A 198,620-nucleotide genomic window follows, 5' to 3' on the forward strand; every position below is an offset into this window, starting at 1 on the left:
CAAATTCACGATTGGCGACGGTCAGTCCGCACACGACCGCCAATCCGATGAGCGTATATCTGAGCATCAGGTCTCCAATTGCCAAGCTTCAGTCACATCACGTCGAAACCCAAGAGGCGGATGCGATGGAGCATAATTCTTACTTGCAACTAAATCTCATTTGCATATTGTGCAAGCCAAATACTGATACATTTTCAACCTAGGGGCCTTTCATGAACGGACTGAAAACCTGCGCGTCCGCGCTCACTGCCATTATTGCCTTCAGCGGGGCCGCACATGCCCACACATCATACGTCGTGCCGAACGTCTTTGTGACAAGCGAAGGCCAATACGTGACGGCTCAATCCGCTTTCACCGAAGACCCATTCGTTCCCGAAATCGCTGTGGCGTCGGACGATTTCCACGTCGTCTTGCCCGATGGCGTAAGAGACGATTTCGACGTTATCACGCCTCTGCACCAAGTAGTGATTCTTGAAGAGTCTCTTCGCGATGAAGGCACATACCGACTCACAACTGGTGTACGTTATGGTCGGAAAAGCCAAAAAGCGCTTGTTGATGGAAAATGGGTCCCGGTATTCGGACCCGATGCACAAGTCCCTGAGAATGCCACTGAAGTCATCAGTAGCCAGACTGTAACCGTCGCAGATGCATATGTCACAAAGGGGGCCTCAACGTGGGAACCTGTCAACTTGGCGCTTGGCCGCCTGGTTCTGAAACCGTTGTCTCACCCCAACGAAATCTATTTGGAAGATGGTGCTGAATTCGAAATCTTGTTCGACGGCAAACCATTGGCGAACCAGTCTGTCGAAGTCAAACGCGAAGGCGGGGCATATGAGGATGCCAAGTTTGAGCAACACATTGAAACCGACGAAAACGGAATTCTGTCGCTCTCTTTCGATCGAGCGGGAAAATACCTGATCATGACTCGCCATGCCTCGCCTGCTCCGGAAGGCGCTGAAGTCGACGAGCATAGTCACACCACTTCTCTAACATTCGAAGTCGCAAAATAACATTCTGATCTAATACGGATACACAATATGAAATACGCCATGCCCGCCCTAGCCATCCTAGCTTTGGGTCCGCTCACCGCTTGCACAACTCAAGAAGCCATCACGACTACTGAATCGGAAATTGCCACCACAACATCTGAAACCGCAGAGCAGACAGACCGGCCGATAAGCAGCGCACGCGGCCATAGCAAGGCGGCCTTCTTCGATAAATATGACATCAACGGAGATGGCAAGGTTTCAGAAGTCGAGTTCATGGGCGAACGCGAGGATGGCTATCGTCGCAGGGACGCAAATGGCGACGGGCAGGTCCATGCAGAAGAATATGTATCCGAGTATGAAGTCCGTCTTTTGAAGCAAATGGAAGACCAACGCACGCGCCAGATCGACCAAGCCGACTTCAGGTTTACCGTATTGGACAAGAATGAAGACGGAAATCTGTCACTGGATGAATTCCACGCATCCGGCTCTCGTATGTTCTCCGCTCTGGACACGAATGAAGACGGGATCGTTGATGAACTAGACGACGCAGAGAATTACTGAATCAGAACCAATCGTCTCTTATTGAACGAAACAAGCTGCGGCTCCTCCGAGGGGCCGCAGCTTTTCCTTTTCCTCGTACCACGTGGATGCTGCCCAACTACCCCACCGACAACAGCTCGCGTTCGCTTTGTTCCCGCACGCGCGCCTCATCGGCGGGCAATGCACGGAATGCAATTATGCCAAACAACAAGCCTCCGACTGGTAAGGCCAGGCACCATATCATCGCCAACCGAAGTGCCTCAGCGGGCGATGCTCCGCCTGCAGTGTAAACATCACTGACCTGACCTATGAGGTAAGGGCCAATCGCGGTTCCGATCAGCGTCGTAACCATGGTAAAGAACGCGTAGGACGTCGCCCTGCCGCGTGGAACATTCAGATCGTTGATCGTGGCCATCGCTGGCCCAGTTGCCATCGCCGTAAAGAAGAACAAGACAGCAAGACAGGCATAGGCTGAAATCAGCGTCGTCGAGAAGAGAAAGGCCGAGGACATGATTATCGCCCCAACTGTAGCGGCGAGATAAACTACCAATTTCCCATGTACAAATTTCTGGCGAAGCCGATCAGCAAGAATCCCCCCAAAAGTAATTCCGCAAAACCCGGATACTGCGCTCGACAGCCCCACGACCATTCCTACCTGACTATTGGCGACTTCATAGGTTCTCTGAATAAGAGGAACACTCCAGAATGCGAATGCTACACCGACGAAAACCACGCCCGCGGCCGATATAGTCAAGCAAATCATCGCACGTGACCTGAACAACAAATGAAACACGTCCGGGTCTCTCAACAGAAATGACTGGCTCCATGAAAACGCTGCAAAGACGCCAATTGCAAGCGCTACCCATTGGGTAACATCTCCAGTAAGCAGAATGAGCCCCCAAGCCAAGACCGCCAGCAAAGCAATGGTCACAACGTTCACGACGATGAGTGACGGTTTCGCGCCGCCGCGCGCCAACATGAAAAGGTTGAGGACAGGAACCATACTGCCAAGCGACACGGCTACTTCCTTCAAAGGCGAGCCGGCAATAGGCTTGGCGCCGCCATCGTAACGACCTCGTTCAGGCTCGCGAATCTTGGCGACAACAAGCGACAACAGCAGCCCAGGCAATCCAACGGCCATGAACGCCACTTGCCACCCTTTCAAACCAAACGGAGCGAGTGACGTATCAGGGTACGTCGCGGCCCAGGCATCAAGAATTGACCCGCCCAAGAACAATCCACAGCCAAGGCCGATATACACACCGCCCGCATACAAAGCGACGACCGTAGTCCTCAAATGGGGAGGGTAGTAGTCGTACAACAGCGACAAGGCAGCTGGCGACGCGCTCGACTCTCCAATTCCGACGCCGAACCTGTAGGTTGCCAGAGAAGCAAACCCCTTTGCGGTGCCAGACAAGGCCGTCATCAAACTCCAGAAACCCAATCCTAGGGAGATCAAATGAGTTCGATTCCAAGCATCGGCCAATCGACCAAGCGGAATGCCAAAAGTCGCGTAAAATACAGCGAATGCTGTTCCGTACAGAAACCCTAAATCGGCATCCGATATTTGGAGATCCGCTTTGATGTCTTCGGCCAGTATCGCCAATATCTGGCGATCCAGAAAGTTCAGAACGTAAACGAGAAAAAGGATTACCAGTACACCATTGGCGTATCCTCGGCTTTCCTTCACGGGGGCGGCGACTGACTGATCCACAATAATGCTAGCGTAGTGCAGCCAGAGGGGTTGGATCGAGATACTCTTCAATCCGAGCAATCTTTCCGTCTTCTACAAGCACAACTGCGATCGCATCAGCTTCTATGGTTTTGTCATCTAGCGTCACAACTCGCAGAATATGCTGCTGAAGCCAACCACCCGGAATCTCGACCATCCTCTGGATGTCATACGTGCGCGATTTGGTCTTCGAAATGATGTTCTTGAACGTTGCCATGTTTTGGTCAACGGTTTGCGTCTTGCGGTCATAATTGTGCCAGATACCGGCGTCTGGTTTGAAGCATGCGCGAGCGCCTGGCTCGTCACCCGCTTCCAGGCGGCTCTTGAATTTTTCGGCTAGGTCCAATGCACTCATGGGAAAAGTCCTGATGTAGTTTGAATGGAGCGCCCCATTGAGATGGGGCGCGGCAATAAAGGTTCCTTATTCGTCCAGCAGCGCCTGCACGTGGTCCGGCACCGGCTCTCCTTTGCGGGTCAAGTCTCCGATTGCGGGATTGAAGTAGTCCCTCCACAAACGGATCTTTCCGTTCTCGAACTCGAACATACCCATATATGGGATCTGAATCCGATTGCCTTTTGCATCAACAAAATCGTCTGCACCCTCAACCATCAAAATATCTCCATCTTGCGCGTGACGATTGATACGCCACTGGATATTACTCATCCCGGCGCCAAACTTTTCAAGGAATGCACGAATTTCATCAGGACCCTTCAATGGCTCTGACCCAACGCGATAGTAATAGGTTACATCAGGCGCGACATGCGCCAAGACGCCATCGATGTTTCCAGCTTTCCAGGAATCCATAATCTGGTTGACGGTAGCGAGATGATCCGGCTCAGGCTGAATGACGCCCATTTCTGTGAAGAGCTCGTTTCGGTCATAGTATTCGCGCCATTCTGTGACCTTGCCCTCTTCAATAACCAGCACACCAGTAACTGGAACAGCCCCATGCTTGCCGTTGACGTCGAAGTCATCAACGCGCTCCAGGAATACAGTGTTGCCAGTCGCGGAAACTGTCTTGAGTTGCAGCTCCAAGCGAGTAGCATTCTTCAGCAATGCGCCGAGGTGCTCCCGCAAGGTTTCGCGACCATGAATTGGCTCAATCATCATTGAATGCAAAACGGCATCCTCAGAAAACAAGTTTGCAATTCTATCGACGTCCAGATCATTCCAGGCGGCAACCATGTCTTTTGCAACGGCAATGCTTTCTGCTTCCAATGTGCTTTCCACGGCCAATTCAGTCTCCATATTTTGAGGGGCAGTCTGACAGGCGGTCACGAGCATCGCGCTCGCTACAGCCAGTTTTGAAATGAGTTTCATCGATTCATTCCTGATGGGTTGAGAGATAGGAGGCCGGCCCGCTCCTGTTAGGTGCGGGCCGGTCTTGCTCGAGCAAAAGGGGCACTCGAACAAGTGCGCTAAAATTGATAACCGAATGAAATTCCATATGTGCGCGGCGCGCCGAGCGTAGAAACTTCATCCCCCAAAAAGGCAATGATATTTGTTCGATAGAGCTCATCAGCGAGATTTTTGCCCCAGAGCGAAACGGACCAATCAGCGTCTTGCGGTGCGTACGTGACACGCCCATCTATCAGTCCGTATGCCTCTTCTTTTTGAAAATTGTCAGGTAGCCAGTAAAGCTCACCCTGCGCCGCATAACTCAATCGAAGCGTGAGCGCGTCAGGATTTCCAAGGAAATCTGCCGTGTACTCTCCTCCGATGTTGAACTGGTAATTCGGTGTGCGCTGCAATTCGTTCCCCGAATTATCCAGACCATTCGAGTCTACGAAGTCTTCATATTCTGTGTCGAGCAATGTCACCGCCCCGAACAGGAACAAGTCGTCGTTCACGACCCATTGCATCTCCGTCTCAATGCCCATGATGTTCGCATCAGCCGCATTGTCAGTAATGTTGCACAGACATCCATCGTCAGTTTGAGTGACCTGAAGATCCTTATACTTCATAGAGAATAGAGCAGTGTTCAGACGAGCCCGGCCATCAAGCAGGTCAAGTTTCAGCCCCAACTCAATGTTCTCAACGGTTTCTGGATTGTATGGGGTTGTTGCAGCTGCTGGGTTCGCTGGCGTATCTTCAAATCCACCGCCCTTGTAGCCGTGTGAATACGTCAGGTACGTCAGGATAGAATCATTCGGCTCCCACTCAAGTGTGGCCTGAGGTGTTACTTCTTCCGTTGTTTGTGAATAAGCCACATCGGTAAACGGCGTGATGAGTGGAGACAACGGAACTGTGTCCGTTGGATTGTATCTGTCGCCGGTCTGAATCTGGAGCCCAGAAACCGTTCCGGTCTTTTCATCCTGCGACCAACGCACACCAACGGTACCACGCAGCTGGTCCGCAAACTCATATCCAACCTGCCCAAATACTGCGCGACTGCTCGTCTCGCCGTTATTGATCCAGTGGGATTCTCCTGACAGCGTTCCAAGAACAGTCAATGGAACTTCAGCGAGATACTTGTCGAACTTGTCAACGTCATCTTCCTGAATATACGCTCCAACGAGCCAATTCAGAGGACCATCACCATTCGATAGAAGACGAAACTCCTGGGTAATCTGCGTAATCTCTTCGTCTTCCAAAACGGGGAACGAAAATGCCAACGGTGTAGGAGTTACTCCAAAACCGTTTCGGTAGCCGATGCCCGTTTGGTCATACATGCTATAGGCTTCGGCAGTTCGATATCCTGTGATCGACCGGAACGTGGCAATATCTCCAAATCCCTTTTCAATATCCAGCGTGACGCCGATCGCTTCGCGACGAAGGACTTGGGATTGATCTGAATTATCACCCGTATACCGATAACTTTGTGGAAGGCTCTCGCGAATGTCGAGACCGCCGGGCAACAGCGCGGAGATGGCATCCCGGGTCGTGCTCCATGGCCCCTGACCCGCCGCATTCGGATCGTCAATTGCTACACGATGAATTCCGTTCGACGAATCATCTGAATAATCAACAATGCCGCGGATAGTCAGGTCAGCCCCGTCGGGCTCCCACATCAATTGCGCTCGCGCCTGAAAGGAATCTAGATTGTCGAGGTCACGTTTGAGCGTGAGGTCTTTGTTGTATCCGTCATGCTTGCGGGATTGAAACGAAAGACGGCCGGTTAAATTCTCCGCAATCGTTCCGGTCACATGACCGTTGAACAACTGACTGTCATAATTTCCGAACTCCGCTGTGAACGCTCCCCCGAAGTCTTCTTCCGGTTTGGCCGTATAAATGGAGATCGCTCCACCAACAACGTTTCGTCCCAACAGCACGCCCTGTGGGCCACGAACTACTTCAACTCGCTCGACATCAAAAAAGTCCGAGTTCAGAAGGCCCGAACGACCGACATATACATCATCGATGAAGATACCGATTGATTGGTCGGCGGAAGGTGAATCCAGTCTCGTATTCGTGATACCCCGAATATTGAATTCCTGGTCCAAGGGTGAGTTTTCAGTGTAACTCAACGAGCTAATGTTACGCGCCAAATCTGAATAACTCAGCACCCGATCCTTTTGAAGCGACTCGCCGGTAACCGCGGATACAGCTACCGCAGCATCTTGCAAAGTCGACTCTCGCCTTTGTGACGTGATCACTACCGTATCAAGAGTACGAGACCCCGCTGAGCCCGCTTCTTCGACACTATCTACATCAGCATCCTGAGCATAAGCTGTGTTACTGAAAGCAACTATCGCAAGCGCCATCGCGCTTGTTCGCATCAATCCAAAGCGACGCATCGCTCTTCCTCCCATTGTAAGTCTTCTAAACGAGACCGTTCAGTTCTGGTTTGACCGGTGTCTAGGTGACCGGTTCTAGCCATACGAAATTGCTAAACAGCACCAGTGGGTTTGTCAATGCAAGTTACTAGTTTTTTCGATATCGCAAGTATATTCGCTTAATTATGTCAGAAGCGAACGGCTCGCTTAAATTGCTAAACGAAACCTAAAAGCAGAATTTTGATGATAATCAGTCGCGGGATGCTATTTCAGATAGATCCCGGCGCAGAACTTTTCCTAGTGGGTTGCGCGGCAAACTCGGAACAACAATCAGCTTCTCTGGTAACTTGTACACGGAGATTTCTTTTGACTTCAAAAAATCCACCAGGATCTCCAAGTCGATATCCGCATCTGGCTGGGTAACCACCACAGCGCAGACGCGCTCCCCCAGCCGATCGTCCGGATAAGCTGCGCAGGCAGCTTCCTTCACGGCGGGGTGGCTCTCGATAAGACTATCCAGTTCAGCCGGAGAAATGTTCACCCCGCCCCGGATGATGATTTCCTTGGACCTGCCAACGAATTGATAGAAACGGCCACCCTCTGCTGTCGAAATTTCGAACAAATCGCCAGTCTTGAAATAGCCCTGATCATCGAATGCTTGCGCTGTCAGCTCAGCATTGTTCCAGTATCCATCAAACACCATCGCCCCATCAATACGCAACTCTCCAGGCATGCCGGGCCCGCTGATGTCTTCTCCGGTCTCCAAGTCTACCAAGCGTGTTCTTATGCGTTTTGGAAAGCCCATCTCCCACTCCAGCCCGGGCACGCCAAACCTTGGAAACAGAGCCGCGCGCATCTCAGGATCACCCACAACAACGGGCGTTGAAATAAGAGAACATCCCTCGTTCGATCCGAATACGTTCATGATAGACACGCTGTACTGCTCCTGCCACGCTTTCACCATGAAGGGAGGTAGCGGCGCTGATCCGGAGGCAATACATTTGACTTGTCCGAAATCAATGCCGTTCAGCAATTCCGGTTTCTTCAACAACATCGTCAAAATCGCAGGGGGCGCGACCGTGTAGTTAATCCCTTCCGCTTGAAACTGTTGCAGAAAGATCGCCAAATCGAATGGATGGTGTTGCACCAGACAACCACGGCAAAGCAACCAAGGGACAACCATTCCTCCAAACGCCGCGATGTTGATAAGCGGAAAGGGGTTTAGAATTCGATCCCCCTCGCCCAACATGGCTGCTTCAACCATGCACTCACCATTAAATACCCAATGCGCATGATGCCGCGGCACGCCCTTTGGGTCCGCTTCTGTCCCGGACGTCCAGCAAATCGTCGCAACTTCTCCCGAATGCAATTCTGGATCCGCCAGCTGAACATTTACAGCCGCCGATTGTGCACTTTCCAGGGACTGAAAAATCTCGCCTTCCCCAACACAAATAACAGGGCCGTCATATACTCCTTGATCTGAAAGCTCTTTCATCTGTTTGGCGTGATCGCATCCGTGAAAGTCTCTCACGGTCAAAACCAAAGATGGCTCCAGTTGCTTGATCACCGACGTCAATTCATGTTTTCGAAATGCCATCGCAACCGGACTGAGTATTGCACCAATTCGCGCACATGCGAGAAAAGCGAGAACACCCTCAACAATGTTGGGCAATTGGGTGAGCACGACATCATCACGACCAACACCAGCGGACACAAAAGCCTTGGCCATCGCATCAACACTCTGATCCACTTCGTGAAATGTTAAACGCTGTGGCTCGTCTCCCAGCAAAAGGACCCTATTGGAAGGGTCTACCAACGCCAACTGATCGCCGCAGCTAGATACCGCTTCCTTTAACAGATCGTCGATTGTCCGCTTACCCCACCATCCTCTTGATCTGTATTCATCCAGACGCGCCTGTGGTGTGATTTGCATATTTTCTTCTCCCCGATAGCTCGCACAACTGCCGTGTACGTTTATAAATAGATGGGCTCAGCGCGTGTTTTTCGCACCTCGAGAGTTCCTTTCAACCAAGCACCTCAAATGGCGTCGCTAAAGGCAATGACACGAGACCAGCAGGTGCCTCTATGAGCGTTGGAATAGCGTTGACCACAGTACCCGCAACGGCCATCTGTTCCGCGCTTGTGCGGCCCGGGATACCTTCAGGGCGCTCGACCCCAAATGAAATCGCTACGTTGGGGATTCCCTTAACCTCGAGCTTCCACAAGTCTTTGTCACCACCGTTGACATGCTCATCATTCATCGCCCACGCAATGGACAACAAGACTTTCTCTTCTCCGCCAATCATGCCTCTCCAGCGCCAATCTATATGACTGGCAGTCCCCTTGCGGATTTTACCAGCACGAACTTCGAGATCACGACCAGAAGGCAGCATACGATGTTTTCTCTTTATCTCGTCCAGTTGCCAGCCCAAGGAGTGTGCAACCGACGCGACAACATCCTCGAACATTGCATTCAGTGTTTGCGCCGGCGCCCATTCGTCGCTGTTCATGTCCACCGAACCGACTTCTTTTCCGAAACCCAGCAAATCAAAAACGTATTCAGGGCTCGCGATTTCGTCGGTTAGAACCACTTCGCTGAGGGACACCGACGATACGGCGGAGCAAACGCTCGTTGCGGTAACGAGTAAGCGCTCAGCTGCGAAGCCTGGATTCAATCCTGTTCCTGCAAAACTGACGCCACCCTCCTCGCAAGCTGCTTGGAGTTTGTCTCGCCGCGCTTTCGACCAATTCGGATAGAACGTGTTTCCATTGATACTAAGTACATTTTTTCCTGACTTTAGCAGTCTCACAATGTCATCATCGTGACTGTCATGCGTAGCACCTAGACGCGCAGCGTGAACCACAAGATCCGCATCCAGCGCGACAATATCCTCAATGTCATTTGAAGCCAGAATTCCAGTTTCAGGACGATTTGCAATCTTGCCGGCATCGGAACCGGACTTCTTCGGACTGTACACATACAAACCGACCAGATGCAGATCGGGCCGGTCAATGATGGCACGCAGGCACGACTTTCCCATCGCGCCCGTAGCCCATTGAATGACTTTGTACTGCCTGGACCCACCATTCATAATCCGTCACCCTTCTCTTGATCCGATCTGGATACTTCAGAGCCACAATGGTGGGTTTTGTTATGAAAGTCTATAGTACGATTTACTCAGGAATTGTTTTTCTCGACCAATTCATACGTCACCTCATGAGGCAACATCGGCTCCAGACAGTCTGAACAACCGACATAGGCATCAAGAGGATTACCGCAGAGTTTGTGGCGAAGAATAACCGGAGCCCCTTCAGGAGAGGCATAATACGTATCGCCCCACTTCTGCAGCATCACCAGCACAGGGTAATAATCCAAGCCCTTCTCGGTGAGAAGGTATTCAAAACGTTCAGGATTATCCTGGTACTTATGAGGAATGATGATGCCGGTTTCCTCCAACCAGCTCAACCGATCAGATAGTATGTTTGACGCAATCGCCGTGTCTTTCAGGATCTCATCGAACTTTCGAAGGTGCGTGAAGATAGACCGGAGGATGAGCCCAGCCCACCTGTCTCCCATCAATTCGGCCGATGCTGTAAAAAGTAGCGACTCTCTCGCGGGTTGATCGGCATCGCGGCGTTGCCGGCGACGACTGTAGATTGGCGCCATAAGCCCCACGCCCGGCCCCTGCTCCCAGTTCACATCACGCGCATTGATAACCTGCTGGCAATGCCCGCAAAGAGGCTCAGGCGTGGTGACATGCCCACATTTGCTATGTGTTAGTTTCGGAACGACCGCCTTTTCCTGCGTCGCCCAGCGTTGCTCCCAGCGCAGGAGCATCAAAGAGGTCCAGTAGAGCGCCAACCCCTTGTCGGTAAGTACGTAGTTAAACCTCGGCGGCGAATCCGTGTAGGCCTGCTTTCGTAGTAGGTTTGCCTCAGTCAATTTCTTCAACCGGTTCGAAATTAGTGCCTTCTGCAGGCCGGAATTTTTCCGAATGGCGTCAAAACGCCTCTGACCGAACCAGATCGCCTCAAGAATAAGCAGTGTCGGAGTATCCCCAACGACTTCCAAAGCCCGCCAGATCGAGCAGGTCCGGATCATGGGCCTCGAGTTATCAGACTTGGAACCTTCAGCAATCATGCCTCAGTCGCTGGCGCCTTTCCGGCCGGAACAGACCGGCCCAAGAGTAAACTTAGTGCCCAGAACGCGAACAATTACGAACAATAACGAGCGGACAACAAGTCAGACCTAGGCGCTAGTGACTATCATATCAATACCTTAATCACTGATGAGTTTTCGCTGCTGCTGCTTGCATGAATTGCTCAAAAGCGTGCTCGGCATGTTTGGTGCGGGGAGACGATGCATCGAGTTCATCCAACTTTTCCCGGTTTTCCAAGTACCAAGACTTAATATCTCCGTCGCTTGGCAGCATTGCTCCTACGGTTTCCAGAGTGCGCACCTGTCTCACCAGTCCAGCACCGGCGGTCCAAACGGTTCCATTCAAATGGCAATCTTCGCTCGCCAGCCAGCTGACAAAAGGCGCAACCTTGTCTGCACTCAACGCATGATCACCCTCTGACGCCTCGGTCCCTCGGGTCATTTGTGTCAGCGCATAAGGCAATACGATGTTGGTTCGACAACCGTTGCGCGCCTCTTCTATCGCCATGTTCAAAGCAAAGGCCTGCAAAGCCCCCTTGGATGATGCATACGGCGAACGACCTCGAACACCGTACAGGCCTGCACTCGAAGAAACATAAACGAGCCGAGCCGAAGGAGATTTTCTGAGGGTCGGAAGCGCGTGCCGGGTCAACCGAACCACGGACGCGAAGTTGGTCGCCATCACCAGGTCAAAATTCGCCGCGTCCATATCCACGAAACGTTTAGCGTCACCTGTGATGCCCGCGTTGAAGATAATACCATCAAGACGCCCATAGGTTTGCAGCGCGCGCTCCACCATGCGTTCGGCAGCACCATCATCCGTCACGTCGCTAGTCTCGACGATCCCATTGCCCCCGGCTGCCGCAATCTCTTGCACGACGTGCGCGGCAGAATCCGGCTGCCCCTCGCGAACACGATTGTTCACTACGACCCTTGCACCACGCTTCGCCAGATCCAACGCAAAAGCTCTTCCCAATCCTTTGCCGCCGCCGGTTATCAAGACAACACGTTTTTCGGCCACGTTTTCCTCCAGTGGAACGAGTTCAGATCAATGCAGGATCACACGCGCTCAATGATCAGCGCACTTCCGATTCCACCGCCGGCAAGGGCGACAACCATTCCAAGTTCATCATCACGACGAACTAATTCATGTAACAGATTTGCTGTTAGGATGGCGCCTGTTGCTCCCATCGGGTGGCCCATCGCGAGATGTCCCCCATTAACATTCACCTTGTCCATGTCCGGATTGTACTCGCGCTCAAATGCCAAAGGCGGCGCAGCAAAAGCCTCCATGTACTCAATCAGATCCAGGTCGTTGAGTTGGAGGCCAGCATTCGCCAAGGCTTTTTCCATAGCCATTGGACCGGCATCGAATTGATCAATCGGATGACAAGTCACTTCTGCAAAGGACAGAATGCGGGCTTTAGGGGTCAGGCCACTCTTTTGCTTTGCCTCAGTCCCGCCCATCAGCGCGAGCGCCGCTCCGTCAGAGAGTCCCGGCGTATTCGCGACCGAGTGCACATAGCTGATTTCAGAGAGTTCCGGATGCTGTTTCAGCATCATCGTCTGCGCCAAACCCCTACCGAGCGAGGCGAACGCTGGCTTGCGTTGCTCCAAATGCTCCATAGTCAGTTCGCCATTTATCCACTCGTCACGAGCACAAAGAACTTCGCCATTTGAGCCTCTGACCGGAACCACGCTTTTGTTATAGCGCCCACTGTCCCATGCGGCTGCCGCGCGATTGTGAGACCGTAAAGTGACTTCGTCCAATTCTCTTTTCGAATACCCCTTTTGACTTGCAAGTAACTCCGCACCAAGGATCGGAGCCAGCCACCCCAGCGCCTCAGATCGCGCAGCATCGGCATACACAGGGGCATTATCGGCTAGAAATGGCACCTTTGAGAGCATTTCCACACCTCCAGCCAACATGAGACCATTTTCGCCAGCCCTGGCCGCAAGAAACGTATCCCCAATGGCGGACAATCCTGATACGCAGTAATTGTTCACGGTTCGGGTAACAACATTCCCCAGAAGCCCAGACTCGGCTTTTGCAAGATGCGCGATATGCCCACCTTGCGCGCCAACCTGCCCCACACAACCCAAGACCAATCTGGACACACTTGCACGCATGTCTGGGGAGGTACGGCTCACAAGTTCGTCGACCAATACCGCGATTAACGCTTCCGGAGTGACAGAGTGCAAACCTCCATCTGGGCGACCTCGACCGCGCGGCGTACGAAGCGCTTCGAATATGTAGACGTCTTCCATGTATCCCTCCGGGAAGAAATTCTCACCTCCCCTCAGCATTGACTTGCGTATCCATACCGTTAGCGCAATTCAACGGCCTACTTCAACTGCTTCCTTAGCGTCACCAGCAGTGAACATGAGAGAACCAATACCACCACCAAGAATAGGTTTTATATTGCAAGCTTCTTTTCACTCACATAGAAATGGGTGAAAATGCGGATAACGAACAGAACAAATTATTCGGAGGGGGAACGTCCTTGCTACAGATCATTCTAGTCAATTTTGGCATATCACTCACAGCATTCGTTGCGCTTTGGGCCATCAGTGTAAAAATTAAAAATGCAAGCATTGTTGACATTTTCTGGGGGCCCGCCTGCGCGCTTCCTGCTGCCACAACATGGCTGCAAACCGAATCGCACTCATTGCGCGCCACTTTGATCACGACACTTGTATTGATCTGGGGACTTCGACTGGGACTGTACCTCGGCATCCGCAATGTCGGCCACGGAGAAGACTTCAGATACGTCAGGATGCGCGAGAAAGCCGGCGGTGACGGCCCCTTCGTCATGCGCAGCCTAACGCACGTTTTCGTTTTGCAGTGCTGCATCTCATTCTTTGTGTCCCTCCCCGTACAGATAGGTCAGTTTGGATTCTCCGAGTGGCTACTGTTCCCGGAGGGCGAGCTCGGCATCATTGCCTATCTCGGAATTACGATCTTCGTCATCGGCCTGTTGTTTGAAGCTGTAGGCGACCATCAACTCAGACAGTTCAAAAAGAATCCAGAGAACAAAGGCAAGCTGATGGATCGCGGCTTGTGGTCATGGACCCGCCACCCGAATTACTTTGGAGATGCCGCAGTCTGGACTGGTCTGACGTTAGTCGCTCTTGAAAGCCAGTGGGGCTTCCTGACAATACTAAGCCCACTGCTGATGATCCATTTTCTGTACAATTTGTCGGGAAAAGCCCTGCTGGAACGATCGATGTCTCGGCGCTATCCAGATTACGAAGATTACCGCCGCAGAGTCAGCGGCTTTCTACCTCGACCGCCTGCACGATAACTCAGCGGAGGCGGCGGCATTCTGAGCCGCCGCCTCTGGATGTCTTAAAAGCTCAACACGTCGGAAGGAACAGGGTCAGAATACAACCACTCAACCGTTTCCTTTCTCCGACGTATCGCCAGCGCCTGATTGATTGATCCCTTATCTGACACTTCTCCAGCTCCCATGTCCGGCGGCTCGCTCAAGAAAGCAAATCGGCAAACACGTTCACTTGACCCCTTCGCCGACTTGTTGAACCGCTCAATCGCCTCAACGAGATCTTGCTGAGTGGCCGAAAGGCCTGCCGGCGTTGGCCAGGCAAGAATTCCGATCCGATCATATCCCTCACCGCACACCAATGCATCCGCAACGTATGGCGCGAGATCACGAACCAGAGCGGCACGCAGAGATCCACCCGTGACCCACGTTCCGGTACTCAATTTGAAATCCTCTGACAATCGGCCACCGAACAACAAACCTCGCGTAGGGTCGTTTGGGTCAGCAAACTCGGCAGCATCTCCGATGCTATAAAATCCCTCTTCGTCAAATGACCTCGCCGCGGCATCCGGTTGCCGCAAGTAGCCAGACATCACGCAAGGGCCTTTCATCCGCAGCTCATAGCGATCACCCATCGGAACAAGTTTCAATGTCACGCCTGACAATGGCAGGCCTATACCGACTTGGTCCGTCTCGAAGTAAATAAACATACACCCGGACGTAGTCTCCGTTGCACCGTATCCTGATGAGATGAGAATACGATGACCCGTTGCTTCTACAGCGAGCGCCTGAAGCCGGTCATGGACGGGCTGGGGCAACCCCGCGCCCCCGAAGACCAAAACCTGCATCTTCGAAAAGAAGTGGTCGCGAAGGTCGGAATCGTTCTCCAACTCTTCCACGAGCATCGCGTAGCCAACTGGCACGCTTGTAAACGTGGTGAGCTCCAGGTCGCGGATGTTCCGAAGCGTTGCCTCAAACCGCCCCGGCATTGGGCGCCCTTCGTCAACATAATAGGATCCGCCGACAAGCGCCGAGGCGATTGACACATAAAGACCGGACACATGGCTCCAGGGCAACCATTCAAGAATGGTGCGGTCCCAGGTGCCCGTATCTTTCATTGCCCACCAACTCTGCGACACGCACACCATCATCATTTCATGAGTCTGAACCACGGCCTTTGGCATCCCAGTGGATCCGGACGTCAGCATGTACGCGGCATGCGTTTCAGGCGTGATTTTCTCAATCGCTTCATCAACTGCATGCGTGGACTGTCCTGCGCACAATTCCGCGAAATCTACTGCGCCGTCCTCAATAGCTGCCGGATCGCAAGTAACAATCTGAGCGTTCGGCAGACACGCACGCGCGGCCGCGACATGTGGTGATCCCTCCGCAAACACAAACTCTGGCTGTACGATGTTTGCCGCATGCCTCATGCGTGCAAAATCAGTACTGGCGCCAAGCAGGGCATAGTTCTCGCTGACAGGCGCAATTGGTATTCCCGCGAACAGCGCGGCAAATCTCATGGTTGCATGCGCCACTGAGTTTCCAGAAACAATCATGAGCGGCGTTTCCGCCGTCGCTCCGGAATCCAGCAACCATTGAGCGCAGGATCGGACGTTACCAACAAACTCTGCGTAAGTCTTGGTAGCCCACTCACCGGACGAATCGCGCTCAGCCATCGCAATTCGGTCTGACCATTTCTGTGCAGACGCCATCAACCCGACAGCCACATTCGGCGCAATCAGCTCCAATTCGTCCTTTGTCGACATGAGCATCGTTCCGTCGGCGCGGGTCTCGATGTCTAGATCGACCGCAGGAAACTTCACTTTTCTGAACGCCGGCTTAGCCGGTTTACTCTTGGTCAACATGGGTCCTCCGCTTGAATATCTATACTGGGTATGTTTTTACAATTGACTACAACAGGACGGTCTGATCCAATCAAAGTCAACAGGGAACAAGGCCGCTCTTCACCAGAAGTGTCAGGCACTCGTTAATGCAGAGCATCAAAAGGGCCGCATTGACGAGACAGGAAAGGAAACACAATGAAAGTCGAAGGCTGCACGGCATTGGTCACCGGCGGAAACCGCGGCATCGGGCAAGGGTTCGTCGAAGAACTCATCGATGCGGGCGCAAGAAAGGTATATGTCGGTTCGCGAAATCCGGCCGATATTCCAGAGTCGTATGCCGATTACGGCGACAAGGTCGAGATCATCCAACTTGACATAAGCGATCCAGAACACGTTGCGGCGGCCGCTGAGAAGGCTCAGGACGTGACATTACTTGTGAACAATGCCGGTGTGTTTCACATGACCACACTCATGACCGCCCCGACCATGGATGACATGCGCTCCGAAATGGAAGTGAATTTCTTTGGTACGATGTCCATGTGCAGAGCATTCGCTCCAATCATTGAGAGCAATGGTGGTGGTGCGATTGTAAACGTTCTATCCGCGGGCGGCATTGTCGCAGTGCCGAATATGGGAGGATACAGTCCGTCCAAGTTCGCCATGCGGGCTGCTTCGGACTGCATGCGCGCAGAACTTCGCTCAAAAAACATCCACGTAGCCGCTTTGATTGTTGGCTCCGTAAAAACGCGCATGGCTGCTCATATCAAGAATATGAAACAGGCTCTGCCGCGAGATATTGGCAAGGCTGGGATTATAGCCGTCGAGAACAACATCAACGAGCATGACACCGATCCACACGCGGTATCTGTACGCGCATTTCTTGCCCGTGACCCTCACGGACTCGCGGAGTCCATGGCGCAGCGCGTAGCTCAATAAGCCCAATAGCGGACATCAACGATGACTATTCTTTACAAAAACAATATTGAATTCAAAATTTCACCGAACGAGCATCCTTACCTCAACGGCGCATGGTCCCCCTGCCGCGAGGAAGTGGATGCGGTGGACATGGAAGTCATCGGAGAAATTCCAAAAGATATTTCCGGGATCTATGTCCGCAACACGGAGAACCCTGTCCGTGATGCCATCGGCATTTACCATCCGTTTGACGGCGATGGCATGATCCATGCCATGTCTTTCCATAATGGACAGGCCAAGTACTCGAACAGGCTCGTGCAGACCAAAGGTCTAAAGGCTGAACAGGAAGCTGGCCATGCCCTATGGACAGGAATCGCGGGCAATCCTGCGAAATCCGAACGCGAAGGATGGGGCGCTCGGGGGCGAATGAAAGACTCATCATCCACTGATGTTGTGGTTCATGGTGGGAACATATTGTCGACATTCTATATGTGCGGCGATGGCTACATTCTGGATCCGGAAACGCTAGAAACGACAGGCACCGCCGACTGGGTTCCCGAGGGAGGAATTTCAGCCCACCCAAAAGTCGACCTCGCAACTGGGGACCTGCTCTTTTTCAACTACGGAAAAGAGGCACCTTACATGCATTACGGCGTGGTCGGAGCAGACCAGAAGCTAAAGCACTATATTCCCATCGAGTTGCCCGGCGCGCGCCTTCCGCACGATATGGCCTTCACCCAGAATTATTCGATCCTGGTGGATCTGCCGCTCTTTTGGAACCCCGACCTGCTAAAGAAAGGCATTCACGCCAATCAGTATTATCCTGATTTACCGACCCGATTTGCCATTGTACCTCGGTTTGGAAATCCCAGCGAGATTCGGTGGTTCGAAGCCGCTCCCACTTATGTGCTTCACTGGATGAATGCGTGGGAAGAGGGAAATGAGATTGTGCTGGACGGATACTTCCAGGATGATCCAGACCCCGCCCCTCTGGACGTTCCGGGTCTGGACAAGAAATTCGGTAAATTGCTCGCAAACATAGACGAGCACTCTTTCAAACCGAAACTTCACCGTTGGCGATTTAATCTCGATACGGGCAAGACGACTGAAGAACGTCTCGATGATCGCATTCTGGAGTTCGGCTCGTTCAACCAGAACTATGCGGGCATCAAATCGCGCTATCTCTATTCCACCACGACAAAGCCAGGCTGGTTCCTTTTCAATGGATTGGTGAAACATGACATGGAAACGGGAGATTCCGACGCCTACATGCTGGAAGACGGACGCTACGCAAGCGAGTCTCCGTTTGTACCGCGCATCAACGCAAAGTCTGAAGATGACGGCTATCTGATCTCGTTCATCATCGATACGGTCAATGACAGGTCGGAGTGCATTCTTGTGGATGCGCAGAACGTATCAGCAGGACCCGTCTGTCGCATTATACTACCGCACCGCATCTCAAGCGGCACGCATGCGACGTGGGCAAATCGCGACGAACTCGTTACAGTATAAAACGTAATTATAAGGGACAGGTCAGCCTTTCACTGACACGACACCAAAGGAAACGCACCATGACGGCACCAGTCTACATTCTCGGCGGCACTCAAAGCGACTTCTCGCTAAATTGGACCCGCGACAACAAGAGCCTGTTCGATCTGTTTTCTGATACAGTACTGAAAGCTCTCGAGAAAACAGGACTGGACCCAAAAGACGTGGATGTTGGACATGTCGGGAACTTCGTAGCCGAACTGTTTACCGGCCAAGGCATGCTGGGCGGGTATTTCGGCCACGTACATCCCGATTTCTCGGGCATGCCTGCCTCACGTCATGAAGGGGCTTGCGCATCGGGATCGCTCGCAATTCTTGCGGCCATGTCAGACATTCAAAGCGGCCGCTACGGTCTCGCTTGTGTTGCCGGTATTGAGATGATGCGAAACGTTCATGGTGATCAAGCTGCGAAGAATTTGGGCGCGGCTGCCTGGGTCGGCCGTGAGGCACAAGGCCGCAAATATGTGTGGCCAGCGATGTTCTCTGACCTTTGCGACGAATATGAGCGTCGCTACGGACTGAACTATGACCACTTGATGGGCATTTCGAAAATCAATTTCGAGAACGGCCGTCGCAATCCAAACTCGCAAGCACGGAACTGGAAGTTCACGGACAAAAGCTTCACAGCTGACGATGAGGCCAATCCAGTTATTGACGGCTGGATGCGCCGGCAGGACTGCGGTCAGGTCACAGACGGCGCCGCAGTCGTTTTCCTCGCTTCGGAAGAACGCGCTCAACAGTACGCAAAAGAACGCGATATTGATATTGAGGAGCTTGCCGTAATACGAGGATGGGGTCATACGACCGCGCCGCTCATGATGGAAACGAAACTCGAAGAAAGCCGCGATCAGGACTACGTTCTACCTTGGACACGAAAAGCAATTACCGACGCTTACGCACGAGCTGGCATTTCCGGGGTTGAAGAAGTCGACGCAATTGAAACGCATGATTGCTTCTCGATCACCGAGTACATGGCTATCGAACATTTTGGAATTACAGCGCCCGGCGAAGCCTGGAAAGCCATTGAAGATGGCCGAATTGCCATGGACGGGTCGATCCCCGTCAATCCATCCGGCGGCCTCATCGGGCTCGGCCACCCCGTGGGAGCGACAGGTGTACGGATGATGCTGGATTCATACCGCCAGGTAACAGATCAAGCGGGCGACAATCAGGTTGAGGGAGCACGGACAATGGCAACCTTCAACGTGGGTGGTTCAGGAACCACGAACTGCTCCTTTGTCATCGGTACCGCCGAATAACTCCGCTCTACTTTCGGCAGCACAAAAGAGGTGAAAGTGATGGTGCGACCAGCATCGGAGACCCTTGCGGGCATAACCAGCAAGCTGACTATTCCCGCGATTTCGGCACCCATGTTTTTGGTGTCCGGTCCTGACCTAGTCAAGGAAACCTGCAACAATGGCGTTATCGGGGCGTTTCCGTTTCCCAATGCGCGCACGATCGCAACACTTGACGAGTGGCTGGATAATCTTGGACGCACACTGGGAGAGGAAGCGGCGCCATATGCCGTCAACCTGACAACCCACCGGTCATATGATCGTCTCGCCGACGAAATTGACCTGATCCGAAACCATAAACCCAAGATCGTCATCACCGCCTTGGGGGGACCAGACCCTGTTTTGGATGTGGTCCATGAATATGGCGGACTTGTCATCGCCGACGTCAACAGCCTCGACCATGCCCGCAAAGCCGCCGAGAAAGGCGTGGATGGCATGGCATTGGTTTCCGCGGGTGCTGGCGGGCACACCGGGGCAATGGCCGGTTTTGCCTTTGTGCCAGCCGTCCGTGAGTTCTTCGACGGCATCGTCATACTGGCCGGTTCAATCGGGACCGGGCGCGCAATCCGAGCAGCAGAAGTTCTGGGAGTTGACCTTTGCTACATTGGCACGAGCTTCATTGCGGCCGAGGAAAGTCTAGCTACACCAGAATACCGGGAAATGCTCGTCGCTGCGACCTACAATGATCTGGTATTGAGCAATTCACTGACCGGCGCGTATGCGAACTATTTAAAGCAAAGCCTGGATAAGATGGGCGTGAACTACGGTGGTCCCGCCAAAGCGGCATCAATGGATTTGTCGAACTCAGACAGCAAGATCAAGGCTTGGCGCGATGTTTGGTCAGCGGGCCATGGTGTTGGCAGCGTCCGTCAAATTGAACCTGCTGCAAAGATCATTGCCCGATTGAAATCAGAATACGAAGCGGCCGGTTCTGTCTGATCAGGCAGATGCTTCGAAAACCGGCCATCGCTCGACAATTTTACCATTCGAATAGACCGCGATATCTCCAAACTGCAAAAATACCGCCTCGCTCTGATGAGGCCTGAAAAACACAAATTCGTCCGGTGAAATTTCCAAATCTGATCCACCATTCAACATTTCCTGATTAGAGGATCGGCCGAAAGTCGAATTATATTCCAGTCCCGGCGGGTCGACCGGATCAGCCAACCAGTGGCCGCCATAAATGAACACTGTTTTGGCACTATTCGGGTTCCACGAACGCTGGATACCTTCAGCAAACTCCAGACCCGGCAGCACAGTCCGATCGAGTGATTTCACAACGGGTGTCGCAATAAAACTTGCCGGCAAATGCGGCTCAAGCAAATCCGTGTCAAAGTGCGTTGGCTTCACCAAACACGACCCTGCAGACACTTCATTCGCCAGGGACGTGTCCTGATAATAGCGGTAGGTAGGGCTGCCAGCGGCGTTTCGAGTAATCGCTGCCAACTCATCACCCGAAAATACTTCAGCCGCCAAGCTGAGACAGTTGCTATATGTCTCCCATGCGGCTCGCTTAGCACGATCTCGCCAGCCCAAAGTAGTGGGCAAAGACGGTAGATGCGGTTCGTAGCCCATGAATCCTGAGAAACTCAAACTTGGATCGGCCTTTAGCACCTCCAAAGTTCGGCGTAACTCCTCGCCTGGCGTAAAGCCGCCTCTGTGCAACCCGACATCTATTTCCAGATTGATCCGAAAGGTACGATCTAGTCCGCTTGCAAGCTCGCGATACTGCTCCAGACGAACTGGAGTATCTATAAGCCATTGCACCTGATCAGCTGCAGCCCCATTCTCCGGCGGGAGTTCGGAGAAATATGTCCTAACCGCCGCTATGGGCAGCGGCTTACCGAGCAGCTGATCCGCATCCGGCATATGTGCACTCAAAGCGTTCAGCATTGGCTGATTAAATGTCATCAGCCGGTCAGTCCCAGTTCGATTGCAAATGTGCGATAACAGATCAAGTGATGGCAGTGACTTTGCGACTATTCGGTATCCCATCCCATTGGGGAGATGAGTCAGCAACGTATCGATATTCGCATCAAGCCGCTCCAGATCTATGACCAGTGTGGGCGTGCCAATGCCTTCCCTTGCCAAAGCATCCTGCATATCGAGGAAGTATTTTTCTCGGCGCCCACTCTTGTCCCTTGGTCGCTGTGTCATACCTGCCACCCCTACTACACCCACACCTGCAATTATCAGCTGACGTCTGCTGACAGAGAAACGTCTTTCACCTTCAGGCATCAAACTGTTCCCCAAAGATATTCGCTAGATGCGGGTTCAAGAACTTTCCATTGGGATCGAGCTCTCTTCTCAAGGCTCTGAACTGTTCAAAGGCCGGATACAGGCTCGCAAAATCTTCATATCCCAGGGAATGATGCTTGCCCCAATGCGGCCGCCCGCCACGGGCCAGATACAAGGGTTGAAAGTCTTTGAAAAAATAGCCGTAGCGTTCGTCCGCAGCAGCATGAATGGCAATCGACGCCCGGGGACCTCCTTGAAAAGGGCTGAGCCATGCGCTGTCGGAGGCGATGTGACGATACTCAACCGGCCAATAAGCCTCGCCTTTTCGATCCAGCATTCGAACGACGTCCTTTACAGTACGGGGGCCTTCCTGACGCGGAAGATGGAACTCCATTTCGTTGAACCGGATCGGCCGAGTGGTCGCCAACAATTCGTGTGACCATCCAACATAATCCTCAATGAGTCCTGTGGGCAGGTTTGCTTGGGCAATCCGCTTCCTGAGCCAAGGCGCCCAACCCAGTTGGTCCCTCAATTGTTTCAACGCGTCCATCGTCTCGTCATCATCGCTCTCCGCAGCTTCCGTCACCGGCTTGTCGGTTTCGTCGTGCGTGATCGACAGCGCCAAACCGGTACCAGGCAGATAGAAGAACTCGAAATTCCGATGGCGTGCTGCGCGTTCCTCAATAGTGTCGAGCAGATCATCAATTTTTTCGACAATTGCCTGGCGACGCAACTTGAAAGCCGGGACAGTTCGCAGCTTGTACTCGGTGATCACGCCGAGTGCGCCGAGGGACACCTTCCCCGCTTCAAAAAGCTCAGGGGTGATTTCTCTTGAAACATTCAGAACGTCGCCATTCGGCGACACAATGCGAAATGCGGTGATGTTGTCATGGAGCGCCGGCAAGTTTTCGCCGGTTCCGTGCGTCGCCGTTGAAAATGCGCCTGCAAGCGTCTGCACATCCACATCTGGCAGATTGTCGAAAGCCCGGCCTCTCTCGGCCAAAGCTTGGCAAGCCTCAAAGATAAGCGTGCCAGAGCCAAACGTCGCCTCCCCTGTCTGATCGTCGAATGCCTTGAGGCCACTCAGATAATTGGTCTGCAGGATGTAGCCATCCGTTGGAGCCAAAGCCGTGAAAGAATGCCCGCTGCCTGCGGGTCTGACGCGGTGCGGGCTGTCGCGGACAAACGCGGCAAGCTCGTTTTCGTTTACAGGCAACACCAGGTCGCGCGGTGTCGCTTTTTGTGCGCCCGACCAATTCATCCAGCCAACGCGCCCATCCGGCGCGACAGGTAGCGACGGATCATACCCCTCTTGTGCGAAGTTCTTCCCATTCCAATGCAGCTTTTGCGCTGCTGGTACGCCAACAGCTGCCGCTGCCACACCGCCGCCGACCAGCAGGGATCTTCTTGATAATCTCATGACGCTCCTCCAAACGGTAGCCTATGCTACTCTTATTCTGAGTCAATTTGGCTGCTTGTAACGACCTGCTTAAATCCTTGCTTCAAAGGCGCATCGAGGCGCTAGAATGCGATATCCTCTTGAAAATTCGCCGAACCCCCAGAAGAGTCTAAGTAACTCCGAAGTTATCACCAAGAGTAGATTGTTCCGTGCCAACAAATTCCGACAAGCCTGTTCCAAAGCAAGCGCGCTCAAAAGAAACTTACGAGAAGATTCTGGCGGCCTCCCAGGAATTGCTGACTGAATCCGGAATTGAGGGATTCAATTCAAACGCAATTGTCGAACGAGCTGGCATGACACCGCCCGCATTTTATCGATGGTTTCCAAACAAGTACGCAATTCTGGAGGAATTGGCGTCTCGTTTCATGCACGCGCAGAATGTGGTTACGCAACAACATCTGAAAGCGTTTGACATGGGCAATACAACCATTGCCGAAACTATTCGGCGCTCACTAGACGAATCTGTCGAGGTGAGCGCGTCATTTGTGGGCAGTCATGCGATAATGGTGTGTATGCGTGCCATCCCTTCGCTTAGCGAAATTCGGCTAAAGTCCCACGAAGCGATCACGAATGCCCTGGCCACACGTATGGTGGAAGTCGGTCTCGCTCCATCCAAAGAGGCGGTCGAAACCAGGTGCCGGCTTGTTGTGGAACTCGGCTATGCAGCAATCGAGTTGGTTTTCGAAACCGGTTTGGAAAATCGCAAGGAAATCGTGGAGCGCACAACCGCTGCATGCACTGCCGCGCTTGGACTGTAATTACACTCGCTGATTGGCTTGAATCATAAAGCCATCGCCGGTTGGAGATATCCGCAAAAACTGACCGCCCTGGCCACATCTCACGATCGGTCAGCAAGTCTAGGGTTGTTGAGATCACCCACTCGGAGAATGTGAGGCATGACGACTCTCGGCAACATTTGATTAACCTTGATCTTCAAGATGCACACTTCGAATTGGTGTTCAGACATCATGCGCTTCCCCGAATTTCGAACTCTGCAAAGGCCGAACATTTATGCCAGCTGCCAAGCAATCAGTCTCCTTCGTCACGTTCCCGCTGGCCCAAATCATTGCGCGTGATCTCGGCGTGCGAGAGGCGCAGGTTGAGTCAACAATTACCCTGATCGAAGAAGGCGCGACTATCCCGTTCATTGCGAGATATCGCAAGGAGCGCACCGGTGGTCTCGACGATACGCAATTGCGGAAACTCGCTGAACGCTATGAGTACCTCACAGAGCTACAAGCGCGCCGGGAAACGATCCTCACGTCAATCTCGGATCAAGGTAAACTGACGCCCGCGCTTGAGCGAGCGCTTTTGTCCGCGGAAACCAAAGTGGAGTTGGAAGACCTCTACCGTCCCTACAAACCGAAACGGCGAACCAAAGCAACAATCGCCCGTGAACAAGGGCTCGAGCCACTCGCTGAAAAACTCCTGGCCGGCGCGGGAAATCCAGAGCGCCTCGCTGCGTCGTTTGTAGATCCAGCAAAAGAGGTCATCTCAAGCGCTGCAGCACTGGAAGGCGCGCGTGACATTCTGATTGAACGCATGGCGGAAACACCGAACCTCGCGCGACACGCTCGAGAATCGGTTTGGAAAGCAGGCGAACTGAGCTCCCGATTGGTGAAAGGCAAAGAAGCGGACAAGTTTCGAGACTATGCCGACTTTGCTGAGCCGCTTGAAAAAATGCCATCCCATCGCGCGCTCGCCATGCTGCGCGGCGAAAAGGAAGGTATTCTCAAAGTTGGTGTCGGTATCCAGTCGCGAAAAGCAGAAACGCCTCGCGAAGTTATCACCCGAATCTGCAAGGAGTTCGGGATTAATGCGTCCGGCAGCGCTGGCGCCAAATGGTTGCAGGAGACAGCTGAAAAAGCCTGGTCAACCAAACTCGCAAAATCGGGCGCGTCAGACTCCCTCGCCCGTTTGAAATCCAGAGCTGAAGCCGAAGCTATTCAAGTTTTTTCCAGCAATCTCAGAGACCTGCTTCTCGCGGCACCCGCTGGCAAGAAAACCGTTATGGGCATTGACCCGGGCATTCGAACAGGGTGCAAGATCGCCGTTATCGATGCGACGGGCAAACTGCTCGAAACTGCCACGATCTACCCTCATGCCCCACGAAATGATCGCGAAGGCGCACTCAAGACTCTCAGGGAGTTGGCGGCTCGCCACCGCGTAGACCTGGTTGGAGTTGGAAATGGCACGGCGGGGCGCGAGACCGACGCCTTGGTCAGTGATCTCGCAAAGTCTACACCAGACCTAAAACTTGCGAGCCTGATGGTTTCGGAAGCCGGCGCATCAGTCTACTCCGCGTCCCAGCTCGCGGCAGACGAGTTCCCCGAGCTTGATGTCAGCTTGCGCGGAGCAGTCTCCATCGCCCGCCGCCTACAGGATCCACTCGCAGAATTGGTCAAGATCGAGCCAAAGGCCATTGGTGTGGGTCAATACCAGCATGATGTCGATCAGAGCGCGCTCACCCGCTCACTGGGGGCTGTCGTGGAGGATTGCGTGAATGCGGTCGGCGTTGACGTGAACACCGCCTCAGCACCCCTGCTCACCCATGTATCAGGACTCAATGCAACGCTTGCTGGAAACATTGTGGCATTTCGCAACGAGAACGGTCCGTTCAAGACGCGGAAACAATTGAAAAAGGTTCCGCGGATGGGCGCCAAGAGCTTTGAGCAATCGGCTGGCTTTCTTCGGATTGTCGGCGGCACGGACCCGCTTGATGGTTCTGCGGTCCACCCCGAATCCTATCCGCTTGTGGAGCGTATCGCGAAAGCAACTGGCAACTCGATCAAGTCACTGATCGGCAACACATCCGTCCTCTCACAAATAAACCCGGCAGATTTTGCAGACGAAACTTTCGGAGTTCCCACAGTCCGAGACGTCATCGCCGAACTCGAAAAGCCAGGACGCGACCCACGTCCGGATTTTCAAACGGCAACTTTCAAAGACGGCGTCAATGAAATCAAGGATCTGTCCCAGGGAATGCAGCTCGAAGGTGTGGTTACCAATGTGACAGCCTTTGGCGCCTTCGTGGATATCGGCGTCCACCAAGATGGTCTCGTCCACATATCTCAGCTTTCGGATTCTTTCGTCGAAAACCCTCGAGACGTGGTGAAAGCTGGCGACATTGTTCGCGTGCGAGTTCTGGACATCGATATCGACCAGAAGCGCATTAGCCTGAGCATGAAGTCATCGACAGAGGCGGCTCGAAAAGCGCCCAGCCGTCCAAAGGAACGCACACGCAATAAAGTCGAACCACATGCCAAGAAGTCGCGTGAGGCCAGCAGTCCATTCGATGTGCTGAATTCGCTGAAGCGCTGAGGCTCGAAACGCTTGAGACGGGCCTGTTCTATGCCTCATTCGACCGTTGTCTCGAAGAATTTGACCGCTCAACCGAACTCAGGGGCTTGCGATCATGTTGGGGTTTCTCTAGACCCCGTATTCCGCGCTGGAGAGGTGGCCGAGTGGCTGAAGGCGCGCCCCTGCTAAGGGCGTATACGTTAACGCGTATCGAGGGTTCGAATCCCTTCCTCTCCGCCACCCGTCTTGCTCAACCCATAAAGCAGACCGTCGAATTGAACCCATCTCTCGGCTGAAACCTTCTGATTTCGTGGAGGATTGTTGGCACTGTTTCTGAGTTCCGAGCCTTAGCGCGAGTGCACTTCGGTCGGCTCCAGGTGTCGATACCTATGGCGAGCATCTTGAGGTGTGGTAGTCTGCGCTGCCAAGTTCCAGCAAGTGCCTGATCCAATGACCGAATATTTCAAACCCATTCCGTTCGAGCTATTCAAGACCGATAAAAAGGCCTTCGGCGATGCGCTTTGCCAGTCTTTCCGCGAGACAGGGTTTGCCGTCGTGTCCGGCCATACTGTGGACCAAGGCATTATCGACCGTAATCTGGACGCCACCAAGGCGTTCTTTGCCCTGCCAGACGCCACCAAACTGGCCTATGATGGCCGCGCAGGCGGTGGCCAGCGTGGATACACCGCTTTCGGAACTGAGAACGCCAAGGGCAATGCTCACGCGGACCTGAAGGAATTCTGGCATACAGGGCGCGACCTGCCGGATGACAGCCCTTATCGCGACACGATGGCCGACACGCCGAGCGTATCTGAAATTCCAGAATTCGACGACGCGACCCGCGCACTCTTTGCAGCACTGGACGAGATGGGGCGGGAGATTCTGGAGGGTGTTGCGCTGCACCTTGGCCTCGCGGAGAACTGGTTCGACGACAAGGTCAATTTTGGTAACTCAATCCTGCGCCTGCTCCACTATCCACCACAGCAGACCCCACCACCAGAAGGCACGGTCCGCGCAGGGGCTCACGAAGACATCAACGTCATCACATTGTTACTGGGTGCTGAGGAGGCCGGACTTCAGGCACTACACCGGTCTGGCGAATGGCTCGACGTGAACCCACCCGCTGGAGCTCTGGTTATCAATTGCGGAGACATGCTGCAAAGACTAACGGGCGGCGTCTTGCCATCCACGACCCATCGCGTGCTGAATCCCTCACCCGAGCGCGCGAGATTCCCGCGATACTCCACCCCCTTCTTCCTTCATTTCAATCAGGACTATTTAATTGAAGCTCTGCCTGGGTGCGTCGCAGAAGGTGGCAAGGCTCAGCCCGCGATCACAGCGCAGGATTACCTTATGGAACGTCTTCGCGAGATCGGACTGGTCAAAGCATAGTGATCGACTGCTCCTGAGCTCTTTGGCGTTACTCGCGCTCAACCAGCTCACCACGCAAATGTTAACGTTGACATCGCTCGCGCCTACCCCAATGATTGCGCTAACTTAATCGCGACAAACGCGAAGATTCTGGGGAGGAATATATGACCGAGGCGTCAGCGGGCTCGCGCCCAAAGCTATTGTTTGCTCTACTCTCAGGCACTCTTGTTGCGTCAGCTTGCGCTTCATCTTCGATCGCGCCGTCGCGGGCCGCGTCCACTTCGATCGAGGAGGAATCTCAGTCCAAGTGCGCGCCAAACCCAAGTCTGACGAATGCGTCTCAGAGGGTGCAATCGCTCGTGTCGCAGATGACATTGGACGAGAAACTGGGTCAGCTGAACCAGGCTGCCGGTGGGCGCAGCAAATCTCTCAATTCAAAACTTACGTCGGACGAACTCGAAAAGGTGCGCCGGGGTGAAATTGGGTCCTATCTCCATGTCGCTGGCGCCGAGCCTCTTGGAGAGCTTCAAAAAGTCGCTGTCGAAGAGAGCCGGCTCGGCATCCCGTTGCTGTTCGCGATGGATGTCGTCCACGGCTATCGCACGATATTCCCGGTCCCCTTGGCTATGGCAGCAAGCTGGGAGCCGGAGCTCTGGGAAAAAGCCGCCCGAATTTCAGCGGATGAAGCATCAGCCTCTGGTCTTCATTGGACGTTTGCACCGATGATCGACATCTCCAGAGACCCGCGTTGGGGGCGCATCGTGGAAGGTGCAGGCGCCGACCCATATCTGGGATCCCGAATGGCAGTTGCTCAGGTCCAAGGATATCAAGGGGAAGACCTTTCCAACTCAACGACCATTCTTGCCGCAACGAAACATTTCGGCGCCTACGGTGCCCCAACTGGTGGACGGGACTACGGATCGGCTGACATAAGCGAACAGAGCCTGATGGAGGTCTATCTTCCCCCTTTCTATGCCGCGACGAAAGCTGGCACTGGCTCAATGATGACCGCATTCAACGACATCGCCGGCGTCCCATCCACGGCGAATGAATACCTGATTGATGACGTGTTGCGCGCAGAGTGGGGTTTCGATGGGATGATCGTGTCCGACTGGAATGCTGTAGCAGAATTGATCAATCATGGAGTTGCCGAAACAGAGGAGCAGGCTGGCACGCTTGCACTTCAGGCAGGCGTAGACATGGACATGACCAGCATGGTCCTGCCAACGAAAATCAAAGCTGCGGTTCAGTCTGATGCGTGTCTGGCGCATGATCTTGATGCCGCCGTGGCGCGCATCCTTACCACAAAAGAGCGGCTTGGCCTTTTTGATACGCCGATGGCCTATCACAACCCGGAACGTGAAAAGACGACTCTGTTGAAAGACGAATTCCGGCGTGCCGCCCGCCATGCTGCCGTCAAATCCATGGTGCTCCTGAAGAATGAGAAGCAGACCCTGCCCCTCTCCAGCTCACCTCAAACTATCGCTGTGATTGGCGGGTTGGCCGAAGACAAATTGACTCAGCTCGGTTCATGGCGTGCGCAAGGCAAGACGGATGACGTGGTTTCATTGCTGGAAGGCCTGCAACGAAATGCGCCGAGCGGCACGACTGTCACCTATGCGGCCGGCACGCATCCTTCGTCCGAAAGCCCTGGAGCGATCCAACAAGCAGTCGATACGGCGATGGATGCTGATCAGGTACTCTTGGTCATTGGGGAAGACTTTGATCTTTCTGGCGAAGCGCGCAGTCGGTCCGATATTGCGCTTCCACCCAGTCAGTCGGAATTGGCTCAGGCCATATTCGCAACAGGAAAGCCCGTGACAGTCATCCTGGTGACGGGGCGTCCATTGGCCCTTGAAGATGAAGTGGCAGCTGCAGACGCCGTTCTGAACACATGGATGCTGGGCGTCGAAGCTGGCAATGCGTTGGCTGATGTTGTCTGGGGCAACACTTCACCCGCAGGAAGGTTGCCGATCGAGTTCCCGCGCAGAACCGGTGCAGTGCCTCACACATATTCGGAGTATCCAGGTGGACGGCCAGCGGACCCTGATCTGTCGAAAGACACCAACCGATTCATGGATATTCCAATCACACCACTATTCCCGTTTGGTCACGGTCTCAGCTATTCCAGTTTCGACTATAGCGATCTCCAGAGTTCCGTTTTCGAGGATGGACAGATCGAGTTAAGCACTACGATCACGAACATCGGCGATGTCGACGCAGACGAAGTTGTACAACTCTACATGCGTGACCCATTGGCAACCATCGCGAGACCCAAACACGAACTGCGAGGATTCACGCGCGTCTCCATTCCTGCTGGCGAGAGCCGCCAGGTCTCCTTCACAGTCTCACCAGATCAAACCGCGCTCTATCGTGTTGGCTCAGGCTGGGTGGTCGAACCCGGCCAGATTGATTTCATGATTGGTGCATCCGCGGAAGATATCCGTAGCAAGACCAGCGTCACGCTCACACATGATCGCTCGACTGGAATTCCAGCGAGCGCCATCGAAACAGGAATCCGCATCAAATGACCCAGTCACGTCGCACCTTTTTAGGGACTGCAGCAGCCACCGCTCTTCTCTCTGCCTGCGGAACAATGTCGAACCGAGTCGTGCGCACATCTGAGCATATCGAAGTTTTTGACCCGGCCGCACTGGACCTCATTGACGCAAACGCACCTTTGGAGTCGCTTGCATCAGGATATGGCTGGAGCGAAGGCCCCGTCTGGGACCGCCAACGCGACTGCCTTTATTTTACGGACGTCCCCGGCAATATTGCATGGCGATGGTCCGAAGCGGACGGTGCAACCAAACTCCTAGATCCGTCTGGTGTTGCTCGCGATGCGGCCACTGGATTCCGGGAACCAGGTGCAAATGGATTGGCAATGTCAAAAGATGGCAGCCTGCTGATCTGCAATCATGGCAAGCGTGCCATCGAGAAAATGAATCTGGAAACAGGTCACCGCACAATCCTCGCCCGAACGTACAACAACAAAGCCTTTAACAGCCCCAATGATATTGTAGAAGCGGATGATGGAAGCTTGTACTTTACAGATCCGCCCTATGGCCTTGAAGGCCTCGACGCCTCCCCCCTAAAGGAGCAAAATTTCAATGGGGTATACCATCTGCAACCGGATGGACGTGTTACGCGTCTGATCGAAACACTGACCTTTCCCAACGGAATCGCGCTGTCTCCAGATGGTAGTACGCTTTACGTGAGCCAGTCTGACCCAGACGCTCCAATCTTGATGCGCATGTCGCCTGACGGATCAAATGCTGCCGTATTATTTGACGCCAGTCCCTACATGTCAGACACGGCTCCTGGCTTGCCCGATGGTATGGCCGTGACGAAGACCGGCCACATTTTTACCACCGGCCCCGGTGGAGTGTTTGTGCTATCCCCAGAGGGAAAGCCGCTCGCACGGATAAAGACCGGTAAGGCAACAGCGAACTGCTGCTTCGGTGGCCGCGATGGGCAGACACTGTATATGACAGCGCACGACACTTTGATGCGGATCAGAACAAAATCAGTCGGCCTTCCATGGAGCTGACAGAAGCCCTTTTCGCCTACCGGCCAGTACTTGCCACCGGGTTCGGAATCGCCGCCCTGCTCGCGCTGATTTTGCGGGCCAGAATGAACGCTTTCGCAGCCCTCCTGCTCGTCAGCATTTTCAGCGCGCTTGCGGCTGGCATGGCCCCGAACGATGCGTTTGAGACCTTGTCCAAGGGTATGGGAGGCACGCTTGGCTTCATCGCAACCGTAATCGGGCTCGGGGCCCTGTTCGGCGCAATTCTCCAAGCCTCTGGCGCACTTGACGCGCTGGCGTCAAAACTCTCAAGCCAATCCAGTTTCAAGTCCAATCAATGGAAGATCGCAGGCATCGGCTTGCTTGCATCTACGCCTGTCTTCTTTGATGTTGCCCTGATCATCCTTGCACCACTCATTCTGACCATGGCGCACGACCGACTTAAGCCGGCCATGTCATTGGGCTTGCCCCTGATGGCAGGACTTGCCGTCGGACACGCCTTCCTACCCCCGACACCAGGCCCAATCGCAATTGCGGAACTCATCGGCGCTGAATTGGGTTGGGTGATCCTTTTCGGTGCGATTGTCGGCGGAATAGCGCTGGCGGTATCAGGCCCGCTCTTCACTGCTTATCTCGACCGGCGCAGCCGGATACCGATAGGTGCCCCAGCTTTTGATTTCGAGACAAATACAGATCATTCTGAAGAAGAAAAGCCGAAGCCTGGCAGAGCTATCATACTGATAACTCTTCCCTTGGTCCTGATCCTGCTGGGCACACTCGCGAACGTACTCCAAGATGGTCTATTGAAATATCTACTCGAAATTATCGGGCATCCATTCAGCGCACTCCTGATCGCCTGCGGAGCATCCTGGTGGTTGCTTCACCCAAGAACACCGCAAGGCCGAAAACTTTTGTCCGACGCTTTGGCGCGCTCTTTTGAGCCAACTGGAGCCGTCATTCTGGTGACGGGTGCTGGCGGAGCTTTCAAACAAGTTCTTGTTGACACTGGCGCTGGTGAACAAATCGCAAATGCAGCCCTCGGTGTTGGATTTGGACCGCTACTTGCGGGTTACGTTCTGGCTGTCATCCTGAGGCTCGCTCAAGGCAGCTCAACCGTTGCGATGATCACATCTGCTGGCCTCACTGCGCCGATTGTTGCAATGGCAGACCTCACGGCCCCGCAATTGGGGCTCGTAGCCATCGCGATCGCCGCAGGCGCTACAACTGGGAGCCATGTCAACGATAGCGGCTTTTGGCTCGTGGGTCGTGTTTTTGGTATCACGCCTGGCGAAACGCTCCGCACATGGACGGTCTCCACCACATTGATAAGCGTGGTGGGATTTCTCATGTGCGTATTACTATATGCGAGCTTATCGCTCTTTTGATCAGATCAACCCAGCAAGTGGTGAACTGGGATCAGCGTACATCTTCTTCGGCATGCGGCCGGCTAGATACGCATCACGGCCTGCGATCACCGCATGCTTCATCGCGTTTGCCATGCGGATAGGATCCTTGGCAGCCGCGATAGCAGTGTTCATCAGAACGCCATCGCAGCCCAGTTCCATTGCAAATGCTGCGTCAGATGCGGTGCCGACTCCTGCATCAACGATCACCGGCACACGTGTTTGTTCGACGATCAGTCGGATATTGACTGGGTTCATGATTCCCAGTCCGGACCCAATCAGACTGCCAAGCGGCATGATCGCGCAGCATCCTGCATCTTCCAGCATCTTGGCATAAACAGGATCGTCCGAGCAGTAGACCATTACTTCAAAGCCATCGGCAATGAGCGCCTTTGCGGCCTCAAGCGTCTCCGGCATGTTGGGATAGAGTGTTTTCTGATCCGCCAGCACTTCCAGCTTCACGAGATTCCATCCGCCCGCCTCGCGCGCCAGGCGCAGCGTGCGCACTGCTTCATCCGCTGTATAGCAGCCAGCTGTGTTCGGCAGATACGTGAACTCATCCGGCTTCACGAAGTCCGTTAAGCGCTCTTCATTCGGGTTCGACAAATTCACCCGCCGCAGAGCAACGGTAACGATCTCTGCGCCAGCAGCTCGCGCGGCATCGGCATTCTGCTGATAGGACGCATACTTGCCCGTGCCGACAATCAGGCGGGAATTGTAGGTCTTGCCGGCAATCGTGAGTGAATCTGTCAAAGGTCTGGCCTTGTTTGAGAAGTTACTGAAGCGGTGAGCATAGCCGAAGCGAGTTGATGCCTCAGCCGCCGCCAACGAATTGTACAACTTCTATACGGTCACCAGCTTCGATGACAGTTGTGGCGTGCTCCGATTTAGGGACGATTTCAAGATTGCGCTCAATCGCAATCCCGCGCGGATCGCGCCCTGACTCGCCTGACAGTTGAAGTACCAACATCGCCAGAGTTGTCCCAGCCTCGACTTCTCGTGACTCGCCATTGACTGTAATGAGCATTCGCGTTTTCTCCGTTCATCGCCCCCCTTGCCTTGCTAGGCATTCCAGCGCAAGACGGAAGACTATGTCGAAGCCCGTATATGTCCTCGGAGGTCCCAACCTCAACCTGCTCGGTTCACGAGAGCCGGAAATCTACGGGCGTGATACGCTCGCGGACATCCATGCGCGGCTGGAAGCGCAAGCTGAAGGTACGGCATTGATTCTACGCCAGACGAATCACGAAGGCGAACTGGTGGACTGGATTCAGGAAGGTTCCGAAAAAGGATCGGCTATTATTCTGAATGCAGCGGCATATACGCATACCTCTATTGCGCTTCACGACGCGCTCAAGGCATGCAAAGTCCCTGTAATTGAAGTCCATTTGTCAAATCCTGCCGCGCGAGAAGCGTTTCGGCAGGTGAATTATGTTTCCCCCGCCGTGAAGGCCACGATTGCAGGCCTCGGTGCCTATGGTTATGAGCTGGCGCTTAAGGCGGCAAAGACCCTTACGGGCCAATAAGAGACCTGACATCCCATGAGCACTACGAAGAACAAGCTGGATACCGGCCTCGTCCGGGAACTCGCGGCCATTTTGCGGGAAGCAGACCTTGGCGAAGTTGAAGTCGAACACGAAGGCCTTCGCATTCGTGTCAGCAAGCCAGCAGCCCCGGTAGTTCAGGCCGCCGTTGCCGCACCTGCACCGGTTGCTGCACCTGCACCGGCGGCGGCTCCCGCAGCCGCCGATGCACCAGCTGCTGCACCTGCCGCTTCGGACAACGCAATCAAATCACCAATGGTCGGCACGGTATACCTGTCGCCAGAACCTGGCGCGAAACAGTTCGTCGCCGTTGGCGACAAAGTCAAAAAGGGCGACACGCTGCTGCTCGTCGAAGCGATGAAGACCTTCAACCCGGTCGAAGCCGACAAGGCTGGCACTGTGAAGGAAATTTACGTTAGCGATGCCCAGCCTGTCGAATATGGCGAAGCTCTTATTCTGATTGAGTAATATGGCCGACCAACCTGCTATCAATAAGGTTCTCATCGCCAATCGCGGTGAGATTGCGCTGCGGATTCACCGCGCTTGCAAGGAAATGGGACTGTCCACAGTGGTGGTCCATTCCGAAGCAGACAGTGACGCGATGGCTGTTCGCCTCGCTGATGAAAGTGTTTGTATCGGTCCCGCCCCATCATCCGAAAGCTATTTGAAGAAATCTCAGATTCTGGCGGCGGCGGAGATTACCGGCGCTGATGCGATTCACCCGGGCTATGGCTTCCTGTCTGAGAACGCGCAATTCGCGGAAATGGTCGAAGCACATGGGCTCGCCTTCATCGGCCCGACTGCCGAACACATTCGTATCATGGGCGACAAGATTGCCGCCAAACAGGCGATGATTGACGCTGGCGTTCCATGCGTGCCCGGCTCGGATGGCGCGGTTTCTTCGATTGCCGAAGCCAAAAAGGCGGCCAAGAAGATCGGCTTCCCGGTTCTCGTCAAAGCTTCTGCTGGTGGCGGCGGACGCGGCATGAAGCTCGCGAAGACCGAAGCAGATCTGGAAAACGCTGTCCGTACGGCGAAAACAGAGGCGAAGGCGGCCTTTGGCGACGACGCAGTGTATCTGGAAAAGTATCTTCAAGGGCCGCGCCACATCGAAGTGCAGATCATTGCTGACACACACGGGAATGTCGCACATCTATGGGAACGCGACTGCTCCCTGCAGCGTCGCAACCAGAAAGTCTTTGAAGAAGCCCCTTCTCCGGAACTGAACCAGGCTCAGCGTGAAGAAATTGGCGGTATCTGCGCTCGGGCGATGGAAAAGCTGGGCTATCGTGGCGCGGGGACGATCGAGTTCTTGTACGAAGATGGCAAATTCTATTTCATCGAAATGAATACGCGGCTTCAGGTCGAACATCCGGTCACCGAGATGATCACGGGAATCGACTTGGTGCGCGAACAGATCCGAATTGCTGAAGGCAAGAAACTTTCTTTCAGCCAGGAAGACGTGATGCTCGTCGGGCACGCCATCGAGTGCCGCATCAATGCTGAACATCCGGAAACCTTCATCCCGTCACCCGGACTGATCACAGACTTTCATGCCCCAGGTGGTCCAGATGTTCGTTTGGATAGTGCAGCTTATTCCGGCTACCGGATTCCGCCGCATTACGACTCGCTTATCGGCAAGCTAATCGTCCACGGTCGGACCCGCCGCGAGTGCATCATGCGTCTTCGTCGCGCCCTTCAGGAAATGGTTGTCGGAGGCGTGTTCACGACGTTGGATCTGCATCGGAAACTGGTCGAAAATGAAGATGTTCTGGCAGGTGAGTACAACATCCACTGGCTTGAGAAGTTTCTGGAAAATCAGAAAACGTAACGAACACTAGCATTTTTCTCTTTTGACGTTTCGGAAGTCTCGTCAGTGGGTAGACATCGCTGTTCGTGCAGGCTCATATTGCGAACATGTCTCAACGATTCAGCACCACGGACCTGCTAGCCTGCTATCGCCGGGGAATTTTCCCAATGGGCGATGCACGTAACGATCCGAATCTGTTCCTTGTTGATCCGGACATGCGTGGGATCATTCCCCTGGATGAGTTCCACATCCCAAAGCGGTTGCTCAGAACGGTAAAGAAGCAGCCTTTCAAAGTCACAGTCGACCAAGCTTTTACACGCGTTATGGAAATGTGCGCTGAAAGCGCCAAGGGCCGGGAGAGCACCTGGATCAACTCTCCTATCCTGAACCTCTACAGCTCCCTCCATCACGAAGGGCACGCTCATTCCATTGAGTGCTGGGATGGAGAGGACCTAGTAGGCGGGCTGTACGGCGTGGCGCTCGGCGGCGCTTTCTTCGGTGAGAGCATGTTTTCGCGCGCGACTGACGCGTCGAAAATCGCACTCGTGCATCTCGTCGCCCACCTCCTTGAAGATGGTTTCGTGCTGCTCGACGCGCAGTTTCACAATCCCCACCTGGAACAATTCGGATTGGTCGAAATCCCGAGACAGGAGTTCAAGAAACTGCTGAAGGAAGCCCTGACAATTGACGCGACATTCTATTCGAAGTCTGCCTCATCCTCAGCGGAGCGCGGCTCGAGCTTTACCGGCTCAGGTGCAGCACAGCGGATCACCCAAACATCGTAAACCGGGTGCTCCAACGCGCTGAGGCCGGGAGAAGACGCGTACATCCAGCCCGAGAACAGCTCTGGGTTCTCTTCGCTGACTGTCTCCACATCTTCAGCGTCAACTGCAGCTTCCATGGTTTCGACCGCAACAGGCTGTGTAGACGCAATCTTCAGGAATGCAGCACTCTCCGGCGCCTCTTCTGGCGGCGTCTGATAGCAAACCTGCAGCTCGACCTTGAGAGATCCGAATACGACCGGTTCGCCAACTTTCACGTCAATGTCTGTCGAACGTCCGGTAATCTTGTCGAGCGCCCTCAGGGTAGCCGTATCCTTCTGGACAAATGTAGCCGCGTGCGCCGCACCAAGTATCAATCCGGCGATCGCCGAGGCCGCCAGCACGTGCCGCATCATTCGAAATCTCCCGCAGGATAGGGATCGTCAGCATCTGCTGATGACTCAGACTCTTCTGAGCCTCCATCACCGCTTCCTGAAGCGAAAGATGCAAACAAGGTCAGCAAGTCGACGCTGCCACGCGTGTATTTGATCTCGCCTGAGCCATCTTGCGGAATATTGTCAAAACTGCCGCCCGGCTCGAGCGCGACATAGGCGCCGCCCAGCAAGCCGTCCGTGGAAACACGAGCGTCGGTGTCCTCTGGCAACGCCCATTTCTCATCAAGGCTCATGCGAACAACCGCCTCAAAACGTTCCGGGTCGCCCTCGACGCTTTTGACGATACCGGCTTTTACGCCGGCAATGCGAACGTCGGTGCCGCGCGAAATGCCCGAAACATTGTTGAAGCGCGCGGCCACCTCATATTGATCGCCCTGCGCTTGAGCGTCGCCGCCGCGATCAAGGGCAAACCAGAGAAACGTACCGGCTACACCAACAACTGCAGCGCCGATCAGGGTTTCAAAGAGTGATTCACGCATCCGGTGTCCATGCCTCGTAATCGCCTGTCGCCTTCTGTCGCGCCATGCCGGTGGAAAGGCTTCCTTTTGGCTTGGTCGCGTATGGCGTGCCAGTCATGTTCGGCTTGTGATCGGTCTCCCAGTCACGCCGGGTCAAAGGAGACTTGGTTGGCGGCTCATCGATCGTGTGGTGCAACCAGCCATGCCAATCGGCGGGAACTTTCGATGGCTCCGCCAGTCCCTTGTACATAACATACCGGCGCTTGCGCCCTTCGAGAGACGGTTTGCGCTCCTCGAAATAGCGATTGCCATACTCGTCGGTACCAACATAACCCGACCGCCGCTTGATATCGAAAGCCGCTCCGAGCGTGTTGCCGCTCCACCAAGTGAAAATCTGTTTCAGCATCGTGAGGATGTCCTGACCTGTCTTGTTGGCCGCAATATGGCGCTATCCGGGCAAGTAATCCATACGGCAGCCGCAGGCAATGCGCCGCACAATAATATGATCAGCGCAACCACTTTTGCGGCTTGAAAGCTTGATACCACATTCCGGAACCGTCACGCTTTCCTGAGTGATTCGCTGATGATTCGCGGGAGGGTATTATGAAAGCTGCCGAGATAGAGTCCGTTCTGGAAGCCGCCGAAGCTGATGGCCTGCTTTCACCCGAGATCGAATTCGGTGCCGCATTCCGGGCCGCCGGGCGCCATCGTCGTCCCATGACAGAGGAATCTCTCCGAAATGTCGCCTCGGCCTACGCCTCGGCAGGACTGCTGGGCGCATCGCAGATCGCAACCGCCGAAATGCTGGAACGGCTTGGCGATGCGCCACGCAATGCAGAGCTTGCGGAAGCCATAGCCTCCGGTCTCCCACAAGACATTCTCGAGGAAGCGCTACGCCAGCCTGACGGGTTTTCGCGCACAGCCGACGCCCTGCGAATTGCAGCCGCCAACGTTCAGCCACCCCCCACCGCTGTTTTCAGTGCTAATTCCGCCAATTCCGAGTTTGATCCTCTCCTTCTTGCCGCACTGAAGGAAGGCGCGGAGATATTCCTGGCTCAAGAGGATGTCGCCCCTGCCAGACAAGCCTCTCGTTTGCTCGATGTCTCGCTGGCGATTAGCCCGGACGGCCTCGAATCTGATCTGCTTTGCACCGTTGCGGAAGCTGCAGGCAGATCTCTGGGGGACGGTGTTCTGCTGATTAACGGCCTTGGCGCGGCTGTACTTTCGCTCGGGCTACCATATGACAGCGACGAGGGACGAGCAGTGGCGGCGGCCTTGTGCGCCGTAGTGAAGTCTTTTGCGACGGGCGCATCACTTTCAGCAGCGCATGCCGGTGTGCTGGGCCTGGAAGCGCGTCGCGCATCATCGCGCAAATCATGCAACGTCGCCATACTGCCCATATCTGACTTCGCCGATCTGATGCCAGACTGCGAAAGCGAAGGGGCTGCGCCTGTTTGCACCGTGCTGACCTATTCAGATGAAGGGCCAACACTTGCCCGCTGCGCCCGTCTCGCTATTTCCCGTACCGCACCGGAAAGCCTACCGACAATTCTTGAACGTGTTGCCAATTGTGGCGGTGAAGATCTTGAAGCAGCGTTGGGAGCCGATCGGCTTAAGGATCGCGGCTTTTCCGATGCGGCGCTAGACCGAGTGTCCCGCGCTCTGAGCGATGGTCTTCCCCTCAACGCAGCTTTCTCTCGCTGGGTGCTGGGAGATGAGATTATCAGCGATGATCTGAAACTGGCTCCCGAGAAATTCGATTCCGATGGTCTGGCCCTGCTTTCTGCGATGGGGTTCTCGCGCAAGGACATCGCGAAAGCCGAAGCGGCTGTGGATGGAACGGCAGAAGACATCGCAGCGGCAGAGTTTCGCCAATGTGGTCTTGAGCTACATGTCAGCGCAGAAGCAGAGCTGGCCTTCGCATCCGCCTGTGCAGAAGCGCTTGGCGGCAACACGGCTATTCGCGTCACCGGTCGCAACGGACTAGACATGGCTGACGCGGCCATCGCAGCTGGCCTATCCACCTTGCTGGTTGGAATACGAGCCCCCGCCAACGACGATGTCGCAGATCGCATGGAACAGATTCTTGCACTCGCAGACGAGCTCGCCATAGAATCTGACGCATCTTTTGCGGCTGACGAAAACACCAGCGTTTCAGACGGCCACGGGCAGAGCGCTCGAACGCGCCTGCCAGATCGTCGCAAAGGTTATATCCAGAAAGCATCTGTCGGCGGCCACAAGGTCTATCTCCACACAGGAGAATTCGAAGATGGCGCGCTGGGTGAGATCTTCATCGACATGCACAAGGAAGGCGCAGCGTTTCGCAGTCTCATGAACAATTTTGCCATCGCCACGTCCATTGGCCTCCAATATGGCGTGCCGCTGGAAGAGTTCGTTGATGCCTTTGTCTTCACACGCTTCGAGCCGGCTGGCGCCGTGACCGGCAACGACCGAATCACAAAGGCGACGTCCATCCTCGACTACATATTCCGGGAGCTTGCCGTGTCCTATCTGGGCCGCGACGACCTCGCAGAAGTGGATGTGACTCATGACGGCCTTGGCCGCGGCGCTGGCGATGCCACACGTGAACCGGCAGAATTCACGGAAGAAGCCGCTCAGTTGATCTCCCGCGGATTTTCCAGAGGCCAGTTGCCAGACAACATCGTCATCTTCGACAAGAAACGCGAAGAAAAACAAGCTGAAGAAGACACGGAAACCGAAGCACTCAACGCCCCAGATTATCTCAGCGAAGCCTGCCCAAATTGCGGCAGCTTCACGCTGTTTCAGATCAGCGAAGATGGTGAGGCAGAGTGCGATACTTGCGGACAGGAATTGCAGGACTTCACTGAAGTCCCCTCCTGATCAGGCCTTGCCAGTAGGCCGAAGCCCAGCTCCAAAGAGGTTGCTTGACGATGCAATCGGAGCGTTCCGAGGCATGGCGAATTTGCAACACTTGTGACGTTTTGGTGAGTCCTTACTGTTTGTTCAGTTTGGAGCAACAAAATCAGGCGTTATCCATAAGTTATGACACGTTTGGCTTACGCAATTCTTGGCGCTTCGGCCTTTTCTCTTGCCGCGTTACCCGCGATGGCACAAAGCCAGCCCGTGGCCTGGTCTCCCGGCTATGTGGGGGCATGCGGTGAATGTGACCTGTCTGGCAAGAATCTGACTGGCTGGACGCTGACCGGTGGCAACTATTCCAAGGCCCGCCTGGACTATGCCTTCATGCGGGGTGTCCAAGCTGGCGGAGCCAATTTTGAGAATGCAGAAGCCAATAGCGCCGATATGCGCGGCGCCATCCTGACATCTGCCCGCTTTTCCGGCGCTACGCTATCTGGCGCCCGCCTTCAGGGCATACAGGCAAGCGGCGCAGATTTTCGCAGCACAAAAGCACAGGGCAGCAATTTGCAGGGCGCCCTGCTCGTGGGCGCCAATTTTGCCTCGGCCGATCTGACAGGTTCGTTCATGGAGGCGGCCGACCTTTCTGGCGCGAACCTGACAGGCGGATGGCTGAACGAAGCCATCCTTTCAGGAGCGGTGTTCAATGGCGCGAACATGACCGGCGCGAATTTAAGGAGGGCGCAGGTCGCAAACGCATCCTTCCGGGATGTCCGCTTCATCGATGCTGACCTTTCTGAACTTGAGGGTAGCGAACTCGCAGATTTTGATGGGGCTTGCGCGTCTTTGAGCACGATCTTGCCGGACAGCCTGAACCTCCCGCTTTGCGACGTAACGACTACAGTTGCCAGCAACTGAGCCAATTTTCGAATAGCCCAAAACGAAAAAGGCGGAGAGCTGGGCCCTCCGCCTTTTCTTTCGCTAATATCCTTTAGTGCGTCAGGATTTGACCTGCGGCGCCAGCCGGATGTTCAGTTCTTTGAGCTGTTTGTCGTCAACTGGGCTCGGTGCCTGCATCATCAGGTCGCGCGCCTGCTGGTTCATCGGGAACAGCGTAACGTCGCGGATATTCTCGGCATCGGCGAGCAGCATCACGATTCTGTCCACGCCCGGTGCGATTCCACCGTGTGGAGGCGCGCCATAACGGAACGCGTTGAGCATGCCGCCAAACTCTGCCTCGACGACATCCGGACCATACCCAGCCAGCTCAAATGCCTTCAGCATCAGTTCCGGACTATGGTTCCGGATCGCACCGGATGATAGCTCCACGCCGTTACACACGATGTCGTACTGATAAGCCTTCAGGTCGAGCTGCTTTTCTTCCGTATCGGCTTCCAACAAGGCGTCCATCCCACCTTGAGGCATTGAGAACGGGTTGTGGCTGAAATCGACTTTCTTGTTGTCTTCGTCATATTCGTACATCGGGAAGTCAACGATCCAGCAGAGGCGGAATACCCCCTCTTCGATCAAGCCAAGTTCCTCACCAACCTTCGTGCGCGCGGCGCCGGCGAGCTTGTAAGCCTCGCCCTTCTTCCCAGCTGAGAAGAAGATGCCGTCGCCTGCAGAGAGACCAAGCTTCTCAAGCAGAGTTGCCAGAAGCGCAGGTTCGAAATTCTTCAGGACCGGATCCTGGCTATCGACCCCGCCGCCATCAGCTTCCTTGAGGCGCGCATAACCGAGGCCTGGTGCCTGCATTTCCTTCTTCGCCCATTTGTCGAGCTCATCGAAGAATTTACGCGACTTTTCGGCTGCTGCTTTCGGAGCCGGAATGGCAATAACGCGGCCACCGCCAGCGATGATCTTGGCGAAGATGCCAAATCCGGTCTTGCTGTCGTCTTCGAAAAATTCGGATACATCAGCCAGTTCGATCGGGTTGCGCAGATCCGGCTTGTCGGAGCCATACTTCGCCATTGCTTCGGCATATGGAATGCGCGGAAACGCGCCTTCCGGCACGGTGCGGCCCTTGCCTTCCCAATCCGCAAACTCGCTGAACACGCCCGCCATGACAGGTTCAATGGCGCTGAACACGTCTTCCTGGGTCACGAAGCTCATTTCAATATCAAGCTGGTAGAACTCACCCGGCGACCGGTCTGCGCGGGCATCCTCGTCACGGAAACATGGCGCAATCTGGAAGTAGCGGTCAAAGCCGGACACCATCAGCAACTGCTTGAACTGCTGTGGCGCTTGCGGCAGCGCGTAGAACTCACCTGGATGCAGGCGGCTCGGCACCAGGAAGTCACGAGCGCCTTCCGGGCTGGAGGCGGTCAAAATCGGGGTCTGGTACTCGGTGAAGCCCTGTTCGATCATACGGCGGCGCAAGCTGGCGATCACCTGGCTACGCAGCACCATATTCTTGTGGAGTGTTTCCCGGCGAAGATCCAGATAACGGTGCTTCAGGCGAATATCTTCCGGATATTCCGGCTCGCCAAACACTGGCAGCGGCAGCTCAGCCGCCTCTGACTGAACGCTGACTTCGCCAGCCACGACTTCGATCTCGCCTGTGGCCAGGTTCGGGTTCACGAGGCTCTCATCGCGCGCGACGACCTTGCCTTCCAGCGTGATTACGCTTTCTGCGCGAAGGCGCTCGACCGTGCCAAATCCGGGGGAGCCGGGATTGAACACGACTTGGGTCAGGCCGTAATGATCCCGCAGGTCGATGAACATCACCCCGCCATGATCGCGGCGGCGGTGCAGCCAGCCTGACAGTTTTACGGTTTCACCGACATGGGATTTGCGAAGTTCCCCGCAGGTGTGGGTGCGATAGGCGTGCATCGGAAACTCTCTCCGGAAATACGGTCCAACAGAAATAAAGCGCGAAAGGCACGGAACCTCTCGCAATTGTCAAGGCGATGCGATACGCAAGCGCGCGATGACTGACAACACCCTGACTCCCATTACTGAGCAGTCGGCACTGGAAGACCTGTGCGGAAAGCTCGCTGAATCCGACTTTATCTGCGTCGATACCGAGTTTCATCGGGAAACGACCTATTGGCCGGAGCTCTGCCTCGTCCAGGCCTCTGCGCCCGGCGTGGAAGGCCTGATCGACCCGCTGGCAGAGGATCTGGACATCGGCCCGTTCCTCGACCTGATCGCCGCAGACAATCGCGTGAAAGTATTCCACGCGGCCCGTCAGGACCTCGAAATCTTCAATCGCCTGATTGGACATCCGCCCGGCCCGATCTTCGATACGCAGGTCGCAGCGATGGCTCTCGGCCTCGGTGATTCGATCTCTTATGACAATCTGGTGCAGCGCGTGCTGAAGCGCCAGATCGACAAATCGAGCCAGTTCACCGACTGGACCCGCCGCCCGCTCAGCCAGAAACAATTGGTCTACGCGCTCGGCGATGTCACGCATTTGAGAGACGCCTACCTCAAGATGCGGGACGAGTTGGAAAACCTTGGCCGTCTCTGTTGGGTCCGCGAGGAAATGGCCGACTTGGAAGACCCGGCGAAATATGACACGGACCCCGCCAATGCCTGGCAGCGACTTAAACTGCGCAAGCCGAAGAAAGACTATGCTGCCATTGTGGTTGCTGTTGCCGCATGGCGCGAAACGCTGGCCCAGGAGCTCGACAAACCACGTCGCCGCATTCTGAAAGACGATGCAATCCAGGAGATTGCGAGCCAGAAACCGCGCTCAGAGCAGGATTTCGGTCAGCTGCGCGCCGTGCCGAACGGCTTTATCCGATCAAAGTATGGTCAGGGCCTCGCTGAAGCCGTCGCGGACGCGATTGATAATCCAGAGAAGTATGCTCCGGAACTCGGCCCGCGCGTTCAAAACGCGCAAATCCCAGCGGGCGCACCGGAATTGCTGAAAGTACTACTCAAGCATGTCAGCGAAGAAAATGACGTGGTCCCCCGCCTGATCGCGAATGCGGCCGACATTGACCGGATCGCACGCGGCGAAACCGGCGATGAGATCGCCGCCATGACCGGGTGGCGCTACGACATGTTCGGTCGCAAGGCTCAGGCATTGCTGAACGGCAAACTTGCCGTGTCATTCGAAGGAGGTCAGGTCCGCTTGTTCGACGTCTGATACAGCGGCGACAATTAGCGGATCACGACTTCAGATTTCAGCCTCACTTGGCTCGCAGTCTGGGAGAGGCGTCGCTCGACCGTATCCGACACCATAGCCGAATCCGATCTGGACACCCTCAATTGCAATGTCTCTGCTGTGCGAACGAGCTGTGCCCGCTTCAGGATCGGGCCTGACCGGCCAGAGAATACAGCACCGAGCCGCATCGCACTGCCGATTTGACGGGCACGCTCATCCTGCTCCGGTGTGGTCAGTGTCGTATACTCGTCCGGCCGCTTGAAGTCTTTCTGGTAGCGGCACCCGACGGCATATGCGATCAATGCCCGCTCGCGATGCGCCACAGCCGTGTATGGCGCGCGCAAGGCCTGATCATAGGCCATTATGGCCCGGTGGTCCGGATGGAACCTGCCTGCACTGTCAGACATCATGCAGGCCGCCCGCTCAATCCGCTGGTCGGCGGCCGGAGAACCGAACAGGTCCGGTTCAGGCGCAAGCGCCGGCGCAATGAAGTCGTGCAGTGCTTCGCCGAAGAGAATCTGGTTGCGATCGAGTCGTGCGAAGGCGATCGCACCATCCAGCAAGGGATCATTGTCTGACGCCCCCAACTCATTGCGCAGCACACCCTCGCGCAGACCGCTGGATGATATTGTCATACCATCCAGTTCGCTCATCTCCAGGACTTCTTGCGCGAGAATGGCAGCAATTGGCAGATGGCGGGCTCGCTTCTTGTCAACGGCTTCGAGGGTAAGGCGCGCTGTTGAATTGGTCAGGCTGTCGAAACAGACCTTAGCTGCACGGTCAATCTGCGCCTTGGTCATCTGATAACCCTGCAAAACCTGCAGCGAATACCCCTCCAGATGCATGTTCAACTTGGCAAGCGTCCGCCATGCTCCGCCCACCGCATAAAAACGCCCTTCAGCCTTGGCAAGGACAGCAGATGTCTTCAGTTCTGTCCGGATCGTCTTGCGTAGGGATTTGAGGTCAATGTCGCCATTCACCAGCGACAACGGTCCGAGCATCAGGCTTTCACCGCCACCTGCTTTCGGTCCGATCTGCTTGAACTCGAGACTGGAGCCACCAAGATCTCCGATCATCCCATGTGGCTCATGAAAGCTTGCCTCGACCCCCACTGCCGACAACCGGGCCTCATCCTCGCCTGAGAGGACCAGGATTTTCCGCCCCAGCGCATTTGATGCCTGGCTAATGAATTCGGCACCATTGTCCGCTGATCGGACCGCCGCGGTTGCAACGGCCGTAAAACTCTTCAGATTCAACGCCTTCAGGATCGCTCGATACCGACCGAGCGCCTTTAGCGCAGCCTCAACGCCCGAAGGCGACAACTGCCCGGTCGTCATCAGCCCTGCACCCAATCCGGCCATGACCTTTTCATTGAAGGTCGGCAGGATCGACGCGCCGAGCACATTGTAGATCACCAGACGAACCGAGTTGGACCCGATGTCGATGATGGCTGCGCGCTCTGTTTTTGGTAGCGTCACCCCGAGACACCCTCTCGCGGTTTCAGCCGTGGGGGAAGACTGACTTCCAAGGAACTGCCACGCCCTGAAAGGCTCGGATTATCCATGAAATAGGTATGTGCAGAGAAAGGTTTTGCAGTCTCAGCCACGTCCATCCGCTCATACGAGCCATCTTCTCTCATGATCCATGTCTGCTGTTCATCGTTCAGGTTTGCCACCATGATCTGATTCAACACCTGACGATGCACAGTCGGATTCTCAACCGGCACGAGTGCCTCGACCCGACGGTTCAGGTTCCGCGGCATCCAGTCGGCAGATGAAATGAACACCTTTGCCTTCGGCGACGGAAGTGTCTGGCCGTTCGCGAAACAGACGATCCGCGAGTGCTCAAGAAAACGCCCGACAATGCTCTTTACCGAGATATTGTCTGACAGTCCCGGCACACCTGGCCGTAAACAGCAAATCCCTCTCACAACCAGGATGATCGGCACGCCTGCCTGGCTCGCTTCATAAAGGGCATCAATAACCTCGCCATCGACCAGTGAGTTCATCTTGGCCCAGATGCCGCACGGCGCTCCCTTGCGCGCCGCATCGGCTTCGGCTTCGATCATGTCAATCAATTGTTGCTTCATGTCCAATGGCGACATGGACAGCTTTTCCATCACTGGTCCGACTTTGGGTGGCTCACGGTACGCTGTGACGAAATTGAACAGACGATTTGCATCTCGCCCAAGTGACGCATCCGCGGTGAACAAGGATAAGTCCGTATAGATACGGGCATTGATCGGATGATAATTTCCGGTACCGAAATGCGTGTAGGTGCGCAACTCGTCGCCTTCCCGGCGCACGACCAGAGACACTTTGGCGTGGGTCTTGTATTCGATAAACCCATAGACGACCTGAACGCCGGCCCGTTCAAGATCGCGCGCCAGACGCAAATTGGCTTCTTCATCAAAGCGGGCCTTGATCTCAACCAACGCCGTGACGTTCTTTCCGGCCTCTGCCGCCTCGACCAGCGCCGCGACGATCTGCGAGTTCGCTGTCGTGCGGTACAAGGTCTGTTTGATCGCCACCACTTGCGGATCGGCTGCCGCCTGACGCACGAACTCAACGACAACATCGAACGTTTCGAAAGGGTGGTGCACCAAGATATCCTTGGCCCGAATAGCCGCAAAGCAATCGCCCCCCATTTCGCGAATGCGTTCTGGATAGCGCGCTTCATAGGATGGGAATTGCAGGTCCGGACGATCCTTTACAATGAGTTCCGACAATTGGGCCATTCCCAATATGCCGTCATACAGAACGATGTCGTCTTCTTCTGCGCCAATTTCATGCGTGATCAATTTGCGTAGATCTTCGGGCGCGCTTGACTGCATCCGGATACGGACGATCCGGCCTCGGCGGCGTTGCTTCAGCAGAACTTCGAACTCGCGGATCAGATCTTCTGCTTCTTCCTCAATCTCGATATCGCTATCGCGAATCACCCGGAATAGACAGCGATCCTTTTCCTCAAAGCCAGGAAACAAATCATCGATGAACATGCCTATGACGTCTTCAAGGGCAATGAACCGGAGATTGCCCTTGGTGCCGTTTGGCAAACGAATGAAGCGGCGTACGAATGCCGGCAATGGGATGATGCCGACATGATCATCGCCACTGTCTTTTGAAATCAGATTGATCGCGACCGAAAATCCCAAATTGGGAATGAATGGAAATGGGTGCGCCGGGTCCACCGCCAGAGGCGTAAGCACCGGGAAAATGTTTGACCGAAAATACTTGTCCAGCTCACCGCGATCACGCTTGTTGAGGTCCTTCACGCCCAACACGTCTATGCCTTCGGCGTGAAGCTCCTGTTTCAGGCTGCGCCAGCGTTCCTGCTGCTCGGCGATCAGGTTCAGGGACGCCGCCTCAATCTTCTCCACTTGCTCCGCCGGGGTCAGGCCGTCCTGGCTGGATTTCACGATGCCTGCTCGCACCTGCTCGCGCAGGCCCGCATAGCGAACCATTTCGAACTCATCGAGATTGCTGGCGGAAATCGACAGGAAACGCAGCCGCTCCAACAGCGGATGGTCCATATTCGAAGATTCCTCGAGGACACGCTGATTGAACTCGAGCCACGACAATTCCCGATTCAGGAAGCGGTCTGGCGAGGCCATCAGCTGTTCTACTGTTCCAGTTTGTCCATCGGCCATCGTGCCTGCTCCGCGTGTTTAGTCGTCCTCAAATGCCGCGGAATCCGGATTGGCCCATCCGAGTTCCTCCACGACATCCCGCGCCAGAGGCACACTGGGTGCCCGGCCGGTTTCGGTCACCTTATCACTTAATTTCTCAATAAATATTTCGATAGCCGTATAAGATAGCTCCAATCTCGGAACTACATATTTAATGAGATCAGGTTCCAGCTTCAGGAAAAAACGCGCCGCCGTAGATTCAAGGCGCGCTTTCAGCATTTCCTCATCCGGCTCCCGAATTTCGACGACCGGCAGAGCCATGAAACGCGATTTCAGATCAGCGGAAGATGTCTGCCACTGACTTGGATGCCGCTTTGAGGTGAGCAACACGCGCCCGCCCCCCGCTGCGGCTGAATCGATCAATGTGAGCAGGTTTTCGCTTTTCTTTACGAGATCGGCGTCATCGACGACCGCGGCTGTCGTTGCCAACGCTGACAGGCCGGGTGTTTTCAAACGCGAGAACTCTTTTGCTGCATAGAAGCTGCCATCGAACTCACGACACCAGGCTTTGGCCAGAACGGACAAGCCACTGCGCGGCGGCCCCAACAGGCAAATGACCGGAAATGGCCAAGCTTGCGGCGTGCGCAGGACAGCCATTGCGCTTTCATTCGCCTCTGTGACGAGCAGCGCATCAAGCGTGGGTTCTTTTGCAGGAAAGCCTAGGCTGAGCTGGCTTGGCCGGGACGGCCCCTTGGTATTATCCGCGCTCACGGTTCCCCCGATGGAGACACAGCCGATCGGACGATCCAGCCCATTTCATTCTCGGACAGGGACACCCCACGCTGTAGCAGATCGTTCTGCAATCGTGGCGGATCCCCCGCATAGGAAAACGCAACCAGTGCACCATCGCGCGCGATGGCCTCAATCCGGAATTCCGAGATCAATGGCGAACGCGCCAAAGCGCCACGCAGCGTGTTCCATTCTGCCAGCGACGTGTAGCGAACGCTCGCGGTTGCTGGGGTGCGCTCTCCTGAGCGGATAACCGAAACTTCCTTCCAGTTCTCGTCCAGCAGCGCCACCATGCGGTCAACCGCAACCTCCAGCGACGACGCATAGGGCGTCGTGCCGACACGTTCCGTTCCCGCCGCAGTGACTGTGGACACGGTCACCTGCCAGGCCCCATCCACACCCGATAATTCTGCCAGAATACCCCGACGCGCGCCAAGAGCGCCCGCTTCCGGAGAAAGTTCAAGCCAGTCGCTGTATGCGCTGTAACCGGGGCTGTTGGCCGTCACGAAGGGGGAGAGTGTTTCGTCGCGCCCGGTACCGAGCGCTTCGCGCCACGCTGCATCCAGCCCAGCAGATCCAGCAAGCGGCACCAGCAATCCCTTCGGCGCCTGTGTGTCGACATATGGCACTGACAGGCCATCAAGATGAGCCCGTACCATGCGCGGATTGTAGACGACGGCCAGTGTGCCTTTATAGCGCCCGGCACCCGCAGTCTCTTCCTGGACATCCACGGCAGCCGACAGGCGATCTGCCAGCGCTGCATCCACAACAAGGCCGCCCGATTGCAGCCGATCCTCTGCCAGCGTAATCCGGTCAATCAGCACGCGGGCGCCCTGAACCCGCGCTGACGCCATGGCCAGTTCACGTGCTTCGATGAGCGAACCCGCCGTCTCATCCACTTCGATATTCGAGACGGTGTATACGTCCCGCGTATCCGCAAAGGCGCTTGCTCCCATCGCGACGAGAGCAAAAAGGGACGCGAAAAGGATACGAATCATGGTCGACGGCCTCCGTTTGAACCTGTTGTAGCAAGCCAATGCGACAGCCGAAACCGCAAGCGGCACTGGCAGAGACGTTTTCCCCATGCTAACGCGCGAGTCATCATGAGCGATACATCCAAAACTCCCCTTTCCTACCGTGATGCCGGTGTCGACATTGAGGCAGGAGAAAGGCTGGTCGAGGCCATAGGCCCGCTGGCAAAAGCCACAGCCCGTGCGGGCGTGATGGGCGGCCTCGGCGGCTTCGGCGCGCTGTTTGACCTGAAAGCGTCTGGCTATGAGGATCCGGTCCTCGTTTCCGGCACCGATGGCGTGGGCACAAAACTGATGCTGGCTTTTGAGACCGGCATTCACAACACGGTCGGCATAGACCTCGTCGCCATGTGCGCCAACGATGTGCTCGCCCAGGGCGCGGAGCCCCTGTTTTTCTTGGACTATTTTGCAACCGGAAAGCTCGAAGCCGGCATCGCCGAAGCCGTCATTTCCGGCATTGCCGAAGGCTGCCGCCAGTCTGGCTGCGCGCTGGTGGGCGGGGAGACCGCCGAAATGCCGGGCATGTACCCGCCCGGTCACTATGATCTTGCAGGCTTTGTGGTCGGCGCTGTGGACCGGGCAAAGGTTCTTCCCCGCATGAGCGACATGGCCGAGGGCGATGTGCTGATCGGCATCGCCTCATCCGGCCCGCATTCCAATGGCTATTCCCTGATCCGTCGCATCGTCGAGCGGGAAAGCTTGTCTTACGAATCCCCCTCTCCGTTCTCCGACGGGACGCTTGGCGAAGCCCTGCTCACACCGACGCGGCTTTACTCACAAGCCGCCCTGCCCCTCATAAAAGGCGACTTGATCAAAGGCCTCGCTCATATCACCGGTGGCGGCATTACCGAGAACACCCCGCGCATGTGCCCGGACCATCTCGCCCCCCGCATTGACCGGTCGGCCTGGGCGCCGAGCCCGGTCTTCCAATGGCTTCAGGAAGCTGGCGGCGTAGAGCTGGACGAGATGCACCGTACCTTCAATATGGGCATCGGCATGATCTTCGCGGTCGCCCCGGACATGGCAGAGATCGCCATGAACCAGCTCCGCGTGGTGGGTGAACAGCCGGTTATCCTCGGGGATCTCGTCCCCGCATGACGCGCCTGAAGCTCGCGATCCTGATTTCCGGCCGGGGCTCTAACATGAAAGCCCTGCTGGAAGCCGCGCGCGATCCGTCTTTTCCGGCCAAACCAGTCCTGGTCCTGTCGAACAGGCCGGATGCGAAGGGGCTGGAAACAGCCGCCGACGAGGGAATCCCAACCGCTGCGATTGATCACAAAACCTTCGGCAAGGACCGCGAAGCGTTCGAGCGGGCTATGAATGAACACCTTGAAACGGCCGGCGTAGAAATCATCGCGCTGGCCGGCTTCATGCGCGTCCTGACACCCTGGTTCGTAAACACGTGGGAAGGTCGGATGATCAATATCCACCCCTCCCTCCTGCCGAAATATAAAGGTCTCGACACGCATCAACGCGCGATAGATGCGGGCGATGCCGAGGCTGGCTGTACCGTCCATTGGGTCAGCCCGGGCGTCGATGATGGAGAGATCATCCAGCAAGCGTCTGTCCCCATCCTGCCGGGCGACACAGCTGACGCACTGGCAAACCGCATCCTTCCGGTTGAACATGCACTGTATCCCGAAGCGCTCGCGAAGGCCTGCGAATCCATAAAGGCGCGGGCCTAGCCCAGCCCCTTTCGCCCTCCCAGCCCCGGCGGCAATGCCAACCGAATTCGTCGGATAGCTCATTCCCATAGGCTGGAAGGACGATGCCGTCCTTCTCCCTCTTCCAGCCCCTGCCGGGCCTGCCGCTCTATCTTTGGCCAGTCTGGCCTCTGATCTACTGGCGCATACTGCGCCTGAAGGCGTGGTTTCGAGCGAACGGCCGCCCAGGCTCAAAAATGCTCTGGGGCGTGACGCGGGATGGGCGCATCGTGGTCAATCTGCTGTCGGATGATCTGTCGGGCCGAACGCCGCCTCGTTCGGGGTTCGATTTCGAACCCTCGCGCCATTTTCGTGAGGCGGCCTATAGTGAAGTCAGGGTCCTCATTCCCGATGCGACTCGCCAGCAAAAGCTGGGATCTCTTGGCATCGCGTCCGAACGTGGCGCACAAGAAAATGACTTTCACCGGGAATACGGCAACTCTCCCCTGCTCCCCCTCCCGGACACCTGACCTTCCCATGAAAATGCAGTCAAATTCACCCGGATGGCAACGCCAGTCCGGCCGCTCGTGCTGCGGCAAAGAAAAAGGCCGCACCTTCCGGCACGGCCTCTCTAAATCTTAGCTGCCCGAAGGCAGAGGCCTTAGCCAGCAATGTCGGCTTCAGAGAAGAACTGCGCGATTTCGATCGCAGCATTCTCTTCAGAATCAGAACCGTGAACGGAGTTTTCGCCAATGGATTTTGCGTACAGCTTGCGGATCGTGCCGTCAGCGGCTTCAGCAGGGTTCGTTGCACCCATCACTTCGCGATACTTGGCAACAGCGTTTTCGCCTTCCAGAACCTGAACAACCACCGGGCCGGAGGTCATGAACTCGACCAGCTCGCCGTAGAAAGGACGCTCAGCGTGAACTGCGTAGAAGCGCTTTGCCTGATCTTCGGTCATCTGGATGCGGCGCTGGCCGATGATGCGCAGGCCGGCCTGCTCGATAACGGCATTGACGGCGCCGGTCAGGTTACGCTCGGTCGCGTCTGGTTTGATGATGGAAAAAGTACGCTGAACAGCCATGATGACATCCTGCTTGTAAGGGAAAAGGGGTTCTCGCGCGGCCTATAGCGGCGCTGGCCCCGCGGGGCAAGCTTGGATGGCGGCTCTTGTACAGACGCCTGCGTGAGCCTAACAGGCTCGCCGAAACGAAATTCAGGAATCACCCATGAGTGCACTGCCGCCCTGCCCGAACTGCAACTCCGAATACACCTATGAAGACGGGGCGCTGTTGATCTGTCCGGAGTGCGGCCACGAATGGAGCGCCACAACCAGTGAAGACGGAAACGCAAGCATCATCCGCGATTCGAACGGCAACCCGCTCGCCGATGGCGATACCGTCGTTGTGATCAAGGATCTGAAGATCAAGGGATCCTCCTCGGTCGTGAAACGCGGCACCAAGGTCAAGAACATCCGCCTCGTCGACGGCGATCACGACATTGACTGCCGGATCGACGGCATCGGCCAGATGGGCCTGAAATCGGAATTCGTGAAGAAGGCGTGAGGCCTACTTCCCTGCCTCTTTCCAGCCGCCACCCGGCGTCTGCTGAAAATAGCGCGTCACCAGCCCCGCATCCTTGGCGGCCTTGAACTGCTGGCGCGCCAGATTGCGCGTATCGGTGTCGCCATCATCAAACATGACCATACAACGGGTGTAAGGCGCATCGACCGGTGCCTTGGTCCCATCCATGAGGAACAGGGCCTCGGCCCGGTTCTGATTGTCCGACTTGCTGGTCAGAAGGATTGGCTGGCGTGCTGGATCCAGCCCCGGCGCTTCGGCCTGCCCATGCGGAAGAAAGGTTTTCTCATCAAAGGTCCACAGGATGGAATCCAGCGCAGCCAGTCTATCCGCACTCGGGCTGACTGCCAGCACACGCCAGCCGACATCCAGACATTTCTGCATCAGCGGCGCCGCGGCCTGCTCCAGCGTGGTGCGGGAGAGATGGTAGAACCACCATTCCGGCTTTGGCGCCTCTGACATGAATTAGTTCTCGTAATTGTCGGCGATCCAGCGGTCCAGCAGACGCGGACCGAAGCCGGATGCCCAGCTAACATCATGCGCAGCCTTTTCGCCTTCGACCCAGGCCACACCGGCAATATCGATGTGCGCCCACTTCACGCCGTCCTTCACGAAGCGCTTCAGGAAATGTGCCGCGGTAATCGAGCCAGCGGCACGGCCACCGATATTACGCATGTCGGCGAATTTCGACTTGAGAAGTGAATCGTATTCAGGACCGAGCGGCAGGCGCCACACGCGCTCGCCTTCCGTCAGGCCAGCTTGTGTCAATTCCCCAGCGATGTCGTCGCTCTCGGTGAACAGGCCCGCATGATGATGGCCGAGCGAGATGACAATCGCCCCGGTCAGCGTAGCGAGGTCGACCATCGCTTTCGGTTTGAAATGCTCTTGCGCGTACCAGAGCACGTCACACAGGACGAGCCGACCTTCGGCATCTGTATTCTGAACTTCAATCGTCTGACCAGACGCAGATTTCAGGATGTCACCTGGACGGATCGCATTGCCGTCCGGCATGTTCTCGACGAGGCCGACAAGACCAATGACGTTGACCTTGGCTTTGCGTTCGGCCAGCGCGCGGATCGTTCCGGTCACTGCCGCTGCGCCGCCCATATCGCCGCGCATATCTTCCATTCCGGCGCCCGGCTTGAGCGAAATTCCGCCTGTATCAAAGCAGACACCCTTGCCGATCAGGATGACCGGATCATCCCCTTCGGCGCCGCCCATCCACTTCATGACGCCCAGCTGGCTTTCCTTCACGCTGCCCTGACCTACGCCGAGCATGGAGTTCATACCAAGCTTGGCCAGTTGCTCCTCGCCCAGAACCTCGACCTCGACGCCGTACTGGCTGAGTTCGCGGCATTTCTCTGCGAAGCTGGCCGGGTAAAGGTCATTTGGTGGCATATTCACCAGATCACGGGCCAGGAACGTTCCATCTGCCCCTGCCGAAAGCGGCAGGAACGCCGCTTCAGCCGCAGATACATCGTCAACAACAAACGTAACGGTGTCGAGGCTCGGCTTCTGCTCTTCCTTCAGCTTCGTGAAATACGTGTCGAACCGATAGGATGCGAGCTTGGCACCCAGCGCCATTCGCGCGGCGTCTTCGGCAGAACCAGCATGAATGGCCAGAGATTTGAAACCGCTGCCTGAGTGGGTTTTGTAGAGGTTTGCACCGAGCCCCTCGAGAACGCGGGCATCGCGCTTGTCCGGCTTGCCACCCCCGATCAGTACGGCCCGGCGGGATTCGTTGCCTTTTGGCAAAACGATAAGCGCCTGCTGGTCTTTCTTACCGGTAAAACGGCCACCCTGCACCGCTTCGGACAATAGGCCGTCTGCCGCTTCATCAAAAGCTGCGGCGGCGGTGGAAAGGTCGCCATCTTCATCTACCAGAAAGGCAACAATGTTGGCCTTCGCGCTATCAGCAAAAGTGATTTTCATGTGAGGATTCTCCATTTGCAGCGGAAACTAAACGTCGACGCGCGTTGCGCAACTCGTTAGCTAGGGAAATATCACCCCTTTCTGAAGGATTCTGCGAAAAGCCCGCCGCTCGCCTTATGACCAAGATCCAGACATACCTCTTTTTCGAAGTGCTGCGAGCTGTGGTTATCATCATCGGCGGACTGGCGATGCTCGCCTTGCTGGCTCAGGGGCTTTCCCGCACTGACCTGATCCTTGAAAACCGGCAGTCGGCTCTGACATATTTCTATATTGTCATGCTTGGCGCGCCACAGATCATCGCCCTGTTGACGCCTCTGGCCCTGTTCGTGGCCAGCGTCTGGTCGCTGAACCGGATCCACAAGGACAGTGAGATTGTCGTCGCTCAGGCTGCAGGAATGACGCGCTGGCAGGTTGCCTCGCCCATACTCCGACTGGCTGTACTCTGCGTTGTCGCGCATCTCACCGTGAACCTCTGGATCCAGCCGATGGCTCAGCGGGCCATGCGAGAAACCGTCGCTGAAGCGCGTGCTGATCTGGCCGCTGCACTGATCCGCCCCGGACAATTCACCTCCAATGGAGAACGGCTCACGTTTTATGCGCGGGAGCAGTCAGGCGGCGAACTGCGCGGCGTTCTGATTTCCGACATGACCGATCCGGAAAACCCGACAGACATTCTCGCCCGAAGCGCCGCGCTGATCGAGTACGAAGGCAGCCCTACCCTCCTGCTGAGGGATGCCATCAGCCAGCAACTCGACGCCAACAATCAATTGTCCATTCTTGAATTCGAACAGTACCCCTTCGATTTGACGGAATTCATGAAAGAGGATTCAGACCTCGTCCTGAAAGCCTCCGACAAATATTTGCACGAGCTGTTTTTCGTAGACCGCACGAACTATTTTGAACTCAAGGAAGCTGACGCCCTCCTGGCTGAAGCCCATAGTCGTCTGACAACGCCACTCTTGAACATAGTGATGTCTCTGCTGGCCATATATGCTGTGCTGGGCGGGGATTTCAGCCGCAAGGGATACAGCAAGCGTATTGGATGGGCGACTGGAGGCGCGATCGGAGTATTGATTGTTCAGCTTGTCCTGCAGTCCGCCGCCGCCAATGACCCGCCGCTGAATGCATTGCAATGGCTTGCCCCACTCGGCGTGATTGGCTTGCTCAGCTACATCTACTTCGCGAGAGGTCGCCATCTCGGCAAGATTGAGCGCCCGCCGCTGGAACTGTTCCGCAATCCGACGGGAGCTGCCAGCTGATGCCGCTGTTTTCGAAGATCCAGAGATATATTCTCAAGGAATGCCTGATGGGTCTCGCGCTCGTTCTGGGTATCCTTTTACTTGCGATCCTCATGATCGACGTGGTCGAGCAGCTGCGAACGGTTGGTGGCGATGTCCGGTTGAGCATACTCGGCGCCTTCAACCTGTCCTTGATGAAGCTGCCCCAGATTGTGGAGCAGACCCTGCCATTCGCCCTGCTGATCGCTTCCATGATGGCTTTTACCCGCCTCAATCGGCGCTCTGAACTGTCCATCATTCGCGCCAGCGGAATATCAGCTTGGCGATTTCTGACGCCCGTCATGATCCTGGGCATCGCGCTCGGCCTTTTCACCATGATGGTGCTGAACCCTTTCGCGGCGAAGCTTACCGAATCCTTCGAGCAAACTCGCGACCGACTTCTGAACGAAGGCCGACCGACCCTTGCGGTATCTGATACCGGGATCTGGCTACGGCAGGGAGATGAAACCAACCAGATTGTCATCCACGCCCAACGCGTTGCGCAAGGAGGCGTAAATCTTCTGGACGTGAAAATGATTCAGGAAGAACGCCTGTACGCCGACGGTCGCCCGACCAATGATTATGCGTTCGCCCGGCGCATTGATGCCGACAGCGCGGTGCTCAGAGACGGCTTTTGGCAGTTGGAAGGCGTGATCGAGAACGTTCCGAACCAGCCACCTGAGTTCAAGGACAATCTCGCCATACCTACCACGCTGGACGCCACGACCTTGCTGGACAAGTTCGCCTCCCCAAACACGATCGGCTTCTGGCAACTTCCGAAATTCGTTCGCCAGACCCAAGCTGCGGGTTTGGATGCCTCGCGATACAGAATGCGCCTGAACGCCCTGATGGCGCTGCCGGCCTTGTTCGTGTCGATGGCCCTGATCGGCGCTGTGGTATGCCTGCGCCTCCAGCGAATGGGCGGAAATTCACAGCTTCTCGCCATCGGCTCACTGGCGGCTGTGGGTCTCTATTTCTTCACGCAATTCTCCTCCAGCCTTGGTGCAACAGGTGCTGCACCTCCAATCATCGCGGCTTGGAGCCCACCGCTGTTTGTTCTGTTTTGTACTCTCACCTTCATAGCCTATCGGGAAGACGGCTAAGCATAGCCCGGCCTTGACAGGGCCTGTCTCCCGAGCCCATCTCTCGCCGCCTTAAAGAGGTAAGCGCATGAAACTTGTCGTCGTCGAGTCGCCCGCCAAGGCAAAAACCATCAACAAGTATCTGGGGAAGGACTATAAAGTCCTCGCCTCATACGGGCATATTCGTGACCTTCCTTCGAAGAATGGCTCGGTCGATCCCGACAATGATTTTGCGATGGTCTGGGAGGCCGATTCGAAGTCGTCCAAGCGGATTTCCGAGATCGCTGCCGCCCTCAAGGAAGCCGACACGCTTGTACTGGCGACCGACCCTGATCGCGAAGGCGAAGCCATCAGCTGGCATCTCGTCGAGGCCCTGCGCAAGCGCCGCGCCCTGAAAAAGGATACACCGGTCGAACGCGTCGTCTTCAACGCGATCACCAAGAACGCCGTCACCACGGCGATGGAGCACCCTCGCCAGATCGATGGCGAACTGGTCGACGCCTACCTTGCACGCCGAGCCTTGGACTATCTCGTCGGCTTCAACCTGTCGCCGGTGCTTTGGCGCAAACTGCCTGGCAGCCGGTCTGCGGGCCGCGTGCAGTCTGTCGCGCTCCGCATCGTCTGCGACCGCGAGAACGAGATCGAACTCTTCAAGCCACAGGAATACTGGAATGTCGGGGCCAATCTGCGTGCGCCAGATGGAACGGATTTCGAAGCGCGCCTGTACAGCCTCGATGGCGAAACCCTTAAGAAATTCACGCTCGGCAACCAAGGCGACGCGGACAAGGCACTAGAGATCGTGCGGGGTGGCGGATACTCGGTAACTTCTGTCGAAGCCAAGCCCGTCAGGCGAAACCCTCCCCCACCATTCATCACGTCTACCCTGCAGCAGGAAGCCTCCCGCAAGCTGGGCTTCACCGCCAAGCGCACAATGCAGGCGGCTCAGAAACTGTATGAGGAAGGCCGCATAACCTATATGCGGACGGACGGCGTGAACATGGCCGAAGAGGCCTATTCCGCAGCGCGCGCGATGATCCAGTCGAATTACGGCGCCCGATACCTGCCTGAGAAGACGCGCCGTTATTCCTCCAAGGCAAAGAACGCTCAGGAAGCGCACGAGGCCATTCGCCCAACGAATTTCGACCTTCGCCCGGAAGAGTATAAAGGCGATGGCGACCTGAAGAAGTTGTACACGCTGGTCTGGCGCCGCGCCGTCGCTTCGCAGATGGAAGCTGCGCGGTTCGAGCGGACCACAATCGACATGACCTCAAAGGACCAGCGCGCCGTCCTGCGCTCGACCGGTCAGGTCCTGATCTTTGACGGCTTCATCAAGCTCTACACAGAGGGCCGCGATGAGGGTGATGATAATGATGACGATGAAAATCGCCTTCCCAAAATGGACGAAGGCCAGCATGCGGACCTTCTGAAGGCCGAAGCTACGCAGCACTTCACCACGCCGCCACCGCGCTACACCGAAGCGTCACTGGTAAAGAAACTCGAAGAGCTGGGCATCGGTCGCCCGTCAACCTACGCCTCTACCTTGTCGACACTCGAAGACCGCGGCTATGTCCGCCTTGAGAAGAAGCAGCTGATCCCTGAAGACAAGGGCCGCCTTGTCACGGCGTTCCTGGAGAACTTCTTCCAGCGTTATGTCGAGTATGATTTCACCGCCGGTCTGGAAGAGAAGCTCGACATTATCTCCGATGGCAAGCTCGACTGGAAGGCATTCCTGAAAGAGTTCTGGCAACAGTTTACTGCCGACATTGACGAGACAAAGGATCTTCGCGTGTCAGCCGTTCTGGATGTGCTGAACGAAGAACTCGGCGCATATGTGTTCCCGCGCCAGGACGCTGACGGAAACCCGATTGAAAACCCGCGCCAATGCCCCCTATGCAAGGAGGGCGAGCTGTCCATGAAGCTCGGCCGCTATGGTGCGTTCGTCGGATGCTCCCGTCACCCTGAATGCAAATTCACGCGCCAATTCAGCGCAGATGGCGATGCGGCGGCCGCGATCAATCCGGATGGAAACGAACTCGGCCTGCACCCCGAGACGGGTCAGATGATATATCTGAAAAATGGTCGCTTTGGCCCCTATGTCGAGATGGCCACGGACGACAAGCCGAAACGCGCCTCGCTCACGAAAGCCGAAAAGGAAAATCCGCAAGACATCACACTCGACCGCGCCGTCGAATTGCTCCTGTTGCCACGCGAAGTCGGCAAACACCCGGAAGATGGCGAGCCGATCTTGGCGAATTTCGGCCGTTTCGGACCCTATGTTCAGCACGGCAAGACCTACGCCAACCTCAAGGATCCGGGAGATGTTTTCACCATCGGTCTCAATCATGCGGTGACCCTGATCGCGGACAAACGCGCCAAGCAGACGGCTCGCAGCACGGCTCTGAAAACACTCGGCGACCATCCCGATGGGGGCGTGATCGAAATCTTCGAAGGCCGCTACGGGCCGTATGCGAAGCATGGCAAGACCAACGCAACCCTGCCGAAAGACGTAACTCCAGATACGGTCACGCTGGAACAGGCCATCGAACTGATCAACGCCAAGGCGGCCAAGGGCACCAAGAAGAAAGCTCCTGCGAAGAAGAAGGCCCCCGCCAAGAAAAAGGCGCCCGCCAAATCCAAAGCGGCAGCAAAGAAAGACGACTGATCGTCGGGCGTGTGTCTCGGCGGTTCGTCTTTGAACTCTTCGTTAACCAGTGATTAATTGCAGGTATCGTGCACCATGCAGGTTCGCGCCATGTCTACGGTTGAGAAGTTCGCATTTTTGGGGGCGATAACGCTCGCGTCTCTCCTGGTCGTTCAGGAGCTAAACGACGGTTTTGTGCGCGAAACTCCCACCCGGATCGACAGTGAACCAGTTGCCGTCGAGTCTGCTGACGTCGAGACCGCCGAATTTGCGACACTTCTCTCGCTTGCCCCCGTACCCGCACCGTTCGGCTATCTGCCTTCCCTTACCGCATGCAAAGGCATGGCGCCCAGTTTCGGGCCGAATGTCGACGACGAGCTGAATGTCACAGACTTCAAGCCGTTCGTCATGGCCGGCACGGTAAAACTCGCTGCCGCACCAGTTGAGAGCGCATGTTTGTCGTCCAGTTTTGGTCCACGAAACGGATCGCTCCACAAAGGTTTGGACTTCTTCAATCGTGACGCCGTGCCGGTTTATGCTGCCGCTGACGGCGTGGTCCGGCGCCAGCGCTTTCGTAACGATTATGGAAACATGATTGTGATTGATCACGGAAGCGGTGTCTTCACCCGCTACGCCCATCTGGAAGCGTTTGAAAACACACAGGAAGGCGACACCGTAAAGGCTGGCCAACCGCTAGGCCTGATGGGCAACACCGCCGGATACGCCATACCACGGCATTTGCATTATGAGGTCCTGACTGGCGAATGGGGGTTTCAGGCGGGCTCATTCGCGCTTGAACCGGTCGATGTCATGGCGCTTCCCGCAGCATTGGACTAGCGCATACTCCACGCGTCACAGAAAAGCCTCGCGCATTTTCCTTCAACTTCCCCTATATGGGGCTCATGAGTTTCCCAGATAAACAAACCGTCCTTGATTTCATTCGGGACAATCCGACCGCAACGACCAAACAGGAAATTGCCCGCGGCCTGCATGTGAAGGGCCGCGAACGCGCTGTACTGCGCGAAATCCTGAAAGAGCTGGAAGCCGATGGCACGCTGGAGCGAACCGGCAAACGCGCCTGGGCCCAGGCTGACCGTCCCCCGCCCACAGGCGTGGTCCAGTTCACGCACACCGATGAAAACGGCGACCTGATTGGAAAGGCCGTGGGCGACAATGGTCCGTTTGGGCCCGACATCATCTACACTGGCTTGTCCGGCAAGCCGAAGGGCAAGGCCACCGAGCCTGGTGAAGGCGACCGAGCGCTCTGCAAGATCAAGCAGGAAGATGGCGAGTGGAAGGCCCGCGCACTGACGGTGCTGGAAAAGCGCCTCACCAATTCGCTGGTCGGCCTCTACTCACAAGGCCCACGCGGCGGCAAGGTCACCCCCGCCAACCGCAAGGAGCGCCGCGAGTTCCTGATCCAGGAAGCCGACCGGAACGGGGCGGAAGATGGCGATCTCGTCATCACAACGCCCAAGCCGCAAGGCCGCCGCCAATATGGCCCCAATCTCGGCGTCATTCAGGAAGTCATTGGCCATATCAGCGATCCTCGCTCGGCCAGCCTGCTGGCCATCCATGCGCATGGTATTCCAGTCGACTTCCCCGAGGCTGCGCTGGAACAGGCCCGAAATCCCAAACCGGCTCCCGCCGAACGCGAAGATCTGACACAAATTCCGCTGATCACAATCGATCCGCACGACGCCCGCGACCATGATGATGCCGTCTACGCCGAACAGCTGGATGATGGCTGGCGAGTTATTGTCGCCATTGCCGATGTGGCCGCCTTTGTCACGCCGGACTCGCCGCTGGACCGTGAAGCGTTGAAACGTGGCAACTCCACCTATTTCCCCGATCGCGTCGTGCCGATGCTGCCATTCGAACTTTCGGCAGATGAATGCTCCCTGCGCGAGGGCGAACTGCGCCGCTGCATGGCGGTGGAGATGATCTTCGACAAAGCCGGCACAAAGCGCTCTCACCGATTCATTCGCGGCATGATGAAGTCAGCCGCCAAATTGTCGTATGAGGAGGCCCAGGCTGCAATTGACGGCAAACCGGGCGGCAAGGCCGAAGAGATGCTGGAGCCCGTCCTGAAGCCGCTCTGGGGCGCATACGCCGCCTTGGCAGAGGCGCGGGATCGCCGCTCTCCTCTGGATCTGGATTTGCCGGAGCGGCGAATTCTCTTCACCGAGGAAGGTGAGATTGATGGCATTATCACCAAAGAACGGCTCGAGGCCCATCGCCTGATCGAAGAATTCATGATTCAGGCAAACGTCGCAGCCGCAGAATCCCTGGAAAAGCAGAACAGCCCGCTGATCTATCGCGTCCACGACACGCCAACCGACGCAAAGATCGCGGCCTTTGCCGAATTCCTTCAGACTATCGACATGAAGTGGAACATCGGCCAACGCCCGCAGACCGAGAACTTCAACCGTCTACTCGGCGAGATTGATGGCAGCGACTACGACCAGATGGTCACGCAAATGGTGCTGCGAACTCAGGCCCAGGCGATCTATTCGGAAGAAAACCTTGGGCATTTCGGCCTGAACCTCGTGCGCTACGCTCACTTCACCTCACCGATCCGTCGTTATGCAGACCTGATCGTCCACCGCGCTCTGATCGCTTCTCTGGGCCTCGGACCTGATGGCCTGTCGAAAGACATGGCCGCGCGGCTGGAAGAAATGGCGCAGCACATATCCGACACCGAACGCCGTTCCATGGCAGCCGAGCGAGAGGCAACGGATCGCTACCTCGCCATCTTCCTGGCAGACCGGGTCGGAAGCGAGTTTGAAGGCCGCATCACGGGCGTTACCGGCGCGGGCCTGTTCATCGCGCTGGCAGGTTCCGGCGCGGACGGCTTCGTACCTATCTCATCGATTTCGGATGATTACTGGGTGCTGGATGAAGCCGCGATGCAAATCTATGCGCGCGGCTCCGGCAAGACCTACGGGCTTGGCCAGATCGTGCGCGTAAGACTGAAAGAAGTGACGCCGCTTCAAGGTGGCTTGCTGCTGGAAATGCTCTCCGACCCAATGCCCGCCCCCAAGGGCCGCCGGGAAGCACGCGCCAAAACAGATAACGGCCACCACTCACGTCGACGCTCAGGCCCCGGCAAGCCAACAGGCAAGCGGTCCGGCAAACCGAAATTCAACAAGAAGACGCTGCCCAAGCATAAGCGCAAGCGCCGGAATTAACGTGGACATGACCTCGAATCCTCATTCAAATACGCTGATGGGTTCAGCGTTCGACAAGGAAGATGATGGCGATGTCATCGAAACGCGAAAGCGCAGCCCCCGCCCCAAGGACGCCGCAACGCTGATCCTCGTGCGCCGAGACGCCGAGCAGCCGCGAGTCCTCATGGGCAAGCGCTCCGCTCGCCATGCCTTCATGCCGGACAAATATGTCTTTCCAGGTGGTCGCGTGGACCCTCAGGATGGCAAGGCCGTGTCGTGGTGCGAGTTCGAACCTCATCAGGAACGCCTCCTGCGCATCCAGAGCCGCCGCAAGCCGCGTGCCTTCGGCCTGACGGCAATCCGTGAGACGTTTGAGGAGACAGGCCTTCTGGTGGCTCGTGAAGCGGAAATGCCGGCGCGCTATCCGACTGGCTGGCAGCCTTTTCACGATCTGGACGCCGCGCCACATCTTTCACCCCTGACCTTCATTGGCCGAGCGATCACGCCACCCTACCGGCCGAAGCGATTCGATGCGCGTTTCTTCATGGCGGATGCAGAAGAGGCCCTGATCGACGAGCGGCCGCCAGTCGATGGCGCTGAGTTGTCGGACCTGCAATGGGTGACGCTGAAAGACTCGCTGGATCTGGATTTGCCCAATGTCACACGGTTCATGCTGGGGGAAATCGAGGAGCGGATTGACAAGCCATCGCTCAACAGGGGGCCGCCTTTCCTGCGCTGGACCCGCAGCGGCCACACAACCGACCGCCTCTAGCAGCAATGGCGCTTGACTTCCGGCCCGCACATCGTCATTAAGCCGCTTTCCAGTTTCAGACGCTAACACAAGCGAGCATTCGTCATGGCCAAACCAGCCACCATCAAGATCCGCCTGAATTCGACGGCCGACACCGGTTTCTTCTACGTGACGAAGAAAAACCCGCGCAACATGACCGAGAAAATGGTCAAGCGTAAGTACGACCCAATCGCAAAGAAGCACGTCGAGTTCAAGGAAGGCAAGATCAAGTAAGATCCTTGTTTTTCATGCATTGTTTCGAAAAGCCCGCTTCGCAAGAGCGGGTTTTTTGTTGCCTATTTTTCCGGCACGCCATGATGCAGATCACGTGTCTTGCGGATGCCGGGGAAAAGGACTGACCAGGCCGCAGCAACACCCACCGCCGCGTACCCACCTGCCACAACCGTGAACACAGCACCCCACTTCGCCGCCATAAAGCCGGCCCGCGCCTCGCCCAATTCGTTCGATGCCCCGAGGAAAATGGAATTTACGGCGTTGACCCGCCCCCTCACCTGATCCGGCGTCCAAAGCTGAAGCAGGATTTCGCGGATGTAGACTGAAACCATATCGAACGCGCCCACGAATATGAGCGCCACGATAGACAGCCAGACAATGTTCGAATGGCCGAACACGACCGTCGCGATACCAAAACAGGCCACCGAGACAAACAGGATCAGGCCGGCATGATCCTTGATCGGGAAAATGGTGATAATGGCCAGCATGAGAAGCGCACCGATGCCTGGCGCGGCTCTGAGCAAGCCAAGGCCCTCCTCCCCGATCTCCAGAATGTCGCGTGCATAGATCGGCAGCAGCGCCACAGCCCCGCCAAGCAATACGGCGAACAGATCCAACGAAATCGCGCCCAGCACGATCTTCTGATTGAACACGTAGCGGAAGCCACCGAGTAGGACACTCAACGTGGTCGGCTCGCGCTCAATCTTCTGCTCCGGCTTTGGAATCGAAAAGATGAGCAGCGCTGAAATCGCAAAAAGCGACACGGCCGTTCCGTACGCAAAACCCGCTGAAACACCATACAAAAGCCCCCCGGCGACCGGGCCGAGGATTGACGCAGTCTGCCAAGAGGAAGCCAGCCAACCGACGGCATTTGCGAAGTCCTCTCGTGGGACGAGATTCACCGCCAAGCTCGAGGACGCTGGAGTGTAGAACGCTCGCGCCACACCGAATACGGTCAACGTCGCCAGTACGATCAGTGGATCGAATCGTGCGGTGACAGCCAGCGTCAAAATCACCGCCGCGCAGAGCAGTTCCACACTCACCGAAGCGCCCATCACATTGCGCCGCCCCAGACGATCCGATGCCACACCGGTCACGACTACCAACAGGAGTGCGGGAAGAAACTGAACGAGACCGATCCATCCCAACAGCGCAGCGCTTTGGGTCTCGTCATACATCTGCCAGGCGACGGCAACAGATACGATCTGCGCGGCCAGCGATGTCAGGAAGCGAGACAGGAAATATCTGCGATAGGAAGAATGGCGAAATGCCGAGAACCGGTCAGTCATCCGAAGCGGATTGCGGCGCGCGGCGGCTCAAGTCAATCAGGCTGCGATACTTTCAACCCGATTGCGACCAGCGGACTTCGCTTGATACAGCGCCGTATCCGCGCGTTTCGTCAGGTCGGCGATCGTATCGCTCGGACCGTTCACCGTAGAGACGCCAGCGCTGAGTGTGATGGTGATTTCCTTCGCGCCGCCATAGATCTTGAAAGGCGAAGCGGCCACCGCGAGACGAATTCGCTCTGCCGCAGCGCAGGCAAGTCCGCCAGGTGTTTCCGGCATGATGACCATGAATTCCTCACCGCCCGGGCGACAGACGACATCCATGACACGACTATTCGTCTTCAGCCGCTTGGCCACTTCCTGAAGTACTTCGTCCCCAGCATCATGCCCGTACGTGTCGTTGACCGACTTGAAATGGTCAATGTCGGCCATCATGACCGAAACAGGGCGTCCGCCCATTTTGGACCGCTGCAAGAGCTGTTCGAGCTGGTTGTTCATGTAGCGACGATTATAGAGCCCTGTCAGTTGGTCTATGACTGAAAGTTCCAGTCCACGGTCAACTCGCTCACGCAACATCTCGATATACCGGCTTCGGCGCGCTTGTGTGCGCACCCGCGCCAGCAATTCCTGCTTGTCGACCGGTGTGAAGATCACATCGCTAGCGCCAAGATCCAGCCCCCTGCCAGCGCGCTGACGGTCTTCTGGATCACTGATCAGCAGAATGGAAATCGCCCGCGTTGCCTCATTCATCTTGAAGTGCGCGCAGAGCTTCAGCGCGTCATACCGGTCGCTCAGCATCGACAAGACCAGGATATCAACGCCAAGCTCGTTCAGCCCTGTCATGCCGCCCGCTTCATGAAGCGTGAAGGCTGAATGCCCGCCCGCTTTCAGCATGTCGGCAATACGCGTGGCCATACGCTGGTTATCATCGACGACGAACAGACGCGCAGGCTTGTCCTGAACGCTAACGGAATCACTGTTATCAACGCCTGCGCGCAGCCCTGAAGCCTGTCGTTGGCGCAGCTCAGATGCCACGGCGTTGTACCGCGTCAGCGCACCCATTCGTGCCATCAGGGCGAAATCATCAACAGGCTTCGTAAGGAAGTCTTCGGCACCGACATCAAGTCCGCGAATTCGGTCCTCGACATCATTCAGAGCTGTCACCATGACGACAGGAATATGGGCGGTCGCGGGATCTGCCTTCAGGCGGCGACAGACTTCATATCCGTCCATGCCAGGCATCATCACATCAAGCAGGATGATGTCCGGCTCGTGCTTCTCCACAGCATGTAGCGCTGCGATGCCGTTTTCGGCGAGAATGACGGTGTAGTATTGGGCTTCGAGCTTTGCCTGCAGCAAGCGCCGGTTCGCCTCGATGTCGTCTACGACGAGGACGCGCGCGGTCACGCTGCCTCCTTGGGCATGAGTGCCTCAACCGCCTTGATGAAAGTTGCAATCTGGATCGGTTTGGACAGATATCCTTCGCATCCGGCTTCCCGAACACGTTTCTCGTCCGCGCGCATCGCAAAGGCGGTTACCGCAAGGACGGGAATGTGGGCGACCTTGTCGTCATCTTTCAGCCAACGCGTAATATCCAGACCGGAAACTTCGGGCAGCTGAATATCCATGATGATAAGGTCAGGCTGTTCGCGGCGTGCGATCTCGACCGCCTTTGCTCCATCACGACACTGGAAAGTCTCGAATCCGTAGGCATCCAACAAGTCGCAAAAGAGGCGCATGTTGAGTTCATTGTCCTCAACCACCAGTACTTTCCTGGTTTGCGACTGCGCCATGACACCTCTGATGCCTGTGATTCGGGCCAATTTTATGAACTCTTCTGCCAGCTACACCCAGAATCGTTAACACTGGTTTACAGATTAGCCGTGCATTGATTGCTTGAAACGATAGAACATGGCAAGAACAAACCACCATGACGACGCTCTGCCGCAATTGCTTTCATATGTTTGAAGAAGACGCGCCGGCCTGCCCGTCCTGCGGTCATGAGCGACTGGTGCGAAATAGTCGGCTGGCCGAGTTGGGGATCGCTCATCTGGATTGTGACGCCTTCTTTGCAGCAATTGAAAAGCGCGACGATCCGAGCCTGAAGAACAAGCCTGTGATTGTGGGCGGTGGAAAACGCGGCGTGGTGGCTACGTGCTGCTACATTGCGCGGCTGTATGGTGTTCGCTCCGCCATGCCGATGTTTCAGGCGCTGAAAGCCTGCCCGGATGCGGTGGTCATCAAGCCTAATAGCGAAAAATACCGGATCGCGGGCCTGCAGGTGCGGGAAAAGATGCAGGCACTGACTCCGATGATACAGCCCGTATCCGTGGATGAAGCATATCTTGATCTCACGGGCACGAACACACTCCACAAGGCGCCCCCTGCGGTGTCTTTGGCCCGTCTTGCTGCCGAAATTGAGCGAGATGTCGGGATCACGGTCTCAATCGGCCTATCGGTCAATAAATTCCTCGCCAAGACGGCAAGCGAGCTCGACAAACCCAAGGGCTTTGCTGTCATCGCCGCAGAAGAAGCCGAAGCACTGCTCGCACCAAAGCCTATCGGGTTCATTCATGGCATAGGCCCGAAACTCGCGAAGAAGCTTTCACTGGATGGCTACGACACGATTGAAGACCTGCAACGAACAGAGCTTCGCCAGCTGATCGGGAAGTATGGTGAAACCGGCATGTGGCTGAAGAACCGTGCCCACGGCATCGACAATCGGCCTGTGCGAAACGATGAAGAACGTAAATCCGTCAGTTCTGAGACAACCTTCCACAAAGACATGTCTGATCCTGCATGGCTGGAGGATCAGCTCTGGCGGCTTTGCGTCAAGACGGCGGATCGCGCAAAGGCAACCGGTCTTGTGGGCAACGTCATCACGCTCAAGCTCAAGACAGCCGACTTCCGCACACTCACCCGTCGGCTCTCCCTGGCAGAGCCCACACAATTGGCGCAAACGCTGTTTCGAAGTGCCAGGATCTTGCTGGCGAAAGAAGCCAACGGCCGAACCCGGTTCCGCCTGATAGGCATCGGTATTTCGGACCTTTCCGAACATCGCGCAGATTCCGTTGACCTGCTTGACCCGCTCGTTGCGAAACGGGCGGCGGCCGAGCGCGCTTCAGACCTCGCGCGGGAGAAATTTGGTGCCGATGCCGTAATGACGGGACGATCAGCACGAGCCAAAAAAGCCGCTTCCTGAAACGGGTTTGCGCGCAACCGGATAGCGGTCTAGGGAAAGCCAGATCGAATTTCCAAGGAGCGAATCCCATGTCGACCCCCGAATCCCGCCTCGATGAACTTGGTATTGAACTCCCAGAGCCCATGAAGCCGGTGGCGACGTATGTGCCTTATGTCATCAGCGGCAACATGCTGTTCGTCTCAGGTCAGGTGAGCGCCTCATCCGACGGCCTTATCAAGGGCCGCCTGGGAGAAGACATGGAGCTGTCAGCCGGCCAACAGGCCGCACGCTTCTGCGGCATCAATCTCATTGCGCAATGCAAAGCTGCCGTCGGAGATCTGTCACGCATCAAACGCGTGGTGAAACTTGGCGGGTTCGTAAATGTGAAGCCGGGCTTCACCGACATTCCACAAGTCATCAATGGATGCTCAGACCTGATGGTGGATGTATTCGGAGACGCGGGCCGCCATGCGCGGTCGGCAGTATCCTGCCCCGAACTGCCTCTGGGTGTGGCAGTCGAAATCGACGGCATATTCGAAATCGCAGACTAGATGGCGAAACGCTTCGTCCTGGCTGATTATCTCTACGCGCATCGCGGCCTGTGGACAGGTCACGAGGCGCCGGAGAACACGCATGCTGCGTTTGATGCAGCGGCGAAGCATGGCTTGGGCATGGAATTCGACATCCGGCCCGCATCGGGTGGCGATCCGGTCATCCATCATGATGAAACGCTTGAGCGTATGGCATCGCGGCCGGACCGGGTCGAAGAACAGTCGATCGACGTCTTGCGCAACGTACAAATTGCCGGTGCGCACAACCTGCACAGCTTTGAGAGCCTGCTGGCAAGCTGGCACCATGATCTGCCCTTGCTGACCGAAATGAAGATTGATGGGCAAACAGACCCTCAAGAATTCGGTCGCAAAACAGGAAAGATGTTACAAACTTATCCGGGGCTAGCCGCTGCAATGAGCTTTTCGGAACCGGCCGTTCGCGCTCTGCCGAAGGACGTTATGCGCGGACAGTTAATCGGCCCGTCCCACAAGATCGGCAGAGAGCGGTTTAATGAAATTCTTGAGCGGGCTCTGGCTGATCATATCGACTATGTCGCCATCAACATCACCGATGTCGACGGCATCCGTGCTCATGTTCCAGACGACTATCCGATTGTTTGCTGGACAGTTCGCACGCTCGACGAGGTGCGCATCGCAGTTCATGAAAATGTCGCCATCATCTTCGAACATCTCGATCCGGCACTGGTTTCTGCTTACGCCTTGCCCTAGATTCCGATCATGGATGACACCGCGCTGAAATTGAGTTTTGCCTCAGCCATGGCGGAGGTCGATCCGGATGAATGGAATGCGGTCGCCAATCCGCCTGGGCTTCGGTTCGATCCTTTTCTGAAGTGGGACTTTCTCGACGCGCTCGAAACTTCCGGCGCAGCGACGCCGAACACCGGCTGGATGCCGCGCCACGTCCTGATCCGCGACGCGGCGGGCCGGCTGAAGGCTGCCATGCCGCTGTATGGGAAAAGCCACTCTCGGGGCGAGTTCGTCTTTGATCACTCCTGGGCCGACGCGTTCGAAAATGCGGGCGGCGCTTACTATCCGAAATTGCTCTCGGCCGTGCCCTTCACGCCCGTCACCGGACGGCGCTTGCTTGTTCGCCCCGGACCGGACGAAACGCGTTTGCAAACGGCGCTGCTCTCGGGCGCAATCCAGTTGGCAGAGCAGAATGGCCTTTCTTCGCTGCACATAAATTTCGCGACGCCCGAAGAATCCGACCTGCTCTCCGATTCCGGACTTCTGCTGCGCACGGACCAACAATTCCATTGGCAGAATCGTGGCTACGGCTCGTTCGATGACTTTCTTGGAGACTTGTCATCAGCCAAGCGCAAGAATCTGCGCAAGGAACGGAAGAAAGCTCAAGAAGGGCTCGACTTCCTGCATCTCCGCGGCGACGAAATCACCGAAGATCATCTGGATGCGTTCTACGTTTTCTACATGGATACTGGCGCACGCAAATGGGGCTCGCCCTACCTCACCCGCAAGACGTTCACCCTGCTGCGGGAACGCATGGCAGATGACCTGCTCTTCATATATGCCTTGTCCGAAGGCGAACCGATAGCCGCGGCAATGAATTTGATCGGGTCAGATACGCTCTATGGTCGGTATTGGGGATGCACCGAACACAGACCAATGCTGCATTTCGAGACCTGCTACTATCAAGCTATCGACTACGCCATCGAACATGATCTGACCTTTGTGGAGGCAGGCGCGCAAGGGGGGCACAAGCTGGCGCGAGGCTACGCTCCTGTCCCAACCTATTCCACGCACTGGATCGCCCATCCCGGCCTGCGCAACGCCATCGCGGACTATCTCGAGCGCGAACGCGCAGCCGTGGAATCCGACATGGACTATCTGTCGGAGCGAACACCCTTTAAGAAGGGCGAATGAGCTCGTCCAACGAATTCAAGACATATCGAAAGCATCTTCATGACTCTTCACGCCGCCTATGACCCCGACAATATCTTCGCAAAAATCCTGCGCGGAGAGATGCCCGCCGTCAAAGTCTATGAAGACGAAGCCGCACTGGCGTTCATGGACGTTTTCCCGCAAAGCGAAGGCCACACCTTGGTCGTGCCGAAAGGTGTGGAAGCGCGCAATTTGCTCGATATGCCGACAGAAAAGCTCGGCGCATACATGCAGGCCGTTCAGAAAGTCGCAAAAGCCGTCGAGGCGGCCCTCACCCCGGACGGCCTCGTGGTGACCCAGTTTAATGGCGCACCGGCCGGCCAGACCGTCTTCCACCTGCACTTCCACATCATCCCGCGCTGGGAAGAGGTGGCGCTCGGTCGGCACAGCTCAGGCGAGATGGCAGACATGGAGGCGCTCGGCGCGCTGGCCGAACGCATCAAGGAAAAGCTGTAAGGTCTTACAGCCCCAGCTTTGCCTTCAGGATATCGTTGACTGCCTTCGGATTGGCCTTGCCGCCGGAGGCTTTCATCACTTGGCCAACGAACCAGCCCATTGTCTTCGGCTTTTCCTTGACCTGAGCGACCTGCTCAGGATTGGCGGCGATGATCTCATCAACAACGGCTTCGATGGCGCCGGTATCGGTCACCTGTTTCAACCCATGCTTCTCGACAATCTCGGCAGCTTCACCTTCGCCCTCGATCATCCGGGCAAAGACATCCTTGGCAATCTTGCCGCTGATCGTGTCGTTCGCGATCAGCTCGATCAGGCCGCCCAGGCTCGCTGCGGACACCGGGCTGTCAGCCAGGTCGATATCCTGTTTGTTCAGATAGCCGAACAATTCCTGCGTCACCCAGTTGGCGGCTAGCTTCGGATCGCGGCCCTTGGCAACTTCCTCAAAGAAGTCGGCTTTCTCAGCATCGGCGCTGAGCACACCCGCATCGTAGCGAGACAGGCTGTAATCCGCCTCAAAGCGCGCCCGCTTCTCGTCCGGCAGTTCCGGCAGGGACGCACGGATTTCTTCAATCCAGGCCTGCTCAACCTCCAGCGGCAGCAGGTCCGGGTCCGGGAAATAGCGGTAGTCGTGCGCATCTTCTTTCGAGCGCATGGAACGCGTTTCGACCTTTACTGGGTCGAACAACCGCGTTTCCTGATCGATCTTGCCGCCATCTTCCAGAATTTCGATCTGGCGACGGGCTTCATATTCGATGGCCTGCTGGATGAAACGGAACGAGTTCATGTTCTTCAATTCGCAGCGTGTGCCGAGATGGTTGAAATCGCCGGTTTCGCGGAACTTCTCATACTGGCCAGGACGGCAGACAGACACGTTCACATCGGCGCGCAGATTGCCCTTTTCCATGTCGCCATCACAGGTGCCAAGCGCGATCACGATGGCCCGCAGCTTTTTGACATAAGCAGCCGCCTCAGCCGGCGAGCGCACATCCGGCATGGAAACGATTTCCATCAGCGCAACGCCAGAACGGTTGAGATCCACATAGGTGGAGTTCGGGTCCATGTCATGGATTGACTTACCGGCGTCCTGTTCCAGATGCAGTCGCTCGATACGGCATGGGAATGAATAGGCGTCGCCACCATGCGCCGGTTCGACATCCACATCAATTTCGCCTTCGCCAACAATCGGATGGGCGAACTGGCTGATCTGATAGCCTTGCGGCAGGTCGGGATAGAAATAGTTCTTCCGGTCGAAACGCGAATAAGTGTTGATCTGCGCTTTCAGGCCAAGGCCCGTGCGGATCGCCTGCTCAACGCAGAATTTATTGATCACCGGCAGCATGCCCGGCATGGCCGCATCCACGAGCGACACATTGCAGTTCGGGTCCGCGCCGAAGGCTGTAGCAGCGCCGGAAAAGAGTTTCGCGTTGGAGGAAACCTGAGCGTGGACTTCCAGGCCCATAACCAGTTCCCAATCGCCGGTTTCGCCCTTGATGACATATGGTGTGCGCGCGGACATAGCATTCCCTGCTGGCAGTAAGATTTCGCGCTGTTCTAGCCGCCGGACCGCCGCACTGTCGAGCCGTGAATACCACCGCAATGGCTCCAGCCCTTCCAATTTCCGGGATATCGACGAATAATCCCCAGTGTGGAGGAAAACGGAGCGTCAAAATGGTCTTCAAAATGATCATGGATGCCTCGAGCGAAGAGGAAAAGCCCGTCGTTCGTGGCTTCCTGAAACACCTGATCCTGGGATTCGCCGTCGGCGTGGCTGTCGGATCAGCTCTGTTCATCCTGTTGCTGATGTCGCTTCAGGGCATGGATCTGGACATGCCTTTGCTCTGGATCTTCGCGATGATGCTGCAATGCGGCCCAGTGGGCGGGCTGGTTGGCATCGGCATCTACCTGTCCAAAGTGACGGAACGGGATTCTGACAAGGACGATGATGACGACTCCGGGCCAGGCGGAAACGCGGCGGAGCCAATCCAGTCTGAACAGATCGTGGTGCGCCCCGGTGCTCAACCCGCGCGTGGGCTGAAGCCGTCCAAGGCCTGATCAGTCCAGCTTGCCGGCTTCCTTGGCGCGGCGCACCCGCTCCGCGCGCGCAGCCATGCGGTCCTTGATGGGGGCTGCCTGAGAAACCCGTGTCGGCCCGGCATCTTCACTTTCAGCGGCCGCGTCAGGCTGAACCTCTTCCTCGAGCTTGCCCGCTTCGACGAGCTTCTTGCGCCGCGCGGCGACGCGCGCCTCGCGTGCCTGTTGCGCGGCGCTCTTGCCAGAAAACAGGCCGGACAGTTTGGACTTCCCCGCGCCGCCCGGCTTTGGATGATCTTCCAAGCGTTGTTTACGCCGATCAATGATGCGGGAAATGCGGAATGAAACATAACCCGCCACAAGAAACGCCACGAGCAGCATGGACCGCATCTCAGGCGCAAACAGGCTGTAGCCATACTGCGCCAACATCGCCGCCATCAGAGCAATGCTGAAAGCCAGCAAGACAACAAACAGGATCAGGAAACGGGTCATGCCCCGAAACCTACCACCACTTGTCAGCCTTGGCCACGAAGCCGGCTGCGCGTTCCAGTTCACCGCCGACGCGGAAGCAGGCCGCCTCGTCCAGTGCCTTGCCGATTACCTGCAGACCAAGCGGCAGACCGCTGTCAGACAATCCTGCAGGTACGGAAATGCCAGGTAGACCTGCCAGGTTTGCCGTGACTGTGAACACGTCATTCAAGTACATCTCTACCGGATCGCCACTCTTTTCGCCGAACGCGAAGGCAGGGCTTGGGCAGGTTGGCGTCAGGATCGCGTCACAGCTATCAAACGCATCAACAAAATCGTTCAAAATCTTTGTGCGGACTTTCTGTGCGCGCAGGTAATACGCATCATAGTACCCAGACGAAAGCACATAAGTGCCAATCATCAGGCGGCGCTGGACTTCCGCCCCGAAACCACCGGCGCGTGTGCCCTCATACGTCGCCGTGAGATTATCACCATCCACCCGCGCACCGTAACGCATGCCGTCATAGCGCGCGAGGTTCGATGAAGCTTCCGCAGGCGCTACGATATAGTAGGCGGGCAGAGCGTATTTCGTGTGCGGCAGGGAGATATCGACAATCTCCGCACCCGCCACTTTCAGCCACTCAATGCCCTGTTCCCACAGCTTGTCGATCTCGGCAGACATGCCGTCCATTCGGTATTCTTTCGGAATGCCAATCCGCATGCCTTTGACGCCTTTGGACACATCGCTGCGCCAGTCAGGGGTCTCTACGTTCAGGGATGTGGAATCCTTCATGTCGTGGCTACACATTGCTTCCAGAAGGATGGCGCTGTCTTCCACGGTCTTGGAGATTGGCCCGGCCTGATCGAGCGAAGAGGCAAAAGCCACCATGCCATAGCGACTGGCGCGGCCATAGGTCGGTTTAATGCCAACCGTTCCCGTGAACGCAGCCGGCTGGCGGATGGATCCGCCCGTATCAGATGCCGTCGCTGCCAGGCAAAGGTCGCCAGCGACCGCCGCAGCTGAACCACCGGATGATCCGCCCGGCGTCAGATCGCGATTGTCGCCCTTCCGGCGCCAAGGGTTCACAACCGGTCCGAAGCGCGACGTCTCGTTGGAAGAGCCCATAGCGAACTCGTCCATGTTGAGCTTGCCCAGCATCACAGCGCCCTCATCCCAGAGGTTTTGCGTGACGGTGGATTCGTAAGTCGGCGTGAACTCACCCAGAATACTGCTGCACGCCGTCGTGCGCACACCCTTGGTGCAATACAGATCCTTGATGCCAAGCGGCGCGCCTTCCAGCTTTCCGCCCTCACCTTTGGCCAGCTTTGCGTCAGAAGCGTCGGCCATGGCCAGCGCCTTTTCCGGCGTCTCAACCACATAGGCGTTCAGCGTTCTCGCGCCCTCAATGGCGTCAACGAATTGCTGGGTAATCTCGCGCGAGGAAAACTCCTTGGCCTTCAGGCCGTCGAGCGCTGCTGCGAGGGTAAGCTTGGTCAGTTCGGTCATCGGAAATCCTGAGAAGATATCTGCCCGCCTGCTATGACGGCTTGGCACAAAAGTTCAAGTGTTCGTGAGCCTTCTTGTCAGTTGCCCGGATCCGGCGCACCGTGCCATCAGTCGCTCAAGCCATCTGGAGACCTCCCATGCGCGCCATCCTGATCAGCTTTGCCCTGCCCACCATTTTGGCAGCTTGCGCCACGAATGAGACGAACGACACGCGGCTACGTGGTGCCGAGCGCTACGCCGACGACCCGAGACTGGGCGAAGAAGTCGACCGCATATGCTTTGCGTCATCTATCGATGGCTTCAGTGAGACAACACGCGACACGGTCGTGCTCAGAAATGGCAGGAAACATTATCTGGTAGAAGTGTTTACCTCGTGCGCCCCACTCGATCATGCAATGCGCATCGGTCTGGACTCGACAGGGGGATGCTTGCGCAAGAGCGACGCGCTGATCGTATCGGACTCGATGTCGGATATTGGAGAGACGTCTTCCTTCTCACGGCAGCGTTGTCTGGTGAATGGTATTTACGAATGGAATCCCGACGCTGAGGCAGACGCGCCTGTAGATGACGAATCTTCGGAGGAAGACACCGAATCCTGATGGCGCGATGCACGGCTCATGATAGAATGAGTCATGCAGAAAACCGGATATGCCTCGCCCGTCGAGGTGCGCAACTCCCCTTTTCACGGTCGCGGCCTGTTCGCGGCCGTTTCCTTTGAGACGGGAGAGTTGATCGCCGTCTACCCCCTACTCATCCTGAGCGTTGAAGACACAGCTGCGATCAAGAATACTCTCATCCACCATTACGTTTTTCATGTTGATGAGGATGCCGAAGGGCGCGCCCGTACGGCGGTGGCGTTCGGCCCAATCTCCATGTGCAATCACAGCGCCAATGCCAACGCTGATTTCTGTGTGGATGCTGTTGCGCAGACCGTCACACTGTCAGCGCGGTCAGCCATTCCGCAGAACGAGGAAATCCTGATAAACTATGAGGAATATGCGGACGAGATTGTCTGACGACTATTCAACCGCTTTTGGAACGACGAAAAATCCATCTTCGCTTCGTGGGGCGTTCGCCAGAACCTGATCCTGAATGTTACCATCAGTGACAACGTCTTCGCGCATGGGCAGCGTCGTCTCGACCACGGATGTCATCGGCTCAACACCGTCCACATCGACTTCGTTCAGCTGGTCGATCCAGTTCAGGATGCCGTTCAGCTCGCCGACCAGTTCCTCGGCATGGGCGTCGGTTACGGCAATGCGCGACAGGCGGGCAACCTTGCGAACATCATCCTTGGTAACAGACATGGGTGAACTCCAACTCTTCAAATCGAGCCGCTCGAATACGCCATAGGCAACACGGCATCAAGGCGCTATGTGGGCTGTTCATGCCCATCACTGCTCCAGACCAATTTCCGAAGACAGGCGCCCTGATCGGAATCGACCCCGGCACGAAGACGCTGGGTATCGCGTCTGCGGATGGGTTGCGTATGCTTGCCAGCCCTGTCGAAACCATTCCGCGTGGCAAGAAGCTCGCTCCGGTTCTGGACCGGCTATTCCATCTTTATGACGATCGGGCTGCCGTCGGGATCGTCATGGGACTGCCCCTCAATATGGATGGCTCAGAAGGTCCGAGGGCCCAATCCGTACGCGCGCTTGCCTGGCACATCATGAAGCGCCGTGATGTGCCGATCCTGTTTCAGGATGAGCGCCTGTCGACGGTCGAAGCCGAGAACGCCATGATCGAAGCAGAGCTTTCGCGAAAACGGCGCGCCGAGCGCATCGACGCTTCTGCCGCCGCCGTCATCCTGAACGACGCGCTGCAGAAACTGGCTCAAGATAAATGACGGGCTTTCTCTACGCTCTCTTGCCGGTCATCGCGATCGTATCGCTCGGCCACATCCTGTCGGTCCGCCGCTGGATACCAGTCGACAGCTGGAGAGCCATCGAACGCCTGTCCTACGTGGTCCTGTTCCCGGCTCTGATCGTGCGGACATTGGCAAACGCCCCCTTTGAAGAAGCGCCGTGGGGCCTGGCTGGCGCATTGATCCTCGCGCAGTTTGCCTTGGCAGGTGTGGGCTGGTGCGGTCGCTTCCTGCCCAATATGCCCGGGCCAGCAGTCGGTTCTGTCATACAGTCCAACGTCCGCTGGAACACGATGATCGGCCTCTCCATCGGCAGTCTTCTGTTTGGCGAGGAAGGCCTCGCCCTGGTCACGATCGCAGCCGCCGTAATGATCCCGGCGGCAAACATATTGTCGGTCTATGCGCTGATTGCCCACGCAGAGTCGCATGACACGCCTAAGCCGAACCCGTTCAAGGCTTTATTCAAGAACCCCATCGTGCTCGCCTGCATTGTCGGGCTTGCGCTGGCCGGGGCGAATACGAGTCTGCCCCGCCTGATCGACGACAGCATGCGTATCCTGGGCGATGCGGCGCTCGCGCTGGGCCTGTTGTCGGCTGGCGCAGGTGTGGATTTGTCTGCCTTGAAGCGGGCCGGAGTTCGCACGCTCGGCTGGTCACTGATGCGCTTGTTGGGACTACCAGCTTTCGCCGTGGCCTTCTGCTTCATGCTCGGCGTAACCGGCGTTCCGCTGATTATCGCCCTGATCTGCGCGGCGACACCCACGGCGACAAGTTCCTACATCTTGGCGAAGGAACTCGGCGGAGATGCAACACTCGCCGCCAATCTGATTGCGGTGGAGACGGTGCTTGCAATGGTGACAATCCCTGCCCTCTATCTGCTTCTGACTCTCTGACCCTCTTGCCCCGACTCGGAAACGGTCCTAAACCGCCGAAAATCGAAAGGGCCTCCATGAGCAAGGCGGCAATCCACTACTCCTTCGACCACGAGCATCTGCTGGGCATTGATGGCCTTCACCCGCTCGATCTGACGCATATTCTTGATCTGGCAAACGACTATGCCGAGGCGACGCGTTCCGGCAAGCGGGCCGATCCTGTCCTGTCCGGCAAGACGGTCGTGAACCTGTTCTTCGAGAACTCGACCCGTACGATGAGCAGTTTCGAGATCGCCGCTCGCCGCCTCGGTGCGGATGTCGTGTCGATGCCGGTCGCGCAGTCCTCTGTGAAAAAGGGCGAAACGCTGATCGACACCGCAATGACGCTGAACGCAATGAAGCCTGATGTGCTTGTCGTGCGTCATTCGGCATCTGGTGGCGCCAAATTGCTGTCCCGTAAAGTTGATTGCGCCGTGATCAATGCAGGCGACGGTACGCATGAACACCCGACACAGGGCCTTCTCGACACACTGACCATCCGGCGCAACAAGGGACGTGTTGAAGGCCTCAAAGTCGTGATTTGTGGCGACATTGTCCATTCGCGTGTCGCCCGATCGACGACGCTGGCGCTGCACCTGCTTGGCGCGGAAGTTCACCTTTGCGCCCCGCGCACCCTGATGCCCTCCGGCACGGAAACATGGGGCGCTGCGTCCGCGACGTCTGATTTCGACGCAGCGCTTGAGGGAGCTGATGTCGTGATGATGCTGCGCCTGCAGCTCGAACGCATGGATGGCGCGTATCTGCCAAGTCGACGTGAGTACTTTCGCTATTTCGGCCTGACCGCCGAACGTCTCGCGCTGGCTAGGGAAGATGCCATTGTGATGCATCCCGGCCCGATGAATCGCGGGATCGAGATCGAGAGCGCCATTGCTGACGGAGAACGCTCAGTGATTACCGAGCAAGTGGAAATGGGCGTCGCGGTGCGCGAAGCTGTGCTGCATCTTCTTGCCGGAGGTCGCTCATGAGCCTGTCCATCTACAATGCCCGCCTGCTCGACCCGGCATCAGGCCTTGATGAAACTGGCGCAATCCTTATCGAAGATGGCGCGATCAAATCCGTCACGCCCGGCGCGGCATCAGCACATGAAGGTGCGAAGAGCGCGCTGGATGCTGGCGGGCTCTGTCTGGCACCTGGCCTGATCGACCTACGGGTAAAGACAGGCGAGCCTGGCGACGAACAGAAAGAAACACTGGCAACCGCCTCTCGCGCAGCAGTTGCAGGCGGTGTGACCAGCCTTGTCGTCATGCCTGACACAAAGCCGGTTGTGGATGACGTGGCCTTGGTCCGTTTCATTTCCGATCGCGCGAAGGCCAGCGCGCAGGCGCGCATCTATCCTGCGGGCGCATTGACGACCGGCCTGAAGGGCGACGCCATGGCCGAGATCGGGCTGATGGCAGACGCTGGCGCGGTACTCTTCACAAATGGCGACACACCCGTCAGCAATCCGTCGATCATGAAGCGGGCGATGACGTATGCGGCCAGCAGAGGCGCCATTGTCATGTCCCGGCCTGACGACACGGCACTGAAAGGCTCAGGCGTCATGAACGCCGGAGCATTCGCGGCGCGCAAAGGGCTCGCCGGAATCGCTAAAGAAGCTGAGTGGATCGGCGCCGCCCGTGATCTGATGCTTGCAGAAGCCACGGGCTGCACGCTGATCCTTGATCAGGTGTCGACGCTGAGAACGCTGGAAATGATCGCAGATTCTCGTGACCGCGGCGCAAGCGTGTTCTCAACAATCGCCGCCCATTCCCTGTTCTTCAATGAACTCGATGTCGGCGATTATCTCACCTATTGCAAAGTGAACCCGCCTTTCCGGGACGAAGATACGCGACAATCCATGATCACCGCGCTCAAGGCAGGCTGGATCGATGCTGTCGTATCTGCGCACGACCCACAACCTCCGGAAGAAAAACGCCTGCCATTTGGCGAAGCAAGCTTTGGAGCGGCGGGGCTCGAAACCACTCTGTCTGCCTTGTTGAGCTTTCACCATGATGGCCCGCTCAGCCTGCTCGAAGTGCTGGCACCAATTACCTCGAAACCTGCGGACATGATCGGTCTGCCTCAAGGGCGACTTTCTGAAGGTACACCTGCAGATCTGATCCTTTTCGACCCAAACAAGCCCTGGCTATGCGAGCGGGAAAACTTGCGCTCCCGGTCGACCAATTCTCCTTTTGATGGGCGACGCCTTCAAGGGATCGTGCTGAAGACATTTGTCGGCGGCGAACAGGTATTCGAACGCTAGAAGCCGCCTGCTTGCAGTGGCGAGAGTTCGCACTTAAGAATTTCAATTAGGAATTGAGGTTATCGATATGACAGCCGAGCTGGCTTTCCCCCTCGCGGCAATTTGCGGCTACCTCGCCGGATCAATTCCCTTTGGCCTTTTGATTACGCGCGCAGCTGGCCTCGGAGACATCCGCTCGATCGGCTCCGGCAATATCGGCGCGACGAATGTGTTGCGGACTGGCCGGAAGGATCTCGCCTTGGCGACGCTTCTCCTGGACAGCCTGAAGGCGGGTCTCGTGGCGCTCGCTTTTGGAATGCTGGCCGGCCGGGAAGTCGGCTTTGTGGCGGGCGCATTCGCCTTTGTCGGGCATTGCTACCCAATCTGGTTGGGTTTCAAGGGTGGCAAGGGAGTCGCGACCTATGCGGGTCTGTTGCCATTCGTCTCCTTGCCCGGATTTTATGTCGCTGCACCCGTCTGGCTCGGACTATTCGCATTGACGCGCATATCGTCGCTCGCGGCCCTAAGCGCAGCGACACTAGTGACTCCGGGCGCATGGTTGCTTGGCGAACGGAACATGTTCGTCATCGGGGGGCTGGCCCTCTTGTCAGTCTTTGTGTTCTGGACACACCGCGCCAATCTCGGCCGCCTTCTCAAGGGAGAAGAACCGAAATTTGGTGCCAAGAAAAAACCTGACTCCGAGACATGACGCCAGCGCGGCCTCTCAGTGATGTTGAACGCATCGACTGGGTGAGGCTCGCCCGCACACCGAACATTGGTCCGGTCACATTTTTCCAGTTGCTGCGAAAATTCAAATCCGCCAGCGCCGCTCTGGATGCTCTGCCTGAACTGACACGAAAGAGTCGCCGCGGGAAAGAACTCGTTCCTCCCGCAGCGGAAGAGATTGCCAAAGAACTCGATCTGACCCGTAAATATGGCGCGCAAATCCTTGCCAGTTGCGACCCGGAATATCCGCCTCTGCTGAAAGCGCTGGATCCGCCGCCTCCTGTCCTGACCGCATTAGGTAAAGTGGATCTCGCCGCGGAGCCCACAGTGGCAATAGTCGGCGCGAGAAACGCCTCCGCAGCGGGGCGCAAACTCGCACGGGACATTTCCGCCGCGCTGGGAAAGGCTGGTTTCGTCACCGTTTCCGGGCTGGCCCTCGGCATAGACGGAGAGGCCCATGCTGCAAGTCTGGCAACGAGGACCGTTGCCGTGCTCGGCGGCGCGGTGGACCATGTGTATCCGCCCCAACACGAGCGCCTCTACGCCGAGATCGCTGCGAAGGGCTTAATCTTGTCAGAAAGCCCGTTCGGGTATCGGGCCAAGGCGCAGGATTTCCCACGCCGCAATCGCATCATCACGGGATTGTCACGTGGCGTCGTCGTGGTGGAGGCAGCTGAACGATCAGGATCTCTGATTTCAGCACGTATGGCTGGCGAACAAGGCCGCGAGGTCATGGCCATGCCCGGCTCCCCGCTTGACCCGCGGTCATCTGGAACAAATCGGCTGATCCGGCAGGGCGCCACACTTGTTCGCCATGCCGACGACATTCTCGAAGTGCTTGAAAGCCTACCCTTTTCAAACGTTGCGACAAATGGCGACTTGTTTGAAGGCGCCCCTGAACCGGACCTGCCTCAAGATCTTCTCACGCGTATTGAGCACGCGCTGTCGCCGCATCCAATGCCGATCGACGAGATCGCCCGTGCGGCGGGTGCAACGCCGGCCCAATGCGCTGCAGCGCTCATGGAGCTGGAATTGTCGGGTTCCGCCACAACCCTGCCTGGCGGGTTGGCTTGCCGCGCGATTTAGAACGACATGTGTTGCTGATGCATCGGCAGGTTCATGAAAAATCAGACGGAATGGTCTGATGGCTGGACGATTCACGCCTTCCTCTCTAAGCCTCCAATTGGAGTTGAGTGGCGAAAAAGCGTGATCCACGCGCAATCCGGCACATAGAAGCAGTTGTAAGGGTACGCGTTTTGGCAAAATGGCATCATGTTGCGGCTGCGCTTGGTATGGCAGTCTCCCTTCCCTGGTACGCCATCGCCCAGGACACCGCTGCCGCGCCGCAGCCGACAGATGCGGATGAGCGCGTCGTTCTGGAAGCTGATTATGTTTACGAAATCCGCGATGAAAACCAGTTGGTCGCCGAGGGCAATGTCGAGGCGCTATACCAAGGACGCATCCTGCGCGCAGACAAGCTGGTCTACGATCGCTCCACCGAAAAAGTACGCGCCACCGGCAACGTCATCATTATTGATGAGACCGGAGCTCAACAATTTGCCGATGAAGTGGAAGTCGATTCGACCCTCTCGGACGGCTATGCGATCGGCTTTTCCGCACGTCTGGAAGGAGACGCGACCGTGGCGGCAAACTCCGCCATTCGCCAGTCCGACGGCGTGAATGCGCTGGATCAGGTCGTCTACACAGCATGTCCGGTCTGTGAGGAAGACAAGACACCAACCTGGGCAGTGCGAGCTCGCCGCGCAGTGCTTGATCAGGAAAGCCAGATGATATCTTACCGGGACGCCGTGATTGAGGTCGCGGGCATTCCAGTATTCTACTTTCCTTTTCTGGCGCATCCGGATCCGAGTTCTGAACGTCGGTCAGGGTTGCTGATTCCGTCGGCAGGAAATTCTTCAAAACTGGGATGGTTCTATCAGCAGCCGTATTATTGGGCAGTTTCTGATTCGACCGACATCACCATTGCACCGATGGTCACGCAAAACGTGAACCCTCTACTCGAGCTTGATCTGCGCAAACGCTTCTATTCGGGCTCCATCAACTTCAATACCAGCTTCACCAACGAGCAGGATTTTGACAGCGACGGCGAATTGTTCGGAGAAGAGAAACTGCGCGGCCATATATATGGAAGCGGCTTGTTTGCCATCAACAATGAATGGAAATGGGGGTTTGGAGTCGAGCATCAGAGCGACGATCTCTACGACCGACGTTACGACATCGACGGACAGGACGAGAAACGCGGCCTGTATTCCAGCCAGCCACGTCGCCTGTTGTCACAAATATTCGCGATGGGTCAGGGGGAAAGCTATTATTCAGATGTGGCGCTCCTGAAATTCCAGGGCCTCAGGTCGAGCGATGACGATGGCGAATTGCCGACAGCGCTGCCGGTTTTCTTCAGTGAGAAGTACTGGGATCTCGGAAAGATGGGCTATGCCAGCGTCAACGCATCCAGCGCCATATTGAGCCGTGATTTGGGAGCAGACAGCCACCGGGTAAGCTTTGGTGCAGACTGGTCTGATCTGAACGTGCTGCCAGGCGGGTTCACATTTGAACAGTTTGCGGAGGTCAGAGCTGACTATTACCGGCTTGATGAGGATGTGTCAGGAGAGGAAGACGCCTCTCGCATTGTCGGGAATGTTGGTGGCAAATTGGCCTATCCGATGATTCGACCGGGCGAGATGGTTGATATCATGATTGAACCAGCCGTCATGGCGGCTTGGGGACCGTCCAACGTGAATGATGACGTCATCCCGATTGAAGACAGCCTTCTGTTTGAATCAGATGCATCTTCGCTATTTGATCCGAACGGATTTGGCGCATACGACCTGTATGAAGGCGACGGGAAATTATCTGCGGGAATCACAGCCAGAACCCTCTGGAAAAACGGCATGGACTTCAGCACAACGGTTGGCAAACGTTGGCGATCACGGCCCGATGACTCCTTTGACGGTATCAGCAATCTGGACGGAACCTCGTCCGACTGGATTATCGCGGCGACAGCGAATTTCGGGCCCCAACTGAAGATCGATACGCGAGCCCGGCTGGATGAGGATGGCTTCAGCCTCAACCGAATAGACACAAAAATAACGAGTAATTTCAAACGCTTCCGAGGTGTCGCCCAATACTATAAGGTGGACGAGCGAATAGCGACCACGGGCAGAGCGGATGAAGGCATATATGTGCGTGGCGAACTCCGCGTTACCGACCAGTATTCGATTATTGCCGGACAGTTACGTGACATCGAAGACAATTTGAACGCCCGTCAGGAATACGGAATAGCATTCGAAGATGATTGCTCTCGTTTCGAACTCGTCTACCAGCGCACTGAACTCATTGATCGAACGCTCGGGCCGGAAGAGAGCATTCAGTTCCGCTTCTTCCTGAAATCAATCGGCAATTTTGGTTCAAGTGAGTTCGATTGATTCGACGGGACCGAGTGCTTTGAGCAAAGCGGCACACACTAATTTTTCGTAAGAATTCAGGGAACACTGCCCTGATGCGTTGCGCCGATACGTGGGACTTGTATGTTCCGCGCTGTATAATTGCCACGGGGCCCGGCTGGGCACTCAATGGAGGCCATTTATGGTTCGTCAGATAATCGCCGCCGTCATGATCGCGGCACTTCCCGTGGGAGGCACATCCTTCGCCCAGGAAGCCGATGCGCCAGAACGCCTTGCGCTCGAAGGCGTCGCAGCTATCGTGAACGACCAGCCAATTTCCTATTCCGACGTTCGCCAGCGCGCCCGCCTTCTTTTGCTCAGCCTTGGCGGCCAGCAGCCAACGCAGGAGCAAATTCAGCAAATCACTGGTCAGGCACTGGAACAGCTCATCGACGAACGCCTGCAGCTTGAAAAGGCAGCGGAGTTCGAAATGGAAATCTCACCTGATGAGATTAACGGCGCTGTCGATGACATGGCCCGCCAGTCCGGCGCGACCGGAGATCAATTGAAAGAGCAACTTCTCGCAGCCGGTGTAAATCCGGCCAGCTTGGAAGAGCAGATGCGCGCAGAAATCGCATGGAGCCGCGTAATGGGGGGACTCTATGGCTCCCGCATCCGAATTTCCGACAATCAGGTGGATGAACAACTGAACCGCGTACGGAACTCACTGCAACAAACGCAATTCCGCATCTCCGAAATCTTCCTGTATGCGCCAGATGCCGAGACCAAGGCGCAAGCGACCGAGGCGGCCAATTCCATCATCGGACAATTGAATCAGGGCGCTGATTTCCGCATCGCGGCGCAGCGTATTTCGTCTGCCCCGACAGCCGCCACGGGCGGAGACATGGGCTGGATCACGACGAGCGATTTGGACCCCATTCTGGCGGAAGCCGTGGAAGGCTCAGCCGGACCAGGAATTATCGGCCCGATCCAGAGCGAAAACGGTGTCTACATCCTCAACGTCGTGAACAAGCGCGAGCCTGCAAAGCTGACCACGAAAGTGGACCTGAAGCGTCTACAAGCGACAGATGGCGACGAAGCCACGCTAAAGGAAGCGATGGCCGCAATCGAGACCTGTGAGGATGTTCAGAGCGTCGCAAACTCGAAATCCAACCTGCGCCATGCTGATTTGACCGATATCGACATTGAAGAACTTGGCAGCGAAGGCAAAAGCCTCGTCATGTCTGTGGAGGTTGGTCAACCGACAGAAATCTTCGCTGCCGGCAACGGTCTTGCCCTCATGTATGTATGCCGCCGCGAAGACGGCGCGGAAGCGTTGCCATCCCGTGACGATCTGAAAGGTCGCCTGAAGGATCAGGAACTCGGGATGATTTCCGAACGAGAGCTGCGTGACCTGCGCCGCGAAGCGACGATAATCTATCGCTAGACCTTGCGCACCGCGCGGTTTGGGTGAACACCGCCTGCAATGACTGACGCGAACCGTCCTCCCTTGGTAATCACGATGGGTGACCCTGCGGGTGTGGGGCCGTCGATTACCGTTTCTGCCTGGAATGCGCTGCAAGGCGAAGCCGACTGCGCGTTCTTCGTAATCGGCGCGCCGGATCTGTATCAGGGCGAGGTACCCACCCAAACGATTTCCGATCCATCCGAAGCCTCCGGCGTATTCGGATCAGCGCTCCCTGTTCTACCGCTTGATGCATTCCCTCTCCCGGTTCGCGGGCAGCCAGACAGCCGCTCAGCCCCAGCGATAATCGCCTCGATTGAGCAAGCCGCCGCTTTTTGCCTATCCGGAGCCGCGGACGCTGTTGTCACCAATCCTATCAACAAGGCCCTGCTCTATGCCGCGGGGTTCACACACCCCGGTCATACGGAGTTCGTCGCTGCTCTGTGCAACACCGCTACGGGCGGAGCAGCTCAGCCGGTCATGTTGCTGACAGGGGGCGGATTGCGTGTCGCCCTTGCGACCATTCATATCGCGCTGAAAGATGTGTTCACTACACTGAATATGGAAGACCTCGTAAAGCTCGGCAAGATCGTCGACACGGCCATGCGCCAAGATTTCGGCCTTACGTCCCCACGCCTCGCTTTCACCGGATTAAACCCCCATGCCGGCGAGAACGGCACGATAGGCCGAGAAGAAATAGATATCATCAATCCGGCAGCGGACCAATTACGCTCAGCCGGTATAGATATGTCAGACGCACGGTCAGCTGATACGGTATTTGCCGAAGCCCGAGACGGTCGCTTCGATGCCATCATCTCCATGACGCATGATCAGGGCTTGATACCGGTGAAGACGTTGGACATGTGGGGAGGCGTGAACACGACGCTTGGCCTACCCATCGTACGCACCAGCCCGGACCACGGCACGGGATACGAAGCTGCCGCGAACGGCACCGCCCGTCCTGACAGCTTGATCGCGGCAATCCGCCAAGCGCGTTTGATTGCCGGCCATAGAAAGGAAACGGCATGAGCCGTGACGAAACGCCCCCCGGCCTGACGCAGGCCACCGCCCGCAAGGCACTTGGACAGCATTTCCTGTTCGACCCGGATATCTTGAAGCGTACGGCACTGGCGGCTGGTCCGGTTGAAGGCCGCACAGTAATCGAAGTTGGCCCCGGCCCGGGTGGCCTGACCCGCGCCCTACTGGACAATGGCGCAGGCAAGGTCATTGCAGTCGAGGCAGACGAGCGGTTTGCGGACGCGCTTAAAACGTGGCCCGAAGCCGAAACGGGTCGATTGCACGTCATTCTGAAGGATGCGCGGAAGGTTCGCTGGGAACAGGCAATTGCTGAACTCGGCGGTGAGACACCCGCCATGATCATCGCCAACCTGCCTTACAATGTTGGCACGCCTCTTCTGGTAAACTGGCTGAAGGCGGGACCGTGGCGAGGCGAGATGGCGCTAATGTTCCAGAAAGAAGTGGCAGAGCGGGTGTGCGCCAAACCGAATACGGACCATTACGGACGGCTTGCCGTGCTCGCGCACGCCGTCTGCGATCCGCATATCGCCTTCACACTGCCGCCAGGTGCATTCCGGCCACCCCCGAAAGTCGACAGCGCTGTCGCAGTCTTGCATCCACTACCGCAGGAAAAAGTCTTTCCTCATCTGGCCAAGCTGGAAGAAGTTGCTGGCGCCGCCTTCGGCCAACGCCGCAAGATGCTCCGGGCCGGATTGAAACCCCTCGCCAAGCGGCATGGTCTGAAAGCAGCTGAGTGGCTGGAAGGGTTGGACATCGACCCCACAGCAAGAGCTGAAACGCTAAGCCAGGAAGAGTTCAGGCGCATGGCCTCTTCACTCGTCAAGCCCGCATAAAAAAACGCCCCGGCTGCCCGGGGCGTTTCTGATTTCAGGATTCCGCACTAAGCGCGCGTATCGAAGCGGTCAGCTTCCATCACTTTCGTCCAGGCCGCGATGAAGTCGTCGACCAGTTTCTCCTTGTTGTCGTCCTGTGCGTACACTTCCGCATAGGCGCGCAGGATGGAGTTCGACCCGAAGACAAGGTCAATCCGTGTAGCGGTCCACTTCGGTGCATCAGTCTGGCGATCGCGGATCGAGAAGATGCCCTCGTCGTCCGTTGGGTTCCACGTATTCGACATATCGGTCAGATTGACAAAGAAGTCGTTCGTCAGCGCACCCACATTGTCTGTGAACACACCATGAGCGCTGCCGCCATGATTGGTGCCGATGACACGCATACCGCCTACAAGGCACGTCATTTCCGGAGCGGTCAGGCCCAGCAGCTGCGTGTGGTCCAGAAGGATCTCTTCCGGCTTCACCACATAGTCGTCCTTGATCCAGTTCCGGTAGCCATCAACCAGAGGCTCGAGCGGCTCAAATGATTCCGCATCCGTCATCTCGGCAGTCGCATCGCCACGGCCCGGTGTGAAAGGCACAGTCTTTGTAAATCCAGCCGCCTTCGCTGCCTGCTCTACGCCGACATTGCCGGCCAGAACGATGACATCTGCGATGCTTGCGCCGGTTTCCTTTGCGATCGGCTCCAGAACCTCCAGAACGCGGGACAGACGGGCTGGCTCGTTTCCATCCCAGTCATTCTGAGGTGCGAGGCGAATACGCGCGCCATTCGCGCCACCACGCATGTCAGAGCCGCGATACGTACGGGCACTGTCCCAAGCGGTCGACACCATGTCGGCAACAGACAGACCACTGTCCGCAATCTTCGCTTTGACGGCCTCCACATCATAGTCCGTGCTGCCCGCAGGGACCGGATCCTGCCAGATCAAATCCTCCTGTGGCACCCAAGGGCCGATGTAGCGAGGCTTTGGCCCCATGTCGCGGTGAGTCAGCTTGAACCATGCGCGCGCGAAGGTCCTGGAGAAATAGTCATGATCCTCGCGGAACTTCTCCATGTATTTGCGATAGATCGGATCGACCTTCATGGCCATGTCCGCATCTGTCATCATCGGCATGGTACGGATGGAAGGATCCTCCACATCGACTGGCATGTCGGCTTCGTCAATGCTGACAGGCTTCCACTGCCAGGCGCCTGCCGGGCTCTTGGTCAGCTCCCATTCATGGTCCAGCAGCATGTCGAGATAGCCACCATCCCATTTTGTCGGCTCCGATGTCCATGCGCCCTCAGGGCCGCCAGTCAAGGTGAAACGACCATTTCCAGACTGGTTGGAGTTTTTCCACCCCAGCCCCATACCAACAACGTCTTCGCCCTCGGGCTCAGGTCCAAGTCCGGTCGGGTCAGAATTTCCGTGACATTTGCCAATTGTGTGGCCACCCGCCGTCAGCGCAGCAGTCTCTTCGTCGTTCATGGCCATGCGCTTAAATGTTTCGCGGACGTCCATCGCTGTTCTGGCCGGGTCAGGCTTTCCGTTCACACCTTCCGGGTTCACATAGATCAGTCCCATCACCACCGCAGCGAGCGGATTGGCGAGTGACTCACGCTCGTCCAGCTTTTCATAGCGGGAATCTGTCAGCCACTCCTTCTCGGAACCCCAGAACGTGTCTTTCTCTGGATGCCAGATGTCTTCGCGTCCGAAGGCAAACCCGAACGTCTCAAGACCAGCCACTTCATAAGCGGCGTTACCAGCCAGAATGATCAAATCGGCCCAGCTGAGCTTGTTGCCATATTTCTTCTTGATCGGCCAAAGCAGACGGCGCGCCTTGTCCAGATTGGCATTGTCCGGCCACGAATTAAGCGGTGCGAAACGCAAATTGCCTGCGCCGCCGCCGCCGCGACCATCTGCCAGTCGATACGATCCCGCCGAGTGCCACGCCATACGCACGAAGAGACCTGCATAGCTGCCCCAGTCCGCTGGCCACCAATCCTGGCTGTCTGTCACGAGGGCGTGCACGTCTTTCTTGAGGGCTTCATAGTCGAGCTTCTCGACTTCCTTGCGATAGGAGTAATCAGGTCCGTAAGGCTGAACCTTCCGGTCATGCTGATGCAGAATGTCGAAATTGAGTGATTTGGGCCACCAGGCCGTCACAGATGTTTCAGTCGACGTGAGACTTCCGTGCATCACAGGGCATTTGCCGCCACCGCCCATATCATTGCCGTCCATAATCCTATCCCTTTCGCTCGGTTCGAAAACCTGTTTCCGGCCCGCTGGTGAGGCCACCTGAACACGCCGCCTATGACTTGGCCGGGGGCCGCCCAAGTTTGATTGCGTCGATGAGAAAAGGTTACGTCGAGTTGCGCAATAGGACCAATTGATTGCTTTGCGAACATCTATAGATTTATTCTATCTGTCAAAATTTCCATTCAAAACAAAGGCCCCGACACTTTCGCGCCGGGGCCTTCCATAAAAAATTCATGTGGCTCAGTGGCCAGCAAGCACCGCAAGCATGAGCAGGGCCACAATATTGGTGATCTTGATCATGGGATTCACGGCTGGGCCAGCCGTGTCCTTGTAAGGGTCACCCACCGTATCGCCTGTCACGGCAGCCTTGTGGGCTTCGGAGCCCTTGCCGCCATGATTGCCGTCTTCGATATACTTTTTGGCATTGTCCCAGGCACCGCCGCCGGACGTCATCGAAATGGCGACAAACAGGCCCGTCACGATGACACCGAGCAACATGGCCCCGACAGCTGCGAGCGCAGCGCCCTTGCCGGCAATCAGGAAGATCGCACCAAAGAGCACAATCGGCGACAGGACTGGCAACAGCGACGGCACGATCATTTCCTTGATCGCAGCCTTGGTCAGCAAGTCCACGGCCCGGCTGTAGTCAGGCTTCACTTCGCCTTTCATGATACCTGGCATTTCCCGGAACTGGCGACGCACTTCCTCAACCACCGACTGCGCCGCACGGCCAACAGCCATCATCGACAGGCCACCAAACAGGAATGGCAGCAGACCGCCAAACAGGAGGCCAACCACGACATACGGATTCGCAATCGAGAAGTCGGCAACCGTGTTGTAGAAGAAGTCCCCTTCCTGCGCGCGGGCCGAGAAGTATTTCAGATCTTCTGCATAAGCCGCAAACAGAACCAGCGCACCGAGGCCCGCCGATCCGATAGCATATCCCTTGGTGACAGCTTTGGTCGTATTGCCAACCGCATCAAGCGCATCAGTCGTATCGCGGATCTCAGACGGCAGTTCCGCCATCTCAGCGATGCCGCCTGCATTGTCCGTAACAGGGCCGAACGCGTCCAGCGCCACGATGATACCGGCAAGCGCCAGCATGGTCGTCGTCGCAATGGCGATCCCATAGAGGCCAGCGAGATTGAAGGTCAGAATGATGCCCGCAATAATCACGATGGCTGGCAGAGCCGTTGATTCAAGCGAGACGGCCAAGCCCTGGATCACGTTTGTGCCATGACCAGATTCAGAAGCCATCGCGATGGAGCGAACCGGACGGTACTTGGTTTCGGTATAATAAGCCGTGATCACAACGATCAGGCCTGTAACGACCAGACCAACCACACCGCATCCAAACAGCATCCAACCAGACACGTCGTTTGCAAGACCAAGACGCGTACCGGCATCTTCCAGCACACCAAAACCGTTCGGCAGTACGGTTGCCACGGCCACAGCCAAGCCACCTATCGATAGGATTCCCGTCACGATGAGGCCCTTGTAAAGCGCTCCCATGACATCTGTCTTGCCCGGCCCGAGATTAACGAAATACGTGCCAATGATCGACGTGACGATACACACGGCGGCAATTGCCAACGGCAGCATCATGATTTCGACGATGTACGGAGCGCCTGAGAAATAGATCGCGCCGAGAACCATGGTCGCTACCAGCGTTACGGCGTACGTCTCGAACAGGTCAGCGGCCATACCGGCACAATCGCCAACATTGTCACCGACATTGTCTGCAATCGTCGCGGCGTTGCGGGGGTCATCCTCCGGAATGCCGGCCTCGACCTTGCCGACCATATCTCCGCCGACATCCGCACCCTTGGTGAAAATACCGCCGCCAAGGCGCGCAAAGATCGAGATCAGGGACGCACCAAAGCCGAGCGCCACTAGCGAGTCGATCACGAGGCGTTTTTCACTCTCAACTGCGAGATTGAGGCCCGTGACCATTGTAAGCAGGCCGTAATAAACCACGATGCCCAACAGCGCGAGGCCAACAACGAGCATGCCGGTAATGGCGCCCGACTTGAAGGCGAGCTTCAGACCGGCATTCAGACCGGACTTCGCCGCTTCAGTTGTGCGCACATTCGCCTGCACCGACACTTTCATGCCAATAAAGCCGGCCGCACCGGACAAGGCTGCGCCGATAATGAAGCCGAGCGGCACCTGCCAATTGCGGAACAGGATGACCAGCAGAACGACGACCACAACACCGACAATGCCGATGGTCCGGTACTGACGGCCAAGATAGGCGTTAGCGCCTTCCTGAATGGCCTGAGCGATTTCGCGCATACGCGCATCACCTGACGGGGCCTTCATGATCGAGTTGATCTGGAGCCAGCCATATAGGACCGACAAAAGACCCGCCGCGAGAGCGAGATAATACCACATGGATTACGTTTCCTTCCCTTAAAACAGAACTTCAACGCCAGGTTTTCCTGATCATGCACTGTTTATTATAGGACGCCAGCCTGCCTTTCCTTTGGGGAATAGGCAATATCCCTCCCTTCAGGCGCGAGTCAGGCCGGGCCCAGTTCAGCCATGCTCGAAGCCGAGAGTTTCAGGGAGGTTAACGGCCTCTCCGCGCCAGGTAATGGAGAGTCCTGTTTTTTGGGAAGTTTCCCCAATACGCGCAACAGAAACACCCGCATCATCAGCATCGGCCAATATGGTTTCGCGTCGCGTTTTTTCGCTGGTGAAGAGGATCTGGTAGTCGTCACCCCACGTCGCCAGACGTAGCATCGTGTCGATATCTGTCGCTTTCCCGGCGAACCGTATCTCCTCCAGCGCCAGTTTCATGCCGACGCCTGACGCCTCGCCGAGCGCCGATGCATCCCCCAACAGTCCGTCCGACACATCCATCGCTGCGCTCGCATGGTTCGCAATCAGGTGGGCCGCGCTAACAGGCTGCAGTCTCGGCACGCGATAGACCGCGACATGAGGCGAATCGCACTCGCCGCGTTGTAGTGCCTCGAACCCCAGACAGGCTGCGCCCATCTCTCCCGTCACCCAGATATCCTGATCATGCGCCGCCCCGCTCCGCCTGACCGGATGCTCGCAAAGGCACCGCCCCGTCAGCGTGAGCGAGAGGAACAAGCCGGCCCGGCTACGCACGGTATCACCTCCGACAAGCCGAGCGCCGAATGTCTCAAGATCATCGCCAAGAGCCGACGCAAACGCGGCGATCTCCGATTCCGGCCTTGAGTTCGGCCAGCCCAGAGTGAGCAAGACATCTTCGGGCAGCGCACCTTTCGAGAGAACGTCCGACACATTCGTACGCACCAGCTTGCGCGCAATCGTATCGATGGGATCATCCGGCAAAAAATGCACGCCTTCGACCAATGCGTCCGTTGTCGCAATCAGTCGCCCATCGCCGCCAGACAGCTCCGCCACGTCATCTCGCAAACCCGCTGCCCCTGGCGCTGTGGCCAGAGGTGCAAAATAGCGGGAGATCCAGTCGCGTTCACTCACCCTGCAGGGAGCCCTTATTCTTCAGGGGCCGCGGCTCACCGTCCAGCACCACGCCCCACACCGGAATGTGCTCCCACTCCGCGCCAGGCATGTCCAGCGGGTTGGCACCAAGAATGGTGAAATCTGCACGTTTGCCCGTTGCGATGGAGCCAATCTCAGCCTCAAGCCCCAAGGCCATCGCCGCGTCCAGCGTGATCGCCTCCATGGCCTCATAGCGGCTCAGCGCCATGCCGGCTTCATAAGTGCTGCCTTCCCGCGTTGCACGGGTGACGTGGACGCCTGCAGCGCGCAGCGGATGGGGCGGAGCAAGCGGCGCGTCGCTGTGCACGGCCACCGGCACTCCCGCTTCGGTCAGCGCACCCAGCGGCGAGATCCATTTTGCCCGTACGTCGCCCAATGGCCCCGCATATTCATTTGCCATGTAAAATACGTAGTGGCTGGCCGCAGACAGGCGCGCGCCGAGTTGACCGGCCAGTTCAACCTGCTCCTCCGAAAAGAGGCCACCATGTTCAATCACGAAGCTGTTGGCCGGACCATCATCGCCTTCACGAAGCATAGCCAGAGCCTCCAATGTTGCTCCCTGCGCGGCATCCCCGTTGGAATGAATGTTCACGCCGAGGTCGGCATCCCAATAGGGCTGAATGGCGGGAACGATCCCGTCGGGGCCCGCCACCCAGAGCCCCTCTGACCCTTCCGATTGCCCTGAGAGGTACCCCGGCGGAGAAAGCCGCATCGTCTGGCTGTAGAAGGCGCCATCGGTGAAGAACTTTACGCGCGGCAGAATAGGTGCCGCCGTATCCGTATTCCCGCTCGCCATATCCAGCACGGCCTGAACCTTGCCGTCTCCGAAAGCCCGCTCGAGCGCACGATGCTCCGGGATCAGATAGAGGTGATAGCCAGCCTGCTGCGGGCTGCCCCAATTGGCGCGAATGTTCGCCGCCTCCATTTCCCAGCCGAACATGCCGTAGCCGAGCTCCGCAGTTGTCGTGACACCAGCCTGGCGCAGCATGGATGAGAATCCGTTGAAGCCCGCCGTGACATTTTCAGGCGTCAGGATCACGCCAGCGAACGCTTGCACCACCAGCATGGCCGCATCTTCATAAATCCGACCGGTCAGCGCGCCATCCGCATCGAGGTCTACCCCGTGAAACTGCTCAGCCATATCAGGCGTGAACCCGGCAGCATTAATCGCCGCGCTGTTCAAATAGAAATCATGTGACGAATAGTGCCAGACGATCAGCGGCTGGTCCGGTGCAATCGCGTCGAGATCTGCCCGGTGCAGATCCCCATGCACCAGATTATGATAGCCATAGGCAACAATCGGCTCACTCGGCCCAGCCGCCTCCACCAGTTCGGACAGCGCCTGCAGAAACGCGGCGCGATTGGGCAGTCCAGCCTTCATGCCGTGTGGTGTGGCCATCGGCCAGGGCGGCGTGATGGGCAGATTGTATTGCAATGAGCCAAGCACGACGTGGATGTGCGGATCAATCAGGCCCGGCACGATGGTCTTGTCTTCGAAGACCGGGTTCACTCGCGCTGATGGCAAGTCTCGCCTCAGCTCTTCCAGAGAGCCTACAGCAACGATCCTGTCAGCCGACACCGCGACCGCTTCAGCCGTCTTGTCCTCGCCCGTCATCGTGACCACGGCCTGCGCCGGATAGATCACGATGTCATAGCCTGCCGCCAAATCCTGCTTCGGTGCTGGCGCAGCACACGCGACAGCTGCAATGCTTGCAGCCAATGCCCATTTTTTCATGAGGCCCGTCTCCCTTGTATTTTTGGGAGAGCGTGAAGCGCCTTGCACGGCAATGCAAGCCGGATCAGATACCTTCGCGGCCGATTGCGTAAAAGCGTTCCCGGCGTTGCGCGCGCAGCTCTGACGGACTGAGACCGTCCAGTTCCTTCAGCGCTTCTTCCAGCGCCTTGGACGCCGCAGCCATTGCCCGCTTCGGATCACGATGCGCACCGCCGACTGGCTCCTTGACCACACCGTCAATGACTTTGGTCTTTAGCAAATCCGGCGCGGTGATCTTCATCGCATCGGCGGCTTCCTTCGCCTTGGCAGCGTCCCGGTACAGGATTGATGCGCAGCCCTCTGGCGAGATTACGGAATAGATCGCGTGTTCCATCATCAGCACCTTGTTGGCCGCGGCAATGCCAATCGCACCGCCGGACATGCCTTCGCCGATGATCAGCGTCACGAACGGCACACCAAGCGAAAGCCCGCGCTGGGTTCCGCGTGCGATCGCTTCGGCCTGGCCGCGCTCTTCGCCACCCTTGCCGGGATATGCCCCTTGCGTATCAGGGAAGCTGAGTACCGGCAGGTCAAATTTCTCGGCCATATCCATCAGGCGCACAGCCTTGCGGTAGCCTTCTGGGTGAGCCATGCCGAAATTGTGCTTCAGGCGCTTCTCGATGGTTCGGCCCTTTTCATGGCCCATGATCACAACCGGGCGCCCTTTGAAGCGGGCAAGGCCACCAACGATCGCTTCGTCATTTCCGAAAACGCGATCGCCCGCGAGTTCTTCGAAATCCTCGAAAATGTTCTCGATGAAGTCGGACAGATGCGGCCGATCCGGATGGCGCGCTACCAGCGTTTTCCGCCAGGCACTGAGATCGGAATACATATCCTTCAGCTGCTTGTTCGACTTCGCCTTGAGCTTCTTCAGCTCGTCGGTGATCGAGGGCCCTTCCTTGCTTGAAGCAAGCGCTTCCAGCTCGGAAATCTTCGCGTCCAGCTCCGCAATGGGCTTTTCGAAATCAAGATATGTCGTGGTCATGGGTACAAGTTAGCAATGGAGCACTGACTCGCCTAGCCGCGAATTCACTAAAGGGCGCCCTGAAGCTTGATGACGGCAGGCGTGATCAGAACGCCCAATAGGACCGGAAAAACAAATAAAATCAAAGGCAAAGTCAATTTCGCGGGCAAAGCCATCGCTTTTTCTTCCGCCATCAGGATCCGGCGTTTACGCATATCTGCCGAGAAAACACGCAAGGTTTGCCCGAGACTCGTTCCCATTTCCTCGGCCTGACGCAGCATTGTGGCCAGAGAACTCGCCTCTTCAATGCACATCCGGTCCGCAAAGGCGCGCCACGCATTCTTGCGCGCCTTGCCTGCCCGCAGCTCCAGAGACAGCGTCTTCATATGCATCGCGATGATGGGATGACGCAGTTCCAGCTCCTCCCCAACGCGCTGAACAGACGCATCAAGGCTGAGACCAGCTTCCACACAAGCGACCATCAGGTCCATCATGTCCGGAAAGCCCGCAGAGCATTGCTGTTGCCTCGCAGCCGCCTTGCGGGAGACGATGGCATCAGGCGCCAGAATGCCCGCAATCAACAAGCCAATGCTGACGAACAGGAGGGTTTGTTTCGACACATCGCCCAGATAGGGCAAGGCGAGCAGAAGCAGGATTTGCGGCACCACCACACAAGCGATCCGCGCGATATAATACCGACCCACGGAGGTCGGGCTGGTATATCCCGCCAGCAACAGTTTGGCGCGCACCTGGCTGACCGCCTCCTCGTTCGATGGGGTTGCCTTGTTCGCCAGGCCGATCACCGCACGCCCAATGCGGCTTTCATTGCGAACTTCGGCGCGGGCGGGCTTCTGGTCCTTGCGCTCAAGCCGGCGCTCAAGGTCTTCCTTGGCTTTCCAGCTGCGCCCAAAGGCCAGCAGCGCCGGCATGGCGAGGACACCGGCAAAGGCCAGCATGAGGATCGGCAAGAGTGTGGAGGCTGTCAGTGGCATTGCTCCGTATCCCCTACATCTTGAAATTGATCATCTTGCGCATGACGAAATTGCCAATCGCCAGCCAGATGAAGAAAGCAGGAAACAGAACCCGCACGAGCGGGTCATCGATAACTTCGCCATAAAATTCCGGCCGCAGCATGTGGATACCCGCCATGACAATGAACGGCGCTGACGTCAGGATCATGGCAGAGGCCCGCCCCTCCGACGACGCCGCCTTCACCTTCAGGCGCATGGTCTGGCGTTCACGGATGGTTGTGACATTGGCTTTCAACAATTCGCAGAGATTGCCCCCCGTCTTTTCCTGTAGACGGACCGTCGCCACGAACAGCTCCACATCCGGATCGCCTGCCCGCACGGCCATGCGCTGCACAGCGTTTGTCAGAGACATACCGTAGGAGACCTCATCCGCCGCCATGCCAAATTCTGTGCCGATGGGGTCCGGCATTTCCCGCGCGACCAGCGCCACGGCCGTGGCAACCGGGTGTCCCGCCTCAAGGCTTCGGCAGACGATCTGCAATGCGTCTGGCAATTGCTGGGACATCTTCTTCATACGACCGCCCGCCACGATCTTGAGGCCGATGATGGGCGCCAGCAGGAAGATGCCCGCCGCAATGCCGAGCGCAGGCCCGGCTCCGCCGACGAAACGCCAATAGGCAAGCGCGGCAACCAGTCCTGCCCCGGCAGACATGCCGAACCATTTGAGCGGCTGGAATTTCAGGCCTGACCGGACCACCAGCTGGTTGAACCATTGTAGTGGCATGGAAAGATTTCCATCCCGGTCCAGCCCCCGCGCCTTGCGCAGCTCGATCATCGCTTCACTGGTCGTTTCAAACCGCTCCTTGAACTGAAGGCGCTTGTTCACAATCCGGCGGGTCTGCGCCTCCGTCACCAGGCCCATAACGGACTGGATCGCCAGAAAAGCCGCCCCTATCGCCATGATGACCGGGATCAGGATTGTCAGGCTCAGCTGAGAGATGTCTGGCAACCAGGACATGCGGCGCGCAGCCTCCTAGAACCGCATCGACGGGTCGAACATGCCCTCCGGCATGTGAACGCCGCGGCGCTCCATTTCATCCAGGAATTTCGGGCGCAGGCCAGTGGCGGCGAAGTGCCCTTGCACCTTGCCCTCATCTGTCGTGCCAGTGCGCTCGAAACGGAAAATTTCCTGCAATTGCACGACCGCGCCTTCCATGCCGGTCACTTCCGATATCGACACTACTTTCCGCGAACCATCTGACAAGCGCGTGGCCTGAACGATGAAGTTCACGGCCGAGGCAATCTGACCACGGATGGCTGTTTCCGATATCTTCATGCCGCCCATCATCACCATCTGCTCCAGACGGGTCAGCGCGTCACGCGGGTTGTTGGCGTGGATTGTCGCCATGGAGCCTTCATGACCCGTATTCATGGCCTGCAGCATGTCGAAGGCCTCTTCAGAGCGCACCTCGCCCAGGATCACCCGGTCCGGACGCATGCGCAGCGCATTCTTGACGAGTTCACGCTGGCGAATCTCTCCTTTGCCTTCAATATTTGGCGGCCGGGTTTCCATGCGCGCCACGTGCGGCTGCTGAAGTTGCAGCTCAGCGGCATCCTCAATCGTGATCAGACGCTCGTCCGGGCTGATCGCAGCGGACAGCGCATTGAGCAGCGTCGTTTTTCCCGAGCCCGTACCGCCTGAAATGACGGTCGACGCGCGACACTTCACAGCGCCCAGAATGAAGTCTGCAACAGGCTGGGGGATCGCCCCAAAGCCAACCAGCTTTTCCATGGTCAGCGGCGACTTCGAGAATTTCCGGATGGATACAAGTGGCCCGTCAATGGCAATGGGCAACACGGCAGCGTTCACCCGGCTGCCGTCCAGCAGACGCGCATCGACGAGGGGCTGGCTTTCGTCCACGCGACGCCCCACAGCCGCCACGATGCGCTGAACGATGCGAAGCAAATGGTCATTGTCAGCAAACCTGACAGGCGCCAGTTGAAGCTTTCCGTGGCGCTCAACATAGACTTGGTTGCAGCCATTGATCAGGATATCCGCGATGGAGTCGTCCTTCAGCAAAGGCTCGATGGGCCCGAGACCGGTCATTTCGTCCATCACCGCGTCTGCGAAACTTGCTTCCTCAGCGGCGGACAGCGCCATTTCTTCCTTCTTGATAATTTCCGACACGATACCGCGCACGCGGCGGCGCATCGTTTCATCATCCATCTTGTCGAGCGCAGACAGGTCGAGTTCGTCGATCAGTTTGGCATGGATGCGCAGCTTTGCATCGAGCTGGTCAAATGCCTTTGCATCAGCCGCCGCCATTTGCGGCGCAGGCTTTGGCGTGCTTGCCTCGGGCGTGACCTGAGGCGCCTGCTCCATGTCAGGCTTCTTGACGGCATTGGAAAATCCGAAGCGGCTCATGACGCTTTCCTCCGCGCAGGCATTTGCGGCACGTGGGCGGCGAGCACACCGTCCGGCATAAGGCGGTCGACCAGCGCAGAGATGTCCGCCACCAAAGCGCTCTTGGGCTTCACATCGGCAATGGGCTTGCCGAGATTGACGGCTGTTCTGGCAGCGTCCCAATCGGATGTGATTGTTGCATCAATACTCCGCTCAATCGCCTTCTCCGCCTTGTCGACGGCGAACTCGGCGCGGAACCGCTTCTTGGGGAACATGCGGTTCAGCACCAGCTTGGTCTTGCGGTCAGGGCTGCGCAGCATGTCGACCTCGCGGGCCATGTCAGCCGCCGCGTGGAGGCTGGGAACGGTCAGCTCACTGATGATGATTGCCTCATCAACTGCGCCGAGAATAGGCTTCGTCCACGGCATCATGTGTCGTGGCATGTCCACAAGCACGAATGGGAATTCTGCACAGGCAACATCCAGCAGTCGCAGGATGGCTGCTTCGGTGGCCAGCGCATCTGCGTCCGGGTTGCGCGGCGCGGAAATGGTCGAAACGCCATCCTCATGCTGCCAGCACCAGGCCGCGAGCAAGCGCGCATCAAGTCGCTCTGGCGCAGCGGAAAGTGCCGCCAGATCCAGCTTTGGCACCGCTTCCAGAAATGAACTGACCATACCGTCAGCAACGTTCAGATCGACGAGGCAGACCTTGCCGGGTCCGACTTTCTCACAAATCGCAAATGCGCTTTCGATTGCCAACGTCGAAACTCCGGCCCCACCAACCGCCCCACGAAACGCCCAGCAGACTGCAGATGCCGGTTCTTCAGGCTTTGTCTCAATCGCTTCAGCCGCTGCGCGAATGCGATCAATTGAGTCCAGCACATCGCCCGCGCCCGCATCAGAAGGCAAAATGTCGGACGCCTCAATCTTCATCAACGCCCGTACGATATGGACTGGAAGACTGTCGGAGACCATCAGAACCGCGCTGTCCGGTTTGTCGACAGCCAGCCCCAGAACAATCTGCTCCGCACCAGGCACGCCATGCTCCAGAAGGATCAAGGCGCCGCCGAATGTCTCCACGATTTGAGCCGGGTCCATCGGGGACAGGTCAACGACATTCCGACAGATGGATTTCAGCTGCTCCAGGCGTTCTGTGCTGGCCAGTGCCGCAATCGCAGGAATTGGCATTGCAGCAGGTGCCCGACCGGTTTCGCTCTCATGTTTGCGTTCAGATCCCGACATCAGCTTCCCCCTGACGCACTGACAGAAGAGTCTCTGAGTTCCCGCGTCTTGCCTTCGTTCAAGGCCTTCACCGCATTCGCGGCGCGCAGCCCCGAATTGGATTCCACGGTCTTGGAATTGCTCAGCTCAACATCGCGGATCGAATGGGTCGCGATATTTGCGGCATTCGCTCCACCAAGCAAATAGGTGTCCTGATGGTCATGGCTTGCACAGCCAACCACGCCCGCGGCTGCGAGAAGAACGCACACAATCCTGACTCTGGTCATATCAGTAACCCTCTTCGGTCGCGGGGACGATGGCCGTCTGGTTCAGCAGGAACAGCTCTTCTTCTGTAGGCTCCGCAAATGCATCGAGCGGATTGCGTAGCAAGGCAGGATGCGGCGCGGGCTGTACCAGGCGCGGCGTGATGATGATTACCAACTCGCTTTCCTGACGCTGGTAGCGCTTCGACGAGAATAGCGAGCCGAGCACGGGAATGTTTCCCAACCACGGCGTCTGGCGCACATCATTGGAATAGTCATTTTGCAACAGGCCTGCGATGGCGAAGGCCTGGCCATCATGCAGCTCCACCGTCGTGTCGGCGCGGCGCACGGAGATGCCAGGAATTTCAACATCCGCCGCGCGGATGCCATTGTTTCGGTCCAGCTGGGACACTTCCGGCCGCACGCGCAAATTCACCAGCCCGTCGCCCAGCACAGTAGGCATGAAGTCCAGGCTGACGCCGAACTTCTTGAACTCAACCGTGATCTGACCGTCTTCCGCCGCAACCGGGATCGGAAACTCACCCCCTGCAAGGAAGCTCGCCGTATCGCCGGACAGTGCCACAAGGTTCGGCTCTGCCAGCGTACGCACGATACCCTTCTCTTCAAGGGCGCGAAGCTCGATGTCGATATTCTCGCCGCCGACATTCGTGAACAGCGCCACCGTCTTGGAGGCTAGCCCCGAAACGGTCGATGGTTCTGTCACGGCGACGGCATCCCGACCGTCCATCGTATTGCCAAAACCAATTTCCTTCACGGCGCTGCGGCTGGCTTCAAGGAAGCGCACTTCCAGCAGGACCTGCTGGCTCTGACCCACTGACAGGCCATTTGCCACGCCGCCCGGCACATAGCGCTCAGCCACCTGAACGGCCATGTCTGCGGCGGCGGCGGTTGTCAGCTTGCCATCAAGAAAGATGCCGTCATGCACAGGATACACGTCGATCCGCTCCCCCGGCAAAAGATTGCCAAGGTCAGTGCGCAGCTCATCCAGGCTGAGCTCGACCTCGACATCAATGAGTTCTGAAATTTCGCCAGCTGCGTTGTAGATCAGCACAGTCGTCGCGCCGGGAATCTTGCCGCGCAAAAAGAAAGAGCGATTTGACGTCGCCATTGCCTCGGCAATGTCAGGATCCGCCACGACAAGCGTCGAAAACGCTTCGTCAGCCTCAATCACTGTGGATCGGCCCTTTTGAAGCACAAGGATTTGCGCGTCGGCCGCGCTCGTACGTTCAGTCCACGCATCTGCCGGGGCGACGGCCACGATTGCAATCATCAGCAGGAGGATGGCGTAGGTGATCTTGCTCATCAGCTCGGCTCCTCAGTCAGCAGTATTGGTTTCGATACAGGCGCGGTTACCAGTGTCTCTTTGTCACCATTGATTACGCGCACATTTGCTGTTGTTGCAGGGCGGGGAGCTGCGCGGCGAACGACCGCCTTGCGCGGTGCCGGATCGGCTTTCACTTCGGTAATGACTTCGGCCTTCTCTGCACGCCCTATGAGCGCCAGACCAAGGCTGCCCTGAACGCCGGCTGCACCAAGGCGCAACGCACCATCCTGCGTTACTTCCAGCGTCACCGTGCTCGACGGGCGCGCCCCTTCCAGGCCCGGCTCGAAGGTCTGGTCAATCGCCAGGACCTTGACATTTTTCAGGATAGGACGGGCAATCAGGCGGCTGTTGACACGTACCGCTTCGCCGCCCAGCGTGGCCGCTGACTGGCCGGGCTCTGCCTCGATAAACTCATTGACGTCGACGCGGTCCCCCGGCAGCACAAAGCCGGACACGCCAGTATCACTCCGTACCGTGATAGAGACAGCACGCATGCCCGGCTCAATGGCGGCTGCGAGCGTCACCGTATTTGCCTCTGCGTCCAGCTTCTCAAGCAGGATCGGCTCGCCGGGCAAGATCAGGCCGCGCGCATAAAGCGCCGTTTCCAGATCGGATTTGCGGCCAAGAGTGCCTTCCGGAATGGACGTGGCTGGCCAGTTGAGCGTTTTCACATTGCTGGCGCTGACCTGCTCACCTGGCTCGATGGCTGCGGACGCGACCAGCACGGACGCCATTTCGATTGTGGGTGCACTGACCTGCGCAGCCACGTCATTGGATTCATTTGTCATGTAGTAGCGGCCAAGGAACACAGCCGCGATCCCCAATACCGCGGACAGGCCAAGACTTATTATCGGTGCCAGCTTCATTCTGAATGCCCTCACGCGCGCATTTTGCGCCCTCATCAGCATTCATGATTAATCGCTAGGCGATAAGGTCTCTTGAAGACCTGTTGAAAAATCTTAACCGGGATCAGAAGAGCGCATTAACCATGCGACAATGATTTCCGCCGCGAACGGATTAACGCTTTGCCCGTGTATGTTAAGGCTTGATCCGACTTATGCTGTCAGAATCTCGGCAAACATCTGCGGATCGACATTCCCGCCCGTAACCATCACGCCAACACGCTTGCCTTTCACATCCTCCGGGAGATGATGCAAGGCGGCCGCCAGCGCTGCAGCGCCACCCGGCTCAGCCACGATCTTCAGGCAACGAAACGCAGATTGCATGGCGCTGCGCACATCTGCGTCGCTGGCGCGCAAGCCCCCGCTCAACAAGCGCGAACCCAGGGCAAACGTCAGATCTCCCGGCGCGGGCGTCAGGATCGCATCACAGAATGATCGCGTGCCCGGCGCGTTAGAGACAATCTTCTTTGCTTCAAGTGAGCGCGCCCAATCATCATGGTTTTCCGGTTCTGCTGTCCAGATGCGCGTACTTGGCGACATCTGCTCGAAAGCCAGCGCGATACCCGTAATCAGTCCGCCGCCCCCGGCACAGCAGATCAAATGGTCCAGCGGCGCATCCCGCTCCGCCATCTGGCTGGCAAATTCCAGCCCGGCGGTTCCCTGCCCGGCGATTATGTCGGCATCATCGAAACTCGGCACGACAATAGCGCCGCGTGCTTCCGCAATCTGGGCAGCTATCTCCTCACGGCTTTCCGTATCCCGATCATAGAAATGGATCTCGGCACCATCAGCCTCGACACCATCCACCTTGATGCGCGGCGCATCGGACGGCATCACGATCAAGGCGGGCATATCCAGAAGCCGCGCAGCCCTCGCGACACCCTGCGCATGATTGCCGGATGAAAATGCGACAACGCCTGCGGCGCGCCGGGCTTGAGGAATTTGCGCAAGGCGGTTCATCGCTCCGCGGATCTTGAAGCTGCCTGTCACCTGAAGGCACTCAGCCTTGATGAACAGTTCCGCGCCCGACATGTCATCAAGCGCCTTGTGCGTCAGAACCGGTGTCTCGCGCACCACATGTTGCACGCGCTCATGCGCGGCAAGCACGTCATCAAAAGTCGGGAGAGTTTGCGTGGTCATGGCGCAGGCCTAGACCGAACCGGCCCGGCCTGCAATCCAGTGGGGCTTACGACAATTTGTCGAGCATCGCCTTGGCAACCGCCTTGGCTTCATCGCCGATTTCATCATTGTCGAGCGCGTATCCCAGCACGGCTTCGAAATATCCAATCTTGGACCCGCAATCGTAATCCTGCCCTTCAAACTCGTAAGCATAGAAGGACTGGGTTTCCATCAGGCGATCCATGGCATCTGTCAGCTGGATCTCACCGCCTGCGCCCTTGCCCTGATTTTCAAGCAGCTCGAAGATTTCCGGCTGCAGGATATACCGACCCGTAATTTTGAGATTGGAGGGCGCATCGGCAACTGGCGGCTTTTCCACCATGCCGGTCATCTCGATCAGGCGACCATCGCGGCCACCTTCCTTCGGTGCGATCACGCCATAGGACGACACACGCTCCATTGGCACCTGGTCCACAGCGATAACATTGCCGCCGACCTTGTCATAGGCCGACACCATCTGCGCGAGGCAGGATGGGCTACCCTTCACCAGGACATCCGGCAAGAGCACGGCAAACGGCTCATCGCCGACGATATCTTTCGCACACCATACCGCATGCCCCAGACCGAGCGGCGACTGCTGGCGAACAAAGCTGGCTGAGCCCGCCGGCAAAGTCGTCTCATTTACCTGCTGCAGGATCGCGTCCTTGCCTTTGGCTTTCAGAGCTTCTTCGAGTTCGTAGGCGATGTCGAAATAGTCCTCGATCGCGCCTTTGTTCCGGCCGGTAACGAAGACAATGTGCTCAATCCCCGCTTCCAGAGCCTCATCGACGACGTACTGGATGGCAGGACGGTCAACAACCGGCAGCATTTCTTTCGGGGTGGCCTTGGTCGCCGGCAAGACCCGGGTGCCGAAACCGGCCACTGGAAGAACAGCTTTTCTTACGCGCATGAAACAAGAAGCTCCTTGATGCTCAACACAAGGGCCCACAGCCCCTTTTGACAAGGGTGTAGCCGTGCTGAGCCTTAGATGTCGTTAATCTGGCACAAGAAAGTGCCGCTAAATCCTAGTTCAGACCGAGATTGAACAGGCTTAACGCGGCAACACTACAAGCAAGTGACAAAACGAGGATCATGGTCAGCGAGCTCTTCACTGACGGCGCGCGGTGCACCTGCAATTCCGATTCGAGCAATGATTGCAGGCGACGGGCCGGTGACGGCGTTGCGACGTAATCCTCGCCACCACGCGAAACCTGTCCACGCGACTGAGACGATACGCGACGCTCTACTTTTTCGGTCTCTTCCGGTTTTTCCTTCGGTAGGGCCATCTGAATACTCCACGCCTTTAGGTAGAGTGTAACAGGCGAGACCTAACCGTTACCTAACAGAAAGCAATTGAGTTAATGCCAATCCGCGATCGGTCCGCAAAAAACACCGCCATTCGGCACTTCGAATCCCCGGTCGCACCGCAATGTGCTCTCAGATTCGGCATCGGGCAGCACGACAAACGTGGTCATGCGTGACTGACTTGTTTCGCTCGTAGAGGTAACAGACTGAACGCCATCATTGCGCGTCGTCGCTGATGCGGAAAAGCTGCCTGAAATCGCGATTGCGACACCGGTGGACAAGATCTCTTTGAGCATGGCGCGACGTCATCCTTAACGATGCAGAAACCAGTCTTCCAACGCGGAAGACGCGCGCTATACCCCCTGTTGAGAAAAACGCAAGCTTAAAGCGGGCTAAGAGAATGCCCACCATCCACAACGAGGGTGGATCCGGTCATGTAACTACCCTCTTCCGACGCGAGAAGAAGCAGCGGCGCGTTCAACTCCTCGTAGTTTCCAAACCGCCGCATCGGCACTCGTTTTGCCATGCGCTGGCCCGCTTCGGAGTCGAGGAACTCGTCGTTGATCGCGGTTTTGAAATAGCCCGGCGCGATGGCGTTCACGCGAATTCCGTGCCGCGCCGCTTCCAGCGCCATCGTGCGGGTCAAATGGTCCACCGCGGCTTTGGATGCAGAATATGCCGAGATCATGTTCGATGGGCGCAGTGCGGTAATGGATGCGATATTGATGATCGATCCTTTGACCTCTGCCTGCATCATCGCTTTTGTCGCGTATTTCGCCACGCGCCAGACACCGGTCAGGTTGGTCTCGATCACCGTGTCCCAGTCCTTTTCCGGCATATCCCAATACCACCCCTCACGTGACATGCCTGAATTATTCACGATCACGTCGCACGGGCGGCCCAACGCCTCGCGAATCTCCGCAAACGCGCCCGTCACGCTATCTTCGGAGGTGACATCCATTTCGACCGGAAGGGCTTTCCCGCCTCGCTGCTGAATCTCTCCGGCAACCTCTTCCAGCTTATCAAGACGACGCGCCGCCAACACGACATACGCACCTGCATCCGCCAATACACCGGCAAAATGACGGCCCAATCCGCTCGACGCACCTGTTACCAATGCGGTCTTATTAGCTAAACTCAACAATCTCATGCCCTCCGATGCAAAATTTCGTATTGCGCGCCGCAATATTTTTCCTCTATCCCAGCGTTATGAAAATATCTGTGCTGAGGGAACGACGAGCTGGTGAGACCCGTGTGGCGGCTACACCAGAAACCGTCAAGAAGCTGGTGGCCTCTGGCCACTCTGTCACAATCGAGTCCGGAGCGGGCACTGTCGCAGGGTTCCCTGACGACAGCTTCACCGATGCGGGCGCCACCATTGCAGCCGATGCGTCGGCTGCGGCCAAGGGTGCGGACATTGTCTTCAAGGTGCGCGCACCTGAAGCCGATGAAGTCGGTGCCCTGCCGGAAGGTGTCGCCCTGATCGCCCTGATGGACCCCACCAATCTGGACGCTGCGCCGCTGAACGGGAAAAAGATTGCGGCGCTGTCCATGGAATTCACCCCGCGCATTACCCGCGCACAAAGCATGGACGCCCTGTCGTCCCAGTCGAACCTCGCGGGCTATCGTGCTGTCATTGAAGGCGCGCAGACCTATGGCCGCGCCATGCCGATGATGATGACCGCTGCGGGCACGATTGCCCCGGCCAAGGTATTCGTCATGGGCGCTGGGGTTGCCGGCCTCCAGGCCATCGCCACCGCTCGCCGTCTCGGTGCAGTCGTGACTGCCACGGATGTGCGCCCTGCTGCCAAAGAACAAGTAGCCTCGCTTGGCGCGAAATTCATCGCGGTCGAGGATGAGGAATTCAAGGCGGCTGAAACTGCGGGCGGTTACGCCAAGCAGATGTCACCAGAATACCAAGCAAAGCAGGCCGAACTCACGGCCAGCCACATTGCCAAACAGGACATCGTCATCACGACCGCCCTGATTCCGGGCCGCGCCGCGCCGGTCCTGGTGACTGAAGACATGGTGAAAACGATGAAGCCGGGTGCGGTCATCGTGGACATGGCGGTCAGCCAGGGTGGCAACTGCCCGCTGTCCAAGCCGGATGAAGTTGTTGACGTGAATGGCGTGAAAGTGGCCGGGTTCTCCAACCTGCCCGCTCGCCTCCCGGCAGATGCCTCGTCCCTGTACGCCAAGAACCTTGTCGCCTTCCTGCCGCTGGTCACAGCCGAGGATGGCAGCCTCAATCTCGACACCGAAGACGAAATCGTCACCGCCATGCTGCTAACGCGCAATGGTGCGACGGTGAACGAAAGGATCCAATCATGAAGCGCGCACTCCTGACGCTTTCAGCGGCCAGCTTCGCGCTGCCCGCCTTCGCAGATGCCGGTGGCATCGACTCCACAGTCTTCCTCGCCGCGATCTTCGCCCTGGCATGCTTTGTCGGCTATTATGTTGTCTGGTCGGTGACGCCGGCCCTGCACACGCCTTTGATGGCTGTGACGAACGCCATTTCATCCGTAATCATTGTCGGCGCGCTCGTCGCGGCTGCCACGGTCGGCCTCAGCTCCGACAATTGGGTTTCCAAGACCCTCGGCACGGTCGCCGTGATCCTCGCCAGCGTGAACATCTTCGGCGGCTTCCTCGTCACCCAGCGCATGCTGGCCATGTACAAGAAGAAGGGGGACTAAGACATGGACTCCTTCCAAACCACTTGGGCGCCGCTGCTCTATCTCGTTGCCGGCATCCTCTTCATCCTGGCCCTGCGCGGCCTTTCCAGCCCAGCCACCAGCCGCGCGGGCAACCGCAATGGCATGATCGGCATGGCCATCGCTGTGGCGACCACGCTGGCCCTCGTCTGGAACCAGCTTGATCTTGAAACCTGGGGCCTGATCCTCGGCGGCGTCGCCATCGGCGGCACGATCGGCGCAATCATCGCCCGCAAGATCCCGATGACGGACATGCCGCAGCTGGTCGCTGCCTTCCACAGTCTCGTCGGCCTCGCCGCCGTGCTCGTGGCGGCTGCGGCGCTGTACTCGCCCATCAGCTTCGGCATTGCGGGCCTCGAAGGCATCAAGGCCGCATCGCTCATCGAACTCGGTCTCGGCTCCGCCATTGGTGCCCTGACCTTTACCGGCTCGCTGATCGCGTTTGCGAAGCTGAACGGCAACATGTCCGGCGCGCCCATCATGCTACCGGCCCGTCACCTGCTGAACATCCTGATCGGTGTCGGCATCGTGGCGCTGCTGGTCGTTCTGATCCAGACGCATGGCCAGGCCCAATGGGCCTTCTGGGGGCTTACGGTCCTCGCGCTGATCCTCGGCATCACGCTGATCATCCCGATTGGCGGCGCGGACATGCCGGTCGTCGTGTCCATGCTGAACTCCTATTCGGGTTGGGCTGCAGCGGCGCTGGGCTTCACGCTCGGCAATTTCGCCCTGATCATCACCGGCGCACTCGTCGGCTCGTCCGGGGCGATCCTGTCCTACATCATGTGTAAGGGCATGAACCGCAGCTTTATCTCGGTCATCCTCGGCGGCTTTGGCGGCGACGATGCGGCCGCGGGTGCGGCCGGTGCAGATGCCGACCGTCCGTTCAAGCGCGGCTCGGCCGAAGATGCGGCCTTCATCATGAAGAACGCCTCCAAGGTCATCATCGTGCCCGGCTACGGCATGGCGGTGGCACAAGCCCAGCACGCGCTGAAGGAGATGGCCGACAAGCTGAAGGAAGAAGGCGTCGAAGTGAAATACGCCATCCACCCCGTTGCGGGCCGGATGCCGGGTCACATGAACGTCCTGCTGGCCGAGGCGCAGGTGCCTTATGACGAAGTCTTCGAACTGGAAGACATCAATTCGGACTTCCGCAATTCCGAAGTCGCGTTCGTCATCGGTGCGAATGATGTGACCAACCCGGCCGCAAAGACCGACACGACCAGCCCGATCTACGGCATGCCGGTCCTGGACGTCGAAAACGCCGGCACAGTCCTCTTCATCAAGCGCTCCATGGGCTCCGGCTATGCCGGCATCCAGAACGAGCTTTTCTTCCGTGACAACACAATGATGCTGCTCGCAGACGCGAAGAAAATGGTCGAGGATATCGTGAAGAACCTCTAGCGGGCTCTGAGCTCAGCGAAGCGGCGCGTCGCTGAATCGTCCCGCTCGCAAATCTGATCGGCCGCTCTCTGTTTGAGGGCGGCCGTTCTGCATTCCACGGTCTCGCCATCCAGCCCCCAATCCGGCGCAATCTCCGCCAGTGGCTCCATCACGAAACGGCGCTCCTGCATGCGTGGATGAGGAATGGCAAGGGTCTCGGTATCCATCTCCACACCGGGCATCAGCAGCACATCCAAATCCATTTCGCGCGGGCCCCAGCGCTCACGCGCCTGACGCCCCAGCTCCGCCTCAACGGCCTTGCAGGCATGGAGCAACTGCATCGGTCCGAGATCGGTTTCAATGAGCAGGCAGAGATTGAGAAAGTCCGGTTGGTCTTCAACGCCCCAGGGCGCGCTGGCATAGAGGCCGGAGATTGCGGTCACCTCAATGCCCGGCATCTGCTCCAGCAGCGCCACAGCGCGTGACAGCGCCGCCTCCCGGTCACCCAGATTGGTGCCGAGACCAAGCGCCGCCTCAGCCATTGCGGGCCCGCGTGATGGACACGCCGACATGGTCCACCAGATGCCGGATCGGCGCGGAGGGCTTGCGCACGGTCACGGTGACCTCTTCCACAATGTCCCACTTCTGCAGGATGGCATCCGCGATGCGCTCGGCGAAGGTTTCGATCAGATTGAACACGGTCTTGCCGGACAATTCCTCCGCCAGATCACAGACCTCGCCATAATGGACCGTCTCTTCCATCAGGTCGGTCGAAGTGGCGGGCTGCCCAAGGCGGCAGTCGATGTCGATGAAGAATTTCTGCCCGAGGGATTTCTCCGCCTTGTGGACGCCGTGGAAGCCGTGGAGGCAGAGATTGGTAACGAAGATACGGTCGGTCACTTGGCACTCCTGATGGCCTGATACATGTCGAGCGCCTCGCGGTGGGCCGCCACATCATGCACTCGAAGAATTGTCGCGCCCCGGTAGACGCTATCGAGGCCCGCCGCAAGCGTGCCGACAAGCCGCTCTCCGACAGGATTGCCTGTCAGGCGGCCGATAAAGGATTTGCGCGAGACCCCCACCAGCACCGGACAGCCGGTCTCCACCATCACACCCAGATGGGCGAGAACCTCGAAATTCTGCTCGTATGTCTTGGAAAAGCCGACACCGGGATCCAGCAGGATGTGCGCGCGCGGAATGCCTGCGCGATCAGCGCTCTCGAAAGCGCGTCCGATAAAGTCGGCCATATCCTGGCGTAGATCGATGTCGGCATTTATCGCGCCGCGATTATAAGTGATGCACACAAGGCTCTCGGTCTCTGCCACGGCGTCGGCCATTTGCGCATCACGGGTCATGCCCCAGACATCATTGGCCAGCACCGCGCCAGCCTCGGCCGCGCGTCGGACGATCTCTGCCTTGTAGGTATCGATCGAGACCGGCAACGCCTCCTCTGAGGCAAGTCGGGCGATCGGCTCGGCAACACGCGCCCATTCATCCTCCAGGCTAACTGCTTCGCCGCCCGGCCGGGTTGACTCGCCGCCAATGTCCAGAATGTCCGCACCCTCGATCCGCATTTGCTCGGCATGGGAGAGGGCGCGCGCAAGGGAGTCGTGCACGCCGCCATCTGAAAAGGAATCGGGCGTCACATTGAGGATGCCCATGATCAGCGGGTCGCCCGTTCTAAGACGTGCCAGCAACCGGTCCCGAACCGCAATTCGCGTGTCCCTGTCCATCAGCGCATCCTTTCTGGGCCGAAGGCTTAGCCGGTGCGCTTTCGTCAAACAATGATCCAGCTGTCGCAATCCCCCGCACTTTCAGGGTTTTTGGGTAAGATAACAATGTGCCCTGCCGCCCCAATCCGGCGCGTGCGCCCCGGAGCTATCATGAGCTTGGTCGGCTTTTCTGGCGATTGCGCCGATCATTAAAAGGTCCGGAGCCCCACAAGACGAAATCTGGCTCGTCTTCAAGGCTCCCGGCGGATGGACAGCGCTCCCGCGTGCACACGGGGCCACCCAATTCCATCCAACATACCAAAACGGCCCCAGCCAACGGAGCTTCGCTCCATCCGCCAAGGACCGATCAGGCAGAAACCGGACGGGCAATTACCCGGTCCGGCTTTTCATGCTGCACTATTGCTTGGTTTCGACGCCAGGATCATTCTGTGAATAAGCGTCTTCCAGCTCCTGCGTATCCGGCGCGGGCGTCTTGGCGCCAGCCTTGGTCGCCTCTGCGCCGGTGTCCGCATTCAGCGTCCCCGGGGCATTGGGGTGGCGACCATCGCGCGGCATCAGGACCGGATTGTTGCCTTCGTCGAGACGTTGGGCACGCTCTGCTGCCGTGCCGGGTGCGTCCGGGCGATCTTTCTGTCCGTCATCTCTCAGGAAGCCATGTTCGCCGTCTCGGGGCTGGTCAGCGGTTTCGCGAAAGCCTGCCTGGTTGGTGTCATCGCGTCCGGGCGTCTCGCCCTCTCCGCGCTGTTGGCTCAAATCGTTTCGGCGCTGGGGATCAATATCTGTCTCGTACTTGCTCATGATGGTCTCCTTTCAGAGAACCAACGGGCCGAACAGCATGGATGTTCCGACGGTTCTAACGGTCGGGTTGTTAAATGGTCGTAATTGGAAAAAAGTCTTCGCTGGGGCGTCAGGCATTCCGATCCGGAAATCGATCCTCGATCGGTTTTTTGCCGCCACGCGTCAACGGAAGGAAAGAATGGTGTGCCCTACAGGGGTCGAACCTGTGACCTACTGATTAAAAGTCAGTTGCTCTACCGACTGAGCTAAGGGCACGCCGGAACGCGCGATTTAGGCGACCAGAACGGTCGGGTCAACCGCCTCTTGCACCCTATGGCTTGAAGTCGCCACAATTTTCGCATCACCCTCGCCAGATGAGACGTATATGGCCCCTAATTCCTGTGATTCTTCTGGTTGGCGCCTGCGCCAGCCAACCTGCACCTGTTCAGCAGAAGACCGATTCGGATGGCAATCTGACGGAAAATGTCGGAGACGCTGCCGGCAGCGCCTACACCCAGACACGTGACGGCCTTGGCGATGCGGCCCTGTCTCCGCTGGAAGATCTGAATCTGCGCCGCCAGCCTATTCCGGAAATCCTGAAAGGCGTCGAAAGCCCCTACAAGCTGCCGCAGGAAATGACCTGCGAACAGATCACGGCGCAGATTGCGGCACTCGACGCGGTGCTTGGCCCTGACTGGGATACGCCTGTTCCTGACGAGCGGCTGCGCACCGAGAAACTTGCTGATTCTGCGTCAGACGCCACGCTGGGCGCGATTGCGTCAGAGGCGCGTGGTCTGATCCCGTTCCGCGGCATCGTGCGCAAGGCCACCGGCGCGGAAAGCTATGAGAAGAAATACAACACCGCCTTCAAGATCGGCGCTCAGCAGCGCGCCTACCTGAAAGGAATGGGACTGGCCAAGGATTGCCCCCTGCCCGCCCGGCCGGACTTTACTGCAAAGCGGGACCCCACAGCGGTTACCTATAAGGGGGATACCCCCACTGCTCCGAACGAGCCCGCCGCCTATGATGCCTACCAGCAGAAGCAGCTGGACAATCTTACGCCCGTTCATCCTTCGGACTAGATTTCGTCGACGCCCAGGCTGTCTGCAAACGCGTGCGCAGCGCCTCAAACCGCCCTTCGGCGATGGAGGCGCGGATTTCCTGCATCAACGCCTGAAAGAACGCGGTATTGTGCCAGCTTAGCAGCATCGGCCCGAGATACTCGCCGGCCTTGAACAGGTGGTGATAGTAAGCGCGGGAATAGTCCTGGCTCGCCGGGCAGTTCACAGCCTCATCCAGCGGAGACACGTCTTCGGCAAAACGCGCATTCTTCACGTTCACCGGCCCATCCCAGGTCCAGGCCTGACCATGACGCCCTGACCGGGTCGGCAACACGCAGTCAAACATGTCGATCCCGCGCGCAACGCTCTCGACCAGGTCAATCGGCTTTCCGACGCCCATCACATAACGCGGTAGATGATCCGGCAGATGCGGGACCGTCATGTCGATCGTGGCGCACATCTGATCATGCCCCTCTCCTACGGCAAGACCGCCAAGCGCGAGACCACCAAAACCTTGCGAGACGACCCCCTTGGCGGATTTCTCCCGGAGGTCTGCATAGTTCGACCCCTGAATAATTCCAAAAAGGGTCTGCGCGTCGCGGTCACCGAAGGCATCCAACGAACGCTGGCCCCAGTCCAGCGACAAATCGAGACTGCGCTCGGCCTCTTCATGGGTACAGGGATAATCTGTGCATTCATCCAGCTGCATGGAGATATCGGCACCAAGCAGGTCCGCCTGAATCTCGATGCTGCGCGCGGGCGTCAGCCGATGAGTGGAGCCATCAATATGGCTCTGGAAGGTCACCCCATCCGGATCCATCTTGCGCAGCTGCGCCAGCGACCAGACCTGAAAGCCGCCACTATCGGTCAGCATCGGACCATTCCAGTGCGCAAAAGCATGCAAGCCACCAAGACGCTGCACGCGCTCAGCGCCCGGTCGCAGCATCAGGTGATAGGTGTTGCCGAGGATGATATCCGCCCCGGCATCCTTCACCTGATCCATGTAGAGCGCCTTCACCGTGCCGGCTGTGCCGACAGGCATGAAGGCCGGCGTGCGAATGTCGCCGCGCGGTGTTTTCAGAACGCCAGTCCGGGCCTTGCCCTCAGTGGCGGAGATTTCGAAAGGAAAAACTGCCATATCGGCGCTATAGGCGCTCTGGTGCGGCCTGCCTAGACGCGCCTACAGCCGATAGATGCGTCGGGCGGTTTCGCTGAACAGGGCGCGCTGCTCCACTTCCGAATATTTTGCGGCAATCTTCTTCAGCCCGTTCCACAAGACTGAATAGCTGAGCGACCAGCGGTCGACCGGGAAATTGCTCTCGAACATGCATCGCGCCGCGCCGAAGCAATCGATCATGTGATCATAATAGCGCGCCTGCGCCTCCACGAACTCGTCCGAGGTCGGCGGCGTCTCCCGCTCGTGCCAACCCCAGCCATTGTCGGGCATGGCGAGACCGCCCAGCTTGGCGACCACGTTCGGGCAATGCGCAAGGTCGGCCATATCGTCCTGCCATTGTTCGAAAATTTCCTCGCGCTTGTCGGCATAGGGTCCGATTCCGATGGGCGTGCCGAAATGGTCGAGCACCATCGTCGTGTTCGGAACCGCCTTCACAAGATCGAGGTAATCGCGGTTTTGGTGGTGATAGTGCCAGGTGTCATAGGACAGGCCATGCTCCCCCAGCAGCTGAACTCCGCGGCGGAAATCATCATCCGCATAAAGGCGTTCCGGCGCCCGGCCGGGAATGCGCAACGTCGCGCCGCTCGTGTCGCGCGAGCCAGCGTGGCGAATACCGCGGAAGAGCCCCTTGGCGGCCTCCATGTGGGCCTGCAGCACCTCTTCCAGATGCGAACTGCGCAGGTCAGCATGGCCAACTATGCCCGCGATATAGGGTCCGCCTTTCGTCTTCATCTGCTCCGCCGCCGCAACGATGAATTCTGTTTCACCGACGGGTTTCAGATGGTCTGGCCCGTCTTCGCGGTACGCCGCGCCGCATTCCATGAAAACGGTCTGCACAATCTTATGCCCACTGGTCAGGTCGCTCAGGAATTCCGGCACGTTGTAGTGCATATCGGCCTGGGGCCAGAGATGATGATGCGGATCGACGATTTCGCGGTCAGGGTCGATGATGTCTTCCTGAACCTGTGCCAGCCAGTCGCTATTGTTGAATACCATCTGCGTCCTCCTGTTTTTGCAGGAGTGTGCGGCCCAGAAACGTGAAAGGCCAGCCCGAAGGCTGGCCAATCGCAAAATCTGTTGTGTCCGGAGATCAGAACTCGATTTCTGCCCCGACCAGTTCCGGCAATTGCAGGATGATCAGCAGGTCGCGCATTTCCTGACGCGCTGCGACATGGCTCATCGTGAAGGATACGTTGGAGCCCTTCTCTGTCAGGTCCAGCAGGGTCAGGCCGGCCGGGAAGAGTTCGCGGTAGATCACACGCTCTGACAGGCCGGGCGCGAGGCGGAAACCGATCCGCTTCGAAAGATTCGTCAGCGCCTCACCGACGCGTTCCTTGTTGCGTGCAGCCAGCGGTGACATGCGGTTGCGCATCACGATCCAGTCAATCGGACGACGCGAGGTCTGCGCCTTCTTCTTGCGGCAGGACCAGACCATTTCGGAGTAGAAACTCGGACGCAGAACTTCCAGCGTCTGCGGGTTCACATCGCCCAGCAGGTCAAAATCCACAAAGCTGTCATTCAGCGGCGTGATCAGCGTGTCTGCATTCACATGCGCCAGTCGGGACAGATAGGTGTCGCCTCCCGGACCATCGATGATGATGAAGTCACACGCCTTTTTCAGGCGCGCTACACTGCTGAGGAAGCGTTGGGTTTCTTCGGACTCCGCCTTGTCGAGATCGCGCTCTGTCGAGGCATCCACACGCACGATTTCCGGCATTGGAAGCTTCGCACCGGTGGACTGCATCCAGCGCAGGCGGTTTTCGAGATAACGCGTCAGGCTGCGCTGGCGCACGTCGAGGTCGATGACGCCGACTTTCTTGCCCATCCGCATCAAAGCGACCGACAAATGCATTGACACCGTGGACTTGCCTGCACCGCCCTTTTCATTGCCCACGACAATGACACGGGCCTCGCGCTGCTGCGCTGACAGGTCCGGGCCGCTTACCGTTTCGAGCGGTGCGAATCCATCAGCGGGCATTACGGGCGACTCCTTCAGGGGTATTTCAGCAATTCAGGGTTCAGGCGACGTGGGACATCTCGGCGCTGGCCGGCTTGCCTCTGCTGATCACATCCATGAACAGGTCGGCATCTTCCAGCGGCGCTTCGCCGTAATGTGCAGCCATCGGCTCGCCATCGAAGAGAACATCGTCAGACATGATCGGACCGAACGCAGCCTGCATCGGCAGCTCAGCGCTGACGGGGGCGTGCGCCGCAATGTCGGTCAACAGGCCACGGAGGCTGGAGAGTGTGGTGGAAACACGGCCCAAATCACGGGAATACAGCTCGGCAGATTCGGTGACCGGGCTGCCATCGCGGTCAAACATCCACTCGTCGACCGACGGGTTCAGATACTCTGTAATCGGCTCTGGCATGGCCGTTACAGCTTCCCTGGACTTGCCTGCAGCCAGTCGGAGACCGATAGAAAGCGCGAAGGTTTTAAGCGGAGCGAGAATGCGATGTGTCATGAGTTAGAAATTCCTCCGAATGGGTTAACAACGCGTTTACGAAATCCTCTGGCAGAGTGTTTTAAACAATCCTCAGACGGGAAGTTTTCATAGTGAATTCGACGACAGGTAAGTTAACGGCAGCCGTTCGCTCGCGCGCCGAATTGCAACAACAGGTTCGGGCATGGCGCCAAGCCGGTGAAACTATTGGATTTGTTCCGACGATGGGCGCCCTGCATGGCGGACATCTTTCTCTTGTGGAAAAAGCCGGCCGACATGCCACGAAAACCATCGCCAGCATCTTCGTGAACCCCACACAGTTCGCACCGGGCGAGGATTTCGACACTTATCCCCGGGACGAATCGGCAGATCGGGCAAAACTCGATTCGGCTGGCTGCGACCTGGTCTATCTGCCTACAGTCGAGGAAATGTATCCGGAGGGCACGCGCACCAATGTGCGTGTCGAGCAAATGTCGGATCTGCTGGATGGCATTTACCGCCCCCACTTCTTCTATGGTGTGGCCACGGTCGTGGCGCGCCTGTTCCTGCATGTTCAGCCGGATGTCGCCGTGTTCGGCGAAAAGGATTACCAGCAACTCCAGATCATCCGCCGCATGGTGAAGGACCTTGGCTTTCCCATTGAGGTTCTTGGCGGGGAAACGACGCGCGACGCCGATGGCCTGGCCCAGTCGTCGCGCAATCTCTACCTGTCGCCGGAAGAGCGCCGCGCAGCCGGAGCGATGCAGGCCGCGCTTCACCGCGCAGCCATGCGCCTGTCCATCGGCGCGATGCCGTCTGACGTGCTTCAGGAGGCCCGCGACCTGATCATGGCGTCAGGCTTTCGTGAGATGAACTATGTCAGCCTGGTCGATCCCGCTTCATTGGAAGACCTGCCAGACGCGCCCCTGCCCCACGGAACGGTTGCTCGCCTGCTCGGCGCAGCCTGGCTCGGCAAGACGCGTCTGATCGACAATATCAGTGTGACGCGGTGAAATCCGACAAGGCGGCCAGAACGGCCTGATTGTCCTCAGCTGAGCCAACCGTAATGCGCAGACGTGACGGCAGACCGTAGCCGCCGACCGCACGCACCAGAATGCTGCGCGCCTTGAGGAAATCATTGGCCCCACTCGCGCGCTCGGCCGTGCCGAAATCCGGCAGGATGAAATTCGCATCACTTTGCGGCGTGGGAAGCCCCATTGCATTCAGCGCCTCCGTCATGCGGGTGCGCCATTCAGAATTGTGATCCCGGCTTTTTGTCAGGAAGTCAGCGTCGCGAATGCTCGCCATGCCGGCAGCGACGGCGAGGCCGTTCACATTGAAGGGGCCGCGGATACGCTGGTAAGTCGCCGCGATTTCTTCCGGCATGTAGGCCCAGCCCAAACGCAGCGCGGCAAGGCCGTGGATCTTTGAGAAAGTGCGCATCATCACGGTGTTGGCCTTGCGGTCCACGAGGTCGCGAATCTGCGCCTCATAATCCGGTCCGACATATTCGGCGTAGGCCCCATCGACCACGAACAGCACGTGCGGCGGGAGCGCGTCTTGCAACTGCTTCAACGCCTCGACGGGCATCATGGTGCCCGTTGGGTTGTTCGGGTTCGCGAGGAACAGGATCTTTGTCCGCTCAGACACCGCGCCGAGAATGGCATTCACGCCTGCGGTCAAATCTGTCTCTGGCACCGTCACAGGCGTTGCGCCATGCGAAAGCGCAGAAACGCGGTACATGGAAAAGGCGTGCTCGGTGAACAGGATTTCGTCGCCCGGCCCGGCATAGCTTTGCGTCAGAAGGTGGATGATCTCATCGGACCCCGCGGAGACCACCACACGGCTCGCATCTGCGATTCCTGCTGCCTCTGCGATCGTTTCCCGCAAGGCGCGGTATTCAGGATCGGGATAGACATGCACATCGCCTGCTACGGCTTTCATGGCCTCGATAGCCTTGGGGCTCGGCCCGAACGGGTTCTCGTTCGAAGCAAGCATGATCACGGGGCCTGTGGCGCCGGCGAGTTTGCCACCGGGCACATAGGGCTTGGTCTGGGCGATATGCGGGAGAGGCTTGATCTGGGTCATCGCCGCGCGACTTACACGAAAGCGGCAGTCTGGGGAACTCGCGATTTGCGCGTCAGTCCTTTGGCGCTGCGGTCGATTCGCGTAACATCAGTCGATAATCGAGCAGCTTGTGTCGCGGAGTGTCGCCGTTTGGAGACGCCTCTTCCAGCAACATGCTGACAGCCTCTGCGGCGAGTTCACGGCTTGGCTGGTAGATCGTCGTCAGCGACGGGCTGATCGTGGTGGCCAGCGGCGTGTCGTCGAACCCAACCACGGAAAGCTGTCGCGGAACGTTGATCTGCTTGCGATAAGCAACGGCAAGGACGCCAGCCGCCATGTCGTCATTGCTGGCGAAGATCGCCGTGGGTCGACGGTCCTGCCCGAGCATTTTCTCAGCGGCGAGCACACCGGAATCGAAGGTGAAGTCGCCATCCTGGATCAGGTCGGGCACCTTGATGATTCCCGCCTCAGCGAGCGCCTGGCAATATCCGGCAAAACGCCGACGCGCCTGGGCGTGTGTGTCTGCGCCCTTGATGAAGCCGATGCGGCGATGGCCGAGCTTGATGAGGTAGTTCGTCATCTCACGCGCGGCGGCGGCGTCATCTATGGCGACGTCCTGCCCATGCTCGACATCTTCAGCGGGCGCGATGCGGACGAAGGGAATGCCCCGGTCCTGTAATTCCGAGATCAGCTTGTCGTCATCCGAAAGTGGCGGCGTGAGAATGGCGCCGGCCAGCTTGGTTTCTGCGCGCAAGGCAAGAAGCGAAGCATGATTGTCGCTGCAATCTTCCGTGATGAGGCTGTAGCCATAGGCCTGGCAGCGCTGGAGCGCGCCGAGCTGAACTTCGCCGATATAGTTGCGGGAGGGGTTTGCGTAGAACAGGCAGATGATCTGGCTGTGGCGCGCGCGTAAATTCCGGGCATTGTGATTGGTGCGATAGTTGAGCGTCTTGACCGCTTCGAGTACTTTGACGCGTGTTTCTTCGCGAACATTGGTTTCGCCGTTGAGCACCCGGCTGACCGTCTTGAAAGACACCCCGGCCTCGCGCGCCACGTCGATGATTGTGGCGGGCCGGACATTGCCGGTGGCCCGTTGTGTTTTCAGTCCGTCAGTCATTGCGGCTCCTTGGGTGGAGCCTTCAGGAGCCAAACGGTCTCACTGCCTGCGACAGCCGCAGGCCGATCCGACCACTCATGAAGGCATGGTGGCCAAATCTAGCGTTTTTGTCCCTGCAGTGACAAGGCCTTGCCAATCGGGGCACCCCGCTGGCAAGGCCCGGTACTGTCCTGACTATTTCAGGCTGCGGTTCACCAGGTTTTCGAGCATTTCCTGGCGGCCGCTCGTATGAGACGGGTTGAGGCCCGATTCGGCTGCCTTGTTGGCAATGCTTTCGAGGCTGGCGCCTTCCGACAGCATGAGCTTGCCGAGGTCGGAATTCTCCCAACCGGCATAGCGCTCGGATTTGAGCTTGGCGAGTTCGCCCTTCTCCAGAATGTCCGCCGCGGAGAGCAGCGCCCGCGCAAGCGCGTCCACGCCGCCGACATGTGCGTGGAACAGGTCTTCCACTTCGCTCGACTGGCGACGTACCTTGGCGTCGAAGTTGAAGCCACCTGTGTCGAGGCCACCCGACGGCAGCAATTCGATCAGTGCCAGCGTGATGTCACGAACGTCCAGATTGAACTGGTCCGTATCCCAGCCATTCTGGTAGTTGCCGCAATTGATGTCGATCGAGCCCATGATGCCGAGTGACACCGCTGTCGCGATTTCGTGCGCGAAGCTGTGGCCTGCGAGTGTGGCGTGGTTTGGCTCGATGTTCACATGGACCTCGTTCTCAAGACCGAACCGCTTGAGGAATCCGTACACGGTTGCCGAGTCGAAATCATACTGATGGTACATTGGCTCGTGCGGTTTCGGCTCGATCAGGATCTTGCCCTGGAAACCGATCTTGTGCTTGTGGTCCACAACCATCGCCAGGAAGCGGCCGAAATTGCTCAGCTCACGGTCGAGGTCTGTGTTCAGGAGCGTGTCATAACCTTCACGGCCACCCCAGAGCACATAGTTCTCACCGCCAAGCGCTTCAGTCACTTCCAGACAGTCACGCACCTGACGCACGGCGCAGGCCGCGACTTCCGGGTTTGGATTGGTCAGGCCGCCGGCCCCGAAGCGAGGATTGCTGAACAGGTTTGCGGTGCCCCAGAGCAGCTTGACGCCGGTGGCTTCCTGATAGGCCGCAAGGCGATCGGCCTGGCGCTTGAAATTGTTCGACAGCTCGTTCGGCGTCGCTGACTCTTCCGTGACGTCGACATCGTGGAAGCAGTAGTAAGGCAGGCCCAGCTTGCTGAAGAATTCAAAGGCTGCGGCCATCTTCGCATCGGCTGCGGCGCGGTCATTCGCGGCGCCATGCCAGGGGCGATTGAACGTGCCGCCGCCGAAGACATCAAAGCCGTCCCAGCAGAAGGTGTGCCAGTAGCAAACCGCCATGCGCAGATGGTCTTCCATCCGCTTGCCCATGACCATCTGGTCCTTGTTGTAATAGCGGTAGGCCAGCGGATTGTCGCTGTCTGGTCCTTCAAACTTGATCGGGTCAATGCCCTTGAATACGGGGTCACCGTCCACTTTGATCTGTCCGTCAGCCATTGGTCATATCTCCTTAGAAGGTATCTTTCAGGGTACGGTACAAAGTACCGAATTTCTCATATTTCGGGGCGAGCTTGTGGATGTCTGCTTCCTTCGGCTCGACGATTTGCAGCACTTCGGGCGCTTCAAACATTTCTTCGATCGATCCGCCCAGCACCGAATAACGGGCCAGTCTCGCCGCGCCGTAGGCCGGTCCGGTCGCCGCGCCATCGCGGTAAACCATCGGACGATCCAGAACGGCTGACAGGATGCGTCCCCAATAGGTGGACTGCGCCCCGCCGCCGATGACGGAAATGGAATGCACATCAACGCCGGACTCGACCAATGCCCGGAAGCCATCTGCCATGCCGAAGGCAACGCCCTCCAGCACGGCCTGCCCGATCTGTGCGGACCCGGAATCATGGGTAAGACCAAACAGGACACCCGACGCGTGAGGATTATTGTGAGGTGTGCGTTCGCCAGACAGATAGGGGAGGAAGAATTCAGGCCCGGTCAGGCCCGCCTCTGTCTGCGCAAGGCGCACAAGTTCACCCGCATCGGATGTCCCGGTCAGTTTGACGGCCCAGTCGAGACAGCTTGCGGCGCTCAACATGACCGACATGAGGTGCCAACGCTCCGGCAGGGCATGACAGAAGGCATGCGCCGCAGACTGAGGGTTGGAACGGAATGTGTTGCCTGCAACGAAGATGACACCGGATGTGCCGAGCGAGAGCAGCGCCTCACCCTCGTCAATCACGCCGACGCCCGCCGCACCGGCGGCATTGTCCCCGCCCCCGGCGACGACCGGGACGCGATCCATGCCCCATGCCTCAGCCGCCTCCTGGCGCAGGATGCCAGTCACTTCGTGGCCTTCATAGAGTTTTGGCATCTGGTCGACGGTCAGGCCGCACGCGGCGAGCAATTCTTCAGACCATGTCCGCTCCGCCACATCCATCCAGAGTGTTCCGGACGAATCCGACATGTCGGATGCAAGCTCTCCTGTCATCCGCAAGCGGACGTAATCTTTCGGCAGCAGGACTTTTGCGACTTTTTCGAAGGCCTCAGGCTCATGACGGCGAACCCATTCGAGCTTCGGCGCAGTGAACCCCGGCATGACGAGATTGCCACCCTTCTCGACAAAGGCAGGCGTGTTTTCTTGCAATTCGCGGCACTCATCAAAGCTGCGCCCATCATTCCAGAGAATGGCCGGACGGATTGGCGCAAGGGATTTGTCGAGCAACGTCGCGCCATGCATCTGACCTGACAGGCCGATGGCTTTCACCTTGTGGCGACGGTTCACGTCCAGCTTGGCAACGGCCATGTTCGTGGCCGTCCACCAGTCGGACGGGTTTTGCTCAGACCATAGAGGCTTCGGACGCGAGATCGGCAGGTCTGCCTGGCTGACTTCGATCTGCCGGCCCGCCTCATCGATCAACGCCGCCTTGACGCTGGATGTGCCAATATCAATCCCTAGAAACACGTTTCCAAAGTCCTCCCTGGCAGTCGATCTGAACGCGACCGCTCGTAAATGATAACGCTATCATTCCATATCTGCCACCTCAAGAGCGCAAGATCAATTCGGAAAAACTCGCAATTCTGTCGCATCCCACTCCAATAGAGCAGCCGATGCGCCTTTTCATGTTAGCGTTCTCATGCTTTTTAGCGGCAAACAGAACAATATGGGAGACCCGCAGTGGCTGATTCCCCTGCGCTGGCGCAGCTTTTACTTGAAAATGGACCCCTGACTTTGACGCTCCTGCCCGGCCTTGGCGGCAGTGTGGGTGCGCTGAGGCACAATGGAGAGGACGTGTTGCGCCCCCTGTCCCCGGATGCAGAGCGAAGCCCGCTTGAGACCGCTGGCTTCCCCCTCTTCCCGTTTTCAGGCCGAATCTCGGATGGGCACTTCACATGGCAGGACCGCCGTGTGGCGCTGCAGCCGAACTTCCTGCCCGAGACGCACGCCATTCATGGCCAAGCCTGGCTGAGCGCGTGGCGGGTGGCAGACAGTGATGAGGCGCGCGCGCGCCTCGTGTTCGAGTATGAGCGCGGCGACTGGCCCTGGCGCTATCGTGCCGAACAGGACTTTCAACTGCTGGAAGACGGGCTGGAACTGACCCTGTCCCTCACCAACAAGTCAGACGAGTTGATGCCCGCAGGATTCGGCTGGCATCCCTATTTTCCGCGCCAGGACGCGCGCGTGAAGGTGGCCGTGGATCGCATCTGGAAAGCAGAGACCGGCATGATCCCGGATCAGCTGACCCGGCCAACCCCGGCAGAAGACCTGACGGACTGGCGCGTGGTCGACCAGCTTGATCTCGACAATGCCTACACAGTAGCGACACCGAGCGCGGAAATGGAGTGGCCAGGCCGCCGCCTGCGCGTTGATATGGCATCTGACCCCGCGCTGGGTCATGTCGTCGTTTACGCGCCGCCGGGGCAGGATTTCTTCTGCGTTGAGCCGGTCAGCCATGCGCCCGACGCGGTGAACAGCCGGCATTCGGCAGACGTCACCGGCCTGAGAACCCTGTCTCCAGGCGAGACACTTTCTGCAAAAATATCGCTTAAAATCAGAGCTGTCTGACTGCGCTAGCTGACGCGCTTGACGGAATCGCGTTCGATGATTGCGACATCCAGAACCGGGTGCAGGTCCTTGCCTGCCTGATCCTCGTCCCCAATGAATGAGGCGAGCAGGTCCACTGACTGATAGCCCATTTCGGCAATCGGCTGGCGCACGGTTGTGAGCTGTGGCCAGATCGCGCTGGCAATCGGTGTGTCATCGTAGCCGACAACGGAAATGTCTTCGGGCACACGTTTGCCATGCCGGAAAGCGGAAGCGATCACACCTGCCGCCATGTCATCATTGCTCGCAAAGATGGCCGTTGGTGCGTCTGCCATATCGAGCATCCGGTCGGCCGCTTCCATGCCACTGCGATAGGTAAAGCGACCCCGGCGCACGAGGTCCGGGTCGATCTCAAGCCCGGCCTCCGCCATCGCCATCTGGAACCCGCTATAGCGGCGATGGGACGAGATCTGGTCTTCCGCACCGATCACGAATCCGATGCGCTTGTGGCCTCGCTCAATCAGGTATTCTGTCATCTGCTTTGCAGCGGCCTCGTCATCGATCGACAGGCTGGTGCCGGACCCGGACCGTGTGCGCGGCGCGATCAGGACACAGGGAATGCCAACTTCATCCAGCTTGGACAAGAGCAGGTCATCTTCGCTGAGCGGGGGTACGACGAGGATGCCGTCCAGCCCGGCGCCGCTGACCCGGCCGACGAGTTCGTCGACATCTTCAGGCTCTTTGTAGGAGGAGAAATCTTCCAGCACCAAATGGTGCCCCGCCTCGCGGCAGCGGTTCATTGCGCCGATCAGCAATTCGCTGAGATATGAATTGCTGGGATTGTTGAAGATCATGCCGATGAATAGCGAGTTGCCGCCTGCCAGACTGCGCGCGAGCAAATTGGGCCGGTATTTGAGCTCGCGAATTGCCTCTTCGACGCGTGCACGGGTGGCCTCCCGCACAACATCGCGCCGGTTCAGGACGCGCGACACGGTCATCTGGGACACTCCGGCGAGTTCCGCCACTTCCTTGATGGTTGCGTGTTGCCGGCGTCCCGACTTTGAAATTTTTTCGGCCATTCTTTTTATTCTCTTCCCTCAGCGGGTCGCACTACCCGCTGTTCCTCAATTATCGCGCATATTCTCAACTATGAACATCAAACGGTTTCTGTAATTTTTACAAGACGATTCAGGCAGATGGCGAGTCGTGTCGCACCCTAGGCCCGAACAGGTGCCGCACGCAGCGCCGCTGCAACGGCATCGTGCATGAGTTTCGGGCGATAGTCGGAATCATACAGGGTTGGACGCTTCGCGATCCCGTCTTCGCGGGGCTTGAAGCCCTGAAGCCAGCTGTGATTGTCAGCGATGCCCCAGACGAGAAGATCCTTTGTCTGCTCATAGCTGAACATCATGTCGAGATAGTCGCGCGTAAAGGCCGCGATTTCCCGATCCCTCTGGGCAATTCCGGGCACCATCATGGAATCATTCACGTCGAATTCAGTGAGATAGATATCGAGCCCCATGCCGATCGCCTCTTCCACGAAGGCCCGCCAGATCTTCTGCTGGGTGGCGGTGAACGCCGATGGCGGGGCATCATTGGAATGGCTTTGGATGCCGAGCGCATCAATTGGCGCGCCATTGCGCTTCAGCCGTTCGAGGATACGCAGCACGCCGGAACGATGTTTTTCATGGCTCGGTTCCCAGCTCATGTAATCATTGTAGGCCAGCGTGGCATTCGGCGCCGAGGCGCGGGCGGAATGGAAGGCGAAGTCCAGGACATTCGCGCCCATCGCACGCGTGAAGGAGGTTTCGCGAATATCCCCCGTTTCCGGGTCGATGGTCTCGTTCACCACATCCCAGGAATAGATGAAGTCTGAATGGCGAGAGGCGACGCGTTCGATATAGCCGCCCAGCAGCGCTTCGGCCTCAGCGGCGCTGGCGAATTGCTTTTGATTGACCCAATCCGGCAACCAGTCGGGATGTTGCCAGATCAGCGTGTGCCCCCGCATGCCCAGCCCGTTTGCCTTGGCGAAATTCACAAGTGTATCGCCGGGCACCCAATTCATCGCATCGGGGGTTGGCTGGATGGTATACATCTTGTGCTCATTCTCGGCCACGATCACCGCGCAATCGCGCAGGACGATGTCGAGGTATTCAGCCTGATTGACTTCGCGGGCATCCATGGACGTGCCGAAGCGAATGCCTTTTGCCGCCGCGAGGTCTTTCAGCGGGGGTGTTTCCCCTGAACGGGCAGATGTCACGCTTTCCGGTGTCGCGCACGCGGCGGTGCCGGCTGCGGATGCCAGCATGGCGAGCGTGTGGCGTCTGGTGAGTCGAGTCATGTTTCCTCCCTTGGGCTCATCGACCTTTTCGGCCTTGGCATCGTAATTATGATAACGCTATCATAGCCAGATCAGAAACCGGGTCCAGACCGGACACGAGCATTAGGGAGCCCAAACAGATGACCGACCGCCCCATTTCACGCCCTGCCGCCGCCAGCGCGCTTGCCATAGCTTTGGCAATGCTGACGGCCTGCGGCGCGCCGGATGCGCCCACCCAGCAGACCGTCACCGAAACATCTGATGCGAGCTTTTCCTATTTCACCTACTCCGGTAGCGATCCGGTGTTTGATGCGCCGCTTGAGGAGAATCAGGCCCGCAATCCGATCCTCGCCGGATATTATCCAGACCCGAGCATCGTTAAGGTGGACACGGAGTATTACCTTGTAAACTCCTCCTTCACGCATTTCCCGGGCATCCCGATTTTCCGCAGCCAGGATCTGGTGAACTGGACGCAGATTGGAAATGTGATTGATCGGCCAGACATGCTGGACTTTTCCGGGCTGACCGTATCCCGAGGTGTATTCGCCCCGACGATCGAGTTTCACGATGGCTTGTTCTACGTGATCAATACATGTGTGGATTGCGGCGGCAATTTCATCGTCACCGCAAGTGATCCGGCCGGCCCCTGGTCTGATCCGCAATGGCTGCCCCATGTCGGCGGGATCGACCCGTCGATCTTCTTTGATGAGGATGGCAAAGTCTACATTCTGAACAATGATGCGCCGGAAGGTGAACCGCTCTATGAAGGCCACCGCGCGATCTGGATTCGTGAAGTCGACGCGGAAACCTTCGAGCCGATTGGCGAGGCCGTGGTCGCGGTAAATGGCGGCGTGGACCTCTCACAACAGCCCGTCTGGATCGAAGGACCGCACCTCTACAAGGTGGACGGCACCTATTATCTCAGCGCGGCGGAGGGCGGCACCGGACCACAGCATTCCCAGGTCGTCCTGACGGCTGACTCTCCTATGGGCCCCTTTACACCGCATCCGGACAATCCTGTTCTCACGCAGCGCGACCTGCCTGAAGATCGCCCGAACCCGATCACATCTGTCGGACATGTGGACTTCACGCAGGATGATGACGGAAACTGGTGGGCTGTCTTTCTGGGGACGCGCCCCTATCAAGGAAATGAATACAATACCGGGCGGGAAACCTTCCTGATGCCGGTTACCTGGGAGAATGGCGCGCCACGCATTACCGAGCCCGGCGAAGTGATGTCTTATGTGGTAGAGCGCCCCGCCTTGCCCGCTCAATCGCCCGGCCCGCTGCCCCTGACCGGAAACTTCACCTACACGGATGAGTTTGATGAAGCGGCACTGCCGATGCACTGGCTGATGGTGCGCACGCCCTCTGAGCAATGGTATCGACTGGGCGGAGGAAATCTTTTCCTGTCGCCGGACGCGGAACCGATTGGCACGGCCGGACAACCGAACTTTCTGGGACGACGCCAGCAGCACACCAATGCCGAGGCGGTGACCGAAGTCTCCTTCACCGCCCGCGCCCCCGGCGCGGAGGCTGGTATCGCGGCTTTTCAGAATGATGCGGCCTATTACACGCTCGGCGCAAGTGTGGACGCAGATGGCACGCCTGTGGTGCGGCTGCGCAAGCGATTTGGGGACGACATGCCAGAGACGGGCGAAGTCGTGGCAGAAGTCCCCGCTGCCTCAGGCAATGGCGAGCCGCTGAAGCTCAAGATCGTGGCGCGGGGGCCGGAACTCGATTTCTACCAATCCGGCGCGGAAGGCAATTGGCAATCCGTTGCGCTGGAGCAGGATGGGACCATCCTCAGCACGGACAAGGCGGGCGGCTTCGTCGGCACGCTGTTCGGCGTCTACGCCCAAAACGGATCGTCCGACTAACCAAAAAAGGCGGCCCGGAACGGGGCCGCCTTTATATTCCCTTGTGGGAAAGCGCCTATTGCTCAGCGCACTCCACATCTCCGGTCGATGGCTCAAGCCGGACATCCGCAATCGCGACCGTGCCTGCCTCAACCGTTCCAATCACAGCCGGAATATCGACGTGTTCAAGATTGGTCAGACCCATGCAGGCCGTTGGCGCACGATACTCTGCCCACTCGTCTCCGGTAACCGTGAAGACCTCAACCGTCTCGCACTGTCCACTCTGATCGCAGGAGCCGCTGATCGCCAGCTTGTGCTCGCCGCCATCCGGCACTTTGGCCGCGAAGACGATATCCAGACCAGCTTCGCCCGCATCGCTCAGATCGACAGCGTTCGCGAAGGAGCCGATATAGAGCGCGCCTGATGGCTCGGACCATGACATGACCAGCGCATCTTCCTGAATCTCATAGTCTGTCCGTGAGACAGAGAGACCGGCCAGTTCCGTTGCACCGGCTGGAAGCGTCGTATACGACCCTTCAAAAGCAAGCAGCGCGCTCCAGCGATCACCGGGGCGACCGCGCTTGAACAGCGTCCGTGGATCTGCATTGCCTTGCAGGTCTTCCGACAGGCCAGGGTCTTCGCTCAACTCGCCGAGATTGGTCGCGGTGTCGCCATAGCTGAGGCCGTAGCCATAGGCGAACAATGGCTCATACGGCGCATCTTCAGAGTTCAGCAGGCCCGGCTGTGCGGAGGCTGGCCACGAGAAAGACAAACGCCCTGTGAAGTCATGCTCCGGCTCCGTCTGGAACAGGACGTCTGCAATACCGCCCCCTTCAGAGCCCGGCAGCCAGGCCGCAACGAATGCGTCGGAATCATTGATCTCTGGATTCACCCAGAGCGGACGCCCGGACAGGAAGACCGATACAACCGGCACGCCCTTGTCCTTGAAGGTTTCCAGCGTCTCGGTGTCGAAGCCATTCGGCACAAAATCCATCGTACGGATGTCGCCGATGCCTTCAGCATACGGGTTTTCGCCATAGACGGCGATCACGACATCGGCGTCCACATCCGTTTCCCCGGAAGGGTCGAAGACAAGCGTGCCGCCACCTGGCAGCAGCGCCTTCTCGATGCCCTCGAGAATGGATTCACCATTCGGGAAATAGCTGTTCTCATATCCGCCGCCCTGCCAGGACAGAGTCCAACCGCCAGCGGCCTTCGTGATGCTGTCTGCGCCATCGCCGATAACCAGAACGGTCTGGTCTGTAGACAGCGGCAGGAGATTGTCATTGTTCTTCAAGAGGACAAGCGATTCCCGCACAGCGCGGCGAGCTACTTCACGCGCTTCATCCGTGGCGAGCAGGCTTTCATCATTTGCGCCCGGACGCGCGCTTGGTGCCGGCTTGTCAAAGATGCCATAGGCGAGCTTCACACGCAGGATGCGGCGCACGGCGTCATCAAGGCGTTCCATCGGGATGTTGCCATCCTTCACGTGCTGCAGCGTGCTGTCATACAGGCCACGCCAGCTGTCCGGAGCCATATACATGTCGAGACCGGCATTCAGAGATTGCGGGCAGTCCGTATTCGTACAACCTGGCACCTGGCCATGACCATTCCAGTCACCCACAACGAATCCGGTGAAGCCCATACGGTCTTTCAGAACCTCGGTCAGCATGGCGTGACTGCCATGCATCTTCACGCCCTGCCAGCTTGAAAAGGACGACATGACGGTCTGCACACCGGCTTCGAGCGCGGTGAAATATCCTTGTGCGTGAATGTCGATGATCTGCTGTTCGGTCGCCTGCGTTTCACCCTGGTCGATGCCGTCCATTGTGCCGCCATCGCCAACATAGTGCTTCGCGCTAGAGATCACCCGACCATTACCGAGGAAGTCTTCATCACCGGGGCGCCCCTGCAGTCCGTAGACGATCCGTTCGGCATATTCGCGGACGATTTCCGGGCTTTCGGAATAGCCTTCATAGGTCCGGCCCCAGCGATCATCGCGCGGCGTGGCAATGGTGGGCGCAAAGGTCCAGTCATGACCGGACACGATCAACTCTTCTGCCGTGATGCGGGCAATGTCTTCGATCAGGTCCGGATTGTTCGCGGCGCCAAGGCCGATGTTGTGCGGAAAGATGGTCGCCCCGGCGAGGTTGGCATGGCCGTGGACGGCATCAATGCCCCAGATGATCGGAATTGCAATCTCGACGCCTTCCGGGTCGACGGAGGCCTCCCAATAGGCATCGGCCGCAGCGATCCAGGCATCCATCGGCGCGAAGGCCTCATCGCCGGGTGCGGAGCTGCCGCCGCTCAACACAGAGCCGAGACGGTATGTCTTCACATCTTCCGGCGTGACGCTGTCGCTGTCCGCCTGAATGACCTGGCCCACCTTCTGTTCCAGAGTCATCTTCGACATGATGTCGTCGATCTGCGCCTCAATCGCCGGGTCGAGTGCGGGAACCGTAATCTCCGGCCATAGCTCCGGCGTCACGACAAGATCGCGTTCAGTCATCAACGCGGTTTGCACCGGTTCGGCAACAGTCAGCGTTTCAGTCGTCTCGGCCTCTATCGGTGTGTTTGCGCAGGCGGCAACCAATGCCACACAGGCGACGCCACCCAGCAGTGAAATGATTGACGATTTCCGGACAGCCTTGGCCATCGCGACCTCCCTTGTTGATTTGTAAAAATCGCCCCCGCCGAACGTCCGGCGAGGGCGGAATGGTCGAAGGGCCCTAGCCCTGCATTTCCTCAAGCTCGAGTCCCTTGGTCTCGCGGACCGCCTTGAACACGAAGAAGACCGAGATCAGGGCACACACGGCATAGAAGCCATACGCACCAGCCAGACCGATACCAGCCGTTGCCAGCATGATCGGGAAGGTCATCGTGATGGCGAAGTTGGCAATCCACTGAGCAAAGCCAGAGATGGCGAGACCCGCGCCGCGCACCTGATTCGGGAACATCTCACCGAGCGCCACCCACATGACCGGGCCCCAGGATGCGTTGAAGAACACAACATAGGCGTTCGCTGACAACAGGGCGATCAAGCCATAGCTGCCCGGCAGGCTGACGGCGCCATCCACCGTAACCGCATTGGAGAAACAGACCACGAGCAGTGCCAGGGTGACCGTCATGCCAACGGAGCCGACCCAGAGCAGCGGCTTGCGGCCGATCCGGTCGATCAGCAGAAGGGCAATGATCACAGCCACAATGGAGACTGCCCCGGAGATGATGTTGATGAGCAGGGCATCGCTTTCGGAGAAGCCGACAGCCTGCCAGAGAACCGCGCCATAGTAGAAGACGACATTGATGCCGACCAGTTGCTGGAACACAGCCAGACCGATGCCGACCCAGACGATTGGTTTGAAGCCGAACTGGCCCAGCGCATCCTTGAGAGATGGCTTGTGGTCATTGGCGAGCGACTCTTCGATTTCATCGACCTTGCGGTGCGCCGCTTTTGCGCCGGAGAGACGTGTCAGGATCGAACGCGCCTGATCAGTCGACCCCTGGGCGACGAGGAAACGCGGGCTTTCAGGAATGAACAGCAAGGCAACGAGGAAGAAGGTTGCCGGCAGCAATTCCATCCAGAACATCCAGCGCCAGGCTTCAAAGCCGAGTAGCCATTCATTCATGGCTGATCCACCGGTCGCCTGCGCAATCAGATAGTTCGAGACGAAAGCGATGAAGAGGCCACTAATGATCGCGACCTGCTGGATCGAGGACAGACGCCCGCGATACTTCGCCGGAGCGACCTCGGAAATATAGGCTGGCGACATGACGCTGGCAGCGCCGACGGCCAGTCCGCCGATCACGCGATAGATCACGAACTCTGTCGACGATCCGGCAACACCGGACCCGAAAGCCGAAATGATGAAACAGACTGCCGCCACGATCATCATCGTACGACGGCCAAAGGCATCTGACAGCGTACCAGCCAGTGCCGCGCCGACAGCACAGCCGAGCAGCATGGAGGCCACGTTAAACCCGGTGCCGATATCCTGTGAATTAAAGGCCACGCGCAGGCCATCAACCGTTCCGTTGATTACGCCTGAGTCAAAGCCGAAAAGAAATCCGCCGATCGTGGCGACGGCGGTGATCAACAGAACCTGGCCAAAACTGCCCTGTCCTGCATCTGTGTTTACAGTCGTTGATGCGTCGCTCATTCCCGCGCGCCCTCCCATTTATCGCGGCAGGCAAGCCCCTGCCCGCTTGTCTGCTTATTCCGAAGCGTAGCCTCGAATGTTATCGCACAACAAGGAGCCCATCAAAATCAAGTTGTCAACGTTGACACGTATGAGAATTTTGGTGGGCAATGCGAGTCAGTGCGATGGCGAACGGCCAGATGCGCACCAACGGGCGGTCAGGTCCAGAGTGACGTGAAGAACGTTACGGCGTTATTTATCCGTCGCACAGCTCTGATTATAGGACGCGATGTCCTGATTGAACTGGCGGGCAAGTGCCTGCAGGGCCTGTTCGGTGCCCATCAGCTTTTTCTTCGCTGCCTGGTAGGCCGACTTGTTCTGCTCCGCCTTCTCAGCGTGGGAGGCCGATGCGAGACGGTGGATCTCCGCATCTTCCCAAGCTTCGCCCTTCGCCTCGACGCTTTCGGCCATCTTGTCCCGCTTCACTTGCAACGCTTCGATCTCAGCCTTCTTTGGGACCATGGTTGCGGCCATTGCCTTGCAGCGCTGAACGTCCGCCGCCGTCATCGCCTGGGCGATAGCGGTTTGCGTAACAGCAACAAGCAATGCAGCAGCAACAACATATCTCATCATGGAAGGGGCCTTTCTCTCTCGTGTCGGCTTTATGGCAGGATGTCACTGAAGCAAAGCTGAACGCGCCTGCCCCGGAAGCGCCCCATTTCAGGATGGATCGCGGGCCAGGCCTTCATTGCGGCGGCCAATGATCACGGCGTCCATAATCCCGAAGATTGCGGCGAAATCCGTAAGCAGTTCCCGCACGCGGTCCACGCTGTCGAGCGGCTTGAACATGCTGCCCGGCTCAAACAGGTCGCCACCTTCCAGCGTAATGAACATCTCGCCGCCATCAAAACAGGCCTTCAGACGACCTCCATGAAAGGCTTTCTCCAGATCGACGAGATTTTGCATCAGATCCGGCGTCAGCAGGAAGCGGCTCTCCACCTGATCGGTCGTGTACACCTCGAAAATCTTTTCAAACACCGGATCTTCCAGCGACGCCCGGCTCATGCCCTTGCCTCCGCCGAAGCGGTTGAAGAAGCCGGCGTCCCGCGTGATCAGGGTGCGGCCATAAAATGTTTTCGTGAACTGGAAGCGCAGGCATTGGCCTTTGAACACCGTCACCCAATGCGTCCGGGTGCGCCCCTTGGAATCAGTTGAGGATCGCCGCTCCTCCAGATGAGCTTCAAACAATTCAAAATCGACGCCGTGCCGCTGGCCTGTCAGCAGGTCCTCATAACTGGCACGGTCCCAGATGGGTACGGTGCGGACATGGCGATGCTTGTAAATCGACTCAACCGAGCCGGGATCAGCGGTGAAGTTGAGACCCAGTTCACGCACGACCGGAAGGACGATCAAATCCTTCGCCTCCTTCCCCAGTCGCCGGACATCGCGGCCGCCCCAGTAAAGATACCCAATCCCGATAACGACCGCGATGATCGCGGCGATAGGGTGACGCACCAGAAACGCGCCGGCCAGTCCGCCAATCACGGCCAATGCAATGCCGACATATCGCGCCTGGCGGGCCTTCGCGACGGCGTCCTGACGTTCGGCCTCGCGGGTCAGCAAGGCAGGCCGGATCTCATCCTGAAACAGGCGCGGAAACCCCTGAAACTCTTCTGGCAGGTCGCCCAGGGCCTTCAGCACATCCGGATCGACCGGCTGCTGCGTTGGTCGGGGATCAATCGAAGGGGTATCCTGAGTCATCTGGGGCGGCCTCTAGCAAACAGACCGCCCCAGTTAAGCTTGGATTCGTAGCGGGTAAAACCCGTGTCAGATATCTGCGTAGACGTGTCGCTCGCCTTCGAAGCCCGGATGGGTCGTTGCGCCCTTGTGGGCCGGACCAACCAGCGCTGCGAATTTGTGCAACGCGCCGGAGCCATAGGCCGTGACGCGCGGTTTCCAATCGCGCTTGCGATCTTCCAGTTCGGCGGGCGTCAGGTGCACATCAATCGTGCCCTTCTCGGCATCAATCGTGATGATGTCGCCATCCTTGATCAGGCCGATCGGGCCACCTTCCTGCGCTTCCGGACCAACATGGCCGATGCAGAAACCACGGGTCGCGCCGGAGAACCGGCCATCGGTGATGAGGGCCACCTTGTCGCCCATGCCCTGGCCGTAGATCGCGGCAGTGGTCGACAACATCTCGCGCATGCCAGGGCCGCCCTTTGGCCCCTCATAGCGGATGACCAGAACGTCGCCTTCCTTGTATTCGCGATTGGTGACAGCCTTGAAGCAGGCTTCTTCCCCATCAAACACACGGGCCGGACCGGAGAATTGCAGCGCGTACAGGCCAGCCACTTTCACAATGGCACCGTCCGGCGCAAGCGATCCCCACAGTCCAACGACCCCGCCCGTTGGCGTGATCGGGTCTGTCGCCGGGTGGATGACTTTCTGGTTCGGATCCCATTCGATATCTTCGAGATATTCCGCCCAGGTCTTGCCAGTCACCGTGAGGCAATCGCCATTGATCAGACCGGATTCGTGCAGCGTCTTCATCAGCATCGGCACGCCGCCCGCTTCACCGAAATCCTTGGCCACATAGTCGCCGCCAGGCTTCAGATTGGCAATGTAAGGTGTCTTCTGGAAGATCTTCGCAACGTCTTCGAGATCGAACTTCACGCCGCACTCATGCGCCATGGCAGGCAGGTGCAGCGCTGCATTGGTGGAGCCGCCCGTCGCGGCGACGACGATGGCGGCATTCTCGAAAGCTTCGCGCGTACAGATGTCCCGCGGGCGCAAATTCTTCTCAAGCAGCTGCATCACGACTTCTCCGCTGGCCACAGCGTAGCCATCGCGGTCGGTGTAGGGGGCTGGCAGCGCAGACGACAGGGGCAGCGCAAGGCCGATGGCTTCGGACACACACGCCATCGTATTGGCCGTGAACTGGCCACCACAGGCACCATCGCCCGGACAGGCCACTTTCTCCAGGGCGTGCAGCTTCTCGTCCGTCATGGAGTTGGACCCGGCCGCATGCGCACCGACAGCCTCGAACACGTCCAGCACCGTCACGTCGCGCCCCTCATAGGAGCCCGGCAGGATAGAGCCGCCATAGAGGAAGACGCTGGGCACGTTCAGACGCAGCATGGCCATCATCATGCCCGGCAGGGATTTGTCACAGCCTGCAATGCCGACCAGCGCATCATAGGAATGGCCGCGCATCGACAGTTCGACCGAGTCCGCAATCGTGTCACGGCTGACCAGTGAAGACCGCATGCCTTCATGGCCCATTGCGATGCCGTCGGTGACGGTAATGGTGCAGAATTCGCGTGGCGTGCCGTCGCCCTTCTTCACGCCTTCAGACGCGGCATGCGCCTGGCGCATCAACGCGGTGTTACACGGGGCCGCCTCATTCCAGCAGGATGCAACGCCGACCAGCGGCTTTTGAATGTCCTTGGTCGACAGGCCCATTGCATACAGGTAGCTGCGGTGAGGTGCGCGCTCCGGACCTTCGGTAACGTGGCGGGAGGGCAGTCTTGATTTGTCCCAGGTCTTGCTCATGAGGGTGTTCTATCCTGTTTGGTGTTGATTGCCCCTAGCGCGCAATCCTTTTGCGGAAAAGAGGCTAATCGTCGCCATAGATGGCAGTTCTTGCCCCGGAAGGGTCAACGACGCCCCGGTACATGCCCTCCGAATTGAAGACAAAGGCGAAGGTGCCATCCGCGCCGATGACGATTACGCCGCCATCGCCGCCCAGTTCTGCCACTTCGCCCAGCGCTGTTTCGGAGGCCTGTTCAATTGTCTCGCCGGCCAGCTTTACCCGGTCGCAGATCGTTTTTGCCACGCCGACGCGGATGAAGTACTCACCATGCCCGGTCGCAGAAACGGCGCAAACGCCATTCTCTGCATAGGTCGCCGCGCCGATCAGCGGGGAATCTCCAACGCGGCCAGCAGCTTTCGCCGTCATGCCGCCCGTTGTCGTCGCCGCTGCAAGGTTACCGTCCTTGTCGATGGCAACCGCGCCGACCGTGCCGTGGCGATCTTCGGCGGTACGCTGCCTGTTTTTCAATACACGCTCCAACGCGTTCTGCCGACGCTCCGTGTAGAAGTAGGAATTGTCGACCATGTCGAGGCCCTGCCCCTCGGCGAAGGTATCCGCACCATCCCCAGAGAACATGACATGTTCGGACCGCTCCATCACGGCGCGGGCGGCCTTGACGGGATTGCGCACGCGCTTCACGCCCGCCACAGCACCAGCATTTCGCTCGCGACCATCCATGATCGATGCGTCGAGTTCGTGTTCCTGGCTGGCTGTCATCACTGCGCCATAGCCGGCATTGAACAGCGGATCGTCTTCCATCGGGATGACCGCCGCCTCAACCGCATCAAGCGCGCTGCCGCCCGAGCGCAGAACATCAGCCCCGGCTTCAAGCGCGGTTTCCAGCGCCGCGGTGTAGGCCGCCTCCATTTCCGGACTCATGCCATCGCGCGTGATCACACCCGCCCCGCCATGAATGACCAGCCGCCATTCAGGCATGTTCGGCTCGGCCTCTGGCGCCGTGGGCGTGGCGCAAGCGCCCAGCAAGACCGCCGCAGCGGTCATCAGGTAGCGAAGGGTCATGAGGGAAGCTCCTGTTCATCCGGATCAGGATGCCCGCAATGATCAGAGACCTTCAAGCCCCTTTCGGGCAACTTTCAGCTTTTCGCGCCGGGCCGTCCAGTCAACGATGCGCTCGCGGTTTTCCTCGACAATCTCTGCTGGCGCGCGCGAAACGAATTTCTCGTTCGACAGCTTCTTCTCGGTCGAGGTGATGTCCTTGTCGAGCTGGGCGAGTTCCTTGTCGAGCCGTTTGCGGGCTTCGTCGATGTCGACAATATCCGCGACCGACAAGGCCGACATGGTTTCGCCGATAACTGCCGTGACAGCGCCGTCGGGGGTGGTGTCGGTCATGGAGATGTCTTCCAGCCGCGCAAGACGCTTCAGGACATCCTCATGCGTCATTGCCCGGTTTTCGATCTCCGCACCGGCATTGACTAACGTGAGCGGTAATTTCGTCCCGGCAGGAACGCCAAGGTCATTGCGGAGGGAGCGGAGCTCCGTAATCATGTCGATCACCCAGTTGATTTCATTCGATGCGGCCTCATCCGTGAACACCTCGATCGATGGCCAAGACTGGTGCATCAGGAAGCCCTTGTCAGCAGCGCGACCTTCAGCGCGGCGATCCCACAATTCTTCCGTCACGAACGGCATGAATGGGTGCAACAGCTTCAGCGACTCATCGAGCACATAGCCACAGACCATGCGGGTTTCCTGTTTGGCGGCATCGTCCATACCGGCCAGCAGTGGCTTGATCAGTTCGAGATACCAGTCACACAGCGTGTTCCAGATGAACTTGTAGAGCGCACCCGCGGCCTCATTGAACTTGTAGTCCTCAATGCCCTTGGTCACGTCCGCAGCACACTGAGTAAGTTCGGACAGAATCCAGCGGTTCACCGGACTTTCGATCTTGCCAAAGTCAATCTCGCCCGGCGCGCCGCATTCATTCATTTCGGCAAAGCGCGCGGCATTCCAGAGCTTGGTGGCAAAGTTGCGGTTGCCCTCAACGGCCTGCTTGGACAGGCGGATGTTGCGCCCCTGCCCGGCCATACGGCCCATCGTGAAGCGCAGCGCGTCGGCGCCGTACTCGTCGATCAGCTCCAACGGGTCCATGGCGTTGCCCTTGGACTTGGACATCTTCTGCCCCTTCTCGTCGAGAACGAGGGCGTGGATGTAGACATCCTTGAACGGAACTTCTCCCATGAATTCGAGGCTCATCATCATCATCCGGGCAACCCAGAAGAAGATGATGTCGAACGCGGTGACAAGCGTCGCCGTCGGGAAGAAGGTGTCAAGGTCCGGCGTCTTGTCCGGCCAGCCCTGTGTGGAGAAAGGCCAGAGGGCGGAGGAGAACCAAGTGTCGAGGACGTCTTCGTCCTGAACAAGTTTCTTGTCCGGACCTGCTTCAGCTTGCGCTTCCGCTTCGCTCAAGGCGACATACGCATTGCCGTCTTCGTCGTACCATGCCGGAATCCGGTGGCCCCACCAGAGCTGCCGGGAGACACACCAGGGCTGGATGTTTTCCATCCAGTTGAAATAGGTCTTTTCCCAGTTTTCCGGGATGAATTTGGTCTTGCCGTCCTTTACTGCCGCAATGGCGGGCTCGGCCATCGTCTTGGCGTCGACATACCATTGATCCGTCATCCACGGCTCAATGACGACATTGGAGCGGTCGCCGAAAGGTTGTTCGATCTTGAGGTTCTCGATCTCTTGAAGGAGTTCTGCGGCCTCGAATGCCTCAACAACTTTCTTGCGCGCCTCAAACCGCTCAAGGCCGCGATACTCGGCTGGAATGCCAGCTTCGTCCGCCTCTCCGCCATCCACGATATGCGCGGTGGCGTTCAGAATGTTCAGTGGCGTGTGGCCCGCCCGCTTGCCGACTTCGAAATCGTTGAAGTCATGCGCCGGGGTAATCTTCACCGCACCGGAGCCCTTGTCCGGGTCGGCATATTCATCGGCAATGATCGGTATACGGCGGCCAACAATGGGCAGCTCGACAAATTTGCCGATCAGGCCCGCATAGCGCGGATCTTCCGGATGCACCGCAACGCCGGTATCGCCCAGCATGGTTTCCGGGCGTGACGTGGCCACGACGATGTAGTCGCGCATCTCCTGATCCACGACATTCCCGTCTTCATCCTTGACCGGGTGCATGTAGGTGACGCCATCAGCGAGCGGGTAGCGCAAATGCCAGTAATGGCCGGGCACTTCGCGCTGATCGACTTCGAGATCGGAAATGGCTGTCTGGAAGTGCGGATCCCAGTTCACGAGCCGCTTGTCGCGATAGATCAGGCCCTTCTTGTACAACTCGACGAACACTTTGGTGACCGCGCGCATCATGCTGTTGTCCGGGTCGTTCCGGTCGCCCATCGTGAAGGCTTCCTTCGACCAGTCACAAGACGCGCCGAGGCGCTTCAGCTGGCCGACGATCGCGCCGCCGGATTCCTCTTTCCACTCCCACACGCGATCCACGAATGCATCACGCCCCATGGAGCGGCGATCCTGATTGCCGTCCTGGGCCAGCTTGCGCTCAACCACCATCTGGGTCGCGATGCCGGCATGGTCTGTGCCGGGCTGCCAGAGGACGTTCTTACCGCGCATCCGCTCGAACCGGATAAGCACATCCTGAAGCGTGTTGTTGAGCGCGTGGCCCATGTGCAGCACACCGGTTACGTTCGGCGGTGGAATGACGATGGAATAGGCCTGCGCAGACGTATCGCCGGAGGGTTTGAAGCAGCCTTGGTCTTCCCAGGCCTTGTACAGGCGTGGTTCGGCTTCTGCGGGGTCAAATCTTTGGTCGAGCATTGGTTCAGGCGTATTCCATGTAAAAGAAAAGGCGCGCCAGTGACGGCGCGCCCTTCCCTATAACGTATTTGTCAGGAGAGGCTAGCGCGCCATGCGGGCAATGCGCTGTACCTCGGCCTCGACTTTCTCTTCAACGATCTTCGGAAGGTTGGCATCGAGCCAATCTTTCATCATCGGCTTGAGCATCTCGCGAACAAGCCCCTCGATCGTATTGTCACCGCCCATATCCATCTTGGAAATGAGTTTGCCCAGCGCGCCAGCCGCCACATCGGCCGTCTGGTCGTCGGTGAGTACAGTTTGCTGATAGCGTGCAGTTGCCGCCATGTCTTCCTCCACGGATGCCGCCACCGGTTCCGGTGCAACGGGTTCAGGTTCAGGCTGAAATTCTGGTTCCGGAGCGACATCTTCCGCCACCGCTTCCGGGAATACTTCTTCTACAAGCTCTTCTGCTTCTTCGGCTTTTGGCGCCGCAACGACCGCACGGGCCGCGCCAAGCATTTCCTCGAAGCTCGGCGGCTCGCTAACGTCATCGGCGGTCGATTCGAACTGTTCGAATTCGACTTCAAACGCGTCCTCGACCTCGGACTCCATCTCTACTTCAACAGGCTGCACGTCTGCGGCCGGTTCGTCCTCGAACATGACATCATCAATGTCATGCAGGTCGTCAGCATTGAATTCTTCTGTCGCAGAGGCCTCTTCAACCGCAGCAGGTTCTTCAGCCTGAGGCGCGACGTCATCGTCGGAGATGATCTTGCGGATCGACGCGAGGATTTCCTCCATCGTCGGTTCCTTGTGTGCTTCATTGGCCATGGCCAGCCCCTTAGATATGTAATGCGGTTCGAATCCCTATGCGTTAACCGCTAAGGGGATTGTGTTAACAAGTTTTTATCACTGTTAACGTGAGTCCCCGACCTCGCCATCCAGAAGCAGCATTTCCGGCGCCAATTGTCCTGTTGCACGCAGCAGATTGTGAGCGGCGACATAGGAGTCGCGTTCCGCCTGAACCAGTGAGAGCCGGGCCTCGAACAATTGTTGCTCCTGATCCAGCACATCCAGCGTGGTGCGGATGCCGACAGCCAGTTCTTCCTTTGCACCATCATACGCGATCTGGGCCGCTTCGACCTGACGCTCGGATGCCGCGATAGAGCGGAGCGATGCTTCATAGCCGAACCAGGATTGCGCGATCTGGGCGCGGATGCTGCGCTGGAGTGTATCGATCTGACGCTGTGCCTGAGCACGTTGCAGTTTGGCCGATTTCACCTGGCTCTGGATCAGGCCGCCGGACAGGAGCGGGATCGTACCCTGAGCGACAGCCGACACACTCGAATCGCGCTGGGTGAAATCATTGTAGGTCTCTTGTCGCGCAGCCGTTCCCACGATGCTGATCTGCGGCTTGTACTGGCCCTTGGCCACTTCGATGGCTTCGCGTGCGGCACGTTCTGCGTGGCGCGCGGCGATCAGGTCCGGATTGTTGTCCAGTGCGATCTGAAGCGCGTCGTCCAGTGATGCGGGCAAAGGCGGGAGCGGAGGCGGCGGCGCGAGATCGGTGGGCGTCAGGCCGGTCAGGAACTGGTAGTTCGCAATATCTGCTTCGAGTGTTGCCTGCGCACCGGCCAGGGCAGCACGCGCGCCCTCCAGCCGGGCCTGAGACAAGGATACGTCGGTGCGCGTCACAACGCCCACATCAAACCGGTCAGACGCGGCGCGCACCTGCTCGCCCGTCACTTCGACATTGTTTTCTCGAATCGTGACAGCTTCCAGATCGCTGCGTACATCCACATAGGCCGTGACGACTTGCAGGATCAGATCCTGCTCTGCGGCGACATATTGCGACTCAGCGGCGTCCACTCCGGCCTGTGCCTGTCGCACACCTGCGCGGATACGACCGCCGGTATAGATCGGTTTTGCTGCCTGTATCTGCGCGCTGGCAATGGGACGATCCCCATTGGTGCCCGCCAATTCAGCGAAGGGCGCATTGGAATCGATGTACTCGATGCCCGCGCTACCTGACAGATCGACCGTCGTGCGCCCCTGCGACCGGGCCTGTTCGACATTCTCGATAGCGATATCCGCTTCCGCGCGCTGCGCCTGCAGCCCCGGATTGGTCGCGAGCGCGGCGTTTACGGCATCCGCCAGCGTTTCCGCATTGGCAGCAGGCAGAGAGACTGCGCTCAACGCAATGACTGATACGGCGACGGTTCTGTGGAAATTCATGCGGCGCTCCTCAAGCTCCAACCGGTTCAATTCCTTATATTCGATTTCTCTAATATAAGGGAGCCAACGGCGATAGTGAACACTGTTCACTTTTCTGGATGCTTAACAAGATGTCGCAGAGCAGACGTTTTTAGAAAACAAATGCCTTCTTGCGGTCAAATGCAGAGAATTTCGGGGGAAACGCGTCGAATCCTTCACGTGCAGACACCGTATCCCCGGCGCGCGTATAGAGTTTTCCGCGGCCAAGATTTTCTTCGACCTGCATGACAACGGCCAGACGCCCCCCTTCGGCGAGTTGCTCTGTCCAAGCTTCCGGCAGGGTTTCGACCATGCCGCACACATAGATCACGTCAAAGGGTGCCTGGTCCGGCAGACCCTTGGCAATATCGCCTTCAACGGCGACCGCCTGATCAATGCCGAGCGCGGTGAAGCGTTCTGACATGGCATCGACGCGAGCTTCGCCCTCTTCAAGAGCGATGACAGTTTCCGCAAGACGGCTGATAAGCGCCGCTTCGTACCCAGAGCCGGCACCTACGACGAGCACAATATCCGTCGGCTTGATACCCGCCAGCTTCACCAGCTTGCCCGTATCGCGCGGCGTCCAGAGAGACCGGCCTTCCGAAGTCTCGATTTCCAGCTCCGAATAAGCGACCGATTTGCGCGAAGATGGCACGAAGGCCTCGCGCGGGGTTTTCATGAAGGCCGAGACGATTTCGGGATTCGAGACATCATTCGGGCGCACCTGCGTGTCGACCATGATCTCACGGGCTTTATCGTAATTCATCTCTCATTCCCTCTCGGGCTGGCTGTCGCGTAATAGTCAGCCCTTTAACATGGGATTTCCGGTGTGCAATGCGCGATAAACGCACGTCGCATGAAAAGGACAGATTGCATGCGGCCGAGTTCGTTGCTAAACGACGCGCCTTCTGGTCCGGCTCTGTGGCGGAGTGGTGACGCAGCGGATTGCAAATCCGTGTACACCGGTTCGATTCCGGTCGGAGCCTCCAGACTTTCAAATCACCACTCCAATCCGCCACAGCCCGCCCGCCGGCCGCGACCAGGTCGCCCGCGCAGCGATTTACATGATTTCGAAGTCGTAAACACAGTTTTGCGAATTTTCGTGCCGGCGTTTTCAAACCGTTTACAGCCCGTTAACCAATTTGAGGGATGTTGATCCTGTCTTCTCTTGGAGACACCCACCATCACCCAACGCCTCGGCGGGAGCTTCATGTCTCCCGCCTTTTTTTTGCGAAAAGTGCAAGTTTTTGTCAGTCTGCAGCATGTGGGGGCTTGAACCGGTTTTCGGGTCTGCTATTCACCCGTCTTCAGCTGTTCCGCGATAGCTCAGTTGGTAGAGCAGGCGACTGTTAATCGCCCGGTCGTAGGTTCGAGTCCTACTCGCGGAGCCACTACACCCTTATAAGCTCTTGTTATTGTTGTATTTTTACGGTGATTGAGCGCACTCACCCACCATAAAACCCACCAACGATTTTAAACGCCGGACGCTGCGAAGGAACAAACTGCATCATACTAGGTGTCAGCCTTTGCGCGGCTGTTCAAAAAAGAAGCGCGCTCGTCAGGCGACGCTTGAACGCGTCTTCGTTCTCCAAATCAGCGGGAAGGACGGAGAAAACCGGTCCAACACTATCACGCAAATGCGCTGCGATAGAAGCATCCTCGTATTGCGCCTCTACAAACAGGGACGTCGTTCGCACTTCTCCGGTTATTGTGGAAGAAACCTCTATCATGATGTCGGGGCGGACAGGACCGCCTGATGTTTCTAGAGCAAATAGCGGCATCTCCAACGAAATGCGCAAATCAGACCTTCGCTTCGCCAGCGACCATCGTATGGAATTCAAGGATTTCACAAGCGATCTGCCGAGCGTCGTCATTACCGGCATGAATTGGGTCGCACTATAAATCGGCTGCGCATACGCCCGCAGCGCGGCTAGACCGCCCTGCCCGGCACGATCCCCAATCACCGCTAGGATCAGGAAGGGGCCATCATCCACCAAGCCAATGCCCGGCGCGGTTACGACCCCGCCTTCAAGCTGAATATCCGCCCCTTCCGCGCCATGTATCGTTTCCTGTGAGGCAGACCGGGCAAACAGCGCCAGAAACCCTTGCAGTGGTGCCTCGTTGCTTGACGCTCTTTGGACCTGGCGGATCTGCGCGAACAACCGATTGCTGGTATACGCTTCCGGATGCGTCCCCAGAACCCGGGCAAGAGGAACACCTTTCGAAACCAGGACGTTCTCAGCGGCCGCGCGCAATCGCGAGAATTCCGCGGAGATGGACGGCGGCGCAGATGATTGTACCGGCGGCAGGTGATTAAGACGGGCCAATCTCATGAGACGCCAAAGCTGGCGCGCAAGCGGCGGCGGTGTGTATTGGCGTACTGAAGTGATCGACCTTAGTTGATCTCTGCCACCTGCAACCTTCCTGGCAGCCTCGTGATCTATGACCGAAAAGAACCCATCCGGTGGCCTGGCTGATGACGGTGCCCCTCGGACGCGACCTAATCCCGGTTCGGGGCGTTCCCTGAAAAACGGGCAGCTCACGGCGTGGAGCGGTCGTTTCGGCCCGACCAGTCGGCGTAAGTAATAAGTCTTGGCCGATGTTAGGTAGGCGGGTGCAATAAGCGGATAGATGTTTTCATCTGCGCGGCAATCGCACGCAAACCACTGATGGCTCTCTCGCGCGCTGCGGACTGCTTCAATGGCGCGCGTCATCTCCTCGTCGCTTGCTATTCCGGCATAGGCAGACCGAAGGGCGTTCGCCGTCTCTGCGGAGATCTCAAGATCGCCAGAAACGAGCGATCCGATATCGCGATCGATCAGACGCATGACCCATGGGCCGCGCGGAAGGAAAAATAAAGTTTCATCTTTTGATCGGCAAGCAACGTGCGCGCCAAATCCTAAGTGGCAGACCTATTTCACCTTGAATCTCGGCTCGTCTTCGTCGTCCGCGTTCTGGTCGGCAACGCGCACACGACCATCTGCGCGCATTTGGAAACATTCAAGTCCAGCCGCATCCTCAACGGTGAGGTCGTAGGTTTCGGCGATATGCCTCAAAAACTGGAGTGCGACCACGACGCCATGATAAACAGTCGGCAGTTGATATCGCTTGGTCAGCTCGGTCACCATGGGATCGGCGAGAACATGTTTCTGCATACTGGTCGCCCAATCAGCGAGCCCATCAACCCGGTTGGCGCTGTCCTGAGCTTGCACGAAATAGTCGATGGCGGCGATCTGGTCCTCAGTCAGCCAAACTTCGATTGGGCGCAGGCCCTTTTGACGCAGATGCTGTCGGCGTTCTTTAGCATGGGTTTTCGCCCGTCTGATTTCTGGCCGTTCTTCGGACATGAGGCACACCAATAGGTCGTGTTCTGCAATGGAATTTCGCCATCACCGCGCATTAACTAAACGCAATAAATGAAAGCGTCCATGCAATCATACTAAAAACTGTATCAGAATATGACATCTTATTGGAGCGCGCCGCGCAGATATCTTACCCCCTACGAAACGCCCCCATGACGGAAGAGACGAAAACCTTCGCGGTAAACACGGCCTCAAGTGCTTGGTTCACCAACCGGCCGCCCATAACCAATGGCGGGCAGCGCCTCGACCCAAGCCTCGACCTCTTCGCGCTTCCAGCGCGTCGCATTCGCACTGAGCGCGATGGGCGCCGGGAATTCACCGGATTTGACCCTTCGCCACAAAGTGGTGCGGCTTTTATATCCGGTCATCACCAGAACTTCTTTCGCGGTCAGTAACTTTACTTGCCCAGTCATCACTCATTCTCCTTGTTTGGACGGGCTCAGTGTGACGCCATGGACAAGGATGTGTCGCGCTAAAACGGAGGTAATTCGGGGGTAATGGTCTATAAACACAGGGTACTGGCAACATTCATAAGATCGCTGGCTCGATCGCTTCCAATAGTTTGTTGAGCGGCGCATATCGACCCTGATCGATTTGGCGAACTTGTTCTTTGCTGACGCCCTGCTGCTCAGCAACATGACTGCGGCGCAGTTCGGCTTTCGGGAAAGCCCGGCGATCCACAGCGCGCAAACTTGCGATTATTTCAAACCAACGCCGGACCCGGGTCTCATCATTGTTGCTTGGATCTAGTGTTTTCAAACAGGCCGCTTCAATGGCTCCTAACGCCATGTCGCTGGCTTCGGTAATGATCCAGACGCCATTGACCGTTTCCTGTGTGCGCAGCTCTGCCATGCCGTCCAGGTCCAGCACCTGTTGAACGGCGCTCATCTCTGCGCGTGTGGACGTGCTGCGCACCTCAGGCTCTTGAACCGCGCACGCCATTGTCTTGGCCTCTACCGCTTTGGGTAAAACAATCTGTCCTCTTTCGCTGGTGCATGCTTGGTGCCCAGAGGAGACGAATTCATCCGAACCATGAGCATGCGGGTCGCTGGCGAGCTCTGGATTTCCGGATACGTATCGTAAAGCCAATGCTGCGATCCCAAGACAGATCGCATAGCCCATAAGCACTGCCCCGCCGCCCGCGCCTATGCCATATAACAGTCCGAGCGCGCCGGCGCTTGCACTCATAATAAGCGAAAGGATGAGGATGCAGCGGATATTCATGCTAGCATTCCGACTAGGCCAATCCCTGCTAGATTGAAGAGGCCATGAGCGATGAGGGCGATCGCAAAGACGAGCCAGACGCCCGCGCCGCGTCGCTGCCGGGCCGCCGTCCAAAAGGTCAGCGCGATATGGAGCGCGGCTCCACTGGTCAAGGCGACAAGCAATAGTATGATCGCCAATTGATCGCCGACTTCAGCCCGTGCCGCAGGAAAGAGTGAGAGATCATACAAGAGCTCTCCAATGACGAACACCGCGGCCAAGGATAGAACAACCCGTCGCCGCCGTCCGCGATCCCCCAAATAGAAGAGATAGCTCGACCGGATGGCTTCCTCACAGAAGGCCGGCACCAAAGCGCTTGCGAGAAATCCGGTCGGCATCAGCTTATCCCCCCTTTCGCCGCTTTCAGCTTTAGGGTTCCGATCACGCCCCAGACAATGGCTGCGGGGAGCGCGATCAGCATGCCTGGAAGAGACACGACGAAAGACAAAGCGCCAGTGATTGGGGTCAACCAGGATGGAACACGGTCAGCCAACCTCCCTTCAGTGAGGAAATCCTGACGCGATGGGACAAGATGAAAAACGCTGAACGCCATCAGAGCCGGCAGGACATAATCATCGGTCATCGTCCAGCTCAGCCAGATCAGAGCCATCAGGGTCGCGAGAATTAGGGTCTGCATGAGCGTGACGAGCCGTAAATCCTCGACTTTGGGCGGGCTTTCACTGTCCCTGAAATAGAGCCCATATGTTCGGGCAATGGTTCTTGAACTCACTTCAGTGAGCGAGACTGAGAATCTCTCACGCAGCCAATCTGATCCGTGAACATGGCGAAACGGCCAGCGCGCCACATAGGCCGTCATGGCAGCGATCGCGGCCAAAGGGCGATCTGGCGGATGCGAGGTGTCGGTCATAAGGGGCTCCTTTGCGTGAGCGTTGCGGGAAGGCATGGCGAAGACAGGCGTGGGGAACGGGTCATGAGGCGTCCCCGCTCGAAGCGCTGCGAAGGACGAGCACGCGCGCGACATAGTCCTGTGTTTCAGGATAGCTCGGCACGCAGCGGCATCGATCGACCGCAGGCTCGCCGGCATTATAGGCGGCGAGCGCGAGGCGTTCATCGCCGCGATATTTGCTCAGCAGAACACGTAAGTGCCTGGCGGCGCAGTCAATGTTCTGGACGCGGTGGAAGCGATTTGTGACCCCGCACCAATCGGCGACGACGGGCATCAGCTGACCAAGCCCGATCGCGCCGTCTTCTGAAACCGCGCCTGGATCATAGGCGCTTTCCTGAGCGACGAGCGCGCGCAATAGATCAGCATCAACGCCATGCAAGACAGCAGCGCGCTGAATAAGCGTGAGCACCGATGGCAATCGTTCTGGCAAAGCGGTTTGCTGAGGGCTGGGCCGGGACAATGGCGCAAGGTCAGCAGAGGCGAACGCCCCCTCCACCCACCACGGCCTGATCGGTTCAGCGAATGCCTGAGCGGCGCTCATCCAGAGAGCGAGAGTGATCAAAAGCACTTTCAATCTCCCACCTCCCGATCAGGCTGCGGGTCCAGGGTGACTTCGTCTTCAAGTTCGAGTTCGTGATCGCGGTCGAGATCGGCGGGCCGCTCCTCCGACATGGGCGTCTCAGACGCGCCGCCGCCGGGTGTGCCCTCCGCTCTATCTTCGCGGACACGAGCGCCCATGTCCGGCTCTGCCGGTGATTCGTCGAAATCGGGGTTGGCGTGTTGGCGCGCCGCGTCCATTTCGGTCCGGGCCCGGTCGATAAAGTGTTCGACTTCGAGATGATCCATAGCCGTATGGGCGCTCATCTGGATGCCGGGATTGTGCGCCACGGCGTCCATCGCGCGCTCAAGGCTGTCCGTGATGATACTGAGCGCTTCTTTGGCGCGCGATCCAATGACGTAGAGATTGGCGAAAGAGGTCATGATGGACTGGCTATGAAAGCCCGCCAAAACGCGGAGCGCGCTGAGGCCCTGAGCGGCATAGACGGTGCGCGAATAATCATGATCGATCATCATGGCGGTGGTGGACCCGGCTTGCAGACGCAGCGTCCGGGTCTCTCCAGCGGTGTCCTCGCCCGGCTCGGACACCCGCCCGGTGACTTCCAGGCCGCGCCCGTCTTCGCCAGTGATCGTCAAATCGGTCAGCCCGTCAGCGAGATTGCGGGGATCGCCGGGAAGAATTCGGATACGGTCACCGATTGCGAACGCGGCGCTGGTTTCACGAAAGACTTCAAATCGAGGCAGCTTTGAACGGCCATCCGACAGGGACAGCGTGTGAGACTCGCCCTTCGTATCGCGCAAAGCCAGCTGGTTCGCGTCCCGGTCGACCTGGTCCACGCTGAAGCGGGCGCCAGGCCGCGCCCCGATACGTCTCACCATTTGGGAAAAGACAAGCACATCCCCGCTGGAATAGTTTCCGGCGCGGTCTTTTTCAGCCTGCCCCATGGGTTTGGGCCTTAAGACCTGCAGGTCTTTGTCTTCGCCAATGATTTCGCCTTCTTGCCTGAGCGTTTGGCGAACTTCATCATGAAAGAGCGCCCGCAATTCATGGGTTGGAAACACGACGAGGGTTTCGGCGCGCTCTTGTGGCGACAGCGCCTGCCATTTCCCGGCAACGCTGGCCGCGATGGCTTGAAGCTGCTCCGCGCGGCTGTCTTTATCCCTTGCCCGCTCAAGTCCGAGATCTGTAATCGCATCGGCTTTTGTCCAAGCTGCGACCGCTTTGGAAAGCCGTGTCGTCACATCACGCGGTCCGCCGATTGGCTTATAGGTATTCGGCGCGCCCGAAACGGGCTTCGCCCCAACCAACTGTTCAATCGCCTCGCGAAGATCTGGATTTGTCTGGCGAACAATGTCGGACAGGGTGACGGTAAAGCCATGGCTCAGCTTAGAAATAAGATCGGGCACATTGCCTGCGGGAATGGCGGGTAATTGATCGCGGTCGCCTTGGGCCACAAAGCCGCGCACGCCTAACTTATCAGCGATCACCATGGCGGCTTCCATGTCGGCGTTCCCGGCAAAGGACGCTTCATCAAACAGCAAGACCGTGTTTTCCCAATCGGCCTTGTCTTCGCCTGTCGGAAGCACGCCGGTATGAAAGTAGCGGGTGAAGCGCGACAGGAAGGAGGCTGTGGTGCGCGCTTCAATCCCCTGCGCGCGGACTTCGTCACGGGCGGATTTGGTATTGGCGACGCCGTAGAGGCGCACATGGCCAGTCGCCTTTGTATTACTTTTCAGGATGCTTTGCGCCGCCCGCAGCGCGGTTGTCTTGCCCGTGCCAGCAACGCCTTGGACCGAGACGAACCGATCTTTGGAGGACAAGATCGCGGTGACCAGCTGGCGCTGCCCATCTGTCAGCTTGTGGGCATCCGCCTCATAGGCATGGATGGCCCGTTGAGCGGGGTCTGGCGCAAGCACCGGAACCGATTGGCCTTTGCCCCTTTCAGTATGTTCGTGAATCCTTTGCTCGCGTTCCAGCTCGAGACCGGTTGCGGTGTAGAGTGATTTACGATCCCGCCCGACGACAAGCAGGCCTTCGGAAACAAAGTCTCGCGCCGCACCTAGAACTTGCGTCTCAGTCACGCCGGGCAAGTCTTCATTCAGACCCGAGATCAAAGTCGGCAAGACCACATCGTGCAAAGTGAAAGCGGCCTGGCGTTCAGAAACCCTACGGATTTGATAAGCGAGTTCATGGCGCGCCGCGAGGCGTGTGGCAGGATAGTCTTCGGGGGGCCGAAAAACATCGGGGCGCGGTCCGCTATCTGAGAGCTGAGGCGCCGGATAGAAGGACCGGGCGTATTTGTCGGTGCTGCGCGACTGATCGCTCAGCTGCGCCCAGATCTCGGTGATCGCGGCGCCTGCGAGCCGCACCAAGCGCTTCGCAAAGCCCGGCGCGTCGCCCGGTGGCGTTGATGACGGCTCTCCGGGCGTTTTGCCCGACTGCTCCGCGAGCGTCTTGGCGACAAAACCCGGCAAGGCGCCATCGACGCGGGCGGCCATGGCGTCTTTCAAAGAGAGATGTGTATCTGGTACCAGGGCGCGGATTTGATCCGGCCCAAATCCTTTGGCCTCGGCAACGGCTTTGGCATGGGTGAGAAGATCAGCTGTATCGGGCGATTTGGCCTCGCGTGTCGCCCGCACCACGGCGACCTCCCCCTGGCGCGTCGCAACGCCGAGCCGATCGATTTCCGAGCGAACTTCGTCGCGGCGGGTCGACAGGGCCTCGCTGACCGCGCCTAGGCCCTCGGGCGCGTTCTCCAACACGGCCATGCCTTTATCATCAAGTCCAACCTGATACCCGTCGCGCCGCGCCGTATGCGCAAAATTGGCATGCACATATTGGCCAATCAGTTTGGCGTGCTTGTAGGCGTGCTGGAGATCGACCGCGCGCAGCTTGCCCCGCTTGGTCACCCCGATGGCGGACGCCACCATATGGACATGGATGGACGGCTCATTGTTGCGATTGGCATCATGCAGGAACGCTCCTCCAATTAGTCTCGCGCCGACCACATCGCGCGTGACGCCTTTCACGGTCTCTCGATAGGTGGCGAACCGTTCGACATAATCAAAGGCGCGCTTTGCGGCGGTCTGCCAATGGGCGGCAAGACGTTTGTCCTCACCGAGCGTGATCAGAACTGACGCCCATTTTGGCGCTGAAATGGTCATGTCCCAGCCTTTGCGCACGCCGGATAGCACACGGACAGGATCGCTGCCCGGCTTTGGCACCTCGCCATTCATCAACTGTGTGAACGCTGCCGGATCGACCGGCCCTTTCAAACCGATCGCCGCCGCGCCTTGCCCGACCCAATTTGAAGGCGCTTCGCCGCCGAGATAGTAATTGGCCTGGGTGCCATAATAGCCCCCGGCATCATCTCCTTTGACCTGAACGATATTGAACATGCCGATAGCCTTCTCAGAGATCCGGCTCATCAGGCTCAAGCGCGATGTCGATCTGATCGCGCCGCACACTGTCTCGCATATGACGCGCCGCCATCAGCTCGCGTTCACGCTCCAACCTTGCTTCATGGGCTTGGCGTCGCTTCTCTTCAGCCGCTTCATCCTCTTCCAGAATGGATTGAAGGATTTGCGGATCATCCGACAGGGTCAGCGTTTCACCAGCTTCTTGCGCCATGCCGCCGCTCGCAGCTTCGTCGCCCTCGTGTTGCTCCTCAGAGGCGTCCTCAGGGGTCCCGCGCGCGCCCTGTTGAGACATGGCCGTTTGGGGGGTTGATACGCTTTCCGCCCGTCTCAGGCGATGTAGACGGCGTTGATGGGCGGCGTCATGGGAAAGCAATGCGGCGGCAGCAGGATCGAGTGGTGCCTGGGCGTCCGACTCTGAGGGTTGCGGCCCGGATGGTCCCTCATCTAACGGAGCCGGAGCGACCTCGCTGCCATGCTCCGGACCCGGGTCTTCTGGCAGCGAAGGGAGCACCAAAGTGCCATCCGATGCCACATCCACACCACCTGGCGGCGTGACCGGCGACGGCGGGGTTTTGCGCAAGAGGAAGCCCGGTGCGCAGGGGTCGCCCTGAAAGGGCGCGATCGTGATCGAGGCCACTGGAAAGGCTTCCGGATAGGACAGGAAGCCGTGCAGGTCGGGGAGCTTAAAGATCTGTTCTGGCAGCACGATATGGGTGAGCTCGGTCCGAGAATGCACGCCGATGGCGTCACGGACATCATTGGGGCCATAGGTCATCGATTGTTCGGCGCGCAGGGTTTCGGCCTGACCAATCCAATCTGCACAGTCGCGGGCATTGTGATAATTGCCGGTGCCATAGATCACTTTGGTTCGGCAGAGCCCGGTAATCGCTTGAGTGAGGTCGGCGCCATAACGATCCCGCACCAGAGCCGGGTCCTGCACACCAAGCACGAAGGCGCCGCCATATTGACGCGCTTCCTGAAGGCCCTCGACCAGCGAAGGGATCGCGTGCAACGCGGCGAACTCGTCCAAAATGAACCAGATCGTCCGGCCGGGTTTTCGTTCCTGGCTGAGCAGTGATTTGATCGCGGTATCAAACCAGAGCGTGATCAGACCGCGCATGGCTTTCATCTGATCGGACCGGGCCGAGAGGAAGAGACAATTCTCGGCATGATCATCGACAATCCATTCGCGGATTGAGAAGGGGTTTTTGTTGGCCACCGGCAAAAGCGTCAGGGGCCGGATGCTGGGCGCGAGTACGGCCATAATGTTGCCGCTGGTCTTGCCAAGATCGCCTGAGATCGAGCGCGCCGCGAGTGTGCCGGCGAAGAAGGCGTTGAGCTGGCGTTGATTGGCCTTGAGCAAAAAGTCGATCACGGTGCGCGTCTCCGTCACGCCTTTCGCCTTGAACTTAGCGAGCGCGGTGGCGAGGACTGAGCGGGCGCTTTCTGGCCAGAACCGGTCTTGCGATTTGTCGTCGGGAATAATGGCATGGGCCATCGTGTCGAAATCGGTATCAACCTCTGCTTCGGCAATCATGGACCAGGGCGCGCAGCGGGCATCCAGCGGGTTTAGAATCCGGTCGTCAGAGCGCTCATTGTAGAAGCGTTCAATGAAGGCGCCGGTCTTGTCAAAGATGATGGCGCGGTCACCATTCGCCCGGATCTGCGCCATTAAGTCGAAAAGGAATTGGCTCTTTCCGGTGCCCGTCGTGCCAGCGACCATGACATGGCGGTGATGTGCCCCGAGCGGCATTGCTACCCCGGCGAGACGATAGGGTTTGTTGCCCGCAAAAAACGGCTTGGTGGCGAGTTTGGCATTCGATCGCGAGACCAGGTGATCCAAGTCCTTGGCGCTGACCACTTCCGCGCCGCGTGTGCGACGTTCCTTGATCAAATCTTGGCCAAACTTTTTGAACCAGATGAAAAGGAAAATCATCGCCGTCACGGCAAGGCCGAGCGACACCCAGAACGCGTCCGTGGCGGCGCTCGCCACCCGTCGCCAGCCGGCGCTGACAGACGGGTCGGCGAGGCACCATTTCAGTTCGATATTGGTGCGGCTGCCATCGGGTTTGGGACAGGAGAAAATCTGGTCCGGATTGGCATTCATGGCTTCCAGGATTTTGATATGGGTGAAGCTCAGAAAGCTATTCCGGTCGACGCCATCTGTCGTCCAGAGCACCCAGGCGGTGAACACCACAAAGCCAAGCCCAAGCGAGACCAAGAGCATGATCTTGACCAGATGGATGGTCTCGCGGACTTGTAGATTGATGGTCTGGCCGCCGCGCACAAACCGGTCCATCGGCGTGCGCATCCAATTGTTGGTCGTGTCATGTCTCGGGGAGTGACGGTTACTCATCGGATCAACGCCTCGCCTTGTGCTCAATCGCGCGCAACCTGGCAAAGTGCTCGGCCTCGCCGATCCGCTCCGCTTCGACGTCGGAGAGCATCATACGAACGAGTTCATCCAAGATGAGCAGCCGATCGACGACGAGATCTAAAGTCTCCTCGACCGAACCCTTATGGATCGCCTCGTCGAGGATCCGGCGAGCCACCACAGACGGTGACAGACCTTGCTGGGCGGCATAGCGCGCCAGCACCGAATAGGTCTTCGCCGAGGCGCGAAACATGATGCGATTGGCGTTCCCCGCCGGGATTTCCTGGACCGCCATCACATAGACCGCCCACTGTTTTTATTAAGTTTTTTATTGCTGTGCAAAGTCGTCGACAGACCGTCGACACTGCCCGAAACGTCTAATGTTTTGATTTCACAACAAAAACAGGCCCGAAAGGGCACTGTGTCTTGTGCATTGCTCCAGACACCGCGGCGGCGGCATCTATCTGTAAGCTTCAAAACAAACCCCTGAGTCGAGGGCTTTTCAAAGCGTTTCAAAGATATTGGAAAGGTAATTGTCTGGGTCATCTACGGTTCTCCTCAAAGGTGAGAACCGGATGGAAAGCCCGCGACGTCAGCCCCCTTAAGATGCCGACGGGGCCGGATTTGTCAACTCTATAGTCAGGGCGCACCCGGCGAGCGACCGAAAAAGAAAAGCGCGGCGCAGCCCTGATCGGGCCACGCCGCGCCTAGTCTGCGAGGGTGATTTCAGCTCGCCAATCCGCATCGTTTGACGGGCAATCCCATCTTGCGTGCGGTCTCTACGGCATGCCGTGTGAAGGCCGATTTTTCACTGAAGACCAAGACCCCTTTGGGGGCTTCAGACAGCATGCGCTCATTGCGCCGGAAGTAGCGGTCAGAGGCATGACCTTCGAGTTTATAGATCACCACATCCACGCCGTTTGCCTTAGCCCAGGACATGGCGCAGGCATCCGCGCCGGTCTTCTGACCGGTCAGCAAAAGCGCCATACGCCCATGCTTGTTTTTGACCTTGTCGAGCACGGTAGCAACCTTGGTATAGTCACTGTCATTTCGGTCCCCGAACAGGGCGATTTTCGCGCCCTCAATGACCCGGCCTTCGGCGGCCAAGATCTTCCGAGACCGGGAGAGATCCCGGGCGTCAATCATGGCCGATGTGATGATCTTTGAGGACGGCCTGGACCCGTGCATGGGACGCCATAATGTGGCGCATCTCGCCTCGTAGGTTGAGGCCCCCGCATCGCGCATCACCGACACCGCCTCCACCGCGTTTTGCAGCGCGCGAAGTCGGTCTGTTTTGCGTTCCAGTTCGACGCTCATGACTTCTGAATAGTCCTGCGCCGCGGCCGCCTCTTTCATGTCAAGCTCGGCCCGATCGGCCTGCTTTTCCAGACCTTCAATCGTGCGGTGAAGCACGTCTGTCCAGCCTTTCAAAATCCGCTCCAGCGACCCGGCCAGCGGGCCGTCTTCGAGCGCATCTGCAAGTTCGCCATAGGCGGCGCTGACAATTTGGATCAGCGCCTCATCGGGCGGGATCGCCCCGGCGAAGTCTTCTATGCCTGGCGGGTTTTGCATCGCTGCCAGCACGCCGACCAGGACATCATTTTGCGTTTCCATTGGACATCTCCTTTTAGTTGGAAAACACCCCGTCTTCGGATTTCGAAAACAGAGGACACCCCTCACCCAAGTGCGCAGACAGCCGGGTCAAGGACGCGCCAAAGGCGCGCTTCGCTGTGGGGGAAACGATTTTTGGGAGCCTCCGCCGATCGCGCCGCCAGGCCCTGTTATCTCCTGCAGGCGCGTATCCTAAGTCCGCGCTGATCAGGCTGACCGGAGGATCGCAAAAATGGTGGGGCCCCGCAGTCCTTGAGGCGGCGCTGCTGCACCTTGGTAGACTACCACCACAGTTGAGAGAGAGACCATCCGATGGGCCCGCGCCCGGGACTTGGGCCGCATGGCCCAGCCCGGTTAACAGCGCGGAAGCAGCCCGTCGGATTCAGTTGAAAAAAGCCGCGTCTGCGGCTTGTCAGTGTCACTCACAATCCTTGTGCGTAGCCTTCACAGGCTTTGCCGGTCTGCGCCACGCGCCCGCGCCAGCCGAGGCAAAGCCGAGGGCATGATCGTTACCCGCAGGGACAAGACCCGCGCAGGCGGGGCTTGGGGCGCGTCAGCGCCTAGAGCACGGCCCGCAGCGAAGCGCAGGGAGGCGTCCAGCCCATGATGGAGATGCACGAGGCAACCACGCTATGAATGAACCGCAGCGCTCATCACCAATTTGGCACCCCGCTAAGACCAACCTACCCTCAGCTCAAAAAGCGGGCGAACCCGTCAGACCATGTGCACGAGCCGGGCGGGCTACCGTTTGGTTATACGCGCGGTTCGTGTTTAACTGAGTGGGCCAGTCTCAAGGCGCTCATGCCAGATCAGCGCAGCCTGATCGAGGCGGTCCATGTCGCCCTCTTTCAAGAGATCGATCACATGCCTGAGGCCGTCTTCATCCGGAACCGGCTGGATCAGGAACAGCCAGGCGAGATTGTGATAACCCTTGCAAATCTCATTGATCACATGGGCCATGCCGGGGATGGCGGCGCGCCGGTCCATAAGCGTATCGACGGGAATACGAAACTGATGGGCTGAATTGCGCAAGGCGAGCAATTTGCCTTCCCCGATCCATTGCAAGATCACCGTCTGCGGCAGGCAGAGCAAGATGGCGGCATCCTTGATGTCCAGGAGCGTAAGGCCTGGATAGATATCCGCCCAATCGCCTGTTTTGATCAGACGGGCGGCTTTCTCCTCCAAAGGGCCCATCTGTTCAATGCCCATCACTTGCCCCGCCTCCGTGTCTACATGCGCCCATTCGTAGACCTGACATGCCCGCCGCGTCGACTTAACTCCGGTTCAGTATCGCAAAAAGGCTCAATGCCTAGATGATAGAGATCGCAAAAGATGAAGACGCCCATTCAGCCATGAAAAACTCATATCCACTCCACGCAAAGAGCAGACCAAAAGCACCGGTGACACCTCGGTATCTGAGCGGCTAATCAGTTTTGTAATGCTCGTCCAAGCGCGCTAAAATGCGCAAGCGCTCAGCCGCATTTCCGCGCGCTGCGCGGGCTCTGAAGCGCACTTCGGTATCGGCTTCAGCGATCACCCGAGCGGTGAGTTCTTCAAGCAATTTATTTAGACTGACGCCTTTGGCGGCGGCGAGGTCTTTCAGACGCTCATGTTGGGTGTCAGGCAGACGTAATGTAATTGTGCTCATGATTGGCTCCTAGTCTCCAGATAGCCGCCCGCGGTGACGACATTTAGGCCTTCAAAGACGAGGTCTGCGCGGGCGAAATCCTTTGTGTTCGCCGTTATGATGGCTTCGGCGTTTGCAGCGACGGCAAGTTCGATCAAATGATTGTCTCCTTCATCAGGCAGGTTTGGGCGCCACAAATAGTATATGCTCCGCCATTCAGAAACGCTGAGCAAGGCATCAAGAAGCGTGTCGATATCGCCTCGCGTGGCCGGGGCTGACGCAAAAAGTCGGTCTCGCGAGAGGACGTCTTCATATTCCCGCAAAAGCGCATTGCCAAACACAGGAACAATCTGACGCTCCAATGCAAGGCGTAATACCGCTCGCGGCGCGCCGCGAGCATTCATCCGCGCAGGCACGAAGATATTCGCATCAATGACAACGCGATCCATAAAAATCGACGGCATATACGACGGCAATCATCAAACAAAAGTTCCATGCGAGCAGCCGCCCGCGAAAGCGGGCGGCTGCCTTAGGGTGTTAGGGACTAGAACGGAATTTCGTCGTAATAGTCCGACGTCGAACTTGCGGCCTCGTTGGTTTCGGTACCGGACGTGGAATCATCGCCGGGCAGATCTTCGGATCCGTAGGATGAACCCGCGCCCACCTTGTCGAGCAGGTCGATCCGATCGGCGACGATTTCGACGCCGAACCGTTCAATGCCGTCCTGATCGGTCCAGCGGGTGTTTTGCACCCGCCCCATGATTTGAAGGAAAGACCCCTTCTTCACATAAGGCTGAACGAGTTTTTCGACATAGGCCTCGCCCCAACAGATCACAGAGAACCATTCGGTATATTCTACGATCTCCCCGCTTTCCTTCTGGAATTTGCGGGTTGTGGCGATCCGGAACCGGGCGCGTGTGGCTTTCTGTTCCGGAGCGATACTGATTTGCGGATCTGCGCCGACATAGCCGTCGACGACGAAGACATTAATATCACCAGACATGGGTGATCTCCTCTTGAGTTGAATTGGGTTGAAAAGCGGGATGCAGCGATCTCACGCCGCATCCTGGTCGGTTGAGCTGCGCGTCATTGGCGCGGGCCGCTCCAGCAGTCTCAGATCGTCAATAACGACTTCAGTGCTGTAACGGGTGACCTTGTTCTGATCTTCCCAGCTACGGGTCTGCAGCCGGCCACGGATGCGCAGCCGCTTGCCCTTAGAGCAAAAGGGCTGGATCACCCGCGTGATCAGCTTTTCATTGAAAGTGACGAGATCGAAGCCTTCGACCTCCTCCACCCAATCCTCGCCTTTGCGATAGCCCCGCGTTTGCAGCACCCGCAAATTGGCGACAGGGGTTCCTGCGAGGGTGGACCGGATATCCGGGTCCCGCGCCAAGCGCCCTGAGAGGATGAATTCTTGAGACATGGTGTCTTCTCCTAGTGTTGTGGCCGGAAGGGACTGTTCCCCGCCGATCCACTTCCAAAAGGCGAAGCCCTTTCCTGTTGGATGGTGCCGCCATCATTTAAACCGGCGGCGGCTCCGAACGCTTGAAGGCGGGCCTGACGGCGATGATTGCGAATACCAGGTGACCTGTCAGATGGAACGCGGCGACCATCGGGTCGCAGGAGCGCTCACGCGTCAGCGTGAAGCTCGGGTCTTTCCCCTCCCCCACGCTCCGGCGGGCATCCCCATCACTCAGAGAGGCGATTTTCATCAGCGACTGCGTGTTTTTCTCTGCCGGCTCTGGACCGTTTCTGAGCCCTTATTATCCGTTGCCATCTCTTTTCTTTCGCCAACAAAATCGCTCGGTCTTACTTGCTTCTACCACGCAAAAGCACAAAGAGTGAACATTTTTCACCACCAGGTCTTGTATGAGAAGGTATGTGAAACCACATCATATTGCGGCATACGTAAGGGAAACTGCTGATGGCGATTTCGAGTTCAGTCTCTGGTTCTCCAGAATCTGCTGCAACAGATATTGAGCCACCTTGCGTAACGCCAACTCGTGCCATTTCACACCGCACCAGCACCATTCTCTTCGTTCGCGCCGGCGGTCGTTGCCAGCGCCGGGGCTGCAATGCACGTCTATTTGAACATCACCTCTCCAAACAACCTGGCAACTTTGCTGACCGTGCGCACATTGTCGCCTTCTCTGAAGGCGGTCCCAGAGGAAATGACGGTCCAAGACCTCCTGATATAAATGAAGTCGATAACCTCATGGCCTTGTGCAAGGCCTGTCACAAGGAGATCGATGATCACCCTGAATGGTTTTCTCGGCACGATCTGAGAGCGATGAAAGACGAACACGAACGCCGTGTCGACGCCGCGCTTGATGCATCACCAGATCTTGCTTCCCACATCATTTCGTTCGCTGCGCCGATTCGTGGATTCCGGATCGCAATTCCCCGGCAGGATATGTTTTCGGCTATTCTTCCGCGTCATGCGTTTGATGGCTTGCAGACCTCAATCGATCTTGGGGCATTGACCGGATTGGATGAGCAAGAAGATTTGCTATCTATCGCCTGCCGACGCATCGATCGGGCGGTCTCTTCCGCTTACGGCACCGCCGGTCCTGTAGAAGCGGCGGGACATGTCTCACTCTTCGCGATCGGCCCAATTCCCTTGCTCACCTTTCTGGGAGCGCAGCTCGGAGATAAAGTAGCGGTAGACTTATATCAGCGCCACCGCGACACTGAGGATTGGCGCTGGAAGCCAGACACTGCATTCGATCCGATTGGCTACTGTCTGGAATATCTGGAAGATCGAGGCGAAGATGCGCCTGTGGCCATTCTGCTCTCCCTGAGTGGCAAGATCGATATGGGGACGCTACCGGCCGAAATCTCTGAAACTCACACAATCTATGAGATATCCCTGAAGGATGTGGATCCCACGCCCACCTTCCTCAACTGCGCGCGGGACCTCATCGCGTTTCGAACCTTTTGGCACGAGACGCAGTCCAAGATCGCCGCCCGGCATGGCGATGACCAACCCATCTCCATTTTCCCGGCGGTCCCAGCGCCCATTGCTGTATCGATCGGCAAAGATCGTCTGCCGAAAGCCCGCGCGCCACTTCGCCTTTATGACAATGACACCGCCAAAGGCGGATTCACATTCCAGATGGAGATAGACTAAATGAGCAGGACGTCAGACCTACAAGCCTTATTGGAGGCGCAGCATATTTCGCCAGACAGCCGCGAAATGGCTGAGCTTCAGAATCACCGAGCGGGTGTCGAAGCGGCTATTCGCGCGGCATTCCACGGAGCCAGTATTTCGATCCAATATGGTGGATCTAAGAAGAAAGGCACGATGATCAAAGAGAGCTATGATCTCGACATCATCGTGTATGCTTATCATGACGAAACCCGCTTAGGCGAGAATCTTTCCGACATTTACAACAATGTCGCTACGGCGTTGTCGCCGGACTATTTCGTTCATCCCAAGACAAGTGCGCTACGTCTCTATGCCAAAGCCGATGGCGCGCGGGGCGACCGTTTGCACATCGATGTGGTTCCTGGGCGATATGTGGATGAGAGTCGAGGCGACGCCTATCTGCATCAGAATAGCGGCCAGAAATCGCGTCTGAAAACCAATCTCCAAACCCATGTCGATCATATCAAGACTAGCGGCGTTATCGGTACGTTGAAACTCGGCAAGCTCGCGCGTGTGCGCTACGATCTCGATATCAAACAGTTTGCGCTCGATCTCGTCCTTATCGAACTCTTGAAAGGCAAAACCGCAGAATCTCTAGATCAACAGTTTACCCATGTGCTCCAGATCATCGCTGACCGGTCGACCCCAATCACGATTGAAGATCCCGCCAACCCTGCTGGAAATGATCTGTCAGGATTGTTGGACACACAAGTGTGGTCAGAGCTCAGAAATGTCGCGACCACCATGTTGAACCAGGCCGACTCGGGCGGATGGGGGCTTGCTTTTGGCGAAGCCGAAAATCTCGGTCCCGCAAGTGCGGCTATCATAACCCGAGCGGCAGAGACCGTTGATGCGCCGACAAAACCTTGGGCGAGATAATCGCCCCCGGCGATGGTGGAAGATACGCCCGAGCGCCCTCGACGACATTACCACCGCTTTAAGCGCTCAGCCCTTGCTGAGGCTGACAGAGGTCGATGGCAAATTAATACTAAAGGGCATGTTCGGTGTAAAAAGCGAGGGACAGACCGTCGATAGTTTCCCGGTTCGCATCCACTTTCCCGGCAACTATCCACACGGGTTGCCGATCGTAGAAGTTTTGGGTGAGCGCATTCCAACTTCGCCAGATCGACACATAAACTCCGATCGTTCTGCGTGTCTGTATGTTCCCGAAGAGTGGCTTGCCCACCGGCCTGATGATCGTTTCCTCACCTTTCTTAGAATTCCCGTGCGAAACTTTTTCCTCGGGCAGCTCTATTACGAAACGCACAAACGGTTTCCACCGACTGGAGAGCGCCAGCATTATGGCGCGGGTCTGATTGATGCATATTCAGATATCCTGGGTGTTCCTGCCAAGATCAACGAGATTCATTATTGGCTCCGTATCCTGGCCAGCAATCGCTCAAAAGGTCATTGGAAATGCCCTTGTGGATCTGGAAAAATCGTTCGGCAGTGCTGTAGACAGCTTGTTTTCGACAAGCAGCAAAACACCCCTGTTTGGCTGGCGAAACGTATGAAACGTGAAATATTAAAAGAGCTTGAGCACCGAAGGCAAAAACGCACTCGTCGGCGGGTTGATGACCAGAAGCGCGACGTCAGAGAGGCTGCGTAGAATATGAGGGTTGAACGAAGAGGAAAAATTGAGCCGCTTACGCCGCGTTGGATATTATTCCTGCGCGAGGCCATGGGCGGCGTCGACTTGGACGCCATTCAATCCTCCGAGGTTCTGCGCGCGGACTTTGCCTGTCTGTCTGGCTTGATCGCACTGGAGATCAAATCCCTTGAAGAAGACGGGACCGAGCGCATGGACAACCTGACGGATGAACTTCGTCAGCGTCCCGATTGGCCGGAATTCCTTGGAAGCGCACCGGTTCAAGCCATGACCCGTCATATGGATGACCCAGAAGCGGTGAACGCAAAATTCGTAAACCGGATCGGCCGAGCGATCGTGAACCATCTAAAAAAGGCCAACAAACAATTGGGGGCGCATCAGAACAATTTCCCGCGCAAGAACCTTGTCCGACTGATGCTGCTCATCAACGAAGATCATGAACTGTATGAACCCGCGCTCATTGCGCACATCGTACAGCGCGCATTGAAGCGGACAAAGGATGGACGCCCGCTATACCCCAATATTGATACGGTAATTTTCACAAGTGAACGACATGCGACGGTCAAGAATGGCCAAGTCGTCTTTCCGCTCATCGCGGTTGAGGGTTCTGGACTCGAAACAGACATTTGGAAAAGAACGATTGTCGATCATTTGTTCGAGCGCTGGGCGAACTGGACACATACGCCAACCTACAAAGGCAATCCTAAAGACGTAGCCTTCACCACCCTGGATCACGTTCCCGAAAAGATGGCGCGCCAAGATTTGTGGCGACTTCAATATCGCCGCCGCCCATACATGGCGCATATAAGTGATGAAGACCTGAGAGACCGCTTCGATGAAGCAATGGCGACGTCGATGCTCACCATGCACAAGCATGCGCCTGTCAAACCCTCAATCGCGGTAAGAGACCAAGCGATCATTTTGTTCACCCATGTGATGATGGAAATGAGCGAACGGGGCATAACCGCCCCGAAATTTGCACTCGAATCTAAACGATTGGTCGCCGCCGCAGGGCGGCTTAACATGCCGCCCCCGGTTGTGACTTGGTTTGAAAGCATGGACAGACGTTGAAGACTTCTGTCTTTGCAAAAATAGGCCAAGGTAAGCGCATCGGCTTGCTATGCCTTACCGCACCAACTCTCCTTCCAGCATTTTGGCATGCGCCCACTCAGCTGCCGCCTGGCTCGCAAACAGATGATAGCAGCCCGCCACGAGCACGCACCACGCCCCGACATCGCCCGGCTCAAGCCCAGCGCGGCGGACGTCTTCAGACGTTAATCGGAAAGGATCAGAGACGCTCATGCTGCCACCTCTTTCCCCTGAGTCGCAATTTTCGGCGAGATCAAGCCTTTGCCCACTGAGAAGGCCAGAATGTAAGTGACCGCTTTGTCGGCATGCGACGCAGCGCTCAAAAGCGCGTTCGGATGGGACCGAATCGTTTCGGCCCAATGGCCAATATAGGCAGCGTGAGAATGCAGGTGTTCAGGCTTCAGCGCAAAGCGCGCGCAGAGCAACACTGATCCAAGCTCAGCAACGAGCTCTTCAATGGCATACCCTTCATCGCCCCAGCGTTTAGATTCGAAATTCCGATCCAGGCGTTTTTCATGGCCTGTCGCATGAATTTGCTCATGCGCTTTGGTCGTCAGATACGTCTCGGGGCTCTCAAACGCCTCTGGCATGGGCAGCTGGATGAAGTCACTGCTCGGCTGATAGAAGGCCCGGTCGCCGCCATGGCGAAGCTCAACCGGAAACGCGTCGAGCACCTTATCAACTGGCGCGTTGTCGACCTGGTCTTTTCTGACCGGATAAAAGGCGTCAGGAAGCCCGTCGCATTGGTCGGCGCAGAACACCGGATAGCATTTAAGATATCTCAGAACCCGCGCGTCCTCATCGTCGTCGCTGTCTTCAACGATGCGCGTCTTGTAAAGTATGGCTGGCATAGATCGCTCGCCTTTGCGCACTTGACCGCCCGCGCGCTTGGCTTGGGCGTAAGTCAGCCAAAAGGGCGAGGCATATCCTCCAGCCGCGCCCGCCATTAAGAGCGTGATGGCATTCATACCGCCAAAGGGCTGTCCATCGGCGCGAAGCGGCAAATGCACCTCTCCGCAGCTTCTTGCGTCCCAGGGTTTTCGCCATGGACGAACGCCTGTTTCCAACGCCGCCACGATTTGATCGACAATCCGGTCGATCGGTTTCTCACCGGCCATTTTGGCCTCCATGTTTTAAATAGTTTCAGGGTTGAGGAGAGCGATCGAGCGCCCTTAAAAAATGCGCGGCCGCTAGGACATTTGCCCCGGCGGCCGCCAGTCAGGAGGAGACGCCCGTCTGGGCTCAGGTGCCGGCGTCGCCGAGGCGCACAATGGGGTGTACCCAGGCCTGCTCTGCCGTCATGTCTTCGACTTGGCTGACGAGGCTCATCTTCTTCTGGCTCTCATCAAGCACGCTGCCGAGATCGGCCGCGATATCGACTAGAGCACCCTTAGTGAACCCGGTCAGGGTCACAGTGTCGGGCGTCCAGTGCTTGGACGCCTCCGCGCCAATCTTGGCCGCGACGGCGCCGGCAAAGCCGAGATCAGGGCTCCCGACATAAGCCTGCCGCGGCTCGGTCAGGTCGACGCATTGGGCGACCAGGACGGCGAGGCAGGCCAGTCTGTCGGTATCCTTGAGCCCAAGGAGATGTTCGATCAGATCTTTGCCGTCTGGAGGCGTCACCAATCGATCTACTTCTTCTGTGGTAGCTGCCCAGCTCGTATCCTCTTTGACCACGTCATTCCCGATCCCGGTGCTAAACACCGTTGGTGAGATCTTAAGCGGACTTGCGCCCTGACAGGTGTCACGCAGACGGCCCGAAAGCTGGGCAATGAGAAGCGCGATTGCGACATCGGGACGAGCTGCAAGATCCTTGGCGAAGACCCGCGTGCGGATTTCGCTGAGGCGCTGTTTAAGCGCGCCGGACGGATTGAGGTGACGCTTGCCGATGTCGTCTTGCATACGAACTGCTTCGTCGGCCTTTTTGGCATCAACATCCTCAGCAGCATCCAAATCAGTACCGGATCCGGTGCCGGCGGTTTCAGTCTCCACGTCAGGCAGCTTATAGGTCACCACCGGCATGGACCCAAACGCGATGCGCGCGGTCATGCGGGCGCGAATGTCGCCTGAAATGGCGCTCAGCAGAAACGTATGAAGCGCTTCGAGCGCCGCGATGACAGCGGACCGGCTTTCCAAAGTACCGGTGTCGACATGGTCTCGCCATGCTTCATAAACCGCGCTTTCGAGCGTTTCCCATGTCGTATCGAAATCGACTTCACCTGGCTCATCGCCCAGTTCAACGAGATCTTCGAGATCGACGCAGTCTGCGGGATCGTCGGTCTCCACCACAACTTCAACATCGGCGAGGCCCCTGCCCGCAATGGCTTTGAAAAGCGGCTCAACCGCGTCGGCGAACGCTGTTTTCACGGCTTCGCCGGTTATCCAGAACGTATAGTCATCGAAAAGATCGCCCTCGATCTTCCCGCCAGCCTTGGTGTAGGCGGTCTCGGTTATGAATTGGGGGAGATGCTCATCAGAGCGACGCTTTTCAGCTTTGAGAAGATTGCGAAGCTGCCAGTTTTGAAGTTCGCCCGCCAAAGCCTGCTCGATAAACCCAGCGCGCCGGTCCAAATCCGTAATCTGACACAGGGTCTTCGCCATATCGAAACTGACCTCTCGGTTTTCCAAAGCGGTGAGGAAGTCGGCCGGCAAGGCGCCAAGCGCCTGGTATTGGCGGACGGTTCGGGCTTCGACGCCTAAAACGCCAGCGATTCGGTCCGGGCTCTTGATGGATTTGGAGAGCGCGGAGACGGCTTTGAAGATCTCCACGGGCGTCATGGCCCGCCGTTGGATGTTTGCCACCAGACCCGCCGCCATATGTTTCTGGGTGACATGCATGACGGCGATCGATTGATCACTGGACAGGCGACCATCGTTTTCCAGCCGCTTGAGAGCGAGAAAACGCCGGCGGCCATCAATGACCTCGAAGCCGCCGCCGCGTTTGATCACGATCAGGGGTTGGACCAGCCCGATCGCAGCGATCGATGTGGCGAGCGCTGCAACGTCTTCATCTTCAGCCACGTCTGCACGAGGATTATCTTTGCCAATTGAAAGCTGGCTGAGCGGAAGGGATAGCGCCTTATGCTCGGGCGCTGCGAGGGTTTGAGTATCGGCCATGGGGGCCTCCTTCTGGTTTTAAAGTATCGCCTGGCCGCACCGGCCAAGCCCCCAAAAGGCGGAGCCCTTTCCTGTTAGCGCGATGTCTTTGAGATCGCTTTTCCGACAATCCATGCGGCTATGGCGCATCCGGCAGGCGGTCATCATCGTTCCAATCGGCGCCTGGTCTTGTCGGCGCGCGCAGCTCGCAGCGAACGCCTCGTCCACGATTGAGAGCGGCGCAGGCTTGCGCGGCTTTAAGCCCCGGAGCGTCATGATCATGGGCAATTACGAGCCGGTCTATGCCGGGCGGCGCCTGGAACACAGCGAGATTTCCGGTGTTCAGGAGCGCCCAGGCGGGCATCTGGAACCTTCGCGCTGCTGAGGCCGTGCTCTCCAAGCCCTCTCCGACCAGAAGTTGATTGGTCGGCTTTGCCAGATGGATTGCGAAACCTTTCTGCCGACCGAAGACAAGCCGTCGCTTCGTGAGCGTTCTACCCTCAAAGAAGAACGTCGCTTGAACGCCTTCAAACCCGCCACGTGCATTCGAGATCCGAGCGATAAGACAAGGATGCATGGCAGAGCCCGGTTTCATCGACATGGGCCACCTCGGCAGGAACCCAAGGCTTGGGTTAGAACTGAGACTGTCCAGTCCACGTTGTTTCAAATAGCGCTCTGCAAGCGCACCCCGTGCAGGCCGGCGCGACACCCAGGCCCGCCGGGCATGGTTGGTACTTTCGGGGCGGACGTTTTTGTGGGCTGTTTGCGGATCATGGCGCTTTACGCCAAACGAGCGACGGTCGCTGTTTCCGACGAAATCGCCTTCGCCGGCAATACCGTCTCTTAAAAAGGCGGCCTTTACATCTCGCCAATCGGTATCGGAAAAGCAGTGGATCAAGAGTTTTCCATCTGCATTCAGACGAAGTGAAACGGATCGATCACGTTTAGAATGACCTGGCGCGGGTATCGCGCCGCTCTGACGGTCGCAGGCCAACCGGCCTCCATACCGGGACACTATGATTTGTATGAGGCTCATGGACGGGGCTCCTGTACGCTGCCGGCTCGCCCGGCGGGCGTCGCCCTTTCCTGTTCGATTGCCTGAACGTGCAATCGACCTTTTGATAGCTCTGAAAACCGGACGGGGCGGGCCCGCATTTGCTAGAGCAAGCGTGCCGATAGGCTCACCCCTTAAGAGTTGAAATTCTTAAGGGGGACATGATGTCCGCGCGTACTATGGCTGCGGCTGCTATTCTCGCCGCAAGTCTGTGATAAGGGGATCTCGCCATGAAACTAAAACACATGTTCGCACTCAGCTTTCCAGCTTTACTCCTTTTCGGGGCCGCCGCTTGTACCAACAGCCCTAACCCAGTTGAAGAGAAGGCACCTGCCGCCAGCGAGGTGGTGAGCGACACGCCTCATGTTGCGCGCGCTTTTGGCTCTGTGCTGCAGCGCGATCTCGAGACGCGCATTCTGGAAATTACACATAGCCCGGTACCAGAAGCAGACTGGCCGATCATGCAAATGGAATTCTACGTCTCGAACGAGATTGAGTTAGCGGATTATCGGGCGGGCGACGCCGTTGAATTCATTTTCAATTTCGCGGCCGAGCAAACGCCTGTCATTATCGCCATGCGGCGGACGAGCGCTCAGGAACTAATAGGCGCGTTGTGGCCCGAGGCGTTCCCAGAAGACGACACAGAAACAGAATAAGATCTGGTCTGAGGGCTAAAACGCCCGGTCGCGTATCAGAAACTTCACCCCACTTGGAGTTTATTTATGCTATCTCGACGATCGCTCATCAAAACCACGCTTGGCGCCGGCACCGCTCTTGGAACCGCCGCTCTGCTGCCAGCGTGGGCGCGTTCAGCTGAACAAGGTAATCTTGGCCTTCCGACCCTGACCGGGACGCAATTTGACCTGACAATCGATCAATTTCCCGTCCGGCTAGACGGCCGCGCCGGACTGGCAACTGGGATCAATGGCACCCTGCCCGGTCCACTGGTTCGCTTTCGCGAAGGCGACGATATCACGATCAATGTCACCAACAATCTCGAAGAAGACACATCAATCCACTGGCATGGCTTGCTGGTCCCGTTCTATATGGACGGCGTGCCAGGCGTGGCGTTTCCTGGAATCAAGCCTGGCGAGACCTTTACCTATCGCTGGAACCTGAACCATAGCGGCACCTATTGGTACCACTCCCATTCCGGCCTGCAGGAACAGCTTGGCCATTATGGTCCGCTGATCATTGATCCGAAATCACCCGATCCATTTGCGTATGACCGCGAATACGTTCTGGTCCTCTCTGATTGGAGCTTTGAGAGCCCGCACCGCATCTTCTCCAAACTCAAGAAGATGAGTGATTCCTATAATTACAATCAGCGCACCCTACCGGACTTTTTGGCAGATGCCTCCGATAAGGGGCTCGGCGCAGCGCTAGATCAGCGTATGATGTGGGGGGCTATGCGTATGTCGCCGCGCGATCTCTCCGATGTCACGGGCGCAACCTATACTTATTTGATAAATGGCCATGCGACGGCCGACAATTGGAACGCCATATTCCAACCGGGCGAAAAAATCCGCCTACGCATCATCAATGCATCGGCCATGACGCTTTTCAACTTCCGCATTCCTGGCTTGCCGATGAAGGTCGTGGCGGCGGACGGCCTCAACCTGCAACCCGTCGAGACTGACGAGTTCCAGATCGGGGTTGCCGAAACCTATGATGTGATTGTCGCGCCCGAGACCAGCGATACTTTTGCGATGGTCGCGGAATCGATCGACCGCTCTGGTCAAGCCGTAGCGACCCTCGCGCCGCGCGCTGGAATGCAGGCAAGCGCGCCAGCGCTGCGCCCCGTACCAACTCTGACCATGGCTGACATGGGAATGGCCGGTCATGGCGACATGAATATGAGCGCGTCTGAAGATATGACCGGTATGGATCACAGCGCGATGGGCCATGGCACCAACGCGCAAACGTCCACCATGGATCATGGCGCGCATAGTATGGATGGCGGGCCTGCACCCGAAATCACGCGTGGCCCGGGTGTCGCCAATGTTGCGATGATGCCAATGAGCCGGCTCGATGAGCCCGGCATCGGCCTAGACGATCAGCCACACCGAACCCTGAGCTACAGTCAGCTGCGCAGCAAGGACGCCAATCCGGATCTGCGCCTGCCGGAGCGCGAGATCGAACTTCACCTCACCTCCAACATGGAACGCTACATGTGGTCATTCGATGGCGTGAAGTTTTCCGAAGTTACCGAACCAATCAAATTCTATGAAGGCGAACGCGTTCGTCTAACCATGATCAATGATACGATGATGCCACATCCGATCCATTTGCACGGCATGTTCTTTGACCTTGTGAATGGCGGCGGTCACCACAAACCCCGTAAACACACTGTCATCGTCAAACCTGGCGAGAAGCTCTCGATTGATATCACAGCCAATCATGTTGGCGATTGGGCGTTTCACTGCCACCTCCTTTATCACATGCATGCTGGCATGATGCAGGTCGTCTCGGTCATCGGTGCTGATGACGCCCCAATGCACCGGCAGATGGATCATGACGGCATGGATCACGGCGATATGGGAAAGGCCCCGCCGCCCGAACCTCAGATCGGCGACGACATGATGGGGCATGGTCATGGCGAACATGATGGCATGACCCATGGGGAGAAAAGCTGATGCGAAAGCTTTCAAAGACACTCCTCCTCGCCATGGCGGCAACGCTCGCAATCACGCCGGCATTTGCTGAAGAAGACGATGGAACCTCACCGCCCTGGTCACAAGCCGACGAATATTATGGCCGCGAAGCGATGAGCAAAGCCCGCGCTGATGTGCAACACGAAGCCGGCGGCCAAACCAATTGGTTTGTCATGGCTGACCGCTTTGAAACTCAGATTTTTGATGATGAAGAGGCATTGGTGTTTGACGCCCAGGGGTGGTATGGCGGCGATATCAACAAACTCTGGGTCAAGGCTGAAGCTGAATACAGTTTTGAGGATGAAGACCTTGAAGACGCGGAGATCCAAGCCCTCTGGTCGCGCGCAATCGCGCCCTATTTCGATGTGCAGGCAGGTTTGCGATATGATCTGGAACCCAAGGGCCGCACCCATGCCGTGCTCGGCGTGCAAGGATTGGCACCCTATTGGTTTGAAGTTGACGCTGCTGCCTTTGTAAGCACCGAAGGCGACGTCACGGCACGGCTCGAGGCCGAATATGAATTGCTGCTCACCCAACGTCTGATCCTTCAACCCCGCTTAGAAGCGAGCCTCTCCGCTCAGGATATTCCTGACCTGCAGCTCGGTTCAGGTTTGACCAGCGTCGATGCCGGCCTGCGCCTTCGCTACGAAATTGTTCGCGAATTCGCGCCATATATTGGCGTCGAATGGCAAAGCGCTATTGGCGATACCGCAGACTTCATTGAGGCGTCTGGAGGCGAAAAAGATCAAACGGCATTGCTCGTCGGTGTGCGAACCTGGTTCTAAACATGATGGAGATCTAAATTGGCCGATATGGGGCATATGATTTTCGGCAATCTTGGCGCGCTGATTTTTTGGGGCGTCCTGGCATTGCTGATCTATGTCGCTGTGCGTGCGACCATCAATCGGGTCGGGTCGGACTCCAAGTCCAACGACCCGGTCGATATCCTCCGGCGACGATATGCGCGCGGCGAAATAGACAAGGAAGAATTTGATCGTCGTATGAAAGACCTGACCTAACGCCGCTTGCAGACCCCACAATTCTTGAGGGGTCGGGCAAGTGTCCGGCGTATCACCCAGACAATGCCAGTCGCTGAAGACAGCGACGCTCACGCAAATGGCCAACTGGGAGGCGCTCTTGGGCGATTTAATTGAACCGAACCTGCATCCAATTCTGGTGCATTTTGCCTATGCGCTCAGCCTCACGGCTTTTGCTTCTTATGTGTTGGCGGCCGTCTCGCCTGTCGAGCGATGGCGAGAGACCCTGCGGCCGGCTGCGGACTGGATGCTGGCCTTTGGTGCGATCGCGATCGTGTTGACCATAGCAGCAGGGTTTCAGGCCTATTACACGGTAGCTCATGATGCGCCGTCGCATGCAGCGATGACCACGCACCGTAACTGGGCTGTACCATCCGGCCTCGCCATCCTGCTATTTGCGGCCTGGCGCTGGACGGGAAGAACAAAAGCCGCCTCTGGCATTTTTGTCACAGGCTTGGCTGCGGCCGCGCTCGGCTTAACCGTCACAGCCTGGTGGGGCGGTAAAATCGTCTATGGCTACGGTCTTGGCGTCAAAAGCCTGCCGCAGGTAACCGGAGATGGCCACGACCATGATCATGGCGGCGGCGTCGCCGCGGCAGATCATGATATGGATCCCATGCCAGACTCGGCACCGACCGCGGATGTCCATGACAATGCCGACGGCCATCACGACACCGCCCCAACCAGCCATGACAATAGTGATGGGCACCACGACGAAGACAGCCCGTCCGCGATACCTGCGCCACAAGCCGGTTCGCCGGCGAGCGTCGCTGACGCTTTCGGCGAAGCGCTAAAAGCAGGGGATGAGGCGGCGCTGCGCGCGCTGTTTGCGCCCGGCGCTGTGATCGCAGAAGGCGGCGGCGCAGAGCGTTCATTCGAAGAGTATGCTGGCCACCATATGTCTAATGATATGGCCTATGCGGCGGCGGTTTCATTCGATCTCAAAGACCGAAACATTCTCGAGAATGGCAATATCGCTACGGTGATCTCTCAATCGGAGATTAACGGCGCCTATAGAGGCGAGCCCGTGCACCGCCAAGCTATGGAAACCATGGTTCTCAAACGCGACGCTGGGGTCTGGAAGATTCACCATGTCCATTGGTCATCCGCGCCGATCACCGAAGATCACGAGCACTGATAAATGGCTGGGGGTGGCCAAACACAGCTTGCGGACCCGCTGATGGGTCAAAACCACTTCACCGCGGTGCGGTGGGTGTTGGCGATCGCTGTAGTCCTCGGTCATATCTGGCTCCTCACGACAGGGTTCGAACCGTTCCGCATCCACGAATGGACTGCCAGCTATATGGCCGTGAACGGGTTCTTCGTCCTGTCAGGCCTCTTGATTGCCAAGAGTCTTCATACAAGGCGCGATATGAAGGCTTATGCAGTTTCACGGTTTCTGCGGATCTACCCGGCTCTGGTGATTATACTTGCAGCTTTTGTCCTCGTCTTCGCGCCTGTCTATTCGGCCGAGGGCGGCGGATCACTGTTTCAGCCGGAGACCTGGCAATACACCTACAAAGTCTTGGCGCTTGGCGATCCCGACAGCGCGCCCGCACAGATATTCTCTCAGAATTTGGAAACCGACTTTAACGGGCCGCTCTGGACCATTCGGTTCGAGCTAGCAGCGTACATCCTAGCGGGCATCGCGTTCATGTTTGGCGCCGTCAACGGCCCATGGCGTGTTCTTAGCGTCTTCTTGCTTGTGCAATCGGTCTATCTTGGCGCGCCTGTGTTCATCGATACGAGTGCGCTCCCGCCGAGCGTGATGTCCTTGCTCCGCCTCTCATCGGCCTTTCTGCTCGGAATGACGCTTTGGCAGTGGCCTATTTTGCGCAGGCCGCCCATGTTGGCGGTCGCAGGTCTGATTGCAGCGTTCGCGCTCCTTGGCGGCGGCCCCCTCGGCGAATTGTTTGCGACCCTTGCCCTCACAAGCCTAATGCTTCGAGCTGGATTGCCAAAACGTGCGTCCGTCCGCATCGCCAAAATTCCGGACTATTCGTACGGGATTTATATCTGGCACTATCCGCTTTTACAGGTATTTTTGGTTGGACAACCAGATCTTAGCCCCGCTGTCCTGGCTATAATGACCGCGCCGCTCATTCTGCTCGTCGCGGCTACTTCGTGGCATGTCATCGAAAAGCCAGTGCTTGCTCTGAAGCTGCGCGCCCGCCCGATAAACCAAAAAACCGTATCGCCGGAGGTGGCCGCATGATTTCCGCGCCGCTTTCGCTGACTGAAACATTGCTTCGGGCTCAAAGCCAATTTGAGAAGCTTATAAGCGGCGCATCTGAAAACACACCCGCAACTAAGTTTGCAGAAATGGCATTCATGACGGCCGAGGTGTGCATTCTTCTCTCTGAGGCATTTGCGAAGTCGATCGAACACCGCCGAGAAAATCTCCTCAGGGCACTACGAGCGATGGCAGGTATTTTCAGAGGCCTTGAAAGAGCCTCGCTGGAAACGACGCGCAACAGCCCGAACACGCTCGGGACCGTATGCGGTCAATGCGAAACAGCGATCTACGCTTTTCTTGAAGCAACCGAGCCTGACACTCAGGGGAGATTGAAATGAGCGCGGCGCCCTGGTCTGGCGCGTTGGCCATCGGATTGGGCTGGGCCGCGCTCGACGCTCGCCTTGGCAAGAACACGGCACATGCTCACTTGGCACATCAGGTCATACTCGGGCTGGATGGCGCAGTCGTGGTGACGACAAACTCAGACATAATAGCCCCGAAAGGCAAGGCTATTCAAATCCCTGCTGGGCAGACCCATTCCATCGGTCCTGAGGGACGCCTGACGCGCTCGATCTATATTGACCCGCGCTTTTCCGGAATTCGAAACGATCAGCAATGCAATCAGCCTGCCTGCCTTTCGGATGATCTATCAGCCACTCTAGAGCACATCACTGACACTAATCAGGCGCGCGATTGGGCGAAAAGGTTCGCGGGCCGGTTGCCTGGTTCGGCCATAGATTCACGCCTGCAAAAAGCCCTTGGCAACGTTCGCGCACTCGCCAATCCCGCCGCTCTGGCGCGCGAGCTCACGCTGTCTCCAACTCGGCTGCGAGAGATCGTCAAGGCGGACTTCGGTGTTCCGCCCAGTAAGCTATTGCAATGGTTGCAATTGCTCGGTGCCGCTAAGGCAATGGAGGCGTCGTCCAGTCTCGCTGATGCAGCGGCCGCGGGCGGTTTTGCAGACCAGGCGCATTTCACACGCCGACTGCAACAATGGTTCGGGGTGACCCCTAAAATTGGCCTTTCGGGTTTGGAGGTGTCCGTCGATGATCTCAGCTGATCCCTCACCCAACGCGGATTGGTCGGCGCGCTTGTCTTGCTCAAAACAAGCGATGCGGGCCCTAAGTATATATACGGAGTTACCAATACCCCCTATGGGTATTAACTCATTTTCGAAGCAACGCATCGCTTTCGCACAAATTATGTGGCGGCAACAACCAAAGAGAAGGAAAACACCATGCGCCTCATCCCCACTGGGCACGCCCTATCTATTTTTCTAGCCATCACGTTTACGCTCTGTATCGCATGGGGGTTGGTCGCACCGCCTAGTCTCCACATGCACGGTGCGTGGGAACAGCTCCTACCCGGATTTGAATTCATTTCGGTTTCAAGCTTCTTCCTCGGCCTCATCGAGTCCTACGTTTACGGCTGGTATATCGCGCTTGTCTTCGTACCGCTCTACCGGCTGTTCAATCGCCAAAAAGCCTAATGCCAGAACTCCATTAGAGATCAGCCGCCCAACCCGGGCGCTGACCTTTAAGAGTGACACTGAAGCCAAACCCCGGAGGGACGGATATGACCAATACCGATCATAAACATCACGACCATGGACATCATGATCACCACCACGGGGATGATCATGATTGTTGCCATGGTGGCGGAGACGCCGATGCCGGCGCGGACGGCAAATATGATCTCGTCCCGCAGGGCTACACAGGCACGGTCTATACATGCCCGATGCATCCAAACGTTCGCGACGTCCGAAACTCCGGATGCCCGATATGCGGCATGGCGCTGGAGCCCGAAGGTGTTGTTGTCGGCGAAGAAGACACCTCAGAACTCGACGACATGACCCGTAGATTCTGGATCAGCGCCATCTTCACCATCCCACTTGCCATTTACGCCATGGGTGACCTGATCCCTGGCAAACCCCTCGAAGGGCTCTTGCCCGCCGGTTGGTCCCAATGGGCTCAATTCGCGCTGGCCGTTCCTGTCGTCCTCTGGGGCGGATGGCCCTTCTTTGTGCGCGGCGTTCGGTCGGTACGCACGATGAACCTCAACATGTTCACCCTCATCTCGCTTGGCGTCGGCGTTGCTTTTGTCTTCTCGCTTGTTGCAACCGCTTTGCCAGGCATTTTTCCGCACGCCTTTCGCAATGAGGCCGGCGAAGTCGCTGTATATTATGAAGCCGCTGCGGTGATCACAACGCTCGTATTGCTCGGGCAGGTCCTGGAGCTACGAGCCCGAAGCGCGACATCGGGTGCCATCCGCGCGCTCCTTGAACTCACGCCGCCAACCGCAAACCGGATCATGGCTGACGGCCAAGAAGAAGAGGTTTCCGTCGACGATGTCCAGAGCGGTGACCGGCTACGGGTCCGGCCAGGCGAAAAAGTACCTGTCGACGGAGAGGTTGTTGAAGGGCGTTCGAATGTCGACGAGTCCATGATCACTGGAGAACCTATTCCAGTCGAGAAAGCAGCAGGGGATCCAATTACCGGCGGCACAGTTAACGGCACCGGATCACTCGTTATGGCCGCGACGCGCGTCGGCGAAGATACAATGCTATCGCAAATCGTACGCATGGTCGCCGAAGCCCAGCGCTCACGCGCGCCCATCCAGAAGCTCGCCGACACAGTGGCCGGCCTGTTTGTCCCGGCCGTCGTCGTGATCGCGATTATCACATTCATCGTCTGGGCGATTTTTGGGCCGCACCCGGCCATGGCTTTTGCGATCGTCAACGCCGTGGCTGTGTTAATTATTGCGTGTCCCTGCGCACTTGGTCTTGCAACCCCGATGTCAATTATGGTCGCCACAGGAAAGGGCGCACAGAGCGGCATTCTGATCAAAAATGCTGAAGCGCTCGAGACGTTTGAAAAAGTCGACACGATCGTCGTCGATAAGACCGGCACTTTGACAGAGGGCCACCCCAAACTTGTGACAGTCGAGCCTGCGAGTGGTCTCGGAGAAGCAGACTTCCTGGCTTACGCTGCCGCGATTGAACGCGGGAGCGAGCACCCTCTTGCGCAAGCCATCGTCAACGGGGCCGAAGAGCGCGGCGCAGCGCGCCTCGAGTCTACCGATTTTGAATCAGTCACCGGAGAAGGCGCGCAGGGCCGGGTCGATGGAAAGCTTTTCGCCATCGGCAACGCCAAGATGATGCGCCGAGTCGGTGCTTTTGACGAAACTCTGAAAGCCCATGCTGAAACCTATCGCCGCGACGGCCAGACGGTGATGTTCGCCGCTCTGGACGGCAAACCGGCGGGCCTGATTGGGGTCGCCGATCCAATCAAAGAAACGACCCCTGAAGCCATAGCCGCCTTGCACAAGGCGGGCATGAAAGTCGTCATGCTGACGGGCGACAGCCTGGCAACAGCGCAAGCGGTTGCACGCCAAATCGGCATTGATGAGGTGGAGGCCGATGTGTCACCAGAAGACAAAAACCGGATCGTGCGCGAGCTCCAATCGAATGGTGCGGTCGTCGCCATGTGCGGCGACGGCATCAATGACGCGCCTGCCCTTGCTCAAGCGGATATCGGAATAGCCATGGGAACCGGTACAGATGTGGCGATGGAGAGCGCCAGTGTCACCCTGGTCAAAGGCGATCTTCGCGGTGTCGCCCGCGCGCAGCGGCTGAGCCGCGCGACGATGGGTAATATTCGCGAAAACCTGTTCTTTGCCTTTATCTATAATTCGCTCGGCGTGCCGGTTGCTGCCGGCGTCCTCTATCCGTTCTTTGGACTGCTTCTCAGTCCAATTATCGCCGCCGCCGCGATGAGCCTCAGCTCATTCTCGGTCATCGCGAATGCGCTGCGACTTCGCTCCGTCAAACTATAATTTCGAAGGAAACTCTTATGTCAAAATGGATTCTTGCCGCCTTGGCCACCGCCCTTTTTGCGCTTGCCGCTGGGTTTTTCGTCTCGGGCGGTTTGGCGAGCCCTGCAAATGCGCAAACCATTACCGTCTATAAAACACCCTGGTGTGGATGCTGTACGGCCTGGATAAAACACCTTCAGCGCGATGGTCTTGAAGTACGTGTTATCGAACGCGAAGACCTTGCGCCTGTGCGGGCCTCGCTGAACGTGCCCGATGAGCTTGCCTCCTGCCACACTGCGTCGGTTGATGGCTACGCGATTGAGGGCCATGTCCCAGCCTCGGAAATTCGTAAGCTTCTGGAAACCCGGCCAGATGCGGCGGGGCTTTCGGTGCCCGGCATGCCAATGGGCTCTCCCGGAATGGAAACGACAAGCCCGCCTGACGCCTATGATGTCATTCTGTTTAGTGCGAATCAGCAAAGCGTATTCGCGAGCTATGTCGGCCGCTTCCCAGCTGAACAGGCGGTCGGGCAATGAAATCCGAAACCTATAAAAAAGGCTCGCTAAGTCTCGCAGGAACCGTTGCGATGGGCACCGGTGTCATGATTGGCGCCGGGATCTTCGCACTGACCGGGCAAGTCGCGCAATTCTCAGGACCGGCGTTTCCGCTCGCCTTTTTGCTTGCGGCCGTGGTCAGCGGGTTCAGCGCCTACACCTACATCAAAATGTCGAACAAATATCCGTCGGCCGGCGGCATCGCGATGATCCTTCAAAAAGCCTATGGGCCAACGACAATTGCCGCCGCCAGCGCGCTGCTCATGACTATGTCGATGATTATCAATGAGAGCCTCGTCGCTCGCACATTCGGCGCCTACACATTGCAACTCTTTGATGTTTCGAAAGACAGTATTCTGGTACCCGTTCTGGCCGTCGGATTGATCGTTTTTGCGTTTATAATCAACATATCCGGAAACAAAATCATTGGCGGCGTATCCAAAATTGCTGCGGTCCTGAAAGTTGGCGGCATTCTGATCTTTGCTGGCGCGGCGCTCTGGGCGTCCGGCCTTTCTTTTGAAGCAGCCTCCTCGGCCACAACAAATGAGACTGGACCTGCGGGATTCCTCGCCGGCGTCGCCCTCGCCATTCTTGCATTTAAAGGGTTCACCACGATCACCAATAGCGGCGATGAAGTCAAAGACCCCAATAAGAATGTCGGCCGCGCGATCATTTGGTCGCTGGCGATCTGCCTTGTTGTCTACATGGCTGTCGCTCTGGCGGTGGGGTCCTCACTGACACTTGAAGAAATTGTCGCAGCCAAGGATTTCTCGCTCGCAGAAGCCTCGCGCCCGGCCTTTGGTGATTTTGGCGTGGCGTTTACCGTGATCATCGCAATCATTGCCACCGCGTCGGGACTACTCGCCAGTGTCTTCGCGGTTTCGCGCATGCTCGCCATGCTGACGAATATGAACCTGATCCCCCACAAGCATTTTGGCATGCCCGGCGGCATCCAGAAACACACGCTTGTCTATACTGTTGTTTTGGCTGCCTTCCTGGCCGCTTTCTTCGATCTTGGGCGGATCGCTTCACTCGGCGCGATTTATTATCTCGTAATGGATATTATTATCCACTACGGCGTGCTGCGCTATTTACGCGAAGATGTCGGCGCCCGCGCCTCTATTCTAGTCGCCGCCATATTATTCGACCTGATTGCCCTTGGCGCCTTCCTGTTCATCAAAGCGACCGCAGACCCGATGATCGTCATCATCGCGATTGGGTCAATGGCTGCAATCTTTGCTTTCGAAGCGCTCTATCTCGGCCGGATCCGCGACAAGGAGGCGCCCGATCATGCGCACTCTCACTCATGATGTAACTGGTCCGCCGAGGGTAAACCTGATCGAGTTCTGCGAGCGAGCGGTGAGCAGGACTGGGATCCTTATTGGTTTAAAAGCGATGGCGCACCCTATCGCGGGGCGTATGACAACGCTTTCGCGGCCCCGGCACACCGCGAGGTTCGCGCCATGATCCTGGCGATTGTCATCTCCGCAGTCACCTTCGTGCTATCCGGCGCGCTTCACTATGCGATTGTCTCAGGCGCAATCCGCCACCTCGGAGCTGCGAGCTATCATCGCGGCCGCAAACTTGTCACTGCGCTTTGCGTCTCGGGGATTGCGCATCTCGCGGCGGCCAGTCTTTACGCCCTCGCTTATGGCCTGGGCCGCGCCCTAGAGATAGGTGATCTAAGCGGTGATACGCCGACGACAGCCATGGACGTCTTTTACTTTTCGCTCGTCAGTTACACCTCACTCGGTCTTGGCGACATTGTTCCAACCGGCCATTTGCGCTTCGTCGCCGGTGTCGAGGCGCTGAATGGTTTTCTGCTCATCAGTTGCTCGGCGGCGATGCTGTTTCTGTTCATGACGGAGCAGAGCGAGGAACGCAGGCAATGAGCCCCCCCACACACGCTTCAATACAGTTGCACCTGAAATGTTTGGCGCGCGCCTGCGCCTATCAGGGAAAGAACTCGGCCACGCGTATTATTGAGGAATGGGGGCACAAATGACCAATCTGGTAAAACGCTATGGTCTGATCGGCATCGCCATCGTCTTCCTCGCTGCCGCGATTGTCGGCTGGACACAGCTACGCAACCCCCATGAAGAGCGCGGCCATATCGAAGTGTTCGGTAATGTCGATGTGCGCCAGGTCAATCTGGGTTTCAAAGTTCCCGGGCGCCTCGCCGAAATGATGGTCGATGAAGGCGACAAGGTCGCTGCAGGTGCAGTTGTCGCAAAACTCGAGCCGGTTGACTATGAAAATGAAGTGAAACTCGCGCAAGCGCGGGTCGCACGGTCTCAAGCTGCGCTCAGCGTTCTGCTCGCCGGCTCCAGGCCCCAGGAAATCGCCCAAGCTGAAGCGCAGCTCGCCGCAGCAGAAGCGGCTCTAACCGTTGCTGAAACCACCCTGTCGCGGCAGGAGTTTCTTGCCGAGCGAGATATCGCCTCACACCAGGCACATGAGGAAGCCGAAGCGCGGCAGGGCGCGGCCATTGCGCAGCGTGATGCCGCCGCAAAAGGCTTGGAGCTGGCGCGCATCGGACCGCGCTCTGAGGATATCGATCAGGCGCGTTCGGTGCTGGCCGCCGAGCAAGCCGCTCTCGCCCTGGCAGAGCAACGCGTCGCCGATACGATGCTGACCGCCCCAAATGAAGGCATCATTCTGACACGTGTTCGCGAGCCGGGCGCAATCATCGGCGCAGGCGAAACCATTTATACCTTAACCTTGACCTCGCCGGTCTGGGTGCGCGCCTATATTGAAGAGCCAGATCTTGATTTAATCCAGGCCGGTATGGACGCCGAGGTGCGCACCGACTCCGGACGCGTCTACACAGGGCAAATCGGGTTCATTTCGCCGGTCGCCGAGTTCACGCCAAAGACGGTCGAAACCCGGTCATTGCGAACCAGCCTTGTCTACCGCGTGCGCATCATCGTTGAAGATCCAGAACACCGCCTGAAACAAGGCATGCCGGTTACAGTCATGCTCAGCCCCGACCGGGATGTTTGAGCGTGCCGGGCCCGCTGATCCAGATAGATCAACTCAGCAAGCGCTTTGATAAGGGCGCCCTTGCGGCGCTCGATTCTGTTACGGCCCATGTCAATGCAGGGGAAGTCACTGGTCTGGTTGGTCCCGATGGGGCTGGAAAAACCACATTGCTGCGTCTGATCGCAGGCTTACTGGTTCCCTCAACCGGTAAGATCACTGTCAACGGTCTGGATCCTGTCACCGATAGCGGAGCGGTTCACCGGATTGTGTCCTATATGCCCCAGCGGTTTGGGCTCTACGAAGATCTGAGCGTCCAGGAAAACCTGACGCTGTACGCTGATCTGCGGTCAGTTCTCGGGTCAGACCGCGAAGAGGCCTTCGAGCGGCTTTTGGGATTTACAGGCCTCGCACCGTTCACAAATCGGCTGGCTGGAGCGCTTTCCGGCGGCATGAAGCAAAAGCTTGGCCTTGCCTGCGCCCTCATCAAGAAACCCGACTTGCTGTTGCTTGACGAACCAAGCGTTGGCGTCGATCCGATCTCACGGCGAGAGCTTTGGCGCATGGTCTATGAACTGGTCGATCAGGGGATTGGCGTCGTCTGGAGCACGGCCTATTTGGATGAAGCTGAACAATGCGCCCGCGTGCTGCTCCTGAATGAAGGCGCCTTGCTTTATGCAGGCTCGCCGCAAGACCTCACAGACCGTGTCGCCGGTCGCACCTACCAGATCCGGCATATCGACACCGATCGCCGCGAAGTCCTAAGCGAAGCAACAAAGCTGGCAACCGTGATTGACGGCGTTATCCAGGGAAGCCGCGTGCGTCTGGTCATGGCCGAAGGTGCCGATCCGCCAAATCTCGCGCCGCTGAACGCGGGCCTAGCAGCTGAAATCTCGCAAATCCCGCCGCGGTTTGAAGATGCCTTCATGGATTTAATTGGCGGCGGATTTCGGGCGACCTCACCTTTTGCCGATCGAGAGGATAGCGCTGCACATACTATGAATCAGGTGGTAGAGGCACGCGCGCTAACGCGGCGGTTCGGGGATTTCACAGCCGCTGATAAGATCAGCTTCGAAGTTGGGCGCGGTGAAATCTTTGGCCTGATTGGGCCCAATGGCGCTGGCAAGTCGACCACGTTCAAAATGCTGTGCGGCTTGCTTCAGCCGAGCGAGGGCTCGGCGCGTGTGGTTGGCCTTGATTTGCAAAACGCCCCAAGCAAGGCGCGCGGCCGGATCGGCTATATGGCTCAAAAATTCTCGCTCTATGGCGATCTTAGCGTACAGCAGAACCTCGATTTTTTCGCTGGTGTTTATGGCCTGACAGGCAAATCCCGCAAAGACGCCATCTCACAAATGATTGAGACGTTCGGGTTTGCTGACAGGCTGGATGTCAACGCCATGGGGCTGCCGCTTGGCTATAAGCAACGCCTGGCGCTCGCCTGCGCGGTTATGCACGATCCGGATGTCCTTTTCCTTGATGAGCCGACATCCGGTGTTGATCCACGCACGCGGCGAGAGTTCTGGACTCATATCAATGCGATGGTCGCCAATGGCGTCACGATCATGGTGACAACGCACTTCCTGGATGAGGCGGAATATTGCGACCGGATGGCGCTGATTTATCGCAGCAAGATGATCGCCAGCGGCTCACCAGATGAGTTGAAAGACCGCGCCCGCGCAAGCGGCATGATGGACCCAACGCTTGAGGATGCGTTCATCGCGCTGGTTGAGCAGAGTGATCGAGAGCGCGAGGCGGCATGAAGGACCGCGAACCCCTTGCGCTGCGGTGGCGACGTCTGACCGGCCTGATCGTAAAGGAGTCGCGCCAGGTTTTGCGCGACCCGAGTTCCGTCTTGATCGCGGGCGTGATGCCGCTCTTGCTTCTCTTCCTGTTCGGCTATGGCGTAACCTTTGATCCACGCCAACTTGATGTCGCATTGGTGGTTGAGCAGCAGTCATCGGAAACTGCGAGCTTCCAAGCCTCGCTTGAAAACTCAACCCTGTTCGAGGTCGAAACGGGTCCGGATCGTCGCTTGTTCGAGCGCGCGCTGACACTTGGTGAATTGGATGGGTTAATCGTGCTGCAAGCCGATTTCGCGGAGAAAGCGTTTCGGGCCGAAGGCGCGCCTATTCAGGTTATCGTGGACGGTGGTGATCCGAATACGGCATATCTGGTCAGTGGATATGTCGAGCTCCTATGGGCCAACTGGCTGGAACAGGAATGGATCAGCCGGGGACGACCGGCCTTGGCGCCAAGTGTACAGCTGGAACCACAAGTCTGGTTCAATCCGGAGATTTCCAGCCGAAACTATCTCGTGCCGGGATCGATCGCGATCATTCTGACCACAATTGGCGCGCTCCTCACCGCCCTGGTCGTCGCACGCGAATGGGAGCGTGGCACGATGGAGGCATTGCTCGCGACGCCGGTTGGTATCGTGGAGCTGCTGATCGGCAAACTGGTGCCGTATTTTCTGCTCGGGCTGGGCTCCATGGCGCTCGCCGTCATCACAGCCGTGCTTTTGTTTGGTGTGCCGTTTCGGGGTTCCCTCGCCGTCCTCATTTTGTCCTCATCGCTCTTCATGCTGTGCTCGCTCGGTCAGGGCCTTTTGATCTCTACCGTGACCCGCAACCAACTGGTCGCCGCGCAAACCTCAGTTTTAACCGCCTTCCTGCCCGCTTTCTATTTTTCGAACTTCGTATTCGAAATTGACAGTATGCCCCTCGCACTGCGCCTGATCAGCTATGGCGTCCCCGCGCGATACTATGTCTCGACCTTGCAAACTGAGTTTCTCGCAGGCGACGTCTGGAGCGTTATCGTTCCGGATCTGATTGGGCTCGGCGTGTTCGCGCTCATCATCTTCGCTCTCACGGCGCTGACCACGCGCACGCGTCTGGAATAGCGTCATGTTTCAACGCATCTGGTCTCTCATTATCAAGGAGCTTCTCGCCAGCGCCCGCGACCCGCAAACCCGCTGGGTCGTGCTGTTTTCGCCGCCTTTCCTTCTGGTGATTTACGCCTTCGCCATTACCCAGGAAATCTCGAGCGTCACGCTCGGCGTGCACACCCAGGATCGCGGCGTCGAGGCGCGAGAACTGATCAGCAGATTCGAGGGTTCAACAACGTTCGAAGAAATTCTCTATCTGCGTCGCGACGCCGACATCACCGCGGCAATTGATTCTCGTTCGGTCGATTTGGTCTTGAGGATCGGTCCGGACTTTTCCCGGCAATTGGAGCGCGGTGAACCAGCGAACGTACAGCTCATTCTGGATGGCCGCGCCTCCAACGCCGCCCAAATTCTCGCAGGTTATTCTGGGCGGATCGTCCAGGATTTCAACGAAGATCAAGCGACCGCGCTCGGTGTGCCGACCCTCACCAAGGTCGTGACCCGTGTTTGGTACAATCCAAATCTCGATCCGCTTTGGTCAGCCGTACCAGCGCTGTTTGCCGTCCTGACCGCGATTGTCGGGTTCATGGTCTCGGCCCTGTCCATCGCACGCGAGCGCGAACTTGGCACATTCGAGCAGCTGCTTGTGTCGCCGCTCAGGCCAACAGAGATTCTGATCGGCAAGGCGGTGCCGGCTCTGATGATCGCTTTGGCAAGCGCGACAGCAATGCTGATCCTTGGCTGGCTGGTTCTGGATGTTCCCCTGCGCGGGTCTCTGCTTCTGCTTTATGCCAGTATGATCATCTATCTCGCCGCGATCATCGGGATTGGTCTGTTTATCTCTTCGCTCGCAGCGACACAGCAACAGGCGGTCATCGGTCTTTTCATCTACATGATGCCAGCTGTCCTGCTCTCAGGGTATGCAACCCCGGTCGCCAATATGCCCGATTGGCTCCAAGCTTTGAACGAGTCCAATCCGATCATGCATTTCATCGTGATCAGCAAGGCCGTCTATATGAAGGACGCGCCAGCTGAACTCTTCTTCCACCATACCTGGCCCATGGCGGTTATCGCTGTCGTGACCCTTACCGCAGGCGCCTGGCTGTTTCGCAGGCGCGTGTCCTGAACCAAAAAGAGTCAAACTAGAGGATCAATCAAATGTGTCTGTCAGCAGAAGTCAGTTTCATCGCCGCCGCAGGGCTTATCCCGGCAGGCGCGCTTAGCATGCGCCAGGCCTGGCGGGGCGACCGGCGCTATTTGCCACTGGCAACCCTGCCACTCCTGTTCGGACTGCAACAGCTTGCTGAAGGCGTTGTCTGGGTTGCCGGCGCCGGCCAGAATACCGAGCTCATTGCCACCGCTTCACTCATTTATATGTTCTTTTCCTGGCTCGCATGGCCTGTCTGGATTCCGGTCTCGACTTTCGCCTTGGAGCCGGCGAAGCGAAAGCCCTACTTCCTCATATTCGTGATTGTCGGCGCGATGCTCGGCGCCTTGCAATATGTGCCTTACTTCGCGCATGCGGATTGGCTCAACACGCGCTTCCTCTCGCACGTGATCATCTATGAAGGTACTGAGCTGCTGGACTTTGTTGGCCGCCGAGAAGTCACTTATGCAATCTATATATCGGTCGTGATCTTGCCATTGTTGCTATCATCCGTGCGCGGTGTACGCATCTTTGGCCTGCTGGCGCTCGGTGTGCTCATCACCACCTATACATTCTTTGCATATGCCTATGTGTCAGTTTTTTGTTTCGGCGGTGCTTTGATGTCGTCCTATCTCGTCTGGATGATGTTCAAGGGCGATGGCGCGCCGCGACGCCGCTTAGAAGGTTCATTCGAGGCCGTATGAGGTCTTAGAGATAACCGCTGGTCCCTCCAATATCGGCCGGGGGTTTTGAAGCGTTCACTCGCGAAACGGAAACGCATCACAAATCGTTTTCCGAGGGGGCGCGCGAGATGTCGCGTAATACAAATCAGACGCTAAAGAGCTGGTTTTTGGAGCGCTCCAGAACTTGCGACCGCGTCCACAAGGCCGACGCCGTATATCAGTTTGCTCCTTGTCTGAGAGGACCAATACTCATGCCGACAAGAAGACAAACACTCTGGGGAATCGGTGGTGCAGCGGTTGCAACCGTCGGCGGCCTATCCCTGCTATCTAACTTGAGAAGCCATGCCGGGCCCTCAGCATCAGCGGTCCAATCCTCCTTCAAACTGCCTGAAAGACTTAAAGGAACGCGGAAGGGGGCTGAAACAGTTTATGATCTCCAGCTTCAGACGGGCACCTCGAATTTCTTGGAAGGTTTGAAAACCGAGACAATCGGGATCAATCAACCGTATCTTGGCCCATTGCTTGAGATGCAGTCGGGTGAAAGGGTCAAACTAAATGTCCACAACACGCTCGATGAAACGGCGACACTTCATTGGCATGGCTTTCACCTGCCAGCGAGGTTCGACGGCAATCCGCATCAGGCAATTGCCCCAGGCGAAACTTGGTCAGCTCAGTTCGTCGTTCGCCAGAGAGGCGGACTCTACTGGTACCATTCGCACGCGCATAAACGCTCAGGCCCGCAAGTCTATCGCGGGCTGGCCGGACCGATCTATGTTCGCGACGAAGAAAGCGACGCACTGGATTTGCCAAGCGAGTATGGCGTAACCGACCTGCCCTTGATTGTTCAAGATCGCGCCTTCCAGCGTGATGGTCAGCTTATTTATGGCACCTCGATGCATACTTTGATGATGGGTATGCTCGGAGATACGCTTCTGGTGAATGGCGCGATCGACCCTGTGTTTGAATATACAACCGACCTGCTTCGGCTGCGCCTCCTGAACGGATCGAACGCCCGCATCTACAGATTTTCATTCAATGATGGTCGCAGCATGCGCCAAATTGCCAGCGATGGCGGTCTGCTAGCGGCACCGGTGCCTCTGACAGATATTATCCTCTCTCCTGGTGAGCGTGCAGAGATTCTCGTTGACCTCAGCAACGGTCAGCCCGCTCAGCTTGTCGCCCATCCAGTCCAGAATTCGATGATGGGCGGGCGCATGATGAGAGGCCGGATGGGCAATCGCCAAATGAGAGGGTCGGGTCCTGAGTTTCCGGTTCTATCGCTGCTGCCAGCGCCTACGCGGCGATCAGCCGAGCCGGTGCCAGAAAAACTGCTACAATTGCCTAGACCAAATCCAGCTGCCGCCGTTCGAACGCGCAGATTTGTCATGAACATGCCGATGGGGATGATGGGAGGAGGTTTTACGATCAATGGCAAGACAATGGATATGAACAGGATTGATGAACGGGTGAAACTGGACACCAGCGAAATCTGGCAGATCGAAAATACCTCGATGATGGCACATCCATTCCACATCCATGATGTACAATTCAGGATACTTGACCGAAACGGTCGTCCGCCGTCGGCGGCAGAAAGCGGTTTGAAGGATACCGTTCTTGTCGCACCTGGCGAAACGGTTCGGCTTCTGCTCGCATTTTCCGACTATAGCGACCCAAACACCCCTTATATGTATCACTGCCATATTCTCGAACATGAGGATGCTGGTATGATGGGTCAATTCACTGTGGAAGCCTGACGATGCTTTGGGCCTCACCAGTTAATGCTCTTCAATCACAGTGTGTAACGCGCTCAGCAAGATCAAAATCGTTTGGATATCTAATCCCGCGAGCAAGGCGATGCTTATCAATAGGGTGAATTTCGGTATGGATAGGGTCTGCATGACATGAAGGCTCCGTTGATCGGGCCGCCCTTCATGGGCAACCCATGTCACAGTGTCGCGTGATATGTTGTGCCGGATATGCGGATGAATTGCGGAAGAGATGCGGAGCACATGCGCATATGAAGAAACAAAGCTTTGGCGCCGCACTGGGCGCGCTGATTAAGCAAAAACGAACGATCCTTGGTCTGACGCAATTGCAATTGTCTGAAGACGCTTACCAATCGCCGAGCAAGGTCCGTCGCATCAGCGAGCTCGAGAGCGGCACGGTTGCGAATCCACATCCCAAGACCATCGATCCATTGATTGTGGCTCTCAAAATCAGTGATGAAGAACTCGCCCAGTGTATGCGCGCAAGTGACTTTCAACCGGATGCCGACCTTGAAGACGCCTGCCGAAATGCCGGCAACCTGATCGACGCCCTGCTCTATCAGTTCGAACATGACAATCCAGATGCGAGTTTCGGCGAGGTCGACTCATTTCTAAAAGCCAAGGCGAGAGACTGGCGCGAACTGCGAGACCGCATCCAAACGCTCGAAGGTGCAGAAATCGAACTAACAAGGCTGAAAGACAATGCCACAGCCGCCCTGGAACAAGGCGACTTCGGGGCAGCGGATGAATACCTCGAACAGGCTGAGGCACTGCGCCAGACTGAGCATACGCTGAGCGAGATCCGCAAGCTCGCAGCCATTCGCATCGCGCGCGGTGATGTCAAACTCCTCAGTGGAGACCGTCAGGGCGCATATGATGCCTATGTGGGCGCAGCAGATTTCTTTGGTGCCTTCGACATGGATGAGTTGATCCATACCCTGGATGTCGTGGCCAACCGAATCTATGAGGCGGGCCGCCGCTCTCTCGACAGCCATTTCCAAGTCGCCTCTGACCTGCTCGACAAGGCGACAGAAGCCAGGCTTGACCAAGGAAACGAACAATCTGCGGCGCAATTCAAATATAAAGCGGCACTTATCACCCGAAACCAAGCGCTCAAGGAAAGTCGGGATAAAGCCAGCGACCTGATCGACCGCGCGATCCGTTTGAACCGCGAGGCCAAAGCTGTTCTTGTTCGCGGCGAAGATGCCTTTTTCGCCGCTACAACACAGATCAATCTTGGCAACTGCCTGATGGATAAGGGCAAACAGCTCGGCGGTGAGGCAGGGCTCATCTATTTTGACGAGGCCATTGTGTTATTTGAAAAAGTGTTGGCGCACAAAGGGATTGAACAGGATTTCCCTGAACTCGCATGTCACGCCAGCAACAATCTCGGAACGGCGCACCTCGCAAAATCCGAAAACAACGATCTCGAGGCGCTCAACGCAGCACTCGAATCATTTAGACATGCGACAGCACTTAGCGCACAGGCCAATCAGCCCGACATTTGGGCTGCGGGTCACGTCAATACCGGCAACGTCTTGGCGAGCTTGTCTGATCTCAACGAGAACGCTGATGAGAAGGCGTTCATGCGCATACAAGCAATCGCCGCTTATTGCAGCGCTATCGAAGTCTATCCGCTGTCTTTCTTTCCTTACCAGTACGGCCACACCCAATATGGATTGGCGACGATATTACAGGCTCACGCCATGGCGCTGCAGAACGAATTGACGGAAATGTATCTATTGCGCGCCATCGGCTCATATGAAGAAGCGTTGAAAGTCTTCTCCGAAGACAGTGATCCACTGATGTGGGCGAGGATCCAGACCTATCTGGGGACAATCTACGCCGCCCATTCAGAGCTCGACGGCATAACCAGTGTTCGCCACGATTGTGAAACCGCCATCACCCACTTCCAAAATGCGTCGTCTGTATTTGAAGCTGAGGGTTATACTGAACAGCTGGCAACATGCTCCCGAGCCGCCAGAACGATGCAGCAAAAGCTGGATGCTGTGCCACCGATCTAGAACACCTAATTTTTGCAATCGTAGAAACCACTTTAGCGCTTCGTCCTAAACGTCGCATTCGCGTTGCGTTTACACATTGGCAGCTCTCCTTTATCACATGACTATGCGTCGATATTGGATATCACTTTTTTGCATCATGTTTCTGATGTCGGGTTCGCTTGTAACAGCGGCTCACACAATGGCGCATGCCCAATTGTCGGACGAAATTCTCGCTGACATCGCTTATGAGAAAGCTCATGAGCACGGTGCGCATGAAGACAGCTCGGATCACGATGGCTCTTCTCAACACCATAAGCCATCTGACCATAAGGGTGATCACGGCGCCGAGCTTCACTTCACTGCGCTTGACGTGATGCAACCTGCACTCGACCCGCCAAGTCTACCTGCAGCGCTGAAAGCGTTCTACAGCGACAAACAACATCCGGCGCCGCTGCTGCCACCCGACCCCGACCCTGACCGCGCCTGACTCTGAGCTTCGCTGGCTGACCTCCTTGTTCGCCGGCCAATTGTTCTTTGTCAGGAGTTTAAGGTTTCATGTCATTCAAACTATTTGGGCTCGCCTCTGCGATGGCCCTGTCTGCTGCGACCGCGCAGGCACAATCTGACCCGTGCGGGGATGCGATCAGTGCTGGTGATGCGATCTCCCTTGAGCAGGCCACGCGGCAGGCCCTTGCCGCTGATCTCCGGCCCGAGCTTGCGATTGCTGGCGTGCGAGCAGCTCGTTCCGAACGGGCGATTGCAGCCCTGCGTCCAGCCGATACAGTCTCTGTTGAAATTGAGGATTTTCCGGGCACAGGCCTCGCAAGCAATATCGACAGTCTCCAGATAACCGGTAGTTTTTCGCGGGTCTGGGAACGAGGAGGCAAGCGCGAGGCCCGCGAAGCATTTGCGAGCAGCGGCGTAGGCCTCGCACAAGCGGCCACCGCGATGGCCGCCTATGACATCCGCGAAGAAGTCGAAACACTTTACCTGGAAACGGCGATCGCAGAGGAGCAGATCGCTCTTGCCTGCGACAGAGTGCGGATCGCTCAGGATCTCGAAGCCGCGGTGCAGAAGCGCGTTGATGCGGCGCGCGATCCCGAATTGGCGAGAGCGACGGCTATATCTGATCGTCTTCGGGCTGACGCCGATGTTCGTCGTTATGCAGCGAAGGCGGAGAACCTTCGAGCAGCGCTTGGGGCTTATTGGCAGGCGGGCGCGGACATTCGGATAGAGCCGGATATTCTCGATACTCGCCTCATTCCGCGCCTCCTTGATGTGTCAGCGCTTTATTCACCTGAACTCGAACGCCTCGATGCCGAACGCTTGCAAACCGCAGCACGAATTGAGCTGGACCGCAAACAAGCAATCCCCGATGTGACCTGGAGCGTTGGTGTCCGGAAATTAGGAATTGAGGATGATCTCGCCGTAATCGGTGGAGCTTCCATTCCCTTAGGGTCGAGCATTCGCAGCGATACGGCGGTCGCTCGCGCCCGCGCCGAGCAGCGCCGCATCGAAGTTCAGCGCGATGTTCTTCAACAAGATTTGCTGCGCCGGGCGGTTGGCTATCAGCGAAACGCAATCACCGCTCTCGAACAAATAGAGGAAATCGACACCGCGTTGCTACCAGCCGCGACAGAAGCGGTCGCGCTAGCTCGCGACGGTTACGCGCGCGGGGCTTTTTCCTATCTCGACGTGATCGGCGCTCAACGCGCCGTCGCCATCCTGCGCGAAGAGCGCCTGGCACATCTTCGAACCTACATATTGAACGAAGCGGCACTGGCGCGGCTGGCACCCCCAGCAGACGTGCCAACAACCCGCCTGGAGACTCCACAATGACAAAACTTTCTAAATTTGTTGGCATGCCGCTGGTTGCCACAATTCTGGCACTTGCGCTTGGGGGATGCGACAGCGCCTCAAGCTCGGGAGCGGCGTCCAGCGATGCACAGGGCGCAAAGGTCGAAACGGAAGAAGAGTATGCGCGTGGTCCAAATGGCGGGCGGCTGCTTGAAGATGACGGGTTTGCTCTTGAGATGACCATTTTCGAAGCTGGCGTTGATCCACAATACCGCATCTATCCCTTTAAAAACGGCGAGCCCATCGATCCGGCAAGCGTTGATCTGACAGTAAGCTTGCACAGGCTCGGCGATGTCGTTGACACCTTCAATTTCACACCCCGCCAAGATTATCTCATGGGCGACGGCGTGGTGACCGAACCCCACTCATTTGAAGTGGAAACCGAAGCTCAGTTTGAGGGCAAAAACTTTGCGTGGCGATACGATTCTTTTGAAGGGCGCACAACGATCCCGGACGATATTGCAAATGAGGCTGGCGTGGTCACGGAAGCCGCAGGGCCGGGCATTGTAAGAGACCTGCTCACTTTATCAGGCGAGGTCACGCTGGCGCCATCGGCAACCTCTTCGGTGCGCGCCACCTATCCGGGACCTGTCCGCTCTGTCAGCGTTGATGTCGCCGACAATGTTCGCCGCGGGCAGGCGCTCGCACGGATCGAGTCGTCCAGCAGCCTGCAGGAATATACAGTTGTTGCGCCAAAATCAGGCACCATCCTGGAGCGCCATACCAATGCGGGCGATGTGGCAGGTAGCGAAGCGCTTTTCGTAATCGCTGACTTCTCTCAGATGGAAGCCTATCTGCATGTCTTCCCGCGTGACGCGGCGCGGGTAAAGGTTGGCCAGAGCGTTCGCCTCGGCGTTGCGGGCGGTGAGATGACCGTCGAAGCTACGATTTCTCGTTTTCTGCCAATGACGGGCGCAAATTCTCAGACCCGCATCGCAGTTGCCAAGATTCCTTCAGAATCGGGACTCCAGCCAGGCATGCGTCTGATGGCTGAGGTCGTTGTGGCCGAACATGAAGTGCCACTCGCGGTTCGGGAAACCGGCCTTCAGAGTTTTCGCGACTTTACAGTCGTCTATGCCAAGGTCGGCGAGACTTACGAAGTGCGCATGCTCGACCTTGGTCAACGAGACGGCGAGCGGGTTGAAGTGCTTGGGGGCCTGCGCCCCGGCGAAACCTACGTCACAGAAAATTCCTTCCTCATCAAAGCCGACATCGACAAGTCCGGCGCCAGTCACGACCACTAGGAGACGGACATGCTCGAACGGATTATTGAATTTTCCATCCGCCAGCGCTGGCTGGTCATGGCGATTGTTCTTGGCCTTGCAGGGTTGGGTATCTGGAATTTCAACCGGCTGCCGATCGATGCGGTGCCAGACATCACCAATGTCCAGGTTCAGATCAATACAGAAGCGCCAGGCTTCTCACCGCTTGAAACCGAACAACGGATCACATTTCCAGTCGAAACGGCCATATCCGGGCTGCCGGGGCTCGATTACACGCGCTCTGTTTCACGATATGGTCTAAGTCAGGTGACGGTCGTGTTCGACGATGGCACGGATATTTATCGCGCGCGGCAACTCGTTTCGGAACGCATTCAGTCCGTACAGAGCGCCTTGCCGCCGGGTATTACACCCGAACCCGGCCCGATCTCGACGGGGCTTGGTGAAATTTACATGTACATTATTGCCGCTGAGCCAGGCGCACTGAAGGCAGACGGTAGGCGTTGGTCTGCTATGGATCTTCGAACCCTCAATGACTGGGTCGTGCTTCCGCAATTGCGCACAGTCGAAGGCGTGACTGAAGTCAACACGATTGGCGGATTCAAAAAGGAAATCCATATCCTGCCTGATCCGGCTTCCATGGCCGGCTTCGCCATCTCTCTTGATGACATCATGGCTGCGGTCGAACGCAATAATGCCAATACCGGCGCAGGCTATATCGAGCGAAATGGCGAGCAGAACCTGATCCGTGTGCCGGGTCAGGCCACAAGTCTCGATGACTTGCGCGTGATCAGCGTTAAAGACACCGGGGTTGTCACCGTCCGTCTCGGCGATATCGCAGAGGTCCGAGAGGGCGAAGAACTACGCACGGGTGCAGCTACGCAGAATGGCGAGGAAATCGTCCTCGGAACCGCCTTCATGCTGATCGGTGAGAATAGCCGTACAGTTTCGGTGGCGGTGGACGACAAGGTCGATATCATTCGCCCCGGTCTGCCGGAGGGTGTGACGATCACGCCCGTCTATAATCGAACCAATCTCGTCGATGCGACGATCAAGACCGTTGAGAAGAACCTCGCTGAGGGTGCGCTGCTTGTCATCGCCGTCCTGTTTCTTCTCCTCGGAAACTTTCGTGCAGCCCTTTTAACAGCTGCCGTCATCCCACTCGCTATGCTGATGACGGTGACCGGGATGGTGGAAAACAAAGTCTCGGGTAATCTGATGAGCCTTGGCGCCCTCGATTTTGGACTGATTGTCGATGGCGCCGTGATCATCGTCGAAAATTGTCTCAGGCGATTTGGAGAAGCGCAAAAGAAGCTGGGACGTCTTTTGACCCGCGATGAACGCTTTGAGCTTGCCGCATCAGCATCAAGCGAAGTGATCAAGCCGTCTATCTTCGGCGTGATCATTATCACCGTTGTATATCTGCCAATCTTCGCGCTGACCGGCATTGAAGGAAAAATGTTCCACCCGATGGCGTTCACTGTCGTGATCGCTTTGACCTCGGCGCTTATCCTGTCACTCACCTTTGTGCCAGCCGCAGTTGCGCTGATTGTTCGCGGCAAAGTTACTGAAAAGGAAAACTACGTCATGCGCGGGGCGAAATCGCTGTACCACCCAGCGCTGCGCCTCGCGCTTCAGGCGCGCTATGCCATCGTCATCCTTGCATTGGTGCTTGTCGGCTTTGCCGGATGGGGCGCGACCAAGCTCGGTTCAGAGTTTATTCCGAACCTTGATGAAGGCGATATCGCACTGCACGCTCTGCGTATTCCAGGCACCAGCCTTACTCAAGCCATCGACATGCAGGAAATGCTTGAGCGCAAGATCAAGGAGCTGCCAGAGGTCGAGCGTGTCTTTGCCAAGATCGGGACGCCTGAAATTGCGACCGATCCAGTGCCGCCAAGCGTGGCCGACACATTCATAATTTTGAAACCGCGCAAGGACTGGCCTGATCCGCGCAAACCGAAACCAGACTTCGTCGCTGAATTGCAGGCCGCCGTGGAGTCCATTCCTGGCAGCAAATACGAAATCACCCAGCCGATTGAGATGCGCTTCAACGAACTGATTTCAGGTGTCCGGGCCGATGTCGCGATCAAGCTCTATGGCGACGATCTCGACACGTTGGCAGAGCTTGCTGAATCAGTTGAGGGCATTGTTGCAAGTGTACCAGGCGCGGCCGACGTGCAGTATGAACAGGTCACGGGACTACCGATCCTGTCAATTCATCCTGATCGGGACGCGCTCTCACGCTTCGGACTGGATGTTGGCGATGTCCAACGCGTAGCGGGAATCGCACTCGGCGGCGAAGTGGCGGGTCGGTATTTCGAAGGCGATAGACGCTTTGATATCGTTGTTCGTTTCCCTGAACATCTGCGCACCGATGTCGCTGCGATCGAACGCCTGCCGGTGCCCCTCCCGGAAAGCCGCCGGTCGGAAAATGGCCCGATGTTCGTGCCGCTATCGGAAGTGGCCCGAGTGGACATTGCGCCGGGGCCCAATCAGATCAGCCGGGAAAATGGCAAACGCAAACTGACGGTGACCGCCAATGTGCGAGACCGCGACCTTGGATCATTCATCACAGACCTTCAGTCACGCATGGCGCTGGATGCCGAACTACCGCCCGGTTACTGGGTCGAATATGGCGGGACCTGGGAACAGCTTGTGTCCGCAAGTCAACGCCTGACTATCGTTGTGCCAATTGCATTGCTAACAATATTCGGGCTGCTGCTGATGCTATTCGGGTCATTCCGGGATGCTGGCATTGTCTTTACCGGCGTGCCTCTGGCTCTGACAGGCGGCGTTGCCGCGCTCGCCCTGCGTGATCTGCCGCTCTCGATTTCAGCCGGCGTCGGCTTCATCGCTCTATCGGGTATCGCCGTGCTCAATGGTGTCGTCATGCTCAGCTTTATCCGGCAAAAGCGTGAAGATGGCGCAACATTGGATGACGCCATTTTTGAAGGCGCGCTACAGAGATTGCGGCCCGTGCTGATGACCGCGCTTGTTGCCAGTTTGGGGTTTGTCCCGATGGCGCTCAATGTTGGTCTCGGTAGTGAAGTCCAGCGCCCATTGGCGACCGTCGTCATTGGCGGCATCATATCAGCCACTCTGTTGACCCTGCTGGTGTTGCCCGCGCTCTACCGAATTATTCATGCCGGCGAGTTGCGGTCAGCTGAAATAAGGGACGACGCGGCCCTTACCCCAGCGGAGTAAGGTCATGAGCTACTTCATCCTCAAGGCTGTACTATCCGGCACCCTGATTGCGGTGATCTCCGAGATTGCAAGGCACTATCCGGGGCTAGGCGGGCTGATCGCTTCTCTGCCGCTGATTTCGCTTATGGCCATTGTCTGGCTTTGGCGGGACACCGGCGGCGACATCCCGCAGGTCGCGGCTCATGCCCGCGCAACGCTCTGGTATGTCATTCCGAGCCTGCCATTCTTTCTCATCCTGCCGGGATTGATGGAGAAAGGGGTCAATTTCTGGATCTCTTTGCTGGCGGCGTCCTTTATCACCATTTGTTTTTATCTCGCTGCTGTCTGGCTCGCTGGACGCTTCGGCATCACTTTCGAACAAGGACAATAGTCATGCGAGCAATGCCACTCTTGCTGTTCGCCCTGGTCTTCATTGCGTTTCCGGGGGACGCTTTAGCTCACGCGGTTGCAGAAGGCGACAAGGGATACATTCAGGAGATTACGGGCGTAAACCTAATCTCATTTCTGTATCTCGGTGCCAAGCATATGGTGACGGGATACGATCACATACTGTTTCTGCTGGGTGTGATTTTCTTCCTCTACAAGATGAAGGACATTGGCATTTATGTGAGCCTGTTCGCCATCGGTCATTCAACGACAATGCTCGCTGGTGTCTATTTCAATTTCGGCATCAACAGCTATCTGATAGATGCCATTATAGGGCTGTCCATCGTCTATAAGGCGCTCGACAATATGGGGGCCTATCAGCGCTGGTTCGGCGTGCAGCCCAACACCAAAGCGGCGACACTGATCTTCGGATTTTTTCACGGGTTTGGATTGTCATCCAAGATCCTCGACTATGAAATTTCTCCCGATGGTCTTCTACCCAATCTGCTGGCCTTCAATGTTGGCGTTGAGGTTGGACAATTGCTGGCGCTTGGGGCGATTCTGATCGTTATGGGCGCCTGGCGCAAGACACCGAGCTTTCTGAAGCATGCCTACACCGCAAACACCGTCATGATGGCCGCAGGCTTCCTGCTGATCGGCTATCAGCTGACGGGCTATTTCGTCGTCTAGGAGGACACACTTATGTACAATACCGATATGCCGACGCGCGCAGAATTACCGTCTACGCGCCAACTCATAAGGTCTACTCTGATCGCCATCGCTGCGGCTGTTGCCCTCCTTATCACCGCCGTTTTGCCCGCTGAGTATGCCGTCGACCCAACTGGTATCGGCCGCGTTCTTGGTCTGACGGAAATGGGTGAGATCAAGCAACAACTCTCAGCAGAGGCCCAGGCTGATAATGCGGCCGGATCAATTCCGATGCCGACCGATCCGGCACCGGCTTCTGTGTCTGAGCCGTTGAGCGAAGGGGTCGCTGAAGACACGGCCGCGGCTGATCTTGCTGGTGTTCAGGTCGAAGATGAGCGCACCTGGAACGACGAAACCACACTAACGCTGGCACCAGGCGAGGCTGCGGAGGTAAAGCTTGTTATGAATGCTGGCGACGCGGCAACATATGAATGGACAGTCAGTGCGGGTCACCTCAATTCCGATCTCCATGGAGACGGTCGTGGCGGTCAGTCGATCAGTTATCGAAAAGGTCGGTCTGAGGCTAGTGATAGCGGTGAACTGACAGCTGCGTTCGATGGGTCCCATGGCTGGTTCTGGCGCAACCGTAGCAATGTCAGCGTTGACCTCACCCTCAATACACGCGGCGCGTATAGTGAGGTAAAGCGGGTCCTCTGATAATCACTACCTTTGTCGCTTGCAGCACGCTTCTTAATGAATTGGGGACGTGAGACGAACTGATGAAACCAACAATGGAAACTGCCTTGGTGATCACTAGGTTGATGGTAGATGTTTTCGCCGGTTTCACGTTTCGTTGAATTGTGAGCGAAGCCAAATGGCCTGTTATCAGCCCAAGAGGGACGCATGATGCTGAATAACAAAGGGCGACCCTTGGCGAGAAGTGTTCCTGGTCTGCTCCCCGGAAAGTGGTCCATTGTT

184 protein-coding genes, 4 tRNA genes and 1 pseudogene (1 of these 189 only partly in view) are annotated in these 198,620 nt (G+C 57.4%); 92 read left to right on the plus strand and 97 right to left on the minus strand.

What is annotated here, in order from left to right:
* A protein-coding gene (locus tag HY36_RS10250) for a DUF2271 domain-containing protein (RefSeq protein ID WP_035552158.1) crosses the window boundary here: on the minus strand, positions 1–67 show its 5' portion. Its footprint begins 1,421 nt before the window's first position; the window shows 67 of its 1,488 coding nt (coding positions 1–67); its start codon is at positions 65–67; the stop codon falls past the left edge of the window.
* A gap of 145 nt (positions 68–212) precedes the next feature.
* On the opposite strand from HY36_RS10250, the gene HY36_RS10255 reads away from it, so the two are divergent.
* Together HY36_RS10255 and HY36_RS10260 are read left to right on the plus strand one after the other, a co-directional pair.
* Entirely contained in the window at positions 213–1,010 is a 798-nt protein-coding gene (locus tag HY36_RS10255) for a DUF4198 domain-containing protein (RefSeq protein WP_035552160.1), read from the plus strand.
* A 27-nt stretch (positions 1,011–1,037) separates the two neighbouring features.
* The gene (locus HY36_RS10260) at positions 1,038–1,550 is read left to right on the plus strand and encodes an EF-hand domain-containing protein (RefSeq protein ID WP_051602688.1); all 513 of its coding nucleotides are present in this window, start codon (positions 1,038–1,040) and stop codon (positions 1,548–1,550) included.
* 97 nt (positions 1,551–1,647) lie between these two features.
* Here HY36_RS10260 and HY36_RS10265 read toward each other — a convergent pair whose 3' ends face one another.
* The 9 genes from HY36_RS10265 to HY36_RS10305 all read right to left on the minus strand — a co-directional run bounded on the left by HY36_RS10265 (position 1,648) and on the right by HY36_RS10305 (position 13,405).
* Complete coding sequence (locus HY36_RS10265) at positions 1,648–3,243, minus strand: spinster family MFS transporter (RefSeq protein ID WP_162175983.1); 1,596 nt, start codon at positions 3,241–3,243, stop codon at positions 1,648–1,650.
* A gap of 7 nt (positions 3,244–3,250) precedes the next feature.
* Complete coding sequence (locus HY36_RS10270) at positions 3,251–3,616, minus strand: nuclear transport factor 2 family protein (protein WP_035552163.1); 366 nt, start codon at positions 3,614–3,616, stop codon at positions 3,251–3,253.
* Positions 3,617–3,682: 66 nt separating this feature from the next.
* A complete protein-coding gene (locus tag HY36_RS17820; RefSeq protein WP_051602690.1) occupies positions 3,683–4,582 on the minus strand; it encodes an SgcJ/EcaC family oxidoreductase in 900 nt (299 codons plus the stop codon).
* 98 nt (positions 4,583–4,680) lie between these two features.
* Positions 4,681–6,999, minus strand: coding sequence for a TonB-dependent receptor (locus HY36_RS10280; RefSeq protein ID WP_162175984.1), 2,319 nt, complete (start codon positions 6,997–6,999; stop codon positions 4,681–4,683).
* Positions 7,000–7,228: 229 nt separating this feature from the next.
* On the minus strand, positions 7,229–8,911 hold the full coding sequence (locus tag HY36_RS10285; RefSeq protein ID WP_035552166.1) for a class I adenylate-forming enzyme family protein: 1,683 nt from the start codon (positions 8,909–8,911) through the stop codon (positions 7,229–7,231).
* Positions 8,912–9,002: 91 nt separating this feature from the next.
* Positions 9,003–10,070, minus strand: coding sequence for a hypothetical protein (locus tag HY36_RS10290; protein WP_035552169.1), 1,068 nt, complete (start codon positions 10,068–10,070; stop codon positions 9,003–9,005).
* An 86-nt stretch (positions 10,071–10,156) separates the two neighbouring features.
* Complete coding sequence (locus HY36_RS10295) at positions 10,157–11,119, minus strand: winged helix-turn-helix transcriptional regulator (RefSeq protein WP_206741183.1); 963 nt, start codon at positions 11,117–11,119, stop codon at positions 10,157–10,159.
* A 142-nt stretch (positions 11,120–11,261) separates the two neighbouring features.
* On the minus strand, positions 11,262–12,158 hold the full coding sequence (locus HY36_RS10300; protein WP_051602692.1) for an SDR family NAD(P)-dependent oxidoreductase: 897 nt from the start codon (positions 12,156–12,158) through the stop codon (positions 11,262–11,264).
* A gap of 38 nt (positions 12,159–12,196) precedes the next feature.
* Positions 12,197–13,405 (minus strand): acetyl-CoA C-acyltransferase, encoded by a 1,209-nt coding sequence (locus HY36_RS10305; protein ID WP_035552173.1) that lies wholly within the window; start codon positions 13,403–13,405, stop codon positions 12,197–12,199.
* 182 nt (positions 13,406–13,587) lie between these two features.
* On the opposite strand from HY36_RS10305, the gene HY36_RS10310 reads away from it, so the two are divergent.
* Positions 13,588–14,442 (plus strand): DUF1295 domain-containing protein, encoded by an 855-nt coding sequence (locus HY36_RS10310; RefSeq protein WP_081806147.1) that lies wholly within the window; start codon positions 13,588–13,590, stop codon positions 14,440–14,442.
* A 44-nt stretch (positions 14,443–14,486) separates the two neighbouring features.
* On the opposite strand, the gene HY36_RS10315 is transcribed toward HY36_RS10310, so the two are convergent.
* Positions 14,487–16,286, minus strand: coding sequence for an AMP-binding protein (locus HY36_RS10315; protein ID WP_035552176.1), 1,800 nt, complete (start codon positions 16,284–16,286; stop codon positions 14,487–14,489).
* A 174-nt stretch (positions 16,287–16,460) separates the two neighbouring features.
* On the opposite strand from HY36_RS10315, the gene HY36_RS10320 reads away from it, so the two are divergent.
* The 4 genes from HY36_RS10320 to HY36_RS10335 are packed head-to-tail and all read left to right on the plus strand — an operon-like array spanning position 16,461 to position 20,962.
* Positions 16,461–17,201 (plus strand): SDR family oxidoreductase, encoded by a 741-nt coding sequence (locus tag HY36_RS10320; protein WP_035552178.1) that lies wholly within the window; start codon positions 16,461–16,463, stop codon positions 17,199–17,201.
* Between the two features lie 21 nt (positions 17,202–17,222).
* Positions 17,223–18,692, plus strand: coding sequence for a carotenoid oxygenase family protein (locus HY36_RS10325; RefSeq protein WP_035552181.1), 1,470 nt, complete (start codon positions 17,223–17,225; stop codon positions 18,690–18,692).
* Between the two features lie 59 nt (positions 18,693–18,751).
* Complete coding sequence (locus tag HY36_RS10330) at positions 18,752–19,987, plus strand: acetyl-CoA acetyltransferase (protein WP_035552184.1); 1,236 nt, start codon at positions 18,752–18,754, stop codon at positions 19,985–19,987.
* A gap of 39 nt (positions 19,988–20,026) precedes the next feature.
* On the plus strand, positions 20,027–20,962 hold the full coding sequence (locus tag HY36_RS10335) for an NAD(P)H-dependent flavin oxidoreductase (RefSeq protein ID WP_035552187.1): 936 nt from the start codon (positions 20,027–20,029) through the stop codon (positions 20,960–20,962).
* Here HY36_RS10335 and HY36_RS10340 read toward each other — a convergent pair whose 3' ends face one another.
* Positions 20,963–22,261: a DSD1 family PLP-dependent enzyme gene (locus HY36_RS10340; RefSeq protein ID WP_035552191.1), complete on the minus strand. Its 1,299-nt coding sequence runs from the start codon at positions 22,259–22,261 to the stop codon at positions 20,963–20,965.
* A complete protein-coding gene (locus HY36_RS10345) occupies positions 22,254–23,681 on the minus strand; it encodes a D-arabinono-1,4-lactone oxidase (protein WP_035552194.1) in 1,428 nt (475 codons plus the stop codon). The genes HY36_RS10340 and HY36_RS10345 overlap by 8 nt, the downstream gene beginning before the upstream one ends.
* A 188-nt stretch (positions 23,682–23,869) precedes the next feature.
* On the opposite strand from HY36_RS10345, the gene HY36_RS10350 reads away from it, so the two are divergent.
* From HY36_RS10350 to HY36_RS10380, 7 genes are all read left to right on the plus strand, one after another.
* Positions 23,870–24,478 (plus strand): TetR/AcrR family transcriptional regulator, encoded by a 609-nt coding sequence (locus HY36_RS10350; RefSeq protein ID WP_051602693.1) that lies wholly within the window; start codon positions 23,870–23,872, stop codon positions 24,476–24,478.
* 253 nt (positions 24,479–24,731) lie between these two features.
* Positions 24,732–27,041 (plus strand): Tex family protein, encoded by a 2,310-nt coding sequence (locus tag HY36_RS10355; protein ID WP_051602694.1) that lies wholly within the window; start codon positions 24,732–24,734, stop codon positions 27,039–27,041.
* Between the two features lie 129 nt (positions 27,042–27,170).
* Positions 27,171–27,260, plus strand: a tRNA-Ser gene (locus tag HY36_RS10360).
* A 210-nt stretch (positions 27,261–27,470) separates the two neighbouring features.
* Positions 27,471–28,412 carry an isopenicillin N synthase family dioxygenase gene (locus tag HY36_RS10365; RefSeq protein WP_035552197.1) on the plus strand — a complete coding sequence of 314 codons (942 nt, stop codon included), beginning with the start codon at positions 27,471–27,473 and terminating at the stop codon, positions 28,410–28,412.
* Positions 28,413–28,555: 143 nt separating this feature from the next.
* Positions 28,556–30,922 carry a beta-glucosidase BglX gene (bglX, locus tag HY36_RS10370; RefSeq protein WP_051602695.1) on the plus strand — a complete coding sequence of 789 codons (2,367 nt, stop codon included), beginning with the start codon at positions 28,556–28,558 and terminating at the stop codon, positions 30,920–30,922.
* Entirely contained in the window at positions 30,919–31,941 is a 1,023-nt protein-coding gene (locus HY36_RS10375; protein ID WP_035552199.1) for an SMP-30/gluconolactonase/LRE family protein, read from the plus strand. Before bglX ends, HY36_RS10375 begins: the two co-directional genes overlap by 4 nt.
* Positions 31,932–33,302: a GntP family permease gene (locus HY36_RS10380; RefSeq protein ID WP_035552202.1), complete on the plus strand. Its 1,371-nt coding sequence runs from the start codon at positions 31,932–31,934 to the stop codon at positions 33,300–33,302. Before HY36_RS10375 ends, HY36_RS10380 begins: the two co-directional genes overlap by 10 nt.
* On the opposite strand, the gene HY36_RS10385 is transcribed toward HY36_RS10380, so the two are convergent.
* Both HY36_RS10385 and thiS read right to left on the minus strand, forming a co-directional pair.
* The gene (locus HY36_RS10385; RefSeq protein WP_035552204.1) at positions 33,303–34,073 is read right to left on the minus strand and encodes a thiazole synthase; all 771 of its coding nucleotides are present in this window, start codon (positions 34,071–34,073) and stop codon (positions 33,303–33,305) included.
* 61 nt (positions 34,074–34,134) lie between these two features.
* Positions 34,135–34,347, minus strand: a complete 213-nt coding sequence (gene thiS / locus HY36_RS10390; RefSeq protein ID WP_035552207.1) for a sulfur carrier protein ThiS — start codon at positions 34,345–34,347, stop codon at positions 34,135–34,137.
* 64 nt (positions 34,348–34,411) lie between these two features.
* On the opposite strand from thiS, the gene HY36_RS10395 reads away from it, so the two are divergent.
* The 4 genes from HY36_RS10395 to aat all read left to right on the plus strand — a co-directional run bounded on the left by HY36_RS10395 (position 34,412) and on the right by aat (position 37,459).
* Entirely contained in the window at positions 34,412–34,846 is a 435-nt protein-coding gene (locus tag HY36_RS10395; RefSeq protein WP_035552210.1) for a type II 3-dehydroquinate dehydratase, read from the plus strand.
* A gap of 15 nt (positions 34,847–34,861) precedes the next feature.
* A complete protein-coding gene (accB, locus tag HY36_RS10400; RefSeq protein WP_035552212.1) occupies positions 34,862–35,332 on the plus strand; it encodes an acetyl-CoA carboxylase biotin carboxyl carrier protein in 471 nt (156 codons plus the stop codon).
* 1 nt (position 35,333) lies between these two features.
* A complete protein-coding gene (gene accC, locus HY36_RS10405) occupies positions 35,334–36,695 on the plus strand; it encodes an acetyl-CoA carboxylase biotin carboxylase subunit (protein ID WP_035552215.1) in 1,362 nt (453 codons plus the stop codon).
* A gap of 86 nt (positions 36,696–36,781) precedes the next feature.
* Complete coding sequence (gene aat / locus HY36_RS18160) at positions 36,782–37,459, plus strand: leucyl/phenylalanyl-tRNA--protein transferase (protein WP_081806148.1); 678 nt, start codon at positions 36,782–36,784, stop codon at positions 37,457–37,459.
* Here aat and HY36_RS10415 read toward each other — a convergent pair.
* From HY36_RS10415 to HY36_RS10425, 3 genes are read right to left on the minus strand one after another with little or no spacing between them, the layout of a single operon-like run.
* The gene (locus HY36_RS10415; protein ID WP_051602697.1) at positions 37,372–37,851 is read right to left on the minus strand and encodes a DUF2155 domain-containing protein; all 480 of its coding nucleotides are present in this window, start codon (positions 37,849–37,851) and stop codon (positions 37,372–37,374) included. The genes aat and HY36_RS10415 overlap by 88 nt on opposite strands.
* Positions 37,848–38,369, minus strand: a complete 522-nt coding sequence (locus tag HY36_RS10420; RefSeq protein WP_035552220.1) for an outer membrane lipid asymmetry maintenance protein MlaD — start codon at positions 38,367–38,369, stop codon at positions 37,848–37,850. Before HY36_RS10420 ends, HY36_RS10415 begins: the two co-directional genes overlap by 4 nt.
* Positions 38,362–38,754, minus strand: coding sequence for an NADH:ubiquinone oxidoreductase subunit NDUFA12 (locus HY36_RS10425; RefSeq protein WP_035552224.1), 393 nt, complete (start codon positions 38,752–38,754; stop codon positions 38,362–38,364). Before HY36_RS10425 ends, HY36_RS10420 begins: the two co-directional genes overlap by 8 nt.
* Positions 38,755–38,951: 197 nt before the next feature.
* Between HY36_RS10425 and HY36_RS10430 the strand changes: the two genes are divergently transcribed.
* Positions 38,952–41,210: a hypothetical protein gene (locus HY36_RS10430; RefSeq protein ID WP_035552227.1), complete on the plus strand. Its 2,259-nt coding sequence runs from the start codon at positions 38,952–38,954 to the stop codon at positions 41,208–41,210.
* A 162-nt stretch (positions 41,211–41,372) separates the two neighbouring features.
* Complete coding sequence (locus HY36_RS17830; RefSeq protein WP_051602698.1) at positions 41,373–42,104, plus strand: pentapeptide repeat-containing protein; 732 nt, start codon at positions 41,373–41,375, stop codon at positions 42,102–42,104.
* Positions 42,105–42,185: 81 nt separating this feature from the next.
* Here the strand turns inward: HY36_RS17830 and aspS are convergent, their stop codons facing one another.
* The gene (gene aspS, locus HY36_RS10440) at positions 42,186–44,018 is read right to left on the minus strand and encodes an aspartate--tRNA ligase (protein ID WP_035552229.1); all 1,833 of its coding nucleotides are present in this window, start codon (positions 44,016–44,018) and stop codon (positions 42,186–42,188) included.
* A gap of 97 nt (positions 44,019–44,115) precedes the next feature.
* On the opposite strand from aspS, the gene rnd reads away from it, so the two are divergent.
* The gene (rnd, locus tag HY36_RS10445) at positions 44,116–45,282 is read left to right on the plus strand and encodes a ribonuclease D (protein WP_035552232.1); all 1,167 of its coding nucleotides are present in this window, start codon (positions 44,116–44,118) and stop codon (positions 45,280–45,282) included.
* Between the two features lie 14 nt (positions 45,283–45,296).
* On the opposite strand, the gene HY36_RS10450 is transcribed toward rnd, so the two are convergent.
* Genes HY36_RS10450 through HY36_RS10465 form a run of 4 tightly spaced genes read right to left on the minus strand, consistent with a single transcriptional unit; the run spans position 45,297 to position 50,715 of the window.
* On the minus strand, positions 45,297–46,778 hold the full coding sequence (locus HY36_RS10450) for a Ppx/GppA family phosphatase (protein WP_051602699.1): 1,482 nt from the start codon (positions 46,776–46,778) through the stop codon (positions 45,297–45,299).
* A complete protein-coding gene (locus HY36_RS10455; protein ID WP_035552235.1) occupies positions 46,775–48,949 on the minus strand; it encodes an RNA degradosome polyphosphate kinase in 2,175 nt (724 codons plus the stop codon). The genes HY36_RS10450 and HY36_RS10455 overlap by 4 nt, the downstream gene beginning before the upstream one ends.
* Positions 48,950–48,967: 18 nt before the next feature.
* The gene (locus tag HY36_RS10460) at positions 48,968–49,699 is read right to left on the minus strand and encodes a DnaA ATPase domain-containing protein (protein ID WP_035552238.1); all 732 of its coding nucleotides are present in this window, start codon (positions 49,697–49,699) and stop codon (positions 48,968–48,970) included.
* Complete coding sequence (locus tag HY36_RS10465; RefSeq protein WP_035552240.1) at positions 49,696–50,715, minus strand: hypothetical protein; 1,020 nt, start codon at positions 50,713–50,715, stop codon at positions 49,696–49,698. Before HY36_RS10465 ends, HY36_RS10460 begins: the two co-directional genes overlap by 4 nt.
* 105 nt (positions 50,716–50,820) lie before the next feature.
* On the opposite strand from HY36_RS10465, the gene purM reads away from it, so the two are divergent.
* The 3 genes from purM (at position 50,821) to HY36_RS10480 (ending at position 52,921) form a co-directional block, all read left to right on the plus strand.
* On the plus strand, positions 50,821–51,846 hold the full coding sequence (gene purM, locus HY36_RS10470; protein ID WP_035552242.1) for a phosphoribosylformylglycinamidine cyclo-ligase: 1,026 nt from the start codon (positions 50,821–50,823) through the stop codon (positions 51,844–51,846).
* Complete coding sequence (gene purN, locus HY36_RS10475) at positions 51,843–52,433, plus strand: phosphoribosylglycinamide formyltransferase (protein ID WP_035552245.1); 591 nt, start codon at positions 51,843–51,845, stop codon at positions 52,431–52,433. The genes purM and purN overlap by 4 nt, the downstream gene beginning before the upstream one ends.
* A gap of 83 nt (positions 52,434–52,516) precedes the next feature.
* A complete protein-coding gene (locus tag HY36_RS10480) occupies positions 52,517–52,921 on the plus strand; it encodes a hypothetical protein (RefSeq protein ID WP_035552248.1) in 405 nt (134 codons plus the stop codon).
* 131 nt (positions 52,922–53,052) lie between these two features.
* On the opposite strand, the gene ndk is transcribed toward HY36_RS10480, so the two are convergent.
* Positions 53,053–53,475 (minus strand): nucleoside-diphosphate kinase, encoded by a 423-nt coding sequence (gene ndk / locus HY36_RS10485; protein WP_027836247.1) that lies wholly within the window; start codon positions 53,473–53,475, stop codon positions 53,053–53,055.
* A 145-nt stretch (positions 53,476–53,620) separates the two neighbouring features.
* On the opposite strand from ndk, the gene HY36_RS10490 reads away from it, so the two are divergent.
* Complete coding sequence (locus tag HY36_RS10490; RefSeq protein ID WP_035552251.1) at positions 53,621–53,956, plus strand: zinc ribbon domain-containing protein YjdM; 336 nt, start codon at positions 53,621–53,623, stop codon at positions 53,954–53,956.
* Between the two features lie 3 nt (positions 53,957–53,959).
* Here HY36_RS10490 and HY36_RS10495 read toward each other — a convergent pair whose 3' ends face one another.
* Together HY36_RS10495 and HY36_RS10500 are read right to left on the minus strand one after the other, a co-directional pair.
* Positions 53,960–54,433: a DNA polymerase III subunit chi gene (locus HY36_RS10495; RefSeq protein ID WP_035552254.1), complete on the minus strand. Its 474-nt coding sequence runs from the start codon at positions 54,431–54,433 to the stop codon at positions 53,960–53,962.
* A gap of 3 nt (positions 54,434–54,436) precedes the next feature.
* Complete coding sequence (locus tag HY36_RS10500; RefSeq protein ID WP_035552257.1) at positions 54,437–55,903, minus strand: leucyl aminopeptidase; 1,467 nt, start codon at positions 55,901–55,903, stop codon at positions 54,437–54,439.
* 116 nt (positions 55,904–56,019) lie between these two features.
* On the opposite strand from HY36_RS10500, the gene HY36_RS10505 reads away from it, so the two are divergent.
* From HY36_RS10505 to rpmG, 7 genes are all read left to right on the plus strand, one after another.
* On the plus strand, positions 56,020–57,162 hold the full coding sequence (locus HY36_RS10505; RefSeq protein ID WP_035552260.1) for an LptF/LptG family permease: 1,143 nt from the start codon (positions 56,020–56,022) through the stop codon (positions 57,160–57,162).
* Positions 57,162–58,283 carry an LPS export ABC transporter permease LptG gene (lptG, locus tag HY36_RS10510; protein WP_035552263.1) on the plus strand — a complete coding sequence of 374 codons (1,122 nt, stop codon included), beginning with the start codon at positions 57,162–57,164 and terminating at the stop codon, positions 58,281–58,283. Before HY36_RS10505 ends, lptG begins: the two co-directional genes overlap by 1 nt.
* 67 nt (positions 58,284–58,350) lie before the next feature.
* Complete coding sequence (gene topA / locus HY36_RS10515) at positions 58,351–60,924, plus strand: type I DNA topoisomerase (protein ID WP_035552266.1); 2,574 nt, start codon at positions 58,351–58,353, stop codon at positions 60,922–60,924.
* A gap of 90 nt (positions 60,925–61,014) precedes the next feature.
* Positions 61,015–61,740 carry a M23 family metallopeptidase gene (locus HY36_RS17835; protein WP_162175985.1) on the plus strand — a complete coding sequence of 242 codons (726 nt, stop codon included), beginning with the start codon at positions 61,015–61,017 and terminating at the stop codon, positions 61,738–61,740.
* Between the two features lie 65 nt (positions 61,741–61,805).
* The gene (gene rnr, locus HY36_RS10525; RefSeq protein WP_035552575.1) at positions 61,806–64,094 is read left to right on the plus strand and encodes a ribonuclease R; all 2,289 of its coding nucleotides are present in this window, start codon (positions 61,806–61,808) and stop codon (positions 64,092–64,094) included.
* Between the two features lie 7 nt (positions 64,095–64,101).
* Positions 64,102–64,845 carry an NUDIX hydrolase gene (locus HY36_RS10530; RefSeq protein WP_035552577.1) on the plus strand — a complete coding sequence of 248 codons (744 nt, stop codon included), beginning with the start codon at positions 64,102–64,104 and terminating at the stop codon, positions 64,843–64,845.
* A gap of 84 nt (positions 64,846–64,929) precedes the next feature.
* Positions 64,930–65,097, plus strand: coding sequence for a 50S ribosomal protein L33 (gene rpmG, locus HY36_RS10535; RefSeq protein ID WP_027836255.1), 168 nt, complete (start codon positions 64,930–64,932; stop codon positions 65,095–65,097).
* A gap of 62 nt (positions 65,098–65,159) precedes the next feature.
* Here rpmG and HY36_RS10540 read toward each other — a convergent pair whose 3' ends face one another.
* The 3 genes from HY36_RS10540 to HY36_RS10550 are packed head-to-tail and all read right to left on the minus strand — an operon-like array spanning position 65,160 to position 68,176.
* Complete coding sequence (locus HY36_RS10540) at positions 65,160–66,386, minus strand: MFS transporter (RefSeq protein WP_035552268.1); 1,227 nt, start codon at positions 66,384–66,386, stop codon at positions 65,160–65,162.
* Between the two features lie 36 nt (positions 66,387–66,422).
* Positions 66,423–67,790 (minus strand): PleD family two-component system response regulator, encoded by a 1,368-nt coding sequence (locus tag HY36_RS10545; RefSeq protein ID WP_035552270.1) that lies wholly within the window; start codon positions 67,788–67,790, stop codon positions 66,423–66,425.
* Positions 67,787–68,176 (minus strand): response regulator, encoded by a 390-nt coding sequence (locus tag HY36_RS10550; protein WP_035552273.1) that lies wholly within the window; start codon positions 68,174–68,176, stop codon positions 67,787–67,789. Before HY36_RS10550 ends, HY36_RS10545 begins: the two co-directional genes overlap by 4 nt.
* 137 nt (positions 68,177–68,313) lie before the next feature.
* Between HY36_RS10550 and HY36_RS10555 the strand changes: the two genes are divergently transcribed.
* From HY36_RS10555 to HY36_RS10575, 5 genes are all read left to right on the plus strand, one after another.
* On the plus strand, positions 68,314–69,585 hold the full coding sequence (locus HY36_RS10555) for a DNA polymerase IV (protein ID WP_035552275.1): 1,272 nt from the start codon (positions 68,314–68,316) through the stop codon (positions 69,583–69,585).
* A 68-nt stretch (positions 69,586–69,653) separates the two neighbouring features.
* Positions 69,654–70,115: a RidA family protein gene (locus HY36_RS10560; RefSeq protein WP_035552276.1), complete on the plus strand. Its 462-nt coding sequence runs from the start codon at positions 69,654–69,656 to the stop codon at positions 70,113–70,115.
* The gene (locus tag HY36_RS10565) at positions 70,116–70,844 is read left to right on the plus strand and encodes a glycerophosphodiester phosphodiesterase family protein (RefSeq protein ID WP_035552279.1); all 729 of its coding nucleotides are present in this window, start codon (positions 70,116–70,118) and stop codon (positions 70,842–70,844) included.
* Positions 70,845–70,853: 9 nt separating this feature from the next.
* The gene (locus tag HY36_RS10570; protein ID WP_051602701.1) at positions 70,854–72,017 is read left to right on the plus strand and encodes a GNAT family N-acetyltransferase; all 1,164 of its coding nucleotides are present in this window, start codon (positions 70,854–70,856) and stop codon (positions 72,015–72,017) included.
* A 39-nt stretch (positions 72,018–72,056) separates the two neighbouring features.
* A complete protein-coding gene (locus HY36_RS10575; protein WP_035552282.1) occupies positions 72,057–72,491 on the plus strand; it encodes an HIT family protein in 435 nt (144 codons plus the stop codon).
* Positions 72,492–72,495: 4 nt separating this feature from the next.
* On the opposite strand, the gene gatB is transcribed toward HY36_RS10575, so the two are convergent.
* Positions 72,496–74,007, minus strand: coding sequence for an Asp-tRNA(Asn)/Glu-tRNA(Gln) amidotransferase subunit GatB (gene gatB / locus HY36_RS10580; protein WP_035552285.1), 1,512 nt, complete (start codon positions 74,005–74,007; stop codon positions 72,496–72,498).
* A 152-nt stretch (positions 74,008–74,159) separates the two neighbouring features.
* Between gatB and HY36_RS10585 the strand changes: the two genes are divergently transcribed.
* Positions 74,160–74,543 carry a hypothetical protein gene (locus HY36_RS10585; RefSeq protein WP_035552289.1) on the plus strand — a complete coding sequence of 128 codons (384 nt, stop codon included), beginning with the start codon at positions 74,160–74,162 and terminating at the stop codon, positions 74,541–74,543.
* On the opposite strand, the gene HY36_RS10590 is transcribed toward HY36_RS10585, so the two are convergent.
* Entirely contained in the window at positions 74,544–75,014 is a 471-nt protein-coding gene (locus HY36_RS10590) for a hypothetical protein (protein ID WP_035552291.1), read from the minus strand.
* A 10-nt stretch (positions 75,015–75,024) separates the two neighbouring features.
* Positions 75,025–76,497 (minus strand): Asp-tRNA(Asn)/Glu-tRNA(Gln) amidotransferase subunit GatA, encoded by a 1,473-nt coding sequence (gene gatA / locus HY36_RS10595; protein ID WP_035552294.1) that lies wholly within the window; start codon positions 76,495–76,497, stop codon positions 75,025–75,027.
* 137 nt (positions 76,498–76,634) lie between these two features.
* Here gatA and HY36_RS10600 point away from each other — a divergent pair, with 137 nt between their 5' ends.
* A complete protein-coding gene (locus tag HY36_RS10600) occupies positions 76,635–77,096 on the plus strand; it encodes a DUF6491 family protein (RefSeq protein WP_035552297.1) in 462 nt (153 codons plus the stop codon).
* Positions 77,097–77,129: 33 nt separating this feature from the next.
* A complete protein-coding gene (locus HY36_RS10605) occupies positions 77,130–77,513 on the plus strand; it encodes an SET domain-containing protein (protein ID WP_051602702.1) in 384 nt (127 codons plus the stop codon).
* Between the two features lie 3 nt (positions 77,514–77,516).
* On the opposite strand, the gene gatC is transcribed toward HY36_RS10605, so the two are convergent.
* Positions 77,517–77,804 (minus strand): Asp-tRNA(Asn)/Glu-tRNA(Gln) amidotransferase subunit GatC, encoded by a 288-nt coding sequence (gene gatC / locus HY36_RS10610; RefSeq protein WP_035552299.1) that lies wholly within the window; start codon positions 77,802–77,804, stop codon positions 77,517–77,519.
* A gap of 80 nt (positions 77,805–77,884) precedes the next feature.
* Here gatC and ruvX point away from each other — a divergent pair, with 80 nt between their 5' ends.
* The 10 genes from ruvX to rsmA all read left to right on the plus strand — a co-directional run bounded on the left by ruvX (position 77,885) and on the right by rsmA (position 88,977).
* Positions 77,885–78,343 (plus strand): Holliday junction resolvase RuvX, encoded by a 459-nt coding sequence (ruvX, locus tag HY36_RS10615; protein ID WP_035552302.1) that lies wholly within the window; start codon positions 77,885–77,887, stop codon positions 78,341–78,343.
* Positions 78,340–79,254 (plus strand): AEC family transporter, encoded by a 915-nt coding sequence (locus HY36_RS10620; RefSeq protein WP_035552305.1) that lies wholly within the window; start codon positions 78,340–78,342, stop codon positions 79,252–79,254. The genes ruvX and HY36_RS10620 overlap by 4 nt, the downstream gene beginning before the upstream one ends.
* A gap of 56 nt (positions 79,255–79,310) precedes the next feature.
* Positions 79,311–80,258: an aspartate carbamoyltransferase catalytic subunit gene (locus HY36_RS10625; protein ID WP_035552307.1), complete on the plus strand. Its 948-nt coding sequence runs from the start codon at positions 79,311–79,313 to the stop codon at positions 80,256–80,258.
* Entirely contained in the window at positions 80,255–81,535 is a 1,281-nt protein-coding gene (gene pyrC / locus HY36_RS10630) for a dihydroorotase (RefSeq protein ID WP_035552310.1), read from the plus strand. Before HY36_RS10625 ends, pyrC begins: the two co-directional genes overlap by 4 nt.
* 67 nt (positions 81,536–81,602) lie before the next feature.
* The gene (plsY, locus tag HY36_RS10635; protein WP_035552312.1) at positions 81,603–82,223 is read left to right on the plus strand and encodes a glycerol-3-phosphate 1-O-acyltransferase PlsY; all 621 of its coding nucleotides are present in this window, start codon (positions 81,603–81,605) and stop codon (positions 82,221–82,223) included.
* Positions 82,220–83,326 (plus strand): DNA-processing protein DprA, encoded by a 1,107-nt coding sequence (gene dprA, locus HY36_RS10640; protein WP_035552315.1) that lies wholly within the window; start codon positions 82,220–82,222, stop codon positions 83,324–83,326. Before plsY ends, dprA begins: the two co-directional genes overlap by 4 nt.
* 206 nt (positions 83,327–83,532) lie before the next feature.
* Positions 83,533–85,683, plus strand: coding sequence for an LPS-assembly protein LptD (locus tag HY36_RS10645; protein WP_051602703.1), 2,151 nt, complete (start codon positions 83,533–83,535; stop codon positions 85,681–85,683).
* Between the two features lie 160 nt (positions 85,684–85,843).
* Positions 85,844–87,088 carry a peptidylprolyl isomerase gene (locus HY36_RS10650; RefSeq protein WP_035552318.1) on the plus strand — a complete coding sequence of 415 codons (1,245 nt, stop codon included), beginning with the start codon at positions 85,844–85,846 and terminating at the stop codon, positions 87,086–87,088.
* Between the two features lie 39 nt (positions 87,089–87,127).
* Positions 87,128–88,135, plus strand: a complete 1,008-nt coding sequence (gene pdxA, locus HY36_RS10655; RefSeq protein WP_035552319.1) for a 4-hydroxythreonine-4-phosphate dehydrogenase PdxA — start codon at positions 87,128–87,130, stop codon at positions 88,133–88,135.
* On the plus strand, positions 88,132–88,977 hold the full coding sequence (gene rsmA / locus HY36_RS10660) for a 16S rRNA (adenine(1518)-N(6)/adenine(1519)-N(6))-dimethyltransferase RsmA (protein ID WP_051602704.1): 846 nt from the start codon (positions 88,132–88,134) through the stop codon (positions 88,975–88,977). Before pdxA ends, rsmA begins: the two co-directional genes overlap by 4 nt.
* A gap of 47 nt (positions 88,978–89,024) precedes the next feature.
* Here the strand turns inward: rsmA and katG are convergent, their stop codons facing one another.
* The 17 genes from katG to HY36_RS10745 form a co-directional block, all read right to left on the minus strand.
* Positions 89,025–91,199, minus strand: a complete 2,175-nt coding sequence (katG, locus tag HY36_RS10665) for a catalase/peroxidase HPI (RefSeq protein WP_155841856.1) — start codon at positions 91,197–91,199, stop codon at positions 89,025–89,027.
* A 258-nt stretch (positions 91,200–91,457) separates the two neighbouring features.
* The gene (locus tag HY36_RS10670) at positions 91,458–93,611 is read right to left on the minus strand and encodes a sodium-translocating pyrophosphatase (RefSeq protein WP_035552321.1); all 2,154 of its coding nucleotides are present in this window, start codon (positions 93,609–93,611) and stop codon (positions 91,458–91,460) included.
* 144 nt (positions 93,612–93,755) lie between these two features.
* On the minus strand, positions 93,756–94,691 hold the full coding sequence (thiL, locus tag HY36_RS10675; protein ID WP_035552325.1) for a thiamine-phosphate kinase: 936 nt from the start codon (positions 94,689–94,691) through the stop codon (positions 93,756–93,758).
* Positions 94,684–96,447 carry an amidohydrolase gene (locus HY36_RS10680; protein WP_035552329.1) on the minus strand — a complete coding sequence of 588 codons (1,764 nt, stop codon included), beginning with the start codon at positions 96,445–96,447 and terminating at the stop codon, positions 94,684–94,686. Before HY36_RS10680 ends, thiL begins: the two co-directional genes overlap by 8 nt.
* A gap of 64 nt (positions 96,448–96,511) precedes the next feature.
* Positions 96,512–97,471 (minus strand): acetyl-CoA carboxylase carboxyltransferase subunit alpha, encoded by a 960-nt coding sequence (locus HY36_RS10685; RefSeq protein ID WP_035552333.1) that lies wholly within the window; start codon positions 97,469–97,471, stop codon positions 96,512–96,514.
* 47 nt (positions 97,472–97,518) lie between these two features.
* Positions 97,519–98,442: a type II secretion system F family protein gene (locus tag HY36_RS10690; RefSeq protein WP_051602705.1), complete on the minus strand. Its 924-nt coding sequence runs from the start codon at positions 98,440–98,442 to the stop codon at positions 97,519–97,521.
* A gap of 13 nt (positions 98,443–98,455) precedes the next feature.
* On the minus strand, positions 98,456–99,439 hold the full coding sequence (locus tag HY36_RS10695) for a type II secretion system F family protein (protein WP_241764190.1): 984 nt from the start codon (positions 99,437–99,439) through the stop codon (positions 98,456–98,458).
* 15 nt (positions 99,440–99,454) lie between these two features.
* The gene (locus tag HY36_RS10700; RefSeq protein ID WP_348764108.1) at positions 99,455–100,804 is read right to left on the minus strand and encodes a CpaF family protein; all 1,350 of its coding nucleotides are present in this window, start codon (positions 100,802–100,804) and stop codon (positions 99,455–99,457) included.
* Between the two features lie 38 nt (positions 100,805–100,842).
* Positions 100,843–102,066: an AAA family ATPase gene (locus HY36_RS10705; protein ID WP_035552339.1), complete on the minus strand. Its 1,224-nt coding sequence runs from the start codon at positions 102,064–102,066 to the stop codon at positions 100,843–100,845.
* Positions 102,066–102,332 carry a hypothetical protein gene (locus HY36_RS10710; protein ID WP_035552342.1) on the minus strand — a complete coding sequence of 89 codons (267 nt, stop codon included), beginning with the start codon at positions 102,330–102,332 and terminating at the stop codon, positions 102,066–102,068. The genes HY36_RS10705 and HY36_RS10710 overlap by 1 nt, the downstream gene beginning before the upstream one ends.
* Before the next feature lies 1 nt (position 102,333).
* Positions 102,334–103,632, minus strand: coding sequence for a type II and III secretion system protein family protein (locus HY36_RS10715; RefSeq protein ID WP_051602706.1), 1,299 nt, complete (start codon positions 103,630–103,632; stop codon positions 102,334–102,336).
* A complete protein-coding gene (gene cpaB, locus HY36_RS10720; protein WP_162175986.1) occupies positions 103,632–104,519 on the minus strand; it encodes a Flp pilus assembly protein CpaB in 888 nt (295 codons plus the stop codon). Before cpaB ends, HY36_RS10715 begins: the two co-directional genes overlap by 1 nt.
* A 189-nt stretch (positions 104,520–104,708) precedes the next feature.
* On the minus strand, positions 104,709–105,695 hold the full coding sequence (locus HY36_RS10725) for a threonine ammonia-lyase (RefSeq protein WP_035552347.1): 987 nt from the start codon (positions 105,693–105,695) through the stop codon (positions 104,709–104,711).
* 46 nt (positions 105,696–105,741) lie between these two features.
* A complete protein-coding gene (gene galU, locus HY36_RS10730) occupies positions 105,742–106,623 on the minus strand; it encodes a UTP--glucose-1-phosphate uridylyltransferase GalU (protein ID WP_035552350.1) in 882 nt (293 codons plus the stop codon).
* Positions 106,624–106,738: 115 nt separating this feature from the next.
* Entirely contained in the window at positions 106,739–106,999 is a 261-nt protein-coding gene (locus HY36_RS10735; protein WP_035552351.1) for a hypothetical protein, read from the minus strand.
* Positions 107,000–107,071: 72 nt separating this feature from the next.
* Entirely contained in the window at positions 107,072–107,314 is a 243-nt protein-coding gene (locus tag HY36_RS10740; protein ID WP_035552353.1) for a hypothetical protein, read from the minus strand.
* A gap of 86 nt (positions 107,315–107,400) precedes the next feature.
* Positions 107,401–108,168 (minus strand): SDR family NAD(P)-dependent oxidoreductase, encoded by a 768-nt coding sequence (locus HY36_RS10745; RefSeq protein WP_035552356.1) that lies wholly within the window; start codon positions 108,166–108,168, stop codon positions 107,401–107,403.
* 59 nt (positions 108,169–108,227) lie between these two features.
* Between HY36_RS10745 and HY36_RS10750 the strand changes: the two genes are divergently transcribed.
* Genes HY36_RS10750 through HY36_RS10760 form a run of 3 tightly spaced genes read left to right on the plus strand, consistent with a single transcriptional unit; the run spans position 108,228 to position 111,133 of the window.
* Positions 108,228–109,349, plus strand: a complete 1,122-nt coding sequence (locus tag HY36_RS10750; RefSeq protein ID WP_035552601.1) for a Re/Si-specific NAD(P)(+) transhydrogenase subunit alpha — start codon at positions 108,228–108,230, stop codon at positions 109,347–109,349.
* Complete coding sequence (locus tag HY36_RS10755; RefSeq protein WP_081806150.1) at positions 109,346–109,711, plus strand: proton-translocating transhydrogenase family protein; 366 nt, start codon at positions 109,346–109,348, stop codon at positions 109,709–109,711. The genes HY36_RS10750 and HY36_RS10755 overlap by 4 nt, the downstream gene beginning before the upstream one ends.
* Before the next feature lie 3 nt (positions 109,712–109,714).
* On the plus strand, positions 109,715–111,133 hold the full coding sequence (locus tag HY36_RS10760) for an NAD(P)(+) transhydrogenase (Re/Si-specific) subunit beta (RefSeq protein WP_035552358.1): 1,419 nt from the start codon (positions 109,715–109,717) through the stop codon (positions 111,131–111,133).
* Here HY36_RS10760 and folK read toward each other — a convergent pair.
* The 5 genes from folK to HY36_RS10785 all read right to left on the minus strand — a co-directional run bounded on the left by folK (position 111,130) and on the right by HY36_RS10785 (position 113,898).
* On the minus strand, positions 111,130–111,654 hold the full coding sequence (folK, locus tag HY36_RS10765; RefSeq protein ID WP_081806151.1) for a 2-amino-4-hydroxy-6-hydroxymethyldihydropteridine diphosphokinase: 525 nt from the start codon (positions 111,652–111,654) through the stop codon (positions 111,130–111,132). The genes HY36_RS10760 and folK overlap by 4 nt on opposite strands.
* Positions 111,647–112,012, minus strand: coding sequence for a dihydroneopterin aldolase (gene folB / locus HY36_RS10770; protein WP_035552361.1), 366 nt, complete (start codon positions 112,010–112,012; stop codon positions 111,647–111,649). Before folB ends, folK begins: the two co-directional genes overlap by 8 nt.
* The gene (gene folP / locus HY36_RS10775; protein ID WP_035552363.1) at positions 112,009–112,845 is read right to left on the minus strand and encodes a dihydropteroate synthase; all 837 of its coding nucleotides are present in this window, start codon (positions 112,843–112,845) and stop codon (positions 112,009–112,011) included. The genes folB and folP overlap by 4 nt, the downstream gene beginning before the upstream one ends.
* A gap of 396 nt (positions 112,846–113,241) precedes the next feature.
* Positions 113,242–113,643, minus strand: a complete 402-nt coding sequence (locus HY36_RS10780) for a hypothetical protein (protein ID WP_035552367.1) — start codon at positions 113,641–113,643, stop codon at positions 113,242–113,244.
* A gap of 179 nt (positions 113,644–113,822) precedes the next feature.
* Positions 113,823–113,898, minus strand: a tRNA-Lys gene (locus tag HY36_RS10785).
* A 98-nt stretch (positions 113,899–113,996) separates the two neighbouring features.
* Here HY36_RS10785 and HY36_RS17840 point away from each other — a divergent pair.
* On the plus strand, positions 113,997–114,704 hold the full coding sequence (locus tag HY36_RS17840) for a hypothetical protein (RefSeq protein WP_155841858.1): 708 nt from the start codon (positions 113,997–113,999) through the stop codon (positions 114,702–114,704).
* Here the strand turns inward: HY36_RS17840 and tgt are convergent.
* From tgt to HY36_RS10810, 4 genes are all read right to left on the minus strand, one after another.
* Positions 114,679–115,821 (minus strand): tRNA guanosine(34) transglycosylase Tgt, encoded by a 1,143-nt coding sequence (tgt, locus tag HY36_RS10795; RefSeq protein ID WP_035552369.1) that lies wholly within the window; start codon positions 115,819–115,821, stop codon positions 114,679–114,681. The genes HY36_RS17840 and tgt overlap by 26 nt on opposite strands.
* Positions 115,822–115,863: 42 nt before the next feature.
* Positions 115,864–116,856, minus strand: coding sequence for an amidohydrolase family protein (locus HY36_RS10800; RefSeq protein ID WP_035552373.1), 993 nt, complete (start codon positions 116,854–116,856; stop codon positions 115,864–115,866).
* Between the two features lie 94 nt (positions 116,857–116,950).
* The gene (locus tag HY36_RS10805) at positions 116,951–117,838 is read right to left on the minus strand and encodes a division plane positioning ATPase MipZ (protein WP_051602708.1); all 888 of its coding nucleotides are present in this window, start codon (positions 117,836–117,838) and stop codon (positions 116,951–116,953) included.
* Positions 117,839–117,878: 40 nt separating this feature from the next.
* Entirely contained in the window at positions 117,879–118,325 is a 447-nt protein-coding gene (locus HY36_RS10810; protein WP_035552375.1) for a hypothetical protein, read from the minus strand.
* Positions 118,326–118,417: 92 nt separating this feature from the next.
* On the opposite strand from HY36_RS10810, the gene panC reads away from it, so the two are divergent.
* Positions 118,418–119,296, plus strand: coding sequence for a pantoate--beta-alanine ligase (panC, locus tag HY36_RS10815; protein ID WP_035552377.1), 879 nt, complete (start codon positions 118,418–118,420; stop codon positions 119,294–119,296).
* Here the strand turns inward: panC and hisC are convergent.
* The 4 genes from hisC to xylB form a co-directional block, all read right to left on the minus strand.
* Entirely contained in the window at positions 119,280–120,371 is a 1,092-nt protein-coding gene (hisC, locus tag HY36_RS10820) for a histidinol-phosphate transaminase (RefSeq protein ID WP_035552380.1), read from the minus strand. The two genes, panC and hisC, sit on opposite strands and share 17 nt — an antisense overlap.
* Before the next feature lie 52 nt (positions 120,372–120,423).
* Positions 120,424–121,467 (minus strand): LacI family DNA-binding transcriptional regulator, encoded by a 1,044-nt coding sequence (locus HY36_RS10825; protein WP_051602709.1) that lies wholly within the window; start codon positions 121,465–121,467, stop codon positions 120,424–120,426.
* Positions 121,468–121,641: 174 nt separating this feature from the next.
* On the minus strand, positions 121,642–122,988 hold the full coding sequence (xylA, locus tag HY36_RS10830) for a xylose isomerase (protein WP_051602710.1): 1,347 nt from the start codon (positions 122,986–122,988) through the stop codon (positions 121,642–121,644).
* Between the two features lie 13 nt (positions 122,989–123,001).
* A complete protein-coding gene (gene xylB, locus HY36_RS10835) occupies positions 123,002–124,447 on the minus strand; it encodes a xylulokinase (RefSeq protein ID WP_035552382.1) in 1,446 nt (481 codons plus the stop codon).
* A 213-nt stretch (positions 124,448–124,660) separates the two neighbouring features.
* Here xylB and HY36_RS10840 point away from each other — a divergent pair, with 213 nt between their 5' ends.
* Entirely contained in the window at positions 124,661–125,548 is an 888-nt protein-coding gene (locus tag HY36_RS10840) for an aldose 1-epimerase (protein ID WP_051602711.1), read from the plus strand.
* A gap of 5 nt (positions 125,549–125,553) precedes the next feature.
* On the opposite strand, the gene HY36_RS10845 is transcribed toward HY36_RS10840, so the two are convergent.
* Together HY36_RS10845 and HY36_RS10850 are read right to left on the minus strand one after the other, a co-directional pair.
* Entirely contained in the window at positions 125,554–126,606 is a 1,053-nt protein-coding gene (locus HY36_RS10845) for a LacI family DNA-binding transcriptional regulator (protein ID WP_035552385.1), read from the minus strand.
* Positions 126,607–126,743: 137 nt separating this feature from the next.
* Positions 126,744–127,868, minus strand: a complete 1,125-nt coding sequence (locus HY36_RS10850; RefSeq protein ID WP_035552388.1) for an endo-1,4-beta-xylanase — start codon at positions 127,866–127,868, stop codon at positions 126,744–126,746.
* Positions 127,869–127,987: 119 nt separating this feature from the next.
* Between HY36_RS10850 and HY36_RS10855 the strand changes: the two genes are divergently transcribed.
* Positions 127,988–129,727: a glycoside hydrolase family 43 protein gene (locus tag HY36_RS10855; protein WP_081806152.1), complete on the plus strand. Its 1,740-nt coding sequence runs from the start codon at positions 127,988–127,990 to the stop codon at positions 129,725–129,727.
* A 55-nt stretch (positions 129,728–129,782) separates the two neighbouring features.
* On the opposite strand, the gene HY36_RS10860 is transcribed toward HY36_RS10855, so the two are convergent.
* The 10 genes from HY36_RS10860 to HY36_RS10905 all read right to left on the minus strand — a co-directional run bounded on the left by HY36_RS10860 (position 129,783) and on the right by HY36_RS10905 (position 144,236).
* Positions 129,783–132,362, minus strand: coding sequence for a glycoside hydrolase family 3 protein (locus HY36_RS10860; protein WP_035552391.1), 2,580 nt, complete (start codon positions 132,360–132,362; stop codon positions 129,783–129,785).
* 73 nt (positions 132,363–132,435) lie between these two features.
* On the minus strand, positions 132,436–133,863 hold the full coding sequence (locus HY36_RS10865) for a sugar porter family MFS transporter (protein WP_035552394.1): 1,428 nt from the start codon (positions 133,861–133,863) through the stop codon (positions 132,436–132,438).
* A 231-nt stretch (positions 133,864–134,094) separates the two neighbouring features.
* Positions 134,095–134,475: a hypothetical protein gene (locus HY36_RS10870; protein WP_035552396.1), complete on the minus strand. Its 381-nt coding sequence runs from the start codon at positions 134,473–134,475 to the stop codon at positions 134,095–134,097.
* Between the two features lie 87 nt (positions 134,476–134,562).
* The gene (locus HY36_RS10875) at positions 134,563–135,603 is read right to left on the minus strand and encodes a DUF3137 domain-containing protein (protein ID WP_051602713.1); all 1,041 of its coding nucleotides are present in this window, start codon (positions 135,601–135,603) and stop codon (positions 134,563–134,565) included.
* A gap of 66 nt (positions 135,604–135,669) precedes the next feature.
* Positions 135,670–137,397 (minus strand): dihydroxy-acid dehydratase, encoded by a 1,728-nt coding sequence (ilvD, locus tag HY36_RS10880; RefSeq protein ID WP_035552399.1) that lies wholly within the window; start codon positions 137,395–137,397, stop codon positions 135,670–135,672.
* 64 nt (positions 137,398–137,461) lie between these two features.
* A complete protein-coding gene (locus HY36_RS10885) occupies positions 137,462–138,457 on the minus strand; it encodes an isoaspartyl peptidase/L-asparaginase family protein (RefSeq protein ID WP_035552402.1) in 996 nt (331 codons plus the stop codon).
* Between the two features lie 42 nt (positions 138,458–138,499).
* Positions 138,500–141,238 (minus strand): valine--tRNA ligase, encoded by a 2,739-nt coding sequence (locus HY36_RS10890; RefSeq protein ID WP_035552404.1) that lies wholly within the window; start codon positions 141,236–141,238, stop codon positions 138,500–138,502.
* Between the two features lie 81 nt (positions 141,239–141,319).
* Complete coding sequence (locus HY36_RS10895; RefSeq protein WP_035552407.1) at positions 141,320–142,048, minus strand: DUF2497 domain-containing protein; 729 nt, start codon at positions 142,046–142,048, stop codon at positions 141,320–141,322.
* 84 nt (positions 142,049–142,132) lie between these two features.
* Positions 142,133–143,452, minus strand: coding sequence for a TolC family outer membrane protein (locus HY36_RS10900; protein WP_051602714.1), 1,320 nt, complete (start codon positions 143,450–143,452; stop codon positions 142,133–142,135).
* A gap of 130 nt (positions 143,453–143,582) precedes the next feature.
* The gene (locus HY36_RS10905) at positions 143,583–144,236 is read right to left on the minus strand and encodes a protein-L-isoaspartate O-methyltransferase family protein (RefSeq protein ID WP_035552410.1); all 654 of its coding nucleotides are present in this window, start codon (positions 144,234–144,236) and stop codon (positions 143,583–143,585) included.
* A gap of 149 nt (positions 144,237–144,385) precedes the next feature.
* On the opposite strand from HY36_RS10905, the gene HY36_RS10910 reads away from it, so the two are divergent.
* Both HY36_RS10910 and HY36_RS10915 read left to right on the plus strand, forming a co-directional pair.
* A tRNA-Cys gene (locus tag HY36_RS10910) sits at positions 144,386–144,459 on the plus strand.
* 326 nt (positions 144,460–144,785) lie between these two features.
* A tRNA-Asn gene (locus HY36_RS10915) sits at positions 144,786–144,861 on the plus strand.
* A 147-nt stretch (positions 144,862–145,008) separates the two neighbouring features.
* On the opposite strand, the gene HY36_RS10920 is transcribed toward HY36_RS10915, so the two are convergent.
* Positions 145,009–145,803: a hypothetical protein gene (locus HY36_RS10920; protein WP_051602715.1), complete on the minus strand. Its 795-nt coding sequence runs from the start codon at positions 145,801–145,803 to the stop codon at positions 145,009–145,011.
* 336 nt (positions 145,804–146,139) lie between these two features.
* Between HY36_RS10920 and HY36_RS18530 the strand changes: the two genes are divergently transcribed.
* On the plus strand, positions 146,140–146,328 hold the full coding sequence (locus HY36_RS18530; RefSeq protein WP_051602716.1) for a hypothetical protein: 189 nt from the start codon (positions 146,140–146,142) through the stop codon (positions 146,326–146,328).
* 54 nt (positions 146,329–146,382) lie between these two features.
* Here the strand turns inward: HY36_RS18530 and HY36_RS10925 are convergent, their stop codons facing one another.
* The 17 genes from HY36_RS10925 to HY36_RS11000 all read right to left on the minus strand — a co-directional run bounded on the left by HY36_RS10925 (position 146,383) and on the right by HY36_RS11000 (position 160,304).
* Positions 146,383–146,817 carry an antitoxin MazE-like protein gene (locus HY36_RS10925; protein WP_035552414.1) on the minus strand — a complete coding sequence of 145 codons (435 nt, stop codon included), beginning with the start codon at positions 146,815–146,817 and terminating at the stop codon, positions 146,383–146,385.
* 206 nt (positions 146,818–147,023) lie between these two features.
* On the minus strand, positions 147,024–147,245 hold the full coding sequence (locus HY36_RS10930; RefSeq protein ID WP_035552416.1) for a helix-turn-helix transcriptional regulator: 222 nt from the start codon (positions 147,243–147,245) through the stop codon (positions 147,024–147,026).
* Between the two features lie 115 nt (positions 147,246–147,360).
* Positions 147,361–148,056, minus strand: a complete 696-nt coding sequence (locus HY36_RS10935; RefSeq protein WP_035552417.1) for a hypothetical protein — start codon at positions 148,054–148,056, stop codon at positions 147,361–147,363.
* Positions 148,053–148,433 (minus strand): hypothetical protein, encoded by a 381-nt coding sequence (locus HY36_RS10940; protein ID WP_035552419.1) that lies wholly within the window; start codon positions 148,431–148,433, stop codon positions 148,053–148,055. Before HY36_RS10940 ends, HY36_RS10935 begins: the two co-directional genes overlap by 4 nt.
* Complete coding sequence (locus tag HY36_RS10945; protein WP_035552421.1) at positions 148,433–148,963, minus strand: hypothetical protein; 531 nt, start codon at positions 148,961–148,963, stop codon at positions 148,433–148,435. Before HY36_RS10945 ends, HY36_RS10940 begins: the two co-directional genes overlap by 1 nt.
* A gap of 61 nt (positions 148,964–149,024) precedes the next feature.
* On the minus strand, positions 149,025–149,570 hold the full coding sequence (locus tag HY36_RS10950; protein ID WP_146739681.1) for a lytic transglycosylase domain-containing protein: 546 nt from the start codon (positions 149,568–149,570) through the stop codon (positions 149,025–149,027).
* Between the two features lie 2 nt (positions 149,571–149,572).
* The gene (gene mobF / locus HY36_RS10955; RefSeq protein WP_035552425.1) at positions 149,573–152,989 is read right to left on the minus strand and encodes a MobF family relaxase; all 3,417 of its coding nucleotides are present in this window, start codon (positions 152,987–152,989) and stop codon (positions 149,573–149,575) included.
* Complete coding sequence (locus HY36_RS10960) at positions 152,973–155,336, minus strand: type IV secretion system DNA-binding domain-containing protein (protein WP_081806153.1); 2,364 nt, start codon at positions 155,334–155,336, stop codon at positions 152,973–152,975. The genes mobF and HY36_RS10960 overlap by 17 nt, the downstream gene beginning before the upstream one ends.
* A gap of 4 nt (positions 155,337–155,340) precedes the next feature.
* Positions 155,341–155,649, minus strand: coding sequence for a hypothetical protein (locus HY36_RS10965; protein ID WP_035552430.1), 309 nt, complete (start codon positions 155,647–155,649; stop codon positions 155,341–155,343).
* Positions 155,649–155,900, minus strand: coding sequence for a hypothetical protein (locus tag HY36_RS18400; protein ID WP_146739682.1), 252 nt, complete (start codon positions 155,898–155,900; stop codon positions 155,649–155,651). The genes HY36_RS10965 and HY36_RS18400 overlap by 1 nt, the downstream gene beginning before the upstream one ends.
* Before the next feature lie 180 nt (positions 155,901–156,080).
* On the minus strand, positions 156,081–156,968 hold the full coding sequence (locus HY36_RS10970; protein WP_035552431.1) for a DUF2493 domain-containing protein: 888 nt from the start codon (positions 156,966–156,968) through the stop codon (positions 156,081–156,083).
* Between the two features lie 768 nt (positions 156,969–157,736).
* Positions 157,737–158,174, minus strand: a complete 438-nt coding sequence (locus HY36_RS10975; protein WP_035552434.1) for a hypothetical protein — start codon at positions 158,172–158,174, stop codon at positions 157,737–157,739.
* Between the two features lie 214 nt (positions 158,175–158,388).
* Positions 158,389–158,613, minus strand: coding sequence for a toxin-antitoxin system HicB family antitoxin (locus HY36_RS10980; RefSeq protein WP_035552436.1), 225 nt, complete (start codon positions 158,611–158,613; stop codon positions 158,389–158,391).
* Entirely contained in the window at positions 158,610–159,041 is a 432-nt protein-coding gene (locus tag HY36_RS10985; protein WP_035552632.1) for a putative toxin-antitoxin system toxin component, PIN family, read from the minus strand. Before HY36_RS10985 ends, HY36_RS10980 begins: the two co-directional genes overlap by 4 nt.
* A 95-nt stretch (positions 159,042–159,136) precedes the next feature.
* Complete coding sequence (locus tag HY36_RS10990) at positions 159,137–159,595, minus strand: single-stranded DNA-binding protein (protein WP_051602718.1); 459 nt, start codon at positions 159,593–159,595, stop codon at positions 159,137–159,139.
* A 51-nt stretch (positions 159,596–159,646) separates the two neighbouring features.
* Positions 159,647–160,015 (minus strand): single-stranded DNA-binding protein, encoded by a 369-nt coding sequence (locus HY36_RS10995; protein ID WP_051602719.1) that lies wholly within the window; start codon positions 160,013–160,015, stop codon positions 159,647–159,649.
* 97 nt (positions 160,016–160,112) lie between these two features.
* Positions 160,113–160,304 carry a hypothetical protein gene (locus HY36_RS11000; RefSeq protein WP_035552438.1) on the minus strand — a complete coding sequence of 64 codons (192 nt, stop codon included), beginning with the start codon at positions 160,302–160,304 and terminating at the stop codon, positions 160,113–160,115.
* Positions 160,305–160,516: 212 nt separating this feature from the next.
* Between HY36_RS11000 and HY36_RS18885 the strand changes: the two are divergent.
* The 5 genes and pseudogenes from HY36_RS18885 to HY36_RS11025 all read left to right on the plus strand — a co-directional run.
* Positions 160,517–160,837 (plus strand): annotated as a pseudogene (locus tag HY36_RS18885) (HNH endonuclease); the annotation flags it as partial.
* 45 nt (positions 160,838–160,882) lie between these two features.
* Entirely contained in the window at positions 160,883–161,722 is an 840-nt protein-coding gene (locus HY36_RS11005) for an SAVED domain-containing protein (RefSeq protein WP_035552439.1), read from the plus strand.
* Positions 161,723–162,619, plus strand: coding sequence for a hypothetical protein (locus tag HY36_RS11010; RefSeq protein ID WP_146739683.1), 897 nt, complete (start codon positions 161,723–161,725; stop codon positions 162,617–162,619). It abuts the gene before it with no gap.
* Positions 162,620–162,692: 73 nt separating this feature from the next.
* The gene (locus HY36_RS18405) at positions 162,693–163,349 is read left to right on the plus strand and encodes a hypothetical protein (RefSeq protein WP_146739684.1); all 657 of its coding nucleotides are present in this window, start codon (positions 162,693–162,695) and stop codon (positions 163,347–163,349) included.
* Between the two features lie 192 nt (positions 163,350–163,541).
* Positions 163,542–164,420: a hypothetical protein gene (locus HY36_RS11025; RefSeq protein WP_155841862.1), complete on the plus strand. Its 879-nt coding sequence runs from the start codon at positions 163,542–163,544 to the stop codon at positions 164,418–164,420.
* 54 nt (positions 164,421–164,474) lie between these two features.
* Here the strand turns inward: HY36_RS11025 and HY36_RS18410 are convergent, their stop codons facing one another.
* From HY36_RS18410 to HY36_RS11040, 4 genes are all read right to left on the minus strand, one after another.
* A complete protein-coding gene (locus tag HY36_RS18410; protein ID WP_155841864.1) occupies positions 164,475–164,651 on the minus strand; it encodes a hypothetical protein in 177 nt (58 codons plus the stop codon).
* Entirely contained in the window at positions 164,648–165,556 is a 909-nt protein-coding gene (locus HY36_RS11030) for an ArdC family protein (RefSeq protein ID WP_035552639.1), read from the minus strand. Before HY36_RS11030 ends, HY36_RS18410 begins: the two co-directional genes overlap by 4 nt.
* Before the next feature lie 124 nt (positions 165,557–165,680).
* Entirely contained in the window at positions 165,681–167,555 is a 1,875-nt protein-coding gene (locus HY36_RS11035) for a ParB/RepB/Spo0J family partition protein (RefSeq protein ID WP_035552452.1), read from the minus strand.
* Between the two features lie 118 nt (positions 167,556–167,673).
* Positions 167,674–168,570 carry a toprim domain-containing protein gene (locus HY36_RS11040; protein WP_035552455.1) on the minus strand — a complete coding sequence of 299 codons (897 nt, stop codon included), beginning with the start codon at positions 168,568–168,570 and terminating at the stop codon, positions 167,674–167,676.
* Between the two features lie 248 nt (positions 168,571–168,818).
* Here HY36_RS11040 and HY36_RS11045 point away from each other — a divergent pair, with 248 nt between their 5' ends.
* The 27 genes from HY36_RS11045 (at position 168,819) to HY36_RS11175 (ending at position 198,359) form a co-directional block, all read left to right on the plus strand.
* Positions 168,819–169,244 carry a copper-binding protein gene (locus tag HY36_RS11045; RefSeq protein WP_081806154.1) on the plus strand — a complete coding sequence of 142 codons (426 nt, stop codon included), beginning with the start codon at positions 168,819–168,821 and terminating at the stop codon, positions 169,242–169,244.
* 66 nt (positions 169,245–169,310) lie between these two features.
* Positions 169,311–171,224 (plus strand): copper resistance system multicopper oxidase, encoded by a 1,914-nt coding sequence (locus HY36_RS11050; protein WP_081806155.1) that lies wholly within the window; start codon positions 169,311–169,313, stop codon positions 171,222–171,224.
* Positions 171,224–172,027, plus strand: a complete 804-nt coding sequence (locus HY36_RS11055; protein ID WP_035552460.1) for a copper resistance protein B — start codon at positions 171,224–171,226, stop codon at positions 172,025–172,027. Before HY36_RS11050 ends, HY36_RS11055 begins: the two co-directional genes overlap by 1 nt.
* A 27-nt stretch (positions 172,028–172,054) precedes the next feature.
* Positions 172,055–172,261, plus strand: coding sequence for an SHOCT domain-containing protein (locus HY36_RS11060; RefSeq protein WP_035552463.1), 207 nt, complete (start codon positions 172,055–172,057; stop codon positions 172,259–172,261).
* Between the two features lie 40 nt (positions 172,262–172,301).
* On the plus strand, positions 172,302–173,417 hold the full coding sequence (locus HY36_RS18415; protein ID WP_146739718.1) for a DUF2231 domain-containing protein: 1,116 nt from the start codon (positions 172,302–172,304) through the stop codon (positions 173,415–173,417).
* 42 nt (positions 173,418–173,459) lie between these two features.
* Positions 173,460–174,494, plus strand: coding sequence for an acyltransferase family protein (locus HY36_RS11070; RefSeq protein WP_233346315.1), 1,035 nt, complete (start codon positions 173,460–173,462; stop codon positions 174,492–174,494).
* Positions 174,491–174,853: a hypothetical protein gene (locus tag HY36_RS11075; RefSeq protein ID WP_035552469.1), complete on the plus strand. Its 363-nt coding sequence runs from the start codon at positions 174,491–174,493 to the stop codon at positions 174,851–174,853. Before HY36_RS11070 ends, HY36_RS11075 begins: the two co-directional genes overlap by 4 nt.
* Positions 174,850–175,575 (plus strand): helix-turn-helix domain-containing protein, encoded by a 726-nt coding sequence (locus tag HY36_RS11080; protein ID WP_035552472.1) that lies wholly within the window; start codon positions 174,850–174,852, stop codon positions 175,573–175,575. The genes HY36_RS11075 and HY36_RS11080 overlap by 4 nt, the downstream gene beginning before the upstream one ends.
* 144 nt (positions 175,576–175,719) lie before the next feature.
* Positions 175,720–176,004 carry a DUF5676 family membrane protein gene (locus HY36_RS11085; RefSeq protein WP_233346316.1) on the plus strand — a complete coding sequence of 95 codons (285 nt, stop codon included), beginning with the start codon at positions 175,720–175,722 and terminating at the stop codon, positions 176,002–176,004.
* Positions 176,005–176,090: 86 nt separating this feature from the next.
* Positions 176,091–178,349 (plus strand): copper-transporting P-type ATPase, encoded by a 2,259-nt coding sequence (locus HY36_RS11090; RefSeq protein WP_035552476.1) that lies wholly within the window; start codon positions 176,091–176,093, stop codon positions 178,347–178,349.
* Positions 178,350–178,366: 17 nt separating this feature from the next.
* Positions 178,367–178,864 carry a DUF411 domain-containing protein gene (locus HY36_RS11095; RefSeq protein WP_035552479.1) on the plus strand — a complete coding sequence of 166 codons (498 nt, stop codon included), beginning with the start codon at positions 178,367–178,369 and terminating at the stop codon, positions 178,862–178,864.
* Complete coding sequence (locus tag HY36_RS11100) at positions 178,861–180,192, plus strand: APC family permease (RefSeq protein WP_035552484.1); 1,332 nt, start codon at positions 178,861–178,863, stop codon at positions 180,190–180,192. The genes HY36_RS11095 and HY36_RS11100 overlap by 4 nt, the downstream gene beginning before the upstream one ends.
* Before the next feature lie 153 nt (positions 180,193–180,345).
* The gene (locus tag HY36_RS11105; RefSeq protein ID WP_035552488.1) at positions 180,346–180,774 is read left to right on the plus strand and encodes a potassium channel family protein; all 429 of its coding nucleotides are present in this window, start codon (positions 180,346–180,348) and stop codon (positions 180,772–180,774) included.
* Between the two features lie 109 nt (positions 180,775–180,883).
* Positions 180,884–181,885, plus strand: a complete 1,002-nt coding sequence (locus HY36_RS11110) for an efflux RND transporter periplasmic adaptor subunit (protein WP_035552490.1) — start codon at positions 180,884–180,886, stop codon at positions 181,883–181,885.
* A gap of 2 nt (positions 181,886–181,887) precedes the next feature.
* Positions 181,888–183,621: an ATP-binding cassette domain-containing protein gene (locus HY36_RS11115; protein ID WP_035552492.1), complete on the plus strand. Its 1,734-nt coding sequence runs from the start codon at positions 181,888–181,890 to the stop codon at positions 183,619–183,621.
* Positions 183,618–184,760, plus strand: coding sequence for an ABC transporter permease (locus HY36_RS11120; protein WP_035552495.1), 1,143 nt, complete (start codon positions 183,618–183,620; stop codon positions 184,758–184,760). Before HY36_RS11115 ends, HY36_RS11120 begins: the two co-directional genes overlap by 4 nt.
* 4 nt (positions 184,761–184,764) lie before the next feature.
* A complete protein-coding gene (locus HY36_RS11125) occupies positions 184,765–185,871 on the plus strand; it encodes an ABC transporter permease (protein ID WP_035552498.1) in 1,107 nt (368 codons plus the stop codon).
* Between the two features lie 32 nt (positions 185,872–185,903).
* A complete protein-coding gene (locus tag HY36_RS11130; RefSeq protein ID WP_051602722.1) occupies positions 185,904–186,596 on the plus strand; it encodes a DUF6629 family protein in 693 nt (230 codons plus the stop codon).
* A gap of 230 nt (positions 186,597–186,826) precedes the next feature.
* Positions 186,827–188,329, plus strand: coding sequence for a multicopper oxidase family protein (locus HY36_RS11135; protein ID WP_035552501.1), 1,503 nt, complete (start codon positions 186,827–186,829; stop codon positions 188,327–188,329).
* A 263-nt stretch (positions 188,330–188,592) separates the two neighbouring features.
* On the plus strand, positions 188,593–190,365 hold the full coding sequence (locus HY36_RS11140) for a helix-turn-helix domain-containing protein (protein WP_035552504.1): 1,773 nt from the start codon (positions 188,593–188,595) through the stop codon (positions 190,363–190,365).
* Between the two features lie 145 nt (positions 190,366–190,510).
* Positions 190,511–190,831, plus strand: coding sequence for a hypothetical protein (locus tag HY36_RS11145; protein WP_155841866.1), 321 nt, complete (start codon positions 190,511–190,513; stop codon positions 190,829–190,831).
* Between the two features lie 68 nt (positions 190,832–190,899).
* Complete coding sequence (locus HY36_RS11150; protein ID WP_035552508.1) at positions 190,900–192,183, plus strand: TolC family protein; 1,284 nt, start codon at positions 190,900–190,902, stop codon at positions 192,181–192,183.
* Positions 192,180–193,445 carry an efflux RND transporter periplasmic adaptor subunit gene (locus HY36_RS11155; protein WP_035552511.1) on the plus strand — a complete coding sequence of 422 codons (1,266 nt, stop codon included), beginning with the start codon at positions 192,180–192,182 and terminating at the stop codon, positions 193,443–193,445. The genes HY36_RS11150 and HY36_RS11155 overlap by 4 nt, the downstream gene beginning before the upstream one ends.
* A 9-nt stretch (positions 193,446–193,454) precedes the next feature.
* Positions 193,455–196,628 (plus strand): efflux RND transporter permease subunit, encoded by a 3,174-nt coding sequence (locus HY36_RS11160; RefSeq protein ID WP_051602723.1) that lies wholly within the window; start codon positions 193,455–193,457, stop codon positions 196,626–196,628.
* Between the two features lie 4 nt (positions 196,629–196,632).
* The gene (locus HY36_RS11165) at positions 196,633–196,998 is read left to right on the plus strand and encodes a DUF3147 family protein (RefSeq protein WP_035552513.1); all 366 of its coding nucleotides are present in this window, start codon (positions 196,633–196,635) and stop codon (positions 196,996–196,998) included.
* A gap of 2 nt (positions 196,999–197,000) precedes the next feature.
* Entirely contained in the window at positions 197,001–197,684 is a 684-nt protein-coding gene (locus HY36_RS11170; protein WP_051602724.1) for a HupE/UreJ family protein, read from the plus strand.
* Positions 197,685–197,696: 12 nt separating this feature from the next.
* A complete protein-coding gene (locus HY36_RS11175; RefSeq protein WP_035552515.1) occupies positions 197,697–198,359 on the plus strand; it encodes a hypothetical protein in 663 nt (220 codons plus the stop codon).
* Positions 198,360–198,620: the final 261 nt, after the last annotated feature.

Source organism: Hyphomonas atlantica corrig., assembly GCF_000682715.1.
Taxonomy (GTDB): domain Bacteria; phylum Pseudomonadota; class Alphaproteobacteria; order Caulobacterales; family Hyphomonadaceae; genus Hyphomonas; species Hyphomonas atlantica.

Excerpts from the sequence above, each read along its gene's own strand:
- HY36_RS10255 (WP_035552160.1), top strand. The coding sequence starts at position 213 with ATGAACGGACTGAAAACCTGCGCGTCCGCGCTCACTGCCATTATTGCC.
- HY36_RS10260 (WP_051602688.1), top strand. The coding sequence starts at position 1,038 with ATGAAATACGCCATGCCCGCCCTAGCCATCCTAGCTTTGGGTCCGCTC.
- HY36_RS10270 (WP_035552163.1), bottom strand. The coding sequence starts at position 3,616 with ATGAGTGCATTGGACCTAGCCGAAAAATTCAAGAGCCGCCTGGAAGCG.
- HY36_RS17820 (WP_051602690.1), bottom strand. The coding sequence starts at position 4,582 with ATGAAACTCATTTCAAAACTGGCTGTAGCGAGCGCGATGCTCGTGACC.
- HY36_RS10280 (WP_162175984.1), bottom strand. The coding sequence starts at position 6,999 with ATGCGTCGCTTTGGATTGATGCGAACAAGCGCGATGGCGCTTGCGATA.
- HY36_RS10285 (WP_035552166.1), bottom strand. The coding sequence starts at position 8,911 with ATGCAAATCACACCACAGGCGCGTCTGGATGAATACAGATCAAGAGGA.
- HY36_RS10290 (WP_035552169.1), bottom strand. The coding sequence starts at position 10,070 with ATGAATGGTGGGTCCAGGCAGTACAAAGTCATTCAATGGGCTACGGGC.
- HY36_RS10295 (WP_206741183.1), bottom strand. The coding sequence starts at position 11,119 with ATGATTGCTGAAGGTTCCAAGTCTGATAACTCGAGGCCCATGATCCGG.
- HY36_RS10305 (WP_035552173.1), bottom strand. The coding sequence starts at position 13,405 with ATGGAAGACGTCTACATATTCGAAGCGCTTCGTACGCCGCGCGGTCGA.
- HY36_RS10310 (WP_081806147.1), top strand. The coding sequence starts at position 13,588 with ATGGGTGAAAATGCGGATAACGAACAGAACAAATTATTCGGAGGGGGA.
- HY36_RS10315 (WP_035552176.1), bottom strand. The coding sequence starts at position 16,286 with ATGTTGACCAAGAGTAAACCGGCTAAGCCGGCGTTCAGAAAAGTGAAG.
- HY36_RS10320 (WP_035552178.1), top strand. The coding sequence starts at position 16,461 with ATGAAAGTCGAAGGCTGCACGGCATTGGTCACCGGCGGAAACCGCGGC.
- HY36_RS10325 (WP_035552181.1), top strand. The coding sequence starts at position 17,223 with ATGACTATTCTTTACAAAAACAATATTGAATTCAAAATTTCACCGAAC.
- HY36_RS10330 (WP_035552184.1), top strand. The coding sequence starts at position 18,752 with ATGACGGCACCAGTCTACATTCTCGGCGGCACTCAAAGCGACTTCTCG.
- HY36_RS10335 (WP_035552187.1), top strand. The coding sequence starts at position 20,027 with ATGGTGCGACCAGCATCGGAGACCCTTGCGGGCATAACCAGCAAGCTG.
- HY36_RS10340 (WP_035552191.1), bottom strand. The coding sequence starts at position 22,261 with ATGCCTGAAGGTGAAAGACGTTTCTCTGTCAGCAGACGTCAGCTGATA.
- HY36_RS10345 (WP_035552194.1), bottom strand. The coding sequence starts at position 23,681 with ATGAGATTATCAAGAAGATCCCTGCTGGTCGGCGGCGGTGTGGCAGCG.
- HY36_RS10355 (WP_051602694.1), top strand. The coding sequence starts at position 24,732 with ATGCCAGCTGCCAAGCAATCAGTCTCCTTCGTCACGTTCCCGCTGGCC.
- HY36_RS10365 (WP_035552197.1), top strand. The coding sequence starts at position 27,471 with ATGACCGAATATTTCAAACCCATTCCGTTCGAGCTATTCAAGACCGAT.
- bglX (WP_051602695.1), top strand. The coding sequence starts at position 28,556 with ATGACCGAGGCGTCAGCGGGCTCGCGCCCAAAGCTATTGTTTGCTCTA.
- HY36_RS10375 (WP_035552199.1), top strand. The coding sequence starts at position 30,919 with ATGACCCAGTCACGTCGCACCTTTTTAGGGACTGCAGCAGCCACCGCT.
- HY36_RS10380 (WP_035552202.1), top strand. The coding sequence starts at position 31,932 with ATGGAGCTGACAGAAGCCCTTTTCGCCTACCGGCCAGTACTTGCCACC.
- thiS (WP_035552207.1), bottom strand. The coding sequence starts at position 34,347 with ATGCTCATTACAGTCAATGGCGAGTCACGAGAAGTCGAGGCTGGGACA.
- HY36_RS10395 (WP_035552210.1), top strand. The coding sequence starts at position 34,412 with ATGTCGAAGCCCGTATATGTCCTCGGAGGTCCCAACCTCAACCTGCTC.
- accB (WP_035552212.1), top strand. The coding sequence starts at position 34,862 with ATGAGCACTACGAAGAACAAGCTGGATACCGGCCTCGTCCGGGAACTC.
- accC (WP_035552215.1), top strand. The coding sequence starts at position 35,334 with ATGGCCGACCAACCTGCTATCAATAAGGTTCTCATCGCCAATCGCGGT.
- aat (WP_081806148.1), top strand. The coding sequence starts at position 36,782 with ATGTCTCAACGATTCAGCACCACGGACCTGCTAGCCTGCTATCGCCGG.
- HY36_RS10415 (WP_051602697.1), bottom strand. The coding sequence starts at position 37,851 with ATGATGCGGCACGTGCTGGCGGCCTCGGCGATCGCCGGATTGATACTT.
- HY36_RS10420 (WP_035552220.1), bottom strand. The coding sequence starts at position 38,369 with ATGCGTGAATCACTCTTTGAAACCCTGATCGGCGCTGCAGTTGTTGGT.
- HY36_RS10425 (WP_035552224.1), bottom strand. The coding sequence starts at position 38,754 with ATGCTGAAACAGATTTTCACTTGGTGGAGCGGCAACACGCTCGGAGCG.
- HY36_RS10430 (WP_035552227.1), top strand. The coding sequence starts at position 38,952 with ATGAAAGCTGCCGAGATAGAGTCCGTTCTGGAAGCCGCCGAAGCTGAT.
- HY36_RS17830 (WP_051602698.1), top strand. The coding sequence starts at position 41,373 with ATGACACGTTTGGCTTACGCAATTCTTGGCGCTTCGGCCTTTTCTCTT.
- aspS (WP_035552229.1), bottom strand. The coding sequence starts at position 44,018 with ATGCACGCCTATCGCACCCACACCTGCGGGGAACTTCGCAAATCCCAT.
- rnd (WP_035552232.1), top strand. The coding sequence starts at position 44,116 with ATGACTGACAACACCCTGACTCCCATTACTGAGCAGTCGGCACTGGAA.
- HY36_RS10455 (WP_035552235.1), bottom strand. The coding sequence starts at position 48,949 with ATGGCCGATGGACAAACTGGAACAGTAGAACAGCTGATGGCCTCGCCA.
- HY36_RS10465 (WP_035552240.1), bottom strand. The coding sequence starts at position 50,715 with ATGATTCGTATCCTTTTCGCGTCCCTTTTTGCTCTCGTCGCGATGGGA.
- purM (WP_035552242.1), top strand. The coding sequence starts at position 50,821 with ATGAGCGATACATCCAAAACTCCCCTTTCCTACCGTGATGCCGGTGTC.
- purN (WP_035552245.1), top strand. The coding sequence starts at position 51,843 with ATGACGCGCCTGAAGCTCGCGATCCTGATTTCCGGCCGGGGCTCTAAC.
- HY36_RS10480 (WP_035552248.1), top strand. The coding sequence starts at position 52,517 with ATGCCGTCCTTCTCCCTCTTCCAGCCCCTGCCGGGCCTGCCGCTCTAT.
- ndk (WP_027836247.1), bottom strand. The coding sequence starts at position 53,475 with ATGGCTGTTCAGCGTACTTTTTCCATCATCAAACCAGACGCGACCGAG.
- HY36_RS10490 (WP_035552251.1), top strand. The coding sequence starts at position 53,621 with ATGAGTGCACTGCCGCCCTGCCCGAACTGCAACTCCGAATACACCTAT.
- HY36_RS10495 (WP_035552254.1), bottom strand. The coding sequence starts at position 54,433 with ATGTCAGAGGCGCCAAAGCCGGAATGGTGGTTCTACCATCTCTCCCGC.
- HY36_RS10500 (WP_035552257.1), bottom strand. The coding sequence starts at position 55,903 with ATGAAAATCACTTTTGCTGATAGCGCGAAGGCCAACATTGTTGCCTTT.
- HY36_RS10505 (WP_035552260.1), top strand. The coding sequence starts at position 56,020 with ATGACCAAGATCCAGACATACCTCTTTTTCGAAGTGCTGCGAGCTGTG.
- lptG (WP_035552263.1), top strand. The coding sequence starts at position 57,162 with ATGCCGCTGTTTTCGAAGATCCAGAGATATATTCTCAAGGAATGCCTG.
- topA (WP_035552266.1), top strand. The coding sequence starts at position 58,351 with ATGAAACTTGTCGTCGTCGAGTCGCCCGCCAAGGCAAAAACCATCAAC.
- HY36_RS17835 (WP_162175985.1), top strand. The coding sequence starts at position 61,015 with ATGTCTACGGTTGAGAAGTTCGCATTTTTGGGGGCGATAACGCTCGCG.
- rnr (WP_035552575.1), top strand. The coding sequence starts at position 61,806 with ATGAGTTTCCCAGATAAACAAACCGTCCTTGATTTCATTCGGGACAAT.
- HY36_RS10530 (WP_035552577.1), top strand. The coding sequence starts at position 64,102 with ATGACCTCGAATCCTCATTCAAATACGCTGATGGGTTCAGCGTTCGAC.
- rpmG (WP_027836255.1), top strand. The coding sequence starts at position 64,930 with ATGGCCAAACCAGCCACCATCAAGATCCGCCTGAATTCGACGGCCGAC.
- HY36_RS10540 (WP_035552268.1), bottom strand. The coding sequence starts at position 66,386 with ATGACTGACCGGTTCTCGGCATTTCGCCATTCTTCCTATCGCAGATAT.
- HY36_RS10550 (WP_035552273.1), bottom strand. The coding sequence starts at position 68,176 with ATGGCGCAGTCGCAAACCAGGAAAGTACTGGTGGTTGAGGACAATGAA.
- HY36_RS10555 (WP_035552275.1), top strand. The coding sequence starts at position 68,314 with ATGACGACGCTCTGCCGCAATTGCTTTCATATGTTTGAAGAAGACGCG.
- HY36_RS10560 (WP_035552276.1), top strand. The coding sequence starts at position 69,654 with ATGTCGACCCCCGAATCCCGCCTCGATGAACTTGGTATTGAACTCCCA.
- HY36_RS10565 (WP_035552279.1), top strand. The coding sequence starts at position 70,116 with ATGGCGAAACGCTTCGTCCTGGCTGATTATCTCTACGCGCATCGCGGC.
- HY36_RS10570 (WP_051602701.1), top strand. The coding sequence starts at position 70,854 with ATGGATGACACCGCGCTGAAATTGAGTTTTGCCTCAGCCATGGCGGAG.
- HY36_RS10575 (WP_035552282.1), top strand. The coding sequence starts at position 72,057 with ATGACTCTTCACGCCGCCTATGACCCCGACAATATCTTCGCAAAAATC.
- gatB (WP_035552285.1), bottom strand. The coding sequence starts at position 74,007 with ATGTCCGCGCGCACACCATATGTCATCAAGGGCGAAACCGGCGATTGG.
- HY36_RS10585 (WP_035552289.1), top strand. The coding sequence starts at position 74,160 with ATGGTCTTCAAAATGATCATGGATGCCTCGAGCGAAGAGGAAAAGCCC.
- HY36_RS10590 (WP_035552291.1), bottom strand. The coding sequence starts at position 75,014 with ATGACCCGTTTCCTGATCCTGTTTGTTGTCTTGCTGGCTTTCAGCATT.
- gatA (WP_035552294.1), bottom strand. The coding sequence starts at position 76,497 with ATGACCGAACTGACCAAGCTTACCCTCGCAGCAGCGCTCGACGGCCTG.
- HY36_RS10600 (WP_035552297.1), top strand. The coding sequence starts at position 76,635 with ATGCGCGCCATCCTGATCAGCTTTGCCCTGCCCACCATTTTGGCAGCT.
- HY36_RS10605 (WP_051602702.1), top strand. The coding sequence starts at position 77,130 with ATGCAGAAAACCGGATATGCCTCGCCCGTCGAGGTGCGCAACTCCCCT.
- gatC (WP_035552299.1), bottom strand. The coding sequence starts at position 77,804 with ATGTCTGTTACCAAGGATGATGTTCGCAAGGTTGCCCGCCTGTCGCGC.
- ruvX (WP_035552302.1), top strand. The coding sequence starts at position 77,885 with ATGCCCATCACTGCTCCAGACCAATTTCCGAAGACAGGCGCCCTGATC.
- HY36_RS10620 (WP_035552305.1), top strand. The coding sequence starts at position 78,340 with ATGACGGGCTTTCTCTACGCTCTCTTGCCGGTCATCGCGATCGTATCG.
- HY36_RS10625 (WP_035552307.1), top strand. The coding sequence starts at position 79,311 with ATGAGCAAGGCGGCAATCCACTACTCCTTCGACCACGAGCATCTGCTG.
- pyrC (WP_035552310.1), top strand. The coding sequence starts at position 80,255 with ATGAGCCTGTCCATCTACAATGCCCGCCTGCTCGACCCGGCATCAGGC.
- plsY (WP_035552312.1), top strand. The coding sequence starts at position 81,603 with ATGACAGCCGAGCTGGCTTTCCCCCTCGCGGCAATTTGCGGCTACCTC.
- dprA (WP_035552315.1), top strand. The coding sequence starts at position 82,220 with ATGACGCCAGCGCGGCCTCTCAGTGATGTTGAACGCATCGACTGGGTG.
- HY36_RS10645 (WP_051602703.1), top strand. The coding sequence starts at position 83,533 with ATGGCAGTCTCCCTTCCCTGGTACGCCATCGCCCAGGACACCGCTGCC.
- HY36_RS10650 (WP_035552318.1), top strand. The coding sequence starts at position 85,844 with ATGGTTCGTCAGATAATCGCCGCCGTCATGATCGCGGCACTTCCCGTG.
- pdxA (WP_035552319.1), top strand. The coding sequence starts at position 87,128 with ATGACTGACGCGAACCGTCCTCCCTTGGTAATCACGATGGGTGACCCT.
- rsmA (WP_051602704.1), top strand. The coding sequence starts at position 88,132 with ATGAGCCGTGACGAAACGCCCCCCGGCCTGACGCAGGCCACCGCCCGC.
- katG (WP_155841856.1), bottom strand. The coding sequence starts at position 91,199 with ATGGACGGCAATGATATGGGCGGTGGCGGCAAATGCCCTGTGATGCAC.
- HY36_RS10670 (WP_035552321.1), bottom strand. The coding sequence starts at position 93,611 with ATGTGGTATTATCTCGCTCTCGCGGCGGGTCTTTTGTCGGTCCTATAT.
- HY36_RS10680 (WP_035552329.1), bottom strand. The coding sequence starts at position 96,447 with ATGAAAAAATGGGCATTGGCTGCAAGCATTGCAGCTGTCGCGTGTGCT.
- HY36_RS10685 (WP_035552333.1), bottom strand. The coding sequence starts at position 97,471 with ATGACCACGACATATCTTGATTTCGAAAAGCCCATTGCGGAGCTGGAC.
- HY36_RS10690 (WP_051602705.1), bottom strand. The coding sequence starts at position 98,442 with ATGCCACTGACAGCCTCCACACTCTTGCCGATCCTCATGCTGGCCTTT.
- HY36_RS10695 (WP_241764190.1), bottom strand. The coding sequence starts at position 99,439 with ATGTCCTGGTTGCCAGACATCTCTCAGCTGAGCCTGACAATCCTGATC.
- HY36_RS10700 (WP_348764108.1), bottom strand. The coding sequence starts at position 100,804 with ATGGAGCAGGCGCCTCAGGTCACGCCCGAGGCAAGCACGCCAAAGCCT.
- HY36_RS10705 (WP_035552339.1), bottom strand. The coding sequence starts at position 102,066 with ATGTCGGGATCTGAACGCAAACATGAGAGCGAAACCGGTCGGGCACCT.
- HY36_RS10710 (WP_035552342.1), bottom strand. The coding sequence starts at position 102,332 with ATGACCAGAGTCAGGATTGTGTGCGTTCTTCTCGCAGCCGCGGGCGTG.
- HY36_RS10715 (WP_051602706.1), bottom strand. The coding sequence starts at position 103,632 with ATGAGCAAGATCACCTACGCCATCCTCCTGCTGATGATTGCAATCGTG.
- cpaB (WP_162175986.1), bottom strand. The coding sequence starts at position 104,519 with ATGAAGCTGGCACCGATAATAAGTCTTGGCCTGTCCGCGGTATTGGGG.
- HY36_RS10725 (WP_035552347.1), bottom strand. The coding sequence starts at position 105,695 with ATGACCACGCAAACTCTCCCGACTTTTGATGACGTGCTTGCCGCGCAT.
- galU (WP_035552350.1), bottom strand. The coding sequence starts at position 106,623 with ATGCGCGTAAGAAAAGCTGTTCTTCCAGTGGCCGGTTTCGGCACCCGG.
- HY36_RS10735 (WP_035552351.1), bottom strand. The coding sequence starts at position 106,999 with ATGGCCCTACCGAAGGAAAAACCGGAAGAGACCGAAAAAGTAGAGCGT.
- HY36_RS10740 (WP_035552353.1), bottom strand. The coding sequence starts at position 107,314 with ATGCTCAAAGAGATCTTGTCCACCGGTGTCGCAATCGCGATTTCAGGC.
- HY36_RS10745 (WP_035552356.1), bottom strand. The coding sequence starts at position 108,168 with ATGAGATTGTTGAGTTTAGCTAATAAGACCGCATTGGTAACAGGTGCG.
- HY36_RS10750 (WP_035552601.1), top strand. The coding sequence starts at position 108,228 with ATGAAAATATCTGTGCTGAGGGAACGACGAGCTGGTGAGACCCGTGTG.
- HY36_RS10755 (WP_081806150.1), top strand. The coding sequence starts at position 109,346 with ATGAAGCGCGCACTCCTGACGCTTTCAGCGGCCAGCTTCGCGCTGCCC.
- HY36_RS10760 (WP_035552358.1), top strand. The coding sequence starts at position 109,715 with ATGGACTCCTTCCAAACCACTTGGGCGCCGCTGCTCTATCTCGTTGCC.
- folK (WP_081806151.1), bottom strand. The coding sequence starts at position 111,654 with ATGGCTGAGGCGGCGCTTGGTCTCGGCACCAATCTGGGTGACCGGGAG.
- folP (WP_035552363.1), bottom strand. The coding sequence starts at position 112,845 with ATGGACAGGGACACGCGAATTGCGGTTCGGGACCGGTTGCTGGCACGT.
- HY36_RS10780 (WP_035552367.1), bottom strand. The coding sequence starts at position 113,643 with ATGAGCAAGTACGAGACAGATATTGATCCCCAGCGCCGAAACGATTTG.
- HY36_RS17840 (WP_155841858.1), top strand. The coding sequence starts at position 113,997 with ATGAGACGTATATGGCCCCTAATTCCTGTGATTCTTCTGGTTGGCGCC.
- tgt (WP_035552369.1), bottom strand. The coding sequence starts at position 115,821 with ATGGCAGTTTTTCCTTTCGAAATCTCCGCCACTGAGGGCAAGGCCCGG.
- HY36_RS10800 (WP_035552373.1), bottom strand. The coding sequence starts at position 116,856 with ATGGTATTCAACAATAGCGACTGGCTGGCACAGGTTCAGGAAGACATC.
- HY36_RS10805 (WP_051602708.1), bottom strand. The coding sequence starts at position 117,838 with ATGCCCGCTGATGGATTCGCACCGCTCGAAACGGTAAGCGGCCCGGAC.
- HY36_RS10810 (WP_035552375.1), bottom strand. The coding sequence starts at position 118,325 with ATGACACATCGCATTCTCGCTCCGCTTAAAACCTTCGCGCTTTCTATC.
- hisC (WP_035552380.1), bottom strand. The coding sequence starts at position 120,371 with ATGACCCAGATCAAGCCTCTCCCGCATATCGCCCAGACCAAGCCCTAT.
- HY36_RS10825 (WP_051602709.1), bottom strand. The coding sequence starts at position 121,467 with ATGACTGACGGACTGAAAACACAACGGGCCACCGGCAATGTCCGGCCC.
- xylA (WP_051602710.1), bottom strand. The coding sequence starts at position 122,988 with ATGGCTGACGGACAGATCAAAGTGGACGGTGACCCCGTATTCAAGGGC.
- HY36_RS10845 (WP_035552385.1), bottom strand. The coding sequence starts at position 126,606 with ATGGCCGAAAAAATTTCAAAGTCGGGACGCCGGCAACACGCAACCATC.
- HY36_RS10850 (WP_035552388.1), bottom strand. The coding sequence starts at position 127,868 with ATGACTCGACTCACCAGACGCCACACGCTCGCCATGCTGGCATCCGCA.
- HY36_RS10855 (WP_081806152.1), top strand. The coding sequence starts at position 127,988 with ATGACCGACCGCCCCATTTCACGCCCTGCCGCCGCCAGCGCGCTTGCC.
- HY36_RS10860 (WP_035552391.1), bottom strand. The coding sequence starts at position 132,362 with ATGGCCAAGGCTGTCCGGAAATCGTCAATCATTTCACTGCTGGGTGGC.
- HY36_RS10865 (WP_035552394.1), bottom strand. The coding sequence starts at position 133,863 with ATGAGCGACGCATCAACGACTGTAAACACAGATGCAGGACAGGGCAGT.
- HY36_RS10870 (WP_035552396.1), bottom strand. The coding sequence starts at position 134,475 with ATGATGAGATATGTTGTTGCTGCTGCATTGCTTGTTGCTGTTACGCAA.
- HY36_RS10875 (WP_051602713.1), bottom strand. The coding sequence starts at position 135,603 with ATGACTCAGGATACCCCTTCGATTGATCCCCGACCAACGCAGCAGCCG.
- ilvD (WP_035552399.1), bottom strand. The coding sequence starts at position 137,397 with ATGAGCAAGACCTGGGACAAATCAAGACTGCCCTCCCGCCACGTTACC.
- HY36_RS10885 (WP_035552402.1), bottom strand. The coding sequence starts at position 138,457 with ATGACCCTTCGCTACCTGATGACCGCTGCGGCGGTCTTGCTGGGCGCT.
- HY36_RS10890 (WP_035552404.1), bottom strand. The coding sequence starts at position 141,238 with ATGCTCGACCAAAGATTTGACCCCGCAGAAGCCGAACCACGCCTGTAC.
- HY36_RS10895 (WP_035552407.1), bottom strand. The coding sequence starts at position 142,048 with ATGGCCAATGAAGCACACAAGGAACCGACGATGGAGGAAATCCTCGCG.
- HY36_RS10900 (WP_051602714.1), bottom strand. The coding sequence starts at position 143,452 with ATGAATTTCCACAGAACCGTCGCCGTATCAGTCATTGCGTTGAGCGCA.
- HY36_RS10905 (WP_035552410.1), bottom strand. The coding sequence starts at position 144,236 with ATGAATTACGATAAAGCCCGTGAGATCATGGTCGACACGCAGGTGCGC.
- HY36_RS10920 (WP_051602715.1), bottom strand. The coding sequence starts at position 145,803 with ATGAGATTGGCCCGTCTTAATCACCTGCCGCCGGTACAATCATCTGCG.
- HY36_RS18530 (WP_051602716.1), top strand. The coding sequence starts at position 146,140 with ATGGCTCTCTCGCGCGCTGCGGACTGCTTCAATGGCGCGCGTCATCTC.
- HY36_RS10925 (WP_035552414.1), bottom strand. The coding sequence starts at position 146,817 with ATGTCCGAAGAACGGCCAGAAATCAGACGGGCGAAAACCCATGCTAAA.
- HY36_RS10930 (WP_035552416.1), bottom strand. The coding sequence starts at position 147,245 with ATGACTGGGCAAGTAAAGTTACTGACCGCGAAAGAAGTTCTGGTGATG.
- HY36_RS10935 (WP_035552417.1), bottom strand. The coding sequence starts at position 148,056 with ATGAATATCCGCTGCATCCTCATCCTTTCGCTTATTATGAGTGCAAGC.
- HY36_RS10940 (WP_035552419.1), bottom strand. The coding sequence starts at position 148,433 with ATGCCGACCGGATTTCTCGCAAGCGCTTTGGTGCCGGCCTTCTGTGAG.
- HY36_RS10945 (WP_035552421.1), bottom strand. The coding sequence starts at position 148,963 with ATGACCGACACCTCGCATCCGCCAGATCGCCCTTTGGCCGCGATCGCT.
- mobF (WP_035552425.1), bottom strand. The coding sequence starts at position 152,989 with ATGAGCCGGATCTCTGAGAAGGCTATCGGCATGTTCAATATCGTTCAG.
- HY36_RS10960 (WP_081806153.1), bottom strand. The coding sequence starts at position 155,336 with ATGAGTAACCGTCACTCCCCGAGACATGACACGACCAACAATTGGATG.
- HY36_RS10965 (WP_035552430.1), bottom strand. The coding sequence starts at position 155,649 with ATGGCGGTCCAGGAAATCCCGGCGGGGAACGCCAATCGCATCATGTTT.
- HY36_RS18400 (WP_146739682.1), bottom strand. The coding sequence starts at position 155,900 with ATGACCCAGACAATTACCTTTCCAATATCTTTGAAACGCTTTGAAAAG.
- HY36_RS10970 (WP_035552431.1), bottom strand. The coding sequence starts at position 156,968 with ATGGAAACGCAAAATGATGTCCTGGTCGGCGTGCTGGCAGCGATGCAA.
- HY36_RS10975 (WP_035552434.1), bottom strand. The coding sequence starts at position 158,174 with ATGGGCATTGAACAGATGGGCCCTTTGGAGGAGAAAGCCGCCCGTCTG.
- HY36_RS10980 (WP_035552436.1), bottom strand. The coding sequence starts at position 158,613 with ATGAGCACAATTACATTACGTCTGCCTGACACCCAACATGAGCGTCTG.
- HY36_RS10985 (WP_035552632.1), bottom strand. The coding sequence starts at position 159,041 with ATGGATCGCGTTGTCATTGATGCGAATATCTTCGTGCCTGCGCGGATG.
- HY36_RS10990 (WP_051602718.1), bottom strand. The coding sequence starts at position 159,595 with ATGTCTGGTGATATTAATGTCTTCGTCGTCGACGGCTATGTCGGCGCA.
- HY36_RS10995 (WP_051602719.1), bottom strand. The coding sequence starts at position 160,015 with ATGTCTCAAGAATTCATCCTCTCAGGGCGCTTGGCGCGGGACCCGGAT.
- HY36_RS11000 (WP_035552438.1), bottom strand. The coding sequence starts at position 160,304 with ATGAAAATCGCCTCTCTGAGTGATGGGGATGCCCGCCGGAGCGTGGGG.
- HY36_RS11005 (WP_035552439.1), top strand. The coding sequence starts at position 160,883 with ATGAAAGACGAACACGAACGCCGTGTCGACGCCGCGCTTGATGCATCA.
- HY36_RS11010 (WP_146739683.1), top strand. The coding sequence starts at position 161,723 with ATGAGCAGGACGTCAGACCTACAAGCCTTATTGGAGGCGCAGCATATT.
- HY36_RS11025 (WP_155841862.1), top strand. The coding sequence starts at position 163,542 with ATGGACAACCTGACGGATGAACTTCGTCAGCGTCCCGATTGGCCGGAA.
- HY36_RS18410 (WP_155841864.1), bottom strand. The coding sequence starts at position 164,651 with ATGAGCGTCTCTGATCCTTTCCGATTAACGTCTGAAGACGTCCGCCGC.
- HY36_RS11030 (WP_035552639.1), bottom strand. The coding sequence starts at position 165,556 with ATGGCCGGTGAGAAACCGATCGACCGGATTGTCGATCAAATCGTGGCG.
- HY36_RS11035 (WP_035552452.1), bottom strand. The coding sequence starts at position 167,555 with ATGGCCGATACTCAAACCCTCGCAGCGCCCGAGCATAAGGCGCTATCC.
- HY36_RS11040 (WP_035552455.1), bottom strand. The coding sequence starts at position 168,570 with ATGAGCCTCATACAAATCATAGTGTCCCGGTATGGAGGCCGGTTGGCC.
- HY36_RS11045 (WP_081806154.1), top strand. The coding sequence starts at position 168,819 with ATGAAACTAAAACACATGTTCGCACTCAGCTTTCCAGCTTTACTCCTT.
- HY36_RS11050 (WP_081806155.1), top strand. The coding sequence starts at position 169,311 with ATGCTATCTCGACGATCGCTCATCAAAACCACGCTTGGCGCCGGCACC.
- HY36_RS11055 (WP_035552460.1), top strand. The coding sequence starts at position 171,224 with ATGCGAAAGCTTTCAAAGACACTCCTCCTCGCCATGGCGGCAACGCTC.
- HY36_RS11060 (WP_035552463.1), top strand. The coding sequence starts at position 172,055 with ATGGGGCATATGATTTTCGGCAATCTTGGCGCGCTGATTTTTTGGGGC.
- HY36_RS11070 (WP_233346315.1), top strand. The coding sequence starts at position 173,460 with ATGGGTCAAAACCACTTCACCGCGGTGCGGTGGGTGTTGGCGATCGCT.
- HY36_RS11075 (WP_035552469.1), top strand. The coding sequence starts at position 174,491 with ATGATTTCCGCGCCGCTTTCGCTGACTGAAACATTGCTTCGGGCTCAA.
- HY36_RS11080 (WP_035552472.1), top strand. The coding sequence starts at position 174,850 with ATGAGCGCGGCGCCCTGGTCTGGCGCGTTGGCCATCGGATTGGGCTGG.
- HY36_RS11090 (WP_035552476.1), top strand. The coding sequence starts at position 176,091 with ATGACCAATACCGATCATAAACATCACGACCATGGACATCATGATCAC.
- HY36_RS11095 (WP_035552479.1), top strand. The coding sequence starts at position 178,367 with ATGTCAAAATGGATTCTTGCCGCCTTGGCCACCGCCCTTTTTGCGCTT.
- HY36_RS11100 (WP_035552484.1), top strand. The coding sequence starts at position 178,861 with ATGAAATCCGAAACCTATAAAAAAGGCTCGCTAAGTCTCGCAGGAACC.
- HY36_RS11105 (WP_035552488.1), top strand. The coding sequence starts at position 180,346 with ATGATCCTGGCGATTGTCATCTCCGCAGTCACCTTCGTGCTATCCGGC.
- HY36_RS11110 (WP_035552490.1), top strand. The coding sequence starts at position 180,884 with ATGACCAATCTGGTAAAACGCTATGGTCTGATCGGCATCGCCATCGTC.
- HY36_RS11120 (WP_035552495.1), top strand. The coding sequence starts at position 183,618 with ATGAAGGACCGCGAACCCCTTGCGCTGCGGTGGCGACGTCTGACCGGC.
- HY36_RS11125 (WP_035552498.1), top strand. The coding sequence starts at position 184,765 with ATGTTTCAACGCATCTGGTCTCTCATTATCAAGGAGCTTCTCGCCAGC.
- HY36_RS11130 (WP_051602722.1), top strand. The coding sequence starts at position 185,904 with ATGTGTCTGTCAGCAGAAGTCAGTTTCATCGCCGCCGCAGGGCTTATC.
- HY36_RS11135 (WP_035552501.1), top strand. The coding sequence starts at position 186,827 with ATGCCGACAAGAAGACAAACACTCTGGGGAATCGGTGGTGCAGCGGTT.
- HY36_RS11140 (WP_035552504.1), top strand. The coding sequence starts at position 188,593 with ATGAAGAAACAAAGCTTTGGCGCCGCACTGGGCGCGCTGATTAAGCAA.
- HY36_RS11145 (WP_155841866.1), top strand. The coding sequence starts at position 190,511 with ATGTCGGGTTCGCTTGTAACAGCGGCTCACACAATGGCGCATGCCCAA.
- HY36_RS11150 (WP_035552508.1), top strand. The coding sequence starts at position 190,900 with ATGTCATTCAAACTATTTGGGCTCGCCTCTGCGATGGCCCTGTCTGCT.
- HY36_RS11155 (WP_035552511.1), top strand. The coding sequence starts at position 192,180 with ATGACAAAACTTTCTAAATTTGTTGGCATGCCGCTGGTTGCCACAATT.
- HY36_RS11160 (WP_051602723.1), top strand. The coding sequence starts at position 193,455 with ATGCTCGAACGGATTATTGAATTTTCCATCCGCCAGCGCTGGCTGGTC.
- HY36_RS11165 (WP_035552513.1), top strand. The coding sequence starts at position 196,633 with ATGAGCTACTTCATCCTCAAGGCTGTACTATCCGGCACCCTGATTGCG.
- HY36_RS11170 (WP_051602724.1), top strand. The coding sequence starts at position 197,001 with ATGCGAGCAATGCCACTCTTGCTGTTCGCCCTGGTCTTCATTGCGTTT.
- HY36_RS11175 (WP_035552515.1), top strand. The coding sequence starts at position 197,697 with ATGTACAATACCGATATGCCGACGCGCGCAGAATTACCGTCTACGCGC.